Source organism: Herbaspirillum sp. NPDC087042 (assembly GCF_044745245.1).
Taxonomy (GTDB): domain Bacteria; phylum Pseudomonadota; class Gammaproteobacteria; order Burkholderiales; family Burkholderiaceae_D; genus Herbaspirillum.
In genome coordinates this window covers 1-177,237 of the sequence record NZ_JBIUZW010000015.1, presented here as the reverse complement: position 1 = coordinate 177,237, position 177,237 = coordinate 1, and the positions used below count along the sequence as shown (strand labels likewise).

Sequence of the window (177,237 nt, the reverse complement as noted above, 5' to 3'; positions counted from 1 at the left end):
CTTGCCAAGCGAATCTCCTAAAACGAGGAAGTAGTATAAATTGGGGTGTTGAGCCGTTTTCTGCGACTGGATCTTTGCATTTGATACAACGGTCTTGCGCCGAACTCAGTCGCGGATGATAGCAGATTCCATGCCACCAACCTTTCGGGGGCGGCAATTATGGAATATTTTAGGGAGCAGGCGGCTGGACGGCCTTCCCCTACAGTGCAGGAAAGCCGGAGGGATGCATTATTTTAGTGCAATTTAAGATAAATGCACCATTAAAATGCACTTCGATGATTTTTCATGTGAAACGCCCTGTTTTGGTGCCTGCGCCGTCTTGGGGCATCATGGCGCTTGATCGCGATCCTGCACCGGCCTGGAAAAATTGTTTAAAGTTTCACCTTCCGGGCAAGCCAGCTTCAAGACGGCTTGTCCGCTTCCCGTTGCATTTCCTGTTTTCATTTTGATAGCGCCCTGACAAAGAGAACCATCATGAGCCACCAAGACATCCTCGCCGCCGCCGCCGACCGTGCCAGTGCCGGCCAGCTTCCCTACCGCGGCGCGGTCACGCCCCAGGAGGCGCTGGCGCTGATCGAAGGCAATGCCGCCGTCAAGCTGGTCGATGTGCGTACCCGCGCCGAGCGCGATTGGGTGGGCATCGTGCAGATTCCGGCCGGCCAGCATCTGGCGGTGCAATGGAATCTCTATCCGGAGGGCAAACCCAATGCGCTGTTCCTGGAACAGCTGAAGGAAGTGGCCAACCCGGATGACATCCTGCTGTTCCTGTGCCGCTCCGGTGTGCGTTCCAAGCATGCGGCCAAGCTGGCCACCGACCATGGCTTCGGCCAGTGCTTCGACATCCTCGAAGGCTTCGAGGGCAACAAGGACGCCGCCGGCCACCGCAAGACCGTGGAAGGCTGGTGCAAGGCCGGCCTGCCCTGGGTCGGCGCCTGATGCCCTAGTTGCCCTGGACGTCCAGGATCCGTCCCAGCGACACCAGCAGCAGCGGGATGGAATCCAGGCCGCCCTCGCCTGCGCGCAGGGCTTCCTCGACACATTCCAGCAAGGCCACGATCTCGGCGCGCTGCATGGTCAGCGCGGCGCCCTTCATGCGATGCACCAGCTGGCCCATGACGGCCAGGTCGACACTGGCGTGCGCGGCGCGCAAGGCCTGCAGATCGTGTTGCGAGGTGCGCAGGAACAGCTGTTGCAGATCCTCACCGGCCGCCAGCTCCCCGGAGGAGGCCTGTGCATGGGTAGCGGGTGACTCGTGGTCGCACCACAGCGCCAGCATCTTGCGCAAGGCATCGCTTTGCAGGGGCTTGCCCAGCATGCCGTCCATGCCCTGCTCCAGACACAGCCGCACATGGGCCGGATCGGTTTCGGCCGAGATGCCGATCAGCGGCGTATAGGGACGCTGCGGCGTGGCCGATTCCAGCTCCCGTACCTGCTGCGCCACCTCATGGCCGAACATGTCGGGCAGGTAGCAATCCAGCAGCACCAGGCCGTAGGCCTGCGACTGTATCGCCGCCAGCGCGGTGGCGCCGTCGGACACGCTGTGGACCTCGCAACCCATGGTCCGCAGGCGATTGCCAATGGCCTGCCGTATCGTTGCCGAATCGTCTACCAGCAAGATCTGCGGCGAACTGCTAGTCATCATTATTATGTCCTCCCTTGTACTGCATGGCCTGCCCTACAGGTCCTTGATGTGATAAGCGATCTTGAAGAGTTCGTGGTCGCTGCGTACGCCCAGCTTGCGCAAGGCCGACTGCTTTTGCCCGCTGATGGTCTTGACGCTGCGCATGAACTTCTCGGCGATCTCGGTAACCGACAAGCCCTCCAGGCAACAGCGCAGCACTTCACGCTCCCGCGGTGACAGGCTGGACAACTCGGCCAGCGCCCGGCTGGCGGCCGGCACACCGCCACTGCCGCGCCGGCTGCCGCTGGCCGGTTCGGCCTGGCCGGCGCCGGACTCGGCCTGCTGCATCGAGGACAGTGCCGTCACCATGGTCACGTTCAGGTACTGGCGCCCTCGCCCCACGGCACGCACGGCCTGGATCAGCTCGCCCAGCTCCTGCGACTTGCCCACGAAGCCCTGCGCACCGGCCTTCATCGCCAGGGCCACGGTGGCCGGGTTGTGATGCGCCGAGGCGACCAGGATCTTGCTGCGCGGGAAACGCACCCGCAGCGCCCGGATCAGGTTCAGGCCATCGATATCGTTGCTGCCCAGCGCATAGTCGATCAGCAGCAGGTCCGCCGGCACCGTGCGCAATGCGACCATCAGTTCCTTGCTGGTGGCGAAGGCGCCCACCACGTCCAGGTCCGGCTCCTCGGCCAGGCGCATGGCCAGTCCGTAGCGGACCACCGCGTGATCGTCGAGCAGGGCGATACGCATCGCCGATGCCGGTGTCCATGTCATGCTGCGTCCCCATTCTCTTGTTCGGCCAATGTCCGCACTCCCCAGTGCGATTGCGCCAGTTTCTTCAAACGCGCTATTGTGGGTGAGCAATGGCATCAGGCGCTTGAGAATCCTCTGAAAAATCGAGAAAAATCCAGCTTGCGTTAGCACGTCGATAACTGGAACCGGATGACCGTAGCCAGGCTGGCAACTTTGCAGCCGCGTCATGCAGCTTTCTTCACCTGATGCGAGCGGCATGACAACCGAAATGCGTCACCTCGCGTTATGCCGGCATTCGCCCATCTGTGCGCATTGCGCATTACACTTTCTTACAGTGGGCGTTGCGGCCATTGTCCATACTGGCCTCCAACAATTTCGATACCGCGAGGCTCATCGATGCGCCCGTTACGCCAATTGATTTCCCCCTTGCCGGGTTCGACCCGCGCGCGCCGCGCTTTCTTGCTGGCGCTGCTGGCCAGCAGCCTGGAGCTGGCCCATGCGGCCTCGCCGACTGCCGCAACAACAGCGCCGCTGTCGGAGCAGGAACGTGCCCTGCACGTGCTGAACCGCCTGGCCTATGGGCCCCGGCCCGGTGACCTGGAACAGGTCGAGCAGATGGGCGTGAAACGCTACATCGAGCAGCAGCTGCATCCCGAACGCATCCCCCTGCCGGCAGACCTGCAAGCGCGGCTGGCGGCCTTGCCGGGCCTGCAGATGACGCCGGCGCAATTGTTCGTCGACTATGGCCCGCCCTCGATCGACAAGGAAGCCGACAAGGAGGTCAAGCAGGCGGCGCGGCAACGGGCGCCACGCGAGCTGACCCCGCAATTCCACATGGCGCGCCTGCTGCAGGCTACCGAAAGCCCGCGCCAGCTGGAAGAAGTGATGACCGAATTCTGGGCCAACCATTTCAACATCTTCGAAGGCAAGGAATGGGTGCGCTACTGGGTTGGCGACTATGAAAAGAATGCCATCCGTCCCTACGCGCTGGGCCACTTCCGCGACCTGCTGGGGGCGGTGGCACATCATCCGGCGATGCTGTACTACCTCGACAACTGGCTCTCCAGCGGCGCCGGTACGCCGGGTGCGCGCGGTCGCTTCAAGGGCTTGAACGAGAACTACGCACGCGAGCTGATGGAGCTGCATACGCTGGGCGTGGATGGGGGTTACCAGCAGGCCGACGTGATCACGCTGGCGCGCATCCTCTCGGGCTGGACCATCGATGTCAATGCCATGAAGGCGGGGGCGGCGCCCTTCGCGTTCGCCGCCCAGCGGCACGACAATTCGCCCAAGGTATTCCTGGGCCGGCCGCTCGCGGCCAGGGGTTACCAGGAAGGCGAAGCGGCGCTGGATATCCTGGCCACTCATCCGTCGACGGCGCGTTTCATCTCGACCCAGCTGGTGCAGTACTTCGTCTCCGACCAGCCCGATCCGGCGCTGGTGCAGCGACTCACGCAGAAATTCCTGGCCACCCAGGGTGACCTGCGCGCGGTACTGCAGACGCTCTTCGACAGTCCGCAATTCTGGGCGCGCAGCAATTACCAGACGCAGTTCAAGACGCCCTACCAGTTCGTGGTCTCGGCGCTGCGGGCTGGTGACATTCCCGTGAGGAATGCGAAACCGGTCAACGGCGCGTTCGGCCAGTTCGGCATGCCGCTGTATGGCTGGCTCACCCCCGAGGGCTACAAGTATTCGGAAGCGGCGTGGTTGAATCCCGACGCACTGCTGCGCCGGATCAACTTCGCCGGCAACCTGGTCAACGGCAAGTCGCCCATTGCCCGCGCCGAGGGCGACGCAGCGCCCGCCAATGCCGACGCCCGACCGGTCGATCCACGCCAGCTGCTGGGCACGCTGGGCCCGGCCATCTCACCGCAAGCGGCCGCCAAGATCGCCGGCGCCCCCGAGAATGTGCAGGCGGGTCTGATCCTGGGCAGTCCTGATTTCATGAAACGCTGATCCATCCGGCCAGAGAGACTTCCATGAACCGTCGTGATTTCATCCGTTATCTGGGCGCCGCCGGCAGCGGTGCCATCCTGGTCCCGATCGGCCTGTCCGGTTGCGCCGTGGCCCCCGTGGGCGACAAGAGCATCAGCCGCGCCACACCGGCCAAACTGGCCTATGGCAACCCTGCCCCGCGTGCGCATGCCAATGGCGATGGCGCGCCGCGCATGGTCGTGGTGTTCCTGCGCGGGGCGGTCGATGGCATGAACGTGGTGGTGCCGTATGGCGACCCCGAGTACTACCGCGCCCGTCCCAGCATCGCGGTGGCGCGTCCGGGCCAGGCCAATGGCGCCATCGACCTGACCGGTTATTTCGGCCTGCATCCGGCCTTGCAGCCGCTGATGCCGTACTGGGAAAGCGGCCAGCTGGCCTTCGTGCATGCCTCGGGTTCGCCCGATGGCTCGCGCTCGCACTTCGAGGCGCAGGACTACATGGAGACCGGCACGCCCGGCCAGCACAACACCCGCGACGGCTGGCTCAACCGCGTGATGGACTACCTGCCGCCAGCGCAATCGCCGCTGCAGGCACTCAATGTGGGCGATGCCACGCCGCGCATCCTGGCCGGACACAATGTGGTGGCCAACCTGCAGACCGGGCGTGCCGCCACCCGCCCCGGGCTGATCGACCAGCCCCGCATGATGCAGGCCTACGGACCGCTCTATGAGGGCGACGATGCCGTGGCCAAGGCCTACCGCGACGGCATCGCGGCACGCCACGAGCTGATGACCGAGATCAACAGCCAGGAGCAGCAGATGGCCAACAATGGCGCGCCGCTTCCCAATGGCCTGGCCATGGATACGGCCCGGCTGGGCCGCCTGATGCGACACGATCCCCGCATCCGCCTGGCCTTCCTGGCCGTGGGTGGCTGGGATACCCACATCAACCAGGGCAATGGCACCGGCCAGCTGGCGGGACGCCTCTCGCCCCTGGCCGGGGGCCTAGCCACGCTGGCCAGGGAACTGGGGCCGGCCTTCAATGACACGGTCATCGTGGTGATGTCGGAATTCGGCCGCACCTTCCGCGAGAACGGCAATGGCGGCACCGATCACGGTCACGGCAATGCGATGTGGCTGATGGGTGGCAACCTGCGCGGGGGCAAGATCTACGGTCAATGGCCGGGGCTGAACCAGACGGCCCTGAACGAAGGGCGCGACCTCGCCATCACCACCGATTTCCGCGCGGTGCTGTGCGCGCTGTCGGAGCGGCACATGCGCATCCACGACCAGGCACTGGAAAAGATATTTCCCCAATACGCCACGGGCGCCAAGGGCGTGCCGGACCTGTTCATCTAGCCGGCACGATCCGGAGACGAAAAAAAAACGCATCGATATCGATGCGTTTTTTCATTGCCAGTCAGGGCTTACTCCGCCTCGACGATCCACGCCGCCTGGATGGCTTCCAGGATGCGCTCGCCGGAGCGATTGGGATCGTCATCGAAGCCATCAAGCTCCATGACCCAGCGATGCAGGTCGGTGAAGCGGATGGTACTGGGATCGATGTTGGGGAACCTGTCGTAAAGCTCCTCGGCGATCAGCTGGGTATCAGTCCATTTCATGATTGGCTCCTGCCGGCACTGCCGGGGCAGTACGGCTCAATGGTTTTCGGATGCGTGGTTGATGGTGTACTTGGGGATTTCGACGGTCAGGTCGTCTTCGCCCAGCACGACCTGGCAAGACAGGCGCGAGGTCGCTTCCAGACCCCAGGCCATGTCCAGCAGGTCTTCTTCCTTGTCGGTGGGCTCATTGAGAGTCTCGAATCCCTCGCGGATGACCACGTGGCAAGTGGTACAGGCGCAGGACTTTTCACAGGCGTGCTCGATGTCGACGTCGCTGTCCAGCAGCGCATCGCACAGGGTCTTGCCGGCCGGGGCATTGATCACCGAGCCTTCGGGGCAGAGGACTGGATGGGGGAGGATAACGATCTGGGGCATGGGGGACTTTCGTGATTCGTGTCAGTGTGGATAGCGTGAATTCGCTCAGGCGACTTCGTCCAGTTTCTTGCCGGCCAGGGCGGCGTGGACACTACGGTCCATGCGGCGCGCGGCGAATTCCTCGGTGCCGTGCGCCAGCGCATCGACCGCTGCCTTGATGGCCAGGTGGTCGCTGCCCTGGGCGGCGGCGGTGACGGCCTCGATCTGCACTTCGATGTCGCGGCGCTCGTCTTCCGACAGTAGCGCGGCATCCGCTTGCAGGGCCGAGCGCGTGGCCAGCACGATGCGTTCGGCTTCGACTTGCTCTTCGCGCAGGGCGCGGCGTTGCATGTCTTCGTCGGCCGAGCTAAAGGATTCCTGCAGCATGCGCGCGATCTCGTCGTCGCCCAGCCCATACGAGGGCTTGACGCTGATCGAGGCTTCCACGCCGGAGGTCATCTCGCGCGCGGCCACGGCGAGCAAACCATCGGCATCGACCTGGTAGGTCACGCGGATGCGCGCCGCGCCGGCGGCCATGGGCGGGATGCCGCGCAGCTCGAAGCGTGCCAGCGAGCGGCAATCGGCGACCAGCTCGCGCTCGCCTTGCACCACGTGGATGGCCATGGCGGTCTGGCCATCCTTGAAGGTGGTGAATTCCTGGGCGCGCGCGCAGGGGATGGTGGAGTTGCGCGGAATGACCTTCTCGGCCAGGCCACCCATGGTCTCGATGCCCAGCGACAGCGGGATCACGTCCAGCAGCAGCCAGTCGTCACCGGGGGCGCGGTTGCCGGCCAGCAGATTGGCCTGCACGGCTGCGCCCAGCGCCACCACCTTGTCGGGGTCGATGTTGGAGAGCGGGTTGGTCTTGAAGAACTCGCCCACCGCGCGACGGATAGAGGGCATGCGGGTCGCACCGCCGACCAGCACCACGCCATCGACGTCTTCCACGGTCAGGCTGGCATCGCGCAGGGCCTTGCGCACCGGCGTCATGGTCTTGGTCACCAGGTGCTGGGTAATCTCGTTGAACTGCGCGGCCGTCATGGACAGGTGGACTTCCTCGCCGGACCGGAGCACGGCATCGATCTGCACTTCATCCTTGGTCGAGAGCAGTTCCTTGACCTCGCGCGCCTTGACCATCAGGAGGCGCGTATCCTCATCCGACAGCGGCTGCAGTTGCGCTTCCTGGCTGATCCAGCAGAACAGGCGGTGGTCGAAGTCATCGCCACCCAGGGCCGAATCGCCGCCGGTCGCCAGCACTTCGAAGACGCCACGGGTGAGCTTGAGCACCGAGATATCGAAGGTGCCGCCGCCCAGGTCATAGACCGCGAAGATGCCTTCGGAGCCATTGTCCAGGCCATAGGCAATCGCTGCCGCCGTGGGTTCGTTCAACAGGCGCAGCACGTTCAGGCCGGCCAGCTGTGCCGCGTCCTTGGTGGCCTGGCGCTGGGCATCGTCGAAGTAGGCCGGCACGGTGATGACCGCCCCCACCAGGTCGTCACCCAGGGCATCCTCGGCGGTCTGGCGCAGCGTGGCCAGGATCTGCGCCGAGACTTCCACCGGGCTCTTCACGCCGGCCACGGTCTTGATCTGCACCATGCCAGGCTGGTCCTGGAAGTCATAGGGCATGTTCTCGGCGTGGGCGATGTCCTTCAGGCCACGGCCCATGAAGCGCTTGACCGAGACGATGGTATTGCGCGGATCGGTGGTCTGCGCGGCCTGGGCCTTGTAGCCGATGTTGGCGTGGCCATTGGGCAGGTAGCGCACCACCGAGGGCAGCAGCACGCGGCCATCGTCGTCGGCCAGCACTTCGGGAATGCTGTTGCGCACGGTGGCCACCAGCGAGTTGGTGGTGCCCAGGTCGATGCCAACCGCCAGACGTCGCTGGTGCGGCGCGGTGGACATGCCCGGTTCGGAAATCTGCAGTAAAGCCATAGGATGTGGACTCGTGTGGAGCGATGTTATTCGGGTAAGGCCATCCGGATGCCGAGGCCGATGAAGGCACAACCTGCAAGGCGATTCAGATGGACGGAAGCAGAGGCACGGCGGCGGAACCAGGCGCCGACGGTGCCGGAGAAGAGCGCGATGGCGCTGAAGATGGCAAAGGCCTGGACGATGAAGACCAGCGCCAGCACCAGCATCTGCAGCGGTACGTGACCCGCGTCGGGATGCACGAACTGCGGCAGGAAGGCGATGAAGAACAGCGTCACCTTGGGATTGAGCATATTGGCCAGCACACTTTGCCAGTAGATGCGGCGCAGTGGCACGGCGGGTGCGCCCTGCCCTTCACCGGCCAGGGAAATGCCGGCCGCTGCCGAACGCAGGGTGCGGTAGCCGAGATAGGCCAGGTAGGCGGCACCGGCATATTGCAGCGCGTGGTAGGCCGGCGGGTAGGCCTTGATCAGGGCGGCAAAGCCCAACACCGCCAGCAGGGTATGGAAGACCAGGCCCGAGCTGAAACCGGCGGCAGCCACCAGCCCGGCCCGGCGGCCCTGGGCGATGCCGCGCGTGAGCACGTAGATATTGTCGGGGCCGGGGGCCAGCGTCAGCGTCATGGCGGCCAGCAGGAACAGCAACAGGTCAGGCATGGTGGTCTCCCGCGTTCAGCCTTCGATCAGCGCGAAGGCATCGCCGATTTCCGCGCCGAACTTGTCCAGGAACATCAGCTGGCGCACCAGCTGGCCAGCCTGCGTATAGTCGCCGGCGTCCAGGCCAGCCTCGATACGGGCGATCTCGGCCTTCTTCTCGGCCAGCAGTTCGCCATTGAGGCGCTCCAGGGCATCGAGATCGCGGCCGGCCTTGGCGTCATCCAGGGTCTCGCGCCATTCCATCTGCTGCATCAGGAAGGCCGGGGCCATGGCGGTATTGGATTCGGTCTGCAGGTCCACGCCATGGAGTTCGCACAGGTAGCGGGCGCGCTTCAAGGGGGTCTTCAGCGTCTGGTAGGCCTCGTTGGCGCGGGTGGCCCATTGCATGGCCACGCGCTTCTCGGCATCGCTGGCGTGGGCGAACTTGTCCGGATGCGCCTGTCCCTGCACGCGATGATAGGCCTGCTCCAGCGCCTTGAGATCGACGGCGAAGCGTTGCGGCAACTGGAACAGGTCGAAGTGGTTTTGCATGGCTGAAAAATAAAAAGCCTGTCGGACTGCAACAGGCTTGGCACATCAGGGACGGCGAACAGTGACCAGGTCGGGCTCTGCAAGAGGGATCAGGCGGCTGTCACGGTCGGCTAAGCACTGGCCGCCAGCGCCCATGACCCGGGCGCGGCGGCATCGACAAGAACGCAGCAATCAGATGCGGAAGCTCTCGCCGCAACCGCATTCGTCCTTGACGTTGGGGTTCTGGAACTTGAAACCTTCGTTCAAGCCTTCGCGGGCGAAGTCCAGCTCGGTGCCGTCGATGTAGGGCAGGCTCTTGGGATCGACAAACACGCGCACGCCATGCGATTCGAAGACGGTGTCCTCGGACGCCTGTTCATCCACGTATTCCAGCTTGTACGCCAGCCCGGAGCACCCGGTGGTACGCACGCCCAGACGCAGGCCGATGCCCTTGCCACGACGTTCCATGTACCGGCTGATGTGTTTTGCTGCCTTCTCTGTCAATGTGATTGCCATGATGCCTGCCTTACTGAATCAAAAACGGCTTGCGCCGGCCTGCGACCGGGAGTCGATCAGGCTGCTGCCTTCTGCTCTGCGCCGTGCTTGGCCTTGTAGTCCTGCACGGCCGCCTTGATGGCGTCTTCGGCCAGGATGGAGCAGTGGATCTTCACCGGCGGCAGCGCCAGTTCCTCGGCGATCTGGGTGTTCTTGATGGACAGGGCTTCGTCCAGCGTCTTGCCCTTGACCCATTCGGTCACCAGCGACGACGAGGCGATGGCCGAACCGCAGCCATAGGTCTTGAACTTGGCATCCTGGATGACGCCATCGGCGCCCACCTTGATCTGCAGCTTCATCACGTCGCCGCAGGCGGGCGCGCCCACCATGCCGGTGCCAACGGTCTCGTCGCCCTTCTCGAAGGCGCCGACGTTGCGCGGGTTTTCATAGTGGTCGAGTACTTTTTCCGAATAAGACATGTTCTTGCTCCTAGAAGATGGTTTCGTCCATCGCCGGCGGCTTCATGAGGCTGCTGGCGACGGCTGGCAGGTCCGGTTTAGTGGGCCGCCCACTGGATGGTGGAAAGGTCCACGCCATCCTTGTACATATCCCACAGCGGCGACAGCTCGCGCAGCTTGCCGACCTTGCTCTTGATCAGCTCGATGGTGAAGTCGATGTCTTCCTCGGTGGTGAAACGACCGATGGTGAAACGGATCGAGCTGTGCGCCAGTTCATCGCTGCGGCCCAGGGCGCGCAGCACGTAGGACGGTTCCAGGCTGGCCGAGGTGCAGGCCGAGCCGGAGGACACGGCGATGTCCTTGATGGCCATGATCAGCGACTCGCCCTCGACGTAGTTGAAGCTCACGTTCAGGTTGTGCGGGACGCGGTGTTCCATGTCGCCGTTGATGTAGGTCTCTTCGATCTCCTGCAGGCCCTTGGCCAGGCGATCGCGCATGGCGCGGATGTGGGCCAGTTCGCTATCCATCTCTTCACGGGCCAGCCGGAAGGCTTCGCCCATGCCCACGATCTGGTGGGTCGCCAGGGTACCCGAACGCAGGCCGCGCTCGTGACCGCCACCGTGCATCTGCGCCTCGATGCGCACGCGCGGCTTGCGGCGCACGTACAGCGCACCGATACCCTTGGGGCCGTAGGACTTGTGGGCCGAGAAGCTCATCAGGTCAACCTTCCAGTTTTCCAGGTCGATCTTGACCTTGCCGGTGGCTTGCGCGGCATCGCTATGGAAGATGATGCCCTTGGAGCGGCAGAACTCGCCGATTTCCGGCACTGGCTGGATCACGCCGATCTCGTTGTTGACCAGCATGACCGAGACCAGGATGGTGTCCGGACGCACGGCGGCAGCGATCTGCTCGACGGTGACCAGGCCATTGTCCTGCGGCTGCAGGTAGGTGGCTTCGAAGCCCACGCGTTCCAGCTCGCGGAAGGTATCCAGCACCGCCTTGTGCTCGGTCTTCACCGTGATGATGTGCTTGCCCTTGGACTTGTAGAACTGCGCCGCACCCTTGATGGCCAGGTTGTTGCTCTCGGTGGCGCCGGAGGTCCAGATGATCTCGCGCGAGTCCGCATTGACCAGCTTGGCCACTTCTTCACGCGCCTCTTCCACGGCCTTCTCGGCGGTCCAGCCATACATGTGGCTGCGCGAGGCAGGATTGCCGAACTGCTCGCGCAGATAGGGAATCATCTTGTCGGCCACGCGCGGATCGACCGGGGTGGTCGCCGAGTAGTCCATGTAGATCGGGAAGTGCGGAGCCTTGATGGTCTCCAGCAGGCTTTTTTCCAGGGGTGCGTTCATAGGTCCTTGCTCCAAATCAGGCTGCGGCTTGCGGGCGGTGCATCACCACCACGCTCTGCGAGTCGGCGGAACGCAGCTCCGCCGGCTTGGGTTCTTTTTGCTGGTCGACCAGGTCCTGCAGCGAGACCGAATCCAGGTACTCGACCATCTTTTCGTTCAGGGTTGACCACAGGTCATGGGTCATGCAGCGCGCGCCACCGGGATGGGAGGCGCTGTGGCAATTTTCCTTGCCACCGCACTGGGTCGCATCCAGGGGTTCATCGACGGCGATGATGATGTCGGCCACCGACACATCGGCGGCCTTGCGGGCCAGGTTGTAACCGCCACCGGGGCCGCGCACGGACTCGACGATCTGGTGACGCCGCAACTTGCCGAACAACTGCTCCAGATATGATAAAGAAATTTCCTGGCGCTCGCTGATGGCCGAGAGCGTGACGGGGCCCTTGCCCTGGCGCAAGGCCAGGTCAATCATCGCCGTCACGGCAAAACGACCTTTGGTAGTTAGACGCATGGATGTTCACTCCAGAAACAAATGTTTCGCTGGAACCGCTTACCCTGAATTCCCGAATATTTGAGTCAAGTATATCAAACCCGACTAATTCTGTCAGGTACGTACTTCAGTGCCGCCATTGAAAAAGCGCAAATTCAGGTGAAACTTGTCTGACCTCCTGCTGAAATTGCGCTAATCTCATGCTTCCGGCTGGCATTTCCGTTCGTTCGCCACTTATCGATCTGGTAAGATGGCGCAACATTTTTCATCTGGCGATGCGCGGACTGACCAAAACAACACAAGCCGGGTCCGCGCCGCATTTCAAACTAGAACGATATGGATGTAAGCGATACCCCCAACCCGCTGCTGCGCCCGCGCCGCAAGCCCCAGAGCCTGTCGCAGGAAGTGGTGGCGTCGCTCACGGCGATGATCAGCAATGGCAGCCTCAAGCCCGGAGACAAGCTGCCCACCGAATCCGAAATCATGCAGACCCAGGGTGTCTCGCGCACCGTGGTGCGCGAGGCGATCTCGCGCCTGCAGGCGGCCGGCCAGGTGGAAACCCGCCATGGCATCGGCACCTTTGTATTGGAGGCCAAGAAAGGCTCCAACATCAACATCGACCCGGCCACCATCACCACCATGCGCGACCTGCTGGCGCTGCTGGAGTTGCGTATCAGCCTGGAGACCGAGACCGCCGGCCTGGCCGCGGCCCGTCGCACCGATGAGCAGTTGCAGGAAATCCGGCAGGCGCTGGACCTGTTCCGCGACAACCAGCAAGGCGGCGGCGACACCGTGGGACCGGATTTCCGCTTCCACTTCGCCATCGCCAATGCCACCGGCAATCGTTACTTCATCGAGATCATCAGCCATCTGGGCATGGGCGTGATCCCGCGCAAGCGCATCAATACGGCCGAGCTGGCCCATGACCAGCAGGCCAGCTACCTGGACCGGGTACAGCGCGAGCACGAAGATATCTACGAAGCCATCGCCCGTGGTGACGCCGAGGCCGCCCGCGCGGCCATGCGCAATCACCTGACCAACAGCCGCGAGCGCCTGCGCCGCGCGCAACAGGAAGCCGAATCGGGCGCTGCCAGCGCAGCCTGATAGCGTCTTCCCGCCCCTTCGAGCCGGCGCACCGGCTTGAAGGGGGGCGTCCCGGCTGATCCTCCCCCCGCTGCGCCCTCGTCGCTCCCTAGTCGATTTCCCGCCGCGCCCTCCCCTCGTTTTTTCAACACACCCATCAAATCCCCGCCAAAAAGTGCTGGATTTCTGAAATCTTATGTTGTACGATGACTGATATCCTATACGGATATAGAGCTGCAACGAGATTCAGAGACAACACCAAGAACATTTGCATCCATTCCAATCCAATTCTTAACGGCGTCGAGCGAAACCATGTCCCAGTACACACCCCAAGACCTCAAACAGATCCTCTCTTCCGGCCTGCTGTCGTTCCCGCTGACCGACTTCGACGAGCAAGGTGACTTCCGTCCCAAGACCTACATCGAGCGCCTGGAATGGCTGGCACCGTACGGCGCCAGCGCACTGTTCGCCGCTGGCGGCACCGGTGAATTCTTCTCGCTGGTCCCGGGCGAGTACTCGGACATCATCCGCACCGCCGTCGAGACCTGCCGCGGCAAGGTGCCCATCATCGCCGGCGCCGGTGGCTCCACCCGTGCCGCCATCGCCTACGCTCAGGAAGCCGAGCGCCTGGGCGCCCACGGCATCCTGCTGATGCCGCACTACCTGACCGAAGCCAGCCAGGACGGTATCGCCGCCCACGTCGAAGCGGTCTGCAAATCGGTCAACTTCGGCGTCATCATCTATAACCGCGCCGTCTGCAAGCTCAATGCCGAAACCCTGCAAAAGCTGGCCGACCGTTGCCCCAACCTGATCGGCTTCAAGGACGGCGTCGGCGAGATCGAGCCGATGGTCCACATCCGCCGCAAGCTGGGCGACCGCTTCACCTACCTGGGTGGCCTGCCGACCGCTGAAGTGTATGCCGCCGCCTACAAGGCGCTGGGCGTGCCGGTGTATTCCTCGGCCGTGTTCAACTTCATCCCGAAGACCGCCGTGGAGTTCTACGAAGCCATCGCCAAGGATGACCACGCCACCGTGGGCAAGCTGATCGACGACTTCTTCCTGCCCTACCTGGAAATCCGCAACCGCAAGGCTGGCTATGCAGTGTCCATCGTCAAGGCCGGTGCCAAGATCGTCGGCCACGATGCCGGTCCGGTGCGCACCCCGCTGACCGACTGCACGCCGCAAGAGCACGAAGAACTGGCCGCGCTGATCAAGAAGCTCGGCCCGCAATAAGCCGCAGCAGCATTGCCAAGGGGGCCGCAGGAAACTGGCGGCCCTTTTTTCTTTTCCCCTACCCCTTATTCCTCCCAGGAGCTATGCGATGACCCAATTCGCGAACTACATCAACGGTGAATGGCTGGCCGGCGCCGGCATCAACAAGAACGTCAACCCCTCCGACCTGTCGGACGTGATCGGCGAATACGCCCAGGCCGATGCGGCCCAGACCGAGCTGGCCATTGCCGCTGCCCACGCCGCCTTCCCGGCCTGGAGCACTGGCAGCATCCAGGCCCGCGCCGACGCCCTGGACAAGATCGGCAACGAGATCCTGGCGCGCCGTGAAGAGCTGGGCACCCTGCTCTCGCGCGAAGAAGGCAAGACCCTGCCCGAAGGCATAGGCGAAGCCACCCGTGCCGGCAACATCTTCAAGTTCTTCGCCGCCGAGGTGCTGCGCATCCGTGGCGACAAGCTGGCCTCCGTACGTCCCGGCATGGACGTGGAAATCACCCGCGAACCGCTGGGCGTGATCGGCATCATCGCACCGTGGAACTTCCCGCTGGCCATCCCCGCCTGGAAGATCGCCCCGGCCCTGGCCTACGGCAATACGGTGCTGTTCAAGCCGGCCGAACTGGTGCCGGGTTCGGGCTGGGCCATCGCCGACATCATCAGCCGCTCGGGCATCCCGGCGGGCGTCTTCAACCTGGTCATGGGCCGTGGTTCGGTGGTGGGCCAGCGCTTCATCGAGGATCGCCGCGTGGCCGGCATTTCCTTCACCGGTTCGGTAGCGACCGGCAACCGCGTGGCGCAAGGCGCGATCGCGCGCATGGCCAAGTTCCAGCTGGAGATGGGTGGCAAGAACCCGATGGTGGTCTTGAATGACGCCGACCTGGACGTGGCCGTGACCGCCGCCGTGCAGGGCGCCTTCTTCTCCACCGGCCAGCGCTGCACGGCATCGAGCCGCCTGATCGTGGAAAAGGGCATCTACCCGCGCTTCATCGAGGCGGCTTGCGCGCAACTGGCCAAGGTCAAGGTCGGCCATGCGCTGCAGAAGGAAAGCCATATCGGCCCCGTGGTCGACCAGTCGCAACTGGACCAGGACTTGTCCTATGTGGCCATCGGCAAGGGCGAAGGCGCCACGCTGGTGTCGGGTGGCGAACGCCTCTCGCGCGAGACCGACGGCTTCTACATGGCCCCGGCGCTGTTCGCGGACGCCCACAACGACATGCGCATCTCGCGTGAAGAGATCTTTGGCCCGGTCGCGGCCGTGATCCCGGCCGACAACTACGAGCACGCCCTGCAACTGGCCAACGATACCGAGTTCGGCCTGTCCTCGGGCATCTGCACCACCTCGCTGAAGTACGCCACCCACTTCAAGCGCCACGCCCAGGCGGGCATGGTGATGGTCAACACGGCCACCGCCGGCGTCGACTATCACGTCCCCTTCGGCGGTCGCAAGGGTTCCAGCTATGGTGCGCGCGAGCAAGGCACCTACGCCGCCGAGTTCTACACCACCGTCAAGACCAGCTACACCCAGGCCTGATCAGCGGTTGCAGCGACGAAAAAAAACCTCCGCAGTGTCTGCTGCGGAGGTTTTTTTATTGCCGGGACAAATGCCCGACCTGGCCGGGCCAGAGCGGATAGCGCTCAGAATTCTTCCCAGTCCTGACCGTCGTCCTTGGCACGGCTGCTGCTGGCGGCGCTGGCAGGCTTGGCCGGCGGCAGCTTGGGAGCCGCCTTGGGCGCTGGCGCCACAGCTGCCACGGCAGGTGCGGCCGGGGCCGCTTGCACGGGCTTGCTGGCCTGGGCAGGAGCCGGACGCGGCTTGGCCTGGCTGGCAGCAGCCTGCTGGACGTCGATCTTGAAGATGCTCACCGCACCCACCAGGTTGGTGGCCTGCCCCTGCAGGGATTGCGCCGCTGCAGCAGCTTGCTCGACCAGCGCGGCATTCTGCTGGGTCACCTCATCCATTTGCGTGATGGCACGGTTGACCTGCTCGATACCGCTGCTCTGCTCACGGCTGGCTTCGGCAATCTCGCCGACGATGTCGGTGACGCGCTGCACGCTGGAGACCACCTCGCTCATGGTGGCACCGGCCTGCTCGACCAGCTGGCTGCCGGTCTCGACCTTGTTCACCGAATCATCGATGAGGGACTTGATTTCCTTGGCTGCCGCCGCTGAACGCTGGGCCAGCGAACGCACTTCCGAAGCCACCACGGCAAAGCCGCGACCCTGCTCGCCGGCACGGGCGGCTTCCACCGCCGCATTCAGGGCCAGGATGTTGGTCTGGAAGGCGATACCGTCGATGACGCTGATGATGTCGACGATCTTGCGCGAGGAATCATTGATGGCCTGCATCGTATCGACCACCTGCGACACCACCTCGCCGCCCTTGCTGGCGGTGGAGGATGCCGAATGCGCCAGCTGGTTGGCCTGCAGGGCATTCTCGGCATTCTGCTTGACGGTGCCGGTCAGCTGTTCCATCGAGGCCGCGGTCTCTTCCAGCGAACTGGCCTGCTGCTCGGTACGCGAGGACAGGTCCATGTTGCCGGCGGCGATTTCCTTGGCGCTGGTGTTGATGCTGTCGGAGCTGCTACGCACACGCGACACCGTGGTCAGCAGCGCTTGCTGCATGCTGCGGATGGCCGAGAACAGGCGGCCGATCTCGTTGCGGCTCTCCACATCGACCTTGGTGGTCAGGTCGCCATTGGCGACCAGGTCCAGCAGGTGCACGGCGCGGTTGAGCGGTGTGAGCACGATGTTGCGCAGCATGAAATGCACACCGACGACCAGGAACATGGCGCCGATCAGGCCGGCCACGACCAGCCAGACCACCATGTTGTATTCACGGTCACGTTCGTCGGCGGCCTTGTCGCTGAGTTCCATGGCCAGCTTCTGGTACTTGTCCAGGGCCACCGAGAAGCGCGTACCGCCCGGGCTGATCTGCTTGGTATTGAGTTCCGAATAAGCCAGGACATTGCCAGCGGCCAGCAACTCGGCAGCTTGCCTGAGATTGTCGTTGAGCGCCTTGCCAGCCTCGATCAGCTCGGTACGCGTGGCCGGATCCTGGCCAGGCAGATCGGGCAGCTTGACGTAGTCATCCAGGAACTTGAGGCCACGGTCATAGGTCATCTTGGCGCTCTTGACCGCCGCCTCGGCCACGGCCGGATCGCCCTTCTCCATCAGGGTGGCGTAGATACGCGTCTGCGCGGCACGGGTGCGCGTGGTGTCCTTGTAGGCGTCATTGATGACGATGGTGCGCCGGGCCAGTTCATGGACAAAGTCTGTCGCCTGGTTGGCACGCCCCAGGGCAAAGATACCCACCCCGGCACCCACCACGATCATGATAGAAAACAGCGCAAGCGCGCTCATCAGGCTGAAGCGAACCGTCAGATTCCGCATTCCCTCTCTCCACTTAATTTTTATGCAACACAAGAAATGAAACTTCTTCTCAGACGATACAGCAGCCGTCACGCGGCGATTCAATCAGCAAACTGACTAAAACTGCCCTATTTCCCGGTTAGGACGGTCAGCACGCTTTCAGGATCATGATTGTGCAATGCACGCACGCAAGCCTGCCTGTTCTGGATCAAGCATGTTGTAGATCGCGCACAAATAGCCTTGTCGGAGTGACATTCCCGACAAGGCGACAGGGGTAATCCGACCCGATCAAGGCAGGTCGATGATCTCCACCCAGTTGGGATTGCGGCCCAGGGTGTAGCGGAACAGCGGCTTGAGCGCGCCGCTGGCGGGATCGATAGCGTAGCTGCTCAGGCCGGCTTGCTGGCCGACCGCCAGCAGGTAGCGGCCTTGGGGATCGATATTGAAGCCGCGCGGCTGGGTTTCGGTGGGGATGTTGAGGATGCGCGAGAGCTTGCCGGTGGCGGCATCCACGCGATAGCCGGTGAGCGTGTTGGAGGTGCGCTCGCTGGCGTAGAGGAAGCGTCCGTCGGGGGTCAGGTGCAGGTCGGCCGCGGCCAGTTGCTCGTTGCTCTTGAAGCCTTCCGGCAGCGCCGAATCGGTGGCTTGCAAGGTCAACGTGCCGGCCTGGCGGTCATAGGCGTAGGTATTGACGGTGGCGTCGAGTTCGTTGGTGGAATAGACGAAGCGCTTGTCCGGCGAGAACACGAAGTGACGCGGACCGGCGCCGGCCTTGGTCGCCACCGACGGCGGCGCATTGGGGGTGACCTTGCCGCTGGCCACATCGAAGCGGTACTGCAGGATCACGTCACTGCCCAGGTTGGAGGCAAACAGGAAGGCATTGTCGGGATCGACCTGCACCGAGTGCGCATTCTTCCCCGTGGGGATCACCGCCAGCGGCGGCGTCTGCACCACGCCATCTGACCCGATGGCATTGACCGAGATCTTGTTGCCCGAATAGGAGGCCGCGAACAGGTAGCGCCCGGTATGGTCGGTGGCGATGTTGGCCATGTTGTCGGCCAGCGGGGCCTTGGACAGGGCTTGCAGCTTGCCGCTCTTCGGATCGATGGCATAGCTGACCACCGAATACGGCTGGCCGCGCAGCGAGGCATACAGGTACTTGTGATCCGGGCTCAGCGCCAGCGGCATGACGGTACTGCCGGTGTCGACCTTGTCGACCAGGTTGACGCTGCCATCGCCATTGAGCTGCAGGACATAGATGTCGTGGCTGTCGGCGTTGGACACATAGGCGATGGTGGCGGCGCCCGCGTGAGCGGCTGCCAGGCCCAGGGCGGAAGTGGCGATCAGGGCGGCCAGGCGGGAGCCGGCGGTGGAGTTCTTGTCGGTCATGGCGTCTCCTTGCGGATGATGTTGTTGTGTGAGGTCATGCAGAGTCAGCGAAGTCCGCCGATGCGGCAGCGATCGCTGGAGGGATAAAAGAAAGGGACCCGCAAGCGGATCCCTTTCGAGAAAAATCAGGTCACCGGCGCCGGGTTGAACAGGGTCAGTGCGTTGTGCAGCTTCCACTGCTCGGCCCAGGTGCGCTTCTTGCCGCTGGCCACGTCCAGCATCAGCTGGAACAGCTCCCAGCCGACGTCTTCGATGGTGGCCTCGCCGCTGGCGATGCGGCCGGCATTGACGTCCATCAGGTCATGCCAGCGCCGCGCCAGGTCATTGCGGGTAGCGACCTTGATGACCGGCACGGCAGCCAGGCCATAAGGCGTACCACGGCCGGTGGTGAAGATGTGCAGGTTCATGCCGGCTGCCAGCTGCAGCGTGCCGCAGATGAAGTCGGAGGCCGGCGTGGCCGCATAGATCAGGCCCTTCTGCTGCAGCTTGTCGCCCGGCGCGAGCACGCCCGAGATCGGGCTGGAACCGGACTTGACGATGGAGCCCATGGCCTTCTCGACGATATTGGCCAGGCCACCCTTCTTGTTGCCGGGGGTGGTGTTGGCGCTGCGGTCGACGCCGCCCTGCTTGAGGTAATTGTCGTACCAGTCCATCTCGCGGATCATGGCTTGCGCCACTTCCTCGTTGACGGCGCGCGAGGTCAGCTGGTCGATGCCGTCACGTACCTCGGTCACTTCCGAGAACATCACCGAGGCACCGGCCCGCACCAGCAGATCGGTGGCATAGCCGACAGCCGGATTGGCGGTCACGCCCGAGAAGGCGTCGCTGCCACCGCACTGCACGCCAACCACCAGATCGGCAGCAGGACAGGTTTCGCGACGGCGCTTGTTCAGCTCGGTCAGGCGCGCCTCGGCCATCTTCATGATGGAGTCGATCATGGAGTTGAAACCCACGTGCTCCGCATCCTGCAGGCAGACCACATAGGGCTCGCCGGCCTTGTGGATGGGGATCATGTTTTCCGGCAGCAGGCGGTTGGGTTGCAGCTTTTCGCAACCCAGGCTGACCACCATGGCCTGGCCACCGAAGTTGGGGTTCAGGCTGATGTTGCGCAGCGTGCGGATGGGGATGCCGGCATTGGGTGCATCGATGGCCACGCCGCAACCGTAGGTGTGCTCCAGCGCCACCACGTCTTCCACATGCGGATACTTGGGCAGCAGCTCGGCGCGGATGCGCTTGACCGCGTGCTCCACCACGCCGGCCACGCATTGCACGGTAGTGGTGATGGCCAGCAGGTTACGCGTACCGACCGAACCATCGGCATTGCGATAGCCCTCGAAGGTATAGCCTTCCAGCGCGGGTTGCGGCGCCGGCTTCTTGGTCGCGATGGGCAGGTTGTCCAGCTCGCGCGCCGGCGGCATGCGCACCAGCGACTCCTCAATCCAGCTGCCCTTGGGGATATCACGCACGGCGTAGCCGATGGCGACGTCGTAACGGACGATGGCCTCGCCTTCCTTGAGATCGCGCAGGGCGATCTTGTGGCCCTGGGGGACGCGGTCGACCAGGGTCAGGCCATCCGGAAAGACGGTGCCGGCCGGCAGGCCGCCGTCGTTGACGACGATGGCCACGTTGTCCGTGTCATTCATCATGATGTAGCGCGGCGTGGAGGCCTGGCTGGAGACGGTATCGGTGCTCATGCTAAGTTCCCATACGACAGAATGCTTCAAACGAAATGGCGGCCCGCTTGCAGGCACTGGCCGCCGGTGTGCGGATCAGGCGTCCTTCAGTTCGACGCGCTTGATTTCCTTGACGATCACAAGATAGCTGATCACGGTGACCAGTGCATTGACTCCCACGAACACCAGGGCGCCCGAGAAGGAGCCGGTTTCCTTGAGGATGTAGCCGATCACAATGGGCGTGGTGATGCCGGCGACGTTGCCGAACATGTTGAACAGGGCACCGGACAAGCCCACGATCTGCTTGGGTGCGGTATCGGCCACCACGGCCCAGCCCAGTGCGCCCACGCCCTTGCCGAAGAAGGCCAGCGCCATGATGGCCACCACCATCCACTGGGCCTCGACGTAGTTGCACAGCATCATGGTCATCGATAGTAGCATGCCACCCACGATGGGGATCTTGCGCGACCAGGTGACCGACAGGCCGCTCTTGATCAGGCGGTCCGAGATCATGCCCCCTACCACGCCGCCGATGAAGCCGCACACCGCCGGGATCGAGGCCACGAAGCCGGCCTTGAGAATGGACATGCCACGCTCCTGCACCAGATACACCGGGAACCAGGTCAGGAAGAAATAGGTGATTACGTTGATGCAGTACTGGCCGATATACACACCCAGCAGCATGCGGTTGCTCAGCAGTTGCTTGATGTAGCCCTTGCCCTTGTTGGAGGGCGCCGGCGCGGCCACCTTCTTGTTGTCCATGTCGACCAGGCCGCCACCGGACTCGATGTGCTCCAGCTCGGCGGCATTGATCAGCGGGTGATCCTTGGGGCTATAGATGATCTTGCCCCAGATCATGGCCAGCAGGATGCCGACCACGCCCATGACGGTGAAGACATGGTGCCAGCTGAAGGCGTGGACGATCCAGGCCATCAGCGGCGTGAACAGCACGGCCGCGAAATACTGCGCCGAGTTGAAGATGGCCGAGGCGGTACCGCGCTCCTTGGTCGGGAACCAGGCGGCCACGATACGGCCGTTGGCCGGGAAGGACGGGGCCTCTGCCAGGCCGACCATGAAACGCAGCACGAACAGCGAAACCACCGCTGCCGCCGTACTCATCCAGGTCACACCGGCTTGCAGGATGGTGAAGAAAGACCACAGGCCGATGCTCCACATGTAGATCTTCTTGGAGCCGAAGCGATCCAGCAGCCAGCCGCCCGGCAATTGCGCCAGCACATAGGCCCAGCTGAAGGCCGAGAAGATGTAGCCCATGGTCACCGGGTCCAGCGACAACTCGGTCTTCATGGCCGAACCGGCAATGGACAGCGTGGCGCGATCGGCATAGTTGACCGTGGTCACCACGAACAGCAGGAACAGGATCAGGTATCGGACGTGGCTGGGCTTGACTGCGCCAGCGACCGCTCCGGCAGACTTGCTTTGGGACAATTTTCTCTCCAGATCTCGACTCGTCTTCCGGCGCCTGCCCGGCAAGGGCGGACATCTTGTGACGTATTGTTATGGGTATCGGTTGAATTGTTATAAGACGTCATACAACAGCAAGCGCAGTATAACAGGACGCGAAGCGGACGCAAGTGCCGAATGCGGCAGTGCTGGCTGGCGATATGGCGCAGGAAAACCAGGCCGTCCGTTGTGGAAGTTGTACGACATGTCTCGCGCAGCTGGCCGTAGCCCTGACGCCGCGCCGCGCCACAGGTATCATGCGCGCATTCTTCATTTTGCCGGACTTTCCATGAATTCCTCCCCCTCCCTGCCGTCGGCCCCGCGCGGCGCCTCCGCCTGGGTCAAGCCGTTGTTGTTCGTACTGGTGGCGGCCATCGGCCTCTATTATGTGAAGTGGTCGCCCTACTATCTGAAATCCTTCGTGGCCGCCGACAAGCACAGCATCGGCGGCTCCATCCTTGCCAATGCGCCGACCGCCCCCTGGTCGGCCGCGCTGGAATATGCCGGGGTCTACTTCCTGGCCATCTGGAAGGCTGCCGTACTGGGCGTGCTGCTGGGTTCGCTGGTACAGGTGCTGGTGCCGCGCGACTGGCTGCTGCGCGTGTTCGGCCAGGCTGGCCTGGGCTCGACACTGCGCGGCGGCCTGTTCGCCCTGCCCGGCATGATGTGCAGTTGCTGCGCCGCGCCGGTGGTGGCCGGCATGCGCCGCCAGCAGGTGTCGGTCGGCGCCGCGCTGGCCTTCTGGATCGCCAACCCGGTGCTCAATCCGGCCACGCTGGTGTTCATGGGCTTCGTGCTGGGCTGGGATTTCGCCGCGCTGCGCCTGGTGGCGGGGTTATTGCTCGTAGTGGGTGTATCGCTCATTGCACAGCGCGTGGCGCAAGCCGATGCGCTGCCGCAGGCGACCGTGGATGCGGTGGCCGCCGCCGGCGACCTGCCGTCCGAGGATGACCGCCCCTTCCTGCTGCGCTGGGGCGCAAAGCTCTGGCAACTGTTCTGGAGCACCATGCCGATCTACATCGTCGTGGTGCTGGCGCTGGGTGCGGCACGGGTATGGCTGTTCCCGCAGGTGGATGCCTCCATGGGCAACAGCCTGGGATCGATCGTGGCGCTGGCCGTGGTCGGCACGCTATTCGTGATCCCGACCGCGGCCGAAATCCCCATCGTGCAATCGATGCTGTCGCTGGGCATGGGCGTAGGTCCGGCCGTGGCGCTGCTGATGACCCTGCCCAGCATCAGCCTGCCATCGCTGCTGATGCTGCGGCAATCCTTCACGCCCAGGGTATTGATGACCGTCACCCTGCTGACCATGGTGATCGGCGCGGCCAGCGGGCTGGCGGCCGTAGCCCTGCTCTGACTAGGGCCGGTACTGGCGCAGGAAGCCGACCACCTCGGCCTGGCTGCCTGCGAACAGCAGGCGGGAGCGCTTGGCCTCCCGCTGGAAGGCATAGATGGGGTCGTAGTATTCGGCCAGCAAGGCCTCGATCCAGGCGCGGTGCAGGTCGACCACGCCATCCTTCTCCTGGCGCACCAGCGCCGTTTCCATCAGTTGTAGCAGACGCCGGTAGCGCTGGTCGCCCAGGCGCTTGAGCAATTTGCCCAGCGCGGCCAGCAGATGGGCGCGATAGCGCTCGAAGCCATGGTGCGGATCGAGCACCATATATTCCTGACACAAGCCGCTGACGTAATCGCGCAAGATGCGCTCGACCCGCCCCTCCCGGCTGTCTTCCAGCCAGACCATGGGCAGGCTCTGCATGTGCTGGTGCAGGGCCAGCGGCAAGGCACAGGCGCCGATGAGGCGGCTCTCGTCTTCCAGCGCAAACCAGTGATGACCTTGGTCCTGCAACTTGATGAGAGCAATCGCCAGCCTGTGCTCGAAATCGATGGGCGAGGGCTGCGGGCTGGCGCGCTTGCCGAAGCTGGAACCACGATGGTTGGCATAGGCTTCCAAATCCAGCGCATTGTCCAGTTGTAGCAGCACGTCCGTCTTGCCGCAGCCGGTCATTCCGCCCACCACCACAAAGGAAAAACGGTCCAGGGCGTCCTCGATGGCCTCCATCAGGAAATGGCGCATGGCCTTGTAACCGCCGGCCACGCGCGGATAGGCGATACCGGCCTCGCTTTTAAGCCACTGCTGAGTGATCTGTGAGCGCAGGCCGCCGCGGAAGCAGTAGAGGCAACCCTCCGGATGTTCCTGTGCAAACCTGGCCCAAGCCGCGATGCGCGCCTCCTTGACCGCCCCGCTGACCAGTTGGTGGCCCAGCTCGATGGCGCACTGCTGGCCTTGCTCCTTGTAGCGCAGGCCGACTTCACGGCGCTCGCTGTCATTCATCAGCGGCAGGTTCACTGCGGTCGGGAAAGCGCCCTTGCCGAACTCCACCGGCGCCCGCGCATCCAGCATGGGCGTATCGGCGATGAACAGCGCGCGGCTGGGCGGGATATCCAGCATCAGAGCACCTCGACCGCGTAGCGCTGTCGTTCCACCAGTTCGCCAATGGGGGCCAGCTCCAGCCCGAGCGCGGCCGCCGTGGCGAGGAATTCGGGATTGGCCTCAGGCCGTACCGCCACCAGCAGGCCGCCACTGGTTTGCGGATCGCACAGCAGGTGCTTCTGGCTCTCGCTCAGAGGGCTGATCTTGCTGCCGTAACTCTCGAAATTGCGCTGCGTGCCACCCGGCACGCAGCCCTCGCCCAGGTAATACGCCACACCCGGCAGGCCGGGCACCCGCGCATACTCGATACGGGCCGTGACGCCGCTGCCATCGCACATCTCAACCAGATGCCCCAGCAGGCCGAAGCCGGTCACATCGGTCATGGCGGTCACCCCGGCCAGCTTGCCGAAGCGGCTGCCGGGCTGGTTCAGCTTGCACATCCAGTCACGGGCCGCGCCCACGTCCTGGGTGCGCAGCTTGCCCTTCTTCTCGGCGGTGGTGAGGATGCCGATGCCCAGTGGCTTGGTGAGATAGAGCAGGCAACCGGCCGTGGCGGTGTCATTGCGCTTCATGTTGCGCTTGTCGACCACGCCGGTCACGGCCAGGCCGAAGATGGGCTCAGGCGCGTCGATGGAGTGGCCTCCAGCCAGCGGGATACCAGCCGCATCACAGGCAGCGCGGCCGCCGCGCACCACTTCTCGCGCCACTTCCGGCGCCAGCACATTGACCGGCCAGCCGAGGATGGCGATGGCCATCAGCGGGTCGCCGCCCATGGCGTAGATGTCGCTGATGGCATTGGTGGCGGCGATGCGGCCGAAGTCGAAGGGATCGTCGACGATGGGCATGAAGAAATCGGTGGTCGAGACCACGCCGCGCTCGTCGTCGATGGCATAGACGGCGGCGTCGTCGCGGGAGGCATTGCCCACCCACAGCTTGGGGTCCAGATGCTGGGCGCCGCTGCCGGCGAGGATCACCTCCAGCACCTGGGGCGAGATCTTGCAGCCGCAACCGGCACCATGGCTGTACTGGGTCAGACGAATGGGTTCGCTCATGGGAATGTCCTGGCTGTTCGAAGGGGATGCCGATTCTAGCAGCGTTTGGGGGACTCAATGCACGGCAGCTCAAGCACCGCTGGGCGGTGGGGATGATGCGCCAGAAATTGGCTCAATCGCGCTAGTGTCCAGCGCAATCCGCGTAGCACCAGACAGACTTTGCCCCATGCCAGTGCGGCGCCAAAAAACAAAAAAGCCCCGCAAGAAACTTGCGAGGCTTTCGAATTTTGGCTCCCCGACCTGGACTCGAACCAGGGACCTGCGGATTAACAGTCCGTCGCTCTACCGACTGAGCTATCAGGGATCAATTGAGGGCGCGATTATAAACGATTTTTTCAGAATTACCAGAGTGGCAAAAAGAAATTTTTTACATCGTTCTGCATCGTGGCGGCATAGCCCTGCCGCCCTTGCGTGAGACCAAATACAGCAGCCTCACACTAATTGAAAAGGCCCCGCAATTGCTTGCGAGGCCTTCGCATTCTTTGGCTCCCCGACCTGGACTCGAACCAGGGACCTGCGGATTAACAGTCCGTCGCTCTACCGACTGAGCTATCAGGGAACAGCTGAGAAAAAGATTATGACGCGATTTTTACTTCATGTCAAAACTTTTTTCGCGGAAACCGCATTTTCTCATAGGGAAAACCGGTTTCCGCTGCCTGACATTCAGACGGGAATTACAGCACCTTGGCGATGGCATCCACCACCACGTCGATGTTCTTGCTGTTCAGTGCGGCCACGCAGATACGACCGGTGTCGACGGCGTAGATCGAGAACTCGTTGCGCAGGCGATCCACCTGGGCCTTGGTCAGGCCGGAGTAGGAGAACATGCCGCGTTGCGTGTTGACGAAGTCGAAGTTGTGGCCGGGGGCCTTTTCCTTCAGCTTGACCACCAGCAGCTGACGCATTTCACGGATGCGCACGCGCATCTCGGACAGTTCGTCTTCCCACAGCTTGCGCAGTTCAGGCGATGCCAGGGCGGTCGCGACCACCTGGCCACCGTGGATCGGCGGGTTGGAGTAGTTGGTACGGACCACGCGCTTGAGTTGCGACAGCACGCGGGCAGCTTCTTCGGCGCTGGCGGCAGCGATCGACAGTGCGCCGACGCGCTCGCCATACAGCGAGAAGGACTTGGAGAACGAGTTCGACACGAACAGCGGGCCGCCGGCTTCAGCGAAGCGACGCACCACCTTGCCGTCTTCCTCGATGCCGTCGCCAAAGCCCTGGTAGGCCATGTCCAGGAACGGCACCAGGCCGCGCGCGGTCACCACTTCGATGACTTGCGTCCATTGGTCGGCGGTCAGGTCGGCGCCGGTCGGGTTGTGGCAGCAGGCGTGCAGCAGCACGACCGAGCCAGCCTTCATGGTCTTCAGGGCATCCAGCATGCCGGTGAAGTTCACGCCGCGGGTGGACGGGTCATAGTAGGGATAGGCGTTGACCTTGAAGCCGGCCATCTCGAACAGGGCGCGGTGGTTTTCCCAGCTCGGATCGCTGATCCAGACTTCGGTGCCGGCCGGCGAGAAGTGCTTCAGGAAGTCGGCGCCCAGCTTCAGGGCACCCGTGCCGCCCAGGGCTTGCACGGTGATCGCACGCTTTTCAGTCACCACGGCGCTGCCGGCGCCGAAGACCAGCTCCTGCACGGCGCGGTCATAGGTGGCCAGGCCGTCGATGGGCAGGTAGGTACGCGGGGCCAGCTTGGCCGCCAGCTCGGCCTCGGCCTTCTTCACGCACTCCAGCAGGGGCACCTTGCCGTTGTCGTCGTAGTACACGCCCACGCCCAGGTTGGTCTTGGCCGGGTTCTGGTCGGCGTTGTAGGCTTCGGTGACGCCCAGGATGGGGTCGCGCGGCGCCATTTCGATGGCGGAAAACAGGGAGGCAGAGACAGGTGCGTTCATCGTGATAACATGAAAAGTTAGCTGCAACAAAGCGCTGCAGAAAGGGAAGGATGCACATCGGAAAGGCAGGACATGCACCGATTTGCAACACTGCATTCTAACAAATGTGGCCGCCCAATCACAGATACAGGCAGGTGTAAAAGCCAGCTGAATCTGCATGAATCCATGCACAAAAGACATATCCGGCGGCAATTTGCGCCCCAGACCAGGCTTGAAGCTGGACATGTCGGCAGCATTTGATGAACATTCGCGCCCTTGCATTGCCTGCCTGCAACACCCACCCGGCGGCGGCATCTGCACTGCAATGGCCCACTCCACCCGTACAGGTGACTCCCACCATGGCTGAACTGACTACCATTGCGCACGAACTTGACGAGAGCAAGTTCATCACCTTCCCGGATTCGCCGTTCCGGCTCTACCAGGTCTTCCCGCCGGCCGGCGACCAGCCGGCCGCCATCGACAAGCTGGTCGAGGGCGTCCATGACGGCCTGTTCTACCAGACGCTCCTGGGGGTGACCGGCTCGGGCAAGACCTACACCATGGCCAACACGATCGCCCGGCTGGGCCGCCCGGCCATCGTGTTCGCCCCCAACAAGACGCTGGCCGCGCAGCTCTACAGCGAGTTCCGCGAGTTCTTCCCGCACAATGCGGTGGAATACTTCGTCAGCTACTACGACTATTACCAGCCGGAAGCCTACGTGCCCCAGCGCGACCTGTTCATCGAGAAGGATTCCTCGATCAACGAGCATATCGAGCAGATGCGCCTGTCCTGCACCAAGTCGCTGATGGAAAGGCGCGACGTGGTCATCGTAGCCACCGTCTCGGCCATCTACGGTATCGGTAACCCCAGCGAATACCACCAGATGATCCTGACCCTGCGGGCCAAGGACAAGGTCTCGCAACGCGACGTCATCGCCCGCCTGATCCAGATGCAGTACAGCCGCAACGAGACCGACTTCGGCCGTGGCACCTTCCGCGTGCGCGGCGACACCATCGACGTGTTCCCGGCCGAGCACGCCGAACTGGCGGTGCGTATCGAGACCTTCGACGACGAGATCGACAGCCTGCAGCTGTTCGACCCGCTCACCGGCCGGGTGCGCCAGAAGATCCCGCGCTTCACCATCTATCCCGGCTCGCACTATGTGACGCCGCGCTCCACGGTCCTGCGCGCCATCGAGACCATCAAGGAAGAGCTGCGCGACCGCCTCGAATTCTTCCGCAAGGAAAACAAGCTCATCGAGGAACAGCGCCTGGAACAGCGCACCCGCTTCGACCTGGAGATGATGACCGAGATCGGTTTCACCAAGGGCATCGAGAACTACTCGCGCCACCTCTCCGGTGGCAAGCCGGGCGACCCGCCGCCCACGCTGGTGGATTACCTGCCGCCGGATGCGCTGATGTTCCTGGACGAGTCGCACGTGCTGATCGGCCAGTTGAACGGCATGTACAACGGCGACCGCGCGCGCAAAGTGAACCTGGTGGACTACGGTTTCCGCCTGCCCTCGGCGCTGGACAACCGGCCCCTGAAGTTCGATGAATTCGAGAAGAAGATGCGCCAGACCATCTTCGTCTCGGCCACCCCGGCCGACTACGAAAAGACCCATGCCGACCAGGTGGTGGAACAGGTGGTGCGCCCCACCGGCCTGGTCGACCCCATCATCGCGGTGCGCCCGGCCACCACCCAGGTGGACGACCTGATGCAGGAGATCAACGACCGCATCGCCCGCGACGAGCGCGTGCTGGTGACCACGCTGACCAAGCGCATGGCCGAGCAGCTGACCGAGTTCCTCTCCGACAATGGCATCAAGGTGCGCTACCTGCACAGCGACATCGACACGGTGGAACGCGTGGAAATCATCCGCGACCTGCGCCTGGGCACCTTCGACGTAGTGGTGGGCATCAACCTGCTGCGCGAGGGCCTGGATATTCCCGAGGTGTCGCTGGTGGCGATCCTGGATGCGGACAAGGAAGGCTTCCTGCGTTCCGAGCGCAGCCTGATCCAGACCATCGGCCGCGCCGCCCGTAACCTCAACGGCATGGCCATCCTGTATGGCGACGTGGTGACCGACTCCATGCACAAGGCCATCAGCGAGACCGAGCGCCGCCGCGCCAAGCAGATGGCCTTCAACGAGGCCAACGGCATCGTCCCCACCGGGATCAAGAAGGAGATCCGCGAACTCATCGACGGCGTCTTCAACCCGGCCCAGGCACGCAGCGAACTGATGGTCGCGCAGGAGCAGAAGAACTACGAATCCATGAGCGAGAAGCAGATCAGCAAGGAGATCAAGCGCCTGGAGAAACAGATGCAGGAACACGCCAAGAACCTGGAGTTCGAGAAAGCCGCCGCGGCACGCGACCAGCTGCATGTGCTCAAGCAGCAGCTCTTCGGCGCACCGGGCAGCGACACGGCGGCGGCGTAATCACCGCCGGCCCGGGAGGGGGCGGTATACAATGCCGCCACTTTATCGATATGGCGGCACGCCCCCTCTTCCATGACCACCCCTTCCGTTTCCCTCCCGGCTGAGCTGCTGGGCCTGATCCAGACCGCCCACCCTTCCTGGCACGCCGCCCTGCGCGCGGGCCTGGAAGCGATCGCCCAGGCCGATCCGGCCTATCTGGATATACTGGCCAAGGACGACTACCTGCCCACCGAGGGACGCCTGTTCGCCGCCTTCACCCAACCCATGGACCAGGTGCGCTACGTGCTGGTGGGCGAAGGCCCCTACCCGCGCGCGGCCAGCGCCACCGGGGTGTGCTTCATGGATGGCGCGGTGGGTTCGCTGTGGTCCGAGAAGGGCTTGTCCAAGCAGGTCAATCGCGCCACATCGCTGCGCAACTTCATGAAGATGCTGCTGGTCGCCGATGGCGCGCTACAGGCCGGCAACACCAGCGGCGACGCACTGGCCGGGATCTCCGCGCAGGCGCAGGCCGATGCAGGCGGCACGATCCAGACGCTCGCCGACCTGCAGGACAACCTGACGGCCCAGGGCTTCCTGCTGCTCAACGCCAGCCTGGTGTTCCGCGCCCATGTGGCGCCGGTGAAGGATGCGCGGGCCTGGAAACCCTTCTTCGAAACCGTCTTGCGCACCCTGGCCGCCCATGGCCAGGCGCAGGGCGCAACGCTGCCCACGCTCGTCCTGTGGGGCAAGATCGCCGAGCAGTTGCATAGCCTGCCGCTGGTGGAGCAATTCCCCCGCGCCGTGGCCGAGCATCCCTACAATCTCAGTTTCATCGAGCACAGCGGGATGCAGGCGCTGTTCGGCGCCATGCATCTGCTGAAGAAGCGCGCCTAGAACTCTTCCCAATCGTCGGCGCCGCTCTTGGCGGGCGGTGCCTTGGGCGTGGCGGCATGCTTGGGCTGCTCAGCAGGCGCGGCTTGCAGGGCCGGCTTGGCAGCAGGCTTGGCCTTCAAGGCGGCCGGTTTGGGTGTCACGTTGACCGGGCCACTACGTGGTGGTGGCGGTGGCGGCGGTGCCGATGCCGCAGCAGCGCGCGGCGGCGTCGTCGGCCGCGCACCACCGCTTTCATCGAGCTTGAAGCCAGCCACCACGGCCGCCAGTTGCTCTGCCTGCTCCTGCAGGGACTTGGCCGCCGCTGCCGCCTCTTCCACCAGCGCCGCATTCTGCTGCGTGGCTTCATCCATGAGGGTGACCGCATTGCCCACTTCGGCAATGCCGGCACTCTGCTCCTGGCTGGCCGAACTGATCTCGCCGACGATGTCGGTGACACGCCGCACGCTGGACACCACCTCGGTCATGGTCGAACCGGCCTGCGCCACCAGCTGGCTACCGGTTTCCACCTTCTGCACCGAATCATCGATCAAGCCCTTGATCTCCTTGGCTGCCGTGGCCGAACGCTGCGCCAGCGAACGTACCTCCGACGCCACCACCGCAAACCCGCGCCCCTGCTCGCCGGCACGCGCGGCTTCCACGGCAGCGTTCAGGGCCAGGATATTGGTCTGGAAGGCGATGCCGTCGATGACGCTGATGATATCGACCACCTTGCGCGAGGACTCGTTGATGGAGTTCATCGTCTCCACCACCTGCCCCACCACCTGGCCGCCATGGACGGCCACATCCGAGGCCGATACCGCCAGCTGATTGGCCTGGCGGGCATTGTCGGCGTTTTGCTTGACGGTGGAGGTCAACTCTTCCATGGCCGAGGCGGTTTCTTCCAGGGAGCCGGCCTGCTGCTCGGTACGGGCCGAGAGGTCCATGTTGCCGCTGGCGATCTCGCTGGAGGACACCTTCACCGATTCGCTGGCGCGACGGATGTCCAGCAGCGTGCGTGAGATCTTGTCGGCGAAGTGATTGAAGGCGCGCGAGATCTGCGAGAGTTCATCCTTGCCGCTGGTATCGAGGCGCCGAGTCAGGTCGCCATCCCCCGAGGCAATCTCTTCCATGGCATTGCGCACCACACCCAGGCGGCGCAGCAGGCGGGTGATGGTGAAGGTCAGCAGGATGGCGGCGGCCACGATGGCCAGCACCGCCAACACGGCAGAGAGCGTCATCAGGGCGCGGATGGCGTGGGTCGCTTCACGATAGTTCAGCGCCACCACCAGCGACCAGTCGGTGTTCTCGATGGGCTGGGTAAAGAGCAGGTAGCGGATGCCGCCAATGGTGGCGTCGCCGCCCTGCTTCATGCCGGCCAGCGATTGTGCGCTGAGGGTCTGGTCCAGCGTGGAGACTGGCTTCAAGGCCAGTTCCTTGTTGGGATGGGTGATGATGACGCCGTCCTTGCCGACGATGAAGGCAAAGCTGGCCGGGGTGGGCTTGATGCCGGCCACGGTGCGCACCACGTTGTCCAGCTGCACGTCCGAGCCCAGGACCGCCTGCAGGCTGTCCTTGCCCCCCACCGGTTCGGCGAAGGTCACCACCAGCTTGCCGGTGGAGGCATCCACATAGGGCGCGGTCAGCACCGGCTTGCCGGCGTCCACCGCCTGCTTGTACCAGGGACGCCCGGTCGGATCGTAGCCCGGCGGCATCGGGTGCAGCGCCAGCATGCGCTTGTCGGGATAGCCGATGTAGGCATCGTCGAAGGCGCCGGCTTCCTGGGCCGCGGCGACGATGGGCAGCACGTCGCTCTGCTTCAGGGCCTGCTTCATGGCACCGGTGATGATGCGCTTGCTGCGCACCCAGTCGGTGATATTGGCGGCGTAGCTTTCGGTGAGTTGTTGCGTCTCGCCGGAAATGGCTTCCAGCGTGTCACTGCGCACCGTATAGATATTGGCGGCACTGAGGACGATCATGGCGAAAGCCACGATGAGGACGCAGATGACGATCAGTCGTGCGCGTAGCGAAGACAGCATGGTGTATCCCCCCATTTTTGGTCGATGCGAAACTGTAAGAACAGCAACACAAGCCTTTCCCTGAAATCAATATATCAGGGCTTTCGAACGACATGCTGCCAATTTTGATCGACTTTCAGGACGCGGGAATACGGGGTGTGAGGATCGTGCGAGGATTGCCCGGTCGTGCTGCGTTGCGCCGTAAACGACAAATCCCCGCGGAGGCGGGGATGGGGGCACTGCTGGCAAGGCACCGGATCATCTCGATCGGATCGACGGCGCCAGACTGCCCGGTGATGCATTTGCTTGCGGCTTCTTGCCGCCTGCGGTCCCGACCATACGGAACCGGTCTCTTCATTTTCTACGTCAGGCGCATCAGGCCTGGTCTTGCTCGACTGCCAGCGACGGGCGGTCTCAGATCTGCGATTGCAGCTTCCAGACGGCGTGCAGGTGGCTGTTTTCCAGCTGGCGCAGGCGGTTTTCCAGGTCGACATGGTCAGCCACGCCTTCGAAGTAGGCAGCGTCTTGCAGTTCGGCGGCGTCATTGCGCACGGGCTTCAAGGCATGGGCCGAGATGACTTGCTGCACAGCAAACTTCACCAGTTCGACCAGCGAGCGCAAATTGTTAGAAAAACCGGCATCTTTTGCCAATATACTCACGGAGTTCATGATCACTTCTTTCTGTTAAACGTTTCGGTGATTGAAGAATAAGGTCGCACTCGCCTTTTGCAAAGCAACATTTTCCGACACCAATATAAGTTTTTCTTACATCATGCCTGCTTCGCTTCCCCCACTCAAGGCCCTCCGGGTATTCGAAGCGGCCGTGCGCACGCGCAGTCTGACGCTGGCTGCGCATGAACTCTTCATCACCCATAGTGCCGTCAGCCAGCAGATCAAATCGCTGGAAGAGTATTTCGAACAACCGTTGTTTTTACGTCAGTCGCGTGGCGTAGAACCCACGGAAGCGGCGCTGGCCTTCTATGCCGAGGTCAAGGCCAGCCTGGATCGCATCGCCCTTGCCGCCGAACAACTTTCCCTGGCCGGCAAGAGCCGCGTGGTGCGCCTCATTGCCGCGCCATCGGTGGCCATGCGCTGGCTGATCCCGCGCCTGTCGCAGTTCCAGATCGACAACCCGCGCATCGAGGTGCGGGTGACGACCACCATGTCGGAGTATTTCGAGGATGTGAAGGATCCCTTCGACGTCATCATCTGGCGCAGCCCGCTGGAGCGCGGCGGCTACGAATGTGAACGCTTCCTGGATGATGTCTCGGTGCCGCTGGCGGCGCCCCACTTCCTGGAAAGCCACCCGATCCGGGTGCCGCGTGATTTCGTCGAGGTACCGCTGATCCACCTGTCCAGCCGTCCGGCGGCCTGGGCGCAGTGGCTGGGCAAGGCCGGGGTACCGGTGCGCCGCAAGATGCCGGGCACGGTCTATGAACACTCCTTCCTGAGCCTGCAGGCGGCAACGACTGACCAGGGGGTGGTCATGGGCACGCTGGCGCTGGTGGAAGACGACCTGGCACAAGGCCGATTGATCCGGCTGTTTCCAGAGACGGTGCTGCATGGGGAGGGTTACCACATGTTGTATCGCGGCAGTGCCGAGACCAATCCGGCCCTGAAGACCTTCATCCTGTGGTTGAAGCAGATGGGACAGGCGTCCCCGTTTGATCCGCAGCAGACCTGGCCGGCGGACTTCCCCGGCGAGTATTGAGACTGCGCCGGGGTGATACTGCCTGGGCTGCGAACTCAGTCAGCCGACTTCAGTACATGCACCTTGCGGTCGGCGATCAGGTCCTTGGACTTGTCGCGGTAGTCGGTCATGTGCGGCAGGGTGAAGTGCAGGCGCAGCGCGTCTTCATCGACCCACTTCTCGACGAAGGCGAAGGTGTCCGGACCCATCGGCGCCTGGTTGGGGCCGAAACCGTCGACATCCACCACCAGACCATATTCAATGCAGCCCTCCTCGGCACGCACGGCCGCCAGGTTGGCGCGGGCGATGGCGAGCAGTTGCTCGCGCTGGCCGGGCTTGGCGGTGATGATCGCTACGACGGTGATGGTGCTCATGCTGGTCTTCTCCTCGGGAATGATGGTGGCTGGCGCCGGCATGATAGCCGGCGCGCGGGCCACAAGCATACGCGATTTGGCCCTGCCCCGTGGCGCGCGGACCCGGAGGATCAGTTCAGGCGGATCTTGTCCAACAGCTGGGTGATGTTGTAACGCATCAGCGCCAGATAGTCCGGGGCCGGGCCACCGGCCTTGGAGAGGGCATCGGCATACAGCTTGCCGCCCGGCGCGGTGCCGGATTCGCGGGAGATCTGCTGCAGCAGCTTGGGATTGCTCATGTTCTCGAAGAACAGGGCGCGGATCTTTTCGCTGCGGATCTGGCGGATCAGGGTCGCCACTTCGCGCGCGCTGGGCTCGCTGTCAGTGGACACGCCCTGCGCGGCCAGGAAGCGCACCTTGTAGTGCGCACCGAAATACTCGAAGGCATCGTGCGAGGTGATCACCTTGCGCTTGGCATCGGGAATCTGCGCGAACTGGCGCAGTGCCCAGCTATCCAGGTCCTGCAGCTTGGCCACATAGGCTTCGCCATTCTTGCGATAGACCTCGGCGCCGGCCGGGTCCAGCTTGGCCAGGGCAGCGCTGATGTTACGGGTGTAGACGATCACGTTCTGCGGATCCTGCCAGGCATGCGGATCATCCTTGCCGTGATGGCCATCGGCGCCACCGTGGTCGTGATCGTGCTCATCGTCGCCAACGCGCTCGCGCGCCTTGATACCAGCCGAGGCCACCACGATGGGGCCACGATAATTGGCCGACTGCGCCAGGCGCTCCATCCAGCCTTCGAAGCCCAGGCCATTGACCACCACCAGACGGGCGCGCGCGACGGCCTTGATGTCGTCCGGCGCCGGCTGGAACACGTGGGCGTCTTCATCAGGCCCCACCAGGGTAGTGACGGCAATGCGATCGCCGCCGACATTGGCGACGATGTCACCCAGGATGCTGAAGCTGGCCAGCACGGGAATGCGCTCGGCAGCCGAAGCCGACAGGTTCACAGCCAGCGCCAGGACGGCCGCCAGCGCAGAGAGGGGACGAAACAGTTTCATGCAGACTCCGGAATTAGGATGCAAAAGGATTCAGCCCTGCAGGTGCGGCCGGCGCAGCAGGCGCGGCAGCCAGCCACGCGGCGCCAGCAGCAGCGAGGCGGCATAGAGCACACCAGCGCAGACGATGATGACCGGACCCGACGGCACCGAGGCGTAATAGGAAATCAGCAGCCCCGCATAGCCGGCCAGCGCGGCCTGCAAGACGCTGTTGCACAGTTGCGCGGGCAACGCGTCGTGCCACAGCCGCGCCGAGACCGCCGGCAACATCATCAGGCCCACGGCCATCAAGGTACCCAGCGTCTGGAACGAGGCCACCAGGTTCATCACCACCAGCATCAGGAACACCTGCTGGTAGATGGCGCCGCCGCTGCGACCACCGCCCACGGCCATGTAGGAAGGATCGAAACTCTCCAACAGCAAGCCGCGATAGAGCGCCGCGATACCCAGCACGCTGGCGCTGGCCACGCCACCGATCAGGACCAGACCTTCGCTGTCTACACCCAGCACATTGCCGAAGAGGATGTGCAGCAGATCGAGCTGGGTGCCATGGCGCGAGATCAGGATCACCCCCAGCGCCAGCGCCACCACGTAGATGGCGGCCAGGCTGGCGTCTTCCTTGAGTTCGGTATGGCGGCTGATCCAGCCGGCGATGGCCACCACCAGCACGCCGGCGACGAAACCGCCCACCGACAGCGCCGGCAACGACAGGCCGAAGAAGATGAAACCCACCGCCACGCCCGGCAGCACGGCATGGCTCAGGGCCTCGCCAAAGAGGCTCATGCGGCGCAAGGTGAGCAGCACGCCCAGCGGGGCACTGCCCAGCGCCAGCGCGAAGGCCGCTACCAGGGCGCGGCGCATGAAGGAGAATTCCTGGAACGGCTCGATGGCAAACTGGTGCAGGGAGGACAGCAGACTCATTGCGCAGCTCCCTTGACCTGGCCACCGTGCGCATGGGAATGCGCATGTCCGTGGGCGTGCTCATGCTCATGCAGATGTTCACGCTCCTGCGACAGCGCCCGCACCTCGGCCTCGCTGACCTCGCAGATGTGCGCGTGCTCGTCGACCGCCTCGGCCATGGCGCGGGCGCGTTGCAGGTTGGCCTCGCACATGACCTCGGCGGTATCGCCCCAGGCCACCACATTGCGCGCCAGCAGCAGGGTCTGCGGGAAGGCGCGACGCACCTGGTCGTGGTCGTGCAGCACCGCGATCACGGTACGGCGCTCGGCATGCCAGGCCGAGATGATGCGCAACAGGTCACCGGTGGTGCGGGCATCGATGGCATTGAAGGGTTCGTCCAGCAAGATGATCTCGGCATCCTGCAACAGGATGCGCGCGAACAGCACCCGCTGGAACTGCCCCACCGAGAGGCTCGACACCGGCCGCTCGGCAAAGCCATCCAGGCCGACCGCCGCCAGCGACTGGCGCGCCCGCGCGCTCATGGCGGCATCGATGCCACCCCAGTTGCCCTTGGCCTGCCAGTAGCCCAGCAGCACGCAATCCAGCACCGAGATCGGGAAGCTGCGGTCGATCTCGGCCTGTTGCGGCAGATAGGCGATGCGATGCGCCTGCACATGGGTGATGACGCGGCCGTCATTGCAACGGACCAGCCCCAGCATGCTCTTGAGCAGGGTGCTCTTGCCGGCGCCATTGGGGCCGACGATGGCCGTCAGCGAACCGCGCTCGAAGGCGCCATTGACGTGGTGCAAGGCCGGATGACGGCGGTAGCTGACGGTCAGGTTTTCCAGGGAAATGGCAGCATTCATGTCAGCCCTCCCCCAGCGCCCAGTGCACGCCCAGCCACAGCAGCAGCACCACGGGAAGAACCACCAGCACGCGCTGCCACCAGGGACTGGCGAGCACGCCTTGCTTGAACAATAAACGAGAGATAACCGACACGGCAGGCAACCTGACAAAAGAAAGCAACAGGGCCGCCAGCAAGGCCGGACGCCATATGACGCCCCCTTGCGCAACCGAGTTGCAGAAACAGGGAAAACCAGCATTATAATGCAACCCTGTTGCAGATTGTAACAACGCTGATCTTTTTGCTGCGCCAGGTTCACAATGCCGAGTCATCCAGCGTGAACCATTGCGTCCTCCTTCTTTCAACAAGCACAAGAAAGCCGTCCATGCCCCGCCTGTCCACCCTGCCCCTGCTGCTCCTTTCCCTGGCCTGCCTGCCCGCCATGGCGGCCGACGATGCCCACGACCATCACGGCAACCATCCGGCCCATGTACACGGTGTGGGCAAGCTGGATGTGGCACTGGAAGGCAATACCCTGACGCTGCACCTGGATACGCCGCTGATCAACGTGGTCGGCTTCGAGCATGCCGCCAGCAGCGGCAAGGACAAGGACACCGTGCGCGCTGCCGCCAAGACCTTGCGTGAGGTCGGCCGCATCTTTGCCACCGATGCCGCCGCCCAGTGCAAGCCGGCTGAGGTCCAGCTGGAATCGGCCGTGCTGGCACCGGCCCTGCTCGGTGAGAAAGCCCCTGCCAGCACCCAGGACGCGCCCGGCGACGGCCACGCCGACCTGGACGGCGACTTCACGCTGGTCTGCGCCAGCCCCGGTGCGCTCAATACCGTGGACGTCTCCGGGCTGTTTGCCGCCTTCCCGGGCTTCCAGCGCATCGACGTGCAACTGGCCACCCCCAAGAAACAGGGTGCCGTGCAACTGGTGCCGGGCAGCGCACTCATCCCGCTGAACTGATTCCCCCTGTCGCGCTGGCGGCGACCGGGCTGGCTGGAAGGCAGTCAGGCCGTTGACAGCGCAAGGGGCTATCATCGCCCCACGTTGACGTTCCCGAGCAGCCCTCCCGCCTTGCAATGACACTCTCCACCTCCCCTCCTCCGGCGCCCGCCATCGCGGTGCGCGAACTCAGCTTTACCTGGCCCGGCCAGCCGCACGCGGCACTGGAACTGGATCACCTGCAAGTGGCCAGCGGCGAGCATGTCTTCGTCAGCGGCAAGAGCGGCAGCGGCAAGAGCACGCTGCTGGCGGCCATCGGCGGCATCATCGTGCCGCAGGCCGGGCGCGTGGAAGTGCTGGGACAGGCGCTGCACGCCTTGCCGGCGGCGGGTCGCGACCGCTTCCGGGTCGATCACATCGGCTTCATCTTCCAGCAGTTCAACCTGCTGCCATATCTCTCCATCATCGACAACGTGCTGCTGCCCTGCCAGTTCTCGGCCAGTCGCAAGGCCCGCGCCCTGGAGCAAGGCGCCACGCTGACCGAGGTCGCGCAACACCTGCTGCGCGCGCTGGACCTGGCGCCATCGCTATGGACGCGCCCGGTCACGCAGCTGTCGATCGGACAACAGCAACGGGTCGCCGCTGCGCGCGCCCTGATCGGCCGTCCCGAGATCATCGTCGCCGACGAACCAACTTCGGCGCTGGACAGCGACCGCCAGCAAGCCTTCCTCGACCTGCTGCAACACGAATGCGCGCAGGGTGGCGCGGCACTGGTCTTCGTCAGCCACGACCTGCGCCTGGCCGAACGCTTCGACCGCCTGCTGGCGCTGGAAAGCATCAACCGCGCCGCGCGCCACGAGGAGGCCGCATGAAGCTGCTGCTGCGCCTGGCCGCGAAAAGTGCCTGGAACCGCCGTTTCACGCTGGGCCTGATGTTGCTGGCCATCGCCCTGTCCACCACCATGCTGCTGGGTATCGAACGGGTGCGCCATGAAGTGCGCGCCGGCTTCTCGCAATCGGTCTCCGGCACCGACCTGGTGGTGGGTGCGCGCACCAGCCCCATCCAGCTGATGCTCTACGCCATCTTCCGCATCGGTGGCGCCACCAACAACATGGGCTGGGACAGCGCCCAGGCGCTGGCGCGCAATCCGGCAGTGGCCTGGACCATCCCGATCTCGCTGGGCGATTCGCACCGTGGCTTCCCGGTGCTGGCCACCAATGGCGACTACTTCACCCACTTCCGCTATGGCGGCGGGCAAGCGCTGCAACTGGCTCAGGGCCAGCCCTTCGCCGGTGTCTTCGATGCCGTGCTGGGCGCGGACGTGGCCGACAAGCTGCACTACAAGCTGGGCGACGTCATCATCCTGGCCCACGGCATGGGCGGCATGGGCCTGACCCAGCACGCCGACAAACCCTTCAGGGTGGTCGGCATCCTGGCCCGCACCGGGACCCCGGTGGACCGCACCGTCCACATCGGCCTCGATGGCATGCAAGCCATCCACCTCGACTGGGAGGGTGGCGCCCCCTTGCCTGGGGTGCATATCCCGGCCGAGTTCGTCAAGAAATTCAACCTCACCCCCACCAGCATCACCGCCGTCCTGGTGGGCCTGAAGAGCCGCGCCCGGGTGTTCGCCCTGCAGCGTGACATCGCCGACGGCGACGGCTTCAAGGAACCCCTCATGGCCGTGCTGCCGGGCGTGGCGCTGGACCAGTTGTGGGATGTGGTGGGCATCGGTGAAAACGCCCTGCTGGTGGTTTCGGGCATGGTGGTGGTAGTCGGCCTGGCCGGGCTGGTGGCGGCCATCCTGGCCAGCCTGGGCGAGCGCCGGCGCGAACTGGCGATCCTGCGCTCGGTCGGGGCGCGTCCGCTGGACGTGCTGCTGCTGCTGTCCATCGAAGGCCTGGGCGTGATGCTGGCCGGGGTGGTGACAGGCCTGCTGCTGCTGAGCGCCCTGGTGTGGGCGCTGGGGCCGCTGCTGGCACAGCAGTTCGGCATCGCGCTGCAGCCTGCATGGCCGGCGGCAGGCGAATTACAATTGCTGCTATGGACGGTGCTGGCCGGCATGTTCGCCAGCCTCCTGCCGGGGCTGCGCGCCTATCGGCTGAGCCTGTCCGACGGCCTCACGCCGAAAATCTGATTGGAAAGCCTCATCATGAAAAATCTCTACTGGATAGGCGGCATCGTCGCCGCCGGCCTGCTGGTGGGTACCGGCGTGCGCCTGATGGCCCACTCCGAGGCGCAGGCGGCGCCTGCCCCGACGGCGCCGGCACCCCAGGCTGCATTGCCGCCCGGCGCGCCCCTGGCGGGCGCCGTCCCGGGCGTGAGCGCGCGTGCCGATGCCGGCAGCACCGTGCCGGGCGTGGCGGCCGCCTCCAGCGGCCAGTACCAGGTCGGCGATCACCTCCAGCAAAGCGCGACCGTGACCGACAAGCCCTATCAGGCCTCGGGCAAGATGGTCAACGGCTACCAGGAAATCGCCTGGGAGTCGCTCATCCCCAAGGACTGGGACCCGATGGCGCCCTTCAAGGGCCTCAAGCTGGACCAACTGACCGACGATGACCCCCGCGCCGATGCGGCACTGTGGAAAGCCAAGAAGTACTGGAAGGATGCCCCGGTGGACGCCAGCATGGAAGGCAAACCGGTGCGCCTGCCCGGCTTCGTGGTGTCGCTGGACCGCGAGGGTGAGGCGCTCAAGGAATTCCTGCTGGTGCCCTATTTCGGCGCCTGCATCCACGTTCCGCCGCCACCGGCCAACCAGATCATCCATGTGCGCAGCACCAAGGCCATCAAGAACGTACGGACCATGGATGCCGTGTGGATCAGTGGCGTGATCAAGGTGGAGCGTTCCGACTCCTCCATGGGTGCCGCCAGCTACAGCATGAAGGCGGTCAGCGTGGAGCCCTACCAGGCGCCCGACAACAGCTGACCCGGGTTTATCCCCAATTCTCCCGCCCGCCCCCGGAGAATGGCGCATCAAGCGCCCTTATCCACACTTTCCGGGGGCAAGCTTGTGGACAAGCGCTTGACAAGCCTCCCAAGCCATTGATTCCAAACACATTTCCTTTCACGCCAGCATTGCGGTCAAGACCTGGGCAGGTCGGTGCACGGCCATGCCGCCACCCTACTTGTCCCCGTGCATGATCAGGATATCCACATTTTTTGGTGGCAAGCCTGTGGAGAAACGCTGGGTAAGCGAGCCAAGCCTTTGATTCGAAAGAAAATTTCCCCATAGCACCAGACGGTGGCAAAAAATAGGCAATTGCCCTTCTGATCGGCGCCCGCAGCAGCTTGCGAGGATATCCACATTTTCTGGTGGCAAGCCTGTGGAGAAGCGCTGGGTAAGCGACTCAAGGCATTGATTCCAAACAACTTTCCATCACTGCAACAGGGGCTGGCAAAGTGGCTCGCGGGCGCTTTCCAGCCCACTTTCTGGCGTGTTTGAGCCCATTCCCGAGTGCATTGTCCACATTGCTCGACTATGTGAAGGGATATCCACATTTTTTGGTGGCAAGCCTGTGGACAAGCACTTGGCAAGCCGGGCAAGTGCTTGATTTTCATGACTTTTCCATGGCGGATGCAAAGCGTGGCAGCACTTGTTCACGACCAGGCACCGTCAGCGTGACGAGGCGGCATGGACAGGATATCCACATATTTTGGTGGCAAGCCTGTGGAAAAACACTTAGCAAGCGTCGCAAGTCATTGAATGAAAAGGAAATTCAGCACACTGACAGCCAATGGGCAGGCTTGCAGCAGCCGGGCCATCGACAAGAGGTGAACAGCGGGGGTGAACAGCGGGGGTGAAAAGCAGGAGGAGAAATGAAGAAGCAAGAAGAGAGACGCACCCCGCGCCGCGTACCGGCAGGCTTGCACCCACCGGGAAGGGAGGATCGCGGCTTCCATCACGTGTGCGTACTGCCGGGTTACGACGCCACTGTCCGGCGTGGGCGCTGAAGCACAAACGAATTCTGGAAAAAATAGCCTGCGATGCGCTCGCATCGCAGGCAAAACATCTGCAACAGGTACAGAGGAGACAGGCCGAAGTCTATCGGCGGCGTGTGACCGTGACATGACATTGCGCGCAGGACATTTACGCCAATGTAAAAAAGAGTGAGGAGAAAGGACGCCGGGAAAAATGTCATGAAGGCGTCACATCCGTGACCTACAGTAGGAACCTTAGTGCGGTACATGCAACCGATATGCATGATCGTACGGTGTGTTGGACACGCGTCCAGCACACCCTCCCTTCGGAGGCATCCGCCTCCACGACTTCCCGATCAGATCAAATCAGACCAGAGCAGATTACCAGACGCCTTCGATGGCCGTCGGCTGGATGCGGATACGCGAGACCTCGCCATCGGCACCCTGCAGGGCCAGATCGTCCGGCATGGCCTTGGGCGGCTTGCGGAACCATTCCAGGCAGAGTTGCGACAGGTTGGTCAGGGCCTTCTTGGCCATGAACTGCTGCAGCAGCTCGCGCGTCAGTTCCAGGTTGGGCGCCAGGTAGAAGTCGCCCGGCACCGCCAGCGCCTGTACCGCCGGGCTCATGCGGCCCAGGTCCTTCTGGAACATGCGGCGCGGCACCGGCAGCGGATGACCGGCCGAGTCCAGCAGTTCCTGGAACACCGGCGCCATGAAATCGAGGGCATAGCCATCGCATTGCACCCAGGCATGGAAGGCATCGTGGGTACTGGCCACGGACTGGCCGTCCTCACCCAGGGTACCGAAGGACAGCGCACCGCCGCCCTCCTGGTTGATCAGGTAGAACGCCGCCCCGGCCACCGGGAAGGCATTGCGCTTGTAGAACTTCTTGAGGATCTGTGCCGCGGTGACGGAAAAGAAGAAACTGGCTGCCGGAATATCGGCCTCCACGCTATGCAGCACGGAGTGGATGACGCGGAAGACGCGTTGATAATCGGTCAGGGGGATCAATGGGCGCAGGTTCTGCGCGGAGGAATGAGAGCTTTGCATGCCGCTATTTTCGCATGGAAAAGAACGGGCAAGCCGCTTGGCCGCTTCACGGCGACAGGCTAAGCCTGCCGCCGTTGCGTGACGCGCGCTTTGGAACAAAAGCGGCTTCGCGACTTGCCGTTCCACCCTCAAGAGAAACTACTTCTACTGCCACTTCCACTTCTGCTGCTGTACTGCCTTGCTACCGACTGCTTGCTACCTACAACGTGCTGCAACTACCCCTACTACCCCTACTACCCTCATTACCCCTACTACCCTGCTACCCCTTGCTACACTTGCAACCCCGCTCCCGCACACTCACCCGGCTTTCCCCCAAGCATTCAATCCTCTTTGCCCGCTTCCTTCATGAAGCAGGTGCAATCGATATCGTGATACTGCGCGCAGTGCTGCAGAGACGGGCGGATCAGGCCACTCTCGAAGAGGGAGCGGCTTTCCGGCTCCAGCCTGGCATAGCGCACTGCGGCGACACTGTTGGCATACTGTTCGCGCTGCGGCAGGTCGTCCAGCGAGACTTCCAGCTTGCCCCACTCGCTGTCGGTCTTGACGAACAGGTACATCAGCACGGTACAAAACACCAGGTAACTGATGAACATCAGGGTGATTTCCCCCGGGATGGATTCGGTGACGAAGTGCATGGCAAGCTCCTGGAAATTCGTGGATAAGGTCTTGCGTGCAATTCGGCAATACGACAGCTGCATCGATTCCGGAGCAAAAGACCGCGTTTCATTGGTTCCCATGGTAGGCATTGCACGTAACTGCGAACATCGGGGAATTCCTGAAACGGGGTCTTATTGCAGGCGCGCCACATCAGGCGATTCCTGAGTGCTGGCCGATTCACCAACAATTTCGATCACACAATAGTTACGTGGCAGCGCAAGCCCAGACCGGAAAAAAGAAAACCCGCCAGGCTTGCGCGTGGCGGGTCGAAGCTCGAATGTCCAAGTCCAGGACGTCTTGAGGAGACAGCTGCACTGTAACCAGGAAGCTCGCAGGCGGGAAGTAAGCATTCGTCATGCCCTTATGCAACCTGGGCATAAGCGCTACGACAGTGGCCGTCAGCCCGGCTTGACGGGCAGCCAGCGTTCTACCAGGCGGGTCCAGTAGGCTGCGCCGACGGGGATGTTGTCATCGTTGAAATCGTAAGCGGCATTGTGCAGCATGGGCTGGCCCTGGCCATTGCCCACCCGCAGGAAGCAGCCGGGACGCTGTTGCAGGAAGTAGGCGAAGTCCTCGCTGCCGGCGATCGGCCCGAAGGGGGCGATCACCTTGTCCGCGCCCACCAGTTCCTCGGCCACGCTCTGGGCGAAGGCGGTCTCGGCGTCGCTATTGACCAGCACCGGATAGCCGCGCAGGTACTCGATCTCGGCCTTCGCGCCATAGCTCTCGGCATGGGTCTGCACCAGGGCGCGGATGCGTTGCTCCAGCAGCTCGCGCACCTCCGGCTTGAAGGAGCGCACGCTCAGCTCCATGGTGGCGTATTCGGGAATCACGTTGGAGGCGCGACCGGCATGCAGGCTGCCCACCGTGATCACGGCGGTCTCCATGGGATCGACATTGCGCGAGACCACCGTCTGCAAGGCCATCACCAGGCTGGCCGCGGCCACCACCGGATCGACCGACAGGTGCGGTCGCGCCGCATGGCTGCCACGGCCGGTGATGCGGATCTTGACGGTATCGCAGGCGGCCATGAAGGGGCCGCTGCGGAACATGAAGGTGCCCGCTGCCACGCCCGGATGATTGTGGATACCGAAGATGGCATCGCAAGGGAAGCGCTCGAAGAGGCCATCCTCCAGCATCTTCTGGGCGCCGCTGTCGAAGCCGGCTTCCTCGGCCGGCTGGAAGATCAGGTTCAGGGTGCCATCGAAACGGCGGGTGCGCGCCAGATGCCTGGCCGCGCCCAGCAGCATGGCGGTATGGCCGTCATGGCCGCAGGCATGCATGGCGCCCTGCTTGCAGCTGGCCCAGGCCAGGCCGGTTTCTTCCTGGATCGGCAGGGCATCCATGTCGGCGCGCAAGCCGATGCTGCGGGTGCTGCTGCCGGCACGTAGGGTCGCCACCAGGCCGTTGCCACCGATGTGGCGGGTGACGGCATAGCCCCATTCTTCCAGGCGTGCCGCTACCAGCGCGGCGGTATCGACTTCCTGGAAGGATAGTTCGGGATGCTGGTGGATGTGGCGGCGGATGGCGGTGATCTCATCCTGGATATCGTGCAGGTCGGCGACCTCGCACAGCGTGTGATCGTGGGAATGGCTCATTTTTTCTCCGATGAAGCGCGGCGCGCCAGCACGTCCTTGCCCTGCTCTGCCAGATCCCAGAACAGCCCCGCCATGACCTGCAGCGACTCGCGCGAAACGCTGGCCAGTATATGCTCGTTGGGCGCGTGCTGTGAGCAGGCCGGATAGGAGTGCGGTACCCACAGGGTGGGCAGGCCCAGGGTCTGCGAGAACACGTCATTGGGCAGCGAGCCGCCCAGGTTGGGCAACAGGGTCGGCGTCTTGCCGCTGCTCTCCTGCAGCGAGGCCAGGCCCCAGCGTACCCATTCATCATCCGGATCGAGCCGGGTGGCGGCGAACTGCACGCCCGACAGGCTCACTTCCACGTCGTCGAAACCATGTTCGTCGAGCTGGGCGCGGATATGGTCGAGGAAGTGTGCGTCGTCGCTGCCCACCACGAAACGGATCTGGCAATGGGCACTGGCATGACCGGGGATGGCATTGACCGGCGCTTCCGGATTACCGGTCTTGAAGGCCAGCACTTCCAGGGTGTTCCAGCCAAACACCCGCTCGGCCGGGGTCAGGTCGGGCTCGCCCCAGTCAGGATCGATCTCGGGGTCGGTCGGCCCGCCTCCCAGCTTCACGTCGGCCAGCGCGCGCCGCACGCTGGGCGGCAGCGATGCCGGCAACAGGCCCGGCACGCGGATGGCGCCGCGTTCATCGACCAGGCAGGCAATCGCATTGGCCAGGCGCACGCCGGGATTGCGCAACAACCCGCCCCAGTTACCCGAGTGGTGACCACCGTCGCGCAGGTTGACCTTGAGATCGAAATTGCAGCCGCCGCGCGATCCCAGGAACATGGTCGGCGTGGGCGCATTCACACGCGGCCCATCGGAGGCAATGAAGACATCGGCCTTGAGACGCTCCGCATAGCGCTGGCAGACCGCATTCAAGCCCGGAGAACCGGTCTCCTCGCCCATTTCCAGGATCAGCTTGACGTTATAGCACAGCTTGCCGCCACGGACCTTCATCACCTCCTCCAGCGCGGCGAAGTTGATGGTGTGCTGGGCCTTGTTGTCGGCGATGCCGCGACCGTACCAGCGGTCGCCTTCGACCACGATCTCCCAGGGTGACAGGCCGGCGCGCCATTGCTTGTCATAGCCGCGCACCACGTCGCCATGGCCATAGGTCAGCAGGGTGAAGGCGGCCCCCTCTTCGATGCGCTCGGCGATCAGGAAGGGACTGCCCGCGGGCAGCGGGTTGTCGATCACCTCGCAGGCAAAGCCCAGCGTCTCCAGAAAGGGCGTGATCTCCTGGTGCAGGTAGTCGTAGAGGATGGGACGGCTGGCCGCTTCCTGGCTCTCGGTGCGGATGGCCACGCGGCGTTTCAGTGTGTCCATGAAACGGCCGTCATCGAAATAGGCTTCAACGCCGGCGATGGCTTGTGCTCTGCTCATGCTGCTCCTCCTCGGGGATAGTCGTTGTGGTTGACATCATGCGGCTGCGGCCAGCGCCGGAATGCCCAGGCCCGGTTCGGGCGTCAGTGCACTGGCCAGCAGCATGCGCGTATAGGGATGCTGGGGATCGGCAAAGAGCTGTTCGCGGCTCTGCAGCTCGACGATGCTGCCCTTGTTCATCACCGCCACCCGGTCCACCAGGTGCTCCACCACGCCCAGGTCATGGCTGATGAAGAGATAGGTGAGACCGAACTCGGCCTTCAGGTCCAGCAGCAGGTTCAGGATCTGCGCTTGTACCGACACGTCCAGCGCCGAGGTCGGCTCGTCGCAGATCAGGATGTCCGGCCGCAGGACCAGCGCGCGCGCAATGGCCACCCGCTGGCGCTGGCCGCCGGAGAGCTGGTTGGGATACTGGGCGTGGGTGCGCTCGGGCATGCCGACCAGGTCGAGGATCTCCTTGACCTGGCGCGCCCGCAGGGCGGCGCTGCCGATGCCATGCAGCTTCAAGGGCAGGCCGACGATCTCGGCCACGGTCTTGCGCGGATTCAGGGACGAATACGGGTCCTGGAAGATGGGCTGGATATGGCGCGCGTGCTCGCGGCGATGGGTCGGATCGACCTCCTGGCCATTGATGAGCACATTGCCGGAAGTCGGCGCCAGCAAGCCCAGCAGCATCTTGGCCAGCGTGCTCTTGCCGCACCCCGATTCACCGACCAGGCCCAGGGTCTCGCCGCGATACAGGCGCAGCGACACATCGTTGACGGCCTTGAGTTCGCCCGGCGGCTGGAACAGCCCGCGCTTGAGCGGATAGATCTTGGACAGCGCGCACAGCTCCAGGGCGATATCGTCCAGCGGCGCTTCTTGAGGAATTGCTGCGGTCGTCATGCTGCCACCTCCATCGCGGAAACGGGAACGCCAAGCTTGTGGCAACGCGCCAGATGCGAGGCCGCCGCACTGCCCTGCTGCACCATCGGCGGATCGATCTCGCAGCCGCTGTCGGCCAGCGTGCAGCGGTTGCGGAAGGCGCAGCCGCGCACCTCGCCGACCAGGCTGGGCACCACACCGGGAATGGCCTGCAGCCGGCTGCCCGGCGGCGTCTTGCCGCGCACCGGGATACAGTTGAGCAGGCCACGGGTATAGGGGTGCTGCGGCTGGGCAAAGAGCTGCGCCACCTCGCTGGTTTCGACCACCTGGCCCGCATACATCACGGCGACGCGATCGGCGATGCGCGAGACCACGCCCAGGTCGTGGGTGATGAAGATCACGGCCGTGCCGAACTCCTGCTGCAACTCGCGGATCATGCGCAGGATCTGGGCCTGGATGGTCACGTCCAGCGCGGTGGTCGGTTCATCGGCGATGATCAGGTCGGGGCTGCACATGAGCGACATGGCGATCATCACGCGCTGGCGCAGGCCGCCGGAAAGCTGGTGCGGATATTGGCGCAAGCGGTCCTCGGCATTGCTGATGCCGGTACGATGCAGCAGGTACAGGGCGCGCTCCCGCGCCTCGGCACGGGTCACGCGGGGCTGCTGCAGCATCGCCTCGCAGAGCTGGTTGCCCAGTGTATAGGCCGGGTTCAGGGAGGTCATCGGTTCCTGGAAGATCATCGCCATGCGCTTGCCGCGCAACTGCATCAGCTGCTTTTCGCTCATGCGGTTGAGATCGGCGCCATCGAAGAGCAGGTGATCGGCGCTGCATTGTGCCTTGCGTGGCAACAGCCCCATCAGGGCCAGCGAGGTCATGGACTTGCCGCAACCCGATTCACCGACCAGGCACAGCATCTCGCCGCGGCTGACCTGGAAGTCGATGCCGCGCACGGCATGCAGCATGCCGTTCTCGGTGGGCAAGTCCACCTTCAGGTTCTTCACATCCAGCAAAACGTCGTTGGCGCTCATGATGTTCTCCTCGGGTACAGGTCGGGGCTCAGTTACGGCCATCGGGCGCATTGACATCGCGCAGGCCATCGCCGACCAGGTTGATCGCCAGCACCAGCAGCGCCAGTGCCACGCCGGGGATGACGATGACCCACGGCTTGAAGAACATGTAGGTCTTGCCCTCGGCCACCATCAGGCCCCAGGACGGCGTGGGCGGCTGCACACCCAGGCCGAGGAAGGACAGCGTGGCTTCCAGCAGGATCGCGTGGGCCATCTCCAGCGTGGCCACCACGATCAGCGCGCCCATGATGTTGGGCAGGATCTCGCGCAACAGGATGTAGGGCGTAGAGGCGCCGATGGCCTTGGCGGCGGCGATGAATTCGGCGTCGCGCAACTGCTGCGTGGCCGAGCGCGTGACCACGGCGAAGCGGTCCCACAGCAGCAGCCCCAGCAGGATGATCACCACCTTCAGCGAGCCGCCCACCAGCGAGGCCATCGCCAGCGCCACCAGTACCACCGGCATGGCCAGGCGGGTGGTGATCAGGTAGCTGATGACGGCATCGGTGCGACCGCCGAAGTAACCCGCCAGCACACCCAGCGTGGTGCCGATGAGGCCGGAGATGAGCGCGGCGGCAATACCGATGGTCAGCGAGACGCGCGCCCCGAAGATCAGGCGCGACAGGTAGTCACGCCCCAGCTTGTCGGTGCCGAGGATGTGCTCCCAGCTGCCCTGGGCCTGCCACACCGGCGGGATCAGGCGCGCCGTCACATCCTGGTCGAAGGGGTCATGCGGCGCCAGCAGCGGCGCAAGAATCGCCGCCAGCACGATCAGCGCGAGCACGAGGGAACCCAGCATCAGGCCGCGATGGCCGAGCAGGCGGCGCAGCTTGCGGCGCCAGGCGGGTAGCGGTGGCAAGGCGGCTTGCAGCATGGGCGTGGCGGGCATGGTGGGCATGGTGGTAGTGGTGGCGGTCATGTCGGATCCCCAGCAATGAACGTATCAACGGGTACGGATGCGCGGATCCAGCAGCGCATTGATGACATCGGCCAGGAAGGTCAGGCCGATGTAGAACATGGCGATGATCAGCACCACGGCCTGCACCACCGGGTAGTCATTGCGCGAGATGGCATCCCAGGCCAGCTGGCCCAGGCCCTGCATGGAGTAGACCGATTCGATGACCACCGAGCCCCCCAGCATGAAACCCAGTTCCACCGCCGCCAGCGCCACTACCGGAATGACGGCGTTGCGCAGCGCATGCTTGAACACCACGCGTGTGCGCGAGAGTCCCTTGGCGCGGGCGGTGCGGATGTAGTCCGACCCCAGCACCTCCAGCATGCCCGAGCGGGTCAGGCGCATCATGGCCGGCATGGCGTAGTAGCCCAGTGCCACCGCCGGCAGGATGAAGTGCTGCCAGCTCTCGTTGCCGGCCACCGGCAGCCAGTGCAACGTTACGGCGAAGATCAGGATCAGGGTCAGTCCGAACCAGAAGCTGGGCATGGCCTGCCCTACCACGGCGAAGAGCAGGGCCACGCGGTCCAGCCAGGTATCGCGGTAGAGCGCGGCCAGCACGCCCAGCGGAATGGCCGTCAGGATCGCCAGCAACAACGCGCTGCCACCCAGCTTGAAGGTGATCGGCAGGCGCTCGGCGACCATCTCCATGACCGGTCCCTGGAAGTAGAAGGACTTGCCGAAATCCAGCTGTACCGCACGCCCCAGCCAGTCGAGGTATTGCGTGGCCAGCGGCCGGTCCAGGCCGAACTGGGTACGTACCGATTCGACCTGGGCGGCGGTCGCCTCGGGCCCGGCGATGGACACCGCCAGGTCACCCGACATGTGCAGCAGCGAGAAGCTGACCACGGAAACCGTCAGTGCCACGCACAGGGCGATGGCCATGCGGCGCAGGATGTAGATCAACATGGCGACCCTTCCTTGAAGAATATTGCGGGCTTCATCCAACACCCATCACTTACCGTTCGGACTGAGTAGGCCCCAGGGGCCGTATCGAAGGCGCTCAGGACGAACGGTAATCTGGACCGCCAGACTTACTTCCAGGAAGCCTCGTAGAACCGCGGCAACTCATCCGGATAACCCTGGAAACTGAGCTGCGCGTTGTAGGCGTAGTAAGTCGAGTAAGAGAACATCGGCGCCACATAGGCCTGCTTGGAAATCAACTCCTGGGCCTTGGTGTAGTTGGCCTTGCGCACGGCCGGGTCGATCGAGGTATCGGCCGTCTGCAGGTACTGCTGCAGTTGCGGATCCTTGGAAATGTCGTCGGCCCCGCCCTTGAAGTAGACACCGGCAAAGGCCGAGGTATCGTTCATCGAGAACGAGCCCCAGGAGTAGAAACTCATCGGCGTCTTGCCGCTGCGGTATTCGTTCTGCAGGGCGGCGAACTTCATGTAGTGCAGGCGGGCACGGATGCCGACCTTGCGCAGGTCGCCGATGATGGCTTCGGCAACCTCGCGCTCGCGGTAGGCATAGATATCGGTATCGAAGCCATTCGGGTAGCCGGCGGCGGCCAGCAGTTCCTTGGCCTTGGCGGGGTTGTAGTCGAACTTGATGGCGGCATTGCCATCGCAGCCGAACTGGGTGCGGAAACAGGCGGTATAGACCGGCTGGCTACCGCCGCGCATCAGGTTCTCGGCATAGCCCTTGCGGTTGATGGCGTGGTTGACGGCCTGGCGCACGCGCACATCCTTGAAGGGTGAATTGGGCGCCGAGGTACCGGTGGCGTCCAGCGTGATGAAACCGATGCGCATGGTCTCGCCGCTCTGCACGGCCAGCTTGGGATTGGTCTTGAGCGAATCGGCCTGGTCCGGCGGCACACGCCAGATCCAGTCGATGGCGCCGGTCATCAGTTGCGCGGCGCGGGTCTCGGGATCGGGGATCACCACGAACTTGATATTGCCGATGGCGGGCTGGCCCTGCGGGCTATCCTTGAAGTAAGTAGTGTTCTTGACCAGGGTCACGCCCTGCCCCGGCGTCACGCTGGTGACCTTGTAAGGGCCTGTGCCGATGGGCGCCTTGGAGAACCCTTCCAGACCGACCTTCTTGAAGTAGGCCGCCGGATAGATCGGCAAGGGACCGGCCAGGTATTCCAGCGCCGCCGGGAACGGGCCCTTCAGGTTGATGCGCACCTTGTAGTCACCCAGCTTGTCCACACTCTTGATCCAGTCGGTGTTCTGGCGCGTGACGGCCTTGGATTCGGGCGAGACGGCATAGTTGAAGGTGAAGACCACATCGTCGGCGCTGAACTTGTCGCCATTCTGGAATGTCACGCCCTGGCGCAGATCCAGCACCAGCGCCGTGGGCGACTCCCACTTCCAGGCCGTGGCCAGCTGCGGCTTGTAGTCGTTGGTCTTGGGATCGCGGTAGACCAGCGTGTCCCAGATCAGGTGGGCCAGGATCACGCCTTCACGCAGGTTGTTGTGATACTGGCTGATGTTCTCGACTTCGCTGTCCGAGGCATAGACCAGGGTGTCATTGGCCTTGTTGGCATGCGCGCCCGTCGCGCAGATGGCCCCCGCCACCAGTACTGCACAGCGCGACCAGCCCACGACCGATTGATGTAGTGCGTTCATTCCAGCCCCTTCGTTCGAGTAAGAGAATTGTGAAAAAACAGCGACGTCGGAGGCCATACTAGGCTACGATTTATCGATGCCACAATCATCAAATTTCTAATCCTGCGTTGCTGAAAAAGGAACGCATCAATGCTGCACCACAATGTACACACCCCGTTGAAACCCGCATTGCATCAGGGCCGGGGCCGTCAGAGCAGGTGCAGCAAAACGGCGCGGGGAGACGACGACGGCATTGCACCAAAGACGTGAAACACGCACCAAATAAACCATGGGAATTTTTTACGCGCGGCACCGAAAAGGGATGGCGCGCCCCGTCCTGAATCGAGGCTGAAGATGAAATCGCAGCACCTGCAAGACACCGCCCTGCGCTACTTCCTGGAAGTGGTCCGTTGCGGCTCCATCAGCGAGGCATCGCAGCGCCTGAACGTGGCCAGTTCGGCCATCAGCCGGCAGATCAGCAGCCTGGAGCAGATCCTCGACACGGTCCTGTTCGAGCGCCGCCCGCGCGGCATGGTGCTCTCGGCCGGTGGCGAGATGCTGGCCGCGCATGCGCGCAAGATGGCACTGGAAGCCGACCGCGTGGTGGCCGACCTGCAAGCCCTGAAAGGCTTGCGCAGTGGCCGGGTCAGGCTGTCGGCCTCGGAAGGCTTTGCCATCGACTTCCTGCCGCGCCTGATCAATGCCTTCCAGAAAAAATATCCGGGCTTCGTGTTCCAGCTCTTCGTGGGCGCACCGGCGCTGGTGTCGCGCCAGGTGCGCGAAGGCAATGCCGACATCGGCCTGACCTTCGCGCGCCTGCCCGAGCCCGAGATCAAGGTGGTCCACCGCCAGCCCGGCCCGATTGCACTGGTGATGCGCAACGAGCATCCGCTGGCGCGTTTCCGCCAGGTATCGCTGTCGCAGCTCAAGCCCTACCCGATGGCCCTGCCCGACCCCACCACGACGCTGCGGCAATTGTTCGACATCGCCTGCAGTCGCCAGCAGATCGCCATCGAACCGGTGATGACCAGCAACTACATCCAGTCGCTGCACAACTATGTGCTGGACAACGACGCGCTCTCCATCACCGGCGACGTCACCGTGCGCTACCGGATCGAGCGTGGGGAGTTGACCATGCGGCCGATCCGGGATTGCCCGGCCGACGGGCGCTTCGTGGAGGTGCAGACGCTGGCGGGACGGACCCTGCCGCGCAGTGTGGAGATCTTCCTGGATTACCTGGTGGCGGAGTTGAGCAAGGATCTTTGAGCACTTGCCACGGGTAAAAAAAATGCCGCGTCCCGTCACGGTACGCGGCATCGGATCGGTCGGCTACGATCAGGAAGGATCAGACCATCCCAAACCCAGCGCCTTTTGCACGCCGACAAAACTACGCGTCAGGTTGGCCTCGGCCTGCAACAGGTTCTGCTGTGCCGTGATCTGCTGGCGCGTCGTATCGAGCAACTCGATCAACGTGCCCGTACCGGCCTGGTAGCGTTGCCGCGCCAGATCCAGCGCGCGATCGGCGGAGGCCTTGGTGCGCGCCACGGTAGCCACCGAGACACGACCATAACGGAAGCGCGACAGCGCATCCTCGGCGTCGCGCAGGGATTCCAGCACGGCCTGGCGGTACTTCAGCTCGGCTTCATCACGCACCCGCTCGGCCTGCGTCACGCGGGCCTTGGCACGTCCGAAGTCGAGGAAATTCCAGCTCAGCATCGGCGCACCGATGGCGGCGAAATCATCCAGCCGGGTCAGGTCGGAGGGATGTGTTCCCCCCAGGCCGATGACACCGAACAACTTCAGGCTGGGATAACGCGCCGCCTCGGCCTGGCCGATCTTGGCCGTATCGGCGGCCAGCGTACGCTCGGCGGCGCGCACGTCGGGACGGCGGCGCAGCAGCGAGACCGGGTCCCCCACCGCCACCTGCTGCGGTGGCAGCGGCACCGGCACGATGGCGCTCAACTCGCCATCGAGCGTACCCGGCTCCTGCCCCAGCAAGGTGGCCAGCTGGTTCAGGTAGGCATCGCGGTCGGCTTGCAGCGGCACCAGGTCGGCGCGGGTGGCATCGAGCTGGTTCTGGATGCGGATCTGCTCCAGCGCGGACGCGGTGCCACGCTCGACGCGCTGACCGGTCAGCCTCTGCATGTCCTGCTGCGCTTGGACCGATTGCTCGCCCAGTGCCAGGCGCTGCTGGCGGTCGCGCAGATTGATGTAGGCGTTGGCGACCTCGGCGGCCAGGCTCACCTGCACATCGGCCAGCGACGCTTCTGCCGCCTGGGCGGTGGCGCCGGCAGCCTGCACGGCGCGGCGGTGGCTGCCGAAGATATCGGCTTCCCAGCTGGCATCGAAGCCCAGGCTGTACAGATTGGCGCTGCTGGGCGAGGACGACGAAGAGCTGGAGCCGCCCGTGAGCGCGCCCAGGTTGGCCGGTGGCAGGCGGGCATGCGCGGCCAGTGCCGAGGCACCGACGGTGGGGGCGGCGTTGGCCTGTTCCAGATCGAGTCCGGCACGCGACTGCTGCAGGCGGGCGCGCGCCATGCCGACGTTGGGATTGGCTTGCAGGGCGCGTTGCACGAGGCTGTCGAGTTCGGCATCACCCAGTCCTTCCCACCAGCGGTTGGCGGGCATGGCGGCATGGGCGGCATCGCCTGCACGCACGAACTGCCCACCCTGGCTGGCGTGCGGGGCGGCGTCGGGCGGGCCGGCATAGTCGGGACCGAGCGCGCAACCGGCCAGCAAGGCGGCAGCCGCCAGGGCGATCAGGCGAACGGCGGGAAAAGAAGACATCGTGTTATCCATGGTCATGATCAATGAGAAGCCACCGGTGCGGCATGGGTCGGCAAGGGGCGCAGGAACAGCACCAGCGGCGTGACGCAGAGGATGGCCACGCCCAGCATCCAGAACAGGTCGGCATAGGTCATCGTCAGCGCCTGGGCCTGGATGCTGGAACCCAGCAACTGGATGGCGGCATCCTGGCTGCCCAGCAGATGGCCCTGGGCGGCGATGCTCGACTGCACCAGTTCGGAGTTGGCTGGCAGGCTTTCTTCCAGGCGACGGCTGTGCAGCCAGAAGCGCTGGTCCTGGATCACCGCGATGGCCGCCAGGGCCAGCGAGCCCCCCAGGTTGCGCGCCGCGCTGTAGAGGCCGGAGGCATCACCGGCCTGCGAGGGCGGCACCGAGCGGATTGCCGCCTGGTTCAGGAACAGCATCGCCAGCACCGTGCCGACACCGCGCATCAACTGGGAGGCGACGAAGGAGCCGCCGTAGGACAGCGGGCTGAGATCGGTCTCGATGAAGGCCGACAAGGCCAGCAGCAGGAAGCCGGTGCCGACAGCGATACGGATATCGACCAGCCGCATCAGCATGGGCGTGAAGGGCATCATCAGGATCATCGGCACACCCGAGAGCAACACGATCCAGCCCGATTGCAGGGAGTTGTAGCCGGCGATGCCGGAGAGGAATTGCGGGATCACATAGGCCGTGCCGTACAGCGCCACGCCGACGATCATGGCCATCATCACCACCGAGCCGAACTGGCGGTCGCGCAGCAAGCGCAGCTGGATCACCGGATGGCGCGCACGCACCTGGCCGATGGCCAGCAGGATGAAGCCCAGCAAGGACGTGGCGGCCAGCCAGCGGATATCGGGCGAGGAAAACCACTGCTCGCGCTCGCCCTCTTCCAGCACCACGGTGAGGCCACCCAAGCCCAGCGCCAGCCCGGCAATGCCGAACCAGTCGGCCTCGGCCAGTTGCTCCAGCTTGGGACGTTCGTAGGGAATCGCCACCAGCAACAAGGTGATCAGCGCCGCGCCCACCGGCAGGTTGATGAAGAAGGCATAGTGCCAGCTGACGTTCTCGGTCAGCCAGCCGCCCATCACCGGCCCCAGCACCGGGCCGAGGATGGCGGTGGCGCCGAACATGGCATTGCCCACCGGCTGCTGCGCACGCGGTAGGCGCGTGGCGATGATGGTCATCGCCGTGGGGATCAGCGCCCCGCCGGTAAAGCCCTGGCCGACGCGGCCCACGATCATCATCGGCAACGAGGTCGACAGGCCGCAGGCGACCGAGAACAGCGTGAACAGGGTCGCCGCCGTCAGCAGCAGCACGCGCAATCCCAGCAGGCGTTCCAGCCAGGCCGACATGGGGATGATGACGATCTCGGCCACCAGGTAGGCGGTGGCGATCCAGGTACCTTCGGTGCCGGAGGCGCCGATCTCGCCCTGGATGGTCGGCAGCGAGGAGTTGACGATGGAGATATCCAGCGTGGCCATCAGCGCCCCCAGCGTACCGGCGGCCACCGCCAGCCAGGCGGCGGCATCGGCCTTCTCGCCGACAGGCTTCACAGCCGCCTGCGGTTGGGCGGGAGTGGCGCTGCTCACTGCGGCTCCTTGCCAGCGGTCTTGCCGGTCGCGTTGGCTTCGCTGTTGCGCTCGCGCTGAGCGCGCAATTCATCCTTGGCGGCGATGGTATTGACCTCCACGGTCACCGACAGGCCGGCCACGAAAGCACGGGTGTCGTCGGGCGAAGCATCGATGGCGATACGTACCGGCACACGCTGGACGATCTTGGTGAAATTACCCGTGGCATTCTGCGGCGGCAGCAGCGAGAACTGGGCACCGGTGCCCGGCGCGATGCTCTCCACGTGCCCCTGGAATTCCACGCCCGGCAAGGCATCCACCTTGACCACGGCGGGCTGGCCGACGCGCATGATGCCGATCTGCGTTTCCTTGTAGTTGGCGGTGACATAGAACTGGGTCGGTACCACCGTCATCATGCGCGTGCCGGCGGCGACGTACTGACCCACGCGCACCTGCTTGTCGCCGATGCGGCCATCGACGCTGGCGCGCACCTCGGTGGAGCCGAGATTGACGCTGGCGGCATCGAACTGCGCGCGGGCGGTCTCGCCTTGCGCCTGGGCCTGGCGCACCTGGGCCTGGATCGAACGCACGCGCAGCTGGGCCGCCTCCAGCGCGGCGCGGCGGGCGGCAACGGTGGTGCGGGACTGGGCCTGCTGGTTACGCAGCGTGGTCAGGCGTTCGCGGGTCTCGGCGCCGGAGGCGGCCAGCGGGGTGTAGCGCTCCACTTCGCTGCTGGCGAAGCGGGCGTCTTCCTCGGCGGCCGCCAGTTGGGCGCGGGCCTGGTCGATGGCGGCCTGCTGTTCGGCCAGCTGTGCGCGGGCGGCTTCTTCGCTGGCGCCGGCGGCGTCGATCTGCGCCTTGGCTTGCGCGGTCTGTGCCGAGTAGTCACGGGCGTCGATGCGTACCAGGGGCTGGCCGGCCTTGACGATCTGGTTGTCGGCCACCAGCACCTGCTCCACGTAACCCGATACCTTGGGCGATACCGTGACGCTGTCAGCGTAGACAAAGGCATCGTTGGTGCTTTCCAGGTACTTGCCACGGAACTGGTAATACAGGATCCAGGACGCCACGATCACCAGCGCCACCACCATCAGGGTGCGCAGGATGAGGCGTGCGCGTGGGTTCATGCGTTTCCTGGGAGTATCACCCGGGGCATTCTGTCCAGGCTGCGGGGCGGCCGCATTGTTGTTGGCGGGTGTGGCGTCTGTCATCTTTTTTGTCCTAATATCGGGGCGATGGTTGATTCAGTTCAACGACCGATGAAATTAATGAGGTACCATATGATATGGTATCTGAAAAAAACATGTCTACAGGCTTTACACACGATCACACCCAGGCCGCCGAGGCCTTGCGCGACTTCTACCTGCGCTCGCACCGGGCGCTGGACAAGCTCATGAGCGCGGAAGGCTCGTCGCTGGCGCGCACCAAGATCCTGGGTCATATCGAACGCAACAGTCCGGTCCGCTCGACCGACCTGGCCGCCGCGTTCGGCTTTGCACCGCGCACCATCACCGAAGCGGTGGATGCGCTGGAGCGCGACGGTCTGGTGGTGCGCAGCAGCGACAGCGGTGACCGACGCGTCAAGCACATCGCTTTGACCGCGCTGGGCAAGGAAGTGCTGCGCTCGACGGAGCCGCTGCGCAATAGCTTCATCGAAGGCCTGTTCTCGGCCATCACGACGGAGGAAACCCAGGTGCTGGCGCAGGTGCTGGGCAAGCTCAACGGCCGCCTGGCCGAGCTGGAGCAGGTCTATTCGGAATCGGCGCCGACGGCAGCCAGTGAACTAACGGGGAAGCGGGGACGCAAGAAGGCAAGCACGGGCTGATGCGCCCGTGATGTTGCCATGATCTTCGCCAGCGTCGCGCGAACGCTGGCGAACCGGAACAGCAGGGACTCAGCGATCGGCGAAGCGATCGGTAGCCGCGATCAGTTGATCGAGGATGCCGGGCTCGTTGTAGGCGTGGCCGGCGCTGTTGATGAGATGCAGTTCCGAACCTGGCCAGGCCTGGTGCAGATCCCACGCTGATTTGGCCGGCGTGGCCAGGTCGTAGCGCCCCTGCACGATCACGCCGGGGATGCCTTCCAGGCGAGCGGCATTGGCCAGCAGCTGGCCCTCTTCCATGAAACCCTTGTGATAGAAGTAGTGGTTCTCGATGCGCGCGAAGGCCAGCGCGAATTGCGCGTCGTTGAAGGAATCGATCAGGCGCTCGTCGGCCACCAGGGTGATGGTGCTGGCCTCCCAGCGACTCCAGGCACGCGCGGCCTGCAGCTTGGCCGCCTCGTCCTCGCCGGTGAGGCGCTTGCGATAGGCATGCACCAGATTGCCACGTTCGGCCACGGGGATGGGGGCGAGGAACTCATCCCAGCGATCCGGCGCCATCCACGAGGCGCCCTCCTGGTAGTACCAATCCAGCTCGGCCTGGCGCAGCAGGAAGATGCCGCGCAAGACCAGTTCGGTCACGCGCTGCGGATGCGTCTGCGCATAGGCCAGCGCCAGCGTGCTGCCCCACGAACCACCGAAGACCTGCCAGCGCGCGATGCCCAGCTTCTCACGCAGCCGTTCGATATCGGCCACCAGGTCCCAGGTACTGTTGGCATCGAGGTTGGCATGCGGCAGCGAACGACCGCAACCGCGCTGGTCGAACAGCACGATGCGATATTTTTCGGGATTGAACAGCCGCCGGTGCGACGGACCACAACCGCCGCCAGGGCCGCCGTGCAGGAACACCACCGGCTTGCCCTGCGGATTGCCGCACACTTCCCAATACACGCTGTGCCCGTCGCCGACATCCAGCAAGCCGTGATCGTAAGGCTCGATGGGGGGATAGAAACTACGCAGCGCAGCGCCGGTATCAGGTGCGGTAGAGGTCATCAGCAGATCCTTGAGGAGGAAAAAATAAAAGGCAGTGTTGGCAGTATAGAGCCTGGATCAAGATCCTTCATTGTCCCTCACTCGACCACGAGTTCGGGATTGTTCTTCACCTCATTGAGAACGAAGAAGGAGCGCAACTGGCGCACGCCCGGCAGGCGCAGCAGCGTATTGGCATGCAGCCGGTTGAAGGCCTGCAGGTCCTTCACACGCAGCTTGATCCAGTAGTCGAACTCGCCGGCCAGCAGCAGGCACTCCTGCACGGCGGCGATCTCGCGCACCGCCTTTTCGAATTCGGCAAAACTCTCCGGCGTGGAGCGGTCCAGCACCACGCCCACCGTCACCAATACCGGCAGGCCCAGTTTCTCGGGATCGAGGATGGCGCGTACCTCCTTCACATAGCCCTCGTCCATGAGGCGTTTGGTGTGGTTCCAGCAGGCCGTGGCGCTCATGCCCAGCTTCTTGGCCAGCTCGGCATTGCCGATGCGGCCATCCTTCTGCAGCGCCTTGAGGATGCGCTTGTCCATGCGATCGAGGGTCATGATGATTATTCCGATAATTCAATAATTAGTAGAACATCCTAAACATCAATTTGATATTGATGATTTATTGATCCTGATAATGCCATAAATTCGGAAGCACGATTTTAATGGCCAGGCGTAAAGTTGATCCCGGCGATTCGATGTGAATCGGACCATTTTCGACAATCCACCTGAACCGGAGCATCCCATGCTGGCACTCGACAAACTCTTCCCGCGCAAGACGCTGGGCTTCTTCCCCTCCCCCATCCACAAGCTGGAGCGCCTGTCGGCCATGCTGGGCGTGGAGGTCTGGGCCAAGCGCGACGACGTCTCCTCGGGCCTGGCCTTCGGTGGCAACAAGATCCGCAAGCTGGAATGGCTGGTGGCCGACGCGCTGGCCAAGGGCTGCGATACGCTGGTCTCGATCGGCAACATCCAGTCCAACCATACGCGCCAGGTGTGCGCCGCAGCGGCTGCCGTGGGCATGAAGTCCTATACCGTGCAGGAAACCTGGCTGGAATGGGATGACCCGGTCTACGACAAGGTCGGCAACATCCTGCTGACCCGCATCATGGGCGGCAATCCCATCATGGGCGGCTACGGTTACTCCACCACCGAGAAGGACACCTGGGCCCGCGCACTGGAAGAAGTGCGCGCCAAGGGCGGCAAGCCCTACCCGATTCCGGCCGGTGCCTCCGACCACCCGCTGGGCGGCCTGGGCTATGCCAACTTCGCCGATGAAGTGGCGATGCAGGAACAGCAGCTGGGCATCTTCTTCGACAACATCGTGGTGGCGACCTGTACCGGTTCCACCCAGGCCGGCATGGTGGTCGGTTTTGCTGCGCAGGAGAAGCGCCGCCGCGTCATCGGCATCGATACCGCCGACGATGAAGCCATGACCCGCCGCGCCGTCACCAAGATCGCCAACGACACCTGCGAACTGATCGCCTCCAAGGGTGGCCAGCGCGTGGTAGTGCGCGACGCCGACATCGAGATCATCCCCGACTACAGCGGCCCGGCCTATGGCCTGCCGAGCGAACAGACCATCGCCGCCATCCGCACCGCCGCCGAGATGGAAGCCATGCTGACCGATCCTGTCTACGAAGGGAAATCCATCGACGGCCTCATCGACATGGCCAAGAAGGGCCACTTCAAGGGTCAGCGCGTGCTGTACGCCCACCTGGGTGGCGCACCGGCCCTGAACGCCTACTACAAGGCCTTCGAAGATCCGGAAAACCTGACCAAGCTGGCCCGCGAAGCCCGCTACAAGGAATGATGCATATTCCCTAGTCGCCCGCAAAACCAAGCCCGGCCTGCCTGTGCAGACCGGGCTTGTGTCCTTTGCGGCGCATGCAACATCGCGCTTGATCGGCATCAAAGCCCGTCGGCGCGTTCACGCGTACCTTTCGTGCATCCTCACTCGACAGGTAAAAACCGTGAAAAAAATCGTCACCATCACCGCCGCTGTGGCGGCCTTCGCTTCGTCCTTCGCTGCTCCCGTGTTCGCACAGGAAGCCCAGAGCCCGTGGCTGGTGCGCGTGCGCGCCGTCAGCCTGAACCCGGACAACAAGTCCGACCAGATCAATGGCAACGGCGCATCGGATCGCCTGACGATCAACTCGAAGATCATCCCCGAATTCGACATCAGCTACTTCTTCACCCCGAACATCTCGACCGAGCTGATCCTGACCTATCCGCAAAAGCAGGACGTGCGCCTGGACGGCAACACCATCGGCAGCTTCAAGCACCTGCCGCCGACCCTGACGCTGCAATACCACTTCATGCCTGAAGCCGCCTTCAGCCCCTACGTTGGTGCCGGTATCAACTACACCCGCATCTCCAGCGTGAACCTGCCCAACGGCATGCAGCTCAACAGCAGCAGCGTCGGTGCTGCCCTGCAGTTCGGCGCCGACTACAAGATCGACAAGAACTGGCTGATCAACTTCGACGTCAAGAAGGTCCAGATCTCCAGCGATGTCTTGGCTGCCAATGGCAGCAAGGTCAGCAACGTCCGGATCGATCCGTGGCTGATCGGTGTTGGCGTGGGCTACCGCTTCTAAGGTATCCTAGCCGCACCCAAACGGCGCGATCCGTCATCCCTGATGACTGGTCGCGTTGTCTTTTGGGATCAGCGCAAGCGCCCCAGCCCGTTGCCCCGCCATCCGCCCCCGGCCATCTGATGCGCTCGCTGGAGCAGTCATATGCGGCATGCTCCCCCGTCCACCGTTCCACAGTATGAAGAGGTAAATTCGATGTCCTCGACTTCGCATACCAGCAATACACCGGTCGCCCCTGGCGCCCCGATGCCCCACCGCAAGGTAATACGTTCCTGGGTCATTCCCATCAGCCAGCGCAACACCGCCATCGCCCTGCTGCTCTCGGCCATCGACTTCGGCCTGTTCGGCGCCAGCCTCGCCGCCATCGTCTGGGCGCCCTGGCTGCTGGCCAAGATCGTGCTCGGCGTGGTCAATGGCTTCGTCATCGGCCGCCTGTTCATCCTCGGCCACGACGCCTGTCACCAGGCCTTCACGCCCAACCGCAAGCTCAATACCTGGCTGGGCCGCATGCTGTTCATGCCTTCGCTCACGCCCTACAGCCTGTGGGCCGTCGGTCACAATGTGGTGCATCACGGCTATACCAACCTGAAGGGTTTTGATTTCGTCTGGCAACCGCGCTCGCTGGAAGAATTCCAGGCCCTGCCGCGCTGGCGTCGCCAGGTAGAGCGTCTCTACCGCAGCGGCTTCGGACCCGGTCTGTACTACATGATCGACATGTGGTGGAAGCGCATGTACTTCCCCTCGAAGAAGCAGATGCCGACCCGTCGCGCCGAATTCATGTGGGATGGCGCCCTGGTGACCGCCGTGGCAGCCGTCTGGATCGGTGGCCTGGCCTGGGCCGCGCAAGCCACCGGACAATCGTTCTGGACCCTGCTGGCGACCGGCTTCATCCTGCCCATCCTGTTCTGGAAGGCCATGATCGGCTTCGTCGTGTATGTCCACCATACCCACACTTCGGTGGCCTGGTATGAAGACAAGATCACCTGGGCGGCAGCACAACCCTTCGTCTCTACCACGGTGCACCTGACCTTCAGCCGCGGCTGGGGTGCCCTGCTGCATCACATCATGGAGCACACCGCACACCACGTGGACATGAGCGTGCCGCTGTATCGCCTCAAGCAGGCCCAGAAGAAACTGGAAACCATGCTGCCCGGCCGCATCGTGATCCAGCGCTTCTCCTGGCGCTGGTACTTCGACACCGCACGCCGCTGCAAGCTGTATGACTTCAAGCGCCTGTGCTGGACCGACTATCGTGGTCGCCCCACCAGCACGCCGCTGCCACTGCCTGAAGTCAGCCGTGCCACGGCCGAAGCCTGACCCGGATCAGAATCACCAGGCTGCAAACCTCTGAAGGTTCAACAATAAGACGGTCGCATGGAAGGGCAATCGCGGGTCCCCGGTAAACCCCGCGATACCGCCCACTTTCCCCCATCAAGGCCGCTCCCCTACCCCTTCCTCACACTTCCTCAGCCGGCTGTTGCCGTGCAACACAACTGCGGTGCGGGTGATCGCGATTTACTTTCCCGATGTTTGATCTGAGACAAGAAATGCCGTCTGTTTCAGGAATATCGTGCCTCGTATTCCGTTGTGCAGACTTAAAATCGAGCCATTCGATTGCAACATGTCTGCCGGGAACTTCGTATGAACCAGCCTTGCCACTCCTCGTCTCCTGCCACGCCGACCAACGGCGCCGCCGCCTTGCCTCATTGCGCCTCCCTGACCGCCGCCCGTGAAGCGGCGGCCAGCTCCGCGCTGCGCAGCTGCACCGCCTGCGGCATGCACCAGTTGTGCCTGCCCATGGGGCTGGACGAATCCGACATGAAACGCCTGGACAAGATCATCGGCCGCCGCAAGGTGGCGCGTGACGACTTCCTGTACCGCATCGGCGATCGCTTCACGGCGCTCTATGCGGTGCGTGTGGGCCACTTCAAGACCTACCAGGAAAACCTCGACGGTGACCGCCAGATCACCGGCTTCCAGATGCCTGGCGAACTGCTGGGCATGGATGCCATCAGCACAGAGCATCATCAGTGCGATGCCGTCGCCCTGCAGGACAGCGAAGTCTGCGAAATCCCGTTTGCCCGCCTGGAACAATTGTTCGGCCAGATCCCGCACCTGCTGCGCCACTTCCACCGCATCATGAGCCATGAGATCACCAGCGAACAGAACGTCATCATGTTGCTGGGGAATATGCGCGCTGAACAGCGCTTCGCCGCATTCCTGGTGAACCTGTCCTCGCGCTATGCGGCACGTGGCTATTCGTCGACCCGCTTCCAGTTGCGCATGACGCGCCAGGATGTGGGCAACTACCTGGGCCTGACCATCGAAAGCATCAGCCGCCTGATCTCCAAGTTCCGCAAGCAGGGCTTGCTGGCCGTGGAGCAGCGCGATGTGGAAGTGGTGGACCTGCCGGCCCTCAAGCGCCTGGCCGCCGGCGTCGAAGCCAGCAGCGTCAGCGCACCGGCAACGGCACGCAGCGCCAGCTGACCTCACCGGCCCCCATGCGGGGCCTGCCACGCCGGGATCCCTGCGTGGCGATCCCCAGGCGAAGCGATCCCGTTACGCGAAATGACGCAGCTGCTCCTTGGGCAGCGCCCGTGTCAGCCGTACGGCCAGCAGGCCGCAGACGGAAAAGCTTCCCCAGAAACAGAAGAATCCGATGGTATAGGCACCCAGTGCCTGCCATTCATGACCGGTGGCCAGTGCCAGGTCGTCAGGATTGAATACGGAAAAAAACACGCCTTCGGCCGCGATGGCCATGAGGAACGCCATCCAGATGACGATGGCGATATTGCGTTGCTGTCTACGCATTGCTGTCTCCTTCACGTTATTCATCCGTGGACTGCCGGTCTTTGAGCCGGCTTCGGTCTCAGCTTAGCGCATTATTCAGCCGGTGCGTAGGCCTCGGCATTCATTTCGATGCTGCGCTGTTGCGGCCATGCCCATCCACCGTGCAGGCGCCAGGCGTGGCTGCCATCCTCGGCCACCAGGCGCCAGCGCGCCTGTTCCATTTCTTCCATCGGCAGCGAGAAGCTGCCATCGGCCGCCGGACGCACGACCAGGGTACGATCCTTGGAGGGCTGGGTCGGGTGCACCAGGTTCAGGATCAGGGTGCGGCCTTCCTCGCCGGCCGGTGCCGTTTCCTTCATGAACAGGCGGCCCTGCAGGGTGCTAGAGGCCGGATCGTATTTCATGTCGATGGCCGCGCCCAGGCGCTGGGCTTCATGATCGCGTCGCAGGTCCTTGTTGATGGCCTTGCCCTGCTTGTAGTAGTCATCGGCGACCAGGGCATCGGCCCGCGAGAAGGCCAGCCACACCGTGAACAGGCCGGCCACCACCACCACGGCCGGACCGGACATCAGGAGCCAAGGCCAGCGATGGCGGTACCAGGGGATGGTCGATGGATGCTTGGGGGACATGGCTTGCATGATTTCCTCTCTGTGTAGACGTTTCAATTCGATCAGGGACGTGGCACCAGGAACACTGCCTTCTCGCTCACATGCAATGCGGCGTTGTCCTCTGCCTGCAATTCGATGTGAATCTTGTTGGAGCCGGGTTCGCCCACGCCATGCGGCACACGCACCCGGATCGGCACCGACTGCGTCAGCGTCGCCGCCACATCGACCGGGCCGGCCGGATCCACGCTGATGCCGGCCAGTCCGGTGGCCGTGATGCGATAGCGATGGCCATGCTCGTCGGTGTTGATGATCTGCAGGCGATAGACGTTCTCGATGATGCCATCCTCGACCTCGCGTCCCATGGAACCGCGATCACGGATCACATCCAGCTTCAGCGGCGTGCGCACCAGCAGGGAGCCGGCGAACAGGGCAATGACCGCACCCAGGATGGTGCTGTAAATAAGGATGCGCGGACGGAACAGGCGACGCCGGATACCGGCCGTCGAGAAGCCCTGCTCCAGCGCATTCTCGGTCGAGTAGCGGATCAGCCCGCGCGGGCGCTTGATCTTGTCCATGACGCTGTCGCAGGCATCCACGCAGGCCGCGCAACCGATGCACATGTATTGCAGGCCCTGGCGGATATCGATGCCGGTGGGACAGACCTGCACGCACATCGTGCAATCGATGCAATCGCCGGCACGGGCGCCGCCTTCGAGCTTGGCAGCCTTGGCCGCCGGCATGCGTGGCTCGCCACGGGCGCCGTCATAGGTGATGACCAGGGAGTCGCGGTCGAACATGGCGCTCTGGAAGCGGGCGTACGGACACATGTACTTGCAGACCTGTTCGCGCATCCAGCCAGCGTTGCCATAGGTGGCAAAACCGTAGAAGACGATCCAGAACATTTCCCAGGGACCGAGGGCGAAGCTGCCGACGTCCGGCAGCAACTCGCGGATCGGCGAGAAATAGCCGACGAAGCTGATGCCCGTCCACAGTGCCACGACACCCCATGCCAGGTGCTTGGCGGTCTTGCGCCAGGCCTTGTCGAACGATAGCGGCTGGCGATCCAGGCGCATGCGGGCGCTGCGATTGCCCTCGATGCGCCGCTCGATCCACATGAAGATCTCGGTATAGACCGTCTGCGGGCAGGCATAGCCACACCAGACCCGCCCGGCAATGGCCGTAAACAAAAACAGGCTGAAGGCGCAGATGATCAACAGCGCCGCCAGCCAGATGAAGTCCTGCGGCCAGAGGACCAGGCCGAACAGGTAGAACTTGCGGGATGCCAGGTCAAAGAGCACGGCCTGGCGACCGTTCCAGTCTATCCACGGCAGACCGTAGAAAACCAGCTGGGTCAGAAAGACACAAAGCCAGCGCAAGCTGGCAAAGCGTCCCTGGATTTCGCGCGGATAGATCTGCTCGCGCGCCGCATACATGCGGATGACTGCATAGTCGTCCTGCGTGCCGCCGCTGGTGGGTGGCGGATCCGCTTCCTGTTGCTGCTTCGGTGTCTTGACTACCTTGTCCATGCTCGTTCCTGCCCTGCCGTCGTTGTCTTGCGTCTTGCCTGTGGTACGCAGCGACGCGCTTTACTGTCACCGCCGGGAACCGCGCAGGTCTACGCCTGCTTCGGTCCCCGGCGGACCGGTCCTGCAAATTGCTTACTTGGCCGCAGCGTTGCTGGGCATGTTGGAGAGACTCCAGATGTAGGCTGCCAGCACATGCACCTTGGGCTCGCCGAGGAACTCACCGAACGCGGGCATGGTGTTGTTGCGGCCCTTGTTGATGGTTTCCTTGATGGTGTCGATGCTGCCGCCATACAGCCAGATCTTGTCCGACAGGTTGGGCGCGCCGATGGCCTGGTTACCCTTGCCGCCCGCGCCGTGGCAGGCCATGCAGACACCGAACTTGCTCTTGCCCAGCTCGGCCTTGATCGGGTCGTGGGCCGAATCGGACAGGCTCAGCACGTAGTTGGCGACGTTGTCGACATCCTTGTCGCTGCCCAGTGCGGCGCCCATCGGCGGCATCACGCCGTGACGGCCCTTCATGATGGTTTCCTTGATGATCTCAGGGGTACCGCCATGCAGCCAGTCGTCGTCGGTCAGATTGGGGAAGCCCTTGTTGCCGCGGGCGTCCGAACCGTGACACTGCGCGCAGTAGGTCAGGAACAGGCGTTCGCCAATGGCATGCGCCTTCGGATCGGCCGCCACCGCCTTGAGGTCCTGCTTCATGTAACCCTCGTAGAGGGGCATGTACTCGGCTTCGGCCTTTTTCACGTCGGCATCATGCTCGCTGGTGGAATGCCAGCCCAGCACGCCGGCGAAGTTGCCCAGGCCGGGATAGGCCACCAGGTAGCCGATCGAGAACACGATGGTGAGGTAGAACATCCACATCCACCAGCGTGGCAGCGGGTTGTTCAGCTCGGTCAGGTCTTCGTCCCAGACGTGGCCGGTGGTGGAACCCGCCACCGGCTGGTCGCCCTTCTTGACCTTCCAGTTGGACTGCTGCCACAGCAGCAGCGCGCAACCGGCGATACCCAGCACGGTCAGGACGATGATCCAGATATTCCAGAAGCCACTGGTGAAATCAGCCATGACGCACCTCCTTGTCGCTGCCTTGTGCCGCTGGCTGGCCGATATCGCCATCGGCGAACGGGATCATCTCGGCTTGCGAAAAGTCGGCTGGCTTGTGTCCCACGTAGGTCCACCAGAGGATGCCGGCAAAGGTGATGAAACTGATCAGGGTGATCAGGCTGCGTGGATCGGTGATGAATTCAATCATGGTCTTATCTCTCCGCCTTGATCAGCACGCCCAGGCCTTGCAGGTAGGCGATCAGCGCGTCCTGTTCGGTCTTGCCGGCCAGTTCGGCCGGGGCGTTCTTGATTTCTTCTTCGGTGTACGGATCGCCGATACGCTTCAGGGCACGCATGCGCGCGACGATGTCGTAGTTATCCAGCTTGTTCTGCTCCAGCCACGGGTAGTACGGCATGTTCGATTCCGGCACCACGTCACGCGGGTTGTGCAGGTGGGCACGGTGCCATTCATCGCTGTAGCGACCGCCTACGCGCGCCAGGTCAGGACCGATGCGCTTGGAACCCCATTGGAAGGGGTGGTCATAGACCGACTCGCCAGCGACCGAATAGTGGCCATAGCGTTCGGTCTCGGCGCGCAGCGGACGGATCATCTGCGAGTGGCAGTTGTAGCAACCCTCGCGGATGTAGATATCGCGTCCGGCCAGGCGCAGTGCCGAGTAGGGCTTCAGGCCCGCGATCGGTTCGGTGGTCGACTTCTGGAAGAACAGGGGCACGATTTCAGCCAGGCCACCGACGCTCACCACCAGCAACACCAGGGCAATCAGCAGCCAGGGGTTCTTCTCAATCCATTCATGCGAAAACTTCATCATTTCCCCCAATTAGTGCGCAGCGTTGGTCGCGGCGGGAATCGGTGCGACAGCCAGCGTGGTGCCGCGCATCGTGCGCCAGGTGTTGTAGGCCATCACCAGCATGCCGGACAGGTACATCAGGCCGCCCATCAGACGGATGACGTAGTACGGATAGGTGGCCTTGACGCTTTCTACGAAGGTGTAGGTCAGGGTGCCGTCGGAGTTGACCGCACGCCACATCAGGCCCTGCATCACGCCGGCGATCCACATGGAAGAGATGTAGAGGACGATGCCGATGGTGGCCACCCAGAAGTGGATCTCGATCAGGTCCTTGCTCCACATCTGGGTCTTGCCAGACAGACGCGGAATCAGGTAGTACATGGAACCCATGGTGATGAAGCCGACCCAGCCCAGGGCACCGGAGTGGACGTGACCAATGGTCCAGTCGGTGTAGTGGGAGAGCGAGTTGACGGTCTTGATGGCCATCATCGGACCTTCGAAGGTGGACATGCCGTAGAAGGACAGCGACACCACCAGGAACTTCAGGATGGGATCGGTACGCAGCTGGTGCCAGGCGCCCGACAGGGTCATCATGCCGTTGATCATGCCGCCCCAGGACGGTGCCAGCAGGATCAGCGAGAACACCATGCCCAGCGACTGGGTCCAGTCAGGCAGTGCAGTGTAGTGCAGGTGGTGCGGACCGGCCCACATGTAGGTGAAGATCAGTGCCCAGAAGTGCACGATCGACAGGCGATAGGAATAGACCGGACGGTTGACCTGCTTGGGAATGAAGTAGTACATCATGCCCAGGAAGCCGGCGGTCAGGAAGAAGCCCACCGCATTGTGGCCGTACCACCACTGGATCATCGCGTCCTGTGCGCCGCTGTACATGGAGTAGGACTTGGTCAGCGTGGCCGGCATGGTCATGCCGTTGACGATGTGCAGGATGGCCACGGCAATGATGAAGGCACCGTAGAACCAGTTGGCCACGTAGATGTGCTGCACCTTGCGTTTCATGAGCGTGCCGAAGAACACCACGGCATAGGCGACCCAGACGATGGCGATGAGGATGGTCAGCGGCCATTCCAGTTCGGCGTATTCCTTGCCGCGGGTCAGGCCCATGGGCAGCGTGATGGCTGCGCCGACGATCACCACCTGCCAACCCCAGAAGGTAAAGGCTGCCAGGAAGTCGGAGAACAGGCGTACCTGACAGGTACGCTGGACGACGTAATACGAGGTTGCCATCAGCGCACTGCCGCCGAAGGCGAAGATGACTGCATTGGTATGCAGCGGACGAAGTCGACCGAAGCTGATCCAGGGAATCCCCATATTCAGTTCTGGCCATGCAAGCTGGGCGGCGATGATGACGCCGACCAACATACCGACTACGCCCCACAGGATGGTCGCCACCGAGAACTGGCGCACAACCGTGTAGTTGTAGCTATTTTCTTTGCTCACGAAACTCTCCCCACATTGTTGAGTACTGGTCGACGTGAGCTTACGAGGCATGGCCTCCGTGGTCATTGACGTGTATCAATTAGGGGCGGACGCTTGAGAACAAAGACAAGGAAACAACACGATCCGGGGTAGTAGCGGCAGCACCAAACGGCCATCGCTGGCCGTTTCCATCGCGCTTTCCATGGGATCGACAGCTAGTCGCCTGAGACCGGATCCTTGCCTGCGGCAACACTGTCATCGTCATGCAGGATGCGCATGGCAGGACCTTCGAGATCGTCGAACTGACCGCCGTCGGACGCGCGGAAGAACACCCAGATCGCCACGAAGACCAGCAGTGTGCTCAGGGGAATGAGCAGGTAGAGCGCTTCCATCAGACACCTCCTGCCAGAGCGGTTTTCACCGAAGCCATCGCGGGCGCCCCCTCCTTCTCGCGCGATGCGCGACTCAGCCGCAGTGCATTGCCCACCACCAGCAGCGAGCTGAGCGACATGCCGACGGCCGACATCCAGGGATTGAGCAGGCCGAAAGCCGCCGCCGGGATTGCCACGATGTTATAGACCGTGGCCCACGCCAGGTTCTGCCGCACGATGCGCATGGTGCGCTGGGCCATGCGCGCGCAGCCGGCCACTGCCTGCAGGCGATCGCTCATGATCACCGCATCGGCACTGATCTGCGCCAGTGCCGCGCCCTTGCCCATGGCGAAGGAGACGTCACCGGCACGCAGCATGGCCGCATCGTTGATGCCATCGCCGACAATCGCCACCACCGCCCCGCCCTGCTGCAAGCCGTGTACGTAGTCCAGCTTGCGTTCTGGCGTACATCCGGCGATCACCTCGGTGATGCCAGTCTGGGCGGCCACCTCGGCGCAGACCTCGGGCTGGTCACCGCTCAACAGCACGGTGCGCAGGCCCAGCGCGCGGAAGGCGGCCACGGTGGCCACGGCATCCGGCCGCAAGGCATCGGCCAGGTCCATGCGCGCCAGCCAGCCATCGGCACTACCCAGGAAGACGGCACCGGCGCCTGTGACGGTGTCCTGGCGGAAGATCGAGGGCAGCGGCTGCCCGCACAGCTGGGCGACAAACTGCTTCGATCCGATGCGATGCACCACGCCATCGACCAGGCATTGCATGCCGGCACCGGTGACCGATTCCAGCTGCGTCACCTCGATGGCATGGACCTCGCGGCGCTCGGCCTCTTCCACCAGCGCCCTGGCCAGCGGATGCAGGCTGCCACGTTCCATGGCGGCGGCCAGGGCCAGCGCCCGATCTTGCGCACCGATGCTCCACAAGGCCACCAGTTGCGGACGCCCCTGGGTGAGCGTGCCGGTCTTGTCGAAGACGATAGTATCGGCGCGGCGCAGGGTTTCCAGCACATTGCCACGCACCACCAGCGTTCCCTCGCGCAACAGGCGGTCGGTTGCGGCCGCCAGGGCCGAGGGCGTAGCCAGCGACAGGGCGCAGGGGCAGGACACCACCAGCACGGCAATGGCGGTTTCCCAGGCCCGTGCGGGGTCGATCAGATGCCAGGCTAGGAAGGTGGCGGCGGCCAGCAGCAACAGCGCCACCACGAAACGCGAGGCCACGATATCGGCCCATTGCGCCAGCGCCGGCTTGCCCTGCCCGGCCTGCTCGGCCAGGCGGGTGATGGCGGCCAGCGTGCTTTCGCCGGTGGTACGCACGACCCGCAGCAGGACCGGTTGGCTGACATTGACGGCGCCACCGGGCGCCTGCTGGCCAGGCTGGAAGGATTGCGGCCGGCTCTCGCCCGACAGCAGGGCCAGGTCCAGCTCGGCATCGCCTTCGAGCAATTCGGCATCGGCCGCCACCGTATCGCCAGGGCGCGCCAGGATCACGTCTCCCACCTGCAGTTGCGCCGCCGCCACCAGGGTGGTGTCACGACGGGCCGGGTACCCCGGCACCAGCAGGGCAGAAGCCGGAAAGGCCTGTTGCATGCGCTCCAGCGCCGCTGCCGACTTGCGACGTGCGGCCGCCTCCAGGTAGCGGCTACCCAGCAACAGGAAGATGAACATGCTCACGCTGTCAAACCAGATCTCGCCTTCACCGCGCCAGGTGGCGACGGCGCTGGCGATGAAGGCGGCGGCGATGCCGATGGCGACCGGCAGGTCCATGCCCGGCGAGCGCGCACGCAATCCGGCCCAGGCACCGCTGAAGAACGGCAGGGCCGAATAGCACACGGCGGGAATGGTCAGGAACAGGCTGGCCCAGCGCATCAGCGCCATCATGTCGGGGTCAACGCCCTCGTGGGTCAGGTAGGCCGGCACCGCATACATCATCACTTGCATCATGGACAGCCCGGCGATGAACAATTGCCGGAACAGGCGGCGCGAGGCGCGCCGGGCCTGTTCGCCCTGGCGCAGCGGATCGAAGGGATAGGCGGTGTAGCCCAGGCCACGCAGTCCCTTGAGAATGACCGAGGTCGGACACAGGGCCGGATCGCGGCGGATATGCAAGCGTCCACTGGTCACGTTCATCTCGGCCAGCTGCATGCCCGGCAGGCGTGCCAGGTAACGCTCGATCAGCCACATGCAGGCCGAGCAGCGCAGGCCGTCGACCGACAACACCAGTTCTTCGGCGCCATCACGGGTGTCGGCAAGCTCGCGCCCACGTGACAGCTCGGCCAGCTCGGCCTGGTCGACCAGCGCCAGCTCCGGTGGCAGCAACTGTTCAGGGTCAACGCGTGCCGACGGCACGGTGCGACGCAGATAGAAGTCCTCGCAACCGCTCTCGACGATCAGTCGCGCGACGCTCTGGCAGCCGACACAGCACAGGTCGCGCTCAATACCACCGATGGCCAGGTGAAACACCTCGCCCGGCAATACCGGCTGGCCACAATGGAAACACGGGGTCCCCTCCCCGCTCCCTTCGCCATTCATGTCTAACCTCCATGGGCAGGACTGACGCAGAACACGTCGATCCAGCCGTGTGCAATACCCAGGCCGCCGAGTTCGGCGGCACGCAGCAATCCAAGCAGGCCAAAGGCCAGTACCACCAGACCGGCTGTGCGACGCACCAGCGGTCGCGCGGCCAGCTGGCGCAGACGCGCGCCCGACAGGCCGGCCGCCAGCAGCACCGGCAAGGTACCGGCGCCGAAGGCCAGCATGGTCAGCGCACCGGTACCAGCCGTTCCTGACATCAGGGCCGTCAGCAAGGCGCTGTAGACCATGCCGCATGGCAGCCATCCCCACAGGCTGCCCAGCAGCCATGCCCTGGCCGGCGTATCCACCGGCACAAGACGACCGGCCAGCGGGCGCAACATCGCCCACAGGCCGCTTCCCCATGTTTCCATGCGCGCCATGCCGTTCCACCATTGCATCAGGTACAGGCCCAGCAGCACCAGCACGATATTGGTCATGGCATAGGCCACCCGCTGTGCCGGCGCCAGCCAGCCCAGCACGTCGGCGCCACGCAGCAGTCCGGCGGCAACACCGCCGGCCAGGGCGCCGGCCAGGGCGTAGCTGGACAATCGCCCGGCGTTGTAGCACAGCACGCGCCCCAGATCCTGCGCGAAGGCATGGGCCCGGGCACTATTCTCGATGTGAATGGGAATGATGCGTTGCAGGCGCGAACCACCTTGCCGGCCCAGCGACGCCACGGACATGACCGGCACGGCATTGCGCGGCCTCGCCCCCGGCGCCGGCCCGGCCGAACTCAATGCGCCGACGATGCCGCCGCACATGCCGATGCAATGGACGCTACCCATCAGGCCCACCAGGAAGATCGGTAGCAGGTTCAACTCAGCCTCGCTCAGACCGTCTGCGAATACCGCTGCGGTGCATCCTTGTTCTCGCTGGCGGCCTTGTCGCGCTCCTGGTTCAGGTAGCGGTCGAAGACCATGCAGATGTTGCGGATCAGCAGGCGCCCCTTGGGCTCGACGGTGATCCACTCGGGCTCGATCTTGATGAGGCCGTCTTCTTCCAGCTGCTTGAGCTTGTCCATCTCGGCAGCGAAGTATTCGCGGAAGACGATGGGATAGGCGATCTCCAGCGAGTTGATCGACAGCTCGAAATTGCACATCAGGCGCTGGATGATCAGGCGACGCAACACGTCGTCCATGCCCAGCTGGATGCCACGGGCGATGGGCAGGGTGGCGTTTTCCAGGCGGGCGTAATAGCCGTCGAGGGTCTTCTCGTTCTGGCTGTAGCTGCCGCCCACGGCGCTGATGGCCGAGACGCCGCAGGCCACCAGGTCGGTTTCCGAATGGGTGGAATAGCCCTGGAAGTTGCGATGCAGGCGGCCCTGCTGCTGGGCCACGGCCAGGTCGTCGGTGGGCTTGGCAAAGTGATCCATGCCGATATAGACGTAGCCGGCCGCCGTCAGATGACGGATGCACAGCGACAGCATGTCCAGCTTGCTGTCGGCGCTGGGCAGGTCTTCTTCCTTGATCTGGCGCTGGGTCTTGAACAGCTGCGGCATGTGCGCGTAGTTGTAGACGGCGATGCGGTCGGGGCTGGCCGCCACCACCTTGGCCAGGGTGCGCGACATCGACATCACGTTCTGCTTGGGCAGGCCGTAGATCAGATCCACGCTCACCGAGCGGAAACCGGCATCGCGGGCGGCGCGGATGATCTCCAGGGTCTGCTCCTCGGACTGCACGCGGTTCACGGCCTGCTGGACCTCGGGATCGAAGTCCTGCACGCCCAGGCTGATGCGGTTGAAACCCTGTTCGCGCAGCTTGTGCACGCGCTGTACCGAGACGGTCCGCGGGTCGATCTCGATGGAGTATTCACCGACATGGTCGGGCGCCAGCGTGAAGCAGCGGCGGATGTGCTCCATCAGGTCGCCCATCTGCTCGTCCGACAGATAGGTCGGGGTGCCACCGCCGAAGTGCAGCTGCTCGACCTGGTTCATGCCGGAGAACAGCGAGCCCTGCATGCTGATCTCACGCTTGAGGTAACTCAGGTAGAGTGCCGCCTTGGAGCGGTTCTTGGTCACGATCTTGTTGCAGGCGCAGTAATAGCAGATGGTGTCGCAGAACGGGATATGCAGGTATAGCGACAAGGCGCGCCAGGCGCTCATGCTGCGACGGTCCGATACCGCATGCAGATAGTCGGTCACCGCGAAATCGCTGGTAAAGCGGTCTGCGGTCGGGTAGGACGTATAACGTGGACCACGCTGATCCATTTTGCGCAGCACGCTCTTGTTCATGCCGACGAGACTGGCGGATGGATGCAGGGTGGACGGATGGACGACTTGCATGCGATGCTCCTGGCCGGCCGCCACGCCGGACTGACGCGGCGCGCACATGCGCTGGGCCGCGAGCCCACCGGGCGAGCTGGTATTGGGTGGAGTTTGCAGGATAGCGGCTTCACCATCGGGCCGCCTTGATATGCGTCAAAAGTGGCGGTAGCTTGCGTCAGGCGTCCGATCCGCAGTGTGGCGACGCAACAAGGTATCATGCTCCCCAGCAAGCCCGTCGCCGCCAGGATGATAAGGTACCGGCAGCGCCCTAACGATGACCACGATCAAGGAGCCCCCATGAGCGCCACCCCGTCCATCCCAGCCCCGCCAGCCGCCTCCCCGCTGCTGACCATCGACCCGCGCTTTGCCGCCCTGGTGGTCCCCAGCACCCGCCTGGATTGCCTGCATACCGGCAGCCGCTGGACCGAGGGGCCGGTCTACCTGCCGGCCACCGATGAACTGGTCTGGAGCGACATCCCCAACAATCGCCTGCTGCGCTGGTCCGAAGGCGCGGGCAGCGGCGTGTTCCGCCAGCCCTCGGGTTTCAACAATGGCAACACCCTGGATCGCGAGGGCCGCATCGTCAGCTGCCTGCATGGCGCGCGCGCCGTGGTACGTACCGAACATGACGGCAGCCGCACCGTGCTGGCCTCGCACTGGCAGGGCAAGCGCCTGAACTCGCCCAATGACGTGGTGGTCAAGTCGGATGGTTCGATCTGGTTCACCGACCCGTCCTATGGCATCGACAGCGACTACGAAGGCTACAAGGCCGACAGCGAGATCGGCGGCTGCCATGTCTATCGCATCGACGCCCAGAGCGGCGAACTGGAACTGGTCAGCAGCGACTTCGAGCGCCCCAATGGCCTGGCCTTCTCGCCCGACGAAAGCCGGCTCTACATCGCCGACACCGGCCGCACCCATCGTGCCAACGGGCCGCACCACATCCGCGTCTTCGACGTGATCGATGGTCGCACGCTGTCCGGCGGAGCGGTCTTCGCCATTGTCACGCCGGGGCTGGCCGACGGTTTCCGTCTGGACGAGCACGGCAATGTCTGGACCAGCGCCGGCGACGGTGTGCACTGCTACGCCGCCGATGGCGCCCTGCTGGGCAAGATCCTGGTGCCGGAAGTGGTCTCCAATGTCTGCTTCGGCGGGCCGCGCCTGAATCGCCTCTTCATCACCGCGACCACCTCGCTGTATGCCATCTACCTGGCCGTCAACGGTGCGCGGCGCCCGGCCTGAACACTGTGCGGCGTCTCACCTGGCCACGCGCCGGCGATAACGCCGCACCATCAGCGACATGGAGAAACAGAGCACGAAATAGGTCGCACCAGCCACGAAGAGCAGTTCGATGATGCGACCGTTGCGCTCGCCGATGCTGTAGGCCCGGCCGAAGAAATCGGCCAGCGCGCTCACGTAGACCAGCGAGGTATCCTGGAACAGCACGATCCCCTGCGTGAGCAGCAGCGGCACCATGTTGCGAAACGCCTGCGGCAACACCACCATACCCATGGCCTGCGGATAGGTCAGCCCCAGCGCGTAGGCCGCCGCCATCTGGCCGCGCGAGACGCTGTTGATGCCGGCGCGGATGATCTCGGCATAGTAGGCCGCCTCGAAGAGCGCGAAGGCCACCAGCGCCGAGGTCATGCGCAGGTCGTTCGCCGGTGACAGGCCAAAGACCTTTTGCAGCAACTGCGGCACGATCAGGAAGAACCACAGCAACACCATCACCAGCGGGATCGACCGGAACAGGTTCACATAGCCCGCCGCGAACCAGCGCAGCGGCGCCTGCCGCGACAGTCGCATCATGGCCAGCAGCGTGCCCCAGACAATGCCGAAGACGATTGCCACCAGCGTGATCTTGAGCGACACCAGCATGCCCTCGCCCAGCACCCGGATGGCGGCCGGCGTGACCGCAGTGAAGTCGAATTCATAGGCCATGGGCATTCCTCATTTGCCGACCAGGCCGGGCAGGCTGGTCCTGTGTTCCAGCACGCGCATGAGACTCATGACGCTGATGTTGATGAGCATGTAGGCCAGCGTGACGGCAATGAAGGCTTCATAGGGTTGCGCCGTGTAGTCCACCAGCTGGCGTCCTTGCGCCGCCAGTTCCAGCAGGCCGATGGTGGAAGCCACCGCCGAATTCTTGAAGATGTTCAGGAACTCCGAGGTCAGGGGTGGCAGGACCACGCGCATGGCCATCGGTAGCAGGACATAGCGATAGGTCTGCGCCAGCGTCAGTCCCAGCGCCAGGCCGGCGCCGCGCTGGCCACGCGGCAGCGACTCGATGCCCGAGCGCACCTGCTCGCACACACGCGCCGCCGTGAACATGCCCAGGCACAACATGGCCATGAGGAATTGCTGCAGCATCGGCGGCAGGGCCTTGATGGTCTCGCCGCCCGGCAGCAATTCGGGCATGGCGAAATACCAGATGAAGATCTGCACCAGCAGGGGCACGTTACGGAACAACTCCACGTAGCAGGCTGCCAGCCCCGAGAGCCAGCGGTTGGGCAGCGTGCGCATGACGCCGAGCATCACGCCCAGCAGCAAGGCCAGCAGCCAGGCCGATAGCCCTAGCGCGATCGTCACGCCCAGTCCCGAGAGCAGCCAGTCCAGATAGGTCTGGCCGGCGCTGGGTGCCTGCAGGAATACCGACCATTGCCATTGGTATGCCATCGTTGTCTCCAGTACGCCCTCAGGGCGTGGGGGCAGGTTCAGCGAAGGGCAGATCGCCTTCGCCCTGCCCTTCGGCACGCATGCCGAAGGTATTCAAGGTCATCGCCACCAGGGCGTAATAGCCCAGCAGCCCCACCAGGTTGACCACCACCTGCAGGCCGAAGCGCGCGCAGGCAGCAGCATAGGTGCCATCGGAGACCCGCTTGTCGCGATACAGCTCACGGGCGAAGTCCCAGACGAGGCGCTCGTCCTGGTGCCGGAAATCCGGTTCCTCACCACGCCGGATCTGCTCGGCCACCTCCGGCGCCAGGCCGGCCTCGACCGCAATGGGCAGGTGAATATGCCACTCCGCCTGCGATTGCCAGGCCTGCGCCGTGGCCAGGATGGCCAGTTCCGACAGGTGCAGCGAGAGGCCCGTGTCATAGCGGCAGAAGGCCCCCAGCCGCTGCGCCAGCTCGCCCAGCGCCGGACTGTGGATCCAGGCCACGAAGGGACCATTGAGGTTCTTGCGCGGCCCGGCCAGGATGGCATCGAGCATGGCCGTCTGCGCGGGCGTCATCTGTTCACGCCCGATGACGGGCAGGCGGGTGGGTTGGCTCATGGGGATCTCCTGGTCAGCGGGATGCGGCGACGGTCAATCCATGGGCTTGTCGCTGGGTGTCGCGTACAGCTGGGTGACCGTCTCCGACATCGGGAAATTGAAACTCACGTTCTTGGGTGGAATCGGGAAGGTAAACCATTTCGCATACATCTTCCGGATCTCGCCGCTCTTCATCAGGCCCGTCAGGGTCTGGTCCACCAGCTGCTTGAACTGCGCATCGTCCTTGCGCACCATGAAGGCATAGGGTTCGGCACCGAAGGGGGTCCCGGTCAGGACCCAGTCATCGGGCTTCTGCGCGGTGGTGCGCGCACCGGCCAGCAGCACGTCATCCATCACGTAGGCCGCCACCCGTCCCGATTGCAGGATCAGGAAGGCTTCGCCGTAATCCTTGGCGCTCTGGATCTGCATGTTCATCTTGCGATGTTCGTTGAGGTTGCGCAGCAATTGCTCCGAGCTGGTACCGGCATTGGTCACCACGGCCTTGCCGGCCAGGTCGGGGAAGTCCTTGATACCGCTGTTGCGCCGGGTCAGGATGCGGCTGCTGGCCACGAAGAAGTTGGTGGCAAACGAGACCTGCTGCCAGCGGTTCTTCAGGTTGCTGGTCACGCCGCATTCCAGGTCGATGGTGCCGTTCTGCAGCAGGGGCGTACGGTTCTGCGAGGTCACCGGGACCATGCGCACCTCCAGCTTGGGCGCGCCGATCCTGGCCTTCACGGCATCGATGACCTTGTTGCACAGATCCTGCGAATAGCCGATCACCTGCTGGTTTTCATCGTAGTACGAAAACGGGATGGAACTGGTGCGATGGCCGATGGCGATCAGGTTGGCCTCCTTGATCTTTTGCAGCGTCGGGCCCAGCGCGGCATCGGCAGCACTGGCCGACGACGGCACAACGGACAACATCATGGACAGCAGCGCGGCCGGTGCGGCCAGCTTGACTAGGTGCTTCATCGTTGAACCCTCCTTGGAAAATGCGGAATCCCGTTGCTCAGGCCAGCGCCGCCGTGACGGCCTCGCCAAGCCGCTGCACGATCTCGCTGATATCGGCCGGCGTAGCAATGAAGGGCGGCGCCAGCAGGACGTGGTCACCCCGGCGGCCATCGATGGTGCCGCCCATCGGGTACACCAGCAGGCCGCGCTGCATGGCCTCGGACTTGATCCTGGCGTGCGTGCGCAGGGTCGGATCGAGCGGTGCCTTGCTGGCCCGATCAGCCACCAGCTCGACACCGACGAACAGACCACGGCCACGGATATCGCCCACGTTGGCATGCCCGGCGAACGCCTGGCGCAACTCGACGCGCAGTTGTTCGCCACGCTGGAGTACGTTCTCCAGCAGGTTTTCTTCCTGGATGGTCTTCTGCACCGCCACGGCGGCGGCGCAGGCAGTGGCGTGGCCAATGTAGGTGTGGCCGTGCTGGAAGAAGCCGGACCCCTGCAGCACCGCGTCGTAGATGCGGTCGCTGCACAGCATGGCGCCGATGGGCTGGTAGCCCGCGCCCAGGCCCTTGGCGATAGCCATGATGTCGGGCACGACGCCGTCTTCCTCGCAGGCGAACAGATAGCCGGTGCGGCCCATGCCGGACATGACCTCGTCCAGGATCAGCAGGACGCCGTACTTGTCGCACACCGCACGAATCTTGCGGAAGTAGTCCGCCACCGGCGGCACCGCCCCGGCCGTGGCACCGACCACGGTCTCGGCCACGAAGGCGGCGACCTGGTCCACGCCCAGTTCGATGATCTTCTGCTCCAGTTCGTCGGCCAGGCGTTGCACGTATTGGGCGTCGCTCTCACCGTCGGCGCGGTCGCGATAGGCATAGCACGGCGAGACGTGATGGGCCTCGATCAGCAAGGGCAGGAACATCTCGCGGCGCCAGGCATTGCCGCCGATGGCCAGTGCGCCCAGGGTGTTGCCGTGGTAGCTCTGGCGCCGGGCGATCACATGACGACGTTGCGGCTGCCCGACCTCGACGTGGTACTGGCGCGCCAGCTTCAGCGCGGCCTCCACCGCCTCGGAGCCGCCGGAGAGGAAATAGACATGATTGAGCGAACCCGGCGCGGCATCGGCCAGCATGGCCGCCAGTTCCTCGGCCGGTGCCGTGGTGAAGAAAGAGGTATGGGCATAGGCCAACTCGCCGACCTGGCGGCGAATGGCTTCCACCACGCGCGGATGCCCGTGCCCCAGGCAAGAGACGGCCGCACCACCGGAGGCATCGAGATAGCGCTTGCCCTGCTGGTCGATGAGCACCATGCCCTCCCCGGCCACGGCCATGGGGAGCTTGCTGCGAGGATTGCGATGAAACACTTGGGTCATGAGAGGGTCCTTCCATTGCACACACGGAACGTGCGCAAAATTCGTTGCGCATTCACTATGTGGCGCAATATAGATGAACATCACCCACTATGCAACATATGTTGCACATAAATTTAATAATGATTTTTTTGGTGCAGTTGCAGCATGAATGTGGTGCAGGGCCAGGGCAGCGGGCACGCCAATGGCGCATCGTCGGCACTATCGCCGTGCAACATGCGTGCGGTCAGGACGGGAAGCGGAGGAGCAGGAGACAGAGGAGCCGAGGAGCGCTGGCAGGCGCCCGCCCGGGGATGATCAGCGGCTGACGTAGGCGCCGGTGCGGTGGAGCTGGCCTTCCGCCACTTCCAGGCGCTTGACGGCATGTTCATCGTCGATGGAGATGACCAGTTCGATCAGGCTTTCGGCCAGGGCCGTGGCGGCCGCCATGGAGGGGAAGAAGGACGGGCTGTCATGCGAGAACAACAGGCAATGGTCGGCCTTGAGCGCGATCGGCGCCACCGCGCTGTCGGTCAGCGCGATGAGCCTGGCGCCGGCCTCCTTAGCGACCTCGGCCACCCGCACGGCCTCGGCCGAATAAGGCGCGAAGCTGACCACCACCACCGCATCCTGAGGCGCGATGGCACGCAACTCCAGTTCGAGGGCGCCTTCGCTGGCGCGCACCAGCGAGACCGAGGGACGGAACAGCCGATACAGGTAATGCAACAGGAAGGAAATGCTGAACGCCGCCCGGAAGCCGGCAATATGCACATGACGTGCCTTGACCAGGGCGCGCGCCGCCGCCAGCATGCGATCGGCGCTCTTGGGTTCGGAGGCATCGAGATTGGCGCGCTGGGCCGTAAAGAGCTCGGCCACCAGCTTGTCGCTGTTGCTGCGGCGGACGATGTTCTTGGCCTTGAAGGCGTAGGCCTTGGGCTCGCCCGCCAGGCGTTCGACGAACAGCGAACGCAACTCGGCCCAGCCGGCAAAGCCCAGGTACTGGGCCAGGCGCACGAAGGTCGACGGCTGTACCTGCGCGCGTTGCGACAGCGCGCGCATGGTCGAGACGGCCACCTCGCCCGGGTTATCCAGCAGGAAGGCCGCCCCCGCCTGGAATTGCGGCCGCATATCGTTGAAGCGTTCGCGAATGGACGCTTCCAGTTCGCTGAAACTGCGGGGAGGATGGGCAAGACTCATGAAGATGACCAGGGACGAACGATGACCGCCCGATGTTAGCAAACATTTGCCCCGTCGATGCAACATCTGTTGCATCGACCCGCCGGATCAAGCTCTCGCCCGGGTCGCCAGCCAGCACAGGATGGAGCCGGCGCAGACCAGTCCAGCCCCGACCCAGAACGAACCCGGCAAGGGCGCATGCAGCAGCACCGCCGACAAGGCCGAGGAAAACACCGGGATGAAATACGAGGCCCCAGCCAGCACGGTGACATTGCCATGCAGGATGCCGACGTTCCACGCGGCATAGCCCAGCCCCATGGCCGCCGCTGCCAGCAGCAGATAGACCAGTGCCGGCACGCTGAAGGACATCTCGCCTCCATGATCACCCAGCAGGAACTTCATCCACAGCACTAGCGCCACCATCATGAAGAAAGGCGTGACACCGTTCTGCCCCCGGGCCAGGCGCGTGGTCACGGTGCAGTAGGCCGCCCAGATCAACGCGCCGACGAAGGCCAGGCCATAGCTCAGCGGGTTGTCGCGGACATTGCCCAGCATGCCCGCCACATCCAGCCCCTGATCACCGCCCAGCACCCAGCAGATGCCCAGCATGGAGAGGATGAAGCCCGGCACCACCAGCAGCGTGGCGCGCTGGCGCCCGAACAGGATGGCCGCGATCAGCGTGAAGGTCGGCCACAAGTAGTTGACCATGCCGACCTCGATGGCCTGGCGTGCGCTATTGGCATAGCCGATCGACAAGGCCAGGCACAGCTCATAGGCCACGAAGAGCAGGCTGCCCCAGAACAGGTATTTCTTCGGAAAAGCCGACAAGCGGGGAAATCCGACCGAGAACAGCAGGATCACCGAGGCCACGCTGTAGATGGCGGCGGCCCCGCCGGTGGCTCCCAGATGCTCGCTGACCCCACGGATCAGGCCGACGATGGCGCTCCACAGCACGACTGCGGTCAATCCGATGAGCGTTGCCTTCTTGCTATTCATTGTTCCTGCCCGCCAATCCATCAATCCAGAAAACGCAGGAGTGTACCGCCAATCAGCGGCAACTAGCGCCAATTAGCACCAATGCGGCCAGCGTGAGCGCAGGCGCCATGGTAAAGTAGCGCCCCTGACGCCTTACCGGGGCATTCACCGCCGGCAAGGATCTCTCCATGGGTTCCCTAACCCCATCCATCAAAAAGGTCCACATGACGACTCTCGACTTGCGCCGGCACGCGGCTGTGCTGGCTTGGCTTTCGCTGTTCCACCTGCTGGTGATCACCTCCAGCAACTACCTGGTGCAATTGCCGGTGGCCATCTTCGGCCTGCATACCACCTGGGGGGCATTCAGCTTTCCGTTCATCTTCCTGGCCACCGACCTGACGGTACGCTTCTTCGGCGCGCCCCTGGCCCGGCGCATCATCTTCGCGGTGATGCTGCCGGCACTGTTCATTTCCTATGGTGTCTCGGCGCTGTTCTACCAGGGTCAATGGCAGGGCGTCGGCGCGCTGGCGCACTTCAACCTGTTCGTGGCACGCATTGCCGCGGCCAGCTTCATGGCCTATGTGCTGGGCCAGGTCCTGGATGTACAGGTCTTCAATCGCCTGCGCGCATCGCGCCACTGGTGGCTGGCACCGACGGTGTCGATGATCTTCGGCAATGCCAGCGACACCCTCGCCTTCTTCACCATCGCCTTCTGGCGCAGCAGCGATCCCTTCATGGCCACGCACTGGGTCGAGATCGCACTGGTGGATTACGGCTTCAAGATCGCCATCAGCCTGCTGTTCTTCCTGCCGGCCTATGGCGCCATCATGTCCGTGCTCAAGAGCTGGTTCCAGCCGGCGGCGCGCGCCGATTTAGTCTAGGTCCTGCAGCAATTCGCATCTGACGGTAAACTGGCGACTTTGTGTGATCTTTCGTTCACACACCCTCTCCTCCACCTCCACTCTGGATCGCGCATGAACTGGCCCCTGTTCGCCCTGGCCGTTGCCGCCTTTGGCATCGGCACTACTGAATTCGTCATCATGGGCCTGTTGCCCGACGTCGCCCGCGACCTGGGCGTGTCGGCCCCGGCGGCCGGCATGCTGGTGTCCGGCTATGCGCTGGGCGTGGCCGCCGGCGCGCCCATCCTGGCGATCCTCACGGCCAAGTGGCCGCGCAAGCAGGCGCTGGTGAGCCTGATGTGCCTGTTCATCCTGGGCAATGTCCTGTGCGCGATCGCACCGAACTATGCCTTCCTGATGGTGGCCCGCGTGGTCACCGCCTTCTGCCATGCCGCCTTCTTCGGCATCGGCTCGGTGGTCGCTGCCGAGCTGGTAGCCCCGGACAAGCGTGCCCAGGCCGTGGCCCTGATGTTCACCGGCCTGACGGTGGCCAACATCCTGGGCGTGCCGCTGGGCACGGCCTTCGGCCATGCCGCCGGCTGGCGCTCCACCTTCGGCGTGGTCACCGTCATCGGCGTGGTGGCGGCCATCATGCTGTGGGCCATGCTGCCCAGGAAGATCGCCATGCAGGGCGGCAATATCTTCCAGGAATTCCGCTCCATCATCGACACCCGCGTCCAGCTCTCGCTGCTGACCTCCACGCTGGCATCGATCAGCATGTTCAGCGTGATCACCTACATCGCCTACATCCTGCTGGAAGTGACCGGCTTCACGACCCAGCAGGAGAGCTGGGTGCTGCTGCTCTTCGGCGCCGGCATCACCGTGGGCGGCCTGGTCGGCGGCAAGCTGGCCGACTGGAAGCTCATGCCGGTGATGTGCGGCGTGTTCCTCTGCATCGCCGTGGTGCTGGGCCTGTTCTCCTACACCAGCCACTACAAGTGGCCGACCCTGGTGACCATGTTCGCCTGGGGCGCCTTCGCCTTCGCCGTCGTACCCGGTGCGCAGATCCGCGTGCTCGATACCGCGCGCGGCGCGCCCAACCTGGCCTCCACCCTCAACCAGGGTGCCTTCAACCTGGGCAATGCCACCGGCGCCTGGGTGGGCGGCGTGGCCATCTCGGCGGGCCTGCCGCTGACCGACCTGCCGCTGATCGGCTCGCTCTTCGCGCTGCTGGGATTGGCCACGGTAGGCCTGTCGGCCTCGCTGGACAGGCGCGTGCGAACGACTGCGGCCTGATCGGCCAACCAAGTCAGCGTGCCAGCGGTACGGCGTGCCGTACGTAATCAAGCAGCGTTGTCAAACTCTCGCTCAATGCTTCGGTTCCTGTGCTGATGACGCACTCGGGCTGCACCGGCGGCTCGTATGGCGAACCGATCCCTGTAAAGGATGGCAGTTGGCCGGCACGCGCTTTTTTGTAGAGTCCTTTGGGATCACGTGCCTCGCAGGCTGCCAGGTCTGCCGCCACATGGATCTCATGGAATCCCTGCTTGCAGCGCGCACGCGCCAAGGCGCGATCTGCCAGGAAAGGCGAAATGAAGGCCGTAATGCAGACCAGGCCGGCATCGGCGAAGAGCGCGGCGACTTCGCCGATGCGGCGAATGTTTTCGCTGCGGTCGGCGTCGCCAAAACCCAGGTCGCTATTGAGCCCACTGCGGATGTTGTCGCCATCCAGCACATAGCAGGAGTAACCCAGGCGCATGAGCGCCTGCTCCAGCCCCATGGCCAGGCTGGACTTGCCTGAGCCTGACAGGCCGGTGAGCCAGATGACCGCGCCGGCATGGCCATAGTGAAGACGACGCTCGTGCGCATCGATCGCGTGGGCCATGGTGGTGAGCAGATGTGGTGTGGAAGGCATGATGTCTCAGGCGCCGCGCAGGCGCTCCAGTTCGTTCCCGATGGCCTGCAGCACGGGTTGCCATTGGCCGCGTGCCGGTTGACGGAACAGGCGCAGCGAGGGATACCAGGGGCTGTCATGGCGCTGCATCAGCCAGCGCCAATCCGGCAGGAAAGGCAGCATGACCCAGGCCGGACATCCTAGCGCACCCGCCAGATGGACCGGCGACGAATCGACCGAGACCAGCACGTTCAGCAGGCTCAGAATCGCGGCCGTATCGTCGAAGTCCTGAATTTCGCCGCTCAGAGAGTAAAGCGCCATTCCTGATGGCACCTGTGCGGTCTGCTCCGCCGCGGGACCTTTCTGCAAGGCCAGGAAGCTCGTCCCCGGCCGTGCCAGCGGTGCCAGCTCGGCCAGCGACAGCGAACGCCGGGCGTCATTGGCATGGCTGGGGCGGCCAGCCCACACTAGCCCCACCAGCGGGCGCGGCAAGTCGGCCAGGCGCAGTCGCCATTTGTCGACCCGCGCCGGATCGGCCACGAGATAAGGCATCTTTCCCGGCAGGTCGCTCATCTGCAGGCCAAGGGCGAGCGGCAGGCTCATCAGCTCGCAATGGTAATCAAACGGCGGCGGCAGGCTCCCCTCCAGAATGACCTGATCGTGGCCAGCAGCGCGCGCGGCGAGCATATAGCAAGGCGCGGCGACCTCCAGGACGACGCGCGCACCGCTGCGCTGGCGCGCCCAGGCAACCATGCGCAGGAACTGGAAGGTATCGCCAAACCCTTGTTCGTCATGGATCAGCAGGGTCTTCCCGGGGATGGGCTGCCCCTCCCAGTGCGGACCTTGCACGCGCCGTCCCAGCATGGCCGAGTGTTCCATCTTGTAGCGGAAGCGGTATTCACGCCAGCCACGCTCGAAGTCCCCCTGCAACAGCGCCAGTTCGGCGAGATCGAAACGACTGGCAGCGTCCCCGGGCACGGTCTGGACAATCATTTCCAGTACTTGCCTGGCCTCGTCCAGCTTGCCCTGCTCCCGCAAGGCGTGGAACAGTTTCTTCCACAGTGCGATCGGTCCGGACCCCGAGCTGAGCGCCACACGCAGCAGGGCCTCTGCCTGCTCCGGCTGGTCCTGACGCAACAGCGACAGGGCCTGTGCATCGATGGCGACGGGGTCGCTCATGGGCAGCATCTCCTGCCTCATCCAGCGGCCTCAGCGGCTTTTGCATCGTCACCGCCCAGCGCTGCCACCAACGGGCCGAGATGCTCGGCATAGCGGCGCCACCGCCCTGCCGAGCTCCGATAGATTGGCTTACGGACCTGGCTGACGCTGGCGGTGCGCACCACACGCTGGGTCTGGTGGAAGTGCAGACAGGCCTCGTCCCACTCCAGGTCGATGAACGCGATCATGCGGCGCGCCTGGGTTTCCAGATCGGCCACGACCTCTTCGTAGTCCACCTCCAGGAAACGGTCAGCCGGCAAGACCTGGCGCAGACTGGCCATCAATTCCTGGTAAGCCAGGTGAAAATCGGCCAGCTCGTCGAGCTGGTAGGCAAATGGCTGGTCGCCGGAGAAAAGCTTGGTGTAGCAGGACAGGCATGTATCGATCGGATCGCGACGGCAATGAATGATGCGTGCGCCCGGCAGGATCAGGGCGATCAGCCCCGCATAGGCAAAATTGGACGGCATCTTGTCCACCAGACGCAGGGCCTGGGGCGCCAGGGCCTGGGTACGTGCCAGGTAATCCCGGCCGACGCGCTCCAGATCCGACGCCAGCCAGGACAGGACCGACTGCGGAAACGCTCCCGCCGCCGACACCGCCTGATACAGAGCAAACAGCTCCCCGGCACCGTGGACTGCCGGGTGGGAAGCCAGGATCTGCTCCACCAGCGTGGTGCCGGAACGCGGCATGCCAACGATGAAAACAGGCCGTTGCGTGGCTGGCTCATGCGACTTGAACTGCTCCATCAGCGCGCCGGTGAAGACCTGGGCAATCTGCTCGAACCAGGCCCGCGAGCGCTTGGGATCGTAGTCGAAAGTGGCGCGCTTGAGGGCATTGCCCTGGTGCAGATGGTCGAAAGCCGAACCGGCTTGGCCGATATCGAGGAAGGCCTTGCCCAGGGCAAAATGCAGGCTCATCCGCTCGTCCGGCGCCAATTTTCCGGGCAGGGCCAAAGCGGCCTGCATGGCCTTGATATCGTCATCATCCTCGACGAAGCTATGCGAATCAGCGCGCGACGCGATGACGCGCAAGGATCCGGGGAAGCGGCGCAGCGCCTCATCGAAGGCGCGCTGCGCCCCCTCTTTGTCGCCGGCCTCCTGCAAGGCGGTGGCCTTGAGCAGCATGGCCTCCTCGGCCACGGTGCCGGGCAAGGCTGCCGCCTGGTCAAAGGCGGCCAGCGCCTGTTCCGACTGTCCGAGCGCCTGCAGCGCGCGCCCCAGGACCAGATGCGCATTGGCGCCATCGGGCTGCAGGCTGACAGCCTGGCGCGCACTGTCCACGGCGTCTTGTGCCAGCCCCTCGGCGGTCAGCAGCTGGGCGCGGGCGGCCAACGCCCCCGCGTGATGCGGCGCGAAGGCCAGCAAGGCATTGATCCATTGCCTGGCCTTGGCATGCTGCAAGCGCGACATCTCGATCTGCGCCAGATTGAAATAGGCCTCCCCCAACTGCGGATCGATCTCGATGGCGCGCTGGGCTGCGGCAACTGCCTCGTCCACACGACGCAGGTCGTTGAGCAGGAACGCCAGGTTGCTGTAGGCCTGGGCATATTCCGGATGCAGCGCCAGCGCGCGCTGGTAACTGACCAGTGCGGCGTCGAGTTCACCCAGGCGTTTGTAGGTATTGCCCAGGTTGTTATGGACTTCCGGGTTGTCCTGTTGCGCCGCAGCTACACGCTGCAGACAGGCCAGGGCCTCCTGGAACCGGCCACTTTCCTGCAGGATGATACCCAGATTGTTCCAGGCGGCGATGTAGTGCGGGTCGGCTTTGACGGCGCGCCGGGCAGCCTGCTCGGCCTCTGCCAACGCCCCCTTCTGGCGGCACATTTCAGCCAGGTTGCTGCAATACTGGGCTGACGCATCAGGGGCCTGGCAGGCCTTGCGCATGAAATCGACCGCCAGGTCCAGCTTGCCATAGGCGTGCGCGATCAGGCCCAGCAAATGCCAGGCATCAGCCTGCGCAGGAAGGACCTGCAGCACCCGCATGCACAGCGCCTCTGCCTGCGGAGCCTGCCCGGCAGCCCAGTGGGCATAGGCCTTGTGGAGCGCCTCGGAGATGCTCATCTGCTGGGCGAGCGGGAAATGATCGTCGTTCAAGAATGCTCCAAAACTGGAAGATAAGTGCGGAAGATACGCGAAGAAGATGCGTGAAGACGCTGTGCATCATCAACGTCAGCAGCCGCCCTCACGGCTTGCCCGATTGGCACGAATTTTAGCAAGGCTTGATTCAATTCACTTCATTTTCCAATTTACAAATATGTACGATTCGGCCGAGAATCATGAAAACTGCACGTTGCCAAAGATTTAACGAACTCGCTGCAGCATGACAAGAACATTGGCCCAAGATAGTGGGCCTTTCCGGGGAATAGATTGAAAAACAGACCACGTGTGAAAAAGCTCGGCCTGGCGGTCACGGGTGCACTCTCGCTCTGGATGAGCACCGCGCCGTCGGTGTCCTACGGCCTCAACGTCACTTCCGACACGACGCTATTTGGCAGCACCAATAGCCAAGTATCCTGGAGCGGCGGAAATTTCTCCATCACCAACACTGGCGTGATCAGCGGCAGCGCCTCTCCGGCGCTCAATGTCACCGGGTCTGTCGGGACATTGACCAACAATGGTCTCATTTCGACCAGCGGCGGCCACGGCATAGACAACAGTGGCAACATTCCCGTACTCGTCAACAATGGGACGATCACTGCCAGCGCCGGTGCCGGTACTGGCATCAGCAATAATGGCAGCATCGGCACCTTGAGCAACAGCGGCCTGATCAACGGCGGTGTCACGACGTTCGGGGCGATAACGACATTGATCAACTCGGGCCTCATCAGCGCTACTTCGGTATCGCTGGGTATCTATAATTCCGGTTCGGTTGGCAGCCTGGTCAACAGCGGTACGATTGTCGGCAACATCGTCAATCAAACCGCGAACAACCTCTCCATCTCCGGCGGCAGCGGCAGCACGTTCGGCACACTGACCGGTTACAACGGGACGATCGGCTTGATCAACAATCAATCCTCCAATGTCGTCTTCTCGTCCGGCAACCTGCTGCTCAACGACAACATCAATGTGGCCAGCCATACGGTCAGCAACTTGGCCAGCACCCTGCAACTCAACAATCGCATCACCATTACCGGCAACTACTTCCAGGGAGCCGGCGCCACCCTGATCATGGGCGTGGCCAATGGCGCCACCTCCAACGGCGTCACCGGCGATACCGGTTATGGTTCGCTGGTGGTGACGGGCAATACCACGATCGCCTCCGGCTCCACGATCACTCTCAAGAAACTCAATTCCTATGCCTTCGCACAGGGGCAGCGTTTCGTGGCCATCTCGACCACCGGAACTGCGACCTATAATGCTGGGGCACTGACCTACACCTCGCCGGCCAATGGACTGGTCGTTACTGGAGCAACGGTCGTCGACGGCAACGGCAAGAACAATCTGGTCCTCACGCTGGCCTCGAATGTCGTATCTGGCGGGGGCAATTCCTCGGCGCCCATCAATCGCGCCAGCACGAACAACGGTGTCGCCGCCATCAACGGCCTGTTCCGCTATACCGGCGTGAATACGGATCTGCTGAACGTCTTCAACGCGGCCGCTGCGCTGGGGTCTTCCGACGCCGCCAACCGCGCCGGCGCGCAATTGAGCCCGGTGTCCAATGCAGGGGCTGCAGTCAATTCTTCCACCGCTTCCACCACCGAGGTGCTCAACGTGGTCAACGGCCGGGTGGATGGCCTGCGCGTCGCGCAAGCCGGTGGCCAGAGCGGCATCGCCACTGGTGAAAGTGGCTCCGATATCGCGCTGTGGGGACAAGCCTTCGGCGGCAAGAGCAACCAGGCGCAGCGCGATAATGTCAGTGGCTACTACGCCAACTACAAGGGCTTGCTGATCGGCGCAGACACTCTGAACGGCAATAACTGGCGCGTGGGTGGCCTGGTGAGCTATGCCAATACCTCGCTGGCCAACACCGGCGACAATACCGGCAGCTCTGCTTCGGCCGACTCCTACGGCGTCACCGGTTACGCGGGCTATACGGCGGATCGATATTTCCTGGACTTTTCGGCCGGAGTGGTGTCGCACAGCTATCACACCGTGCGCAATGTCAACTTCACCGGCTTCTCCGGTAGCGCCTTGGGCCAGTTCAATGGCCTGCAATATGTGGCCTCGGTGCGCGGGGGGTATCCCATCAAGCTGGATGACTGGCTTTCCGAGACCACCTTGACGCCCCTGCTTGGCCTGTCCTATAGCAACTTGCGACAAAATGGCTATAGCGAGACCGGCGGGAACGGTGCGGCCCTCTCGGTGGGCGCCGCCAGCAACAGCTCGCTCAAGAGCGAGCTGGGCGCCAAGCTGGAGCGGCGCCTCGCCACCTCTTATGGCGACATGATCCCGTCCTTGCAGCTGGGCTGGCGTCACGAGTATCGCAGCAACGCGCAGCAAATGACCGCCAGCTACGTCAATGACGGCAATGGCGCGACCAGCTTCGTATCGCAGGGCGCCAGTCCGATTCGCGATACCGGCGTGCTGGCATTGGGGCTGACACTCATGCGAAGCGACCGCGTCAGCGTAACGGCACGTTATACGCTGGAAGGCGCCTCCGGCTTTACCTCCCAGACGGCCGACGTGCGCCTGCGCTATCAGTTCTGATATCGCCCGCTCGCATGGCACAAAGCCACCATGGCAGACCCATGGTGGCTTTTTTTATTGCAGCACGTCGGACCGGAGCTGGAACGCGCTACCGGACAGGAACGATGGTTCTCAGGCCGGTGCCAGATGGGAAGAAGCGATGAAGTTGTCGAAGAAGCTCTCGCAACGGGCCAGTTGCTCCAGCGTGACGAATTCATTGGGCTTGTGGGCGTGGACGATGTCCCCGGGACCGCAGATCACCGCCGGCATGCCCGCCTGGCCGAACAAGCCACCCTCGGTGCCGAAGCCGACCTTGCGCGCGCGCTCGCTGCCCAGGATGCGCAGCGCCGACGCCACCAGGGGATCGTCGGCCGGCGTGCTCATGCCGGGATAGGCGGTCAGCGTCTCGAACTCGATGCGCCCTTGCGCGCCCTCGATGTGCATCTGCGGCAGGATCTCCTGCTCGGCATAGGCCTTCACTTCCGCGAACACCTCGCTCGGATCGATGCCCGGCAGGAAGCGGTGCTCGAAGACGAATTCAGCCTTGTCCGGAATGATGTTGGGCGCATTGCCGCCATTGGAGAGGGTCGTGACGATGGAGGAATACGGCACATCGAAATCGTAGTCCTGCTGCTCGCCATGGCGCACGCGCAGGGCGATCTCGCGGATCTTCAATTGCATCATCGCGGCGTAGTCGATGCTGTTGATGCCCAGGTGCGGACACGACGAATGCGCCGCATGACCATGCACCGAGCAGCGATAGGAGCGCTTCCCCTTGTGGGCGATGACCGGTTGCATCATGGTCGGTTCGCCGATGATGACGCCGGTGGGCCGGATATCGTTGGCCTGCAGGTCGGCCAGCAGTTCGCGCACGCCCAGGCAGCCGACTTCCTCGTCATATGAAAACGAGAAATGCAGAGGCGTCTGCAGGCGGGACTGGTCGATGGCGGGCAGGCGCGCCAGACAAACGGCGATGAAACCCTTCATGTCGCAGGCGCCGCGACCGAAGAGCTTGCCATCGGCCACATGCGCCACGAAGGGATCGGTATCCCAGTTCTGTCCCTTCACCGGCACCACATCGGTATGGCCGGAGAAGACCGTACCGAAACGGCCGCCGCTGCTGTCACCAAGAGTGGCAAACAGATTGGCCTTGCGCCGCTCGGCGTCGTAGGTGAGACGGGTGACGGCGCCGTAGCGCTCCAGGTAGTCGCGTACCCATTCGATCAGACCCAGGTTGGATTCACGGCTGATGGTATTGAAACCGATCAGTGTCTTGAGGATGTCCAGCGTCGGCTTCGTCGGTTGCGAAGCAGCTGTGTTCAGTGGTGCGTTCATGATGATGATTTGCCTGTTCAATTCCGGAATGCCTGGCCCGACGGCGGGAGCGCATGCGGCCACGAGGCTTCCGTCCACACTACAGCAAGCGGCATGCCACGGCTTGGCAGACGCGGCATACGGGCTTGCGGCACCGGATGCCGGTCATCGAGGCAAGCTCATCAGTCCCACACCACGGGAAAGCAAGACACCCACAACACCGTGCATCCTTTTCACAACAAGGCCTAGGTTACACCGCCTCTGAAGTGTGTGCGCGCACATCGATGATGAGCTGCCGGCTCCCTCTGGAAACAAGCTCTGCAGAGCGGGCGCACGGCCTGATCGGCGGATTCATCAGGAAAATCATGATATGACGCCATTCGCATTTTTGTAAGACTGCAGATGAAGCCTGGTGCCAAGAAACTCGTTGAATGAGGCAGCACCTTTTTCCCACCATACGAGAACAGTGATCAGGGTCACACGCAGAGAAGGAAAACATCATGAACCCGCCGATCATCCTGATGATTGAATCGAACGGCGAAGCAGTCGAACTGGCGCGATTCGCGCTCTGGCGCAGCAATGTTCATTGCGTATTGCAGTGGTATGACGAAGCCGACGCGGCGATCGACAGCCTGCTGTATCCGCGCAAGGAAGATGGCGACCTGCAGTTGCCCGACATGATTTTCCTGGACCCCGGCATGATGGAAAACAATGGCCTCGACTTCATCCTGGCCATGAAAGCCGGACGCGACACCCGCAGCGTGCCGATTGTGGTCTTCCCCGACAGCGACTATCCACCGGAGATGTCTACCCTGCTGGAAGCTGGCGCGGTCGAATACCTGCCCAAGCCCGTCATGGCCGATCTTTACATGCAAGCCGTGGTCGAGCGCGTGCAGCGCTGGGGCAAGCGACGCCGGCGGCGCAGCAGTGCACGCGCCAAACCCGGATCCTGAAAACAAAACGCCGTGACGGGATGAGCGTCACGGCGTGGCCAGCTGCGTGCAGGAGGGGTGACTTATTCGCCTTCCTTCTTCACGCGGGCGCTGATATGCGCATCGAACTCGCGCTGCGCCGACTCCAGCTTCTTCAAGGCATCCTGCCAGGGCTGGTAATCGGCCTCGGTCAACCAGGTATCGCTGGGATTCTGCTTCCACTGCTCCAGCTTGGAAGTCATCGTTTCATACTCCTCGAGCTGGGCCACCAGCAACGCCGCCATCTGATCCTTGAGTTCTTCGGCGCGTGCAATCCAGGAATCCTGTTCGGACATGAGCTTCTCTCTTTCTAGGTGGATGAAAACCGCTGGATGCTAACACGAAGGTGATCGCTGTCGGTGGGAGAGGATCAAGCGAGGCAACCGCAAACGCCCCCTCCACGGGGCAATTTTCTGACAAATCCTGACCTGCTGCAGTAAAACGCGACGGCCTTGGCTACCATCACGCCTCACGCCAGTGCAGGCCGGACGACTTCAGCACCCCGCTTGCGCCGCGGCATTGCCGCTTCCACAGGAGCATATTTTGGACCACTCCCTGACCCGCGCAGGCAAGCCGATACAGCTTGAAGTCGAGGGATACTTCCCCGATTTCCGCTACAGGCTGCGCTTTTCACACAAGCCCGAGGGATGGACCCTGGGCAACGTACAAGTGTTTCATGAAGGCGTTGCGCTCATCACGCGGCAGTCATTGAAAAGGATTTATCCGACCGACACGGAAATGATCGATCATGCCTTGGGCTGGTGCGACAGCATTGCCCGACAACTCCTGGGCGGCGTCATGTTCGAACGGGAGATGGCCCATCAGGGGGCGTGATCTGCATCCGCCCTCCTGCCCCGGCGCCCGCGTCATCGGCAGGCGTGCTGATCAGCAGGAATGCTCCATGACTGCGCCTTCCGGGCGGTACGAGACATAGATGACGCCCAGATATTCGCGCGCGGCCTGCATCCTGCGCTTGCGCAGCTCGCGCTCGCTGGCATCGGCACCGGCCGGGCAATCGGCAGGATCGACCGCAAAAGGCCACTCCTCCGATGGAAACAAATGGCGCCCCAAGGCCCGCAACACGATGTCGCAGCTCAAACCCGGCTCCCCGGTCTCCAGTTCTATCTCCTGGCGACCAGGCTGGCTGACCACCTTAAAGGCTACCCGGAACTTGGGCATCATTCCCCCCGTACACGCAGAATATTGCAAATGAGACAAATTCTGTTCTTGTTGGGGGAATAGGGAAATCGGGGATTTCCTGCCTGTGCAAGGGCAACAAACACGGTGACCGGCCAGGCAACGAATTACGTGAGCAGGCCTGCATCACCCATCGACGAGAAGCTTATTGTTGACTGGCAGTCAAAAGTATTTGACTCATACAAGGCTTAATCAGCATGAATTAACTTGAGACACTCCCGGCCATCGAAAGCCTTCCCGGATTGCCTTCATGTCTCTTGCCCTGCAAGCCCAGCCGCGAACAGATGACCGCCCCGGTCAGCACATCTCCATCGGGCCCCACGGGATTGCGCAACTGCCGTCAGTGCTATCCCCGCACCAGCAAAAGAAGGCGTGCGACTACATTCACCAACACCTGCCAGAGCGCATGGCGCTCAAGGAGATAGCAGGCCATCTGAATCTATCCTCGTCGCATTTTTCTCGCGTCTTCAAGAATAGCCTTGGCATTTCGGTGGGTGAATGGATTCATCACCAGCGCGTTTCCATGGCGGTCTCGCTGCTGAATTCGGAAGGGAAGAACATTTCCGACATTGCTTCCGAGTGTGGATTCTTTGACCAAAGTCACTTCCATCGGGTCTTCAAGAAGATTACGGGCGTGACACCGGGCAGGTGGAAACGCTCGTCCCACGCCACCTTCAGTGAAGTGAAAACGTAGAGAAGGCATTGTTGGCCACACGCCCCTCTCCCGCTGCACGACCGGGCCGCTCGGGAATTTCCTGAGCGGCCCGGTGTGTTTTCTAGGGAAAATCACTACAGCCAACCAGAAAGGCATTGCCTAAGATGACTTCATCTTGAGGAGATCATCATGTTCACCACCTTCCTGCTGACTGTCGCTCTCGCTACCCTGATTACCGTGGTCCTGTCGTCGCTGGGCGTCTACCTGTTTGCTGAAGCGAAGTGGCGTCACCATCCGCTGGCACATAGCGTCGGCGAGCTGGCAGGCCCGATCCCGGTCTGACCCATTCATTCAGGCGGTGCTGCCACCGCGCGCCGCCGTTCCGCTGTCTCCCTGAATCCTGGTGGATTTGGTTTAGCTCCCTGGTCATGTGGCCGGGGATTTTTTTGTCCGGGATCCATGGGACCGCAATTTCTTATTTCTGGCATCGGCCAGAATCGGGCAACGGATGATGAGTCAGGCAAAAGCAAAAGGCCCCTAACGCTTTCGCATTAGAGGCCTTTATCTGCAAGGCTTGCGCCTTAGAGTATTTGGTTGCGGGGGCAGGATTTGAACCTACGACCTTCGGGTTATGAGCCCGACGAGCTGCCAGACTGCTCCACCCCGCGTCTGAAGAACAAAATTATAGGACAACGAAAAATGGAATGCAAACATTTTCTGCATTCTTTTTTGAGTGATAAACTTCCACCCACATTGGATGATCGCAATGCCCTTCCGCAGGCCCCGGGAGGGGCTAGCTCTCAGCTAACATACCTATATATATTCAGACACGATCCGAGCCTCTATGAAATTCTGTTCCGAGTGCGGCCAGACAGTATCGCAGCAGATCCCGACCGATGACACGCGCCTGCGTTTCGTCTGCGGCAGTTGCGGTACGATCCATTATCAGAATCCCAAGATGGTGGTGGGCTCGATTCCGGTCTGGGAAGAGAACGGCCAGGTCAAGGTGCTGCTGTGCAAGCGCGCCATCGAACCGCGCCTGGGTTACTGGACCCTGCCGGCCGGCTTCATGGAGAACGACGAGACCACCGAGGACGCCGCCCGCCGTGAAACCGAAGAGGAAGCCGGCGCCCGGGTGCAACTGCATGCACTGTTCTCGCTGGTCAATGTGCCGCATGTGCATCAGGTCCACCTGTTCTATCGCGCCACCCTGCTGGATCTGGATTACCACGCCGGCGTGGAGAGCCTGGAAGTCGATCTCTATACAGAAGAACAGATCCCCTGGAAGGACATCGCCTTCCCCACGGTGGAGTTCACCTTGCGTGCCTTCTTTGACGACCTGAAGAAGGTCCGTACCGGTGACGGCGGCTATCTGCTGCACACCGAAGACATCCGCCGCCGCATGATCTGATCCGCAGGAGCACGCGGATGATCGCCTGGCTCGACCTGGATACGCCCTTCCCGGACGTCTCGCGCGCCCTGCAGGATCCACCTGGCCTGCTGGCGGCCGGTGCCGACCTGTCGCCGGCGCGACTGCTGGAGGCGTATCGCCAGGGCATCTTCCCGTGGTTCTCGGAAGGCCAGCCCATCCTCTGGTGGAGCACCGATCCGCGCATGGTCCTGCGCACCGACCAGTTCATCGTCTCCGACAGCCTGCGCAAGACCCTGCGCCGCATCGAGCGCAGCCGCCACGGCGATGGTCTCTGGCAGGTCTGCTTCGATACCGCCTTCGAGCAGGTCATGCTGGGGTGCGCCGGCCCGCGCCGTCATGAAAGCGGCACCTGGATCTCGCCCGAGATCATGCAGGGCTATACCGGCCTGCACCGGGCCGGCTATGCGCACTCCTCGGAAGTCTGGCTCAACGGCGAACTGGTGGGCGGCGCCTATGGTGTATCGATCGGTCGCATGTTCTATGGCGAATCGATGTTCGCCCGCGTCAGCGATGCCTCCAAGGTGGCACTGGCCCACCTGGTGTTCTTCCTGCGCAGCCAGGGCGTGGAGCTGATCGACTGCCAGCAGGAAACCGCACACCTGGCCTCGCTGGGGGCACGCCCGGTTTCCCGCAGCGACTTCCTGCGCCACCTGCGCGCGGCAATCCAGTGGCCGCAGATCCACGGCTGGGCGCCGCTGGACCTGCTGGAAACCGGGATTCCCGGCAATCAGCAGCGCTGACTGCGGCTGTCGTGGTTCACTGCGACGCTCAAAGTAGTGTAAATTAGAACCTGACTCCAGGGACCCGCGCCGGGTCCAGCAAGACAGGACAGGACGCACATGACGCATCTCAAAGACTTGCCGTTCTCCACGTTGCAGTTCTATGCAACCGCGCCCTATCCGTGCAGCTATCTGGACGACCAGCAAGCCCGCTCGCAAGTCGCCACCCCGTCCCACCTGATCAACGCCGATGTCTATTCCGAACTGGTCAAGACGGGTTTTCGCCGCAGCGGCATCTTCACCTATCGTCCCTACTGCGACGGCTGCAATGCCTGCACGCCGGTACGCATCCGGGTGCCCGACTTCGAGCGCAACCGCAGCCAGCGCCGGGCCTGGGAACGCAATCGCAGCCTGCAGACGCTGGTCACCAACCTGACCTACGCCCACGAGCATTACGAACTCTACCTGCGCTACCAGTGTGCGCGCCACGCCGGCGGCGGCATGGACCAGGACAGCCGCGACCAGTACGCGCAATTCCTGCTGCAAAGCAAGGTCAACACCCGCCTGGTGGAATTCCGCGAGCCCGACGGCACGCTGCGCATGGTCAGCATCATCGATGTGCTCAACGATGGCCTGTCCTCGGTCTACACCTTCTTCGACCCGGACATGCCGACGGCTTCCTTCGGCACCTACAACATCCTGTGGCAGATCGAGCAGGCCCGCCAGCTGGACATGCCCTATGTCTACCTGGGCTACTGGATCAAGGAAAGCCAGAAGATGGCCTACAAGACCAACTTCCAGCCACTGGAGGCGCTGCAGGACGGCCAGTGGTCGCCGCTGGAGGCCTGATGGCCTTGTGGCGCGGATCCTGCAATTTGCGCCGCAAACCCGCCAAAATCGAGGAAATGGCCGGCCGGGCGCGTTAGAATAGCGGCACTTTTGACCGCCATCCGGCTTTTCCCCTCATCCCATCGTGTCCGATAAATTCCTCTACGCGCTTGCGCGTCCGCTGCTCTTTTCGCTCGAACCCGAAACCGCCCACCACCTGGCCTTGCCCGCGCTGCGCTGTGCCGCACGCCTGAGCCTGACCGACTTCGTCGTCCGGCGACCGGCGGCCGATCCGCGCACGGTCATGGGCATCACCTTCCCCAACCCGGTGGGCATGGCCGCCGGCCTGGACAAGGATGGCGCCTACATCGATGGCCTGGCGGCGCTGGGCTTCGGCTTCATCGAGGTCGGCACGGTCACCCCGCGCGCGCAGCCGGGCAATCCGCTGCCGCGCATGTTCCGCCTGCCGGCGGCGCACGCGGTGATCAATCGCATGGGCTTCAACAATGGCGGCGTCGATGCCTTCGTCGCCAATGTGCAAGCCTCGCGCTTCTACCAGGAACGCCAGGGCGTGCTGGGCCTGAACATCGGCAAGAACGCCGACACCCCCATCGAGCGTGCCGCCGAGGACTACGTGCATTGCCTGGAAAAGGTCTATCCCTATGCCAGCTACGTGACCGTCAATATCTCCTCGCCCAATACCAAGAACCTGCGCCAGCTGCAGGGCGCCTCCGAGCTGGACGCGCTGCTGTCGCAGCTGAAGTCGGCCCAGCGACGCCTGGCCGACCGCCATGGCCGCTACGTGCCGGTGGCCCTGAAGATCGCGCCGGACATGGACATGGAACAGGTCAAGAACGTCGCCGACGCCCTGCTGCGTCATCAGATCGACGGCGTCATCGCCACCAACACCACCATCACCCGCGATGCCGTCAAGGGCATGGCGCACGGTGAAGAAGCCGGGGGCCTGTCGGGCAAGCCGGTGCTGGAATTGTCCAACCAGGTGATCCGCGGCCTGAAGGCCGAGGTCGGCGATGCCCTGCCCATCATCGGCGTGGGCGGCATCTTCAGCGGCACGGACGCCCGCGCCAAGATCGATGCCGGCGCCTCGCTGGTGCAGCTCTATACCGGCCTGATCTACCAGGGGCCGGCACTGGTGCGCGAATGCGCCGAGGCGCTGCGTGCGCCGTTGGCACTGCCGGCTCACCACGGACACTGAGCCCGATTCACGCAGTACGCAGGCAAAAAAAACAGCAGGCTCAGTGCCTGCTGTTTTTTTTGCCTGCTGTTTTTTTGCCTGAAGTCGTCAGCCATGCGCCGACGCGTAGCTCAGTCCTTGGAGGACTCTCGCTTCAGGTTGAAGACCCGCCGCGCGTTGGCGTCGGATTCGGATTTCTTTTCGAAGTCGGTCTTTTCGCAACCGGCCAGCACGACGCCAACCACCAGCGTCAGCAGCATGACGATGACACGCATGATATTCCCCTCAAATTGCAGATGTGTTGCCCCCAGGACGAGGGCTGCGCCATTTTATGCTCAAAATGGCGCAGCACCACAGGCCGGCCAGGAAAGATTTCACCTCTATAATGTCAGGCTTCCAACGGCTACGCGCCGTCACCCTGCCGCGATCCCATGTCCGTCAACACCATTGCCCTCAACAGCCAGATGAGCCACTTCGACGATCACGCCAGCGTCTGGCTGTTCGGCTACGGCTCCATCATCTTCAAGGCTGACTTCCCCTATCTGGAACGCCGCCCGGCCCATATCACCGGCTGGGCACGCCGCTTCTGGCAAGGCTCGCACGACCATCGCGGCACCGCCCAGGCACCGGGCCGGGTCGTCACCCTGGTGGCCGAGGCCGACGCCGTCTGTGCCGGCATGGCCTACCTGATCACGCCGGAAGTCTTCGCCCATCTCGACCATCGCGAAAAGAACGGCTACCTCCGTGTGGTCACGCCCATCGATTTCAACGACGGTCAGCGTGCCGAGGGCCTCATCTACATCGCCGCCGACGACAACGAAGCCTTTGCCGGCCCGGCCAGCGAACAGGAGATCGCACGACAGATCGCCGGCGCCGTCGGCCCCAGCGGCCCCAACAGCGAATATCTGCTCAAGCTGGCCCAGGCGCTGCGCGAACTGGGCGCGGACGACCCGCATGTCTTCGCGATCGAGCGACACCTGCTGCCATTGTTGCCACCCCCGACCCGGATGACGCACGCGACATCGTCATCGGTCCACCCCAACTGACTTCACTACAACAAGGATGAGGAATATGATCAAAGCCTTAGCAGCAAGCCTCAGCATCGCACTCGCCCTGGCCGCTTGCGCCTCGCCGGTCGAGCGCACCGCCAGCGGAGAAATCCCCGCCGCGCGCATCTATATCAAGAGCATGACCCAGCAAGACGCCGGCCTGAGCCAGGTCGAATTCAAGCGCACCGGCGGCCTGCTCAACAACGAGATGCTGGAGCTGGCCATCAACGACGTGGTGCTGGCCCAGATCACCGGTGGCGAGCATCTCTCCATCTGGCTCAAGCCGGGTCGCTACGATTTCAGCGTCAAGCCGGTCCACACGCTCAGTACGCCGGCCGCCACCTCGCAGGATCGCCAGAGCGTGGAGGTCCAGCAGGGCGGCAGCTACAAGATCCAGATCTCCACGGAAATGCGCGGCCTGAAGATGAGCCTGGTCAAGCAATAATCCCCTGCCCCTGCCGCACACCGGTGCGGTAGCACCCGATGCCTCCTGTCGTACGGATGAAACACCGTGCGCCCGGGGGCATCTTGCCTTGCGGCGCCACCCCCGCGAGCGTATGCGGAAGCGGCATGCAACACATTGATTTTTAACGATTTATTTTAAAATTGAAGAGGACGGCCAGGCCGCAGGAAAAGTTATTCACCAATTCGATAACTGATATTGTGATTCAAAATTGGCTCCGGGACGATGATGCGCATATATTGCAATGCAACAGATCAATTTTTCCTCACGGAGCTCACCATGAACATCGTCGCCGACATCCTGCCCTACACCCTGCTCATCGGCGCCATGGTCGCGCGCTACCTGATCTCGGTCAAGTAAGCAGCCTCCCTGGTCACGTCCTTTCCGCCTCTTCAAGGAGGATGGAATCGGCGCGAAGCAGAACCTGAAAAGCGGTAATTGTCGCATTGCAATGCTGACAATCCGCTTTTTCTTTTGCCTTCAATTTTGGCAATAAAGACTTGATTTTCGATCTTCGAGAATCTCATATCATTGATATCAATAACAACGATATGCAGAATCTTGTCATTTCCCAACGGAAATTCACGCCTGGCCGGTGTGGATGCCCGCAGAGGGGCCAGACCCGGCCGACTTGCAAATGCTCAACAGCCCATTACACTCGGGTGTTTGCAAAACGGAACGAAAGTCACCGCATGATGCGTCTCGCCTCCATTTTCGCCGCTACCACGCTACTGCTGGCCCTGCAGGGCTGTGCTTGTGCACCCGGTTTCGTGGGTTTTGACAGCCGCTGCCAGTTCAGCAACGTTCCCAGCGGGCAACCCTGATCGATGGAAATCCCGGCTTTGCTGAGGAAAAACCTCATCCCCGGCGCTTTACAAGCGTAATTCCAGGTTAATTTCAGAACCTGCCAGGCATGCCCGCATCGGCATGCCCTCCCCCTATTGCTTCCATCGACACCGTCCGTCGGGTCAAGCGGCCGCTGGCAATTGCGCCAGCCATTGGCGCAGGTCTTGCCGGGCTTGTTCGCGCAGGTCCTCACGTTCATTGAAGATTTCATGGTAGGCCGAGGCATACCAATGCAGTGTCTTGGCCGGCCCCGGCAAGGCCTCGAAGAAGGCTCGGCTGCCGCGCGGTGCGACAAAGGCATCGTCGCCGGCCACTTGCAGCAGCACCGGGCCGGTGAAGCGGCCGGCATCGCGGGCCACCTGCTGCATGGCATCCAGCATGAAATGGAGCATGCGCGGCGCGATCTTGCCGTGGTTCAGCGGGTCGGTGCGATAGGCCTGCACCTGCTGGGCATCGTGCGAGATGCGGTTGGCCGGCAAGGCGGTAGGCAGTGCCAGGCCCGGCGCGATGGCCGTGGACACCGCCAGCAGCAGCTTCTGCCAGCCCTGCATGTCCAGCGCCAGCGCCGGTGACGACAAGGCCAGCGCACGCACCGCACTGTAGCCCCCGGTGGCAAAGCGCGCCGCCACCAGCCCGCCCATGCTGTGTCCGAACAGGATGGGCGTACACCCCGTGCGTACGCTGAAGTCATCGAAGACCTGCTTGAGGTCGCGCATCAGGTCCTCGGACTCGGCCAGGCTGCCGCGCCTGCCGCCGGAGTTGCCATGGCCCCGGTGGTCGCAGATGCGCACCGACATGCCGGCTTCGTTGAACAGGCGCGCCAGGGCGGCATAGCGGCCACCATGTTCGCCCAGTCCATGCACCATCTGCACGGCCGACGTGGCGCCCGGCAACAGCCAGTCGCGGCAAAACAGGCGCGTGCCGTCGGCGGCCTGCAGCCAGTGTTCCTGGGGGGATTGGATCGCTTGCATGGTGCTCCGTTCTCAGGGTGGCGGGGCTTGCTGGTCTTGCTGTTGATGCCGCCGTGCGCGCCAGCCCCGGCGCAGACGGCGACTCTGGCGCAGCGCCAGATGCAGGGAGGCCGCCCACGACAGCGGGCGCGGATGGACCACGGCGCGCAGGGCGCGGGCGTAGTCCAGCACCATGCCCGGCGTCCAGGCCATGGTCACGGCGCGCTTGCGGATCTGGCTGGCGACCCAGATCTCGGGCGTGAACATCATCCGCACCGCATTGGACCAGTGACGGTCACGGTGGCCCATCACCCCCTCCAGCGCCGCCTCCAGGGCCTGGGCCACGGTACTGGAGCAGTTGCGATAGGTGAGGTTGTAGATCTCGGCCTGGCGATAGCGCTGCCAGAATCGGTCCAGGTGGGCGCGCCGGTAGTCGCGGAAGACGATCTTCTCGGTCGACTCGCACCAGGCGGCAGCTTCGCTGCGATAGTCGCTCAGGTAGCGACCTTTGACGTCATTGTCGGCGGTGGCCCGCAACAGACGAGCGAACTGGTCGGGGGAGCGGTCGATTTCCTCGGCCGGATAGAGGCTGATATAGAGGTCCGGCAACAGCTCCAGCGCGGCGTGGCCGGTGGAGATGACGCCATTGGTATCGACCGCTGCGATATAGCGGTCGATCACCGGCTGGCGCCGCGCCGGCCCCTTGGCGCTGCCGGTGGGCGTCCAGACGTGGATGGTCAAAGGCGCTGCCGGCCCCGCAGGTGAGGCCACGGGGGCAAGCCCGGTGCGCAGCATGGCCTGCATGCTCTCGTCACCACGATACAGGCCGGCATCGAAGGGGCGATCATTGTCGCTGGTACGGCTGGCCAGCCTGTCCAGCGAGACTTGCGGCGGCAGCATGCGCGTGCGCAAGGCCAGCCAGATCATGCTCCAGCCGCCGAAGATCAGCCCCAGCGCCAGGCAGAACGGCACCGTCCCCTTGTAGTGGGTGGGATAAGGCTGGAAGAACACGATCGCCAGCACGATCTGGACCACGCCACCGGCCAGCGCCATGCGCCAGCGCGGAAAGCGCACCACCAGCGCCGAGGTGATCTGCAGCGCGCCGCCGATGGCGAAGGCCACCCCGAAGAGGATGGCCAGGACCATGTCGCTGGCCTGGTGGCGGGTGATGACCAGCACTGCAATGAGCAGGAACAGCGCGCCCTTGACGCGCCGCAAGGTCTTTTGCGCGCCCATGCCGCTTTGGGCCACCCAGAGCGTGACCAGGCTCTCCAGCAGGAGTAAGCAGCCGAACAGCGTCAGCGGAAAGTTGAGCACGCCATCCAGGGCATCGATCATCAGGGAGACCCCAATGCTGCCCCAGGCCAGTCCGGCCACCGCCACCACATGCCAGTTGCGACGGATGAAATCGGCGCCCAGCAACAACAAGACAAGACGTATCACGGTTCTTCCCGGGCTTGCGCCCTCCCCTTGGCGATGCGGCATTGTCAGCGATTCCGTGACGCCAGGCAAATGGCACCGACCGTCTGCGGCAAGAGTGGCCCAAATCGCGCCAATCACGCACAATGCCGGCTCGACCCGCTCCCATCGTTGAACACCATGCCCCTGGCCGTCCTGATTTCGGCTGTCGCCAGCACCTTGCTGCTGCCGCCCGTCGCCCCCCTGCTGCTGTGCCTGGCCGGTGCCTTGCTGCGCCGGCGCATGCCACGCGGCGCGCCGCTGCTGGTGGCGCTGGGCGTGGCGCTGCTCCTGCTGCTCAGTACCCGCGCCGGGGCACTGCTGGTCGTGCGCCCCCTGGAAAAACAGTATCCCGCCCTGGCCCAGCCCGGTGCGGCCGGCAATGCGCAAGCCATTGTCATCCTCGGTTCCGGGCGCATCGACCGCACGCCCGAATATGGCGGCGCCGACGACGCCAATCCGATCGGCATGAAACGCCTGCAATACGGTGCGTATCTGCATCGCCAGACCGGCTTGCCCATCCTGGTCACGGGCGGCAATCCCGATGGCTCGCCGGAGAGCGAGGCGGCCGTGATGGCGCGGGTGCTGCAGCGCGACTTCGGCGTCCCGGTGCGCTGGCAGGAGCAACAGTCCAACACCACCGCCGACAACGCCACCCTCTCGGCCGCCATGCTCAGGGCCGATGGCATCGAGCGCGTGCTGCTGGTCACCGACAGCCTGCACATGCCGCGCGCCATGCGGGTCTTCACCCTCACCGGATTGCAGGTCCAGGCCGCGCCCACCGTCTTCGCCGGACCAGCCCGGGCGCGCCTGATCGATTACTTCCCCAACGCCGGCAGCCTGCAACTGTCCAGCTACGCCCTGCACGAATGGGTCGGCCAGTGGTGGTACCTGCTGCGCCACTGATCCCGGCCGCGCGGCCTAAGCCCGCAAGTAGCCTGCCTTCTGCCTCCTGTTCCCGACCTGCGTCGCCCCTTTCCGGCAGTAAAGTAGTGGTATCGCATGGTCAGCATCGGTCATGCGCTTGTCGTACAACCAACGCTCGAACAAGGCAATACGGACGGTCACATCCCTCATTGCACAGGCGCGAAGACGCCTGCGGGCATCTACACAGACTAGGGAGACTCCACTATGGGCCAGCTGTCCTTCAACAAGAAACTTTGGCTGCCACTCATTCTCAGCCTCATCGCATTGCTGGCAATATCCATTTTCAGCGCCGTGATGGTACGCAATATCCGCCTGGAAGAACGCCGCGCCGACCTGACCAATGTCGGCCAGACGGCCTTGTCACTGGTCAAGGGCTATGGCGCGCTGGCCGACAGCGGCAAGCTGCCCAAGGACGAAGCGCAAAAGCGTGCCACTGCGGCCATCAAGAGCCTGCGCTACGGCAGCGACGGTTACTTCTCGATCTCCACCTCGGACCAGGTCATCGTGATGCACCCGATCAAGCCCGAGCTCGATGGCAAGAACCTCTCCAACTTCAAGGACCCGGCCGGCACCAACCTGTTCGTTGAAATCACCAAGGCCGGCAGCAAGCCCGAAGGCGGTTTCGTGAACTACCTGTGGCCCAAGGTCGGCGCCGCCGATCCGGTGGCCAAGACCTCGTTCGTGATCGCCTACAAGCCCTGGGACTGGAACCTGACCACCGGTGCCTACATGGATGACATCAACGCCGCCTTCATGCATACCCTGTGGCAGATGGTGATCCTCTTCGCGGTGGTGGCGGTGGCACTGGTGGCGCTGGTGGTGACGATCAACCGCGGCATCCTGCGCACCATCGGTGGCGATCCGGCCAAGGCCGCCGAGGTTGCCAATCGCATCGCCCAGGGTGATCTCACGCCCAACATCGAGACCATCCCCGGCGACCAGAGCAGCCTGCTCTACGCGGTGCGCAGCATGCGCGATTCGCTGCTGGCCACCATCAGCAACATCAAGACCTCGGCCGACACCATTGCCACGGCCTCGCAGGAAATCGCCAGCGGCAACCTGGACCTGTCTGGCCGCACCGAACAGCAGGCCGGCTCCATCGAGGAAACCGCCTCGGCCATGGAAGAGCTGACCGCCACCGTCAGGCAGAACGCCGACAACGCTCGCCAGGCCAACCAGCTGGCCGAGTCGGCCTCGGAAGTCGCCATCCAGGGCGGCAGCGTGGTGGGCCAGGTGGTGCAGACCATGGAAGGCATCACCGACAGCTCGCGCAAGATCGCCGACATCATCGGCGTGATCGATGGCATCGCCTTCCAGACCAATATCCTGGCCTTGAATGCGGCCGTGGAAGCGGCCCGTGCCGGTGAGCAGGGACGCGGCTTTGCCGTGGTCGCCTCGGAAGTGCGCTCGCTGGCGCAACGCTCGGCCTCGGCCGCCAAGGAGATCAAGACGCTCATCGATGATTCGGTGTCCAAGGTCGATACCGGCAGCAAGCTGGTCGAACAGGCCGGCGCCACCATGACCGAGGTGGTTGCCAGCGTCAAACGCGTCACCGACATCGTCGGTGAGATCAGTTCGGCCAGCCAGGAGCAGAGCGCCGGCATCGCCGAAGTCGGCCGCGCCATCACGCAGATGGATGAAGGCACGCAACAGAACGCGGCACTGGTGGAACAGGCCGCCGCCGCCGCCCAATCCCTGCAAGACCAGGCCGCGACACTGGCAGGACTGGTCAGCCGCTTCCAGGTCGATGGCAGCCAGGCGAGCGCGGCCACCGTCCACAACGTCCACACTGCCGCGCAGCCGATGCACAAGCCGACGCCACGTCCCGCCGCCGCATCCAAACCGGCGCCGCGCCCCACCGCAACACTGGCCAGCAAGCCCGCCGCCGCCGCACCCAAGGCTGCCCCGGCCAAGCCGGCAGCCGCAGCCGCAGCAACATCAGCATCAGCATCAGCAGCGGCCAAGCCCGCAGCGGCAACCGCCAAGCCGGCGAGCAAGTCGCCCTCACGCCTGCCTGCAGGTGAGGACGAAGGCGACTGGGAAACCTTCTGAGCCAGCGGCCCCGGCCGCTACTGCGCCTGCCCTCTCAGGCCCGCTTCGGCGGGCCTTTTTCATGGGCGCGTGCCTGGGCCATCGCACCCCGGCAAGCCAGACCGGACTGCCATGCCGCCTCAGCAATGATCTGCCGTCGATGATTGTCGCATTGCAATGAATTGCCCACATTCTTACAATTTTCTGTCGCACTTTCGCCGCCAAGCACAGTCCCACCGGCATTCAGCTTAGAATAAGCCCATCCATAACGTAATTGATTGGTACGCCCCCGGCTGCATTCGTGATGAATTGCGAGGAAGCGATGGCACGACATCTGAAAGGAAAGTGCAATGACGCAGTCCCCCAAGAATATCTCGGCCCTGATGTGCGAACTTAGCGTGGCGCTAGCCGAACTGTCCGAGAAGATGAGCAACCTGTCCGTGACCCTGGAAAACAGCTATCTGGAATCCAATGCCCCGGAGACGGCCGCCACACTGGAAGCCGCGCGCGAGACCATCGACAAGGCGCGCAGCCAGTAAGGCCGCGATCGCTCATGCATCGGCCGCTGCCAGCGAGGGCAGCCAGAATGCCGGCCCCAGTGCATCCAGACGTTCCCGGATGAATTCCGCCACCACCTGCACCCGCACCAGATCACGCGCATCGGCGTGGGTCAGCAACCAGTAGGATCGCCGCAGACAGATCTCCTGCGGCAACAGCCGCACCAGCTCCGGTTCGCGCGCGGCCAGGAAGCACGGCAACACCCCCATCGCCAGCCCCGACGCCACCGCCTGTACCTGGCTGATCACGTTCGAGATGCGGATCTGCGGCCGTATCGTCGATGAAATCTCGGCCAGGTAGTCCAGCTCGGACGACCACATCAGCTCTTCGATATACCCCACCCAGCGCTGCTGCTCCAGTTGCCGCCGCTCATCAATGGGCCCGTGCTGCGCCAGGTAGGCGTGGCTGGCATAGACGCCCAGTTCATAGTCATTGAGCCGGCGCGCAATGAGTCGTCCCTGCTCGGGCCGGGTCATGCTGACGGCGATATCGGCCTCGCGCTTGGACAGGCTGAACATGCGCGGATTGGCCACCAGCTCCACCTCCAGCTCGGGATGCCGACGCGCCAGCTCCTTGAGTTCGCGTGCCAGAAAATAGGTGCCCCAGGCCTCGGGCGTACCGATGCGCACCGAGCCGCTCAAACCCTGCGCCGCATCATCCTGGCGCGCGCCGATACGGATGGCCAGGTTTTCCATGGCTTCGGCGTCCGGCACCAGGCGCTCTCCTTCCACGGTGAGGGCATAGCCGGCGGCGCGGCGGTCAAACAGCGTGGCGCCGATGGATTGCTCCAGGGCGACGATGCGCCGGCTCAGGGTCGAATGATCCACCCCCAGCTTGCGTGCGGCCACCGTCAGGCGGCCGGCGCGTACCACGGCAAGAAAGGCTTGCAGGTCATCCCAGTCGAATTTGCGCAAGGCAGGCGCCTCTCAGGTATGTGGATCTGCGCACGGTCGATGTGCATTTCTCGACATTTACGCGACAAAAGTCCAATGCTACTCTTTTTTCGCTGGCCGGCCGTGACACTGGCAGGACGGTCGCGCAGAACAACAATGACCAAGGAGACGACATGGCGACGATGTTCCATCAACTCAAGGCGCTGGCCGAGCAAGGCCGGCCGGTGCGGGTCGGCCTGATCGGGGCCGGCAAGTTCGGCTCGATGTTCCTGTCCCAGGTGTCGCGCACGCCGGGAGTCCACCTGCTGGGCATCGCCGATCTCTCGCCGGCACGGGCGCAGGCCTCGCTGGCGCGGGTCGGCTGGAAGGCCGAGCAATCCGCCGCCCGCTCCTGGGACGAGGCACTGCGCCATGGCACCACCTTTGTCCAGGACGATGCCGAGGCACTGATCTCGCAACCGCAGCTCGACATCATCATCGACGCCACCGGCAGCCCGGCCGCCGGCATCCGCCACACGCTGCTGTGCTGCCAGCACAAAAAGCACATCATCATGGTCAACGTCGAAGCCGATGCCCTGGCCGGCCCCCTGCTGGCGCGTCGCGCGGCCGAGGCCGGCATCATCTATTCCATGGCCTACGGCGATCAACCGGCGCTCATCGCCGAGATGGTGGACTGGGCGCGCACCTCGGGCTTCGAGGTGGTCTGCGCCGGCAAGGGGACCAAGTACCTGCCGGTCTATCACCAGTCCACCCCCGATACGGTGTGGGGCCATTACGGTTTCTCGGAAGAACAAGTGGCCGGCGGCGACTTCAATGCGCAGATGTTCAACTCCTTCCTCGATGGCACCAAGTCGGCGCTGGAGATGGCGGCGGTAGCCAATGCCTGCGGCTTGCGTCCGGCCGACAGCGGCCTGGCCTTCCCGCCCTGTGGCGTGGATGACCTGCCGACCATCCTGCGTCCGCGGGCCGACGGTGGCATCCTGCCGCACAGCGGCACGGTGGAAGTGGTGTCCTCGCTGGAACGTGATGGTCGCCCGGTGTTCCGCGACCTGCGCTGGGGCGTGTATGTCTGCTTCGAAGCGCCCACCGATTATGTGCGCGACTGCTTCGCGCAATACGGTCTGAAGACCGATGCCAGCGGACGCTATGCCGCCATGTACAAACCCTATCACCTCATCGGCCTGGAGCTGGGCTACTCGGTGGCCAACATCGCCGTGCGTGGACAACCCACCGGCAATACGCTGGGCTTTGCCGGCGACACGGTAGCCGTCGCCAAGCGTGACCTCAAGCCCGGCGAGAAGCTCGATGGCGAAGGCGGCTACATGGTCTATGGCCGGCTCATGCCGGCCGCGGCCTCGCTGGCGCATGAAGCGCTGCCCATCGGCCTGGCCCATGGCATCGTGCTGCAACGACCAGTGGCAGCAGGCCAGACGGTGAGCTGGGCCGATGTCGCCATCGACAGCAGCCGCGAAGCCATCCAGGTCAGGCGTGAGATGGAAGCCCTGTTCCGCCGTGAGATGGGCTTGCAAACGGGCTTGCAAGCACCACCCGCGCATCAGGCGGCCTGAGGCACGGGCGTCGGATCAGAAGTCGTACTTCAGCTCGGCAAACACGGTGCGCTGCGGGAAGGGATGGAACAGGAAGTAATCCCGGTTGGTCAGGTTGTCCACGCCCAGCGCCGCGCTCCAGTGCGTGTCGATACGATAGCGCACACGTGCATCGAAGACGGTGTAGCCATCGAAGCCCTGGTAGGTGTGGGTGTTGACGTCGGTATTGTCGACGGTGGCATAGACACGGCCGCTGTAGCGACCGGCCAGCGTATAAGTCCAGCGGTCGTCCGGCTTGTAGCTGGCCACCAGGGTGGCACGCCACTCCGGCACATAGGGGGTGCGCTTGCCCACCGAGGTGGCACCGGCGGTGGTCGCCACATAGCCGTCGTTCTGCAGGATGCGCGCATCGACCCAGGTCACGCTGCCGTTGAGCGAGAAGCCGCGCAGCAGCAGGTTGTTGCGCTCGAAGGCGGCCTCGATGCCGCGCTGGCGGGTGCGGTCCACGTTCTGCGTGAACGAGGCCACGCCACTGCCGATGGTCGAGGTCTGCGAGATCAGTGCATCGGCGACGCGCTCCTCGAACAGCGACAGCCGCCACTTGCCCTGCCCTTCTTCCAGCTGGCGCTCGATGGCTAGTTCGGTGCTCCAGACCTTCTCCGGTTTCAGGTTGGGATTGGCCTGCAGGTAGACGCCATTGAGCAGCACGTTCTGGTACAGCTCGCCCACGGTGGGAAAGCGCAAGGCGCGACCGCTCGACAGGGTGGCCAGCCAGTCATCCGACAGCGCCCAGGCCAGCGAGGCCTTGGGCGACAGGCCACTGCTGTTGATCTGCGGCTGGTTGACCGCGAACCCGGTGCCGCCCGAGGTCGAATAGTTGTAGCCATCGAAGGCACGCCACCACTCGTAACGCGCCCCCAGCGTGGCCTTCAGGCCCGGAGTGACGCGCCACACATCCTGCGCCCACAGCGCCGAGGTCTCGGTCTTGCCGCGCGAATCCGAGGCCAGCGTACCGTTGCCACCGCTGATCCAGTTGCTGGTGTTCCAGGTCGGCGTGGCCAGCACATAGCGATCATAGTGCGCGCCCACACTGATCTCCTGGGCCGCCTGCACACGCCAGATGCCCTTGGCGTCGACCGTGCTCCAGCCGGTGCCGCTGGCGTCGGCGATGGTGCCGGCACCACCGCCCTGCCCGGCCGGGAAGGTGGTGGTGGAGGTACGGGTCAGGTCACGCGAGGCTGCGACGTTGGAGGCCGCCAGCTGCCAGTCCCAGGCGCCGCCGGTCTTGCTGCGCACCTCCAGGCCCTGCATCCACTGCTGCTGGTCGACGTCGTTGCTGGCGAAACCGCTGGTATAGGCCGGCGCGCCGCTGGCGTTCCTGAGGAAGGTCTGCGGATTGGCGCTGGCCTGGTTCTGCCAGAAGCCCAGCGTATAGGTCGCCGTCAGCGTGGGGGTGAAATCATAGGAGAGCTTGAGACGCGCCGTATCCTGCACCGTGTGCGTCAGGTTGCCCGCGCCCAGCACATACAGGTTCTTGCCGGTGCGGTCCTGCGCCAGCACCGCACCGGTGGTGCCGGCCGGGACGCTGGTGGCGGTGACATAGGTCACCGGCGGCGAGTAGCTGTCCAGGTGATTGACCGAGAAGCGCCAGGCCAGGCCATTGCTGCGGTTGCCCAGGCCGACGTTGTATTCCTGGGCGCGATAGGTGCCGGAGGCGCCGTACTGGCTGAAGTCCTGCTGCGAAACCAGGGCCTTGATGCTGCCCTCGAAGTGCTCGGGCATGCGCGTGGTGATCTCTGTCACGGCACCATAGGAGTTGCCCGGATACTCGGCCGCGAAGGGTCCGTACATCACATCGATGCGGGCGATCTCCTCGGGCGCCACCATGAACCAGCGTGGCGAACCATTGCCGTTGTTGTTGTTGACCAGGGCCGAGAGCAGGATGCCATCGGCGTAGACCAGGCTGCGCGCGCTGGCATTGATGCCGGTGGTGCGCGTGGCCAGCGGTGCCTGGGTGTCGCCGATATAGCGCTTGCGCACCGACAGGCTGGGCAGGTATTTCAGCGCATCGGAACTGTCGGTGACATTGATGCCATCGGCCGCGGCGTCGGCGGTCACGCTGGCGCTGGTCTGGGGCAACTGCTTGCGCTCGGGGACGGAGGCCGTGCCGCGCACTTCCACGGTGGGCAAGGCTTGCGTATCGCTGCCGGCATCCTGCTGGCTAGCCTGCGCGAAGGTGGCGCTGCTCCACGCGGAGAGGACGGCCAGCAGCAAGGGATTCCATGGGCCGAGGCCAGACCGGGAGGATGAACGTTGGAGTTTCATGGCGACGCTTTTCATTGTGCAGAGAAGCGCTCGCAGCCGCACCCCGCGACCGCCGTGACGTTCGCGCTCTCCCTGTTATTTTTTTCGACGGCGCAATCTATCATGCAGCCCTGGCGCTGCGGCCTGGCGTGCCTGCCATGGCTCAGGCCTTGGCGCGTGCGCGAAAATCGTTTTCCCTTTTTTCCCTTTTACGACAAGGATTTAGCGCAGCGAACGCCCAAGAAAAAAGGGCTGCGACATATTGCCGCAGCCCGCAAATACAACAGAGAGGAGTTCAGATTGGACCCGATTTTTCCCTGACGCCCCTTAATCCAAATCAAACACCCCGCGCTCTCGCGCAAGACGTTCCTGCGATCACAATCAAGCGGCCATCATCCACAAGGCCAGCAGCAAGGGCAGGCAGGCCAGCACCCGCTGCGCCAGTCGCGGCACCTGCGCCGGCCGGTAGCTCAACGCCAGCACATGCAGCACGCCCGCCACGGTGAGCAGGCCCGTCCCTGCGACCAGGCCGATGCTCCAGCCCTGCATGCGCACCGCCACGGCGAAGCTGGCCAGCAAGCCCAGTGTGCCCAGCCAGCGCAGGCGACGACGCAGGGCGGGAGCAGGCTCGGCGCCGCGTCCGCGCACGTCGGCATAGTGCCGGTCCATGGCTTGCGACAGGGCGCTCCATGCGCAATAGGCCAGCCCCAGGGCCAGCAATACACCAAAGGGATTCATGCTGTCTCCTTGAGGGCTTGGGCTTGCGCCTGGGCCGCACGCGCGGCCGGCTGGCTCGCACCGGGCTTGCGCTGGCGCCGCGCCAGCAGGCGCTCGGCCAGTGCCAGCGCAGCCCCCAGGGCCAGCATGACCAGGTCGAAACCGGCCACCGGCCAGGGACCGCGTCCCAGCAGCAGGGTCACGCCCAGATGCGAATGCGTGGTGATGACATTGAGAACAGGAATGCCGATGAACAACGCTGCACCTGCTCCCAGTTGCAGGCGCCACATGCCCAGGCTGGAACGACATTGCGCCAGCACGGCCGCCACGGCCCAGGCGGCGAAGAAGACATTGATTTCCATCTGCGGCCGCTGCACCAGGTCCAGCGGCAGCAAGCGGTTGGCCCAGAAGTAACTGGCAAAGGCGATCGGCAGGCCGGCGATCACCCCCAGGTTCAGTGCCTCGACCAGCCGCAAGCCGACGCCGGGACGCGCGCCCTGGGCGATGGCCTTGGCCTGCTTCTGGCGCGTCTTCACGCCCCACAGCAAGGCGCCGGTGGCGACCATCAGGTAGCCCGACAGGCCACACAGGAAGAACAGCGCACGCAGCCAGGGATCGGCAAAATGCCCCATGTGCAAGCCATAGAGCACGCCACGCGTGACGGCGGTCTGGCTGGGCTGCTCGCCGACAGCGGCCTGCTCGACACCGGTGACGCCATTGAACAGCATGGCCGGCTGCAGATAGGACAGCGTAGCCAACTTCTGGCGTGTGACCACCGTGGCCTTGGCATCGCCCGGATGGTTGACCACCAGCAGCGCCAGCGGCGCGCCCTGCCAGTGCTGCTGCGCCTGGGCCGCCAGCGGTGCCAGTGCCACCAGCGGCGCGGCCACGCCAGCCGGCTTGCCGCGGCCGGCGCCGCTGGGGAAGACCTCCTCGAAGAAGGCGCTCTCGCCGCCCTTGTCCTGGTAGGCCGTCTGCACGCCCCAGGGCATGATCATGAACATCAGCGTGACCAGCCCGGTATAGGTGATCATCAGGTGGAAAGGCAGGGCCAGCACCGCCGCCGCATTGTGGGCATCGAGCCAGGAACGCTGGCCCTTGCGCGGCCGGAAGGTGAAGAAATCCTTGAAGATGCGCTTGTGCGTGATCACCCCGCTGACGATGGCCACCAGCATGAACAGCGCACAGATGCTGACGATCCAGCGCGCCCATTGCACCGGCATGTAGTGCAGGTCGAAGTGCAGTCGATAGAGGAATTCGCCGCCGCGTGTCTGTCGCACGGCCAGCTTGCCGCCGCTGCGGGCATCCAGCAATTCGCTATGAAAACGGCTGCGGGGGCTGCCGGCCGCGCCGGCCTTGGGCGCGGCACCGATCCAGCCTACCCGCAGCGCGGTGCTGCGCGCCGTGGGCAGCGTGATGAACCAGCGCTCGGCCTCTGGCGCCTGCTGCTGCAGGTAGGCGACGGCCCGCTCGATGGCGTGTGCCTGCGGCACCGGCTCACGCTCTACGGCGTGCAGCTCGGGCATCATCCAGAAGCTGATCTCTTCCTTGAAATAGCTGGCCGAACCGCCGGCAAAGACCAGCAACAACACCCAGCACACCAGCAAGCCGCTCCAGGTATGCAGCCATGCCATGGACTGCCGCAAGCCCTCCTTCATGCCAGCATTCTCCCGCCCCAGGCCGCCAGCGCCAGCAGCAGCGCAGGCGCCGCCAGGCCGGCCCAGGCACGCCAGGCGCTACGCGCGGCAAAGACCCAGATCACCGCGCAAGTGAAGATGGCAAAGCTGAGCATGGTCGCCGTCATCACCGCATCGGCCGGCGCCATGGGCAGATAGCGCGCCGCCACGATGGTGCACAGGGTGGTGAGCCCATAGCCGCCGGCGACGGCGGCCACGGCGCGCGAGAGCACGGCCAGCCGGTAATGCAGGGCCGGGCCGCTAGAAGAGCTGGAGATCATGTCTGGCATGGCTTGCGGGGAAATCCTTACTTGTTGGGCTTGGCCGCGGGCGCAGCCGGCAGGGCCTTGAGGCCCTTGGACTGCACCAGCGACAGCGTGGTCACGAAGCTGGCGGTGTCATAGGCATGGCCATCGCGCTCGCCAGCGCTCTTGTCGGTGTGGTGGACTTCGGCCACATAGGTCCCCTGCCAGGGCAGCTCGAACTGCACCAGGCCCTGGGCATCGGAATAGGCTTCCTTCATCCAGCCCGAGGGCGTCACCAGGCCAACCTTGGCCTTGGGCAGCGGCGCATTCTTGTAGCTGACCTTGAACTGGCCCGGCTTGCCGGTGGGCAGCAGGTCCAGCGTCAGGCGCGGCTCCTGGGCCGCGTCGGAGGTCACCAGGCGGGCCGCCGGGGTCCACGCGGTGCGCACCACCGGGTTGGCGTGCTTGTTCTCGAAGACCGGATAATGCGCATCCTCGGCCACGATGGACTCACCCTTGCCGGCCTTGACTGCAAGCCTGAAGGCATCGGCGCCCTTGCTCAACTCCAGGGTGCGGTCGCCCTGCGCGCTGATCAGCACGGCGCTGGGCGAGACGAACTTGTCGAGCAGGCCGGGCGAGGCTTCCCGCAGGTTCTCGCCGAATTCGCCGAAATACAGCTTGGCCTCCTTGCCATCCTGCTGCAGCCAGACCTGGTGCGCCGAGGCCGGCAGGGCCAGCATGAGGGAAGTGAGCAAGCCGGAGACGATCGCCAAACGCTTCATGAATGAATTCCTTTCTGGATGGGATGAGGGAAATGGGATGACGCCGTCGGGCTGGCCCATGCGGGCCTGGCGGGCGTCTGGCGCGCCGCGGCTATCCCGCTATTGGGGCAATAACGAGAGCCGATATTATTTGAGAATGATTATCAATAATATTACATGGCTTGACGGACGGCAAGCAAAACCACGTCCGGACAGCCTGAGCAGACTGTCAAATGATGCAAGCAGACCAGCTGTTCCGGCCGGGTGCTTGACAGACCATGTATGATCGCTACCCGATTGACCGTGCACGCACGAATGCGAGCCCTCGCGGCCGCGACTTCATCGCAACATCAGGAGAATTAGACCCATGCTTCGCCGCAACCCATCCGGCCACCGGCCGCAAGTCCACGAATCCGCCTACGTCGACCACACCGCCATCCTGTGCGGCAAGGTGATCGTCCACGAGAACGTCTTCATCGGCCCCTATGCCGTCATCCGCGCCGACGAAGTCGACGAGCACGGCGAGATGGAGCCCATCGTCATCGGCGCCCATTCCAACATCCAGGATGGCGTGGTGATCCACTCCAAGTCGGGCGCGGCCGTCACCATCGGCGAGCGCACCTCGATCGCCCACCGTGCCATCGTGCACGGCCCCTGCCAGGTCGGCGATGGCGCCTTCATCGGCTTCAACAGCGTGCTGTTCAATTGCAGCATCGGCGCTGGCTGCGTGGTGCGCCACAACGCCGTGGTCGACGGCTGCGACCTGCCGCCGGGCTTCTACGTGCCCTCCACCGAGCGCATCGGCCCCAAGACCGACCTCTCCACCATCCCGCGCGTGTCGGTGGCGGCCTCGGAATTCTCCGAAGACGTTGCACGCACCAACAATGAACTGGTGCTGGGCTACAAGAAATTGCAGAACGAGTTCTGACGCCCCGCCTGCGGGCGCCCTCCCCTTGCATCGGAGGACGCCCCAAAAGAAAAAATCCGGCTTCTTGCGAAGACCGGATTTTTTATCGACTGCAGTGATGAATGCTGTTGCCTTGATCAGCTGCCGCGATAAGTCGAATACGCCCACGGCGAGACCACCAGTGGCACGTGATAGTTCTGGGCCGGGTCAGCGATACCGAAGGCGATCACCACCTCATCCACGAAACGCGGTTCCGGCACGCTCACACCCTGGGCCGCGAAATAATCGCCGGCACCGAACACCAGTTCGTACTTGCCGGCCCGCACTGCCTCGCCGGCCAGCAGCGGCTCATCGCAGCGGCCATCGCTGTTGGTGACGGCCTGCTTCAACAGTGTCCTGCGGCCGTCCTCGACGGCATACAGGGCCAGCTTCACGCCCACGCCCGGCTTGCCCTTGGTGATATCCAGCACATGCGTGCTCAGTTTGCCCATGATGTTGTCCTTTCCCTGTCTGGTTGGTATCGGCCGCACGCACAACGCATGCGATGACGGCAGATGATATACCGCTACCCGCAAAGGCATATACGAGCCCACTTATACCACCCATCCATCCAGCAGACATAATGCCCTACCACGCAGACCATGCAGCCGCGCCAAACCGGGGGAACCACCCGGTGCGCAGCTTGCTGCGCGCATCTCCGCCGTACCGCGTCCGCCTCCAACAGAGGCCTGAAGCGGTGCCGGCATGCCGGCCCATCCCGGCCGGCAACCCGGGCATCATGCATCACCCATTTCTATAAATAATTTATATCCATTCACTGGAGGAGACACCATGCACCACACTTCCCTGCGCATCCAGGCTGCGCTGGCGGGTAGCCTGTTGCTGGCCAGCGGCGCCACGCTGGCGGCCGACTGGTCCGACAACGCGCTCGGCTACCGCTACGGCACCCGCTTCGCCGAGCCCTACAACACGCAGGACATCAGCAAGAACATCCTCAGCTTCACCCACAGCAGCGGCTACAAGTACGGCACCAACTTCCTCAACATCGACATGCTCATGTCCGACAACAAGGACGACAACGCCCAGGAAGCCTATGTCACCTACCGCCATACCCTGGACATCGGCAAGATCAGCGGCCGTGACCTGTCCTTCGGCCCGGCGCGCGGCGTGGGCCTGACCCTGGGCTTCGACTGGAACACCAAGAACGACAACAGCTACGCCTCCAAGAAGCGCATGTGGGTGATCGGCCCGACCCTGATGATGGATGTGCCGGGCTTCCTCAATGTCAGCGTGCTGGCGCTGTTCGAGAGCAACCAGCCCAAGGGCATCACCAGCCGCTACGAATACGACACCCACCCCATGCTCAATCTGGCCTGGGGCATTCCGCTGGGCGGCTCCGGCTGGGGCTTCGAGGGCTACATGAACTACATCGCCGCCAAGGGCAAGAACGAGTTCGGCGGCCCGACCGCGCCCGAGCTGAACTTCGACGGCCAGATCATGTACGACGTGGGTGCGCCACTGGGCATGGGCAAGAACACCTTCCGCATCGGCCTGGAATACCAGTACTGGCGCAACAAGTTCGGCAATCCCTCCAACGTGCCGGGCTCGCTGGCCAAGACCCCGATGGTGCGCGCCGAATACCATTTCTGAACCTGATTTCGCGATCTCGCTTGCCGCTTCTCCTCCATGGCTTCCATGGACGGGAAGCGGTTTTTTTTTGCCGCGCCGGGAGGCCCGGTCGCCCTCATTCCCTCTTCGTAAATTCCTGCGAAAAATCGAAGTAAACAGGAATCACTTTTATCCACGCGATTTCTATACTCGGCGGGTTCTGGCATCCCATCTCGTCATTGCGGGCCCTGCCGGATCGTCGTCACCGTCTACTCGCCAGCCTCCCGCTCACGCACGCCGCCGCATCGCAGTGAGCCCCGCGCCTGTTCCAGGCACTCATCGCCAGCCAAGAGATTGTCCAACCTCATCTCTCGGAACCTGCCATGAGTCTTGTCAGAAGTCGCAAACATTCCTCTCCCCTGGTGCGCCCGTCGCGCCTGTCGGCCGCCGTCGCGCTGCTGTTGCCCGCCGTGACGGTACAGGCCCAGGCCAGCACCTTGCCCGACGTCCAGGTCAATGCCACGCAGGAGATCCCGTACAAGGCCGAGCGCTCGGCCTCCCGCAAATACGACCAGCTGCTGGTGGATACGCCCCAGACCCTGACCGTCATCAAGCGCACGCTGGTCGACCAGCAAGGCGCCACCACCCTCACCGAAGCCCTGCGCAACAGCCCTGGCGTAGGCACCTTCTTCCTCGGTGAAAATGGCAGCACCAGCACCGGCGACACGGTCTACATGCGCGGCTTCGACGCCTCCAGCGCCATCTTCGTGGACAATGTGCGCGACCTCGGTGCGATCTCGCGCGACCTCTTCAACCTGGAGCAGGTCGAGGTCCTCAAGGGCCCGGCCGGCAGCGACAACGGTCGTGGCTCACCGACCGGCTCGATCAACCTGATCACCAAGCAGCCCGAGATGCTGGACGCCACCACCGCCTCGGCCACCTACGGGAGCTGGGGCCAGAAGCGCGCCACGGTGGACTGGAACAAGATCCTCGACCAGGATCGCGGCATCGCCCTGCGGCTGAACCTGATGAAGCAGGACAGCGGCGTCCCCGGCCGTCACGAAGTCAGCAATGCGCGCGACGGCATCGCCCCCTCGCTGGCCCTGGGCCTGAACGGCCCGACCCGCGTCCTGCTGAACTACCTCCATATCCGCCAGGACAACATCCCCGATGGCGGCGTCCCGACCATCGGCTTGCCCGGCTACACCTCGCCCGATCGCGCACGCCCCTTCATCGGCACCGCACCCAAGGTCGATCCAGCCAACTACTATGGCAACGTCAATGACTACAACAAGATCAACGTCGACATGTTCACGGCGCGGGTGGAACACGACTTCTCGCCGACGCTGAAGCTGCAGAACACCACCCGCTACGCCAGGACGGACCAGGACTACCGGCTCAGTTCCTTCCTCGCCAATGGCATAACAATCGGAACCGGTACACGTCGCCGCACTGCCGGCCTGCTCACGCCCTCGGCCGAGGACCGTAGCAGCTGGCTGCTGGCACGCAATATCGTCACGCGGCGCGACCAGGTCAACGAGATCATGAGCAACCAAACCCATCTGGGCGCGCAGTGGCAGACCGGAACACTGCAGCACGCACTCTCAGGGGGCCTGGAACTGACCCATGAAAAGCAGCGAGCACTCTCCTTCACCGTCAGCGGCAGCCGGCCGCATGCCAATCTGTACCGGCCCGATCCGCGCTTCAGCGAAGCCAACCTTGCCATCGCCAGCAACGGCAACAACGAGGGCAAGACCGACACTGTTTCGCTCTATCTGATGGACACCCTCAGGTTCGACGAACGCTGGTCGCTCAATGCCGGCCTGCGCGAGGATATCTATCGCACGCGTTTCGACTCCAGCACGCCCGACAACAGGACCGGCCTGTCCAGTACCGGCAAGCTGTTCAACTGGAAGCTGGCAGGCATCTTCAAGCCCACCGGCTACAGCAGCCTCTACGCCTTGTACGCAACCTCCCAGCAACCACCGGGCGGTGCCAATTTCTCGCTCAGCGCCAGCCGTGGCAGCGCCGCCAATCCCGACTACGCACCGCAGAAGACGCGCACAGCCGAAGTCGGCACCAAATGGGATTTGCTGGACCGGAAACTCTTGCTCACCGCAGCGGCTTACCGCACCGAGGTTCGCAATGAAGTGGAGTTCGATGACCTCGCCAATCTCTACTTCCAGACTGGCAGGAAAGTCGTGCAAGGAGTGGAGCTGGGCGTGACGGGCGACCTGACGAGCGATATCTCCGTCACGGCAGGTTATAGCCGCATGAACAGCCGGGTCGCCAGCGGCAAGACCGTCACGGCCAGCGGTGAAAACACGCTGGCCTATGCGCCCCGGCAATCCTTCACGTCGTGGGCCAGCTGGCGCTTGCCGCATGGCATCAGGCTGGGTGGCGGAGCGCGTTACTCCGCAGGGCTGGTACGCGGCACGGCCACCACGGCGGTGGGGACGCCACAGCGTACCCAGGCCTATTGGGTGATGGATGCCATGGCGGCTTACGTGGTCAACAAGAATATGGACCTGCAATTCAACGTGACCAACCTGTTCAACAAGGACTACGTGGGTTCCCTCAACAAGACCGGCTATCGCTACCTTCCGGGCGCGGCGCGGGCAGTCTCGCTGACGGGCAATTTCCACTTCTGATCTGCCTGGACAAGATCCGGCTGCCTGCGCAGCCGGAGTCTTCCATCTCAGGCGGCCGGCACCTGCAAATGCCGGCTCACGGCCTCCAGCACGATCGCATCCACGCCCTCGCCACCGGTCTGGTCGATATAGTCCAGGAAGGCCTTGCGCATGCGCGGCTCCCAGAAGCGCCTGATATGCGAGGCCAGATCGGCCATGGCCTGGTCGCGGTCGGGCATGGTGGAAAAGAAGCTGCCAATCTGGTTGGCCATCTTGACCAGGTGTTCGGTATTCATGAGTCTCCTCCTGCTATGTTCGATAGTGGACGGCCGTGCCGGCGCCGCACGTCCTAGCGCAAGCGGTGTGGCCGCGCATAGACGACATGTCCCTGCCGGCGCACGAAGCCGACCAGGGTAACGTCGGTTTCCTCGGCCAGGCGGATCGCCAGCGCGGTCGGTGCCGAGATCGCGGCGATGAAGCCGATGCCCACCGTGGCCGCCTTCTGCACCATTTCATAACTGGCGCGACTGGTGATGATGGCGGCGCCCTGTGAGAAATCCGTCTCCGCCTCGGCCAGTGCACCGATCAGCTTGTCCAGCGCATTGTGACGACCCACATCCTCGCGGACCAGGACAATGCCGCCTTGCGCATCCATCCACGCCGCCGCATGGGTGGCGCCGGTGGCCTGCTGCAATTGCTGGCGCGCCTGCATCTGCTCCAGCGCCGCATGGAGCTGCTGCACCGTGAACTGCGCCCCGCCCTGCGCCACCGCCTTGGGATGACGCACCGCCTGCTCCAGCGTCTCGGCGCCACACAGGCCGCAGCCGGTACGGCCGGTCAGGTTGCGACGTTTTTCCTTCAGGGCCACGAAGCGTTCGGTGGCGATGCGCATCTGCACCTGCACGCCTTCGCAGCCCGGCACGATCTCGCATTCATACAACTCGCCCGGCGTGGCCACGATGCCTTCGGTCAGCGAAAAACCGAGGGCAAAATCCTCCAGGTCGGCCGGCGTGGCCATCATCACCGCATGCGAGATGCCGTTGTATTCCAGCGCGATCGGCACTTCCTCGGCCACCACATCCTCCACCGTCTCGCGCTGCCCGTCACGCCAGCGATCCACCTGGACGCGGGCAAAGGTGGCGTACTCGCCGGTGGTGTCATCGACGTTCGGAATCGGGGTCTGGCTGCGTGTGTTCATGCTGTCCTGCACTGTGTGGATCGGGCTGGTCGTCGGTAGAAATCATGGCAGGACCAGCACGCCGTCATCGCACCCCATGGGTGCGATGACGATGCCTTGCCTACTTCGTCACCAGCGGCTCCGATGCCTTCTCGCCCTTGAGCAAATCCAGCTGCTCGCGGTTGAAACGCTCGTAGTGCTGCTGCCACTCGGAGGGCTGCGTCACCGGCAAGACCTGCACCGCCGTCACCTTGTACTCGGGGCAGTTGGTGGCCCAGTCCGAGTTGTCGGTGGTGATCACGTTGGCGCCGGACTCCGGGAAGTGGAAGGTGGTATAGACCACACCCGGCTGCACGTTCTCCGTCACGGTGGCGCGCAACACGGTCTGGCCCGCGCGCGACTCCACACCGACCCAGTCGCCCTCGCGGATGCCACGGTCCTCGGCATCGTGCGGGTGGATTTCCAGCCGGTCTTCGCTATGCCATTGCGAGTTCTCGGTACGGCGCGTCTGCGCGCCCACGTTATACTGCGACAGGATGCGGCCGGTGGTCAGGATCAGCGGATAGCGCTGGGTCACCTTCTCGTCGGTGGCGAAGTATTGCGTGTTGATGAACTTGCCCTTGCCGCGGATGAAGCTGCCCACATGCATGATGGGCGTGCCTTGCGGCGCGTGCTCGTTGCAGGGCCACTGGATGCTGCCCAGCTTTTCCAGCTTGTCATAGCTCACGCCATGGAAGCTGGGCGTCAGGGCGGCGATCTCGTCCATGATTTCCGAGGGGTGATTGTACGGCATCGGATAGCCCAGCGCTTCGGCCAGCGCCACCGTGACTTCCCAGTCGGACTTGCCGGCCTTGGCCGGCATCACCTTGCGCACGCGCGAGATGCGACGCTCGGCATTGGTGAAGGTGCCATCCTTTTCCAGGAAGGACGAACCGGGCAGGAAGACATGCGCGTACTTGGCCGTTTCGTTGAGGAACAGGTCCTGCACCACGATGCATTCCATCGCCTGCAGAGCGGCGGCCACGTGCTGGGTGTTGGGGTCGGACTGGACGATATCCTCGCCCTCGCAATACAGGCCCTTGAAGCTGCCATCGAGGGCAGCATCGAACATGTTGGGAATGCGCAGGCCCGGCTCCGGGTTCAGCGTCACGCCCCAGGCTTGCTCGAACTGGCTGCGCACGGTCGAGTCCGAGATATGGCGATAGCCCGGCAGCTCATGCGGGAAGGAACCCATGTCGCAGGAACCCTGCACATTGTTCTGCCCACGCAGCGGGTTCACGCCTACGCCTTCGCGGCCGACATTGCCGGTGCACATGGCCAGGTTGGCGATGCCGATCACCGTGGTCGATCCTTGTGCATGCTCGGTCACACCCAGTCCGTAGTAGATCGCGGCATTGCCACCGGTGGCGTACAGGCGCGCGGCGCCACGCACGGTCTCAGCCGGCACGCCGGTAATGGCCGCCATGGCCTCCGGGGAATTGTCTTCGCGCAGCACGAACTCCTTCCAGTCCCGGTAGGACTGCAGGTCGCAGCGCTCATCGATATAGCGCTCATCCTGCAAACCCTCGGAGAGGATGGCGTGCGCCAGCGCGGTGATGATGGCGGTGTTGGTGCCGGGGCGCAGCTTGAGGTGGTAATCAGCCTGCACGTGCGGCGACTTGACCATCTCGGTGGTACGCGGATCGATCACGATCAGCTTGGCGCCCTGACGCACGCGGCGCTTGATCTGCGAAGCGAACACCGGGTGACCCGAGGCCGGGTTGGCGCCCATGATGAGGATGACGTCGGACTTCATCACCGATTCGAAGGTCTGGGTGCCAGCCGATTCACCCAGGGTCTGCTTGAGGCCATAGCCGGTGGGCGAGTGGCATACGCGGGCGCAGGTGTCGACGTTGTTGTTGCCGAAGGCGGCACGCACCAGCTTCTGCACCAGGTAGGTCTCTTCGTTGGTGCAGCGGGACGAGGTGATGCCGCCAATCGAGTCCTTGCCATGCTTGGCCTGGATGCGACGGAACTCGCTGGCCGCGTAAGAGAGTGCCTCTTCCCACGACACCTCGCGCCAGGGGTCGCTGATGCTCTTGCGGATCATGGGGTTGAGGATGCGATCCTTGTGGGTCGCATAGCCCCAGGCGAAGCGGCCCTTGACGCAAGAGTGGCCCTGGTTGGCCTTGCCATCCTTGTACGGCACCATACGCACGACTTCATTGCCCTTCATCTCGGCCTTGAAGGCGCAGCCCACGCCGCAGTAGGCGCAGGTGGTCACGGCACTGTGCTCGGCCTGGCCCAGCATGATGACGGTCTTCTCGGTCAGCGTGGCGGTCGGGCAAGCCTGTACGCAGGCGCCGCAGGAGACGCATTCGGATTCCATGAAGGATTCCATCTGCCCCGCCGAGACGCGGGACTCGAAGCCGCGGCCATTGATGGTGAGGGCGAAGGTACCCTGGGTTTCTTCGCAGGCGCGCACGCAGCGGTTGCAGACGATGCACTTGGAGGGGTCATAGGTAAAGTAGGGATTGGACTCGTCCTTCTTCATCTCCAGATGGTTCTCGCCCGCCGGGTCGTAGCGCACTTCGCGCAAGCCCACGGCACCGGCCATGTCCTGCAGTTCGCAGTTGCCATTGGTGGGGCAGGTCAGGCAATCCAGCGGGTGGTCGGAGATATAGAGTTCCATCACGCCACGACGGATCTCGGCCAGCTTGGGAGTCTGGGTCTGCACCTTCATGCCCGGCTCGCAGGGCGTGGTGCAGGAGGCCGGATAGCCCTTCATCTTGCGGCCATCCTTTTCGATCTCCACCAGGCACAGGCGACAGGAACCGAAGGGTTCCAGGCTGTCGGTGGCGCACAGCTTGGGGACGTTGATGCCAGCCTCGACCGAGGCGCGCATGACCGAGGTCCCGGCCGGGACCGTCACCTGCACGCCGTCGATTTCCAGCGAGACCATCTTTTCCGAGACACGCGCCGGCGTGCCGTAATCCGTTTCATTGAGCTGGTTCATGTTGCCACTCCTCTGCATTCGGTGATGGGATCAGGCCGCCTGTTCGCCGGGCGCGCCGAAGTCTTCCGGGAAATGATTGAGCGCCGACAGCACCGGGAACGGCGTCATGCCGCCCATGGCACACAGCGAGCCGTTGAGCATGGTGTCGCACAGGCTTTTCAGCAGATGGATCTGCCGTGGCCGCTCGTCATTGGCGATGATCTTGTCGATCACTTCCACGCCCCGGGTGGAGCCGATGCGGCAAGGCGTGCACTTGCCACAGGATTCCACCGCGCAGAACTGCATCGCGTAGCGCGCCTGGCGCGCCATGTCGACGCTGTCGTCGAAGGCCACCAGGCCACCGTGGCCGATCATGGCGCCGATGGCGGCAAAGGCTTCGTAGTCCAGCGGGGTATCGAATTGCGACTGCGGCATATAGGCGCCCAGCGGGCCGCCCATCTGCACCGCGCGGATCGGGCGCCCGCTGGCGCTGCCGCCGCCAAAGTCTTCCAGCAACTGGCGCAGCGTGAGGCCGAAGGCCTTCTCCACCAGGCCGCCCTGGCGGATGTTGCCGGCCAGCTGGAATGGCAGGGTGCCATGCGAGCGGCCCACGCCGTAGTTCTTGTAGAACTCCGCACCGCGCGCCAGGATCACCGGGACCGAGGCCAGCGAGATCAGGTTGTTGATCACGGTGGGCTTGCCGAACAGGCCCTCCAGCGCCGGCAGCGGCGGCTTGGCGCGCACCACGCCGCGCTTGCCTTCCAGGCTTTCCAGCATGGCGGTCTCTTCGCCGCAGATGTAGGCGCCAGCGCCCTTGCGCACTTCCAGATGGAAGGCCTTGCCCGAACCCAGGATGTTCTCACCCAGATATCCACGCTCGGCGGCGATGGCGATGGCCTCGTTCAGCGTCGCGATCGCATGCGGATATTCGGAGCGCACATAGACATAGCCCGCGCTCGCCCCCACCGCCAGCGCGGCAATGGTCATGCCCTCGATGAGCGTGAAGGGGTCGTCCTCCATGATCATGCGGTCCGAGAAGGTCCCGGAATCGCCCTCGTCGGCATTGCAGACCACATACTTCTGCGTGGCCTGGGCGCGCAAGACCGTCTGCCACTTGATGCCGGTCGGGAAGGCGGCGCCGCCACGTCCGCGCAGGCCGGAGTCAATCATCTGCTGCACGATCGCCTCGGGCGCCATGGCCAGTGCATTCTTCAGGCCGGCATAGCCCTCGTGGGCCAGGTAGTCGTCCAGCGAGAGTGGATCGATGATGCCCACGCGGGCGAAGGTTAGGCGCTCCTGGTGCTTCAGGAAGGGGATCTCTTCGGTCAGGCCCAGGTGCAGCGCATGCTGTCCACCGGTCAGCAGCCCGGCGTCGAACAGCCCCGGCACATCGCCGGCGGCGACCGGCCCGTAAGCCACGCGACCGGCAGCGGTGGCCACTTCCACCAGCGGCTCCAGCCAGAACATGCCACGCGAGCCATTGCGCACCAGCCTGATGGACTGGCCACGCTGCTCGGCTTCGGCGGCGATGGCGGCGGCCACCTCATTGGCGCCCAGCGCCAGCGCGGTGGAGTCGCGCGGCACATAGACAGTGATGGTATCGACGGCGCTCATCATGCCTCCTGCTTGGCCTGGACCAGGCGCTTGAATTTGTCGAGATCGACGCGCGCATGCAGCTCGTCATCGAGGGTGAGATTGGGGCCGACGGCGCACTGGCCCAGGCAATACACCGGCTCCAGCGTGAACCTGCCATCGGCGGTGGTTTCATGGAAGCCGCAGCCCAGCACCTGTTGCGCCTGCTCGGCCAGGGCCTCGCTGCCGCGTGCCTGGCAAGCCTCGGCACGGCATAGCTGCACCACGTGCCGGCCAGATGGCTGCTGGCGGAAGAAGTGATAGAAGGAAATCACCCCATGCACCTCCGCGCGCGAGACATTGAGCTCGCCCGCGATCATCGCCACCGCATCGGCCGGGATATAGCCGACCTTCTCCTGGATGCCGTGCAGGATGGGGAGCATGGCGCCGGCCATGTCCTTGCGTTCGGCGATGATGCCGCGCACCGCCGCCACGTCGAAAACTTGCTGCCTGTTCATTGATGCCTCCTGTGTTGCCCTGGTGCAGTCCCGTGATGTCCCTGGGGGGATCTTGTGCGGGCTGCGCAAATATCAGATGAAACGCCAAAAAGCCGCCGCTCCCTAAGGAGGCGCGGCCGGTCCTGGACCAATTCGCAATAGCGCGGGGAAATGCGGCAGCACCGTCTCCGCCCGCCTGGAAGCGGGCACGGCCGTGCGCAATGAAACAGCTGGTCTCCGTTGTTGCATGTTCTCCCTGCCTTCTGGGTTGGTACGAACACTGCGGATGCAGGTGGCTTCCTGACGGATAGCTCTATCCTGCTCCTCTTTTTTGATAGTCGCTGACACAAGCTGCCGGGCCCTGGTCGCCTGGCGGCTTGTGTCAGCGGCTTTCGCCGCTGGGGTAGTTCAGTGTTGCGGCAGGCCGGGTGGAGCCGGCCTGCGCACAACACCAGGTTCCGATCAACGGAACAGCACTGCCGACTTCTGCAACACCAGGGTGATGCCCCAGACCAGCGGGATACCGACGGCCAGCCATGCCAGGCCGATCACCAGCGGATTGCCGCCCGAACCGATCTTGGACATGTCGTCCGAGGACGCCGTGGTCGCCGCTTCAGCCGCCGACTTCTCGTGCGCCAGCTGCTTTTCACGGGCCAGTTCTTCCGGCGTCATGAAATGCTTGGCCGCCACCGGACGGATCAGCAGGTTGCAGATCAGACCCAGCACCAGCATGCCGGCCAGGATGTACATGGTGGTGTTGTACACCTCGTTCTTGGGCATGCCCAGGGACAGTTGGTACTCACGCATGTAGTTCACCACCACCGGGCCCAGGATGCCGGCGGTCGCCCACGCGGTCAGCAGACGACCGTGGATGGCGCCCACCATCTGGGTGCCGAACAGGTCGGCCAGGTAGGCCGGCACGGTGGCGAAACCGCCGCCATACATCGACAGGATGATGCAGACCGCGCCCACGAACAGCGCGACGTTGCCCGACTTGGCCGACCACGGCAGGCTCACGTACAGCACGAAGCCCAGCACGAAGAAGATCGCGTAGGTCATCTTGCGACCGAAGAAGTCCGAGCACGATGCCCAGGCAAAACGGCCACCGATGTTGAACAGCGAGATCAGGCCCGTGAAGCCGGCAGCCAGTGCCGCGATGGCAGCCTTCTGCTCGATCGACAGGTCATTGAAGCCCACGTCCACGCCCAGCAGCTTGCCGCCGAACACTTCCTGCAGCATCGGCGAGGCGATGCCGATGACGCCGATACCGGCCGACACGTTCAGGCAGAGCACCAGCCACACCAGCCAGAACTGGGGAATGCCCCAGACCTTGGAGACGTGCACGTGGTTCTGCGTGATCATGGTCGCGCTGGCCTTGGCCGCCGGCGGGGTCCAGCCGGCCGGCTTCCAGCCCGAAGGCGGGACGCGGTAGCCGAAGGCACCTGCCATCATGAAGACGAAGTAGATGATGGCCATAACGACGAAGGTTTCCCACACGCCCACCGAGGTCGGGGTGGCAAACTTCTTCATCAGCGCATCGGCCAGCGGGGTACCCACCAGCGCACCGCCGCCAAAGCCCATGATGGCCATGCCGGTGGCCATACCGCGACGGTCAGGGAACCACTTGATCAGGGTCGACACCGGCGAGATGTAACCCAGGCCCAGGCCGACGCCACCGATGACGCCGGAGCCGACCCACATCAGCCAGAGCTGGTGGGTCTTCACGCCCAGCGCCGAGATGAGCAAGCCGCCGCACCAGCAGATGGCAGCCACCACACCGGCCTTGCGGGGACCGGCGTGTTCCAGCCAGCCGCCCCAGATGGCGGCCGAGATGCCCAGCAGGACGAAGAACATCGTATACATCCAGCCCAGCATGGAGATCTTCCAGTCACAGGTGGACGAGAAGATCTGGGCGAAGAAACCGACGTCAGCGGCGCAGGCAATGGGCGATGTCACGCCCAGAGCCTTGGACAAAGGCAGCCAGAACACGGAAAATCCGTATGCCATGCCGATGCAAAGGTGGATTGCGAGTGCTGCTGGGGGGACCAGCCAGCGATTGAAGCCAGGCTTGGCGACTGTATGTTCCTTGTTCAGGAAATCGAAAGCCATTCATTCCTCCGAATTATTTGATGTGTGATGTGGGGGTAAATCGAAGGAAAGATTGCATTGCAAAGCCCAGTAGAACCGGCTCGTGAAGCCGGCCCATCTTTGCGACGCTATCCTTCTCTTTTATTTATATATGTACAACACCGCATATATTTTTTATCATTTATGCGGAGTGACGCGAAATTATCACCGATAACCGGGTGCATCAATATGCTTTATTTTTCCTAAATGTATAAAGTACACATCAAACCGCACTGGGAAATTGCCTACGACAACGAGGCGCCGCTGGACACGGCCAACCTGCTGATGTTGCTCACCGGCATCCAGCAGAGCGGCTCCATCGCGCGTGCGGCGCAATTGACGCGTTACTCCTATCGCCATGCCTGGGGTCTGTTGCGCGATGCCGAACGCATCTTTGGCAACAGCCTGATCGACAGCGGCCGTGGTCGCGGCACCACACTGACCGACTTCGCCAGCAAGTTGTTATGGGCCGATCGCCTGGTGACGGCGCGCCTGTCCCCCACGCTGGACAGCCTGGCCTCCGAGCTGGAGGTGGAACTGGGCAAGACGGTGGAAGGCAAGTCGGAAACCGTGCGCCTGAACGCCAGCCATGGCTTTGCCGTGGCCGCCCTGCTGGGCCAGATCAACGAGGCGCGTTTGCCGGTGGAAGTACGCTATCGCCACAGCACCGACGCGGTGGCCGCGCTGTCGCGCCAGGAGTGCGACCTGGCGGGCTTCCATGTCCCGCTGGGAGAATTCGAGAAACCGGCCATCGCCAATTACGCCAAGTGGCTCAACAAGCGCAGCGATTGCCTGATCCACCTGGCCATCCGCAACCAGGGCCTGTTCGTCGAACCGGGCAATCCCAAGAACCTGCGCGGCCTGGCCGACCTGGCCCGCCCCGACCTGCGCTTCGTGAACCGTGAAGCCGGCTCGGGCACGCGCATGCTGCTTGAACTGATGCTGGCCGGCGCCGGCATCGACCACAAGAAGATCAACGGTTTCGAGAACACCGAATTCACCCACTCGGCCGTGGCGGCCTTCATCGCCAGCGGCATGGCCGACGTCGGCTTCGGCGTGCAGACGGCGTCGCATCGTTTCGGCCTGGACTTCATCCCGCTGGTACGCGAACGCTATTTCTTCGCACTGCCGGCCGGCTCCCTGCAGGATCCGCTGATCCGTGCCGTCATCGACATCCTGCAGTCGGAGTCCTTCCGCAAGGTCGTCAACGGCCTGGCCGGCTACGATGCCACCGACACCGGCAAGATCCTGACGCTCAAGGAAGCCTTCGGCTGATCCATGTCCGCCTCCCCTGCCCGCGGCCACGCTTGTGGACAGGGGGCGATCAGGCTACACTCCCGCCCCTGATGCGCAGCCGCCCTGGCTGCGCATTGCCTTTTTCCAGCCTGCTCGCTTCATGAATCCCGCCGCTCTCTCTGCCCTCGATGCCCTCGACGTCCGCCTGCTGAACCTGCTCGATGCCGTCCTCGACGAAGCCCACCTGGCGCGCGCCGCCGCGCGCGTGGGCTGGTCGCTACCGGCGGCGGCCAGCGCCCTGGAGCGCTGCCGCCAGGTCTTGCGCGATCCGCTGCTGGAAGATGGTGGTCAGCAGATGCAACTCACCGCCGCCGCCCAGGCTCTGCGCACCCCGGTGCGCGAGGCCCTGGCGGCCAGCGGCCTGCAGCAGCAGCCCGTCACGCTGGCCCAGCGCGCGCAGCGCGTGCGCATCCTCATGCCCGACTACCCGGCGCAAGTGGTGGCGCACACCCTGTATCAGGAACTGGCCGCCGAGGCGCCCCTGCTGGAAATCGAATTCCAGCCCTGGCAGGGCGATGCGCAAGCCGCTGCCAGCCTGGAGCGTGGCGATACCGAACTGCTGCTGGGCGCCATGCAACCCACCAATACGGTGCGTGGCCGCGAAGTGCTGCAGGAACGCTGCGTGGTGGCGATGCGGCGCGACCATCCGGCCGCGCATCAGCTGACCTTGCGCCGCTGGCTGGACTTCCCGCACCTTCAGGTCTCTTGCCACGACACGCTCAACCGCATGCTCGACGAGCAGTTGTCGGCCCAGGGCCTGCAACGCCGCATCGGCATGGTGATCCCGAATTTCCTGATGGCGCCGGCGCTGCTGCAAGGCTCGGACCTGATCGCCGTCATGCCCATGCATTGCGTACCGGCCGCCACCGCTGCCCATCCGGTGGAGCTGGCCTGCCTGCGTCCGCCACTGCCGCTGGATGCGCCGCCACTGCGCCTGCTGCAGCATCGCCGCCACGCCGACGACGCCGCCGTAGCCCATGTGGCGCTGGCGCTGGAACGCATCGTGCGCCAGCGCCTGGCCGGCCGCTGATCAGGCAGCGCTAGACCGTCAAGGGCGGCGCGCTCACATCCAGGTGCTTCTGCAGGAAGCGCACGCACTCCCGCACCTTGGCCGAATTCTTCAATTGCAGGGGATAGACCGCGCACAGGTCGGCCTCCTGGTAATACTGCGGCAGCACGCGCACCAGCCGGCCGCGCTTCAAGCTGTCGGCCACATCCCAGATCGAGCGCAGGATGATGCCGTGGCCATCGACGGCCCACTGGTGGATGATCTCGCCGTGGTTGGAGGCCAGTGTCCCCGAGACCTTGACCGTCTCCTGGCCCTTGGGTCCGGCCATGCGCCAGATGCCGAAGGACTGGTTGCGCTCGCGGATCACCAGGCACTGATGCTGGCGCAGCGCCGCCAGGTCGGCCGGTGCACCATGCTTCTTCAGGTAGGCCGGACTGGCGCATAGCACGCGCTGGCTGGGCAGGATGCGCTTGGAAAACAGATGCGGCTCATGCCCCGCCCCCACCCGGATATCCAGGTCTATCCCCTCATTGACCAGGTCGATCTGCCGATCCACCAGCTCCAGCTGTATCTTCAGCTCCGGATGCTCGGCGGCAAAACGCGAGAGCAGCGGTGAGACGAACTTGCGCCCCAGCCCGAAACTGGTACTGATCTTGAGCAGGCCGCGCGGCACCCGCTTGGCGCTGCTGACGGTTTCCATCATCTGCTCGATATCATCGAGGATCTTGCGCGCCCACTCATGGACGTTGCCGCCCTCCTCGGTCATGACCACGCTGCGCGTGGTGCGGTGGAACAGCCGCACGCCCAGCGCCTGCTCCAGCAGGGCGATGCGCTTGCTGATATAGGCCGGCGATGCCCCCACCTCGCGCGCCGACTCGGCAAAGTTGCTATGGCGTGCCACCACGCAAAACAGGCGCAGGTCTTCCAGCAAAGGCGAATTATTCACGATTCGTAGCCATTTCATTCAACGATCCGTGGATTATAGCCAGAGCCGGCGCAATGCGAGTTTGTCGTTTTGATATCGACCAGTGCAAGGTACAGGCGACGCACCGGCAAATCCCCCACAATGAGCGGAAATGTGGCAGGCTTGCGCTATTGCAAGAATCCCGCAATCAGCCCGTATTCATTGTTGTACCGTTCTATACCGTTTCTTTGGAGTCACCGGCATGAGCATCATCGAGGAGCAAGAGGTCCCGCCAGAGGTCCCGCATATCCAACGTATCGAGGTCAACCAGTTGCAATGCCTGCGCGTGCAGACCGCACGTGCCGAGCTGTTGATCGCCGAACAGGGCGCACAGGTACTGCGCTACCAGGTGTTCGGCCAGGAGCCGCTGATCTGGATGAGCGAGGAAGCCGCCTTCGAGGCCGGCAACTCGGTGCGCGGCGGCATCCCGGTCTGCTGGCCCTGGTTCGGCGACCTCATGCGCAATCCGCCGGAGGTCCAGGCCCTGCATTCCGGCGGCCGTCTGCCGGCACATGGCCTGGTGCGTGGCATCGACTGGCTGCTGATGGAAAACGCCATCGAAGGCGACACCGTGCGCCTGGTGCTGTCCATCCCGCCCGTCCATGAATCGCCCAGCCTGCGCCACCTGCCGCCGGGACTGGCGCTGCGCCTGGAGATCCTGCTCGACGACCGCCTGCACCTCAAGCTCACCACCCGCAACGACAGCGAGCAGCATGTGGCGCTGTCCCAGGCCCTGCATAGCTACTTTGCCGTCAGCAGCATCCACAACGTCACCGTCGATGGCCTGGAAGGCTGCCGCTACATCGAGACCCTGGAAGGCTGGGCCGAGCGCGAACAGAAGCGTCCCCTGGTCATCAGCAGCGAAACCGACCGCATCTACCTCGACCTGCCGCCGCAACTGGCCATCCGCGACGACGGCTGGAACCGCCGCATCTTCCTCGAATCCAGCGGCTCGACCTCGGCCGTGGTCTGGAATCCCTGGGCCAGCAAGGCGCGCCGGCTGTCGCAGTTTGCCGATGACGCCTGGCAACGCATGCTCTGCATCGAGACCGCCAATGTAATGGAAGACCTGGTGGAGCTGGAACCCGGCGCCGAACACAGCATGGGCGTGACCCTGTGGAGCGAGCCGCTGGGTAACTGACTAAGGCCTTCGCAGGCCAAGGCACTGCGCAGTCGGCAGTGCCTTTTCATTGCCCTGATTATTCACGGATCGTGTTTTATAGAATCACCACTGCGTGCATGATCGAACAGGCGATGCGCTTTATCATGACCCAGGTTTCCCCTACTCCAGGAGCACAGAGATGAGCAAGACGCACAAGATCGCCGTTATCGCCGGTGACGGCATTGGTCAGGAAGTGATGCCCGAAGGCTTGCGCGCGGTCGAGGCCGCCAGCAAGAAGTTCGGCATCGATATCGAATTCACCCACTTCGACTGGGCGCACTGCGGCTACTACGCCCAGCACGGCAAGATGATGCCCGACGACTGGTTCGAACAGCTCAAGGGCTTCGAAGCCATCTTCTTCGGCGCGGTCGGCTGGCCAGCCACGGTACCCGACCACGTCTCGCTGTGGGGCTCGCTGCTGAAGTTCCGTCGCGACTTCGACCTCTACGTCAACCTGCGCCCGGTGCGCCTGATGCCGGGCGTCCCCTGCCCGCTGGCCAACCGCAAGCCGGGCGACATCGATTTCTACGTGGTGCGCGAGAACACCGAGGGTGAATACTCCTCCATCGGTGGCCGCATGTACGAAGGCACCGAGCGCGAGACCGTGATCCAGGAATCGGTTTTCAGCCGCAAGGGCACCGACCGCATCCTCAAGTTTGCCTTCGACCTGGCGCAAAGCCGCCCCAAGAAGCACCTGACCTCGGCCACCAAGTCCAACGGCATCGCCATCACCATGCCCTACTGGGATGAGCGCGTCGAAGCCATGGGCGCCAAGTATCCCGACGTGCGTCGCGACAAGTACCACATCGACATCCTGACCGCTCACTTCGTGCTGAACCCCGACCGCTTCGACGTGGTGGTGGCCTCCAACCTGTTCGGCGACATCCTCTCCGACCTGGGCCCGGCCTGCGCCGGTACCATCGGCATTGCGCCCTCGGCCAACATCAACCCCACGCGCGAGCTGCCCTCGCTGTTCGAACCGGTGCACGGCTCGGCCCCCGACATCTTCGGCAAGAACATCGCCAACCCGGTGGCCGCCATCTGGTCCGGCGCGATGATGCTGGACTTCCTGGGCAATGGCGAAGGCAAGTACCGCCAGGCGCACGATGCCATGCTGGCCGCCATCGAGCAGGTATTGGTGCAAGGTCCGACCACGCCCGACCTGGGCGGCAAGAGCAACACCACCGAAGTGGGCAAGGCCATCGCAGCGGCGATCTGATCGTCGCCCTCGCCTGCCGTTGAAGTGCCGCATGAAAGTGCCGCATGGCCCGCCCGATCAAGGCGGGCCATTTTTTCATGCGTTGCCGCCATGACCATTTGCAGCGGGCATGTTAGGATTGCCGCACCTCAATTTTTCGCGTTCCGCAGGTTGGACATGGCTGCAAGGCTGCGCTCGATAGAGCACCGGATGATGGCTGAACTGCTCTTCTGGAGCATCACGCTGATACTGCTGCTGGAAGACGATGTCGCCATGCTGGCCATGATGATGAGCTGACGCGAGGCACTGCCCCGATATGGATCGACCGTTTTTCCCCTCCCCCGCGCGCCGCATGGTGATGCTGCTGACGACCTTGCTGGCCGCGACCTGTGTGCCGGCGCATGCCGAATGGTCGCCGCTGGGCGACAACAGCATCGGCAGCTTCTTCGTCGACAAGGACAGCGTGGTGGTCACCCGCAATATCCGCCAGGCGCAGATCCTGCTGAACTGGAACCGACCGCAGCTGCTGATGGGCCAGGGCAGCAAGACCTATTACCTCTCCGAGGTCTCGACGGCCTATTTCGATTGCAGCAATCGCCAGCTCGGCTTCGGCAGTCGCAAGATGTATGCGCAGGCCGACGGTCGCGGGCAATTGCTGCTGGCCCCGCAACTGGCCTATGCCGACGTCAAGCTGCAGGACCCCATCCCCGGCTCCACGGGCGAGCGCGCCATCGAAGCGGTATGCGGAAAATAATTTCCCCGATTGCATGAAAGGGCTTGCCCCGTAAAACGAAATCGGCAATAATCACCGGCTCGCGTCGCCGGGATGGCGGAATAGGTAGACGCACGGGACTCAAAATCCCGCGCCGCAAGGCGTGCCGGTTCGATTCCGGCTCCCGGCACCATCAGAAAGAATACGCACCCACATGGGTGCGTTTTTCTTTGGGCCTCAGGAAAATCCAGCCAAGGATCGCAAGCCCCGGCATCGAACGCGGCCACGCTTCGACACCTGGGTTACATCAAGCACGCCTCAATCCTCGTGCGGGAAGGTAAACGCCAGCGTCGCCGCATAGCCATCTTCATCCGCCTCGGTACGATCGATACGCCTGACCGTATGCGAGACCTTGATGACGTTCAAGCCCGCATTGTGGATCCTGAACGCGACCTGCCCCTGCCGGTCAGTCTTCTCGCTGCGCACCTTGGTATCGCCCGTATAGTCGGTCGCTACCTGCACACCCGCTAGCGGCTTGCCCTGGAACAGCACCTGCACGCGCAGCGATTTACCCTTCTTCGATGTCAGCGGATCGTCCAGCGCAATGATCTGCAACGGAAAATCCGTCGCACTCAATGTCGTGGCAGTGGGCTTGTATCCGGGGGCCAGTATGGTCTGTGTGTACATCTGGTAAAAGCCACCATGCCTGGCACCAGCCACCGCCGACTTCGGACCCGACAGCCACTTCCCGTTCGCATCCTGGCTCCAGTAGCCATCCTCGAAACTGGCGGCGATGGCCTTGGCGCCGGCTGCCGGTTCGAGGATCACATTGCGTTGCTGCGGCCGGATCCTGATGGTGCTCTGCGTCCCATCGGCGGCCAGTGCGATGACCTTCTTCACCGCCTCCGGCTGATAGGCGTCGTCCACGCCGTTTTCTCCCAGCACCAGCGCCCACTCACCCGTGCGCTGGGCCACCCAGACGCCGTGGGCGTGGGCCGTTGCGGTGCCTGCGATCCCGGCGACGGCCAGGGCAATGGCGAAACACTTGTTGTTCATGGTCGATCCTCTTTCATGGAAACGGGTATAGGTGCGTCCGCCGGGGCCAGCATGTCCACATGCGCAATGCCGGTGTCGTCATACAGGTCGCCGACTCTGACGAAGCCCAGGCGCTGGTAGAAGCGCTCCAGCCGCGCCTGGGCGCTGATGCGTATTGCCATGCCCGGATACAGCGCCGCGCTGCGTGCCAGCGCCTGTTTCATCAGGGCCTCGCCAATGCCCTTGCCGCGCAGCGACAAGGCGACGATCACGCGGCCTATCGAGGGCTCGGCATAGCGAACGCCCGGCGGCAGGATGCGCGCATAGGCCACCAGCTCACCCTGGCCGTCATAGCCCAGACCGTGCAGGCAGGCCGGGTCGAATCCGTCGGCGTCGAGATAGAGGCATTCCTGTTCAATGACGAAAACCTGCTGGCGCAGGTGGATGGCGTCATACAACTGTTCCAGCGAGAGTTCATCGAAGGTCTTCCAAAGCCAGTGGAGCATGGGTATTTCCTGATAAATGGTTGGGGCGCTTGTGCCGCCCGGTCAATCGTCGTAACACTTACGGCCGCTCGGGGCGTGCCTGACATCGCGCCTGGCGTTGGCCTTACTGCGCCAATTCATAATCTTCAACATGGATGCCGGCTGTACGCTGTGCGATCAGGCGATGGAAGCGGATGACCAGTTGCGCTGCCGTCACGACCAGCCCCAGCGTCAGCCCCAGCCACACCCCGGTGGCGCCCAGGCCGAGCCAGTGACCCAGCAGCCATGCGCCGGGCAGGCCGACGGCCCAATAGCCGATCAGCGTCATCACGAACGACGATCCGGTTTCGCCAGCGCCGCGCAGGATGCCGATGCCGATGTTCTGTGCGCAGTCAAAGACCTGCAGCACGGCGGCCAGCAAGATCAGCTTGCCTGCGATGAGCAGCACGGCCTCGTTGCCGGCACCGGTGTCGCGCAGGAAGGCCGCCAGCACCAGTCGCGGCGCGGCGACATAGAACAGGCCGACCAGCGCCATGCAGGCCACTCCCATGCCCAGTCCGGTGTAGCCGTAGCGGCGCGAGGTGGCAATATCGCCCTGCGCCCAGGTGCGGCTGATGCAGATCGAGGTGGCATGCGAGAGGCCAACCGAGATCATGAACACGATATACACCGCCTGGTTCACCACCGTATGCGCGGCCAGCGCATCGGCCCCCAGCGAGCCCAGCAGCAGCGCGATGACAGCGAAGAAGCCGGCCTCCGAGCCGTAGGTGGCCGCCACCGGCAAGCCCATCTTCCAGGTGCGCAGGAGCGCCTGCGCTGAGGTTTTCCAGATACGCACCGACAGCAGGCGTGCAAGCGCAGGGTCGCGGCGGACGACCAGCAGCAGCATCACGAAGGAAAAAAGATGGACGATGGTCGATGACAGTGCGATGCCCGCCAATCCCATGCCAGCCATGCCGAATGCACCTGTCGTCAGCACATAGTTCAGCGCGATGTTGACCGCCACGGCGGCCAGCGTGATCGCCAGCAGCGGTCCCGGCCGTCGCAACCCGACCGTGAAGTTGCGCAGGGCCTGGAACCACAGCAGCGGCAAGATGCCGGGCGCGGCGGCAAACAGGTAATCGGCCGTGCGTGCCACCACGGTCGCGTCCTGCCCCATCCAGCGCAAGGCATGGCCGGCGCCCAGCATCAGCGCCCAGAATACCAGGCCGGCCAGTGTCGCGATGGTGAAGCTGGCGCGCACCATGTCACGCACGTCGGCGGCGGCACGTGGTGATTCCAGCCCGGCGGCGGCGGCCGTCGCCACCAGGTTGCCGGTAGGCGTGACCAGACCGACGCCGGTAGTGCGCAGCAAATTGAACACCGCCAGCGCCAGCCCGCCGGCGGCGATATCCAGCGGACCGAGCCAGCCCATCATGACCACACCGGTGGTCGACAGCGCCACCTGCGCGAACTGGGTCAGGATCAGCGGCACGGCCAGCGCACCGATGTGCGTGACATCGGCCTTCAACAGCGACGGCGAGAAACTCATGCGCGCTCCGCCGCTTGCCCCGTGAGCTGCGCCAGCATGCCATCCAGTTCCACGCCGACGGAGGCATCGATGAGATCGCGCTCATTCATCCAGTCGTCATTGAAGACGGTATCGAGATACTTCTCACCGCCATCGCAGATCAGGACGACGAAGGTGCTGCCCGGCGGTGCCGTCTCGATGCGCTTGATGGCCTGATAGAGCACGCCGCCGCCGGAGCCGCCGACCAGCAGCGCATACTTGCGGGCGACGTAGCGCGCGGTATTGAAGGCTTGCCGGTCGGAGACCTTGAGCCCTTCATCCAGCAGCTCGTAGTCGACCAGCGCACCGATCTCGGCGCCCGGTGGTGTGCCGGTGCCGGACTGGTAGTAGGGACCGCCGGGACCACCGAAGGCGATCGAGCCTTCCGGCTCGATGCCGATGGTACGCAGCAGCGGCAGCCGGCTCTTCAGTGCGCGGGCCGTGCCGAACAGCGAGCCGCCGGTACCGACCGCGCCGATCAGGTGGGTGATATCGCGGCCCAGCGCATCCAGCAATTCCTCGGCGACATAGGTGTAGCCGTTGCCATTGGCGGGATTGTTGTGCTGCTCGGTCCAGTAGGCGCCCTGCTCGGCCGCGATCCTCTCGGCCAGCGCTTCGCGGTCGGCGGTGGCCAGTGAGTCGCCACCGTCCTCGTTGACATAGATCAGTTCGGCGCCGAAGGCCTGCATGGCGCGCAGCTTGTCCTTGGCGGCGTGATGATCGACCACCGCGGTGAAGCGATAGCCGCGCTCGGCCGCCAGCAAGGCCAGACCCATGCCGGTATTGCCCGAGGTCGATTCGATGACCCAGCCGCCTGGTGCCAGCAAGCCCTGCTGTTCAGCCTCGTCCAGCATCTGGCGCGCCATGCGGATCTTGGCGCTGCCGGTGGGATTGTTCTGCTCCAGCTTGAGCAGGATGCGACTGCCGAAGCGCGTGCGCAGCAGTTCCAGCAGCGGTGTGCCGCCGATCAGTTGCGAAACGCGGTTGACGACACCGGCGGCATGCCGGCGCTCCGGTGCGGCGATGGTGGACAAGACCTGCGGGGATTGACGATCCATGGTGTGACTCCTTCGGGGGTAAGGAAGAGGTGTGGAAAGAGATGCGGAAAGAGGTGTGGCAACGGGCACTAGGCGAAATCGGCGTGTGGACGGCTGTCCAGGCGCCAGCATGGCTGGCCCTGGTGCATCGTGATGACGACCTTGGCTGGCAGCGGCAAATCGTGGAACGGCGATTCGTTGGAATCCATCTGGTAGCCGGCCGTATTGAGGTAGACCAGCAGATCCCCGCACAAGGGCGTCTGAGGGAAGCGGATCTTGCGCCAGCTCACCATGTCGCTGTCGAGGCAACTGGCGCCCCCCACGCAAGCGGCATAGGGTTCGCCGGCCCGTTCCTGGCGCGGCAGCAGCAGCGGATCGGGAATGTATTCGCTGTTGAACCACTGCTCGGAGAGACTGAAGCTGGTGCCGCCCACGGTGACGATGCCGTAGTCCGGCCCGGTATCGGCATCGGCGTCGCCGTGCCGGTGCTTCACGCTCTGGATCTCGAAGGCGGTGAAGCCGGCCTGGTCGAGCAAGGCCCGGCCCGGCTCCAGCAGCAGGCGGATGTCGTGCTCGCGCAGGCGCAATGCCAGCGCGCGGCCGCCGTCGGCGTGGGCCAGGATCGCCGAGAGCATCTCGGCGCCGGGAGCGGCGCTGTAGTAGGGATAGAAATCGTCGAAGCACTTGCCGGCATGGTAGTGGCGCGGTTGCTGTTGCTGCAGGAAATCTGACCAGTGCCCCGCATCGACGTAACGCACCGCGAAGCCGCCGCCGATATTGATCGTCGTGCAGAGCGCCAGACCACGGCGGCGGGCATCGAGGCAGGCATCGATCATGCGGTGCGCCTCGTCCGCGCGCGCGGCGATGCTGTAGCCGGAGAGATGGAAGGAGAAGCCCTCCATGTCAATCACATCGCGATGCGCCAGGCACAATTGCAGCGCCGCCTCGCGCTCCTCGGGCGACATCCCGAAGCGGCTGCGCGGCTGGCTGGCTGGACGGCAGCGCAACAGCACCCGTCCCCGGCAGCCGCCGATGAGCGCCTCCACGGTTTGCCGGGCTTGTGCCACGAAGGCGCGCAATTCTTCCACGCTGTCGATGGCCACCAGGCAGCGCTGGCGCAAGGCCAGCGCCAGCAGTGCCGGATGCTTGCCGGGGCCGGTGATGCCGATGTGCGCGCCGGGTACGCCGCACCCCAGTGCCTGCTCGGCCTCCTGCAGGCTGGCGGCATCGATGCCGATGCCCAGCCCCGGGCATTGCTGGACGAAACTGCGACCCTTATTGGCCTTCTTGGCGAACAGCACAAAGCCGCTCACGCCGGCCTCGCCCAGTGCACGCTTGAACTGCCGGGCATTGTCGGCGAACACCTCGGGCAACAACACATGCAGGGTGCTGCCCAGGCCGTGGCTGAGCTGGCGCAGCAGGTCGCTATGCTGGCCGATCAGTTGCGCCGTGAGCGGATGCTGCAGTGCCGGCACCTGTGGCAATGCAAGGGGGGTGGCGCCGAGCGCCTCATCGTGGAGTCGGTCCATGCGGGCTCACCAGAGGCGGATGGTCTGGCCCAGTTGCTGGGCGCGGGCACGTTCGGCGAACAGCCGGCCGAGCGCGATATCGGTGATGATCATGCCGCTGTTGTAGGCGAAGATGCGCTGGTCATCGTGCGCGCGCCCCGGCCGCTTGCCGGCCAGGATGTCGGGCAGTTCAGCGTCGATCGCCGGCAACGCGCCATCGGCGTCGGCCAGATCGGTGCCGGTCACGCGCATCTGGGCCTCGCTGGTGGCCACGCGGAAATCCGCCTGGTGCAGCAGTTCGGCGTGCAGACCGTAGCCGACCAGGATCGTCAGGGCACCGGGCTTGAGCGCGGTACGGCGCACCACCCCGTAGGATTTTTCCGAGGCTGGACCGGCCGCACCGATGATGATATCGGCGGCACGGGCCGAGCGTTCCAGGTCGCCGGAGACTTCGATGTCGCGCTCCGGGTAGTGCGCGCGCAGGCGTTCCCGGGCGGCGGCGATGCCCTCTTCATGGCTGCCGTGGATGATCAGCCGGTCCAGCTGTGGCATCGCGGCCACGAGGAAGGGAAAGGCGTTCTGCCCCTGTACGCCGCTGCCGATCACCAGTGCGGTCCTGGCGTCGCTACGGGCGCAACTGCGTGCCAGCAGGGCCGATGCCGCCGGCGTACGCAAGGCGCCCACCAGGCTGCAATCCATCAGCGCGATGGGCAGGCCGGTGCGATCGTCATACAGCAGCAGCGAGGTGTAGTACTTCTGCTGCGACGCGTCTTCGTTGACATTGAATTTATAGGATGTCTTGAAGGCCACGGTCTGCCGCTCGCCGTCGCGGCCCAGCATCGAGTACGCCAGCGAGTGGCCGTCGTCGGGCTTGGCGGTGAGCTTGCGCGGATTGGCCGATAGTCCGGCGGCATAGGCCTGATAGGCCGCTTCGACGGTGTCCAGCACTTCGGACAGCGAATAGCGTAGCCCCGCCAGGTCTTGCTTGTTGAGGATGCAGAGGGCGCCAGTGTCGCCGTCGCCTGCATGGATGGTAGCCATGGTATCTCCGTGAAGTAGAGGGATGCGGGCCGTTCAGACGATGTGACGACCGATGGCGTTTTCGCGATAGGGCAGCGAACCGCGCAGGTTGAGGGTGAGGTTGACGCGACGCAGCCAGCGATGGCGCGGACCGTAGTTGGGCTGGTAGATCGAGCGGCCATGCACGGCGCGCTTGTTGTCGATCCACAGCATGTCGCCGGGCTGCATGATGACTGCGGCCTGGTGCGCGTCGAACTGGCGCAGCAGCCAATCTAGTGCATCAGCGGCTTCCTGGTCGCCGGGCAGTGCCTGCATGAAGGCTTCGTCGACCTGGATGAAAGGCTGCTCGCGCGCGCCCGACAAGGCCGGCACCGGTTGCGGATCGGCATGCATGCGGCGGATGTGCGCGAAGGCATGATCGTCCAGACGCCAGTGCTCGCTGATGTTCTGGTCCGGCAGATGCGATTTGTCGGGCAGGATGACGAAGCGCGGCGCGGCCAGTACCGCCCATTTTTCATCCGGGATGTGCAGGTCACCGATATAGGAAAGGATGGTCTGCGCGCGTTCTTCGTTGCGATAGCAGAAGATCGACAGGAAATCGCAGCGCAGCGCATGGAAGGCCTCTTCGTTATGCCATACCAGCGTGGTGCTGCTGCTGCCGCCCAGCTGTTCGTTGCGCTCCTTGTCGATGGGGACGATGTGGCGCAGGAAGCGACCATTCTCCTGTGTGCGCCAGCCGAAGATATCGCCCAGCGCCGCCGAGATCAGGCATTGCGCAATCTCTTCGCGCAGGCTGGGCGGGTTGCGCCAGGGCGCGTCCCAGTGCGCCGGCGAAGGACCGATGCGCGCATCATCGACCGGCACGCCACTGAGCAGCACCGCGCCGCACGGCAGGTGCAGATACTTGAAGCGATGCGCCAGTTCGCGCAGGCTGCGCGGCAATTGCTGGGCCGAGAGACTGCAGGCATCGGCGAATTCGGGCGTCTCGACGCTGCCGAAACTCTGTTCCAGCTCATCGACGATGCGGGTGATGGCGGTCCATTCGAGCGGCGTCAGGCGATGCCGGTAAATGGAAGAAGAAATGGCCGGCAGCGGTGAAGCCGCCGGTCCGGTTGCAGGGGGAGTGGTATGAGCGAGCGCAAGTGCCATGCTGCCTTCCTTATCTGGTCCGGGTTGAACGGGAGAGGGTCGCGCATGCTGGCAAGGGCTGGCGGGCGATGGACGCGTCCTCTCCCTGGCGGGAGGAGAACGCGATACTGCTGTTGCCTGAAACGCCTGGCGCGGCCAGACCGGGTCGGACCAGCACAAGCCGCCGCCAGGCGGACTACATATCGACCTGGGCGCTGAGGAACATGGTGCGCGGCTTGCCGGCCCAGGCGCCATTGATGTCGGCGTCGCCGGCCGCCCAGTAGCGCTTGTCGAGCAGGTTCTGCACGGTCAGGCCGAAGGTGGTCTTGTAGCCGCCGATGCGAGTGGCGTAGCGCGCGCCGGTATCGAAGCGCGTGTAGCCGCCCATCCAGGCCGTGTTCTGCGTATTGAGCGGACGACGACCGACGTAGTACAGGCCGCCGTTGAGGTTCAGGCCCTCGATGGCCGCTACCCGGTAATCGAGGAACACGCTGCCTTGCAGCTTGGGGACATCGGCGATCTGCTTGCCGGCCACGGTCGGATCGGCCGGGTTGTCGGCCTTGGTCTGCAGATAGGCCAGGCCGGTCACCACCGACAGCTGCTTGTTGATACGGCCATTGGCCGTCAGCTCGACGCCGGTATGGCGCTGCACGCCGCCCTGCACGGTGAAGCGGTCGGCGTTGACATACTGCAGCGTCTTCTCCAGGCGGAACACCGCGCCAGTGAGCATCAGCTCCGGCGTGAGACCGTACTTGACGCCGGTTTCGTATTGCTTGGTCTTCAGCGGCGGCAGGTTCTCGCCGGCGTTGTTGGTGTCGTAGCCGGCCGGGCCGGGCTGCTCGAAACCTTCCGCATAGCTGAGATAGGTCGACAGGTTCGGCAGGATCTTGTAGGTCACCGCCGCCGAGGGCGCATTGATGCTGGCGCTCTGCGAGGTGTTCTTGCCCGAGGCCGGCATGCTGTCGTTCTTGTAGCGCACGTGACGCAGGCCCAGCATCAGGTCCCAGCGATCCGAGAGCGACATCAGGTCGCTGATGAAGACGCTGGGCTGATAGTTCTTGGACGTGTTGTGATTGGGGTAGCTCAGGTTGGACGGTGCTGCCGTGTAGACCGGATTGTAGATGTTGCCCACCGTGTCACTGAGCACCGCGAACCCCGACTCGATCGCCTGGAAATTGCGGGTGGAAAAGCCGGTCACCAACTGGTGCTTGACGCCCATCGTGGCGAAATCGCCCGACACATAGGTATCGGTCGAGATCACGCGAAAGCTCTGGTTGGGGTTGTAGTAGATGTCGCCCGAGAGGATATTGCCGTTGGTGGCGACGTTGTACACGTCAGGGAAGGCCGCCACGCGGCCGTTGTACGACTGTGCGGCGCGGGTGGTCAGCTTCCAGCTGTCGTTGATGCGGTATTGCAGGTCGGCGCCGATGTTGAAGGTGCGTGTTTCATATTGCAGCCAGGGCTGGCCCAGCAGCGTGCGCGGATCGATGCTGCTGATGGAGGGCAGCTGGCCGTTGAGATAAGGGCCGATCGAGGGTTGTGCCGCGATCTTGCGCTCCTGGTAGTCGAAGTTGGCGCGCACCAGCAGGTCGGGATTGATGGCCCAGTCGAAGGCGCCGCTGACGAAGTCGCGCGAGGTATCGCCGTTGTGATGGAAATCGCCATTGCGTTCGCGCGCGACGTTGAAACGATAGCCGAAGCGGCCATCGTCGAGCGGGCCGCCGGTATCGAGCGCGACATAGGTGCCGCCGTTATCGCGCAGCGAGGTCTTGATGCTGGTGAAGCGATCCTTGGTCGGGCGCTTGATGGCGTAATTGATCGTGCCGCCCGGCGAGTTGATGCCATAGAGGAAGCCCGACGGCCCCTTCAGCAGGTCGATCTGCTCGATGTTTTCCAGCGGGATCTCATAGTAGGGGGCCACCGACAGACCGTCGCGTCGCACGGTATTGGTCCAGTCGGAAAAGTAACCGCGGATACGCACCATTTCATAGGCGCCGGCCTGCGTGGCGTCCTGCACCGACGGATCATTCTTGAGCACGTCCATCATCGTGCGCGACTCTTGCGTATCGATCAGTTCGCTGGAGTAGGACTGCACCGAGAACGGCAACTCTTCCGGCTTCTTGTAGCCGAGCGCGCCGACGTTGACGCCATCGGTGGCGAACAGCGAGGGACGCGAGCTGCTCACGCCGACGTCCGGCAGGCGATCGGCCACCGCGCTCTTGCCGCTGATGATGGCATAGCCACCGGCACCGGTGGGATGCACCTCCAGGCCACTCTGCTCCAGCAGGCGCTGCAGCGCTTCATCGACGGTCAGCGAACCCTTGATGGCCGGCGCCTGGCGCTTCTCGGCAATGTCGGTGGAAAACACGATGGGCTTGCCCGACTGCCGCGCCAGCGAGCGCAGGGCATTGTCCAGGCGCTGCGCCGGGATATCCAGTTCCACCGGCGCAGATTGGCCCCAGGCCAGCGCGGCCAGCGACATGCCCACGGCGAACACGCAGGATCTGAGTTTGAAAGTACGACGAGAGGAACGGCCTGCCCCCGCAATGGCACCACGCATGAACTACTCCTATAAAAGTGATTGTTGTTTATAGGAGTTACCGAAATCAGATCGGTCTCTGGGAACCTCTAAATAAAAATTATTTTTATTTAGACGGATTCCTGGCCGCAACCGGATTGGCCGCGATGACAACGGTGTGCGCGCCGCGCCTGACCGTCACCGGCAGGATCGTCGGCAGCACGCGCAGCAGGTCATCCACGTCCTTGATGTCATATTCGCCGGACAGGCGCAGCTCGCCGATGCGCGCATCCGACAGCAGGATGGGCTGCGCCAGGTAGCGCTGCATGTCGCGCACCGCCTCGCGTAGTGGCGTGCCGTTGAAGTAGAGCTTGCCGCGCCGCCATGCGCCGTTCTGGTCGGCGTCCAGATCGGGCAAGCGCTCCAGTTGTCCACCACGGGAGTACACCGCCTGATTGGCCAGCAGCACCTGCGCCTGGCCGTCATCGCTGCGCACTTCCACGGCGCCCTGCTGCACGCTCACGCGCGCGCCGTCTTCCAGGTTGCGTACATCGAACACGGTACCGATATCGGTCACCGTCGTGCGATGGGCCTGGACCACGAAGGAGCGATAGGTATGGGCCACGTCGAACCCGGCCTCGCCACGCAGCAATGTCATGCGGCGCGAGAACAGGCGCGACTCGACCCGCACTTCGCTATCGGTATTGAGATGGATGCGGCTGCCATCGGCCATGGTGATGGTGGAGGTCTCGCCGACGGCGGTGGCGACCTGGCGTGTGTCGTAGGCCGGATCGACCAGCCACGCCGTCCCGGAGCACAGCAGCAGCATCGCGGTCATGGTGGCGATGCCGCGCACCACACGGCGCTTGGCGGCCCCGCGCGCGATGCTGGCCCCCGACGGCAGGCGTGCGGCCAATGGCTCGCGCAGCGCGGCACCGCCGATATCGTCCTGGGCGCCAAACCACACCGGCCGGATCGCCGACATTGCCCGCTCCATATGCTTGACCACCATCTTGCGCGAGATGCCCAGGGTCGTCGCCACCTCATCCTGCGACAGCTCTTCCAGCTTGTGCAGCACGAAGACTTCCCGGCAGCGCGGCGGCAGGTCGCTGATGACGTTTTCGAGCGCGTCGACCAGTTGCTTGCCGCGCAGGACTTCCTCGCCATCGATATGGTGCTGGCTGATGTCGGGTACGGCATCCACCGATTCCTGCCACTGGTTGCGGCTGTTGGCCGCACGCTGCAGATCGATGGCCTTGCAGGTCGAGATGTGTTTCAGCAGCGCCAGCGGCGTCCCCTCCTGCTCACGCGGACGGGCATTGACCACATGCACATACACCTCGTGGACCACCTCATGGGCAAAGTTCTTGTCGCCGAAACGACGGCGCACATGATCGACCAGCTCGTCGTAGTGGCGCATCAGGGCATCCAGCAGAGGCAGATTCTGAGAGTCTTCGCGCATACCGTCGCCATTGATGGAGGAGGGAGCGGCAAATTATAGATGATAATGATTTTTATTTGATATTTTCTTCGAGAAAGCGGCATCGTGATATTTCTGCTGCCGGCAGTATCATTTTTCCTGAAGCGCCTATATAATCGCTCCCTCTTCGGAATTTGCCACCCCGGCAACGCCACCAGAACCATGGCGCGGGCAGGCAAAAAATGCGCTGAAAACCGCATACCGATACGAAAATCAGAAAACAAAGGCCTTCGCACAAGAAGGCCTTTTTTTATGGGCCGCGCTCTTGCAAACTATTTGCGCAAACGGCCCGGGAAGCCCGTCCTTACTGAAAACTTATCCCCGATTTATGTGCATAAATTTGTGGATAACTCATTTTCCCGACGCGCAAGCGGCACATCGGCGTGCCCTCCCAATAAACCGCACAAAAAATAGGCAGTTCAGCCAGGATCGGGGCGCGATCGTCGCCGGCCCGCATTCCGACCTACATTCCGACCCACATTCCGGCCCACATCCCGGCCCATGATCGCATCACGCAGCGCCTGGGCCAGCGTGGCCGCCGCCGGGTGGAGTACCCGCCCCTTCAGGCTGATCAAGCCCATGGCCCGGCTCAGGACCGGGCTGGTCACCGGGCGCGCCACGATACCCTGGTAGGGTGCGTTGCGGATCGCCAGCTCCGGCAACAGGGCCACCCCCAGGCCGGCGGCGACCAGGCTGATGGCGCCGGCCACGTGGTTGGTCTCGTACTGGATGACCGGTCGCTGCGGTACGCGGGCGAAGGCGTTGTCGATCAGGCTGCGGTTACCGCTGCTGGACGATACCGAGACCAGCTTTTCGCCGGCCAGCGCTTTCCAGTTCAGGGTGCCGTGCGCGGCCAGTGGATGATGGGCCGGCATGACCGCCAGGTAACGCTCGCGGGTCAGTTCCTCGAAATCGATCTCGGCTTCCTGCGCGCCGATGAAGTTGATACCGAAATCAGCCTCGCCCTTGCGCACACTCTCCAGTACGTCGGCCGCATTCTCATCGATGATGCGTACCCGCACCTCGGGGTGGCTGCGCGCATAGGGCTTCAGTACCAGCGGCAGCAGGTTGTTGGCGACCGAGGGGACGCAGGCCACCGTCACATGCTGGCGGCGCTGCGCCATGCCCTGCTCCACGCTCCTGACGGCCAGCTCCAGTTCTTCCATCACCGCCTGTGCATGTACCAGCAGCAACTCGCCGGCCGGTGTCAGCGAGACGCGTCGCGTGGTACGGTCGAACAGGCGTTCCTGCAATGCCTGCTCAAGGTTCTCGATGCGCCTGCTCAGCGCCGGCTGGGTGATGAACAAGCCCTCGGCGGCCGCCCGGAAACTCGACTGGCGTGCCACGGCAATGAAGGCCTGCAATGCCGCGGTCTCGATATTGATGCGCATTTGTTATTAATCCCAAGATTAAATGCAATTAACTTTTCAAAGGATACTCCGCAAACTATCGGGTCCCATTCCAAACCTCGAATTAAAAACGCCAATCGGAGATCCATATGAAAAATATCCTCACGCATTCCCTCATCCAGCGCAGCGTGCTGGCCCTGCTCATCGGCGCCGCCAGCAGCCTGGCCACCGCCGCCGATCTCCACGTGGTCAGCTCGGGGGGATTTGCCGCTGCCTACAAGGCACTGGCCCCGGACTTCGAAAAGAAGACCGGCCACAAGCTCATTTCGGGCTGGGGTCCATCCATGGGCGAGACCCCGCAGGCCATTCCCAACCGCCTGCAACGTGGTGAGCACATCGATGTGGTGATCATGGTCGGCGATTCGCTGGACAAGCTGGTGGCCGAGGGCAAGGTATCCCGTTCCGAGCACAGGCTGCTGGCGCTCTCGCGCATCGGCCTGGCGGTCAAGGCCGGTGCGCCCAGGCCCGATATCTCCACGCTCGATGCCTTCAAGCGCACGCTGCTGACGGCGCACTCGGTGGTCTATTCGGATAGTGCCAGTGGCGTGTTCCTCTCCACCAAGCTGTTCAAGCGCCTGGGGATCGACCAGCAGATGGCCTACAAGGGCCGCATGATTCCGGCCGAGCCGGTGGGTGAAGTGGTGGCGCGTGGCGAGGCCGAGGTCGGCCTGCAACAGATTTCCGAACTCAAGCCGATCAAGGGTATCGACATCATCGGCCCCATTCCCGAAAGCGCGCAGCAGCTCACGCCGTTCTCGGTGGGCGTGGTGGTCGGCACCAGGGAGCCGCAGGCAGCCCGGGAACTGCTGCAGTACCTGGCCTCGCCGGAAGCCGAGGCGGCCATCAAGGCATCCGGCCTGGACCCGGCACCGCGCTGATCAGCGACCAGACCAGCGGCCAGACCAGCACGCCGGCTGGCCGCAAGCTCAGTGCAGCGCCCGGCCGCGATGCTCCAGTCGCGACAGCCAGCGCACCAGCGGCAGCAGCAGGATCAGGTAGAGCACGGCGGCCAGCACGATGGGCGAGGGATTGTAGACCAGCGACTGGGCGTCGCGCGCCACCCGCAGCAGTTCCGGCAGGGCCACCACGCTGGCGATGGTGGTCAGCTTGATGACCTCGATGCAGTTGCCCACCAGGTCGGGCAGCGCATTGCGCACCGCCTGCGGCACCACCACATGGGCCAGCGCCTGCCAGCGTGTGAGGCCGGTGGAGCGCGCGGCTTCCATCTGGCCGGAAGGCACGCTCTCGATAGCGGCGCGCAGCACCTCGGCGAAATAGCTGGAATTATTGAACATGAAGCCCAGCGCCACTGCCAGCAACTTGGGCAACTCCAGCCCCAGGAAGGGTGCGCCGAAGTAGATCAGGATCAGCAGCACCAGCGGCGGGAAGGAACGGAAGAAGTCCACATACACCGCCACCGCGATGCGCACCGTGCGCGAGCCGCTCTGCGTGGACAGCAGCGCCAGCACCATGCCCGAGACCACGCCGATGGGGATGACCAGCAGCGACAGCCACACCGTGGTCCAGAGTCCACCCAGCAGGAAGGGCAGCACCTGGCGATAGACTTCCAGATTGAAAAAGTTCTGCAACAAGGCATCCATGATCGCCCTCTCCTATCGTTTCCAGCGCCAGCGTGTTTCCAGCCAGCGCGCAAACAGCACCACCGGAATGAAGATCACCAGGTAGGCCAGCGCGCCCAGCATCAGCGGCGTGGGATTGCCGGCATTGCTGCTGGCGGCCTGGGCGGTATTGAGGATCTCGGACAAGGCCACCACCGAGCCCAGCGCCGTGTTCTTGGTGATCGAGATGACGCGATTGGTCAGCGCCGGGACGGCCATGCGCAGTGCCTGCGGCAGGATCACCGCGCGCATGGTCTGGCCCCACGACAGGCCGGTGGAGCGCGCCGCCTCGCCCTGCCCGCGCGGCAAGGCGGCGATGCCGGCCCAGATGCTCTCTTCGGCATAGGCCGCCAGCACCAGCGTCAGGGCCAGCCAGGTGGCGGTGAACGAGGACATCGCCAGGTCGATGTAGGGAAAGGCGAAGAACAGCACGATGATGATGATCAGCGGCGGCAAGGCCCGCATCACGTCGGCAAAGGCCACCACCAGGAACACCGGCAGGCGACGGCCGGTGGCGCGCACCACCGCCAGCAGCAGGCCCAGCAAGAGACCGGCGGCAATCACCGCCAGGCTCAGCAACACGGTCACGCCCATGCCGTTGAGGATGTCGCGCCAGTAGCGCGCGGCGATCTCGGCATTGAAGAAGGTAAAGAGGAATTGCTGCATGGCGCTCTCAGGCGTGGCCGGCATGGCCAGCATGACCAGCGTAACGGCTGACAAAGGCCTTGGTACGTGCATGCTGGGGCGCGCCGAAGATCTGCTCGGGCGGCCCCTCCTCGACGATCACGCCGCCATCCATGAACACCACGCGATCAGCCGCCGCACGGGCGAAGGCCATCTCGTGGGTCACCACCAGCATGGTCATGCCGGATTCACGCAGCTCGCGCATCACCTGCAAGACGCTGCCCACCAGCTCCGGATCGAGCGCGCTGGTGGGTTCGTCGAAGAGCATCACCTTGGGTTCGAGCGCGATGCCACGGGCAATGCCCACGCGCTGCTGCTGGCCGCCGGAGAGCTGGCCGGGATAGCTGTCCGCCTTGGCCAGCATGCCCACCTGCTCCAGTGCCCGGCGCGCGCGCTTCTCGGCCTCGGCATGCGAGTGGCCCTGCACCTTCTTCAGGGCCAGCATCACATTGCCCAGCACGCTCAGGTGCGGATAGAGATTGAACTGCTGGAACACCATGCCGATCTTCTGGCGCACCGCGTTGAGGTCGGTGCGCGCATGCATGATATCCACGCCATCCACCACGATCTGGCCGGCGCTGGGCTCTTCCAGCCGGTTACAGCAACGCAGCATGGTGCTCTTGCCCGAGCCGGACGGGCCGATCACGCAGATCAGCTGGCCGGCGCGCACGCGCAGGTCGATGCCACGCAGGACCGTGTTGCCTTCATAGGACTTGTGCAGGCCGACGATTTCGAGGATGGGGGCAGCGTTCATGGGTCTATCGCTTTCGCAGTACGGTCGCTGCTCAGTTGCACTTCAGGGTGACCGGAGTCGGATCATAGCCATCCAGGCCGGGCACGCCCTGGCCCACGCCGACCTTGACCACGGTGGCGTCCGCAGCCGGGGTATAGCCGAACCACTTCTGCGCAATCTTGCCCAGCGTGCCGTCCTGCTTCATGCATTTGAGGGCCATGCCAGCGGCGTCGCGGCCGGCCTTGTCATCCAGGCGGAAGGCCAGCGCCCAGACCAGGCCGGTCTTGACGGTGTAGGTGGTCTGCACGGCCGGGTTCTGCTTGGCGGCCCAGGCAGCCACGGTGCTACCGGCCAGGTTGGCATCGGCACGGCCCGATTGCACTGCCTGCACGGCATCGGCGTTGTTGCCGTAGACGTCGTACTTGAAGCCGTACTTGGCCGCATTGTCGTGGGCCCACAGTTCATAGGCAGAGCCCTTGTTGACCGACACGGTCTTGCCCTTCAGGTCGTCCAGCGCCTTGATCGGCGTGCCGCCCTTCTTGATGACGAAGGTGTAGTCGGTATCGAGATAGCCTTCGGTGAAGAGCATGGCCTTGGCACGCTCGGGCGTGGCGGTTACCGGTGCCAACACGAAGTCGTACTTCTTGGCGTTCAAACCCGGGACCAGGCCGGAGAATTCGGTGCCTTCGATGTCGATCTTGCGGCCCAGGCGGCGCGCCAGTTCTTCGCCGAGGTCGATGTTGAAGCCTTGCAGGCCGCCGCCCAGCTTGACCATGGCGTGCGGTGCGAAGGTGGCATCCACGCCGGTGCGCAGCGGGCCGCCCTGGGCCATGACGCCGGCCGACAGCAGGGAGCTGGCCGCCACGGCCACCAGCAGGGAACACTTCAGGGAGAACTTGGACGGCAGGGCCAGGAACGGAAACATTGCATCACTCCTCAGTGTGGGTGGGATCAATTGGAAAGTTCAGGTGGACAGTTCGGACGGCGCCAGCGGTGCGCCGGCGCCGGTGCGCTCGACGATCAGGCGGTAGTGCTCGGGACGACGGTGCTTGGCGAAATTGAAGACGTGTTCCAGGAAGGTCTCGCCCAGGCCCAGGTCGCAATTGGCGAAAATGACCTCATCCTCTTCACCCTGCGCCTGCGCCACGATCTCGCCGGACGGCGCGACGATGGCCGAGCCACCGATCATGTGGAAGCCATCCTCGAAGCCGCACTTGGCCGCCGCCGCGACCCACAGGCCGTTCTGGTAGGCATTGGCCTGCAGCGACAGCAGGTGGTGGAACATGCGCAGGTGCGGCGGCTCGTTCCAGTGGATGTTCCAGGACGGCGTGTTGTAACCCAGCGTGACGATGCGCGCGCTCTGCAGGCTCATGACGCGATAGGTCTCGGGCCAGCGGCGGTCATTGCACAGGCACTGGCCGATGCGGGTCCCCAGCATGTCGGCCACGCCAAAGCCATCGTTGCCGACCTCGAAGTACTTCTTCTCCAGATGCTGGAACGGCGCCTCGGGCTTGTGATCGCTATGGCCCGGCAGGTGGATCTTGCGATAGCGCGCCACGATCTTGGCCTTGTCATCGACCAGGATGGCAGTGTTGTAGTGATGGCCGTCGGGCGTCAGTTCGGCATAGCCGAGATAGAAGCCGATGCCCAGTTGCGCCGCCAGCTCGAACAGCGGGCGGGTCTGCGGCCCGGGCATCTCGGATTCGAAGAAGCGCGCATCGACCTCGGCCTGGTCGTCCATCCAGTAACGCGGGAAGAAGGTGGTCAGCGCCAGTTCGGGGAAGACCACCATCTTCGCGCCGCGCGAGGCGGCTTCGCGCATCATCTCCAGCAGGCGGCGCACCACGCTGGCACGATCCTCGGCCAGCTGTACCGGCCCCATCTGCGCCACGGCCAGGCCGAAGCGTTTGTCCTTGCTTGCGTTCATTGCTGCTCCCATGCTTTTCCCTTGAGGCCGAGCAAGCCCGGCAGATTGCTGCGTGACGGCCGTTGCGCGATGCTGGCCGGTTCCGGGCATTGGCGGACGATGAAGCGTCCCGACCCGCGTTGCACCTTCAGTTCGCCATCGCTGACCACGACCCGGCCGCGACTGGTCACCACTTCCGGCCAGCCCTTGATCTGGCGACCTTCGTAGGGGGTGTAGCCGACGTTGTCGTGCAGCAGGCTGGCGCTGATGGTGGTCTCGCGTTCGGGGTTCCAGATCACCAGGTCGGCATCCAGCCCCTCGGCGATGTTGCCCTTGCAGTGCGACAGGCCATACATGTGGGCGTGGTTGGTGGCGGTCAGGCGCACGAACTCATGGATGTCGATGCGCCCGCCCAGCACGCCTTCGGAAAACAGCAGCGGCAGGCGCAGTTCGATGCCGGGCACGCCATTGGCCATTTCCTTGAAGGTGGTGTCTTCGCCGCGCGGAAGCTTGCCGCTCTCGTCGAAGCGGTAGGGCGCGTGGTCCGAGGAATACATGCCCAGCGTGCCATCCTTGAGGCCCTCCCACACCGCCTCTTGCGCGTTGGCATCGCGCGGTGGCGGACTGCAGCAATACTTGGCGCCTTCCACGCCGGGCAGGTCGATATCCTCGGCGGTCAGGAACAGGTATTGCGGGCAGCTCTCGGCGTAGATCTGCGCCCCCAGCAGCTTGGCGTTGCGGATGGTCTGCACCGTCTCGGCGCCGGCCACGTGCACGATCAGCACCGGCACGCCGATCAGCCGCGACAGTGCGATGGCGCGATTACTGGCTTCGGCTTCGGCCAGCGGGTCGTGCGCCACCGCATGGAACTTCGGTGCGGTGTGCCCCTGGTCCAGCAGGCGCGAAGCGATCCAGCGGATCATGTCGTGGTTCTCGGCATGGATCATCAGCAGCGCGCCCTCGCGCCCGGCTAGCGCCATCACGTCCAGCAACTGGTAGTCGTCCAGCTTCAGGGCGTTGTAGGTCATGTAGACCTTCAGCGAGGTGATGCCGTCGCGGATGGCTTGCGGCAGGTCATGCTGCAGGGCCTGCTCATCGGGATCGGCCAGGATCAGGTGGAAACCATAGTCGATCACCGCCTTTTCCCGGGCGCGCTGCGCGTAATCGGCAATCACGTCGGGGATGCGCTTGCCGCGATGCTGGGCGGCGAAGGGGATGATGGTGGTGGTGCCGCCGAAGGCGGCCGACACCGTGCCCGAATAGAAATCGTCGGCGCACATCATGCCCATGCCCGAGAGCTGCTCGATGTGGCAATGGCTGTCGATGCCGCCGGGCAGCACCCAGCGGCCGGCAGCGTCGATGTCTTCGCGTCCGGCGGGAAGGTTCGGAGCGATGCGTGCGATCACGCCGTCCTTCACGCCGATGTCGGCCACGAAGGTCTCGCGATCGGTGGAGATACGGCCGTTGCGGATGGTGAGGTCGAAGTCCATGGTGCTCCAGTCTGTCTCGGTGGAATCAGAAGGTTCCCGGGTAGGCGCCGCCGTCCATCAGCAGGTTCTGCCCCGTCACGAAGCCGGCCTGGGCGCTGCACAGCCAGGCGCAGGCATCGCCGAATTCGGCAGGCTGGCCAAAGCGGCCGGCCGGATTGGCGGCGCGACGTGCGGCCAGGATCTGCTCGGGCGTCTTGTCGGTACCGCGTGCGCTGGCCGCCGCCGTGGTCAGCAGGCGCTCGGTCTCGAAGGGGCCGGGCAAGAGGTTGTTGATGGTGACGTTGTGCGCCACGGTCTTGCGTGCCAGGCCAGCGACGAAACCGGTCAGCCCGGAACGCGCGCCGTTGGACAGGCCCAGCACATCGATGGGCGCCTTCACGGCACCGGAGGTGATGTTGACGATGCGACCGAAGCCGCGCTTCATCATGCCATCCACGGTGGCCTTGATGAGCTCGATGGGGGTCAGCATGTTGGCATCCACCGCGGCGATCCAGTCATCGCGCGACCATTCGCGGAAGTCGCCCGGCTTGGGGCCGCCTGCATTGGTGATGAGGATGTCCGGGTCGGGACAGGCCGCCAGCGCCAGGGCGCGGCCCTCGGGCGTGGTGATGTCGCCGACCACGGTGGTGATGGTGGCACCGGTGGTCTCACGCAGATGGCGCGCCGCGGCTTCCAGTACGTCGGCGCCGCGCGCGGTCATGGTCACGGCCACGCCTTCACGCGCCAGCGAAGTGGCGCAGGCCAGGCCCAGGCCCTTGCTGGAGGCGCATACCAGGGCGCGGCGACCGGAGATGGACAGGTCCATGTGATCCCCTTATTCGATCACCAGCGCGCCGCGCTGGCTCAGGTCCAGGCCCACGCGGGCGATCACCGCTTCCAGCTCGCGCTCGGTCTCGGGATCGATGCGCATGCCCGGCGAGCGGATGGCGTCGCTGGAGATCACGCCGCGCTTGCGGTAGACATACTTGCGCAGCGACAGGCCGATCTTGGGCTGGAACTCGTAGCGGATCAGCGGGCAATACTTGTCGAAGGTGGCTGCCGCGCCGGCCAGGTCGCCGGCAGCGAACTTGTCATAGATGCGCACCAGGATCTCGGGGAAGGCAAAGCCGGTCATGGTGCCGACGGCACCGCGTTGCAGCTCTTCCAGGAAGTACACGCCACCCAGGCCACCGAAGATGCGCATGGATTCACCGGCCAGGTCACGGATGCGGCTGATCTTCTGGCCCACCGGCGGCTCTTCCATCTTGATGAAGTTGACGCCGCCTTCGCGACCCAGGCGCGCAATCACCTCGGCCTTGATCTCGGTGCCGAAGGAATCGGGGAAGTCATGGATCACCACCGGGATCGCCAGCGCGGCGGCCAGCGACTGGTAGTAATCGAACTGCACGGCGTCCGACGCATTGTCCAGGGGCGCGGCGAACACGGCGGCGGCGCCCACCTCGGCGGCCTCGGTGGCCTGCTCGATGGCACCGGCCAGGCCCAGCGCGCGCACGCCCACCCACACCGGCACGCGGCCCGCCGCGCACTGGACGAAGGTGGCGGTCACGGCACGGCGTTCGGCATTGGAGAGCTTGTGGGCTTCACCCAGGAAACCCAGGATGGCCAGGCCGGACACACCGGCCTGGATCTGGAACTCCACCAGGGTGGAAATGCTGCCCAGGTCCAGCGAGCCATCGGCATGGAAAGGCGTGGGGCAGATCGTGTAGACGCCGCGGGCCGTGGCCAGCGAGGAGGAAGATGAAGAAGATGAGGAAGAGGACGAGTTCGACATGCGCGACTTTCCGTAGACAAAGGGTGGAAGCGAGGCCCCGATCACAGAAGGGGCGGGACAAGATGGAAACGATTGTCGGGGAGCCCCCTGCCCTTGTCGCTTACCTTTTTGTGCGCACGCCTTAACGTCGTGTTATGCACTCCCCTCCTGCGGCACCCCATAGCCCTGCACCTGCACCAGTTGCTGCAGTTGCGCGATGAAGGCCTGGGTCAGTTGCGAGAGCGGTTCGGTGCGCACATGCACCAGGTTGGCCCGCAGGATCGGTGCGCGCGCCACCGGACGCACCACCATCTGGCTGGTGCCGGCCCAGCTGCGCACCGAGAATTCATCGACCAGCGCCACCCCGGCGCCCATCTGCACCAGCGAACAGGCGTTCTGGGGCGAGCCCACTTCCATGATGGGGCGCAGCGGCTCTTCCTCGGCCTGGTAGAAACGTCCGACGATGCCGCCAAAGGGCGAGTCGCGGTTGTAGGAAATCATCGGGAAGGCACGCAGGTCAGCCAGGGTCAGGGTGCCGCGCCGGGTCAGCTCGTGGTTGTAAGGCAGCACGCACACCAGCCGGTTGCTGCACAGGGGCGTGACCTCCAGGCTGGGATGCTCCATGGGCAGGATGATGATGCCCAGGTCGGCCTGGCGCGCCAGCAGCCGGTCCTTGAGATAGCCGTAGTTGAGACAGTGGAAGGTCAGCTTGACGTCGGGATGGCGATTGCGGAACAGCGCAATGGCCTGCGGGATCAGCATCTGTCCGATGCTGGGACTGGAGACGATGTTGAGGATGCCGCTGCGGTTTTCCGACAGGTCGGTGGCCAGCTCGTTGACCCGCTGCACGGCCTGGTAGACGTGCTCCACTTCATGGAACAGCTTCTTGGCCTCGGGCGTGGCATAGAGCCGGCCCTTGATGCGTTCGAACAGGGCGAAGCCGACCCGTTGCTCGGTGTGCGACAGCAGCCGGCTCACCGCGGGCTGGGAGACGAACAGCAGTTGCGAAGCGCCGCTGATGGAGCCGGTCGTCATGACCGCACGGAATACCTCGATCTGGCGCAGGTTCAGTGCCATATGTCCTCGTCGCGCATAACAGCATGTTAAGGGGAACCGACAAATGAGCAAGGAGCATGCCCGTCGGCCTGGGTTACAGTCCTTGCATCCGCTCCCACTAGCGAAAGCCCCTCATGTCCCACGCCCCGGCCGACGGCCAGACCCTCTTCGTCATCAATCCCAATAGTACGGCGGCCGTCACGCACGGCATCGATACCGCCATGGCGCCCATGCGCATGGCCGGCGGCCCTGCCATCGAATGCCTGTCGCTGCCCTCCGGTCCGCCCGGCATCCAGACCCAGCAGGACGTGGACAGCGTGGCGCCGCAACTGGTGTCGCTGGCGCGCTCGCTGCGTGCGCGCGCGGCCGGCTTCGTCATCGCCTGTTATTCCGATCCCGGCCTGCATGCGGTGCGCGAGGCCATGGACGTGCCGGTGCTGGGCATCATGGAAAGCGGCGTGCTGACCGCGTTGACGCTGGGCCAGCGCTTCGGCGTCATCGCCATCCTGCAGGGCTCGATCGCACGTCACCTGCGCGCCTATGGTGCCATGGGTGTGCAGTCGCGCCTGGCTGGTGAGCTGGCCATCGGCCTGAACGTCACCGAACTGGCGCAGTACGAACGCACGCTGGCGCGCATGAGCGAGGTCGGTCGCCGGCTGCGCGATGAACAAGGGGCCGACGTCATCGTCATGGGCTGCGCCGGCATGGCCGCCTATCGCGAACCCTTGCAACAGGCGCTGGGCATGCCGGTGGTCGAGCCCAGCCAGGCTGCGGTGGCGATGGCCATCGGCCGCATCAAGATGAATTGGCATGGAGCATGACATGAGCGAGAACACCCAGGAACTGATCGAACGACTGCGCGCCATCGTGGGCGATGCCGGACTGGTCACCGGTAGCGAAGAACAAGCCCCCTATCTCAAGGATTGGCTGGGCAAATGGCAAGGCCGCGTGACCGTGGTGGTGCGTCCGGCCGATACCGCCCAGACCGCCGAGGTCGTTCGGCTGTGCCACCTGACCCACACGCCCCTCGTCACCCAGGGCGGCAATACCGGCATGAGTGGCGGCGCCACGCCCGACGACAGCGGCGCCCAGGTGATCCTCTCGACCACGCGCATGAACCGCATCCGTGACGTCGATCCCATCAACAACACCATGACGGTCGATGCTGGCGTGATCCTGGCGCATGCGCAGGAAGCCGCACGCGCGGCCGGCCGTTACTTCCCCCTGAGCCTGGGCGCGGAAGGCAGCTGCACGGTCGGTGGCAACCTCGCCACCAATGCGGGCGGCATCGCGGTGCTGCGCTTTGGCAATATGCGCGAACTGGCGCTGGGGCTGGAAGTGGTGCTACCCGATGGCCGCATCTGGAACGGCTTGCGTGGCCTGCGCAAGGACAACACCGGCTACGACCTGCGCGATCTCTTCATCGGCTCCGAAGGCACGCTGGGGGTGATCACCGGCGCGGTGCTCAAGCTCTTCTCGCAGCCCCATGCCCGCGCCACCGCCTGGGTCGGTGCCGACTCGCTGCCGCAACTGGCCGAGCTGCTGGCGCGCACCCGCGCACGCTGCGGCGACCGGCTGGTGGCCTTTGAAATGATGTCGGCGGCGTCGCTGGCGCTGGTGCTGGCACATGTCACCGAGACCCGCGCACCGCTGGCGCAGCCGGCCGCCTACAACGCACTGATCGAACTGGCCGATACCGAAGACCTGGGCCTGCAGGCCATGCTGGAAGATGTGCTCGGCCAGGCACTGGAAGACCAACTGGTGGGGGATGCCATGTTCTGCACCAGCGGCACGCAATCGGCCGCCTTGTGGAAACTGCGTGAAGGCATCTCGCAGGCGCAGGTGCGCGCCGGCAAGGTCATCAAGCACGACATCGCCCTGCCGATCTCGGCCATCGCGCCCTTCGTGGAACGCGCCGAGGCCGCCATCGCGGGCTGTGGCCTGGCCGCCGAAATCATCAACTTCGGTCACCTGGGCGATGGCAACCTGCACTTCAATGTGATGATCCCGCTGTCCTCCAGCTACGACGAGGTCAAGGCTGCCACGCTGCTGCTGAACCGGCTGGTCCACGACCTGGTCACCGACATGAATGGCAGCATCAGTGCCGAGCATGGCGTGGGGCAATTGCGACGCGACGAACTGCGCCACTACAAGGCACCGCTGGAGATGGAACTGATGTTGCGCATCAAGCAGGCCTTCGACCCCAACCTGATCATGAATCCGGGCAAGCTGCTCTGAGTCTGCCCCGCTGATCCGGCCAGGCCCGTCTAGCCCAACAGCTTGTCGATGATGGCCTGGCGGATGTTGTCGATGTGACGGGCGGTGGCCGCTGCGGCGGCCACGCCATCGCCCTGCTCCAGCGCCTCCAGGATGGCCAGGTGCTCCAGGCAGGTGGGATGGGCGCGGTTGTCCATGCGCTTGAGCGAGAACATGCGCGTCTTGCGGCGCAGTTCCAGGATCATCCCGGCCAGCAGCTGGTTGTCGCAATGATCGGTGATGAGGCCGTGCAGGCGGCCATCGAGTCGTTGATGTTCGGGATCGGCGGCATCGTCGCGCTGCATCAGCGCATCGATGCGCGCACGCAGCTCGGTGGCCACACCGGCTGGCAACTTGCCGGCGGCGCGGGCGGCAGCGTCGGACTCCAGCAGTCGGCGCACGTGCAGCACTTCCATGATTTCCTGCACCGTGACCAGGCGCACATAGAGCCGGCCATTGCCCTTGCGCTCCAGCACGCGTTCGCCTTCCAGCCTGTGCATGGCCTCGCGCAGGGGCGTGCGTGAAATGCCCAGGCGCCCTGCCAGGGCGCGTTCCTGCACTGCTTCACCCTGCTTGAGTTCACGCGACAGGATCAGGTCCACCAGGGCTTCATAGGCTTGCAGGCCGAGGCTGGGCCCGCCCGCTTCGGCCAGGCCTGCGGACTGCGCCGCCGCGTCGAGAGAAAGCGCCTCCAGCCCCGCTGGGGTATCGGTCTCGGTATCGATCTCGGCGGGGACGCTGGCGGTGGCGGACATGTCGTGGCGGGCATTCATGATGGAGCGATTCTAACCGAAAGATTTCAGGTGTTTGGCACGAGTATTGCTTGCATACGAGTGGTATACCAATTGTATTTCATTTAAGGCCAGCGTCTTCCTTCTTTTTATCATGAGCACACCAGATCCTTCGCAACGCCTCTCCAGCCGCCTGGCCCAGGCCCGTCCCTCGGCCACCGGTGCCGCCTCCGAAGCCGCACGCCGCCTGATTGCACAAGGCCGCCAGGTCATCAGCCTGGCCGAGGGAGAACTGGACTTCGACACCCCCGCCCATATCCAGCGCGCGGCCATCGCCGCCATCGAAGGCGGCGCCACCCGCTATACCTCGGTGGGTGGCACCGCCGCCCTGAAAGCGGCCATCGTCGCCAAGTTCGCGCGCGACAACCAGCTGAGCTACCAGAGCAGCGAAGTAATCGCCGCCACCGGCGCCAAGCAGATCCTCTTCAATGCCCTGCTGGCGACCGTGGACAGCGGCGATGAAGTGATCATGGCTGCACCGTATTGGGTGTCGTACTCCGAAATGGTGCGCATCGCCGGTGGCGAGCCGGTCATCCTGGCCACCTCGCCGGAGGCCGATTTCAAGCTCACGCCGCAACAACTGCAGGCCGCCATCACCCCGCAGACGCGCTGGCTGATGCTCAACTCGCCCTGCAATCCCTCGGGCGCGCTCTACAGCGCCGATGAACTGCGCGCGCTGGCCGAGGTGCTGCGGCCGCATCCGCAGATCCTGGTGCTGGCCGATGACATCTACGAGGCCATCGTCTTCGAAGGCCGCTTCTCGACCTTCGCCGAGGCGGCGCCCGAACTGTTCTCCCGCACCCTCACCGTCAATGGTGTCTCCAAATCGCACGCCATGACCGGCTGGCGCCTGGGCTATGCGGGCGGGCCCGCCTGGCTGATCCGCGCACTCGAACTGCTGCAGTCGCAAAGCACCAGCAACCCCAGCTCGATCAGCCAGGCGGCTGCATTGGCGGCGCTGGAAGGCCCGCAGGATTTCCTCGATGGCTGGCGCCAGCGCCTGCGCACGCGGCGCGACCTGGCCCTGTCCATTTTGGCCGATGCTACCCCCTGGCTGCGCCTGCGCCGCCCCGCCGCCGCGTTCTACCTGTATGCCGATTGCCATGCCGCGCTGGGTGCACGCACGCCGCAAGGGCAGGTATTGCAGGATGACTGGGCGCTGGCCTCCTGGCTGCTGCAAGAGGCTGGCGTCTCGGTGGTGCCCGGCAGCGCCTTCGGCATGCCTGGCTACCTGCGCCTGGCCTATGCCACCGATGACGAACGCCTGGCCCGGGCCTGCCGGCAGATCGTGGCGGCCTGCCAAAGCCTGCGCAAGGAATAAGACCATGGCTGCCCTCCTGCGCTGCGACGCCCCCCCCTATGCCATCACTACCGGCCGCGTGCCGGCAGCGGCACTGCCGGCCTTCGACTGGCAGGTCGAACCGGTGGGCGAACGTTGCGTGCTGGTACGCGTGGGCCCGGCCGTCGGCGTCGAGACCAGCCGCATCGTCCATGCCGTGGCAGCCGTCTTACACGAAGGCCTAGGGGATTCGGTACTGGACGTAGTATCCGCCTTCACCACCGTGGCCATCCATTTCCGTCCGGCGGATTTCCCGCGTCGCGCGGGCGCCGCCACGACCCAGCTCGCGCGCCAGGTGCAGCGTCTGCTGGGACGTGGCGTGCCGGCCACCACGGGTGCCGGCCGCATCATCGAGATACCGGCCTGCTACGGCGGCGACCATGGTCCCGATCTGGTGGAAGTGGCGCGCCGCTGCAAGCTCACGCCCCAGCAACTGATCGCGCTGCATAGCCGCCAGCCGCTGACGGTGTATGCCTTCTTCTTCTCACCCGGCAATCCCTTCGCCGGACCGCTCGATGCACTACAGGACCTGCCCCGCCGCAGCACGCCGCGCACCCTGGTGCCGGCCGGCTCGGTGGGGGTGGCCAGCGGCATCACCTCGATCTACCAGAATGCCTCGCCGGGCGGCTGGAACATCATCGCCCGCACACCGCTGAGCCTGTTCGACCGCCATGCCTCGCCGCCCACGCGCATGCAACCCGGCGACCTGATCCACTTCCGGCCGATCACGCCGGAGCAGTTCGCGCAATGGCCGGAGGCACGCCCATGAACCAGATGCATATCGACCGTGCCGGCATGGCCTGCACGCTGCAGGACCTGGGGCGCTATGGATTCCAGCAGTACGGCGTGCCAGTCAATGGCCCCATGGATGAATGGGCGCATCGTGCCGCCAACGCGCTGGTGGGCAATGACGAGCAGGCCGCCGTGCTGGAATGCACGCTGACCGGCCCGGCTTTCCACTTCGGCCAGGACACCCTGCTGGCCCTGACCGGGGCCGACCTGCGCGCCACCGTCAATGGCCAGCCCTTGCCGCGCCACCGTGCCGTGATGGTGCGCCGGCAGGCGCGCATCGAACTGCAGGGCGCCGCCAGCGGCGCTCGGGCCTATCTGGCGGTGCGCGGCGGCTTTGCGACCGAGCCCGTCATGGGCAGCCGCAGCACTTACGTGCGCGGTCACTTCGGCGGCCTCGATGGTCGCGCCCTGCAACGCGGCGACCGGCTGCCGGTGACCGCACGCGCCCCCGGCAGTGAACCACTGGCGCTGGCACGCACGCTGGTCTCCAGCGGGCTGGACATGGTGGCCGCCGCCATCCCTGACGGCGCCACCACGCACTGGGCCACGCCGCTGCCCCTGCACGAGGATGGCGCACTGAGGTTGCGCTGCATCCCCGGCCCGCACTGGCGCGCCTTCAGCGAGGTTGCCCGCGCCGCCTTCTCCGGCCAGCGCTGGCAGATCTCGGCGCAATCGGATCGCATGGGCTATCGCCTGGAAGGCCAGGCCCTGGACAAACCCGATCTGCCGGAAATGATTTCCGAAGCCACCGCCTTCGGCACCGTGCAAGTGCCCGCCGCGGGCCAACCCATCGTGCTGATGGCCGACCGCCAGAGCGCCGGTGGCTATCCCAAGATCGCCTATGTCTGCGCCGCCGACCTGCCGCTGCTGGCCCAGGCCGCACCGGGCGCCGCGTTGCGCTTTGTCGTGCAGAGCCAGACCCAGGCCGAAAAGCTGTGGCTGCAATGCGAAGACCACCTGCACACCCTGCGCCAGTCAGCCCTGCGCTGCCTGGCCTGAACCGATACCCCTGAGAGGACACCACATGCCAAGCATCGATATCAACTGTGACATGGGCGAGAGCTTCGGCGCCTGGACCATGGGCGCCGACGCAGCCATCATGCCCCACATCAGTTCGGCCAACATCGCCTGCGGCTTCCATGCCGGCGACCCCGGCGTGATGCTGGCCACCGTGCAGCTGGCGCTGCGCCACGGCGTGGCCCTGGGTGCCCATCCCGGCCTGCCCGACCTGCAAGGCTTCGGCCGCCGCGACATGGCCATGACACCGGCCGAGGTCTATGCCCTGGTGGTCTACCAGGTCGGTGCACTGCAAGCCATCGCCGCCACCCAGGGCGCACGCCTGCACCACGTCAAGACCCACGGCGCGCTCTACGGCATGACCGGCCGCAGCCGCGCGCTGGCCGATGCGGTGGCGCAGGCGGTGCATGACATCGACCCGACCCTGCAGGTCTACGTGGCCAACCGCCACATGACCGACGCCACCCTGGCACTGGGCCTCAAAGCCATCTACGAAGTCTATGCCGACCGCAGCTACCAGGACGACGCCACGCTGACCCCGCGCTCGCAACCCCACGCCATGATCGAAGACCCGGCGCTGGCCACCGCCCAGGTGCGCCAGATGGTGCTGCAGGGCAGCGTGCGTGCGCTCTCCGGCCGCGACATCGCCATCCGCGCCGACACCCTGTGCGTGCACGGCGACCAGCCCGGCGCCACCCTCTTCGCCCAGCAGATCGGCGCGGCCCTGCGCGCCGACGGCATCACCATCGCCGCGACCTGATCCAACCCTCCTCGATTGACCACCGACCCAGAAAGGCCAGACCCATGCTTGCTCGCATCGCCCTTCCCTCCCGCCGTGCCATCGCCCTCGCCGTTGCCGCCGTCTCGCTCGGCCTGTGCGCGCTCGGTTCCTCCCAGGCCCAGGCGCAGACGCGCGGTGGTACCCTGCGCGCCATCGTGCAACCGGAGCCGCCCCTGCTGATGCTGGGCCTGAACCAGCAGATCCCCACCCAGTACGTCGCCGGCAAGATCTACGAGAGCCTGCTGACCTGGTCGCCCGAGCTGCAGCCGCAACCGGGCCTGGCCAAGAGCTGGGAGATTTCCAAGGATGGCAAGACCTACACCTTCACCCTGCAAAGCGGCGTGAAGTGGCATGACGGCAAGCCCTTCTCGGCCGATGACGTGGTCTTCAGCATCGACAAGTTCCTGCGCGAAGTGCATCCGCGTGCGCGCGTGATCATCAACCAGTTCGTGGCCTCGGTGAAGGCACTCTCGCCGACCCGCGTGGAGATCAAACTCAAGGAACCGTTCGCGCCCTTCCTGAAGGCCTTCGTCAGCGACAACATGCCCATCGTGCCCAAGCACATCTATGACGGCACCGACTACAAGAACAACCCGGCCAACCAGACCCCGATCGGCACCGGCCCCTTCAAGTTCAAGGAGTGGAAGAAGGGTTCCTACATCATCCTCACCCGCAACCCCGACTACTGGCAGGCCGGCAAGCCCTACCTCGACGAGATCGTCTTCAACGTCATCCCCGATGCGGCCTCGCGCGCCGTGGCCTTCGAGCGCGGCGACGTGCAGGTATTGCGCAGCGGCGATGCCGACAACGTCGACATCAAGCGCCTGAAGGCGCTGCCGGGCGTGCAGTACACCACCAAGGGCTGGGAGATGTTCGCGCAGCAGTCCTACATCCAGATGAACCAGCGCAAGCCGCCCTTCGACAACGTCAAGGTACGCCAGGCAGTGATGGCGGCGATCAATCGCAAGTTCGTGGTCGACAACATCTTCTTCGGCCTGGGCAAGATCGCCACCGGCCCGATCTCCTCGCATACGCCCTTCTATAGCGCCGACGTGCCGGCCTACAGCTTCGACCTGAAGAAGGCCCGCGCGCTCATCAAGGAGTCCGGCGTGGACGTGGGCAAGACGCCGGTGAAGATCCTCTCCTATCCCTATGGCGCGGCCTGGGACCGCCTGGCCGAATACACCCGCCAGAGCCTGGAGCAGATCGGCTTCAAGGTGGAGATCGAATCGGCCGATGCCGGCACCTGGTCCAAGCGGGTCTCGGACTTCGACTTCGACCTGACCTTCAGCTTCACCTCGCAATACGGTGACCCGGCGCTGGGGGTGTCGCGCCTGTACCTGAGCCGCAATATCGTCAAGGGCTCGGCCTTCGTGAACAACCAGGGCTACCAGAACGCCGCCGCAGATGCCCTGTGGGATCAGGCTGCCTCGGCCACCTCCGAGCAGGAGCGCGCCAAGCTGTATGCCGCCATCCAGAAGACGCTGGTGGAAGAAGTCGCCAATGGCTACCTGTTCGAGCTGGAAAACCCGACGCTCTACAGCGGCAAGGTGCACAACCTGGTGAAGACGGCCATCGGTCTGAACGACACCTTCGCCGACGTCTACCTCGACAAGTAAGCAGTAGCAAGTCCAGGCAAGCCGGCCAGGCACATCGCCTGGCCATTCTGGCCCTGCCTCCCGAGACGGAGGCGGGGCCGCTACGGAGTCCCGCATGAAGTCCTTCAAGTTCCTGTTGGCGCGCCTGTCCAAGGCCGTCGTGGTAGTGCTGGGTGTGGTGGTGATCAACTTCCTGTTGATCCGCATGGCCCCCGGTGACCCGGCCAGCGTACTGGCCGGCGAGGCCGGCTCGTCCGACCCCGCCTATGTGGCGCAGCTGCGCCATGAATTCGGCCTCGACCAGCCGCTCTATGTGCAGCTGGGAACCTATCTCAAGGGGGTGGCCCGGCTCGACCTGGGTTATTCCTATCGCGAGCGGCTGCCGGTACTGGACCTGATCCTGGACCGCCTGCCGGCCACGCTGCTGCTGATGGGTTGTGCCTTCGTCTTCTCGATCGTGCTGGGTGTGCTGCTGGGCGTGGTGGCCTCACGCGCCCGCTATGCCGGCCGGCGCCGCTGGCTCGACAGCGTCATCATGAGCCTGGCGCTGCTGATCTATGCCACGCCGCAATTCTGGCTGGCCCTGATCGCCATCATTTTCTTCTCGCTGAACCTGGGCTGGCTGCCGCCCTTCGGCATGGAAACCGTCGGCGCCCACCTCGCCGGCTGGGATCGCCTCCGTGACGTGGCCGCCCACCTGGTACTGCCCACCGTCTCGCTGGGCTGCTTCTTCATGGCGGTGTATGCGCGACTCACGCGGGCCTCCATGCTGGAAGTGCTGGGCATGGACTTCATCAAGACCGCCCGCGCCAAGGGCGTGCCCACCGCCGAGATCGTGCGCCGCCATGCCTTGCGCAATGCCCTGCTGCCGGTGGTGACCTTCGCCGGCATCCAGCTCGGCCAGCTGGCCGGCGGCGCGGTGCTGACCGAGACGGTATTCGGCTGGCCCGGCATCGGCCGCCTGATGTTCGATGCGCTGATGCAGCGCGACTACCAGCTCATGCTGGGCGTGTTCCTGATGACCTCGGTGATGGTGGTGCTGTTCAACCTGCTCACCGATCTCGTGTACCGCTTCATCGATCCCCGCATTGCCGGACACTGAAAGGAAAACCGTCATGCTTCTCTTCCTGCGACGCTTCTGCGCCAACCGTGGCGCGCTGGCCGGTGCGATCCTGCTCCTGCTGGTGCTGGTAGTGGCCTGCCTGGCTTCGGTCTGGTACGAAGACTCTCCCTGGTCGATGGTGGCGCAGCCGCTGCTGGCTCCCTTCACCGATCCCGCCTATCCGCTTGGCACCGACATGCTGGGCCGCGACCTGGCCGCCGGGCTGGCCTATGGTGCGCGCGTGTCGCTGCTCATCGGCCTGGTCTCGACGCTGGTGGCAGTGGGCATCGGTATCGTCGTGGGTGCGCTGGCCGGCTACAACGGCGGCCGCACCGACGACCTGCTGATGCGCTGTACCGAGTTCTTCCAGACCATCCCGCAACTGGCCATGGCGATGGTGCTGGTGGCCATCTTCAAGCCCTCGCTGGTGTCCATCGTGGGCGCCATCGCCATGGTGTCGTGGCCGCCGGTGGCGCGGCTGGTGCGCTCGGAATTCATGAGCCTCAAGGAGCGCGAATTCGTGCAGGCCGCCATCGTCATCGGCCAGACCCCGATGCGCATCATCGTGACCCAGATCCTGCCCAATGCCGCCTCACCGATCATCGTCACGGCCTCGCTGATGACTGCCACAGCCATCCTGACCGAGTCGGCCCTGTCCTTCCTGGGACTGGGCGACCGCAACCTGATGAGCTGGGGCTACATCATCGGCGCCTCGCGCACCATGCTGCGCGAAGCCCCCATGATGAGCCTGTGGCCGGGGCTGGCGATCATGCTGACCGTGCTCTCCATCAACCTCATCGGCGAAGGTCTCAACGATGCCCTCAACCCGCAACTGCGCAAGCGCGGAGAATGACATGGATGCCTCCACCGTCCCCCTGCTGTCCATCCGCAACCTCAGCATCGCCCTGCCCCGTGGCGGTGACCGTCCTTACGCGGTGCGCGATATTTCCTATGACATCCATGCCGGCGAGATCGTCTGCATCGTCGGTGAATCGGGCTCGGGCAAGTCCATGAGCGCCAACGCCATCATGGGCCTGCTGCCGGCTTACCTGCAGCCGCAGCAGGGCAGCATCCTGCTCGATGGCAAGAACCTGCTGGAGCAGGACGAGGATGCCCTGCGCGCCATGCGCGGACGCGAGATGGCGATGATCTTCCAGGAACCGCTGTCGGCCCTCAATCCCCTCATGACGGTCGGCGACCAGATCGCCGAGGTGATGCGTGTGCACCAGCGCTACAGTGCGCAGGAGCGCGAGCAGCGCGTGCTGGACCTGCTGCGCTTCGTCGACCTGCCCGATCCGCAAAGCCTGCGCCACAGCTACCCGTTCCGCCTCTCCGGCGGCCAGCGCCAGCGCGTGATGATCGCCATGGCGCTGGTGCTGGAACCACGCCTGCTGATCGCCGACGAACCCACCACCGCGCTGGACGTGACCACGCAGGCGCAGATCCTGGCGCTGATCGCACGCATCCAGAAGGACCGTGGCATGGGCGTGATGTTCGTCACCCACGACTTCGGCGTGGTGGCCGAGATCGCCGACCGCGTCATCGTCATGGAAAAGGGCGAGCTGGTCGAACAAGGTAGCGTGGACCAGGTACTCAATCGTCCGCGCCACCCCTATACGCGACGCCTGATCGCCTCGGTGCCGGGCCAGCAGAAGGCCGCGGCCATTGGTACCAGCGAGCACATCCGCCAGGTCGCCGACAAGCCGCTGCTGCAGGTCGAGGGGCTGAAGAAGACCTATGCCACCGGTGGCAGCCTGTGGGGCAAGAAGCGCGTGGTCCATGCCGTCGATGGCGTGAGCTTCTCGGTGCAGCGTGGCCAGACGCTGGGCGTGGTGGGTGAATCCGGCTCGGGCAAGTCCACCATCGGCAAGTGCCTGCTCAAGCTGACCCGCATCGATGGCGGCCGCATCCTGTTCCAGGGCGAGGATATCGCGCCCTGGTCGGAAACCCGCTTCCGCGCCAAGCGGGCGGACATCCAGATGATCTTCCAGGATCCCTTCGCCTCGCTCAACCCGCGCCACACCATCGGCCGCATCCTGTGCGACGGTCCCATGGCCGCCGGCGTGCCGCGTCGCGAAGCCGAACGACGTGCGCGCGAGCTGCTGGCCCTGGTGGAACTGGAGGCCTCGGCCTTCGACCGCTACCCGGCCGAGTTTTCCGGCGGCCAGCGCCAGCGCGTGGGCATTGCGCGCGCCCTGGCGATGGAACCGCAGCTGATCGTGGCCGATGAATCGGTCTCGGCGCTGGACGTCTCGGTACAGGCCCAGGTGCTCAAGCTGCTGCGCCAGTTGCAGCAACGCCTGGGCATCGCCCTGGTCTTCATCACCCACGACCTGCGGGTGGCGGCGCAGATCTGCGACAAGCTCATCGTCATGCATCGCGGCCGCATCGTCGAGGAAGGCCCGCCTGAGCAGTTGTTCGAAGCCCCCCGCCACGACTACACCCGCGCCCTGATCGCCGCCATGCCCGGCGCGCACTGGGATCCGGCGCAGGCGCTGCTGGCCTGATCCACCTGTCTTCCCTCTTGCCACGCCTGCCCTGCTCCCGTGGGAGAGGGCGTGGTTTTTTCTGCTGAAAGGAATGTCCCGTCATGGCGCTGTGCGTGATCGCCCAACCCATCCACCCCGTCGGCAGCGAGCTGCTGCGCGCTGCGGGAATCACGGTATTGCAATCGGCTGGCCCGGATGCACTGGCCGCCGAAGTCGCCCGGGCCGACGCCGCCATCGTGCGCGACGGCCTGAATGTGGCCCAGCTCGATGGGGCCACGCGCCTGCTGCTGGTGGCCAACCATGGCACCGGCACCGACAAGATCGCCGTCGCCCACGCGCACCAGCTGGGCATTGCGGTAAGCAATACGCCGCTGGCCAATGTGCGTGCCGTGGCCGAGCACACCCTTTACCTGATGCTTGCCGCGGCCCACCAGGCGGTCAGCGCCGATGCGGCCACGCGGACCGGCAACTGGCGCTTCAAGTACGACAGCCGCAGCGTCTCCCTGTATGGCAAGACGCTGGGCATCGTCGGCTTCGGCCGCATCGGCGAGCTGCTCTGCGAGATGGCCGGACGCGGACTGGGCATGCGCGTGCTGGTATGGTCGCCCCGCGCCGACCCGGCCGCCATCCATGCCGCCGGTGCGCAGGCAGCCGGGTCGCTGGCGCAGTTGCTGGGCCAGTCCGATGTGGTCAGCCTGCATCGGCCCTTGCGTAGCGATACCGCCCATACCATCAACGTCGAGACGCTGGCGCAGATGAAGACCGATGCCATCCTGGTCAACACCTCGCGTGGCGGCCTGATCGACGAAACGGCACTGGTGCAGGCCTTGCGCGAGGGACGCATCGGTGGCGCCGGACTGGACGTGTTCGAACAGGAGCCGCTGTCGCCCAGCTCACCGCTGGCGGCCTTGCCCAATGTGGTGCTCTCGCCGCACATCGCCGGTTCCTCGCAGGAGGCGCTGCGGGCCACCGCGACCCAGTGTGCCGAACAGGTCATCGCGGCCCTGTCGGGACGGCAGCCGGATAATCTGCTCGATCCTTCGGTGTGGGGACGTCGGCCTGTTTGCTCTGCGGCTTCCTAGCAGAAGTACCGGGACGAAAAAAAACGGCGAACCCCAAGGTTCGCCGTTCTTCATGACAGCGCGCTGCGCACGCGCTGGCTTCGTGCTTACTTCTTGCGCTGCGGCGGCAAGTCCGTGCAATGGCCTTCGGCCACTTCGGCGGCCATGCCCAGCGATTCGCCCAGGGTCGGGTGCGGGTGGATGGTCTTGCCGATATCCACTGCGTCCGCGCCCATCTCGATGGCCAGCGCCACTTCGCCGATCATGTCGCCGGCATGGGTGCCGACGATGCCGCCGCCGATCACGCGATGCGTTTCAGCGTCGAAGAGCAGCTTGGTGAAACCTTCCGAACGGCCATTGGCCACGGCACGACCGGAGGCGGCCCACGGGAAGTGGCCCTTCTCGATCTTGATGCCCTTTGCCTTGGCTTCGTCTTCGGTTACGCCGACCCATGCCACTTCCGGATCGGTGTAGGCCACCGACGGGATCACGCTGGCGTCGAAGAAGCTCTTCTCGCCGGCAATCGCTTCGGCGGCTACGTGGCCTTCATGCACGGCTTTGTGCGCCAGCATGGGCTGGCCCACCAGGTCGCCGATGGCGTAGATGTGCGGCACGTTGGTGCGCATCTGCTTGTCCACAGGGATGAAACCGCGGTCACCCACGATCACACCCGCCTTGTCGGCCGAGACCTTCTTGCCGTTGGGGCTGCGGCCCACGGCCACCAGCACCAGATCGTACAGTTGCGGCTCGGGGGCAGTGGCACCGGCTTCGGCGGCTTCGAAGCTGACCTTGATGCCTTCGGCCAGGGCTTCCACGGCCACCGTCTTGGTCTTGACCATGACGTTGTCGAAGCGCTTCTCGTTGAACTTCTGCCAGACCTTGACCATGTCGCGGTCGGCGCCTTGCATCAGGCCGTCCATCATCTCGACCACGTCGATGCGTGCGCCCAGGGTGGAATAGACGGTGGCCATTTCCAGGCCGATGATGCCGCCACCGATGACCAGCATGCGCTTGGGCACCTGGCGCAGTTCCAGCGCGCCGGTCGAATCGACGATGCGCGGGTCCTGCGGTACGAAGGGCAGGTTCACCACCGAGGAACCGGCGGCGATGATGGCGTGCTTGAACTGCACGACCTTCTTGCTGCCATCGGCTGCGGTGACTTCGATGTGGTTGGGGCCGGCGAACTGGCCGTCACCATTGACCACCGCCACCTTGCGGGCCTTGGCCATGCCGGCCAGGCCACCGGTCATGGTGCCGATGACCTTGTCCTTGTAGCCGCGCAGCTTGTCGATGTCGATCTCGGGCTTGCCGAAGGTGACGCCGTGCGAGGCCATGGCGGCGGTCTCGTCGATCACGGCGGCCACGTGCAGCAGTGCCTTGGAGGGGATGCAACCGACGTTGAGGCAGACGCCACCCAGGGTGGCTTCGCGCTCGACGATGACGGTGTTCAGGCCGAGGTCGGCAGCACGGAAAGCAGCCGAATAGCCACCAGGGCCACCGCCCAGCACCATGACATCGCACTGCACGTCGGCGCTGCCGCCGAAGCTGGCGGCGGCCGGTGCTGCGGCCGGCGCAGCCGCTGCCGCTGCTGGAGCAGGCGCAGCAGCCGGTGCCGGTGCAGCGGCCGGGGCCGGCGCTGCGGCAGCTTCACCGCTGGCTTCCACCAGCAGCAGCAGCGAGCCTTCGGCGACCTTGTCACCGACCTTGACCTTGATTTCCTTGACCACGCCGGCCGAGGAGGACGGGATTTCCATGCTGGCCTTGTCGGATTCGACGGTGATCAGGGACTGATCGACCTTGATGGTGTCGCCGACCTTGACCATCACCTCGATGACTTCGACTTCCTTGAAATCCCCGATATCGGGGACCTTGACTTCAGAGAGACTCATTGTCCTGGCTCCGTAATGTTCTGTGGTTCGCTCGTGGCTGTCTTACAGCAGCGACTTGCGCAGGTCACCCAGCACCTCGGCCAGATAGGCCGAGAAGCGTGCGCCCATGGCGCCGTCGATGACGCGGTGGTCATAGGACAGCGAAGTCGGCAGCATCAGGCGCGGGGCGAACTGCTTGCCGTCCCACACCGGCTTGATGAGCGACTTGGACAGGCCCAGGATCGCCACTTCCGGCGCATTGATGATGGGCGTGAAGGCGGTGCCGCCAATGCCACCCAGCGAGGAAATGGTGAAGGTCGCACCCTGCATGTCGGCCGGCTTCAACTTGCCGTCGCGGGCTTGTGCGGACAGCTCGCCCATTTCGATGGCGATCTGGCCGATGCTCTTCTGGTCGGCGTTCTTGATGACCGGAACCACCAGGCCATTCGGCGTATCGGCGGCGAAACCGATGTTGTAGAACTTCTTCAGGATCAGGTTCTCGCCCTTGGCATCCAGCGAGGAATTGAAGGCCGGGAACTTCTTCAGTGCCGAGACGCTGGCCTTGATCACGAAGGCCAGCATGGTCAGCTTGACCGGCGACTTGGACTTGGCGAAGGCATCGTTGGAGGTCTTGCGGAATTCTTCCAGCTCGGTGACATCGGCTTCGTCGAACTGCGTCACGTGCGGGATCATCACCCAGTTGCGATGCAGGTTGGGGCCGCTGATCTTCTTGATGCGCGACAGCGCCTGCAACTCGGTCTCGCCGAACTTGCTGAAGTCCAGCGACGGCCACGGCAGCAGGTTCATGCCGGCGCCGCAGCCATTGGTGGCGGGTGCGGCGGCCACCGAGGTGGAACCGGCCATGACGCCCTTGACGAAGTTCTGTACGTCGATCTGCAGGATACGGCCCTTGGGACCGGTGGCCGGCACGCGCGACAGATCCACGCCCAGTTCGCGGGCGAACTTGCGCACGGACGGCGATGCGTGGGCCTTGCCGCCGGCGCTGGTGGCCGAGGCGGTGGCAATGGCCGCGGCCGGGGCAGCTGCGGCTGCAGCAGCCACAGGCGCGGCGGCAGGTGCAGCGGCGGCCGGAGCAGCGGCCGGAGCCGCCGCAACGGGCGCGCCACCGACGGCTTCGATGGTGGCGATGATGCTGCCCTTGGCGACCTTGTCACCCAGCTTGACCTTGAGTGCCGTGATCACGCCGGCGTGGCTGGAGGGGATCTCCATGCTGGCCTTGTCGGATTCGACGGTCAACAGCGACTGCTCGGCCTTGACGGTATCGCCGACCTTGACCATCACTTCGATGACTTCGACTTCCTTGAAGTCGCCGATGTCGGGGACTTCGATCTCGACGGTGCCACCGGACGCAGCCGGCGCTGCAGCGGGGGCCGGCGCCGATGCCTGGGCGGCTGCGGGGGCAGCTGCTGCTGCCTGCGGCGCGGGGGCGGCGGCCGGTGCAGCTGCGCCGGCGCCATCGGCCTCGACGATCACCAGCAGCGAACCTTCGGCGATCTTGTCACCGACCTTGACCTTGATTTCCTTGACCACGCCGGCCGAGGAGGACGGGATTTCCATGCTGGCCTTGTCGGATTCGACGGTGATCAGCGACTGATCGACCTTGATGGTATCGCCGACCTTGACCATCACCTCAATGACTTCGACTTCTTTGAAATCGCCGATGTCCGGGACTTTTACTTCGACTTGACTCATCTGATGCGCTCCGTTGTTCTGTTCCCTGGCACGAGGCCGGGAGGGGTATTCGCAGTAGGAAAGGTGTGCCGCACGGCCATTGCATCTTAAGCGATCTGGCGACGGCCCTTCCCGTTTTTATGGCAGGTGCCAGACACGACACATCCCCGCGATCAGCAGGCTGAGGCGGGGATGGTCGGTCATGCAGTCCTTACACGGTCACCGGGTTCGGCTTGCTGGGATCAATGCCGTACTTGGCGATGGCCTGGGCCACCACTTCCGGCTTGATCTTGCCTTCGTCGGCCAGCGACTTCAGGGCGGCCACGGTGACAAAGTAACGGTTCACCTCGAAGAACTCGCGCAGCTTGGCACGGGTATCCGAACGGCCGTAGCCGTCGGTGCCCAGCACCTTGTAGGAGCGGCCCTTCGGCACGAAGGCGCGGACCTGCTCGGCGTAGGTGCGCATGTAGTCGGTGGAGACCACGATGGGGCCGTCGGTGCCTTCCAGCGATTGCTCGAAGTAGCTCTTCTTGGCGGTATCGGCCGGGTGCAGCATGTTCCAGCGTTCCACGTCCTGGCCGTCACGCGCCAGCAGGGTGAAGGACGGTGCCGACCAGACATCGGCGTCGACCTTCCAGTCCTCGCGCAGCAGGTCGGCGGCGGCGATGACTTCGCGCAGGATGGTGCCCGAACCCAGCAGTTGCACGCGCAGCTTGTTTTCCTTGCCGCCTTCGTTCAACAGGTACAGGCCCTTCAGGATGCCCTCTTCCTGGCCCGGCTTGATGCCCGGATGGCCGTAGTTCTCGTTCATCACGGTGATGTAGTAGAACACGTCTTCCTGGTTGGCCACCATGCGGCGCAGGCCGTCATGGATGATCACGGCGACTTCGTGGGCGAAGGTCGGGTCGTAGGGGATGCAGTTCGGGATGGCCGAGGCGAACATTTGTGTTTTTGAGTGTTTTTGCTTTATGCGTTGTTGTTTGTAGTTGTTACTGTGGTCGTTGGATCTGATCTGGTATGCGTTTGTGCGCATGT

163 protein-coding genes and 4 tRNA genes are annotated in these 177,237 nt (G+C 64.2%); 62 read left to right on the top strand and 105 right to left on the bottom strand.

The window, feature by feature from the left end:
• The first annotated feature begins 474 nt into the window (after nt 1–474).
• Nucleotides 475–936, top strand: a complete 462-nt coding sequence (locus tag ACIPHN_RS20050) for a rhodanese-like domain-containing protein (RefSeq protein WP_400439153.1) — start codon at nt 475–477, stop codon at nt 934–936.
• 4 nt (nt 937–940) lie between these two features.
• Here ACIPHN_RS20050 and ACIPHN_RS20045 read toward each other — a convergent pair whose 3' ends face one another.
• On the bottom strand, nt 941–1,642 hold the full coding sequence (locus ACIPHN_RS20045; protein WP_400439151.1) for a response regulator: 702 nt from the start codon (nt 1,640–1,642) through the stop codon (nt 941–943).
• A gap of 33 nt (nt 1,643–1,675) precedes the next feature.
• Nucleotides 1,676–2,401 carry a response regulator gene (locus ACIPHN_RS20040; protein ID WP_400439149.1) on the bottom strand — a complete coding sequence of 242 codons (726 nt, stop codon included), beginning with the start codon at nt 2,399–2,401 and terminating at the stop codon, nt 1,676–1,678.
• Nucleotides 2,402–2,776: 375 nt separating this feature from the next.
• Here ACIPHN_RS20040 and ACIPHN_RS20035 point away from each other — a divergent pair, with 375 nt between their 5' ends.
• Both ACIPHN_RS20035 and ACIPHN_RS20030 read left to right on the top strand, forming a co-directional pair.
• Nucleotides 2,777–4,336, top strand: coding sequence for a DUF1800 domain-containing protein (locus tag ACIPHN_RS20035; protein ID WP_400439146.1), 1,560 nt, complete (start codon nt 2,777–2,779; stop codon nt 4,334–4,336).
• 23 nt (nt 4,337–4,359) lie between these two features.
• The gene (locus ACIPHN_RS20030; RefSeq protein ID WP_400439144.1) at nt 4,360–5,673 is read left to right on the top strand and encodes a DUF1501 domain-containing protein; all 1,314 of its coding nucleotides are present in this window, start codon (nt 4,360–4,362) and stop codon (nt 5,671–5,673) included.
• A gap of 68 nt (nt 5,674–5,741) precedes the next feature.
• Here the strand turns inward: ACIPHN_RS20030 and iscX are convergent, their stop codons facing one another.
• The 9 genes from iscX to iscR all read right to left on the bottom strand — a co-directional run bounded on the left by iscX (nt 5,742) and on the right by iscR (nt 12,201).
• Nucleotides 5,742–5,936, bottom strand: coding sequence for a Fe-S cluster assembly protein IscX (iscX, locus tag ACIPHN_RS20025; protein WP_400439141.1), 195 nt, complete (start codon nt 5,934–5,936; stop codon nt 5,742–5,744).
• A 36-nt stretch (nt 5,937–5,972) separates the two neighbouring features.
• Nucleotides 5,973–6,311 (bottom strand): ISC system 2Fe-2S type ferredoxin, encoded by a 339-nt coding sequence (fdx, locus tag ACIPHN_RS20020; protein ID WP_400439139.1) that lies wholly within the window; start codon nt 6,309–6,311, stop codon nt 5,973–5,975.
• Between the two features lie 45 nt (nt 6,312–6,356).
• On the bottom strand, nt 6,357–8,222 hold the full coding sequence (gene hscA, locus ACIPHN_RS20015; protein WP_400439136.1) for a Fe-S protein assembly chaperone HscA: 1,866 nt from the start codon (nt 8,220–8,222) through the stop codon (nt 6,357–6,359).
• Nucleotides 8,223–8,248: 26 nt separating this feature from the next.
• Nucleotides 8,249–8,875 carry a LysE family translocator gene (locus ACIPHN_RS20010; RefSeq protein ID WP_400439133.1) on the bottom strand — a complete coding sequence of 209 codons (627 nt, stop codon included), beginning with the start codon at nt 8,873–8,875 and terminating at the stop codon, nt 8,249–8,251.
• Between the two features lie 15 nt (nt 8,876–8,890).
• Complete coding sequence (gene hscB / locus ACIPHN_RS20005; protein WP_400439130.1) at nt 8,891–9,406, bottom strand: Fe-S protein assembly co-chaperone HscB; 516 nt, start codon at nt 9,404–9,406, stop codon at nt 8,891–8,893.
• A gap of 171 nt (nt 9,407–9,577) precedes the next feature.
• The gene (gene iscA / locus ACIPHN_RS20000; RefSeq protein ID WP_400439127.1) at nt 9,578–9,901 is read right to left on the bottom strand and encodes an iron-sulfur cluster assembly protein IscA; all 324 of its coding nucleotides are present in this window, start codon (nt 9,899–9,901) and stop codon (nt 9,578–9,580) included.
• 56 nt (nt 9,902–9,957) lie between these two features.
• The gene (gene iscU / locus ACIPHN_RS19995) at nt 9,958–10,359 is read right to left on the bottom strand and encodes a Fe-S cluster assembly scaffold IscU (RefSeq protein ID WP_079215606.1); all 402 of its coding nucleotides are present in this window, start codon (nt 10,357–10,359) and stop codon (nt 9,958–9,960) included.
• Nucleotides 10,360–10,436: 77 nt separating this feature from the next.
• Nucleotides 10,437–11,690 carry an IscS subfamily cysteine desulfurase gene (locus ACIPHN_RS19990; RefSeq protein ID WP_400439124.1) on the bottom strand — a complete coding sequence of 418 codons (1,254 nt, stop codon included), beginning with the start codon at nt 11,688–11,690 and terminating at the stop codon, nt 10,437–10,439.
• A 16-nt stretch (nt 11,691–11,706) separates the two neighbouring features.
• Nucleotides 11,707–12,201 carry a Fe-S cluster assembly transcriptional regulator IscR gene (gene iscR, locus ACIPHN_RS19985; RefSeq protein WP_400439121.1) on the bottom strand — a complete coding sequence of 165 codons (495 nt, stop codon included), beginning with the start codon at nt 12,199–12,201 and terminating at the stop codon, nt 11,707–11,709.
• A gap of 315 nt (nt 12,202–12,516) precedes the next feature.
• On the opposite strand from iscR, the gene ACIPHN_RS19980 reads away from it, so the two are divergent.
• The 3 genes from ACIPHN_RS19980 to ACIPHN_RS19970 all read left to right on the top strand — a co-directional run bounded on the left by ACIPHN_RS19980 (nt 12,517) and on the right by ACIPHN_RS19970 (nt 16,021).
• Complete coding sequence (locus ACIPHN_RS19980; RefSeq protein ID WP_400439118.1) at nt 12,517–13,284, top strand: FadR/GntR family transcriptional regulator; 768 nt, start codon at nt 12,517–12,519, stop codon at nt 13,282–13,284.
• A 291-nt stretch (nt 13,285–13,575) separates the two neighbouring features.
• A complete protein-coding gene (gene kdgD, locus ACIPHN_RS19975; RefSeq protein ID WP_400439115.1) occupies nt 13,576–14,496 on the top strand; it encodes a 5-dehydro-4-deoxyglucarate dehydratase in 921 nt (306 codons plus the stop codon).
• A gap of 88 nt (nt 14,497–14,584) precedes the next feature.
• Nucleotides 14,585–16,021 (top strand): aldehyde dehydrogenase family protein, encoded by a 1,437-nt coding sequence (locus ACIPHN_RS19970; RefSeq protein ID WP_400439113.1) that lies wholly within the window; start codon nt 14,585–14,587, stop codon nt 16,019–16,021.
• Nucleotides 16,022–16,125: 104 nt separating this feature from the next.
• Here ACIPHN_RS19970 and ACIPHN_RS19965 read toward each other — a convergent pair whose 3' ends face one another.
• From ACIPHN_RS19965 to ACIPHN_RS19950, 4 genes are all read right to left on the bottom strand, one after another.
• The gene (locus ACIPHN_RS19965) at nt 16,126–17,880 is read right to left on the bottom strand and encodes a methyl-accepting chemotaxis protein (protein ID WP_400439110.1); all 1,755 of its coding nucleotides are present in this window, start codon (nt 17,878–17,880) and stop codon (nt 16,126–16,128) included.
• Between the two features lie 267 nt (nt 17,881–18,147).
• Nucleotides 18,148–19,248, bottom strand: a complete 1,101-nt coding sequence (locus ACIPHN_RS19960; protein ID WP_400439107.1) for a lactonase family protein — start codon at nt 19,246–19,248, stop codon at nt 18,148–18,150.
• A gap of 125 nt (nt 19,249–19,373) precedes the next feature.
• A complete protein-coding gene (gene garD, locus ACIPHN_RS19955) occupies nt 19,374–20,942 on the bottom strand; it encodes a galactarate dehydratase (protein ID WP_400439104.1) in 1,569 nt (522 codons plus the stop codon).
• Between the two features lie 75 nt (nt 20,943–21,017).
• The gene (locus tag ACIPHN_RS19950) at nt 21,018–22,367 is read right to left on the bottom strand and encodes an MFS transporter (protein WP_400439101.1); all 1,350 of its coding nucleotides are present in this window, start codon (nt 22,365–22,367) and stop codon (nt 21,018–21,020) included.
• A gap of 304 nt (nt 22,368–22,671) precedes the next feature.
• On the opposite strand from ACIPHN_RS19950, the gene ACIPHN_RS19945 reads away from it, so the two are divergent.
• On the top strand, nt 22,672–23,739 hold the full coding sequence (locus ACIPHN_RS19945) for a permease (protein ID WP_400439098.1): 1,068 nt from the start codon (nt 22,672–22,674) through the stop codon (nt 23,737–23,739).
• On the opposite strand, the gene mnmH is transcribed toward ACIPHN_RS19945, so the two are convergent.
• From mnmH to ACIPHN_RS19920, 5 genes are all read right to left on the bottom strand, one after another.
• Nucleotides 23,740–24,831, bottom strand: coding sequence for a tRNA 2-selenouridine(34) synthase MnmH (gene mnmH, locus ACIPHN_RS19940; protein WP_400439095.1), 1,092 nt, complete (start codon nt 24,829–24,831; stop codon nt 23,740–23,742). It lies immediately after the preceding gene.
• A complete protein-coding gene (gene selD / locus ACIPHN_RS19935) occupies nt 24,831–25,865 on the bottom strand; it encodes a selenide, water dikinase SelD (protein ID WP_400439092.1) in 1,035 nt (344 codons plus the stop codon). Before selD ends, mnmH begins: the two co-directional genes overlap by 1 nt.
• Before the next feature lie 228 nt (nt 25,866–26,093).
• A tRNA-Asn gene (locus ACIPHN_RS19930) sits at nt 26,094–26,169 on the bottom strand.
• 179 nt (nt 26,170–26,348) lie between these two features.
• Nucleotides 26,349–26,424 (bottom strand) — tRNA-Asn (locus tag ACIPHN_RS19925).
• Between the two features lie 115 nt (nt 26,425–26,539).
• Nucleotides 26,540–27,757, bottom strand: coding sequence for an aromatic amino acid transaminase (locus tag ACIPHN_RS19920; RefSeq protein ID WP_400439089.1), 1,218 nt, complete (start codon nt 27,755–27,757; stop codon nt 26,540–26,542).
• A 338-nt stretch (nt 27,758–28,095) separates the two neighbouring features.
• On the opposite strand from ACIPHN_RS19920, the gene uvrB reads away from it, so the two are divergent.
• On the top strand, nt 28,096–30,177 hold the full coding sequence (gene uvrB / locus ACIPHN_RS19915; RefSeq protein ID WP_400439087.1) for an excinuclease ABC subunit UvrB: 2,082 nt from the start codon (nt 28,096–28,098) through the stop codon (nt 30,175–30,177).
• A 72-nt stretch (nt 30,178–30,249) separates the two neighbouring features.
• Nucleotides 30,250–31,050, top strand: coding sequence for a uracil-DNA glycosylase (locus ACIPHN_RS19910; RefSeq protein ID WP_400439084.1), 801 nt, complete (start codon nt 30,250–30,252; stop codon nt 31,048–31,050).
• Here ACIPHN_RS19910 and ACIPHN_RS19905 read toward each other — a convergent pair.
• Nucleotides 31,047–33,065, bottom strand: coding sequence for a methyl-accepting chemotaxis protein (locus tag ACIPHN_RS19905; protein WP_400439081.1), 2,019 nt, complete (start codon nt 33,063–33,065; stop codon nt 31,047–31,049). The genes ACIPHN_RS19910 and ACIPHN_RS19905 overlap by 4 nt on opposite strands.
• Nucleotides 33,066–33,458: 393 nt before the next feature.
• Nucleotides 33,459–33,713: a hypothetical protein gene (locus ACIPHN_RS19900; protein ID WP_400439079.1), complete on the bottom strand. Its 255-nt coding sequence runs from the start codon at nt 33,711–33,713 to the stop codon at nt 33,459–33,461.
• Between the two features lie 103 nt (nt 33,714–33,816).
• On the opposite strand from ACIPHN_RS19900, the gene ACIPHN_RS19895 reads away from it, so the two are divergent.
• On the top strand, nt 33,817–34,755 hold the full coding sequence (locus ACIPHN_RS19895; RefSeq protein ID WP_400439076.1) for a LysR substrate-binding domain-containing protein: 939 nt from the start codon (nt 33,817–33,819) through the stop codon (nt 34,753–34,755).
• Between the two features lie 35 nt (nt 34,756–34,790).
• On the opposite strand, the gene ACIPHN_RS19890 is transcribed toward ACIPHN_RS19895, so the two are convergent.
• The 4 genes from ACIPHN_RS19890 to ACIPHN_RS19875 all read right to left on the bottom strand — a co-directional run bounded on the left by ACIPHN_RS19890 (nt 34,791) and on the right by ACIPHN_RS19875 (nt 37,914).
• Nucleotides 34,791–35,108 (bottom strand): putative quinol monooxygenase, encoded by a 318-nt coding sequence (locus tag ACIPHN_RS19890; protein ID WP_400439074.1) that lies wholly within the window; start codon nt 35,106–35,108, stop codon nt 34,791–34,793.
• 110 nt (nt 35,109–35,218) lie between these two features.
• Complete coding sequence (locus ACIPHN_RS19885) at nt 35,219–36,151, bottom strand: metal ABC transporter substrate-binding protein (RefSeq protein WP_400439071.1); 933 nt, start codon at nt 36,149–36,151, stop codon at nt 35,219–35,221.
• Between the two features lie 30 nt (nt 36,152–36,181).
• Nucleotides 36,182–37,069, bottom strand: a complete 888-nt coding sequence (locus ACIPHN_RS19880; protein WP_400439068.1) for a metal ABC transporter permease — start codon at nt 37,067–37,069, stop codon at nt 36,182–36,184.
• Complete coding sequence (locus tag ACIPHN_RS19875) at nt 37,066–37,914, bottom strand: metal ABC transporter ATP-binding protein (protein WP_400439065.1); 849 nt, start codon at nt 37,912–37,914, stop codon at nt 37,066–37,068. Before ACIPHN_RS19875 ends, ACIPHN_RS19880 begins: the two co-directional genes overlap by 4 nt.
• 363 nt (nt 37,915–38,277) lie before the next feature.
• Between ACIPHN_RS19875 and ACIPHN_RS19870 the strand changes: the two genes are divergently transcribed.
• From ACIPHN_RS19870 to ACIPHN_RS19850, 5 genes are all read left to right on the top strand, one after another.
• Nucleotides 38,278–38,859 carry a DUF2796 domain-containing protein gene (locus ACIPHN_RS19870; RefSeq protein ID WP_400439062.1) on the top strand — a complete coding sequence of 194 codons (582 nt, stop codon included), beginning with the start codon at nt 38,278–38,280 and terminating at the stop codon, nt 38,857–38,859.
• 116 nt (nt 38,860–38,975) lie between these two features.
• Nucleotides 38,976–39,710, top strand: a complete 735-nt coding sequence (locus ACIPHN_RS19865; RefSeq protein WP_400439060.1) for an ABC transporter ATP-binding protein — start codon at nt 38,976–38,978, stop codon at nt 39,708–39,710.
• The gene (locus ACIPHN_RS19860) at nt 39,707–40,975 is read left to right on the top strand and encodes an ABC transporter permease (protein WP_400439057.1); all 1,269 of its coding nucleotides are present in this window, start codon (nt 39,707–39,709) and stop codon (nt 40,973–40,975) included. The genes ACIPHN_RS19865 and ACIPHN_RS19860 overlap by 4 nt, the downstream gene beginning before the upstream one ends.
• A gap of 15 nt (nt 40,976–40,990) precedes the next feature.
• Nucleotides 40,991–41,764 (top strand): DUF3299 domain-containing protein, encoded by a 774-nt coding sequence (locus ACIPHN_RS19855; protein ID WP_400439054.1) that lies wholly within the window; start codon nt 40,991–40,993, stop codon nt 41,762–41,764.
• Nucleotides 41,765–42,297: 533 nt separating this feature from the next.
• A complete protein-coding gene (locus ACIPHN_RS19850) occupies nt 42,298–42,639 on the top strand; it encodes a hypothetical protein (RefSeq protein ID WP_400439051.1) in 342 nt (113 codons plus the stop codon).
• Between the two features lie 498 nt (nt 42,640–43,137).
• On the opposite strand, the gene ACIPHN_RS19845 is transcribed toward ACIPHN_RS19850, so the two are convergent.
• From ACIPHN_RS19845 to ACIPHN_RS19805, 9 genes are all read right to left on the bottom strand, one after another.
• A complete protein-coding gene (locus ACIPHN_RS19845) occupies nt 43,138–43,806 on the bottom strand; it encodes a DUF2026 family protein (protein WP_400439049.1) in 669 nt (222 codons plus the stop codon).
• Between the two features lie 320 nt (nt 43,807–44,126).
• Nucleotides 44,127–44,441, bottom strand: a complete 315-nt coding sequence (locus ACIPHN_RS19840) for a hypothetical protein (protein ID WP_400439047.1) — start codon at nt 44,439–44,441, stop codon at nt 44,127–44,129.
• Nucleotides 44,442–44,861: 420 nt separating this feature from the next.
• The gene (locus tag ACIPHN_RS19835; RefSeq protein WP_400439044.1) at nt 44,862–46,061 is read right to left on the bottom strand and encodes a M20 aminoacylase family protein; all 1,200 of its coding nucleotides are present in this window, start codon (nt 46,059–46,061) and stop codon (nt 44,862–44,864) included.
• Entirely contained in the window at nt 46,058–47,476 is a 1,419-nt protein-coding gene (locus ACIPHN_RS19830; protein WP_400439042.1) for a M20 family metallopeptidase, read from the bottom strand. The genes ACIPHN_RS19835 and ACIPHN_RS19830 overlap by 4 nt, the downstream gene beginning before the upstream one ends.
• A gap of 36 nt (nt 47,477–47,512) precedes the next feature.
• Nucleotides 47,513–48,361: an ATP-binding cassette domain-containing protein gene (locus ACIPHN_RS19825; protein WP_400439039.1), complete on the bottom strand. Its 849-nt coding sequence runs from the start codon at nt 48,359–48,361 to the stop codon at nt 47,513–47,515.
• Complete coding sequence (locus ACIPHN_RS19820; RefSeq protein ID WP_400439036.1) at nt 48,358–49,371, bottom strand: ABC transporter ATP-binding protein; 1,014 nt, start codon at nt 49,369–49,371, stop codon at nt 48,358–48,360. Before ACIPHN_RS19820 ends, ACIPHN_RS19825 begins: the two co-directional genes overlap by 4 nt.
• A 28-nt stretch (nt 49,372–49,399) precedes the next feature.
• Nucleotides 49,400–50,326, bottom strand: coding sequence for an ABC transporter permease (locus ACIPHN_RS19815; RefSeq protein ID WP_400439033.1), 927 nt, complete (start codon nt 50,324–50,326; stop codon nt 49,400–49,402).
• A gap of 24 nt (nt 50,327–50,350) precedes the next feature.
• Nucleotides 50,351–51,268 carry an ABC transporter permease gene (locus tag ACIPHN_RS19810; protein WP_400439031.1) on the bottom strand — a complete coding sequence of 306 codons (918 nt, stop codon included), beginning with the start codon at nt 51,266–51,268 and terminating at the stop codon, nt 50,351–50,353.
• 125 nt (nt 51,269–51,393) lie between these two features.
• Entirely contained in the window at nt 51,394–52,932 is a 1,539-nt protein-coding gene (locus tag ACIPHN_RS19805) for an ABC transporter substrate-binding protein (protein ID WP_400439028.1), read from the bottom strand.
• A 333-nt stretch (nt 52,933–53,265) separates the two neighbouring features.
• Here ACIPHN_RS19805 and ACIPHN_RS19800 point away from each other — a divergent pair, with 333 nt between their 5' ends.
• Nucleotides 53,266–54,177, top strand: a complete 912-nt coding sequence (locus tag ACIPHN_RS19800) for a LysR family transcriptional regulator (RefSeq protein ID WP_400439026.1) — start codon at nt 53,266–53,268, stop codon at nt 54,175–54,177.
• Nucleotides 54,178–54,246: 69 nt separating this feature from the next.
• On the opposite strand, the gene ACIPHN_RS19795 is transcribed toward ACIPHN_RS19800, so the two are convergent.
• From ACIPHN_RS19795 to ACIPHN_RS19785, 3 genes are read right to left on the bottom strand one after another with little or no spacing between them, the layout of a single operon-like run.
• Nucleotides 54,247–55,719 carry an efflux transporter outer membrane subunit gene (locus tag ACIPHN_RS19795; RefSeq protein ID WP_400439167.1) on the bottom strand — a complete coding sequence of 491 codons (1,473 nt, stop codon included), beginning with the start codon at nt 55,717–55,719 and terminating at the stop codon, nt 54,247–54,249.
• Nucleotides 55,719–57,290 carry an MDR family MFS transporter gene (locus ACIPHN_RS19790; protein WP_400439024.1) on the bottom strand — a complete coding sequence of 524 codons (1,572 nt, stop codon included), beginning with the start codon at nt 57,288–57,290 and terminating at the stop codon, nt 55,719–55,721. The genes ACIPHN_RS19795 and ACIPHN_RS19790 overlap by 1 nt, the downstream gene beginning before the upstream one ends.
• Complete coding sequence (locus tag ACIPHN_RS19785) at nt 57,287–58,480, bottom strand: HlyD family secretion protein (protein WP_400439021.1); 1,194 nt, start codon at nt 58,478–58,480, stop codon at nt 57,287–57,289. Before ACIPHN_RS19785 ends, ACIPHN_RS19790 begins: the two co-directional genes overlap by 4 nt.
• Before the next feature lie 92 nt (nt 58,481–58,572).
• Here ACIPHN_RS19785 and ACIPHN_RS19780 point away from each other — a divergent pair, with 92 nt between their 5' ends.
• Nucleotides 58,573–59,094 (top strand): MarR family winged helix-turn-helix transcriptional regulator, encoded by a 522-nt coding sequence (locus ACIPHN_RS19780; RefSeq protein ID WP_400439019.1) that lies wholly within the window; start codon nt 58,573–58,575, stop codon nt 59,092–59,094.
• A gap of 69 nt (nt 59,095–59,163) precedes the next feature.
• On the opposite strand, the gene pip is transcribed toward ACIPHN_RS19780, so the two are convergent.
• Both pip and ACIPHN_RS19770 read right to left on the bottom strand, forming a co-directional pair.
• The gene (gene pip / locus ACIPHN_RS19775; protein WP_400439017.1) at nt 59,164–60,141 is read right to left on the bottom strand and encodes a prolyl aminopeptidase; all 978 of its coding nucleotides are present in this window, start codon (nt 60,139–60,141) and stop codon (nt 59,164–59,166) included.
• A 77-nt stretch (nt 60,142–60,218) separates the two neighbouring features.
• A complete protein-coding gene (locus ACIPHN_RS19770) occupies nt 60,219–60,680 on the bottom strand; it encodes an Lrp/AsnC family transcriptional regulator (protein ID WP_008330522.1) in 462 nt (153 codons plus the stop codon).
• A 187-nt stretch (nt 60,681–60,867) separates the two neighbouring features.
• Here ACIPHN_RS19770 and ACIPHN_RS19765 point away from each other — a divergent pair, with 187 nt between their 5' ends.
• The 4 genes from ACIPHN_RS19765 to fnr all read left to right on the top strand — a co-directional run bounded on the left by ACIPHN_RS19765 (nt 60,868) and on the right by fnr (nt 65,203).
• Nucleotides 60,868–61,935, top strand: coding sequence for a 1-aminocyclopropane-1-carboxylate deaminase (locus tag ACIPHN_RS19765; RefSeq protein ID WP_400439011.1), 1,068 nt, complete (start codon nt 60,868–60,870; stop codon nt 61,933–61,935).
• 160 nt (nt 61,936–62,095) lie between these two features.
• A complete protein-coding gene (locus tag ACIPHN_RS19760; RefSeq protein WP_400439008.1) occupies nt 62,096–62,719 on the top strand; it encodes an OmpW family protein in 624 nt (207 codons plus the stop codon).
• A gap of 243 nt (nt 62,720–62,962) precedes the next feature.
• Entirely contained in the window at nt 62,963–64,033 is a 1,071-nt protein-coding gene (locus ACIPHN_RS19755) for a fatty acid desaturase (RefSeq protein WP_400439164.1), read from the top strand.
• 324 nt (nt 64,034–64,357) lie between these two features.
• Nucleotides 64,358–65,203 (top strand): fumarate/nitrate reduction transcriptional regulator Fnr, encoded by an 846-nt coding sequence (fnr, locus tag ACIPHN_RS19750; protein WP_400439005.1) that lies wholly within the window; start codon nt 64,358–64,360, stop codon nt 65,201–65,203.
• Between the two features lie 72 nt (nt 65,204–65,275).
• Here the strand turns inward: fnr and ACIPHN_RS19745 are convergent, their stop codons facing one another.
• The 11 genes from ACIPHN_RS19745 to hemN all read right to left on the bottom strand — a co-directional run bounded on the left by ACIPHN_RS19745 (nt 65,276) and on the right by hemN (nt 76,167).
• Nucleotides 65,276–65,527, bottom strand: coding sequence for a hypothetical protein (locus ACIPHN_RS19745; protein ID WP_400439002.1), 252 nt, complete (start codon nt 65,525–65,527; stop codon nt 65,276–65,278).
• Between the two features lie 71 nt (nt 65,528–65,598).
• On the bottom strand, nt 65,599–66,144 hold the full coding sequence (locus tag ACIPHN_RS19740; protein WP_400438999.1) for a FixH family protein: 546 nt from the start codon (nt 66,142–66,144) through the stop codon (nt 65,599–65,601).
• A 32-nt stretch (nt 66,145–66,176) separates the two neighbouring features.
• Nucleotides 66,177–67,640 carry a cytochrome c oxidase accessory protein CcoG gene (gene ccoG, locus ACIPHN_RS19735; RefSeq protein WP_400438996.1) on the bottom strand — a complete coding sequence of 488 codons (1,464 nt, stop codon included), beginning with the start codon at nt 67,638–67,640 and terminating at the stop codon, nt 66,177–66,179.
• A 132-nt stretch (nt 67,641–67,772) separates the two neighbouring features.
• The gene (gene ccoP, locus ACIPHN_RS19730) at nt 67,773–68,705 is read right to left on the bottom strand and encodes a cytochrome-c oxidase, cbb3-type subunit III (RefSeq protein ID WP_400438993.1); all 933 of its coding nucleotides are present in this window, start codon (nt 68,703–68,705) and stop codon (nt 67,773–67,775) included.
• Nucleotides 68,698–68,892: a cbb3-type cytochrome oxidase subunit 3 gene (locus ACIPHN_RS19725; RefSeq protein ID WP_400438990.1), complete on the bottom strand. Its 195-nt coding sequence runs from the start codon at nt 68,890–68,892 to the stop codon at nt 68,698–68,700. Before ACIPHN_RS19725 ends, ccoP begins: the two co-directional genes overlap by 8 nt.
• Nucleotides 68,893–68,896: 4 nt before the next feature.
• A complete protein-coding gene (gene ccoO, locus ACIPHN_RS19720; protein ID WP_400438988.1) occupies nt 68,897–69,511 on the bottom strand; it encodes a cytochrome-c oxidase, cbb3-type subunit II in 615 nt (204 codons plus the stop codon).
• Nucleotides 69,512–69,523: 12 nt separating this feature from the next.
• Nucleotides 69,524–70,951 carry a cytochrome-c oxidase, cbb3-type subunit I gene (ccoN, locus tag ACIPHN_RS19715; protein WP_400438986.1) on the bottom strand — a complete coding sequence of 476 codons (1,428 nt, stop codon included), beginning with the start codon at nt 70,949–70,951 and terminating at the stop codon, nt 69,524–69,526.
• A gap of 194 nt (nt 70,952–71,145) precedes the next feature.
• Complete coding sequence (ccoS, locus tag ACIPHN_RS19710; protein ID WP_400438984.1) at nt 71,146–71,322, bottom strand: cbb3-type cytochrome oxidase assembly protein CcoS; 177 nt, start codon at nt 71,320–71,322, stop codon at nt 71,146–71,148.
• Nucleotides 71,322–73,844, bottom strand: coding sequence for a heavy metal translocating P-type ATPase (locus tag ACIPHN_RS19705; RefSeq protein WP_400438982.1), 2,523 nt, complete (start codon nt 73,842–73,844; stop codon nt 71,322–71,324). Before ACIPHN_RS19705 ends, ccoS begins: the two co-directional genes overlap by 1 nt.
• A gap of 2 nt (nt 73,845–73,846) precedes the next feature.
• The gene (locus ACIPHN_RS19700) at nt 73,847–74,704 is read right to left on the bottom strand and encodes a sulfite exporter TauE/SafE family protein (RefSeq protein ID WP_400438980.1); all 858 of its coding nucleotides are present in this window, start codon (nt 74,702–74,704) and stop codon (nt 73,847–73,849) included.
• An 11-nt stretch (nt 74,705–74,715) separates the two neighbouring features.
• Nucleotides 74,716–76,167: an oxygen-independent coproporphyrinogen III oxidase gene (hemN, locus tag ACIPHN_RS19695; RefSeq protein ID WP_400438977.1), complete on the bottom strand. Its 1,452-nt coding sequence runs from the start codon at nt 76,165–76,167 to the stop codon at nt 74,716–74,718.
• Nucleotides 76,168–76,446: 279 nt separating this feature from the next.
• Here hemN and ACIPHN_RS19690 point away from each other — a divergent pair, with 279 nt between their 5' ends.
• A complete protein-coding gene (locus tag ACIPHN_RS19690; protein ID WP_400438974.1) occupies nt 76,447–77,391 on the top strand; it encodes an SMP-30/gluconolactonase/LRE family protein in 945 nt (314 codons plus the stop codon).
• A gap of 15 nt (nt 77,392–77,406) precedes the next feature.
• On the opposite strand, the gene gltK is transcribed toward ACIPHN_RS19690, so the two are convergent.
• From gltK to yddG, 7 genes are all read right to left on the bottom strand, one after another.
• Nucleotides 77,407–78,090: a glutamate/aspartate ABC transporter permease GltK gene (gene gltK, locus ACIPHN_RS19685; protein WP_400438971.1), complete on the bottom strand. Its 684-nt coding sequence runs from the start codon at nt 78,088–78,090 to the stop codon at nt 77,407–77,409.
• Between the two features lie 9 nt (nt 78,091–78,099).
• Nucleotides 78,100–78,825, bottom strand: coding sequence for an amino acid ABC transporter permease (locus ACIPHN_RS19680; protein ID WP_400438969.1), 726 nt, complete (start codon nt 78,823–78,825; stop codon nt 78,100–78,102).
• 19 nt (nt 78,826–78,844) lie between these two features.
• Nucleotides 78,845–79,426, bottom strand: a complete 582-nt coding sequence (locus ACIPHN_RS19675) for a carboxymuconolactone decarboxylase family protein (RefSeq protein ID WP_400438966.1) — start codon at nt 79,424–79,426, stop codon at nt 78,845–78,847.
• A 33-nt stretch (nt 79,427–79,459) separates the two neighbouring features.
• Nucleotides 79,460–80,377, bottom strand: a complete 918-nt coding sequence (locus tag ACIPHN_RS19670) for a transporter substrate-binding domain-containing protein (protein ID WP_400438964.1) — start codon at nt 80,375–80,377, stop codon at nt 79,460–79,462.
• A 37-nt stretch (nt 80,378–80,414) separates the two neighbouring features.
• On the bottom strand, nt 80,415–81,737 hold the full coding sequence (locus ACIPHN_RS19665) for an aspartate aminotransferase family protein (RefSeq protein ID WP_400438961.1): 1,323 nt from the start codon (nt 81,735–81,737) through the stop codon (nt 80,415–80,417).
• 294 nt (nt 81,738–82,031) lie between these two features.
• The gene (locus ACIPHN_RS19660) at nt 82,032–82,910 is read right to left on the bottom strand and encodes a MurR/RpiR family transcriptional regulator (protein WP_400438959.1); all 879 of its coding nucleotides are present in this window, start codon (nt 82,908–82,910) and stop codon (nt 82,032–82,034) included.
• Nucleotides 82,911–82,997: 87 nt separating this feature from the next.
• Nucleotides 82,998–83,885, bottom strand: a complete 888-nt coding sequence (gene yddG / locus ACIPHN_RS19655) for an aromatic amino acid DMT transporter YddG (RefSeq protein ID WP_400438958.1) — start codon at nt 83,883–83,885, stop codon at nt 82,998–83,000.
• A 203-nt stretch (nt 83,886–84,088) separates the two neighbouring features.
• Between yddG and ACIPHN_RS19650 the strand changes: the two genes are divergently transcribed.
• Both ACIPHN_RS19650 and ACIPHN_RS19645 read left to right on the top strand, forming a co-directional pair.
• Nucleotides 84,089–84,745: a 7-cyano-7-deazaguanine/7-aminomethyl-7-deazaguanine transporter gene (locus tag ACIPHN_RS19650; RefSeq protein WP_400438955.1), complete on the top strand. Its 657-nt coding sequence runs from the start codon at nt 84,089–84,091 to the stop codon at nt 84,743–84,745.
• A 93-nt stretch (nt 84,746–84,838) separates the two neighbouring features.
• A complete protein-coding gene (locus ACIPHN_RS19645; protein WP_400438952.1) occupies nt 84,839–85,999 on the top strand; it encodes an MFS transporter in 1,161 nt (386 codons plus the stop codon).
• A gap of 13 nt (nt 86,000–86,012) precedes the next feature.
• Here ACIPHN_RS19645 and cysC read toward each other — a convergent pair whose 3' ends face one another.
• Genes cysC through ACIPHN_RS19630 form a run of 3 tightly spaced genes read right to left on the bottom strand, consistent with a single transcriptional unit; the run spans nt 86,013 to nt 89,875 of the window.
• Entirely contained in the window at nt 86,013–86,618 is a 606-nt protein-coding gene (gene cysC / locus ACIPHN_RS19640; RefSeq protein ID WP_400438949.1) for an adenylyl-sulfate kinase, read from the bottom strand.
• A 6-nt stretch (nt 86,619–86,624) separates the two neighbouring features.
• Nucleotides 86,625–87,776, bottom strand: a complete 1,152-nt coding sequence (locus ACIPHN_RS19635; RefSeq protein ID WP_400438947.1) for a tetratricopeptide repeat protein — start codon at nt 87,774–87,776, stop codon at nt 86,625–86,627.
• A gap of 17 nt (nt 87,777–87,793) precedes the next feature.
• Nucleotides 87,794–89,875 (bottom strand): tetratricopeptide repeat-containing sulfotransferase family protein, encoded by a 2,082-nt coding sequence (locus ACIPHN_RS19630; protein ID WP_400439162.1) that lies wholly within the window; start codon nt 89,873–89,875, stop codon nt 87,794–87,796.
• A gap of 324 nt (nt 89,876–90,199) precedes the next feature.
• Here ACIPHN_RS19630 and ACIPHN_RS19625 point away from each other — a divergent pair, with 324 nt between their 5' ends.
• Nucleotides 90,200–92,461 (top strand): autotransporter domain-containing protein, encoded by a 2,262-nt coding sequence (locus ACIPHN_RS19625; protein ID WP_400438944.1) that lies wholly within the window; start codon nt 90,200–90,202, stop codon nt 92,459–92,461.
• 111 nt (nt 92,462–92,572) lie between these two features.
• Here ACIPHN_RS19625 and argE read toward each other — a convergent pair whose 3' ends face one another.
• The gene (gene argE, locus ACIPHN_RS19620) at nt 92,573–93,775 is read right to left on the bottom strand and encodes an acetylornithine deacetylase (protein ID WP_400438941.1); all 1,203 of its coding nucleotides are present in this window, start codon (nt 93,773–93,775) and stop codon (nt 92,573–92,575) included.
• 479 nt (nt 93,776–94,254) lie between these two features.
• On the opposite strand from argE, the gene ACIPHN_RS19615 reads away from it, so the two are divergent.
• Nucleotides 94,255–94,707 (top strand): response regulator, encoded by a 453-nt coding sequence (locus ACIPHN_RS19615; protein ID WP_400438938.1) that lies wholly within the window; start codon nt 94,255–94,257, stop codon nt 94,705–94,707.
• A 62-nt stretch (nt 94,708–94,769) separates the two neighbouring features.
• Here ACIPHN_RS19615 and ACIPHN_RS19610 read toward each other — a convergent pair whose 3' ends face one another.
• Nucleotides 94,770–95,021: a hypothetical protein gene (locus ACIPHN_RS19610; protein ID WP_400438936.1), complete on the bottom strand. Its 252-nt coding sequence runs from the start codon at nt 95,019–95,021 to the stop codon at nt 94,770–94,772.
• 247 nt (nt 95,022–95,268) lie between these two features.
• Here ACIPHN_RS19610 and ACIPHN_RS19605 point away from each other — a divergent pair, with 247 nt between their 5' ends.
• A complete protein-coding gene (locus tag ACIPHN_RS19605; protein WP_400438933.1) occupies nt 95,269–95,559 on the top strand; it encodes a hypothetical protein in 291 nt (96 codons plus the stop codon).
• Nucleotides 95,560–95,610: 51 nt separating this feature from the next.
• On the opposite strand, the gene ACIPHN_RS19600 is transcribed toward ACIPHN_RS19605, so the two are convergent.
• Nucleotides 95,611–95,907: a hypothetical protein gene (locus ACIPHN_RS19600; protein WP_400438930.1), complete on the bottom strand. Its 297-nt coding sequence runs from the start codon at nt 95,905–95,907 to the stop codon at nt 95,611–95,613.
• 265 nt (nt 95,908–96,172) lie between these two features.
• Here ACIPHN_RS19600 and ACIPHN_RS19595 point away from each other — a divergent pair, with 265 nt between their 5' ends.
• Nucleotides 96,173–96,616 carry a helix-turn-helix domain-containing protein gene (locus ACIPHN_RS19595; RefSeq protein ID WP_400438927.1) on the top strand — a complete coding sequence of 148 codons (444 nt, stop codon included), beginning with the start codon at nt 96,173–96,175 and terminating at the stop codon, nt 96,614–96,616.
• Between the two features lie 150 nt (nt 96,617–96,766).
• Nucleotides 96,767–96,919: a hypothetical protein gene (locus ACIPHN_RS19590; RefSeq protein ID WP_400438924.1), complete on the top strand. Its 153-nt coding sequence runs from the start codon at nt 96,767–96,769 to the stop codon at nt 96,917–96,919.
• Nucleotides 96,920–97,168: 249 nt separating this feature from the next.
• On the opposite strand, the gene ACIPHN_RS19585 is transcribed toward ACIPHN_RS19590, so the two are convergent.
• Nucleotides 97,169–97,245, bottom strand: a tRNA-Met gene (locus ACIPHN_RS19585).
• 176 nt (nt 97,246–97,421) lie between these two features.
• Between ACIPHN_RS19585 and ACIPHN_RS19580 the strand changes: the two genes are divergently transcribed.
• The 4 genes from ACIPHN_RS19580 to ACIPHN_RS19565 all read left to right on the top strand — a co-directional run bounded on the left by ACIPHN_RS19580 (nt 97,422) and on the right by ACIPHN_RS19565 (nt 100,772).
• Complete coding sequence (locus ACIPHN_RS19580; RefSeq protein ID WP_400438921.1) at nt 97,422–97,988, top strand: NUDIX hydrolase; 567 nt, start codon at nt 97,422–97,424, stop codon at nt 97,986–97,988.
• Nucleotides 97,989–98,005: 17 nt separating this feature from the next.
• Nucleotides 98,006–98,749 carry a leucyl/phenylalanyl-tRNA--protein transferase gene (aat, locus tag ACIPHN_RS19575; protein ID WP_400438919.1) on the top strand — a complete coding sequence of 248 codons (744 nt, stop codon included), beginning with the start codon at nt 98,006–98,008 and terminating at the stop codon, nt 98,747–98,749.
• A gap of 99 nt (nt 98,750–98,848) precedes the next feature.
• Nucleotides 98,849–99,577, top strand: a complete 729-nt coding sequence (locus ACIPHN_RS19570) for an arginyltransferase (RefSeq protein ID WP_400438916.1) — start codon at nt 98,849–98,851, stop codon at nt 99,575–99,577.
• A 124-nt stretch (nt 99,578–99,701) separates the two neighbouring features.
• A complete protein-coding gene (locus ACIPHN_RS19565) occupies nt 99,702–100,772 on the top strand; it encodes a quinone-dependent dihydroorotate dehydrogenase (RefSeq protein ID WP_400438914.1) in 1,071 nt (356 codons plus the stop codon).
• A 110-nt stretch (nt 100,773–100,882) separates the two neighbouring features.
• On the opposite strand, the gene ACIPHN_RS19560 is transcribed toward ACIPHN_RS19565, so the two are convergent.
• A complete protein-coding gene (locus ACIPHN_RS19560) occupies nt 100,883–101,026 on the bottom strand; it encodes a hypothetical protein (protein WP_400438911.1) in 144 nt (47 codons plus the stop codon).
• A gap of 156 nt (nt 101,027–101,182) precedes the next feature.
• Here ACIPHN_RS19560 and ACIPHN_RS19555 point away from each other — a divergent pair, with 156 nt between their 5' ends.
• From ACIPHN_RS19555 to ACIPHN_RS19545, 3 genes are all read left to right on the top strand, one after another.
• A complete protein-coding gene (locus ACIPHN_RS19555) occupies nt 101,183–101,797 on the top strand; it encodes a gamma-glutamylcyclotransferase (protein WP_400438908.1) in 615 nt (204 codons plus the stop codon).
• A 25-nt stretch (nt 101,798–101,822) separates the two neighbouring features.
• The gene (locus ACIPHN_RS19550; RefSeq protein WP_400438906.1) at nt 101,823–102,245 is read left to right on the top strand and encodes an NAD-GH domain containing protein; all 423 of its coding nucleotides are present in this window, start codon (nt 101,823–101,825) and stop codon (nt 102,243–102,245) included.
• 243 nt (nt 102,246–102,488) lie between these two features.
• Complete coding sequence (locus tag ACIPHN_RS19545) at nt 102,489–102,623, top strand: hypothetical protein (RefSeq protein ID WP_400438903.1); 135 nt, start codon at nt 102,489–102,491, stop codon at nt 102,621–102,623.
• Nucleotides 102,624–103,231: 608 nt separating this feature from the next.
• Here ACIPHN_RS19545 and ACIPHN_RS19540 read toward each other — a convergent pair.
• Together ACIPHN_RS19540 and ACIPHN_RS19535 are read right to left on the bottom strand one after the other, a co-directional pair.
• Nucleotides 103,232–104,080, bottom strand: a complete 849-nt coding sequence (locus tag ACIPHN_RS19540; protein ID WP_400438900.1) for a lysophospholipase — start codon at nt 104,078–104,080, stop codon at nt 103,232–103,234.
• 12 nt (nt 104,081–104,092) lie between these two features.
• Nucleotides 104,093–105,544, bottom strand: coding sequence for an HdeD family acid-resistance protein (locus tag ACIPHN_RS19535; RefSeq protein ID WP_400438898.1), 1,452 nt, complete (start codon nt 105,542–105,544; stop codon nt 104,093–104,095).
• A 114-nt stretch (nt 105,545–105,658) separates the two neighbouring features.
• Here ACIPHN_RS19535 and ACIPHN_RS19530 point away from each other — a divergent pair, with 114 nt between their 5' ends.
• From ACIPHN_RS19530 to ACIPHN_RS19520, 3 genes are all read left to right on the top strand, one after another.
• Complete coding sequence (locus tag ACIPHN_RS19530) at nt 105,659–106,423, top strand: YdcF family protein (protein WP_400438896.1); 765 nt, start codon at nt 105,659–105,661, stop codon at nt 106,421–106,423.
• Nucleotides 106,424–106,648: 225 nt separating this feature from the next.
• Nucleotides 106,649–108,496 (top strand): methyl-accepting chemotaxis protein, encoded by a 1,848-nt coding sequence (locus ACIPHN_RS19525; protein WP_400438894.1) that lies wholly within the window; start codon nt 106,649–106,651, stop codon nt 108,494–108,496.
• A gap of 329 nt (nt 108,497–108,825) precedes the next feature.
• A complete protein-coding gene (locus ACIPHN_RS19520; RefSeq protein ID WP_400438891.1) occupies nt 108,826–109,014 on the top strand; it encodes a hypothetical protein in 189 nt (62 codons plus the stop codon).
• Nucleotides 109,015–109,026: 12 nt separating this feature from the next.
• Here ACIPHN_RS19520 and ACIPHN_RS19515 read toward each other — a convergent pair whose 3' ends face one another.
• Nucleotides 109,027–109,947 carry a LysR family transcriptional regulator gene (locus ACIPHN_RS19515; RefSeq protein ID WP_400438889.1) on the bottom strand — a complete coding sequence of 307 codons (921 nt, stop codon included), beginning with the start codon at nt 109,945–109,947 and terminating at the stop codon, nt 109,027–109,029.
• Nucleotides 109,948–110,099: 152 nt separating this feature from the next.
• On the opposite strand from ACIPHN_RS19515, the gene ACIPHN_RS19510 reads away from it, so the two are divergent.
• Complete coding sequence (locus ACIPHN_RS19510) at nt 110,100–111,494, top strand: NAD(P)H-dependent oxidoreductase (RefSeq protein WP_400438887.1); 1,395 nt, start codon at nt 110,100–110,102, stop codon at nt 111,492–111,494.
• A gap of 15 nt (nt 111,495–111,509) precedes the next feature.
• On the opposite strand, the gene ACIPHN_RS19505 is transcribed toward ACIPHN_RS19510, so the two are convergent.
• On the bottom strand, nt 111,510–113,798 hold the full coding sequence (locus ACIPHN_RS19505) for a TonB-dependent receptor (RefSeq protein WP_400438884.1): 2,289 nt from the start codon (nt 113,796–113,798) through the stop codon (nt 111,510–111,512).
• On the opposite strand from ACIPHN_RS19505, the gene ACIPHN_RS19500 reads away from it, so the two are divergent.
• Nucleotides 113,787–114,098: a hypothetical protein gene (locus ACIPHN_RS19500; RefSeq protein ID WP_400438881.1), complete on the top strand. Its 312-nt coding sequence runs from the start codon at nt 113,787–113,789 to the stop codon at nt 114,096–114,098. The genes ACIPHN_RS19505 and ACIPHN_RS19500 overlap by 12 nt on opposite strands.
• Nucleotides 114,099–114,158: 60 nt before the next feature.
• Here ACIPHN_RS19500 and ACIPHN_RS19495 read toward each other — a convergent pair whose 3' ends face one another.
• The 4 genes from ACIPHN_RS19495 to ACIPHN_RS19480 are packed head-to-tail and all read right to left on the bottom strand — an operon-like array spanning nt 114,159 to nt 117,197.
• Entirely contained in the window at nt 114,159–114,515 is a 357-nt protein-coding gene (locus ACIPHN_RS19495; RefSeq protein ID WP_400438878.1) for a DUF3325 domain-containing protein, read from the bottom strand.
• On the bottom strand, nt 114,512–116,152 hold the full coding sequence (locus ACIPHN_RS19490; RefSeq protein ID WP_400438876.1) for a PepSY-associated TM helix domain-containing protein: 1,641 nt from the start codon (nt 116,150–116,152) through the stop codon (nt 114,512–114,514). Before ACIPHN_RS19490 ends, ACIPHN_RS19495 begins: the two co-directional genes overlap by 4 nt.
• Nucleotides 116,149–116,451, bottom strand: a complete 303-nt coding sequence (locus ACIPHN_RS19485; protein WP_400439160.1) for a DUF3649 domain-containing protein — start codon at nt 116,449–116,451, stop codon at nt 116,149–116,151. The genes ACIPHN_RS19490 and ACIPHN_RS19485 overlap by 4 nt, the downstream gene beginning before the upstream one ends.
• A gap of 26 nt (nt 116,452–116,477) precedes the next feature.
• Nucleotides 116,478–117,197, bottom strand: a complete 720-nt coding sequence (locus tag ACIPHN_RS19480; protein WP_400438874.1) for a cobalt ABC transporter substrate-binding protein — start codon at nt 117,195–117,197, stop codon at nt 116,478–116,480.
• Between the two features lie 346 nt (nt 117,198–117,543).
• Between ACIPHN_RS19480 and ACIPHN_RS19475 the strand changes: the two genes are divergently transcribed.
• Nucleotides 117,544–118,104 (top strand): carbonate dehydratase, encoded by a 561-nt coding sequence (locus ACIPHN_RS19475; RefSeq protein WP_400438871.1) that lies wholly within the window; start codon nt 117,544–117,546, stop codon nt 118,102–118,104.
• A 116-nt stretch (nt 118,105–118,220) separates the two neighbouring features.
• Here the strand turns inward: ACIPHN_RS19475 and uraH are convergent, their stop codons facing one another.
• Complete coding sequence (uraH, locus tag ACIPHN_RS19470) at nt 118,221–118,574, bottom strand: hydroxyisourate hydrolase (RefSeq protein ID WP_400438868.1); 354 nt, start codon at nt 118,572–118,574, stop codon at nt 118,221–118,223.
• Between the two features lie 340 nt (nt 118,575–118,914).
• Between uraH and ACIPHN_RS19465 the strand changes: the two genes are divergently transcribed.
• Together ACIPHN_RS19465 and ACIPHN_RS19460 are read left to right on the top strand one after the other, a co-directional pair.
• Nucleotides 118,915–119,733 carry an outer envelope protein gene (locus tag ACIPHN_RS19465; RefSeq protein ID WP_400438865.1) on the top strand — a complete coding sequence of 273 codons (819 nt, stop codon included), beginning with the start codon at nt 118,915–118,917 and terminating at the stop codon, nt 119,731–119,733.
• A 341-nt stretch (nt 119,734–120,074) separates the two neighbouring features.
• A complete protein-coding gene (locus ACIPHN_RS19460) occupies nt 120,075–122,342 on the top strand; it encodes a catecholate siderophore receptor Fiu (protein ID WP_400438862.1) in 2,268 nt (755 codons plus the stop codon).
• 47 nt (nt 122,343–122,389) lie between these two features.
• Here the strand turns inward: ACIPHN_RS19460 and ACIPHN_RS19455 are convergent, their stop codons facing one another.
• The 6 genes from ACIPHN_RS19455 to ACIPHN_RS19430 all read right to left on the bottom strand — a co-directional run bounded on the left by ACIPHN_RS19455 (nt 122,390) and on the right by ACIPHN_RS19430 (nt 130,650).
• Nucleotides 122,390–122,617 carry a formate dehydrogenase subunit delta gene (locus ACIPHN_RS19455; protein WP_400438860.1) on the bottom strand — a complete coding sequence of 76 codons (228 nt, stop codon included), beginning with the start codon at nt 122,615–122,617 and terminating at the stop codon, nt 122,390–122,392.
• A gap of 53 nt (nt 122,618–122,670) precedes the next feature.
• Complete coding sequence (gene fdhD / locus ACIPHN_RS19450) at nt 122,671–123,519, bottom strand: formate dehydrogenase accessory sulfurtransferase FdhD (protein WP_400438857.1); 849 nt, start codon at nt 123,517–123,519, stop codon at nt 122,671–122,673.
• 100 nt (nt 123,520–123,619) lie between these two features.
• Nucleotides 123,620–126,493 carry a formate dehydrogenase subunit alpha gene (gene fdhF / locus ACIPHN_RS19445; protein WP_400438855.1) on the bottom strand — a complete coding sequence of 958 codons (2,874 nt, stop codon included), beginning with the start codon at nt 126,491–126,493 and terminating at the stop codon, nt 123,620–123,622.
• Between the two features lie 30 nt (nt 126,494–126,523).
• Nucleotides 126,524–128,086 carry a formate dehydrogenase beta subunit gene (locus ACIPHN_RS19440; protein WP_400438852.1) on the bottom strand — a complete coding sequence of 521 codons (1,563 nt, stop codon included), beginning with the start codon at nt 128,084–128,086 and terminating at the stop codon, nt 126,524–126,526.
• Entirely contained in the window at nt 128,086–128,562 is a 477-nt protein-coding gene (locus ACIPHN_RS19435) for a formate dehydrogenase subunit gamma (RefSeq protein ID WP_400438849.1), read from the bottom strand. The genes ACIPHN_RS19440 and ACIPHN_RS19435 overlap by 1 nt, the downstream gene beginning before the upstream one ends.
• A gap of 441 nt (nt 128,563–129,003) precedes the next feature.
• Nucleotides 129,004–130,650 (bottom strand): OFA family MFS transporter, encoded by a 1,647-nt coding sequence (locus ACIPHN_RS19430; protein WP_400438846.1) that lies wholly within the window; start codon nt 130,648–130,650, stop codon nt 129,004–129,006.
• A 225-nt stretch (nt 130,651–130,875) separates the two neighbouring features.
• Here ACIPHN_RS19430 and ACIPHN_RS19425 point away from each other — a divergent pair, with 225 nt between their 5' ends.
• Together ACIPHN_RS19425 and ACIPHN_RS19420 are read left to right on the top strand one after the other, a co-directional pair.
• Nucleotides 130,876–131,943 carry a substrate-binding domain-containing protein gene (locus ACIPHN_RS19425; protein ID WP_400438843.1) on the top strand — a complete coding sequence of 356 codons (1,068 nt, stop codon included), beginning with the start codon at nt 130,876–130,878 and terminating at the stop codon, nt 131,941–131,943.
• 121 nt (nt 131,944–132,064) lie between these two features.
• On the top strand, nt 132,065–132,994 hold the full coding sequence (locus ACIPHN_RS19420; RefSeq protein WP_400438840.1) for a LysR substrate-binding domain-containing protein: 930 nt from the start codon (nt 132,065–132,067) through the stop codon (nt 132,992–132,994).
• A 10-nt stretch (nt 132,995–133,004) separates the two neighbouring features.
• On the opposite strand, the gene ACIPHN_RS19415 is transcribed toward ACIPHN_RS19420, so the two are convergent.
• On the bottom strand, nt 133,005–133,919 hold the full coding sequence (locus tag ACIPHN_RS19415; RefSeq protein ID WP_400439157.1) for a LysR family transcriptional regulator: 915 nt from the start codon (nt 133,917–133,919) through the stop codon (nt 133,005–133,007).
• A 220-nt stretch (nt 133,920–134,139) separates the two neighbouring features.
• Here ACIPHN_RS19415 and ACIPHN_RS19410 point away from each other — a divergent pair, with 220 nt between their 5' ends.
• The 4 genes from ACIPHN_RS19410 to ACIPHN_RS19395 all read left to right on the top strand — a co-directional run bounded on the left by ACIPHN_RS19410 (nt 134,140) and on the right by ACIPHN_RS19395 (nt 137,202).
• Nucleotides 134,140–135,078: a D-hexose-6-phosphate mutarotase gene (locus ACIPHN_RS19410; RefSeq protein WP_400438837.1), complete on the top strand. Its 939-nt coding sequence runs from the start codon at nt 134,140–134,142 to the stop codon at nt 135,076–135,078.
• Nucleotides 135,079–135,238: 160 nt separating this feature from the next.
• On the top strand, nt 135,239–136,318 hold the full coding sequence (locus ACIPHN_RS19405) for a tartrate dehydrogenase (protein WP_400438834.1): 1,080 nt from the start codon (nt 135,239–135,241) through the stop codon (nt 136,316–136,318).
• 295 nt (nt 136,319–136,613) lie between these two features.
• Nucleotides 136,614–137,051, top strand: a complete 438-nt coding sequence (locus ACIPHN_RS19400) for a surface-adhesin E family protein (RefSeq protein ID WP_400438831.1) — start codon at nt 136,614–136,616, stop codon at nt 137,049–137,051.
• A 66-nt stretch (nt 137,052–137,117) separates the two neighbouring features.
• Nucleotides 137,118–137,202: transfer RNA gene (locus ACIPHN_RS19395), tRNA-Leu, on the top strand.
• 125 nt (nt 137,203–137,327) lie between these two features.
• Here ACIPHN_RS19395 and ACIPHN_RS19390 read toward each other — a convergent pair.
• The 10 genes from ACIPHN_RS19390 to ACIPHN_RS19345 all read right to left on the bottom strand — a co-directional run bounded on the left by ACIPHN_RS19390 (nt 137,328) and on the right by ACIPHN_RS19345 (nt 150,160).
• Nucleotides 137,328–138,065, bottom strand: a complete 738-nt coding sequence (locus ACIPHN_RS19390; RefSeq protein ID WP_400438829.1) for a DUF4198 domain-containing protein — start codon at nt 138,063–138,065, stop codon at nt 137,328–137,330.
• Entirely contained in the window at nt 138,062–138,550 is a 489-nt protein-coding gene (locus ACIPHN_RS19385) for a GNAT family N-acetyltransferase (RefSeq protein WP_400438826.1), read from the bottom strand. Before ACIPHN_RS19385 ends, ACIPHN_RS19390 begins: the two co-directional genes overlap by 4 nt.
• Nucleotides 138,551–138,653: 103 nt before the next feature.
• On the bottom strand, nt 138,654–140,060 hold the full coding sequence (locus ACIPHN_RS19380) for an MATE family efflux transporter (RefSeq protein WP_400438824.1): 1,407 nt from the start codon (nt 140,058–140,060) through the stop codon (nt 138,654–138,656).
• A complete protein-coding gene (locus ACIPHN_RS19375; RefSeq protein WP_400438821.1) occupies nt 140,057–141,136 on the bottom strand; it encodes a cysteine synthase family protein in 1,080 nt (359 codons plus the stop codon). Before ACIPHN_RS19375 ends, ACIPHN_RS19380 begins: the two co-directional genes overlap by 4 nt.
• A 68-nt stretch (nt 141,137–141,204) precedes the next feature.
• A complete protein-coding gene (locus ACIPHN_RS19370) occupies nt 141,205–142,644 on the bottom strand; it encodes a Y4yA family PLP-dependent enzyme (protein ID WP_400438818.1) in 1,440 nt (479 codons plus the stop codon).
• 6 nt (nt 142,645–142,650) lie between these two features.
• Nucleotides 142,651–143,664 carry an ornithine cyclodeaminase family protein gene (locus ACIPHN_RS19365; RefSeq protein WP_400438816.1) on the bottom strand — a complete coding sequence of 338 codons (1,014 nt, stop codon included), beginning with the start codon at nt 143,662–143,664 and terminating at the stop codon, nt 142,651–142,653.
• Nucleotides 143,665–143,697: 33 nt separating this feature from the next.
• Nucleotides 143,698–144,792 carry a TauD/TfdA family dioxygenase gene (locus ACIPHN_RS19360; protein ID WP_400438814.1) on the bottom strand — a complete coding sequence of 365 codons (1,095 nt, stop codon included), beginning with the start codon at nt 144,790–144,792 and terminating at the stop codon, nt 143,698–143,700.
• Between the two features lie 175 nt (nt 144,793–144,967).
• Entirely contained in the window at nt 144,968–147,331 is a 2,364-nt protein-coding gene (locus ACIPHN_RS19355; RefSeq protein ID WP_400438812.1) for a TonB-dependent siderophore receptor, read from the bottom strand.
• An 85-nt stretch (nt 147,332–147,416) separates the two neighbouring features.
• Nucleotides 147,417–148,751: a sigma-70 family RNA polymerase sigma factor gene (locus ACIPHN_RS19350; RefSeq protein WP_400438809.1), complete on the bottom strand. Its 1,335-nt coding sequence runs from the start codon at nt 148,749–148,751 to the stop codon at nt 147,417–147,419.
• 437 nt (nt 148,752–149,188) lie between these two features.
• Nucleotides 149,189–150,160 (bottom strand): LysR family transcriptional regulator, encoded by a 972-nt coding sequence (locus ACIPHN_RS19345; RefSeq protein WP_400438806.1) that lies wholly within the window; start codon nt 150,158–150,160, stop codon nt 149,189–149,191.
• Nucleotides 150,161–150,267: 107 nt separating this feature from the next.
• Between ACIPHN_RS19345 and ACIPHN_RS19340 the strand changes: the two genes are divergently transcribed.
• Nucleotides 150,268–151,056: a substrate-binding domain-containing protein gene (locus ACIPHN_RS19340; RefSeq protein ID WP_400438803.1), complete on the top strand. Its 789-nt coding sequence runs from the start codon at nt 150,268–150,270 to the stop codon at nt 151,054–151,056.
• Between the two features lie 48 nt (nt 151,057–151,104).
• On the opposite strand, the gene ACIPHN_RS19335 is transcribed toward ACIPHN_RS19340, so the two are convergent.
• From ACIPHN_RS19335 to ACIPHN_RS19295, 9 genes are all read right to left on the bottom strand, one after another.
• A complete protein-coding gene (locus tag ACIPHN_RS19335; protein WP_400438801.1) occupies nt 151,105–151,779 on the bottom strand; it encodes an amino acid ABC transporter permease in 675 nt (224 codons plus the stop codon).
• A 12-nt stretch (nt 151,780–151,791) separates the two neighbouring features.
• Nucleotides 151,792–152,463: an amino acid ABC transporter permease gene (locus ACIPHN_RS19330; RefSeq protein WP_400439155.1), complete on the bottom strand. Its 672-nt coding sequence runs from the start codon at nt 152,461–152,463 to the stop codon at nt 151,792–151,794.
• Between the two features lie 7 nt (nt 152,464–152,470).
• Complete coding sequence (locus tag ACIPHN_RS19325) at nt 152,471–153,235, bottom strand: amino acid ABC transporter ATP-binding protein (protein ID WP_400438799.1); 765 nt, start codon at nt 153,233–153,235, stop codon at nt 152,471–152,473.
• 31 nt (nt 153,236–153,266) lie between these two features.
• Nucleotides 153,267–154,139, bottom strand: a complete 873-nt coding sequence (locus tag ACIPHN_RS19320; RefSeq protein WP_400438796.1) for a transporter substrate-binding domain-containing protein — start codon at nt 154,137–154,139, stop codon at nt 153,267–153,269.
• A gap of 39 nt (nt 154,140–154,178) precedes the next feature.
• Nucleotides 154,179–155,141 (bottom strand): N-carbamoyl-D-amino-acid hydrolase, encoded by a 963-nt coding sequence (locus tag ACIPHN_RS19315; protein ID WP_400438793.1) that lies wholly within the window; start codon nt 155,139–155,141, stop codon nt 154,179–154,181.
• A complete protein-coding gene (gene hydA, locus ACIPHN_RS19310; protein WP_400438791.1) occupies nt 155,138–156,610 on the bottom strand; it encodes a dihydropyrimidinase in 1,473 nt (490 codons plus the stop codon). The genes ACIPHN_RS19315 and hydA overlap by 4 nt, the downstream gene beginning before the upstream one ends.
• Nucleotides 156,611–156,635: 25 nt before the next feature.
• Nucleotides 156,636–157,415 (bottom strand): SDR family oxidoreductase, encoded by a 780-nt coding sequence (locus ACIPHN_RS19305; protein WP_400438788.1) that lies wholly within the window; start codon nt 157,413–157,415, stop codon nt 156,636–156,638.
• 9 nt (nt 157,416–157,424) lie between these two features.
• Complete coding sequence (locus ACIPHN_RS19300) at nt 157,425–158,381, bottom strand: dihydrodipicolinate synthase family protein (protein WP_400438785.1); 957 nt, start codon at nt 158,379–158,381, stop codon at nt 157,425–157,427.
• A gap of 132 nt (nt 158,382–158,513) precedes the next feature.
• Nucleotides 158,514–159,437, bottom strand: coding sequence for a LysR substrate-binding domain-containing protein (locus tag ACIPHN_RS19295; protein ID WP_400438783.1), 924 nt, complete (start codon nt 159,435–159,437; stop codon nt 158,514–158,516).
• Nucleotides 159,438–159,550: 113 nt separating this feature from the next.
• Between ACIPHN_RS19295 and ACIPHN_RS19290 the strand changes: the two genes are divergently transcribed.
• Together ACIPHN_RS19290 and ACIPHN_RS19285 are read left to right on the top strand one after the other, a co-directional pair.
• Complete coding sequence (locus tag ACIPHN_RS19290; protein ID WP_400438780.1) at nt 159,551–160,237, top strand: aspartate/glutamate racemase family protein; 687 nt, start codon at nt 159,551–159,553, stop codon at nt 160,235–160,237.
• 1 nt (nt 160,238) lies between these two features.
• The gene (locus tag ACIPHN_RS19285; protein ID WP_400438777.1) at nt 160,239–161,654 is read left to right on the top strand and encodes an FAD-binding oxidoreductase; all 1,416 of its coding nucleotides are present in this window, start codon (nt 160,239–160,241) and stop codon (nt 161,652–161,654) included.
• Between the two features lie 29 nt (nt 161,655–161,683).
• On the opposite strand, the gene ACIPHN_RS19280 is transcribed toward ACIPHN_RS19285, so the two are convergent.
• Complete coding sequence (locus tag ACIPHN_RS19280) at nt 161,684–162,445, bottom strand: GntR family transcriptional regulator (RefSeq protein WP_400438775.1); 762 nt, start codon at nt 162,443–162,445, stop codon at nt 161,684–161,686.
• Nucleotides 162,446–162,557: 112 nt separating this feature from the next.
• Here ACIPHN_RS19280 and ACIPHN_RS19275 point away from each other — a divergent pair, with 112 nt between their 5' ends.
• From ACIPHN_RS19275 to ACIPHN_RS19235, 9 genes are all read left to right on the top strand, one after another.
• Nucleotides 162,558–163,784: a pyridoxal phosphate-dependent aminotransferase gene (locus tag ACIPHN_RS19275; RefSeq protein ID WP_400438772.1), complete on the top strand. Its 1,227-nt coding sequence runs from the start codon at nt 162,558–162,560 to the stop codon at nt 163,782–163,784.
• Between the two features lie 4 nt (nt 163,785–163,788).
• A complete protein-coding gene (gene pxpB / locus ACIPHN_RS19270; RefSeq protein ID WP_400438769.1) occupies nt 163,789–164,571 on the top strand; it encodes a 5-oxoprolinase subunit PxpB in 783 nt (260 codons plus the stop codon).
• Nucleotides 164,568–165,593, top strand: coding sequence for a biotin-dependent carboxyltransferase family protein (locus ACIPHN_RS19265; protein ID WP_400438767.1), 1,026 nt, complete (start codon nt 164,568–164,570; stop codon nt 165,591–165,593). The genes pxpB and ACIPHN_RS19265 overlap by 4 nt, the downstream gene beginning before the upstream one ends.
• 25 nt (nt 165,594–165,618) lie before the next feature.
• Nucleotides 165,619–166,371, top strand: coding sequence for a LamB/YcsF family protein (locus ACIPHN_RS19260; RefSeq protein ID WP_400438764.1), 753 nt, complete (start codon nt 165,619–165,621; stop codon nt 166,369–166,371).
• A gap of 44 nt (nt 166,372–166,415) precedes the next feature.
• A complete protein-coding gene (locus tag ACIPHN_RS19255; protein WP_400438761.1) occupies nt 166,416–168,011 on the top strand; it encodes an ABC transporter substrate-binding protein in 1,596 nt (531 codons plus the stop codon).
• Nucleotides 168,012–168,105: 94 nt separating this feature from the next.
• Entirely contained in the window at nt 168,106–169,092 is a 987-nt protein-coding gene (locus ACIPHN_RS19250) for an ABC transporter permease (protein ID WP_400438758.1), read from the top strand.
• Nucleotides 169,093–169,105: 13 nt separating this feature from the next.
• Nucleotides 169,106–169,945 carry an ABC transporter permease gene (locus ACIPHN_RS19245; protein ID WP_400438756.1) on the top strand — a complete coding sequence of 280 codons (840 nt, stop codon included), beginning with the start codon at nt 169,106–169,108 and terminating at the stop codon, nt 169,943–169,945.
• Nucleotide 169,946: 1 nt separating this feature from the next.
• Entirely contained in the window at nt 169,947–171,599 is a 1,653-nt protein-coding gene (locus ACIPHN_RS19240; RefSeq protein ID WP_400438753.1) for an ABC transporter ATP-binding protein, read from the top strand.
• Nucleotides 171,600–171,682: 83 nt separating this feature from the next.
• Nucleotides 171,683–172,663, top strand: coding sequence for a hydroxyacid dehydrogenase (locus ACIPHN_RS19235; protein ID WP_400438751.1), 981 nt, complete (start codon nt 171,683–171,685; stop codon nt 172,661–172,663).
• A gap of 86 nt (nt 172,664–172,749) precedes the next feature.
• On the opposite strand, the gene lpdA is transcribed toward ACIPHN_RS19235, so the two are convergent.
• The 3 genes from lpdA to ACIPHN_RS19220 form a co-directional block, all read right to left on the bottom strand.
• The gene (gene lpdA, locus ACIPHN_RS19230) at nt 172,750–174,531 is read right to left on the bottom strand and encodes a dihydrolipoyl dehydrogenase (RefSeq protein WP_400438748.1); all 1,782 of its coding nucleotides are present in this window, start codon (nt 174,529–174,531) and stop codon (nt 172,750–172,752) included.
• Nucleotides 174,532–174,573: 42 nt separating this feature from the next.
• Nucleotides 174,574–176,223 (bottom strand): dihydrolipoyllysine-residue acetyltransferase, encoded by a 1,650-nt coding sequence (aceF, locus tag ACIPHN_RS19225; RefSeq protein ID WP_400438745.1) that lies wholly within the window; start codon nt 176,221–176,223, stop codon nt 174,574–174,576.
• Between the two features lie 190 nt (nt 176,224–176,413).
• The gene (locus ACIPHN_RS19220; RefSeq protein ID WP_400438742.1) at nt 176,414–177,235 is read right to left on the bottom strand and encodes a transketolase-like TK C-terminal-containing protein; all 822 of its coding nucleotides are present in this window, start codon (nt 177,233–177,235) and stop codon (nt 176,414–176,416) included.
• Between the last annotated feature and the right edge of the window lie 2 nt (nt 177,236–177,237).

What these genes read in the sequence shown, in the direction of transcription:
- ACIPHN_RS20050 (WP_400439153.1), top strand. Translation starts at nt 475, where the DNA reads ATGAGCCACCAAGACATCCTCGCCGCCGCCGCCGACCGTGCCAGTGCC.
- ACIPHN_RS20045 (WP_400439151.1), bottom strand. Translation starts at nt 1,642, where the DNA reads ATGATGACTAGCAGTTCGCCGCAGATCTTGCTGGTAGACGATTCGGCA.
- ACIPHN_RS20040 (WP_400439149.1), bottom strand. Translation starts at nt 2,401, where the DNA reads ATGACATGGACACCGGCATCGGCGATGCGTATCGCCCTGCTCGACGAT.
- ACIPHN_RS20035 (WP_400439146.1), top strand. Translation starts at nt 2,777, where the DNA reads ATGCGCCCGTTACGCCAATTGATTTCCCCCTTGCCGGGTTCGACCCGC.
- ACIPHN_RS20030 (WP_400439144.1), top strand. Translation starts at nt 4,360, where the DNA reads ATGAACCGTCGTGATTTCATCCGTTATCTGGGCGCCGCCGGCAGCGGT.
- iscX (WP_400439141.1), bottom strand. Translation starts at nt 5,936, where the DNA reads ATGAAATGGACTGATACCCAGCTGATCGCCGAGGAGCTTTACGACAGG.
- fdx (WP_400439139.1), bottom strand. Translation starts at nt 6,311, where the DNA reads ATGCCCCAGATCGTTATCCTCCCCCATCCAGTCCTCTGCCCCGAAGGC.
- hscA (WP_400439136.1), bottom strand. Translation starts at nt 8,222, where the DNA reads ATGGCTTTACTGCAGATTTCCGAACCGGGCATGTCCACCGCGCCGCAC.
- ACIPHN_RS20010 (WP_400439133.1), bottom strand. Translation starts at nt 8,875, where the DNA reads ATGCCTGACCTGTTGCTGTTCCTGCTGGCCGCCATGACGCTGACGCTG.
- hscB (WP_400439130.1), bottom strand. Translation starts at nt 9,406, where the DNA reads ATGCAAAACCACTTCGACCTGTTCCAGTTGCCGCAACGCTTCGCCGTC.
- iscA (WP_400439127.1), bottom strand. Translation starts at nt 9,901, where the DNA reads ATGGCAATCACATTGACAGAGAAGGCAGCAAAACACATCAGCCGGTAC.
- iscU (WP_079215606.1), bottom strand. Translation starts at nt 10,359, where the DNA reads ATGTCTTATTCGGAAAAAGTACTCGACCACTATGAAAACCCGCGCAAC.
- ACIPHN_RS19990 (WP_400439124.1), bottom strand. Translation starts at nt 11,690, where the DNA reads ATGAACGCACCCCTGGAAAAAAGCCTGCTGGAGACCATCAAGGCTCCG.
- iscR (WP_400439121.1), bottom strand. Translation starts at nt 12,201, where the DNA reads ATGCGTCTAACTACCAAAGGTCGTTTTGCCGTGACGGCGATGATTGAC.
- ACIPHN_RS19980 (WP_400439118.1), top strand. Translation starts at nt 12,517, where the DNA reads ATGGATGTAAGCGATACCCCCAACCCGCTGCTGCGCCCGCGCCGCAAG.
- kdgD (WP_400439115.1), top strand. Translation starts at nt 13,576, where the DNA reads ATGTCCCAGTACACACCCCAAGACCTCAAACAGATCCTCTCTTCCGGC.
- ACIPHN_RS19970 (WP_400439113.1), top strand. Translation starts at nt 14,585, where the DNA reads ATGACCCAATTCGCGAACTACATCAACGGTGAATGGCTGGCCGGCGCC.
- ACIPHN_RS19965 (WP_400439110.1), bottom strand. Translation starts at nt 17,880, where the DNA reads ATGCGGAATCTGACGGTTCGCTTCAGCCTGATGAGCGCGCTTGCGCTG.
- ACIPHN_RS19960 (WP_400439107.1), bottom strand. Translation starts at nt 19,248, where the DNA reads ATGACCGACAAGAACTCCACCGCCGGCTCCCGCCTGGCCGCCCTGATC.
- garD (WP_400439104.1), bottom strand. Translation starts at nt 20,942, where the DNA reads ATGAGCACCGATACCGTCTCCAGCCAGGCCTCCACGCCGCGCTACATC.
- ACIPHN_RS19945 (WP_400439098.1), top strand. Translation starts at nt 22,672, where the DNA reads ATGAATTCCTCCCCCTCCCTGCCGTCGGCCCCGCGCGGCGCCTCCGCC.
- mnmH (WP_400439095.1), bottom strand. Translation starts at nt 24,831, where the DNA reads ATGCTGGATATCCCGCCCAGCCGCGCGCTGTTCATCGCCGATACGCCC.
- selD (WP_400439092.1), bottom strand. Translation starts at nt 25,865, where the DNA reads ATGAGCGAACCCATTCGTCTGACCCAGTACAGCCATGGTGCCGGTTGC.
- ACIPHN_RS19920 (WP_400439089.1), bottom strand. Translation starts at nt 27,757, where the DNA reads ATGAACGCACCTGTCTCTGCCTCCCTGTTTTCCGCCATCGAAATGGCG.
- uvrB (WP_400439087.1), top strand. Translation starts at nt 28,096, where the DNA reads ATGGCTGAACTGACTACCATTGCGCACGAACTTGACGAGAGCAAGTTC.
- ACIPHN_RS19910 (WP_400439084.1), top strand. Translation starts at nt 30,250, where the DNA reads ATGACCACCCCTTCCGTTTCCCTCCCGGCTGAGCTGCTGGGCCTGATC.
- ACIPHN_RS19905 (WP_400439081.1), bottom strand. Translation starts at nt 33,065, where the DNA reads ATGCTGTCTTCGCTACGCGCACGACTGATCGTCATCTGCGTCCTCATC.
- ACIPHN_RS19900 (WP_400439079.1), bottom strand. Translation starts at nt 33,713, where the DNA reads ATGAACTCCGTGAGTATATTGGCAAAAGATGCCGGTTTTTCTAACAAT.
- ACIPHN_RS19895 (WP_400439076.1), top strand. Translation starts at nt 33,817, where the DNA reads ATGCCTGCTTCGCTTCCCCCACTCAAGGCCCTCCGGGTATTCGAAGCG.
- ACIPHN_RS19890 (WP_400439074.1), bottom strand. Translation starts at nt 35,108, where the DNA reads ATGAGCACCATCACCGTCGTAGCGATCATCACCGCCAAGCCCGGCCAG.
- ACIPHN_RS19885 (WP_400439071.1), bottom strand. Translation starts at nt 36,151, where the DNA reads ATGAAACTGTTTCGTCCCCTCTCTGCGCTGGCGGCCGTCCTGGCGCTG.
- ACIPHN_RS19880 (WP_400439068.1), bottom strand. Translation starts at nt 37,069, where the DNA reads ATGAGTCTGCTGTCCTCCCTGCACCAGTTTGCCATCGAGCCGTTCCAG.
- ACIPHN_RS19875 (WP_400439065.1), bottom strand. Translation starts at nt 37,914, where the DNA reads ATGAATGCTGCCATTTCCCTGGAAAACCTGACCGTCAGCTACCGCCGT.
- ACIPHN_RS19870 (WP_400439062.1), top strand. Translation starts at nt 38,278, where the DNA reads ATGCCCCGCCTGTCCACCCTGCCCCTGCTGCTCCTTTCCCTGGCCTGC.
- ACIPHN_RS19865 (WP_400439060.1), top strand. Translation starts at nt 38,976, where the DNA reads ATGACACTCTCCACCTCCCCTCCTCCGGCGCCCGCCATCGCGGTGCGC.
- ACIPHN_RS19860 (WP_400439057.1), top strand. Translation starts at nt 39,707, where the DNA reads ATGAAGCTGCTGCTGCGCCTGGCCGCGAAAAGTGCCTGGAACCGCCGT.
- ACIPHN_RS19855 (WP_400439054.1), top strand. Translation starts at nt 40,991, where the DNA reads ATGAAAAATCTCTACTGGATAGGCGGCATCGTCGCCGCCGGCCTGCTG.
- ACIPHN_RS19845 (WP_400439049.1), bottom strand. Translation starts at nt 43,806, where the DNA reads ATGCAAAGCTCTCATTCCTCCGCGCAGAACCTGCGCCCATTGATCCCC.
- ACIPHN_RS19840 (WP_400439047.1), bottom strand. Translation starts at nt 44,441, where the DNA reads ATGCACTTCGTCACCGAATCCATCCCGGGGGAAATCACCCTGATGTTC.
- ACIPHN_RS19835 (WP_400439044.1), bottom strand. Translation starts at nt 46,061, where the DNA reads ATGAGCCATTCCCACGATCACACGCTGTGCGAGGTCGCCGACCTGCAC.
- ACIPHN_RS19830 (WP_400439042.1), bottom strand. Translation starts at nt 47,476, where the DNA reads ATGAGCAGAGCACAAGCCATCGCCGGCGTTGAAGCCTATTTCGATGAC.
- ACIPHN_RS19825 (WP_400439039.1), bottom strand. Translation starts at nt 48,361, where the DNA reads ATGACGACCGCAGCAATTCCTCAAGAAGCGCCGCTGGACGATATCGCC.
- ACIPHN_RS19820 (WP_400439036.1), bottom strand. Translation starts at nt 49,371, where the DNA reads ATGAGCGCCAACGACGTTTTGCTGGATGTGAAGAACCTGAAGGTGGAC.
- ACIPHN_RS19815 (WP_400439033.1), bottom strand. Translation starts at nt 50,326, where the DNA reads ATGACCGCCACCACTACCACCATGCCCACCATGCCCGCCACGCCCATG.
- ACIPHN_RS19810 (WP_400439031.1), bottom strand. Translation starts at nt 51,268, where the DNA reads ATGTTGATCTACATCCTGCGCCGCATGGCCATCGCCCTGTGCGTGGCA.
- ACIPHN_RS19805 (WP_400439028.1), bottom strand. Translation starts at nt 52,932, where the DNA reads ATGAACGCACTACATCAATCGGTCGTGGGCTGGTCGCGCTGTGCAGTA.
- ACIPHN_RS19800 (WP_400439026.1), top strand. Translation starts at nt 53,266, where the DNA reads ATGAAATCGCAGCACCTGCAAGACACCGCCCTGCGCTACTTCCTGGAA.
- ACIPHN_RS19785 (WP_400439021.1), bottom strand. Translation starts at nt 58,480, where the DNA reads ATGACAGACGCCACACCCGCCAACAACAATGCGGCCGCCCCGCAGCCT.
- ACIPHN_RS19780 (WP_400439019.1), top strand. Translation starts at nt 58,573, where the DNA reads ATGTCTACAGGCTTTACACACGATCACACCCAGGCCGCCGAGGCCTTG.
- pip (WP_400439017.1), bottom strand. Translation starts at nt 60,141, where the DNA reads ATGACCTCTACCGCACCTGATACCGGCGCTGCGCTGCGTAGTTTCTAT.
- ACIPHN_RS19770 (WP_008330522.1), bottom strand. Translation starts at nt 60,680, where the DNA reads ATGACCCTCGATCGCATGGACAAGCGCATCCTCAAGGCGCTGCAGAAG.
- ACIPHN_RS19765 (WP_400439011.1), top strand. Translation starts at nt 60,868, where the DNA reads ATGCTGGCACTCGACAAACTCTTCCCGCGCAAGACGCTGGGCTTCTTC.
- ACIPHN_RS19755 (WP_400439164.1), top strand. Translation starts at nt 62,963, where the DNA reads ATGCCCCACCGCAAGGTAATACGTTCCTGGGTCATTCCCATCAGCCAG.
- fnr (WP_400439005.1), top strand. Translation starts at nt 64,358, where the DNA reads ATGAACCAGCCTTGCCACTCCTCGTCTCCTGCCACGCCGACCAACGGC.
- ACIPHN_RS19745 (WP_400439002.1), bottom strand. Translation starts at nt 65,527, where the DNA reads ATGCGTAGACAGCAACGCAATATCGCCATCGTCATCTGGATGGCGTTC.
- ACIPHN_RS19740 (WP_400438999.1), bottom strand. Translation starts at nt 66,144, where the DNA reads ATGCAAGCCATGTCCCCCAAGCATCCATCGACCATCCCCTGGTACCGC.
- ccoG (WP_400438996.1), bottom strand. Translation starts at nt 67,640, where the DNA reads ATGGACAAGGTAGTCAAGACACCGAAGCAGCAACAGGAAGCGGATCCG.
- ccoP (WP_400438993.1), bottom strand. Translation starts at nt 68,705, where the DNA reads ATGGCTGATTTCACCAGTGGCTTCTGGAATATCTGGATCATCGTCCTG.
- ACIPHN_RS19725 (WP_400438990.1), bottom strand. Translation starts at nt 68,892, where the DNA reads ATGATTGAATTCATCACCGATCCACGCAGCCTGATCACCCTGATCAGT.
- ccoO (WP_400438988.1), bottom strand. Translation starts at nt 69,511, where the DNA reads ATGAAGTTTTCGCATGAATGGATTGAGAAGAACCCCTGGCTGCTGATT.
- ccoS (WP_400438984.1), bottom strand. Translation starts at nt 71,322, where the DNA reads ATGGAAGCGCTCTACCTGCTCATTCCCCTGAGCACACTGCTGGTCTTC.
- ACIPHN_RS19705 (WP_400438982.1), bottom strand. Translation starts at nt 73,844, where the DNA reads ATGAATGGCGAAGGGAGCGGGGAGGGGACCCCGTGTTTCCATTGTGGC.
- hemN (WP_400438977.1), bottom strand. Translation starts at nt 76,167, where the DNA reads ATGCAAGTCGTCCATCCGTCCACCCTGCATCCATCCGCCAGTCTCGTC.
- ACIPHN_RS19690 (WP_400438974.1), top strand. Translation starts at nt 76,447, where the DNA reads ATGAGCGCCACCCCGTCCATCCCAGCCCCGCCAGCCGCCTCCCCGCTG.
- gltK (WP_400438971.1), bottom strand. Translation starts at nt 78,090, where the DNA reads ATGGCCTATGAATTCGACTTCACTGCGGTCACGCCGGCCGCCATCCGG.
- ACIPHN_RS19680 (WP_400438969.1), bottom strand. Translation starts at nt 78,825, where the DNA reads ATGGCATACCAATGGCAATGGTCGGTATTCCTGCAGGCACCCAGCGCC.
- ACIPHN_RS19675 (WP_400438966.1), bottom strand. Translation starts at nt 79,426, where the DNA reads ATGAGCCAACCCACCCGCCTGCCCGTCATCGGGCGTGAACAGATGACG.
- ACIPHN_RS19670 (WP_400438964.1), bottom strand. Translation starts at nt 80,377, where the DNA reads ATGAAGCACCTAGTCAAGCTGGCCGCACCGGCCGCGCTGCTGTCCATG.
- ACIPHN_RS19665 (WP_400438961.1), bottom strand. Translation starts at nt 81,737, where the DNA reads ATGACCCAAGTGTTTCATCGCAATCCTCGCAGCAAGCTCCCCATGGCC.
- ACIPHN_RS19660 (WP_400438959.1), bottom strand. Translation starts at nt 82,910, where the DNA reads ATGAGTCTTGCCCATCCTCCCCGCAGTTTCAGCGAACTGGAAGCGTCC.
- yddG (WP_400438958.1), bottom strand. Translation starts at nt 83,885, where the DNA reads ATGAATAGCAAGAAGGCAACGCTCATCGGATTGACCGCAGTCGTGCTG.
- ACIPHN_RS19650 (WP_400438955.1), top strand. Translation starts at nt 84,089, where the DNA reads ATGACGACTCTCGACTTGCGCCGGCACGCGGCTGTGCTGGCTTGGCTT.
- ACIPHN_RS19645 (WP_400438952.1), top strand. Translation starts at nt 84,839, where the DNA reads ATGAACTGGCCCCTGTTCGCCCTGGCCGTTGCCGCCTTTGGCATCGGC.
- cysC (WP_400438949.1), bottom strand. Translation starts at nt 86,618, where the DNA reads ATGCCTTCCACACCACATCTGCTCACCACCATGGCCCACGCGATCGAT.
- ACIPHN_RS19635 (WP_400438947.1), bottom strand. Translation starts at nt 87,776, where the DNA reads ATGAGCGACCCCGTCGCCATCGATGCACAGGCCCTGTCGCTGTTGCGT.
- ACIPHN_RS19630 (WP_400439162.1), bottom strand. Translation starts at nt 89,875, where the DNA reads ATGAGCATCTCCGAGGCGCTCCACAAGGCCTATGCCCACTGGGCTGCC.
- argE (WP_400438941.1), bottom strand. Translation starts at nt 93,775, where the DNA reads ATGAACGCACCACTGAACACAGCTGCTTCGCAACCGACGAAGCCGACG.
- ACIPHN_RS19615 (WP_400438938.1), top strand. Translation starts at nt 94,255, where the DNA reads ATGAACCCGCCGATCATCCTGATGATTGAATCGAACGGCGAAGCAGTC.
- ACIPHN_RS19610 (WP_400438936.1), bottom strand. Translation starts at nt 95,021, where the DNA reads ATGTCCGAACAGGATTCCTGGATTGCACGCGCCGAAGAACTCAAGGAT.
- ACIPHN_RS19600 (WP_400438930.1), bottom strand. Translation starts at nt 95,907, where the DNA reads ATGATGCCCAAGTTCCGGGTAGCCTTTAAGGTGGTCAGCCAGCCTGGT.
- ACIPHN_RS19595 (WP_400438927.1), top strand. Translation starts at nt 96,173, where the DNA reads ATGTCTCTTGCCCTGCAAGCCCAGCCGCGAACAGATGACCGCCCCGGT.
- ACIPHN_RS19590 (WP_400438924.1), top strand. Translation starts at nt 96,767, where the DNA reads ATGTTCACCACCTTCCTGCTGACTGTCGCTCTCGCTACCCTGATTACC.
- ACIPHN_RS19580 (WP_400438921.1), top strand. Translation starts at nt 97,422, where the DNA reads ATGAAATTCTGTTCCGAGTGCGGCCAGACAGTATCGCAGCAGATCCCG.
- aat (WP_400438919.1), top strand. Translation starts at nt 98,006, where the DNA reads ATGATCGCCTGGCTCGACCTGGATACGCCCTTCCCGGACGTCTCGCGC.
- ACIPHN_RS19570 (WP_400438916.1), top strand. Translation starts at nt 98,849, where the DNA reads ATGACGCATCTCAAAGACTTGCCGTTCTCCACGTTGCAGTTCTATGCA.
- ACIPHN_RS19560 (WP_400438911.1), bottom strand. Translation starts at nt 101,026, where the DNA reads ATGCGTGTCATCGTCATGCTGCTGACGCTGGTGGTTGGCGTCGTGCTG.
- ACIPHN_RS19555 (WP_400438908.1), top strand. Translation starts at nt 101,183, where the DNA reads ATGTCCGTCAACACCATTGCCCTCAACAGCCAGATGAGCCACTTCGAC.
- ACIPHN_RS19550 (WP_400438906.1), top strand. Translation starts at nt 101,823, where the DNA reads ATGATCAAAGCCTTAGCAGCAAGCCTCAGCATCGCACTCGCCCTGGCC.
- ACIPHN_RS19545 (WP_400438903.1), top strand. Translation starts at nt 102,489, where the DNA reads ATGATGCGCATATATTGCAATGCAACAGATCAATTTTTCCTCACGGAG.
- ACIPHN_RS19540 (WP_400438900.1), bottom strand. Translation starts at nt 104,080, where the DNA reads ATGCAAGCGATCCAATCCCCCCAGGAACACTGGCTGCAGGCCGCCGAC.
- ACIPHN_RS19535 (WP_400438898.1), bottom strand. Translation starts at nt 105,544, where the DNA reads ATGCCGCATCGCCAAGGGGAGGGCGCAAGCCCGGGAAGAACCGTGATA.
- ACIPHN_RS19530 (WP_400438896.1), top strand. Translation starts at nt 105,659, where the DNA reads ATGCCCCTGGCCGTCCTGATTTCGGCTGTCGCCAGCACCTTGCTGCTG.
- ACIPHN_RS19525 (WP_400438894.1), top strand. Translation starts at nt 106,649, where the DNA reads ATGGGCCAGCTGTCCTTCAACAAGAAACTTTGGCTGCCACTCATTCTC.
- ACIPHN_RS19520 (WP_400438891.1), top strand. Translation starts at nt 108,826, where the DNA reads ATGACGCAGTCCCCCAAGAATATCTCGGCCCTGATGTGCGAACTTAGC.
- ACIPHN_RS19510 (WP_400438887.1), top strand. Translation starts at nt 110,100, where the DNA reads ATGGCGACGATGTTCCATCAACTCAAGGCGCTGGCCGAGCAAGGCCGG.
- ACIPHN_RS19505 (WP_400438884.1), bottom strand. Translation starts at nt 113,798, where the DNA reads ATGAAACTCCAACGTTCATCCTCCCGGTCTGGCCTCGGCCCATGGAAT.
- ACIPHN_RS19495 (WP_400438878.1), bottom strand. Translation starts at nt 114,515, where the DNA reads ATGAATCCCTTTGGTGTATTGCTGGCCCTGGGGCTGGCCTATTGCGCA.
- ACIPHN_RS19490 (WP_400438876.1), bottom strand. Translation starts at nt 116,152, where the DNA reads ATGAAGGAGGGCTTGCGGCAGTCCATGGCATGGCTGCATACCTGGAGC.
- ACIPHN_RS19485 (WP_400439160.1), bottom strand. Translation starts at nt 116,451, where the DNA reads ATGATCTCCAGCTCTTCTAGCGGCCCGGCCCTGCATTACCGGCTGGCC.
- ACIPHN_RS19480 (WP_400438874.1), bottom strand. Translation starts at nt 117,197, where the DNA reads ATGAAGCGTTTGGCGATCGTCTCCGGCTTGCTCACTTCCCTCATGCTG.
- ACIPHN_RS19475 (WP_400438871.1), top strand. Translation starts at nt 117,544, where the DNA reads ATGCTTCGCCGCAACCCATCCGGCCACCGGCCGCAAGTCCACGAATCC.
- uraH (WP_400438868.1), bottom strand. Translation starts at nt 118,574, where the DNA reads ATGGGCAAACTGAGCACGCATGTGCTGGATATCACCAAGGGCAAGCCG.
- ACIPHN_RS19465 (WP_400438865.1), top strand. Translation starts at nt 118,915, where the DNA reads ATGCACCACACTTCCCTGCGCATCCAGGCTGCGCTGGCGGGTAGCCTG.
- ACIPHN_RS19460 (WP_400438862.1), top strand. Translation starts at nt 120,075, where the DNA reads ATGAGTCTTGTCAGAAGTCGCAAACATTCCTCTCCCCTGGTGCGCCCG.
- ACIPHN_RS19455 (WP_400438860.1), bottom strand. Translation starts at nt 122,617, where the DNA reads ATGAATACCGAACACCTGGTCAAGATGGCCAACCAGATTGGCAGCTTC.
- fdhD (WP_400438857.1), bottom strand. Translation starts at nt 123,519, where the DNA reads ATGAACACACGCAGCCAGACCCCGATTCCGAACGTCGATGACACCACC.
- fdhF (WP_400438855.1), bottom strand. Translation starts at nt 126,493, where the DNA reads ATGAACCAGCTCAATGAAACGGATTACGGCACGCCGGCGCGTGTCTCG.
- ACIPHN_RS19440 (WP_400438852.1), bottom strand. Translation starts at nt 128,086, where the DNA reads ATGAGCGCCGTCGATACCATCACTGTCTATGTGCCGCGCGACTCCACC.
- ACIPHN_RS19435 (WP_400438849.1), bottom strand. Translation starts at nt 128,562, where the DNA reads ATGAACAGGCAGCAAGTTTTCGACGTGGCGGCGGTGCGCGGCATCATC.
- ACIPHN_RS19430 (WP_400438846.1), bottom strand. Translation starts at nt 130,650, where the DNA reads ATGGCTTTCGATTTCCTGAACAAGGAACATACAGTCGCCAAGCCTGGC.
- ACIPHN_RS19425 (WP_400438843.1), top strand. Translation starts at nt 130,876, where the DNA reads ATGTATAAAGTACACATCAAACCGCACTGGGAAATTGCCTACGACAAC.
- ACIPHN_RS19420 (WP_400438840.1), top strand. Translation starts at nt 132,065, where the DNA reads ATGAATCCCGCCGCTCTCTCTGCCCTCGATGCCCTCGACGTCCGCCTG.
- ACIPHN_RS19410 (WP_400438837.1), top strand. Translation starts at nt 134,140, where the DNA reads ATGAGCATCATCGAGGAGCAAGAGGTCCCGCCAGAGGTCCCGCATATC.
- ACIPHN_RS19405 (WP_400438834.1), top strand. Translation starts at nt 135,239, where the DNA reads ATGAGCAAGACGCACAAGATCGCCGTTATCGCCGGTGACGGCATTGGT.
- ACIPHN_RS19400 (WP_400438831.1), top strand. Translation starts at nt 136,614, where the DNA reads ATGGATCGACCGTTTTTCCCCTCCCCCGCGCGCCGCATGGTGATGCTG.
- ACIPHN_RS19390 (WP_400438829.1), bottom strand. Translation starts at nt 138,065, where the DNA reads ATGAACAACAAGTGTTTCGCCATTGCCCTGGCCGTCGCCGGGATCGCA.
- ACIPHN_RS19385 (WP_400438826.1), bottom strand. Translation starts at nt 138,550, where the DNA reads ATGCTCCACTGGCTTTGGAAGACCTTCGATGAACTCTCGCTGGAACAG.
- ACIPHN_RS19380 (WP_400438824.1), bottom strand. Translation starts at nt 140,060, where the DNA reads ATGAGTTTCTCGCCGTCGCTGTTGAAGGCCGATGTCACGCACATCGGT.
- ACIPHN_RS19375 (WP_400438821.1), bottom strand. Translation starts at nt 141,136, where the DNA reads ATGGATCGTCAATCCCCGCAGGTCTTGTCCACCATCGCCGCACCGGAG.
- ACIPHN_RS19370 (WP_400438818.1), bottom strand. Translation starts at nt 142,644, where the DNA reads ATGGACCGACTCCACGATGAGGCGCTCGGCGCCACCCCCCTTGCATTG.
- ACIPHN_RS19365 (WP_400438816.1), bottom strand. Translation starts at nt 143,664, where the DNA reads ATGGCTACCATCCATGCAGGCGACGGCGACACTGGCGCCCTCTGCATC.
- ACIPHN_RS19360 (WP_400438814.1), bottom strand. Translation starts at nt 144,792, where the DNA reads ATGGCACTTGCGCTCGCTCATACCACTCCCCCTGCAACCGGACCGGCG.
- ACIPHN_RS19355 (WP_400438812.1), bottom strand. Translation starts at nt 147,331, where the DNA reads ATGCGTGGTGCCATTGCGGGGGCAGGCCGTTCCTCTCGTCGTACTTTC.
- ACIPHN_RS19350 (WP_400438809.1), bottom strand. Translation starts at nt 148,751, where the DNA reads ATGCGCGAAGACTCTCAGAATCTGCCTCTGCTGGATGCCCTGATGCGC.
- ACIPHN_RS19345 (WP_400438806.1), bottom strand. Translation starts at nt 150,160, where the DNA reads ATGCGCATCAATATCGAGACCGCGGCATTGCAGGCCTTCATTGCCGTG.
- ACIPHN_RS19340 (WP_400438803.1), top strand. Translation starts at nt 150,268, where the DNA reads ATGAAAAATATCCTCACGCATTCCCTCATCCAGCGCAGCGTGCTGGCC.
- ACIPHN_RS19335 (WP_400438801.1), bottom strand. Translation starts at nt 151,779, where the DNA reads ATGGATGCCTTGTTGCAGAACTTTTTCAATCTGGAAGTCTATCGCCAG.
- ACIPHN_RS19330 (WP_400439155.1), bottom strand. Translation starts at nt 152,463, where the DNA reads ATGCAGCAATTCCTCTTTACCTTCTTCAATGCCGAGATCGCCGCGCGC.
- ACIPHN_RS19325 (WP_400438799.1), bottom strand. Translation starts at nt 153,235, where the DNA reads ATGAACGCTGCCCCCATCCTCGAAATCGTCGGCCTGCACAAGTCCTAT.
- ACIPHN_RS19320 (WP_400438796.1), bottom strand. Translation starts at nt 154,139, where the DNA reads ATGTTTCCGTTCCTGGCCCTGCCGTCCAAGTTCTCCCTGAAGTGTTCC.
- ACIPHN_RS19315 (WP_400438793.1), bottom strand. Translation starts at nt 155,141, where the DNA reads ATGAACGCAAGCAAGGACAAACGCTTCGGCCTGGCCGTGGCGCAGATG.
- hydA (WP_400438791.1), bottom strand. Translation starts at nt 156,610, where the DNA reads ATGGACTTCGACCTCACCATCCGCAACGGCCGTATCTCCACCGATCGC.
- ACIPHN_RS19305 (WP_400438788.1), bottom strand. Translation starts at nt 157,415, where the DNA reads ATGGACCTGTCCATCTCCGGTCGCCGCGCCCTGGTATGCGCCTCCAGC.
- ACIPHN_RS19300 (WP_400438785.1), bottom strand. Translation starts at nt 158,381, where the DNA reads ATGTCGAACTCGTCCTCTTCCTCATCTTCTTCATCTTCCTCCTCGCTG.
- ACIPHN_RS19295 (WP_400438783.1), bottom strand. Translation starts at nt 159,437, where the DNA reads ATGGCACTGAACCTGCGCCAGATCGAGGTATTCCGTGCGGTCATGACG.
- ACIPHN_RS19290 (WP_400438780.1), top strand. Translation starts at nt 159,551, where the DNA reads ATGTCCCACGCCCCGGCCGACGGCCAGACCCTCTTCGTCATCAATCCC.
- ACIPHN_RS19285 (WP_400438777.1), top strand. Translation starts at nt 160,239, where the DNA reads ATGAGCGAGAACACCCAGGAACTGATCGAACGACTGCGCGCCATCGTG.
- ACIPHN_RS19280 (WP_400438775.1), bottom strand. Translation starts at nt 162,445, where the DNA reads ATGAATGCCCGCCACGACATGTCCGCCACCGCCAGCGTCCCCGCCGAG.
- ACIPHN_RS19275 (WP_400438772.1), top strand. Translation starts at nt 162,558, where the DNA reads ATGAGCACACCAGATCCTTCGCAACGCCTCTCCAGCCGCCTGGCCCAG.
- pxpB (WP_400438769.1), top strand. Translation starts at nt 163,789, where the DNA reads ATGGCTGCCCTCCTGCGCTGCGACGCCCCCCCCTATGCCATCACTACC.
- ACIPHN_RS19265 (WP_400438767.1), top strand. Translation starts at nt 164,568, where the DNA reads ATGAACCAGATGCATATCGACCGTGCCGGCATGGCCTGCACGCTGCAG.
- ACIPHN_RS19260 (WP_400438764.1), top strand. Translation starts at nt 165,619, where the DNA reads ATGCCAAGCATCGATATCAACTGTGACATGGGCGAGAGCTTCGGCGCC.
- ACIPHN_RS19255 (WP_400438761.1), top strand. Translation starts at nt 166,416, where the DNA reads ATGCTTGCTCGCATCGCCCTTCCCTCCCGCCGTGCCATCGCCCTCGCC.
- ACIPHN_RS19250 (WP_400438758.1), top strand. Translation starts at nt 168,106, where the DNA reads ATGAAGTCCTTCAAGTTCCTGTTGGCGCGCCTGTCCAAGGCCGTCGTG.
- ACIPHN_RS19245 (WP_400438756.1), top strand. Translation starts at nt 169,106, where the DNA reads ATGCTTCTCTTCCTGCGACGCTTCTGCGCCAACCGTGGCGCGCTGGCC.
- ACIPHN_RS19240 (WP_400438753.1), top strand. Translation starts at nt 169,947, where the DNA reads ATGGATGCCTCCACCGTCCCCCTGCTGTCCATCCGCAACCTCAGCATC.
- ACIPHN_RS19235 (WP_400438751.1), top strand. Translation starts at nt 171,683, where the DNA reads ATGGCGCTGTGCGTGATCGCCCAACCCATCCACCCCGTCGGCAGCGAG.
- lpdA (WP_400438748.1), bottom strand. Translation starts at nt 174,531, where the DNA reads ATGAGTCTCTCTGAAGTCAAGGTCCCCGATATCGGGGATTTCAAGGAA.
- aceF (WP_400438745.1), bottom strand. Translation starts at nt 176,223, where the DNA reads ATGAGTCAAGTCGAAGTAAAAGTCCCGGACATCGGCGATTTCAAAGAA.
- ACIPHN_RS19220 (WP_400438742.1), bottom strand. Translation starts at nt 177,235, where the DNA reads ATGCGCACAAACGCATACCAGATCAGATCCAACGACCACAGTAACAAC.